214 protein-coding genes, 2 tRNA genes and 1 pseudogene (1 of these 217 cut by a window edge) are annotated in these 222,029 nt (G+C 68.1%); 93 read left to right on the top strand and 124 right to left on the bottom strand.

Annotated elements, in window-relative coordinates; all coding sequences use genetic code 11:
* From IFE19_RS16630 to IFE19_RS16610, 5 genes are all read right to left on the bottom strand, one after another.
* Window positions 1-320: the 5' portion of a helix-turn-helix transcriptional regulator gene (locus tag IFE19_RS16630; protein WP_207824272.1), read on the bottom strand. It extends 283 nt beyond the left edge of the window; only the first 320 of its 603 coding nucleotides appear in the window; its start codon is at window positions 318-320; the stop codon falls past the left edge of the window.
* A 162-nt stretch (window positions 321-482) separates the two neighbouring features.
* Window positions 483-1,040, bottom strand: a complete 558-nt coding sequence (locus IFE19_RS16625; protein ID WP_207824270.1) for a NifU family protein — start codon at window positions 1,038-1,040, stop codon at window positions 483-485.
* A 106-nt stretch (window positions 1,041-1,146) separates the two neighbouring features.
* A complete protein-coding gene (locus IFE19_RS16620) occupies window positions 1,147-1,614 on the bottom strand; it encodes a universal stress protein (RefSeq protein ID WP_207824267.1) in 468 nt (155 codons plus the stop codon).
* A 176-nt stretch (window positions 1,615-1,790) separates the two neighbouring features.
* Entirely contained in the window at window positions 1,791-6,650 is a 4,860-nt protein-coding gene (locus IFE19_RS16615; RefSeq protein ID WP_207824264.1) for an NAD-glutamate dehydrogenase, read from the bottom strand.
* Between the two features lie 411 nt (window positions 6,651-7,061).
* Entirely contained in the window at window positions 7,062-8,222 is a 1,161-nt protein-coding gene (locus IFE19_RS16610) for an AI-2E family transporter (RefSeq protein ID WP_207824262.1), read from the bottom strand.
* Between the two features lie 118 nt (window positions 8,223-8,340).
* Between IFE19_RS16610 and IFE19_RS16605 the strand changes: the two genes are divergently transcribed.
* Window positions 8,341-9,858 (top strand): helicase HerA-like domain-containing protein, encoded by a 1,518-nt coding sequence (locus tag IFE19_RS16605; protein ID WP_207824261.1) that lies wholly within the window; start codon window positions 8,341-8,343, stop codon window positions 9,856-9,858.
* A gap of 7 nt (window positions 9,859-9,865) precedes the next feature.
* On the opposite strand, the gene IFE19_RS16600 is transcribed toward IFE19_RS16605, so the two are convergent.
* The 3 genes from IFE19_RS16600 to timA form a co-directional block, all read right to left on the bottom strand.
* Window positions 9,866-11,587 (bottom strand): amidohydrolase, encoded by a 1,722-nt coding sequence (locus IFE19_RS16600; RefSeq protein ID WP_207824260.1) that lies wholly within the window; start codon window positions 11,585-11,587, stop codon window positions 9,866-9,868.
* Between the two features lie 58 nt (window positions 11,588-11,645).
* On the bottom strand, window positions 11,646-12,587 hold the full coding sequence (locus tag IFE19_RS16595) for an MltA domain-containing protein (protein WP_225910317.1): 942 nt from the start codon (window positions 12,585-12,587) through the stop codon (window positions 11,646-11,648).
* Between the two features lie 167 nt (window positions 12,588-12,754).
* Window positions 12,755-13,369 (bottom strand): TIM44-related membrane protein TimA, encoded by a 615-nt coding sequence (gene timA / locus IFE19_RS16590; RefSeq protein ID WP_225910525.1) that lies wholly within the window; start codon window positions 13,367-13,369, stop codon window positions 12,755-12,757.
* 227 nt (window positions 13,370-13,596) lie between these two features.
* Here timA and secB point away from each other — a divergent pair, with 227 nt between their 5' ends.
* Together secB and IFE19_RS16580 are read left to right on the top strand one after the other, a co-directional pair.
* Entirely contained in the window at window positions 13,597-14,115 is a 519-nt protein-coding gene (gene secB / locus IFE19_RS16585; protein WP_207824258.1) for a protein-export chaperone SecB, read from the top strand.
* Between the two features lie 110 nt (window positions 14,116-14,225).
* On the top strand, window positions 14,226-14,513 hold the full coding sequence (locus IFE19_RS16580; RefSeq protein ID WP_207824257.1) for a putative quinol monooxygenase: 288 nt from the start codon (window positions 14,226-14,228) through the stop codon (window positions 14,511-14,513).
* Here IFE19_RS16580 and dnaQ read toward each other — a convergent pair.
* From dnaQ to IFE19_RS16550, 6 genes are read right to left on the bottom strand one after another with little or no spacing between them, the layout of a single operon-like run.
* Window positions 14,510-15,244, bottom strand: a complete 735-nt coding sequence (gene dnaQ, locus IFE19_RS16575; RefSeq protein WP_207824256.1) for a DNA polymerase III subunit epsilon — start codon at window positions 15,242-15,244, stop codon at window positions 14,510-14,512. The two genes, IFE19_RS16580 and dnaQ, sit on opposite strands and share 4 nt — an antisense overlap.
* Window positions 15,245-15,281: 37 nt before the next feature.
* Window positions 15,282-16,079, bottom strand: a complete 798-nt coding sequence (locus tag IFE19_RS16570) for an aminoglycoside phosphotransferase family protein (RefSeq protein WP_207824254.1) — start codon at window positions 16,077-16,079, stop codon at window positions 15,282-15,284.
* 11 nt (window positions 16,080-16,090) lie between these two features.
* On the bottom strand, window positions 16,091-16,711 hold the full coding sequence (gene coaE, locus IFE19_RS16565; protein ID WP_207824253.1) for a dephospho-CoA kinase: 621 nt from the start codon (window positions 16,709-16,711) through the stop codon (window positions 16,091-16,093).
* The gene (locus tag IFE19_RS16560; RefSeq protein ID WP_207827706.1) at window positions 16,708-17,505 is read right to left on the bottom strand and encodes a shikimate dehydrogenase; all 798 of its coding nucleotides are present in this window, start codon (window positions 17,503-17,505) and stop codon (window positions 16,708-16,710) included. Before IFE19_RS16560 ends, coaE begins: the two co-directional genes overlap by 4 nt.
* Window positions 17,506-17,537: 32 nt before the next feature.
* Complete coding sequence (locus tag IFE19_RS16555; RefSeq protein ID WP_207824252.1) at window positions 17,538-18,137, bottom strand: Maf family protein; 600 nt, start codon at window positions 18,135-18,137, stop codon at window positions 17,538-17,540.
* On the bottom strand, window positions 18,134-19,006 hold the full coding sequence (locus IFE19_RS16550; protein WP_207824251.1) for a pyruvate, water dikinase regulatory protein: 873 nt from the start codon (window positions 19,004-19,006) through the stop codon (window positions 18,134-18,136). The genes IFE19_RS16555 and IFE19_RS16550 overlap by 4 nt, the downstream gene beginning before the upstream one ends.
* Before the next feature lie 521 nt (window positions 19,007-19,527).
* Here IFE19_RS16550 and hemE point away from each other — a divergent pair.
* The 11 genes from hemE (at window position 19,528) to IFE19_RS16495 (ending at window position 30,153) form a co-directional block, all read left to right on the top strand.
* Complete coding sequence (hemE, locus tag IFE19_RS16545; RefSeq protein WP_207824250.1) at window positions 19,528-20,562, top strand: uroporphyrinogen decarboxylase; 1,035 nt, start codon at window positions 19,528-19,530, stop codon at window positions 20,560-20,562.
* Window positions 20,559-21,623 carry a ferrochelatase gene (hemH, locus tag IFE19_RS16540; RefSeq protein WP_404822139.1) on the top strand — a complete coding sequence of 355 codons (1,065 nt, stop codon included), beginning with the start codon at window positions 20,559-20,561 and terminating at the stop codon, window positions 21,621-21,623. The genes hemE and hemH overlap by 4 nt, the downstream gene beginning before the upstream one ends.
* An 18-nt stretch (window positions 21,624-21,641) precedes the next feature.
* Window positions 21,642-22,109, top strand: coding sequence for a CopD family protein (locus tag IFE19_RS16535; RefSeq protein ID WP_207824249.1), 468 nt, complete (start codon window positions 21,642-21,644; stop codon window positions 22,107-22,109).
* 350 nt (window positions 22,110-22,459) lie between these two features.
* Window positions 22,460-23,947, top strand: coding sequence for a transcription termination factor Rho (gene rho, locus IFE19_RS16530; protein WP_225910316.1), 1,488 nt, complete (start codon window positions 22,460-22,462; stop codon window positions 23,945-23,947).
* Window positions 23,948-24,029: 82 nt separating this feature from the next.
* Window positions 24,030-24,269 (top strand): DUF6489 family protein, encoded by a 240-nt coding sequence (locus tag IFE19_RS16525; protein WP_105564219.1) that lies wholly within the window; start codon window positions 24,030-24,032, stop codon window positions 24,267-24,269.
* Between the two features lie 4 nt (window positions 24,270-24,273).
* A complete protein-coding gene (gene mnmE / locus IFE19_RS16520) occupies window positions 24,274-25,596 on the top strand; it encodes a tRNA uridine-5-carboxymethylaminomethyl(34) synthesis GTPase MnmE (protein ID WP_207824248.1) in 1,323 nt (440 codons plus the stop codon).
* An 81-nt stretch (window positions 25,597-25,677) separates the two neighbouring features.
* Entirely contained in the window at window positions 25,678-27,573 is a 1,896-nt protein-coding gene (gene mnmG / locus IFE19_RS16515) for a tRNA uridine-5-carboxymethylaminomethyl(34) synthesis enzyme MnmG (RefSeq protein ID WP_207824247.1), read from the top strand.
* Complete coding sequence (gene rsmG, locus IFE19_RS16510; RefSeq protein WP_207824245.1) at window positions 27,570-28,193, top strand: 16S rRNA (guanine(527)-N(7))-methyltransferase RsmG; 624 nt, start codon at window positions 27,570-27,572, stop codon at window positions 28,191-28,193. The genes mnmG and rsmG overlap by 4 nt, the downstream gene beginning before the upstream one ends.
* A complete protein-coding gene (locus IFE19_RS16505; protein WP_207824243.1) occupies window positions 28,183-29,004 on the top strand; it encodes a ParA family protein in 822 nt (273 codons plus the stop codon). Before rsmG ends, IFE19_RS16505 begins: the two co-directional genes overlap by 11 nt.
* A gap of 38 nt (window positions 29,005-29,042) precedes the next feature.
* Window positions 29,043-29,927: a ParB/RepB/Spo0J family partition protein gene (locus tag IFE19_RS16500; protein WP_207824241.1), complete on the top strand. Its 885-nt coding sequence runs from the start codon at window positions 29,043-29,045 to the stop codon at window positions 29,925-29,927.
* Window positions 29,928-29,964: 37 nt separating this feature from the next.
* The gene (locus tag IFE19_RS16495; RefSeq protein ID WP_207824239.1) at window positions 29,965-30,153 is read left to right on the top strand and encodes a hypothetical protein; all 189 of its coding nucleotides are present in this window, start codon (window positions 29,965-29,967) and stop codon (window positions 30,151-30,153) included.
* Window positions 30,154-30,305: 152 nt separating this feature from the next.
* On the opposite strand, the gene holA is transcribed toward IFE19_RS16495, so the two are convergent.
* The 4 genes from holA to IFE19_RS16475 form a co-directional block, all read right to left on the bottom strand.
* Window positions 30,306-31,358 (bottom strand): DNA polymerase III subunit delta, encoded by a 1,053-nt coding sequence (gene holA, locus IFE19_RS16490; protein WP_207824238.1) that lies wholly within the window; start codon window positions 31,356-31,358, stop codon window positions 30,306-30,308.
* Between the two features lie 13 nt (window positions 31,359-31,371).
* Window positions 31,372-31,854 (bottom strand): LPS assembly lipoprotein LptE, encoded by a 483-nt coding sequence (lptE, locus tag IFE19_RS16485; protein WP_207824237.1) that lies wholly within the window; start codon window positions 31,852-31,854, stop codon window positions 31,372-31,374.
* Window positions 31,854-34,436: a leucine--tRNA ligase gene (gene leuS, locus IFE19_RS16480; protein ID WP_207824236.1), complete on the bottom strand. Its 2,583-nt coding sequence runs from the start codon at window positions 34,434-34,436 to the stop codon at window positions 31,854-31,856. Before leuS ends, lptE begins: the two co-directional genes overlap by 1 nt.
* Window positions 34,437-34,521: 85 nt before the next feature.
* Window positions 34,522-34,968: a DUF3576 domain-containing protein gene (locus IFE19_RS16475; RefSeq protein WP_207824235.1), complete on the bottom strand. Its 447-nt coding sequence runs from the start codon at window positions 34,966-34,968 to the stop codon at window positions 34,522-34,524.
* A gap of 348 nt (window positions 34,969-35,316) precedes the next feature.
* Between IFE19_RS16475 and IFE19_RS16470 the strand changes: the two genes are divergently transcribed.
* Entirely contained in the window at window positions 35,317-35,712 is a 396-nt protein-coding gene (locus IFE19_RS16470; protein ID WP_207824234.1) for an NtrZ family periplasmic regulatory protein, read from the top strand.
* Window positions 35,713-35,724: 12 nt separating this feature from the next.
* On the opposite strand, the gene IFE19_RS16465 is transcribed toward IFE19_RS16470, so the two are convergent.
* The gene (locus IFE19_RS16465) at window positions 35,725-36,366 is read right to left on the bottom strand and encodes a thiamine phosphate synthase (protein WP_225910315.1); all 642 of its coding nucleotides are present in this window, start codon (window positions 36,364-36,366) and stop codon (window positions 35,725-35,727) included.
* Here IFE19_RS16465 and IFE19_RS16460 point away from each other — a divergent pair.
* From IFE19_RS16460 to IFE19_RS17940, 5 genes are all read left to right on the top strand, one after another.
* The gene (locus IFE19_RS16460; RefSeq protein ID WP_207824232.1) at window positions 36,365-37,075 is read left to right on the top strand and encodes a YggS family pyridoxal phosphate-dependent enzyme; all 711 of its coding nucleotides are present in this window, start codon (window positions 36,365-36,367) and stop codon (window positions 37,073-37,075) included. The genes IFE19_RS16465 and IFE19_RS16460 overlap by 2 nt on opposite strands.
* 58 nt (window positions 37,076-37,133) lie before the next feature.
* On the top strand, window positions 37,134-37,820 hold the full coding sequence (locus tag IFE19_RS16455) for a response regulator transcription factor (protein WP_207824231.1): 687 nt from the start codon (window positions 37,134-37,136) through the stop codon (window positions 37,818-37,820).
* Window positions 37,821-37,827: 7 nt separating this feature from the next.
* Window positions 37,828-38,568 carry a LysR substrate-binding domain-containing protein gene (locus IFE19_RS16450; protein WP_263972800.1) on the top strand — a complete coding sequence of 247 codons (741 nt, stop codon included), beginning with the start codon at window positions 37,828-37,830 and terminating at the stop codon, window positions 38,566-38,568.
* Window positions 38,559-38,750, top strand: coding sequence for a type 2 periplasmic-binding domain-containing protein (locus IFE19_RS17945; protein ID WP_263972799.1), 192 nt, complete (start codon window positions 38,559-38,561; stop codon window positions 38,748-38,750). Before IFE19_RS16450 ends, IFE19_RS17945 begins: the two co-directional genes overlap by 10 nt.
* Before the next feature lie 101 nt (window positions 38,751-38,851).
* Window positions 38,852-38,974 (top strand): hypothetical protein, encoded by a 123-nt coding sequence (locus tag IFE19_RS17940; RefSeq protein WP_255413111.1) that lies wholly within the window; start codon window positions 38,852-38,854, stop codon window positions 38,972-38,974.
* 23 nt (window positions 38,975-38,997) lie between these two features.
* On the opposite strand, the gene IFE19_RS16445 is transcribed toward IFE19_RS17940, so the two are convergent.
* Window positions 38,998-39,909 carry a hypothetical protein gene (locus IFE19_RS16445; RefSeq protein ID WP_207824229.1) on the bottom strand — a complete coding sequence of 304 codons (912 nt, stop codon included), beginning with the start codon at window positions 39,907-39,909 and terminating at the stop codon, window positions 38,998-39,000.
* Window positions 39,910-40,004: 95 nt separating this feature from the next.
* Between IFE19_RS16445 and IFE19_RS16440 the strand changes: the two genes are divergently transcribed.
* Entirely contained in the window at window positions 40,005-41,438 is a 1,434-nt protein-coding gene (locus tag IFE19_RS16440; RefSeq protein ID WP_207824227.1) for an SLC13 family permease, read from the top strand.
* Between the two features lie 9 nt (window positions 41,439-41,447).
* Here IFE19_RS16440 and xth read toward each other — a convergent pair whose 3' ends face one another.
* The 3 genes from xth to IFE19_RS16425 form a co-directional block, all read right to left on the bottom strand.
* The gene (gene xth, locus IFE19_RS16435) at window positions 41,448-42,251 is read right to left on the bottom strand and encodes an exodeoxyribonuclease III (RefSeq protein ID WP_207824225.1); all 804 of its coding nucleotides are present in this window, start codon (window positions 42,249-42,251) and stop codon (window positions 41,448-41,450) included.
* A gap of 223 nt (window positions 42,252-42,474) precedes the next feature.
* A complete protein-coding gene (locus IFE19_RS16430) occupies window positions 42,475-43,110 on the bottom strand; it encodes a LolA family protein (RefSeq protein ID WP_207824224.1) in 636 nt (211 codons plus the stop codon).
* A 299-nt stretch (window positions 43,111-43,409) separates the two neighbouring features.
* Window positions 43,410-45,878: an FtsK/SpoIIIE family DNA translocase gene (locus tag IFE19_RS16425; RefSeq protein ID WP_207824222.1), complete on the bottom strand. Its 2,469-nt coding sequence runs from the start codon at window positions 45,876-45,878 to the stop codon at window positions 43,410-43,412.
* A 132-nt stretch (window positions 45,879-46,010) separates the two neighbouring features.
* Between IFE19_RS16425 and IFE19_RS16420 the strand changes: the two genes are divergently transcribed.
* Window positions 46,011-47,261: a UbiH/UbiF/VisC/COQ6 family ubiquinone biosynthesis hydroxylase gene (locus IFE19_RS16420; protein ID WP_207824220.1), complete on the top strand. Its 1,251-nt coding sequence runs from the start codon at window positions 46,011-46,013 to the stop codon at window positions 47,259-47,261.
* A 58-nt stretch (window positions 47,262-47,319) separates the two neighbouring features.
* On the opposite strand, the gene IFE19_RS16415 is transcribed toward IFE19_RS16420, so the two are convergent.
* The 9 genes from IFE19_RS16415 to IFE19_RS16375 all read right to left on the bottom strand — a co-directional run bounded on the left by IFE19_RS16415 (window position 47,320) and on the right by IFE19_RS16375 (window position 53,789).
* A complete protein-coding gene (locus tag IFE19_RS16415; RefSeq protein ID WP_207824217.1) occupies window positions 47,320-47,496 on the bottom strand; it encodes a hypothetical protein in 177 nt (58 codons plus the stop codon).
* Window positions 47,493-47,699 carry a hypothetical protein gene (locus IFE19_RS16410; protein ID WP_207824215.1) on the bottom strand — a complete coding sequence of 69 codons (207 nt, stop codon included), beginning with the start codon at window positions 47,697-47,699 and terminating at the stop codon, window positions 47,493-47,495. Before IFE19_RS16410 ends, IFE19_RS16415 begins: the two co-directional genes overlap by 4 nt.
* Window positions 47,699-47,836: a hypothetical protein gene (locus IFE19_RS16405; protein WP_207824214.1), complete on the bottom strand. Its 138-nt coding sequence runs from the start codon at window positions 47,834-47,836 to the stop codon at window positions 47,699-47,701. The genes IFE19_RS16410 and IFE19_RS16405 overlap by 1 nt, the downstream gene beginning before the upstream one ends.
* Before the next feature lie 93 nt (window positions 47,837-47,929).
* Entirely contained in the window at window positions 47,930-48,124 is a 195-nt protein-coding gene (locus IFE19_RS16400) for a Trm112 family protein (RefSeq protein WP_207824213.1), read from the bottom strand.
* Between the two features lie 112 nt (window positions 48,125-48,236).
* A complete protein-coding gene (locus IFE19_RS16395; protein WP_207824212.1) occupies window positions 48,237-48,896 on the bottom strand; it encodes an LON peptidase substrate-binding domain-containing protein in 660 nt (219 codons plus the stop codon).
* A 13-nt stretch (window positions 48,897-48,909) separates the two neighbouring features.
* Entirely contained in the window at window positions 48,910-49,803 is an 894-nt protein-coding gene (gene trxA / locus IFE19_RS16390; protein ID WP_207824211.1) for a thioredoxin, read from the bottom strand.
* Between the two features lie 216 nt (window positions 49,804-50,019).
* The gene (locus IFE19_RS16385) at window positions 50,020-51,771 is read right to left on the bottom strand and encodes a tetratricopeptide repeat protein (protein WP_207824210.1); all 1,752 of its coding nucleotides are present in this window, start codon (window positions 51,769-51,771) and stop codon (window positions 50,020-50,022) included.
* Between the two features lie 254 nt (window positions 51,772-52,025).
* On the bottom strand, window positions 52,026-52,826 hold the full coding sequence (locus IFE19_RS16380) for a BRO-N domain-containing protein (RefSeq protein WP_207824209.1): 801 nt from the start codon (window positions 52,824-52,826) through the stop codon (window positions 52,026-52,028).
* A 420-nt stretch (window positions 52,827-53,246) separates the two neighbouring features.
* A complete protein-coding gene (locus tag IFE19_RS16375) occupies window positions 53,247-53,789 on the bottom strand; it encodes a prolyl-tRNA synthetase associated domain-containing protein (RefSeq protein ID WP_207824208.1) in 543 nt (180 codons plus the stop codon).
* 76 nt (window positions 53,790-53,865) lie between these two features.
* Here IFE19_RS16375 and IFE19_RS16370 point away from each other — a divergent pair, with 76 nt between their 5' ends.
* A complete protein-coding gene (locus IFE19_RS16370) occupies window positions 53,866-54,606 on the top strand; it encodes a DUF6065 family protein (RefSeq protein WP_207824207.1) in 741 nt (246 codons plus the stop codon).
* Between the two features lie 193 nt (window positions 54,607-54,799).
* Here the strand turns inward: IFE19_RS16370 and IFE19_RS16365 are convergent, their stop codons facing one another.
* The 4 genes from IFE19_RS16365 to IFE19_RS16350 form a co-directional block, all read right to left on the bottom strand.
* Complete coding sequence (locus IFE19_RS16365; RefSeq protein ID WP_207824206.1) at window positions 54,800-55,357, bottom strand: CC0125/CC1285 family lipoprotein; 558 nt, start codon at window positions 55,355-55,357, stop codon at window positions 54,800-54,802.
* A gap of 87 nt (window positions 55,358-55,444) precedes the next feature.
* Complete coding sequence (locus IFE19_RS16360; protein ID WP_207824205.1) at window positions 55,445-56,083, bottom strand: LysE family translocator; 639 nt, start codon at window positions 56,081-56,083, stop codon at window positions 55,445-55,447.
* 53 nt (window positions 56,084-56,136) lie between these two features.
* Complete coding sequence (locus IFE19_RS16355; RefSeq protein WP_207824204.1) at window positions 56,137-56,667, bottom strand: hypothetical protein; 531 nt, start codon at window positions 56,665-56,667, stop codon at window positions 56,137-56,139.
* 101 nt (window positions 56,668-56,768) lie between these two features.
* Window positions 56,769-57,242: a translation initiation factor IF-2 gene (locus IFE19_RS16350; RefSeq protein WP_207824202.1), complete on the bottom strand. Its 474-nt coding sequence runs from the start codon at window positions 57,240-57,242 to the stop codon at window positions 56,769-56,771.
* Window positions 57,243-57,360: 118 nt separating this feature from the next.
* Here IFE19_RS16350 and IFE19_RS16345 point away from each other — a divergent pair, with 118 nt between their 5' ends.
* Complete coding sequence (locus IFE19_RS16345; RefSeq protein ID WP_207824200.1) at window positions 57,361-58,662, top strand: PQQ-dependent sugar dehydrogenase; 1,302 nt, start codon at window positions 57,361-57,363, stop codon at window positions 58,660-58,662.
* 18 nt (window positions 58,663-58,680) lie between these two features.
* Here the strand turns inward: IFE19_RS16345 and IFE19_RS16340 are convergent, their stop codons facing one another.
* The 5 genes from IFE19_RS16340 to hemC all read right to left on the bottom strand — a co-directional run bounded on the left by IFE19_RS16340 (window position 58,681) and on the right by hemC (window position 63,237).
* Complete coding sequence (locus tag IFE19_RS16340; RefSeq protein WP_207824198.1) at window positions 58,681-59,928, bottom strand: argininosuccinate synthase; 1,248 nt, start codon at window positions 59,926-59,928, stop codon at window positions 58,681-58,683.
* A 162-nt stretch (window positions 59,929-60,090) separates the two neighbouring features.
* A complete protein-coding gene (gene metK / locus IFE19_RS16335) occupies window positions 60,091-61,287 on the bottom strand; it encodes a methionine adenosyltransferase (protein ID WP_207824196.1) in 1,197 nt (398 codons plus the stop codon).
* A 172-nt stretch (window positions 61,288-61,459) separates the two neighbouring features.
* Window positions 61,460-61,535 (bottom strand) — tRNA-Thr (locus IFE19_RS16330).
* 49 nt (window positions 61,536-61,584) lie between these two features.
* The gene (locus tag IFE19_RS16325; RefSeq protein ID WP_207824195.1) at window positions 61,585-62,280 is read right to left on the bottom strand and encodes a uroporphyrinogen-III synthase; all 696 of its coding nucleotides are present in this window, start codon (window positions 62,278-62,280) and stop codon (window positions 61,585-61,587) included.
* Between the two features lie 3 nt (window positions 62,281-62,283).
* Window positions 62,284-63,237, bottom strand: a complete 954-nt coding sequence (gene hemC, locus IFE19_RS16320) for a hydroxymethylbilane synthase (protein WP_207824193.1) — start codon at window positions 63,235-63,237, stop codon at window positions 62,284-62,286.
* A 53-nt stretch (window positions 63,238-63,290) separates the two neighbouring features.
* Here hemC and tsaD point away from each other — a divergent pair, with 53 nt between their 5' ends.
* From tsaD to IFE19_RS16305, 3 genes are read left to right on the top strand one after another with little or no spacing between them, the layout of a single operon-like run.
* Window positions 63,291-64,436: a tRNA (adenosine(37)-N6)-threonylcarbamoyltransferase complex transferase subunit TsaD gene (tsaD, locus tag IFE19_RS16315; RefSeq protein WP_207824191.1), complete on the top strand. Its 1,146-nt coding sequence runs from the start codon at window positions 63,291-63,293 to the stop codon at window positions 64,434-64,436.
* 41 nt (window positions 64,437-64,477) lie between these two features.
* A complete protein-coding gene (locus IFE19_RS16310; RefSeq protein WP_207824189.1) occupies window positions 64,478-65,476 on the top strand; it encodes an NAD(P)H-dependent glycerol-3-phosphate dehydrogenase in 999 nt (332 codons plus the stop codon).
* Window positions 65,476-65,862, top strand: a complete 387-nt coding sequence (locus IFE19_RS16305) for a Rieske (2Fe-2S) protein (protein WP_404822138.1) — start codon at window positions 65,476-65,478, stop codon at window positions 65,860-65,862. Before IFE19_RS16310 ends, IFE19_RS16305 begins: the two co-directional genes overlap by 1 nt.
* A gap of 6 nt (window positions 65,863-65,868) precedes the next feature.
* Here IFE19_RS16305 and IFE19_RS16300 read toward each other — a convergent pair whose 3' ends face one another.
* From IFE19_RS16300 to IFE19_RS16275, 6 genes are all read right to left on the bottom strand, one after another.
* Entirely contained in the window at window positions 65,869-66,027 is a 159-nt protein-coding gene (locus IFE19_RS16300) for a hypothetical protein (protein ID WP_207824187.1), read from the bottom strand.
* A gap of 78 nt (window positions 66,028-66,105) precedes the next feature.
* Complete coding sequence (locus IFE19_RS16295) at window positions 66,106-66,567, bottom strand: phasin family protein (protein WP_207824185.1); 462 nt, start codon at window positions 66,565-66,567, stop codon at window positions 66,106-66,108.
* A gap of 58 nt (window positions 66,568-66,625) precedes the next feature.
* Window positions 66,626-67,387 carry a creatininase family protein gene (locus IFE19_RS16290; RefSeq protein WP_207824183.1) on the bottom strand — a complete coding sequence of 254 codons (762 nt, stop codon included), beginning with the start codon at window positions 67,385-67,387 and terminating at the stop codon, window positions 66,626-66,628.
* Window positions 67,388-67,462: 75 nt separating this feature from the next.
* The gene (locus IFE19_RS16285) at window positions 67,463-68,062 is read right to left on the bottom strand and encodes a TetR/AcrR family transcriptional regulator (protein WP_207824181.1); all 600 of its coding nucleotides are present in this window, start codon (window positions 68,060-68,062) and stop codon (window positions 67,463-67,465) included.
* Window positions 68,062-69,645 (bottom strand): DHA2 family efflux MFS transporter permease subunit, encoded by a 1,584-nt coding sequence (locus IFE19_RS16280; protein WP_207824179.1) that lies wholly within the window; start codon window positions 69,643-69,645, stop codon window positions 68,062-68,064. The genes IFE19_RS16285 and IFE19_RS16280 overlap by 1 nt, the downstream gene beginning before the upstream one ends.
* Entirely contained in the window at window positions 69,642-70,754 is a 1,113-nt protein-coding gene (locus IFE19_RS16275) for an HlyD family secretion protein (protein ID WP_207824178.1), read from the bottom strand. The genes IFE19_RS16280 and IFE19_RS16275 overlap by 4 nt, the downstream gene beginning before the upstream one ends.
* 137 nt (window positions 70,755-70,891) lie before the next feature.
* On the opposite strand from IFE19_RS16275, the gene nth reads away from it, so the two are divergent.
* The gene (gene nth, locus IFE19_RS16270) at window positions 70,892-71,647 is read left to right on the top strand and encodes an endonuclease III (protein WP_207824176.1); all 756 of its coding nucleotides are present in this window, start codon (window positions 70,892-70,894) and stop codon (window positions 71,645-71,647) included.
* 72 nt (window positions 71,648-71,719) lie between these two features.
* On the opposite strand, the gene IFE19_RS16265 is transcribed toward nth, so the two are convergent.
* Window positions 71,720-72,610, bottom strand: coding sequence for an ATP-grasp domain-containing protein (locus IFE19_RS16265; protein WP_207824174.1), 891 nt, complete (start codon window positions 72,608-72,610; stop codon window positions 71,720-71,722).
* A gap of 97 nt (window positions 72,611-72,707) precedes the next feature.
* Here IFE19_RS16265 and IFE19_RS16260 point away from each other — a divergent pair, with 97 nt between their 5' ends.
* From IFE19_RS16260 to IFE19_RS16240, 5 genes are all read left to right on the top strand, one after another.
* The gene (locus IFE19_RS16260) at window positions 72,708-73,733 is read left to right on the top strand and encodes an adenosine kinase (protein WP_207824172.1); all 1,026 of its coding nucleotides are present in this window, start codon (window positions 72,708-72,710) and stop codon (window positions 73,731-73,733) included.
* Between the two features lie 66 nt (window positions 73,734-73,799).
* Complete coding sequence (locus IFE19_RS16255) at window positions 73,800-74,519, top strand: heme ABC transporter permease (RefSeq protein ID WP_207827698.1); 720 nt, start codon at window positions 73,800-73,802, stop codon at window positions 74,517-74,519.
* Between the two features lie 10 nt (window positions 74,520-74,529).
* The gene (gene ccmD / locus IFE19_RS16250) at window positions 74,530-74,682 is read left to right on the top strand and encodes a heme exporter protein CcmD (RefSeq protein WP_207824169.1); all 153 of its coding nucleotides are present in this window, start codon (window positions 74,530-74,532) and stop codon (window positions 74,680-74,682) included.
* A complete protein-coding gene (locus tag IFE19_RS16245) occupies window positions 74,679-75,239 on the top strand; it encodes a DsbE family thiol:disulfide interchange protein (protein ID WP_207824167.1) in 561 nt (186 codons plus the stop codon). Before ccmD ends, IFE19_RS16245 begins: the two co-directional genes overlap by 4 nt.
* Window positions 75,240-75,308: 69 nt before the next feature.
* Entirely contained in the window at window positions 75,309-75,548 is a 240-nt protein-coding gene (locus IFE19_RS16240) for a hypothetical protein (protein ID WP_207824165.1), read from the top strand.
* On the opposite strand, the gene IFE19_RS16235 is transcribed toward IFE19_RS16240, so the two are convergent.
* From IFE19_RS16235 to ftsY, 3 genes are all read right to left on the bottom strand, one after another.
* Window positions 75,545-76,192 carry a MarR family winged helix-turn-helix transcriptional regulator gene (locus IFE19_RS16235; RefSeq protein WP_207824163.1) on the bottom strand — a complete coding sequence of 216 codons (648 nt, stop codon included), beginning with the start codon at window positions 76,190-76,192 and terminating at the stop codon, window positions 75,545-75,547. The genes IFE19_RS16240 and IFE19_RS16235 overlap by 4 nt on opposite strands.
* Before the next feature lie 243 nt (window positions 76,193-76,435).
* Entirely contained in the window at window positions 76,436-77,080 is a 645-nt protein-coding gene (locus tag IFE19_RS16230) for an inner membrane-spanning protein YciB (RefSeq protein ID WP_207824160.1), read from the bottom strand.
* Between the two features lie 3 nt (window positions 77,081-77,083).
* Window positions 77,084-78,019: a signal recognition particle-docking protein FtsY gene (gene ftsY, locus IFE19_RS16225; protein WP_207824158.1), complete on the bottom strand. Its 936-nt coding sequence runs from the start codon at window positions 78,017-78,019 to the stop codon at window positions 77,084-77,086.
* Between the two features lie 166 nt (window positions 78,020-78,185).
* Here ftsY and IFE19_RS16220 point away from each other — a divergent pair, with 166 nt between their 5' ends.
* Together IFE19_RS16220 and IFE19_RS16215 are read left to right on the top strand one after the other, a co-directional pair.
* Window positions 78,186-80,231 (top strand): NAD(+) synthase, encoded by a 2,046-nt coding sequence (locus tag IFE19_RS16220; protein ID WP_207824156.1) that lies wholly within the window; start codon window positions 78,186-78,188, stop codon window positions 80,229-80,231.
* A 103-nt stretch (window positions 80,232-80,334) separates the two neighbouring features.
* A complete protein-coding gene (locus tag IFE19_RS16215; protein WP_207824154.1) occupies window positions 80,335-80,559 on the top strand; it encodes an alkylphosphonate utilization protein in 225 nt (74 codons plus the stop codon).
* Between the two features lie 63 nt (window positions 80,560-80,622).
* Here IFE19_RS16215 and IFE19_RS16210 read toward each other — a convergent pair whose 3' ends face one another.
* The 3 genes and pseudogenes from IFE19_RS16210 to IFE19_RS16200 all read right to left on the bottom strand — a co-directional run bounded on the left by IFE19_RS16210 (window position 80,623) and on the right by IFE19_RS16200 (window position 83,212).
* On the bottom strand, window positions 80,623-81,519 hold the full coding sequence (locus tag IFE19_RS16210) for an alpha/beta fold hydrolase (protein ID WP_207824153.1): 897 nt from the start codon (window positions 81,517-81,519) through the stop codon (window positions 80,623-80,625).
* Between the two features lie 68 nt (window positions 81,520-81,587).
* Window positions 81,588-82,127, bottom strand: a pseudogene (locus tag IFE19_RS16205) (D-glycero-alpha-D-manno-heptose-1,7-bisphosphate 7-phosphatase); the annotation flags it as partial.
* Entirely contained in the window at window positions 82,106-83,212 is a 1,107-nt protein-coding gene (locus IFE19_RS16200) for an AGE family epimerase/isomerase (protein WP_207824149.1), read from the bottom strand. The gene IFE19_RS16200 and the pseudogene IFE19_RS16205, both read right to left, overlap by 22 nt.
* A 200-nt stretch (window positions 83,213-83,412) precedes the next feature.
* On the opposite strand from IFE19_RS16200, the gene IFE19_RS16195 reads away from it, so the two are divergent.
* A complete protein-coding gene (locus tag IFE19_RS16195) occupies window positions 83,413-84,573 on the top strand; it encodes a DegT/DnrJ/EryC1/StrS family aminotransferase (protein WP_207824146.1) in 1,161 nt (386 codons plus the stop codon).
* A 5-nt stretch (window positions 84,574-84,578) separates the two neighbouring features.
* A complete protein-coding gene (locus tag IFE19_RS16190) occupies window positions 84,579-85,511 on the top strand; it encodes a Gfo/Idh/MocA family protein (RefSeq protein ID WP_207824144.1) in 933 nt (310 codons plus the stop codon).
* Here the strand turns inward: IFE19_RS16190 and IFE19_RS16185 are convergent.
* From IFE19_RS16185 to IFE19_RS16175, 3 genes are all read right to left on the bottom strand, one after another.
* The gene (locus tag IFE19_RS16185; RefSeq protein WP_207824142.1) at window positions 85,508-87,181 is read right to left on the bottom strand and encodes an MHYT domain-containing protein; all 1,674 of its coding nucleotides are present in this window, start codon (window positions 87,179-87,181) and stop codon (window positions 85,508-85,510) included. The genes IFE19_RS16190 and IFE19_RS16185 overlap by 4 nt on opposite strands.
* Window positions 87,182-87,275: 94 nt before the next feature.
* Window positions 87,276-87,731 (bottom strand): MaoC family dehydratase, encoded by a 456-nt coding sequence (locus tag IFE19_RS16180; RefSeq protein ID WP_207824140.1) that lies wholly within the window; start codon window positions 87,729-87,731, stop codon window positions 87,276-87,278.
* 60 nt (window positions 87,732-87,791) lie between these two features.
* Window positions 87,792-88,766 carry a threonine ammonia-lyase gene (locus tag IFE19_RS16175; RefSeq protein WP_207824138.1) on the bottom strand — a complete coding sequence of 325 codons (975 nt, stop codon included), beginning with the start codon at window positions 88,764-88,766 and terminating at the stop codon, window positions 87,792-87,794.
* 57 nt (window positions 88,767-88,823) lie between these two features.
* On the opposite strand from IFE19_RS16175, the gene glpK reads away from it, so the two are divergent.
* The 4 genes from glpK to IFE19_RS16155 all read left to right on the top strand — a co-directional run bounded on the left by glpK (window position 88,824) and on the right by IFE19_RS16155 (window position 92,840).
* Window positions 88,824-90,347 (top strand): glycerol kinase GlpK, encoded by a 1,524-nt coding sequence (gene glpK / locus IFE19_RS16170; RefSeq protein ID WP_207824136.1) that lies wholly within the window; start codon window positions 88,824-88,826, stop codon window positions 90,345-90,347.
* Window positions 90,348-90,387: 40 nt separating this feature from the next.
* Complete coding sequence (locus IFE19_RS16165) at window positions 90,388-91,461, top strand: phosphotransferase family protein (protein ID WP_207824134.1); 1,074 nt, start codon at window positions 90,388-90,390, stop codon at window positions 91,459-91,461.
* 91 nt (window positions 91,462-91,552) lie between these two features.
* On the top strand, window positions 91,553-92,023 hold the full coding sequence (locus tag IFE19_RS16160) for an Rrf2 family transcriptional regulator (RefSeq protein ID WP_207824132.1): 471 nt from the start codon (window positions 91,553-91,555) through the stop codon (window positions 92,021-92,023).
* Between the two features lie 10 nt (window positions 92,024-92,033).
* Window positions 92,034-92,840 (top strand): SDR family NAD(P)-dependent oxidoreductase, encoded by an 807-nt coding sequence (locus IFE19_RS16155; protein WP_207824131.1) that lies wholly within the window; start codon window positions 92,034-92,036, stop codon window positions 92,838-92,840.
* 202 nt (window positions 92,841-93,042) lie between these two features.
* Here the strand turns inward: IFE19_RS16155 and IFE19_RS16150 are convergent, their stop codons facing one another.
* Complete coding sequence (locus IFE19_RS16150) at window positions 93,043-93,741, bottom strand: MarC family protein (protein WP_207824129.1); 699 nt, start codon at window positions 93,739-93,741, stop codon at window positions 93,043-93,045.
* Between the two features lie 97 nt (window positions 93,742-93,838).
* Between IFE19_RS16150 and pyrF the strand changes: the two genes are divergently transcribed.
* The gene (pyrF, locus tag IFE19_RS16145; RefSeq protein WP_207824125.1) at window positions 93,839-94,561 is read left to right on the top strand and encodes an orotidine-5'-phosphate decarboxylase; all 723 of its coding nucleotides are present in this window, start codon (window positions 93,839-93,841) and stop codon (window positions 94,559-94,561) included.
* Window positions 94,562-94,664: 103 nt separating this feature from the next.
* On the opposite strand, the gene IFE19_RS16140 is transcribed toward pyrF, so the two are convergent.
* Window positions 94,665-95,495, bottom strand: a complete 831-nt coding sequence (locus IFE19_RS16140) for a hypothetical protein (RefSeq protein WP_207824123.1) — start codon at window positions 95,493-95,495, stop codon at window positions 94,665-94,667.
* A gap of 95 nt (window positions 95,496-95,590) precedes the next feature.
* Window positions 95,591-95,839, bottom strand: a complete 249-nt coding sequence (locus IFE19_RS17820; protein WP_225910313.1) for a DUF1674 domain-containing protein — start codon at window positions 95,837-95,839, stop codon at window positions 95,591-95,593.
* Between the two features lie 85 nt (window positions 95,840-95,924).
* Between IFE19_RS17820 and htpX the strand changes: the two genes are divergently transcribed.
* The 13 genes from htpX to pnp all read left to right on the top strand — a co-directional run bounded on the left by htpX (window position 95,925) and on the right by pnp (window position 111,738).
* Window positions 95,925-96,899: a zinc metalloprotease HtpX gene (gene htpX, locus IFE19_RS16130; protein WP_207824119.1), complete on the top strand. Its 975-nt coding sequence runs from the start codon at window positions 95,925-95,927 to the stop codon at window positions 96,897-96,899.
* A 53-nt stretch (window positions 96,900-96,952) separates the two neighbouring features.
* Window positions 96,953-97,696, top strand: a complete 744-nt coding sequence (gene trmB, locus IFE19_RS16125; RefSeq protein WP_207824117.1) for a tRNA (guanosine(46)-N7)-methyltransferase TrmB — start codon at window positions 96,953-96,955, stop codon at window positions 97,694-97,696.
* A 107-nt stretch (window positions 97,697-97,803) separates the two neighbouring features.
* On the top strand, window positions 97,804-99,753 hold the full coding sequence (locus IFE19_RS16120) for a methyl-accepting chemotaxis protein (RefSeq protein WP_207824115.1): 1,950 nt from the start codon (window positions 97,804-97,806) through the stop codon (window positions 99,751-99,753).
* 140 nt (window positions 99,754-99,893) lie between these two features.
* Window positions 99,894-100,502: a ribosome maturation factor RimP gene (rimP, locus tag IFE19_RS16115; RefSeq protein WP_207824113.1), complete on the top strand. Its 609-nt coding sequence runs from the start codon at window positions 99,894-99,896 to the stop codon at window positions 100,500-100,502.
* Window positions 100,502-102,232, top strand: a complete 1,731-nt coding sequence (gene nusA, locus IFE19_RS16110) for a transcription termination factor NusA (RefSeq protein WP_207824111.1) — start codon at window positions 100,502-100,504, stop codon at window positions 102,230-102,232. Before rimP ends, nusA begins: the two co-directional genes overlap by 1 nt.
* An 18-nt stretch (window positions 102,233-102,250) precedes the next feature.
* Window positions 102,251-102,955, top strand: a complete 705-nt coding sequence (locus IFE19_RS16105) for an RNA-binding protein (protein ID WP_207824109.1) — start codon at window positions 102,251-102,253, stop codon at window positions 102,953-102,955.
* Window positions 102,956-103,034: 79 nt separating this feature from the next.
* A complete protein-coding gene (gene infB / locus IFE19_RS16100) occupies window positions 103,035-106,061 on the top strand; it encodes a translation initiation factor IF-2 (protein WP_207824107.1) in 3,027 nt (1,008 codons plus the stop codon).
* Window positions 106,062-106,207: 146 nt separating this feature from the next.
* Window positions 106,208-106,732, top strand: coding sequence for a hypothetical protein (locus IFE19_RS16095; RefSeq protein WP_207824105.1), 525 nt, complete (start codon window positions 106,208-106,210; stop codon window positions 106,730-106,732).
* A 7-nt stretch (window positions 106,733-106,739) separates the two neighbouring features.
* Window positions 106,740-107,432: a DUF2459 domain-containing protein gene (locus IFE19_RS16090; RefSeq protein WP_207824103.1), complete on the top strand. Its 693-nt coding sequence runs from the start codon at window positions 106,740-106,742 to the stop codon at window positions 107,430-107,432.
* Window positions 107,433-107,496: 64 nt separating this feature from the next.
* Window positions 107,497-107,949, top strand: coding sequence for a 30S ribosome-binding factor RbfA (gene rbfA, locus IFE19_RS16085; protein WP_207824101.1), 453 nt, complete (start codon window positions 107,497-107,499; stop codon window positions 107,947-107,949).
* 4 nt (window positions 107,950-107,953) lie between these two features.
* Entirely contained in the window at window positions 107,954-108,886 is a 933-nt protein-coding gene (gene truB, locus IFE19_RS16080) for a tRNA pseudouridine(55) synthase TruB (protein WP_207824099.1), read from the top strand.
* Between the two features lie 47 nt (window positions 108,887-108,933).
* Entirely contained in the window at window positions 108,934-109,203 is a 270-nt protein-coding gene (gene rpsO, locus IFE19_RS16075; protein ID WP_207824097.1) for a 30S ribosomal protein S15, read from the top strand.
* 300 nt (window positions 109,204-109,503) lie between these two features.
* The gene (gene pnp, locus IFE19_RS16070; protein ID WP_207824088.1) at window positions 109,504-111,738 is read left to right on the top strand and encodes a polyribonucleotide nucleotidyltransferase; all 2,235 of its coding nucleotides are present in this window, start codon (window positions 109,504-109,506) and stop codon (window positions 111,736-111,738) included.
* A 266-nt stretch (window positions 111,739-112,004) separates the two neighbouring features.
* Here the strand turns inward: pnp and IFE19_RS16065 are convergent, their stop codons facing one another.
* Window positions 112,005-112,427 (bottom strand): hypothetical protein, encoded by a 423-nt coding sequence (locus tag IFE19_RS16065; RefSeq protein ID WP_207824086.1) that lies wholly within the window; start codon window positions 112,425-112,427, stop codon window positions 112,005-112,007.
* A gap of 68 nt (window positions 112,428-112,495) precedes the next feature.
* Complete coding sequence (gene rph, locus IFE19_RS16060) at window positions 112,496-113,212, bottom strand: ribonuclease PH (protein ID WP_207824084.1); 717 nt, start codon at window positions 113,210-113,212, stop codon at window positions 112,496-112,498.
* A gap of 50 nt (window positions 113,213-113,262) precedes the next feature.
* Here rph and hrcA point away from each other — a divergent pair, with 50 nt between their 5' ends.
* The gene (gene hrcA, locus IFE19_RS16055; RefSeq protein ID WP_404822175.1) at window positions 113,263-114,351 is read left to right on the top strand and encodes a heat-inducible transcriptional repressor HrcA; all 1,089 of its coding nucleotides are present in this window, start codon (window positions 113,263-113,265) and stop codon (window positions 114,349-114,351) included.
* A gap of 41 nt (window positions 114,352-114,392) precedes the next feature.
* Window positions 114,393-114,974 carry a nucleotide exchange factor GrpE gene (gene grpE / locus IFE19_RS16050; RefSeq protein WP_207827694.1) on the top strand — a complete coding sequence of 194 codons (582 nt, stop codon included), beginning with the start codon at window positions 114,393-114,395 and terminating at the stop codon, window positions 114,972-114,974.
* Window positions 114,975-115,179: 205 nt separating this feature from the next.
* On the opposite strand, the gene IFE19_RS16045 is transcribed toward grpE, so the two are convergent.
* Window positions 115,180-116,082 carry a dienelactone hydrolase family protein gene (locus IFE19_RS16045; protein WP_207824082.1) on the bottom strand — a complete coding sequence of 301 codons (903 nt, stop codon included), beginning with the start codon at window positions 116,080-116,082 and terminating at the stop codon, window positions 115,180-115,182.
* Between the two features lie 72 nt (window positions 116,083-116,154).
* A complete protein-coding gene (locus IFE19_RS16040) occupies window positions 116,155-116,778 on the bottom strand; it encodes an alpha-ketoglutarate-dependent dioxygenase AlkB (RefSeq protein ID WP_207824080.1) in 624 nt (207 codons plus the stop codon).
* A gap of 433 nt (window positions 116,779-117,211) precedes the next feature.
* On the opposite strand from IFE19_RS16040, the gene dnaK reads away from it, so the two are divergent.
* The 4 genes from dnaK to IFE19_RS16020 all read left to right on the top strand — a co-directional run bounded on the left by dnaK (window position 117,212) and on the right by IFE19_RS16020 (window position 122,185).
* Window positions 117,212-119,125: a molecular chaperone DnaK gene (gene dnaK / locus IFE19_RS16035; RefSeq protein WP_207824078.1), complete on the top strand. Its 1,914-nt coding sequence runs from the start codon at window positions 117,212-117,214 to the stop codon at window positions 119,123-119,125.
* Between the two features lie 185 nt (window positions 119,126-119,310).
* Entirely contained in the window at window positions 119,311-120,519 is a 1,209-nt protein-coding gene (gene dnaJ / locus IFE19_RS16030; protein WP_207824068.1) for a molecular chaperone DnaJ, read from the top strand.
* Window positions 120,516-121,265, top strand: coding sequence for a 4-hydroxy-tetrahydrodipicolinate reductase (dapB, locus tag IFE19_RS16025; protein ID WP_207824066.1), 750 nt, complete (start codon window positions 120,516-120,518; stop codon window positions 121,263-121,265). Before dnaJ ends, dapB begins: the two co-directional genes overlap by 4 nt.
* 8 nt (window positions 121,266-121,273) lie before the next feature.
* Entirely contained in the window at window positions 121,274-122,185 is a 912-nt protein-coding gene (locus IFE19_RS16020; protein WP_207824063.1) for a DMT family transporter, read from the top strand.
* Here the strand turns inward: IFE19_RS16020 and IFE19_RS16015 are convergent.
* Genes IFE19_RS16015 through coaBC form a run of 3 tightly spaced genes read right to left on the bottom strand, consistent with a single transcriptional unit; the run spans window position 122,116 to window position 124,335 of the window.
* Entirely contained in the window at window positions 122,116-122,592 is a 477-nt protein-coding gene (locus IFE19_RS16015) for a BLUF domain-containing protein (protein WP_207824062.1), read from the bottom strand. The two genes, IFE19_RS16020 and IFE19_RS16015, sit on opposite strands and share 70 nt — an antisense overlap.
* 47 nt (window positions 122,593-122,639) lie before the next feature.
* Window positions 122,640-123,089 carry a dUTP diphosphatase gene (gene dut / locus IFE19_RS16010; protein WP_207824060.1) on the bottom strand — a complete coding sequence of 150 codons (450 nt, stop codon included), beginning with the start codon at window positions 123,087-123,089 and terminating at the stop codon, window positions 122,640-122,642.
* A gap of 10 nt (window positions 123,090-123,099) precedes the next feature.
* Complete coding sequence (coaBC, locus tag IFE19_RS16005) at window positions 123,100-124,335, bottom strand: bifunctional phosphopantothenoylcysteine decarboxylase/phosphopantothenate--cysteine ligase CoaBC (protein WP_207824059.1); 1,236 nt, start codon at window positions 124,333-124,335, stop codon at window positions 123,100-123,102.
* A gap of 135 nt (window positions 124,336-124,470) precedes the next feature.
* Here coaBC and IFE19_RS16000 point away from each other — a divergent pair, with 135 nt between their 5' ends.
* The gene (locus IFE19_RS16000; RefSeq protein ID WP_207824057.1) at window positions 124,471-124,971 is read left to right on the top strand and encodes an S-type pyocin family protein; all 501 of its coding nucleotides are present in this window, start codon (window positions 124,471-124,473) and stop codon (window positions 124,969-124,971) included.
* Here the strand turns inward: IFE19_RS16000 and IFE19_RS15995 are convergent, their stop codons facing one another.
* Window positions 124,972-125,835 (bottom strand): glutamate racemase, encoded by an 864-nt coding sequence (locus IFE19_RS15995; RefSeq protein WP_207824055.1) that lies wholly within the window; start codon window positions 125,833-125,835, stop codon window positions 124,972-124,974.
* 123 nt (window positions 125,836-125,958) lie between these two features.
* Here IFE19_RS15995 and IFE19_RS15990 point away from each other — a divergent pair, with 123 nt between their 5' ends.
* Window positions 125,959-128,145: a M3 family metallopeptidase gene (locus IFE19_RS15990; RefSeq protein ID WP_207824053.1), complete on the top strand. Its 2,187-nt coding sequence runs from the start codon at window positions 125,959-125,961 to the stop codon at window positions 128,143-128,145.
* Window positions 128,146-128,292: 147 nt separating this feature from the next.
* Window positions 128,293-129,258: a magnesium and cobalt transport protein CorA gene (locus IFE19_RS15985; protein WP_207824051.1), complete on the top strand. Its 966-nt coding sequence runs from the start codon at window positions 128,293-128,295 to the stop codon at window positions 129,256-129,258.
* Here the strand turns inward: IFE19_RS15985 and ppc are convergent, their stop codons facing one another.
* Window positions 129,259-131,955 (bottom strand): phosphoenolpyruvate carboxylase, encoded by a 2,697-nt coding sequence (ppc, locus tag IFE19_RS15980; RefSeq protein ID WP_207824049.1) that lies wholly within the window; start codon window positions 131,953-131,955, stop codon window positions 129,259-129,261.
* Between the two features lie 297 nt (window positions 131,956-132,252).
* On the opposite strand from ppc, the gene ffh reads away from it, so the two are divergent.
* The 4 genes from ffh (at window position 132,253) to IFE19_RS15960 (ending at window position 135,778) form a co-directional block, all read left to right on the top strand.
* Window positions 132,253-133,797: a signal recognition particle protein gene (ffh, locus tag IFE19_RS15975; RefSeq protein WP_207824047.1), complete on the top strand. Its 1,545-nt coding sequence runs from the start codon at window positions 132,253-132,255 to the stop codon at window positions 133,795-133,797.
* Between the two features lie 27 nt (window positions 133,798-133,824).
* Window positions 133,825-134,355, top strand: coding sequence for a 30S ribosomal protein S16 (gene rpsP, locus IFE19_RS15970; RefSeq protein WP_207824045.1), 531 nt, complete (start codon window positions 133,825-133,827; stop codon window positions 134,353-134,355).
* Between the two features lie 109 nt (window positions 134,356-134,464).
* Window positions 134,465-134,992, top strand: coding sequence for a ribosome maturation factor RimM (gene rimM, locus IFE19_RS15965; RefSeq protein WP_207824043.1), 528 nt, complete (start codon window positions 134,465-134,467; stop codon window positions 134,990-134,992).
* A gap of 81 nt (window positions 134,993-135,073) precedes the next feature.
* Complete coding sequence (locus IFE19_RS15960) at window positions 135,074-135,778, top strand: glutathione S-transferase N-terminal domain-containing protein (RefSeq protein ID WP_207824042.1); 705 nt, start codon at window positions 135,074-135,076, stop codon at window positions 135,776-135,778.
* 54 nt (window positions 135,779-135,832) lie between these two features.
* On the opposite strand, the gene IFE19_RS15955 is transcribed toward IFE19_RS15960, so the two are convergent.
* From IFE19_RS15955 to IFE19_RS15945, 3 genes are all read right to left on the bottom strand, one after another.
* Window positions 135,833-136,006: a YegP family protein gene (locus tag IFE19_RS15955; protein ID WP_076224443.1), complete on the bottom strand. Its 174-nt coding sequence runs from the start codon at window positions 136,004-136,006 to the stop codon at window positions 135,833-135,835.
* 89 nt (window positions 136,007-136,095) lie between these two features.
* A complete protein-coding gene (locus tag IFE19_RS15950) occupies window positions 136,096-137,268 on the bottom strand; it encodes a benzoate/H(+) symporter BenE family transporter (protein ID WP_207824041.1) in 1,173 nt (390 codons plus the stop codon).
* Window positions 137,269-137,360: 92 nt separating this feature from the next.
* Window positions 137,361-138,158, bottom strand: a complete 798-nt coding sequence (locus IFE19_RS15945; protein WP_207827693.1) for an enoyl-ACP reductase FabI — start codon at window positions 138,156-138,158, stop codon at window positions 137,361-137,363.
* Between the two features lie 133 nt (window positions 138,159-138,291).
* Between IFE19_RS15945 and IFE19_RS15940 the strand changes: the two genes are divergently transcribed.
* Window positions 138,292-138,630, top strand: a complete 339-nt coding sequence (locus IFE19_RS15940; RefSeq protein WP_207824039.1) for a DUF2794 domain-containing protein — start codon at window positions 138,292-138,294, stop codon at window positions 138,628-138,630.
* Window positions 138,631-138,702: 72 nt separating this feature from the next.
* Here the strand turns inward: IFE19_RS15940 and IFE19_RS15935 are convergent, their stop codons facing one another.
* On the bottom strand, window positions 138,703-139,452 hold the full coding sequence (locus IFE19_RS15935; protein ID WP_207824036.1) for a Bax inhibitor-1/YccA family protein: 750 nt from the start codon (window positions 139,450-139,452) through the stop codon (window positions 138,703-138,705).
* Between the two features lie 125 nt (window positions 139,453-139,577).
* Between IFE19_RS15935 and thpR the strand changes: the two genes are divergently transcribed.
* Genes thpR through mmcB form a run of 3 tightly spaced genes read left to right on the top strand, consistent with a single transcriptional unit; the run spans window position 139,578 to window position 141,153 of the window.
* Window positions 139,578-140,117: an RNA 2',3'-cyclic phosphodiesterase gene (gene thpR / locus IFE19_RS15930; protein ID WP_207824034.1), complete on the top strand. Its 540-nt coding sequence runs from the start codon at window positions 139,578-139,580 to the stop codon at window positions 140,115-140,117.
* Window positions 140,114-140,680, top strand: coding sequence for a GNAT family N-acetyltransferase (locus tag IFE19_RS15925; RefSeq protein WP_207824032.1), 567 nt, complete (start codon window positions 140,114-140,116; stop codon window positions 140,678-140,680). Before thpR ends, IFE19_RS15925 begins: the two co-directional genes overlap by 4 nt.
* A gap of 26 nt (window positions 140,681-140,706) precedes the next feature.
* Window positions 140,707-141,153: an MmcB family DNA repair protein gene (gene mmcB / locus IFE19_RS15920; protein ID WP_207824030.1), complete on the top strand. Its 447-nt coding sequence runs from the start codon at window positions 140,707-140,709 to the stop codon at window positions 141,151-141,153.
* A 29-nt stretch (window positions 141,154-141,182) separates the two neighbouring features.
* Here mmcB and IFE19_RS15915 read toward each other — a convergent pair whose 3' ends face one another.
* Window positions 141,183-141,737: an ActR/PrrA/RegA family redox response regulator transcription factor gene (locus IFE19_RS15915; protein ID WP_207824028.1), complete on the bottom strand. Its 555-nt coding sequence runs from the start codon at window positions 141,735-141,737 to the stop codon at window positions 141,183-141,185.
* Between the two features lie 16 nt (window positions 141,738-141,753).
* Window positions 141,754-143,319 carry an ActS/PrrB/RegB family redox-sensitive histidine kinase gene (locus IFE19_RS15910; protein ID WP_318780456.1) on the bottom strand — a complete coding sequence of 522 codons (1,566 nt, stop codon included), beginning with the start codon at window positions 143,317-143,319 and terminating at the stop codon, window positions 141,754-141,756.
* A gap of 58 nt (window positions 143,320-143,377) precedes the next feature.
* Here IFE19_RS15910 and IFE19_RS15905 point away from each other — a divergent pair, with 58 nt between their 5' ends.
* From IFE19_RS15905 to IFE19_RS15895, 3 genes are all read left to right on the top strand, one after another.
* Window positions 143,378-143,998 (top strand): SCO family protein, encoded by a 621-nt coding sequence (locus tag IFE19_RS15905; RefSeq protein ID WP_207824020.1) that lies wholly within the window; start codon window positions 143,378-143,380, stop codon window positions 143,996-143,998.
* A gap of 96 nt (window positions 143,999-144,094) precedes the next feature.
* Window positions 144,095-145,375 (top strand): polyhydroxyalkanoate depolymerase, encoded by a 1,281-nt coding sequence (locus tag IFE19_RS15900; protein WP_207824011.1) that lies wholly within the window; start codon window positions 144,095-144,097, stop codon window positions 145,373-145,375.
* Window positions 145,341-146,054 carry a M48 family metallopeptidase gene (locus IFE19_RS15895; RefSeq protein ID WP_207824009.1) on the top strand — a complete coding sequence of 238 codons (714 nt, stop codon included), beginning with the start codon at window positions 145,341-145,343 and terminating at the stop codon, window positions 146,052-146,054. Before IFE19_RS15900 ends, IFE19_RS15895 begins: the two co-directional genes overlap by 35 nt.
* 7 nt (window positions 146,055-146,061) lie before the next feature.
* Here IFE19_RS15895 and IFE19_RS15890 read toward each other — a convergent pair whose 3' ends face one another.
* From IFE19_RS15890 to IFE19_RS15880, 3 genes are all read right to left on the bottom strand, one after another.
* Window positions 146,062-148,140: a transglycosylase domain-containing protein gene (locus IFE19_RS15890; protein ID WP_207824007.1), complete on the bottom strand. Its 2,079-nt coding sequence runs from the start codon at window positions 148,138-148,140 to the stop codon at window positions 146,062-146,064.
* An 86-nt stretch (window positions 148,141-148,226) separates the two neighbouring features.
* On the bottom strand, window positions 148,227-148,847 hold the full coding sequence (locus IFE19_RS15885) for a class I SAM-dependent methyltransferase (protein WP_207824005.1): 621 nt from the start codon (window positions 148,845-148,847) through the stop codon (window positions 148,227-148,229).
* Complete coding sequence (locus IFE19_RS15880; protein WP_207824003.1) at window positions 148,844-149,770, bottom strand: alpha/beta hydrolase; 927 nt, start codon at window positions 149,768-149,770, stop codon at window positions 148,844-148,846. The genes IFE19_RS15885 and IFE19_RS15880 overlap by 4 nt, the downstream gene beginning before the upstream one ends.
* Window positions 149,771-149,890: 120 nt before the next feature.
* Here IFE19_RS15880 and IFE19_RS15875 point away from each other — a divergent pair, with 120 nt between their 5' ends.
* Window positions 149,891-151,018 carry an aromatic ring-hydroxylating oxygenase subunit alpha gene (locus IFE19_RS15875; protein ID WP_207824001.1) on the top strand — a complete coding sequence of 376 codons (1,128 nt, stop codon included), beginning with the start codon at window positions 149,891-149,893 and terminating at the stop codon, window positions 151,016-151,018.
* A gap of 155 nt (window positions 151,019-151,173) precedes the next feature.
* Here the strand turns inward: IFE19_RS15875 and IFE19_RS15870 are convergent, their stop codons facing one another.
* On the bottom strand, window positions 151,174-151,833 hold the full coding sequence (locus IFE19_RS15870) for a TetR/AcrR family transcriptional regulator (protein ID WP_207823999.1): 660 nt from the start codon (window positions 151,831-151,833) through the stop codon (window positions 151,174-151,176).
* Window positions 151,834-152,068: 235 nt separating this feature from the next.
* Complete coding sequence (locus tag IFE19_RS15865) at window positions 152,069-153,931, bottom strand: cation:proton antiporter domain-containing protein (protein WP_207823997.1); 1,863 nt, start codon at window positions 153,929-153,931, stop codon at window positions 152,069-152,071.
* Window positions 153,932-154,084: 153 nt separating this feature from the next.
* Between IFE19_RS15865 and IFE19_RS15860 the strand changes: the two genes are divergently transcribed.
* Window positions 154,085-156,211 (top strand): M13 family metallopeptidase, encoded by a 2,127-nt coding sequence (locus IFE19_RS15860; protein ID WP_207823995.1) that lies wholly within the window; start codon window positions 154,085-154,087, stop codon window positions 156,209-156,211.
* A gap of 373 nt (window positions 156,212-156,584) precedes the next feature.
* Here the strand turns inward: IFE19_RS15860 and hisS are convergent, their stop codons facing one another.
* The 5 genes from hisS to IFE19_RS15835 all read right to left on the bottom strand — a co-directional run bounded on the left by hisS (window position 156,585) and on the right by IFE19_RS15835 (window position 161,348).
* The gene (gene hisS, locus IFE19_RS15855; RefSeq protein ID WP_207823993.1) at window positions 156,585-158,078 is read right to left on the bottom strand and encodes a histidine--tRNA ligase; all 1,494 of its coding nucleotides are present in this window, start codon (window positions 158,076-158,078) and stop codon (window positions 156,585-156,587) included.
* Window positions 158,079-158,133: 55 nt separating this feature from the next.
* Window positions 158,134-159,369 (bottom strand): DUF418 domain-containing protein, encoded by a 1,236-nt coding sequence (locus tag IFE19_RS15850; RefSeq protein ID WP_207823991.1) that lies wholly within the window; start codon window positions 159,367-159,369, stop codon window positions 158,134-158,136.
* Window positions 159,370-159,445: 76 nt separating this feature from the next.
* Window positions 159,446-160,009: a hypothetical protein gene (locus tag IFE19_RS15845; protein ID WP_207823989.1), complete on the bottom strand. Its 564-nt coding sequence runs from the start codon at window positions 160,007-160,009 to the stop codon at window positions 159,446-159,448.
* Window positions 160,009-160,887, bottom strand: a complete 879-nt coding sequence (locus IFE19_RS15840; protein WP_207823986.1) for a 3-hydroxybutyryl-CoA dehydrogenase — start codon at window positions 160,885-160,887, stop codon at window positions 160,009-160,011. The genes IFE19_RS15845 and IFE19_RS15840 overlap by 1 nt, the downstream gene beginning before the upstream one ends.
* Before the next feature lie 131 nt (window positions 160,888-161,018).
* Window positions 161,019-161,348: a YggT family protein gene (locus tag IFE19_RS15835; protein WP_207823984.1), complete on the bottom strand. Its 330-nt coding sequence runs from the start codon at window positions 161,346-161,348 to the stop codon at window positions 161,019-161,021.
* A 124-nt stretch (window positions 161,349-161,472) separates the two neighbouring features.
* On the opposite strand from IFE19_RS15835, the gene IFE19_RS15830 reads away from it, so the two are divergent.
* The 7 genes from IFE19_RS15830 to IFE19_RS15800 all read left to right on the top strand — a co-directional run bounded on the left by IFE19_RS15830 (window position 161,473) and on the right by IFE19_RS15800 (window position 164,969).
* Window positions 161,473-161,548: transfer RNA gene (locus tag IFE19_RS15830), tRNA-Ala, on the top strand.
* Between the two features lie 1,305 nt (window positions 161,549-162,853).
* Window positions 162,854-163,018, top strand: coding sequence for a hypothetical protein (locus tag IFE19_RS15825; RefSeq protein ID WP_207823982.1), 165 nt, complete (start codon window positions 162,854-162,856; stop codon window positions 163,016-163,018).
* Window positions 163,015-163,236 (top strand): hypothetical protein, encoded by a 222-nt coding sequence (locus IFE19_RS15820; RefSeq protein WP_207823980.1) that lies wholly within the window; start codon window positions 163,015-163,017, stop codon window positions 163,234-163,236. The genes IFE19_RS15825 and IFE19_RS15820 overlap by 4 nt, the downstream gene beginning before the upstream one ends.
* Entirely contained in the window at window positions 163,233-163,571 is a 339-nt protein-coding gene (locus IFE19_RS15815; RefSeq protein WP_207823978.1) for a hypothetical protein, read from the top strand. The genes IFE19_RS15820 and IFE19_RS15815 overlap by 4 nt, the downstream gene beginning before the upstream one ends.
* Before the next feature lie 20 nt (window positions 163,572-163,591).
* A complete protein-coding gene (locus tag IFE19_RS15810) occupies window positions 163,592-163,822 on the top strand; it encodes a hypothetical protein (RefSeq protein WP_207823975.1) in 231 nt (76 codons plus the stop codon).
* Between the two features lie 143 nt (window positions 163,823-163,965).
* The gene (locus tag IFE19_RS15805; RefSeq protein ID WP_207823973.1) at window positions 163,966-164,670 is read left to right on the top strand and encodes an SOS response-associated peptidase; all 705 of its coding nucleotides are present in this window, start codon (window positions 163,966-163,968) and stop codon (window positions 164,668-164,670) included.
* 26 nt (window positions 164,671-164,696) lie between these two features.
* Complete coding sequence (locus tag IFE19_RS15800; protein ID WP_207823971.1) at window positions 164,697-164,969, top strand: hypothetical protein; 273 nt, start codon at window positions 164,697-164,699, stop codon at window positions 164,967-164,969.
* Window positions 164,970-165,163: 194 nt separating this feature from the next.
* Here the strand turns inward: IFE19_RS15800 and IFE19_RS15795 are convergent, their stop codons facing one another.
* From IFE19_RS15795 to IFE19_RS15780, 4 genes are all read right to left on the bottom strand, one after another.
* The gene (locus tag IFE19_RS15795) at window positions 165,164-165,376 is read right to left on the bottom strand and encodes a hypothetical protein (protein WP_207823969.1); all 213 of its coding nucleotides are present in this window, start codon (window positions 165,374-165,376) and stop codon (window positions 165,164-165,166) included.
* Between the two features lie 359 nt (window positions 165,377-165,735).
* Window positions 165,736-165,993, bottom strand: a complete 258-nt coding sequence (locus IFE19_RS15790; protein ID WP_207823967.1) for a hypothetical protein — start codon at window positions 165,991-165,993, stop codon at window positions 165,736-165,738.
* On the bottom strand, window positions 165,941-166,318 hold the full coding sequence (locus IFE19_RS15785; protein WP_207823965.1) for a hypothetical protein: 378 nt from the start codon (window positions 166,316-166,318) through the stop codon (window positions 165,941-165,943). The genes IFE19_RS15790 and IFE19_RS15785 overlap by 53 nt, the downstream gene beginning before the upstream one ends.
* Window positions 166,315-166,791, bottom strand: a complete 477-nt coding sequence (locus IFE19_RS15780; RefSeq protein ID WP_207823963.1) for a M15 family metallopeptidase — start codon at window positions 166,789-166,791, stop codon at window positions 166,315-166,317. The genes IFE19_RS15785 and IFE19_RS15780 overlap by 4 nt, the downstream gene beginning before the upstream one ends.
* 307 nt (window positions 166,792-167,098) lie before the next feature.
* On the opposite strand from IFE19_RS15780, the gene IFE19_RS15775 reads away from it, so the two are divergent.
* A complete protein-coding gene (locus IFE19_RS15775) occupies window positions 167,099-167,293 on the top strand; it encodes a hypothetical protein (protein WP_207823954.1) in 195 nt (64 codons plus the stop codon).
* On the opposite strand, the gene IFE19_RS15770 is transcribed toward IFE19_RS15775, so the two are convergent.
* Complete coding sequence (locus tag IFE19_RS15770; protein ID WP_207823952.1) at window positions 167,290-167,790, bottom strand: hypothetical protein; 501 nt, start codon at window positions 167,788-167,790, stop codon at window positions 167,290-167,292. The genes IFE19_RS15775 and IFE19_RS15770 overlap by 4 nt on opposite strands.
* A gap of 25 nt (window positions 167,791-167,815) precedes the next feature.
* Between IFE19_RS15770 and IFE19_RS15765 the strand changes: the two genes are divergently transcribed.
* Window positions 167,816-168,598 carry a hypothetical protein gene (locus IFE19_RS15765; RefSeq protein ID WP_207823950.1) on the top strand — a complete coding sequence of 261 codons (783 nt, stop codon included), beginning with the start codon at window positions 167,816-167,818 and terminating at the stop codon, window positions 168,596-168,598.
* Between the two features lie 134 nt (window positions 168,599-168,732).
* Here IFE19_RS15765 and IFE19_RS15760 read toward each other — a convergent pair whose 3' ends face one another.
* The 4 genes from IFE19_RS15760 to IFE19_RS15745 all read right to left on the bottom strand — a co-directional run bounded on the left by IFE19_RS15760 (window position 168,733) and on the right by IFE19_RS15745 (window position 174,528).
* Window positions 168,733-169,077, bottom strand: a complete 345-nt coding sequence (locus tag IFE19_RS15760; protein WP_207823948.1) for a hypothetical protein — start codon at window positions 169,075-169,077, stop codon at window positions 168,733-168,735.
* Window positions 169,078-169,152: 75 nt separating this feature from the next.
* A complete protein-coding gene (locus IFE19_RS15755; protein WP_207823946.1) occupies window positions 169,153-170,175 on the bottom strand; it encodes an NAD-dependent epimerase in 1,023 nt (340 codons plus the stop codon).
* A 46-nt stretch (window positions 170,176-170,221) separates the two neighbouring features.
* Entirely contained in the window at window positions 170,222-172,120 is a 1,899-nt protein-coding gene (locus tag IFE19_RS15750) for a M20/M25/M40 family metallo-hydrolase (protein WP_207823944.1), read from the bottom strand.
* A gap of 113 nt (window positions 172,121-172,233) precedes the next feature.
* Window positions 172,234-174,528 carry a TonB-dependent receptor gene (locus IFE19_RS15745; protein ID WP_207823942.1) on the bottom strand — a complete coding sequence of 765 codons (2,295 nt, stop codon included), beginning with the start codon at window positions 174,526-174,528 and terminating at the stop codon, window positions 172,234-172,236.
* A gap of 250 nt (window positions 174,529-174,778) precedes the next feature.
* Here IFE19_RS15745 and IFE19_RS15740 point away from each other — a divergent pair, with 250 nt between their 5' ends.
* Window positions 174,779-176,131: a metallophosphoesterase gene (locus IFE19_RS15740; protein WP_207823940.1), complete on the top strand. Its 1,353-nt coding sequence runs from the start codon at window positions 174,779-174,781 to the stop codon at window positions 176,129-176,131.
* Here the strand turns inward: IFE19_RS15740 and IFE19_RS15735 are convergent.
* From IFE19_RS15735 to chpT, 3 genes are read right to left on the bottom strand one after another with little or no spacing between them, the layout of a single operon-like run.
* Complete coding sequence (locus IFE19_RS15735) at window positions 176,128-176,943, bottom strand: CheR family methyltransferase (RefSeq protein ID WP_207823931.1); 816 nt, start codon at window positions 176,941-176,943, stop codon at window positions 176,128-176,130. The two genes, IFE19_RS15740 and IFE19_RS15735, sit on opposite strands and share 4 nt — an antisense overlap.
* On the bottom strand, window positions 176,940-177,368 hold the full coding sequence (locus IFE19_RS15730) for a response regulator (protein WP_225910311.1): 429 nt from the start codon (window positions 177,366-177,368) through the stop codon (window positions 176,940-176,942). Before IFE19_RS15730 ends, IFE19_RS15735 begins: the two co-directional genes overlap by 4 nt.
* A gap of 54 nt (window positions 177,369-177,422) precedes the next feature.
* Entirely contained in the window at window positions 177,423-178,130 is a 708-nt protein-coding gene (gene chpT, locus IFE19_RS15725; protein WP_207823928.1) for a histidine phosphotransferase ChpT, read from the bottom strand.
* An 89-nt stretch (window positions 178,131-178,219) separates the two neighbouring features.
* Between chpT and cysQ the strand changes: the two genes are divergently transcribed.
* Entirely contained in the window at window positions 178,220-179,005 is a 786-nt protein-coding gene (gene cysQ / locus IFE19_RS15720; RefSeq protein WP_207823926.1) for a 3'(2'),5'-bisphosphate nucleotidase CysQ, read from the top strand.
* Here cysQ and IFE19_RS15715 read toward each other — a convergent pair.
* The 5 genes from IFE19_RS15715 to map all read right to left on the bottom strand — a co-directional run bounded on the left by IFE19_RS15715 (window position 179,002) and on the right by map (window position 182,332).
* A complete protein-coding gene (locus tag IFE19_RS15715) occupies window positions 179,002-179,919 on the bottom strand; it encodes an aldo/keto reductase (protein WP_207823923.1) in 918 nt (305 codons plus the stop codon). The genes cysQ and IFE19_RS15715 overlap by 4 nt on opposite strands.
* 3 nt (window positions 179,920-179,922) lie before the next feature.
* Entirely contained in the window at window positions 179,923-180,165 is a 243-nt protein-coding gene (locus IFE19_RS15710) for a BolA/IbaG family iron-sulfur metabolism protein (RefSeq protein WP_207823922.1), read from the bottom strand.
* A 66-nt stretch (window positions 180,166-180,231) separates the two neighbouring features.
* Window positions 180,232-180,756 (bottom strand): GNAT family N-acetyltransferase, encoded by a 525-nt coding sequence (locus IFE19_RS15705; protein WP_207823920.1) that lies wholly within the window; start codon window positions 180,754-180,756, stop codon window positions 180,232-180,234.
* The gene (radC, locus tag IFE19_RS15700) at window positions 180,753-181,484 is read right to left on the bottom strand and encodes a RadC family protein (RefSeq protein ID WP_207823917.1); all 732 of its coding nucleotides are present in this window, start codon (window positions 181,482-181,484) and stop codon (window positions 180,753-180,755) included. Before radC ends, IFE19_RS15705 begins: the two co-directional genes overlap by 4 nt.
* A 26-nt stretch (window positions 181,485-181,510) precedes the next feature.
* Window positions 181,511-182,332, bottom strand: coding sequence for a type I methionyl aminopeptidase (map, locus tag IFE19_RS15695; protein WP_207823915.1), 822 nt, complete (start codon window positions 182,330-182,332; stop codon window positions 181,511-181,513).
* 139 nt (window positions 182,333-182,471) lie between these two features.
* Between map and IFE19_RS15690 the strand changes: the two genes are divergently transcribed.
* Both IFE19_RS15690 and IFE19_RS15685 read left to right on the top strand, forming a co-directional pair.
* Entirely contained in the window at window positions 182,472-183,230 is a 759-nt protein-coding gene (locus IFE19_RS15690) for a competence/damage-inducible protein A (RefSeq protein ID WP_207823913.1), read from the top strand.
* A gap of 182 nt (window positions 183,231-183,412) precedes the next feature.
* Window positions 183,413-184,705 (top strand): OmpP1/FadL family transporter, encoded by a 1,293-nt coding sequence (locus tag IFE19_RS15685; RefSeq protein ID WP_207823911.1) that lies wholly within the window; start codon window positions 183,413-183,415, stop codon window positions 184,703-184,705.
* 90 nt (window positions 184,706-184,795) lie between these two features.
* Here the strand turns inward: IFE19_RS15685 and IFE19_RS15680 are convergent, their stop codons facing one another.
* Both IFE19_RS15680 and IFE19_RS15675 read right to left on the bottom strand, forming a co-directional pair.
* Window positions 184,796-186,277, bottom strand: coding sequence for a DEAD/DEAH box helicase (locus IFE19_RS15680; RefSeq protein WP_207827689.1), 1,482 nt, complete (start codon window positions 186,275-186,277; stop codon window positions 184,796-184,798).
* Window positions 186,278-186,616: 339 nt separating this feature from the next.
* Window positions 186,617-187,267: a DUF1345 domain-containing protein gene (locus IFE19_RS15675; RefSeq protein ID WP_207823909.1), complete on the bottom strand. Its 651-nt coding sequence runs from the start codon at window positions 187,265-187,267 to the stop codon at window positions 186,617-186,619.
* A gap of 91 nt (window positions 187,268-187,358) precedes the next feature.
* Between IFE19_RS15675 and ku the strand changes: the two genes are divergently transcribed.
* On the top strand, window positions 187,359-188,186 hold the full coding sequence (ku, locus tag IFE19_RS15670) for a non-homologous end joining protein Ku (RefSeq protein WP_207823907.1): 828 nt from the start codon (window positions 187,359-187,361) through the stop codon (window positions 188,184-188,186).
* On the opposite strand, the gene IFE19_RS15665 is transcribed toward ku, so the two are convergent.
* Genes IFE19_RS15665 through IFE19_RS15640 form a run of 6 tightly spaced genes read right to left on the bottom strand, consistent with a single transcriptional unit; the run spans window position 188,183 to window position 198,786 of the window.
* Window positions 188,183-188,644, bottom strand: a complete 462-nt coding sequence (locus tag IFE19_RS15665; RefSeq protein WP_207823904.1) for a cysteine hydrolase family protein — start codon at window positions 188,642-188,644, stop codon at window positions 188,183-188,185. The genes ku and IFE19_RS15665 overlap by 4 nt on opposite strands.
* A gap of 8 nt (window positions 188,645-188,652) precedes the next feature.
* On the bottom strand, window positions 188,653-188,835 hold the full coding sequence (locus IFE19_RS15660; RefSeq protein WP_087120133.1) for a DUF3606 domain-containing protein: 183 nt from the start codon (window positions 188,833-188,835) through the stop codon (window positions 188,653-188,655).
* A 50-nt stretch (window positions 188,836-188,885) separates the two neighbouring features.
* A complete protein-coding gene (gene ligD / locus IFE19_RS15655) occupies window positions 188,886-191,405 on the bottom strand; it encodes a DNA ligase D (RefSeq protein WP_207823902.1) in 2,520 nt (839 codons plus the stop codon).
* A gap of 54 nt (window positions 191,406-191,459) precedes the next feature.
* Window positions 191,460-192,788, bottom strand: a complete 1,329-nt coding sequence (locus IFE19_RS15650) for an ammonium transporter (RefSeq protein ID WP_207823898.1) — start codon at window positions 192,786-192,788, stop codon at window positions 191,460-191,462.
* A gap of 41 nt (window positions 192,789-192,829) precedes the next feature.
* Window positions 192,830-197,356, bottom strand: a complete 4,527-nt coding sequence (gene gltB, locus IFE19_RS15645; RefSeq protein WP_207823895.1) for a glutamate synthase large subunit — start codon at window positions 197,354-197,356, stop codon at window positions 192,830-192,832.
* Window positions 197,353-198,786 (bottom strand): NAD(P)-dependent oxidoreductase, encoded by a 1,434-nt coding sequence (locus IFE19_RS15640; protein ID WP_207823893.1) that lies wholly within the window; start codon window positions 198,784-198,786, stop codon window positions 197,353-197,355. The genes gltB and IFE19_RS15640 overlap by 4 nt, the downstream gene beginning before the upstream one ends.
* A gap of 263 nt (window positions 198,787-199,049) precedes the next feature.
* Here IFE19_RS15640 and IFE19_RS15635 point away from each other — a divergent pair, with 263 nt between their 5' ends.
* Complete coding sequence (locus IFE19_RS15635) at window positions 199,050-201,485, top strand: membrane-bound PQQ-dependent dehydrogenase, glucose/quinate/shikimate family (protein WP_207823891.1); 2,436 nt, start codon at window positions 199,050-199,052, stop codon at window positions 201,483-201,485.
* A gap of 102 nt (window positions 201,486-201,587) precedes the next feature.
* On the opposite strand, the gene IFE19_RS15630 is transcribed toward IFE19_RS15635, so the two are convergent.
* From IFE19_RS15630 to IFE19_RS15610, 5 genes are all read right to left on the bottom strand, one after another.
* On the bottom strand, window positions 201,588-202,862 hold the full coding sequence (locus IFE19_RS15630) for a glutamate-5-semialdehyde dehydrogenase (protein WP_207823888.1): 1,275 nt from the start codon (window positions 202,860-202,862) through the stop codon (window positions 201,588-201,590).
* On the bottom strand, window positions 202,859-203,992 hold the full coding sequence (gene proB / locus IFE19_RS15625) for a glutamate 5-kinase (protein WP_455423504.1): 1,134 nt from the start codon (window positions 203,990-203,992) through the stop codon (window positions 202,859-202,861). The genes IFE19_RS15630 and proB overlap by 4 nt, the downstream gene beginning before the upstream one ends.
* 170 nt (window positions 203,993-204,162) lie before the next feature.
* Window positions 204,163-205,602 carry an efflux transporter outer membrane subunit gene (locus IFE19_RS15620; protein ID WP_207823884.1) on the bottom strand — a complete coding sequence of 480 codons (1,440 nt, stop codon included), beginning with the start codon at window positions 205,600-205,602 and terminating at the stop codon, window positions 204,163-204,165.
* Complete coding sequence (locus IFE19_RS15615; protein ID WP_207823882.1) at window positions 205,602-208,877, bottom strand: efflux RND transporter permease subunit; 3,276 nt, start codon at window positions 208,875-208,877, stop codon at window positions 205,602-205,604. The genes IFE19_RS15620 and IFE19_RS15615 overlap by 1 nt, the downstream gene beginning before the upstream one ends.
* Before the next feature lie 6 nt (window positions 208,878-208,883).
* Window positions 208,884-210,077: an efflux RND transporter periplasmic adaptor subunit gene (locus IFE19_RS15610; protein WP_207823880.1), complete on the bottom strand. Its 1,194-nt coding sequence runs from the start codon at window positions 210,075-210,077 to the stop codon at window positions 208,884-208,886.
* Between the two features lie 280 nt (window positions 210,078-210,357).
* Here IFE19_RS15610 and IFE19_RS15605 point away from each other — a divergent pair, with 280 nt between their 5' ends.
* Window positions 210,358-210,843, top strand: coding sequence for a TetR/AcrR family transcriptional regulator (locus tag IFE19_RS15605; RefSeq protein ID WP_263972797.1), 486 nt, complete (start codon window positions 210,358-210,360; stop codon window positions 210,841-210,843).
* Window positions 210,844-210,907: 64 nt separating this feature from the next.
* On the opposite strand, the gene leuB is transcribed toward IFE19_RS15605, so the two are convergent.
* The 9 genes from leuB to ilvD are packed head-to-tail and all read right to left on the bottom strand — an operon-like array spanning window position 210,908 to window position 221,011.
* Entirely contained in the window at window positions 210,908-212,008 is a 1,101-nt protein-coding gene (gene leuB / locus IFE19_RS15600) for a 3-isopropylmalate dehydrogenase (protein ID WP_207823875.1), read from the bottom strand.
* Window positions 212,008-212,598 carry a 3-isopropylmalate dehydratase small subunit gene (gene leuD / locus IFE19_RS15595; RefSeq protein ID WP_207823874.1) on the bottom strand — a complete coding sequence of 197 codons (591 nt, stop codon included), beginning with the start codon at window positions 212,596-212,598 and terminating at the stop codon, window positions 212,008-212,010. Before leuD ends, leuB begins: the two co-directional genes overlap by 1 nt.
* Window positions 212,598-214,046, bottom strand: a complete 1,449-nt coding sequence (gene leuC, locus IFE19_RS15590) for a 3-isopropylmalate dehydratase large subunit (RefSeq protein WP_207823872.1) — start codon at window positions 214,044-214,046, stop codon at window positions 212,598-212,600. The genes leuD and leuC overlap by 1 nt, the downstream gene beginning before the upstream one ends.
* Entirely contained in the window at window positions 214,033-215,001 is a 969-nt protein-coding gene (locus IFE19_RS15585) for a branched-chain amino acid transaminase (RefSeq protein WP_207823870.1), read from the bottom strand. Before IFE19_RS15585 ends, leuC begins: the two co-directional genes overlap by 14 nt.
* Window positions 214,985-216,253 carry a 2-isopropylmalate synthase gene (locus IFE19_RS15580; RefSeq protein WP_207823868.1) on the bottom strand — a complete coding sequence of 423 codons (1,269 nt, stop codon included), beginning with the start codon at window positions 216,251-216,253 and terminating at the stop codon, window positions 214,985-214,987. Before IFE19_RS15580 ends, IFE19_RS15585 begins: the two co-directional genes overlap by 17 nt.
* A complete protein-coding gene (locus IFE19_RS15575) occupies window positions 216,253-216,504 on the bottom strand; it encodes an ACT domain-containing protein (protein ID WP_207823865.1) in 252 nt (83 codons plus the stop codon). The genes IFE19_RS15580 and IFE19_RS15575 overlap by 1 nt, the downstream gene beginning before the upstream one ends.
* Window position 216,505: 1 nt before the next feature.
* Window positions 216,506-218,224 carry an acetolactate synthase 2 catalytic subunit gene (gene ilvG / locus IFE19_RS15570; protein ID WP_207823863.1) on the bottom strand — a complete coding sequence of 573 codons (1,719 nt, stop codon included), beginning with the start codon at window positions 218,222-218,224 and terminating at the stop codon, window positions 216,506-216,508.
* 30 nt (window positions 218,225-218,254) lie between these two features.
* Complete coding sequence (ilvC, locus tag IFE19_RS15565; protein ID WP_207823861.1) at window positions 218,255-219,268, bottom strand: ketol-acid reductoisomerase; 1,014 nt, start codon at window positions 219,266-219,268, stop codon at window positions 218,255-218,257.
* A 3-nt stretch (window positions 219,269-219,271) separates the two neighbouring features.
* Window positions 219,272-221,011 (bottom strand): dihydroxy-acid dehydratase, encoded by a 1,740-nt coding sequence (gene ilvD / locus IFE19_RS15560; protein WP_207823859.1) that lies wholly within the window; start codon window positions 221,009-221,011, stop codon window positions 219,272-219,274.
* Window positions 221,012-222,029 lie beyond the last annotated feature (1,018 nt).

The following is a 222,029-nucleotide window of genomic DNA, read 5'->3' as shown; positions in this document are numbered from 1 at the left end:
GCCTCGAAGGCGCGGCCACGCGCCTGAAGCCCGTCAGACGGCGGTTTGGGCGGAGAAACCGGGGCCGGGACGACGCCGACCAGAAGGGCCAGGTCCTCGGGCGTGGCGTCCAGGGCGCCGGTCAGGCGGCGCTGCACGTCAGGGCGGAAAAGACCGGGGCGCTTGCCGGCCTCGTACAGGCCCCAGCCCTGGCTGGTCATGCCGATTCTCGCGCCGGCCTCGGCCTGACTCAGCCCGCGCTCGCGTCGCAGGGCGAACAGGGCCTCGCCGAGGGCGCGCCCCTCGGTCCCGGCGTCATCATCGGATGTGAAACGGGCCATGGGGCGATCATGCCCCATGGCCCGTTCGGACGATAGTGTTTCATGTGAAACATCTTGGTAGGCCGCAGTCAAAAGGCTCCGCCTTTTCGACCCGACGCGGCCTGGCGCTTCGCGCGCGCTGAAGCAGCGAGCGACCGCGTCGCGAGCGATAGCGCCTCTTGCTTAAATCACCTGTTCAACGCTGGTCACTTCGGGGATGTAGTGGCGCATCATCTGTTCGACGCCGGCCTTGAGCGTGGCCGAGGAGGAGGGGCAGCCCGAGCAGGCGCCGCGCATCCGCAGACGCAGGACCCCGGTTTCCTCGTCGAAGTGGTCGAACAGGATGTCGCCGCCGTCCTGGGCCACGGCTGGGCGGATGCGGCTGTCCAGCAGGCCCTTGATCTCGGCGACGATCTCAGTGTCCTCGCCGGCGTCCTCGGCCGTCGTCGGAGCGTCGCGCGTCAGCGGCGCGCCGGAAACGAAGTGGTCCATGATGACCGACAGGATGGGCGCCTTCATCGCGCTCCAGTCTGGGGCCTGAACGCCGCGCGTGACTGAAACATAGTCGGCGCCGAAGAAGACCCCCTCGACGCCCTCCAGTTCGAACAGGGCCTCGGCCAGGGGCGAAGCCGCCGCCTCGTCTATGGTGCGGTATTCCAGCACGCCTTGCGGGGCCACGTCGCGGCCCGGCAGGAATTTCAGGACATTCGGGTTCGGCGTGGGTTCGGTCTGGATGAACATGGCCGGGAGATGCGCCCCCTGCGCGACATCTTCAAGACCCTTGAACGGCGCTAATCGTCGCTCAAGCAGCGAGGCTCCGCGAGCCGAGCGGTAGCGACCCTTAGAATTATGCCAGGTCTTCGATGTCGGCCTCGGTCAGTTCGCCGGGGACGATGGTCACGGGCAGTTTGCGGCCAGTGAAGGCGCCGCCCTGTTTCAGCACGGCCGAGACCAGGGGACCGGGCCCGCGCGAGCCAGACCCCGCCGCCAGAACCAGGATCTTGATGTCGGGGTCGGCGCCGACGGTCTTGCGGATGGCGCCCTGGGGATCACCTTCCTCAATGATGAAGATGGGCGGGGCTCCGGATTTCTCGGCGGCTTCTTCGCCGATCCGGTTGAGGAGAAGCTCGGCCTCCTCGCGCTGCTGGCGACGGATTTCGTCGCGGACGCCGGACCAGTGCTCGTCGGAGCCGCCCGGCAGGGCGCGCAACAGGACGACGCGGCCCCCCGTCGATTTGGCGCGCCGGGCGGCGTAGCCGAGGGCGGCGCCGAACTCGGGACTGTCGTCGACGACGACGAGAAACTTCCTGGGCATGGGACGGGCGGCCTTAGCGGATCTCTGAACAGCGGCGACCACCTAACGCCAAGCCGCCCCAAACGCCAAGGCCCGCCCGCCTCGTCGCGAACGACGAAACGAGCGGGCCTCTTTATAGGCGATAGTCACGCGGCTGCGCTCAAGCAGCGAGCCGCCGCGCGGCGAGCGATAGCGCTTTAGCTACCCAAGACTTCGCGAATAGCCCCGTTGGCGATGGTCAGCTTGGCGAAGGTCCAGCCCGTGCCCGAGGTCTCGATCTCGTCGACCGAGGCGCGCAGGGATTCGACCTGGCCGATGCGAGCGCCGATCCAGGCGTCGACAGCGGTCTCAGCGGTTTCCTCGCTGGCGCCCGCCGCCTCAGCCGAGGCCTTGGCCACGGCGCGGGTCAGCTGCTGCTGCTCGGCCATCAGGTCCTGGATCAGACGGCGCACGGCCAGACGATCGAAGTGATCGCCCGACGGCACCGAACCGGCTGCGACACGCAGGCGGTCGAAGTCGAAGGCGGCGCCGACCTGGTGATAGAGGCGGGCCATGGCCGGGGCGCTCCAGCCCAGTTCATTGGCCAGGTCGCCGATGTCAGCCGTGGCCACCATGGGCCGCAGCAGGGCGATATCGCGCGCCAGGTCTTCCGGCGCGCCCAGGCCGACGAAGGTGGCGACGCGGGCTTCGTACTGACGCTGCTCGAAGCGCGACAGCACCTCGGGGCCGGCGGCGCGCAGGGCGTCGGCGGCGGGCTGATAGGCGGCGATCATGCCGCCCACCGTGGTTTCGGTGCGGGCGGCGCGACGGGCCAGCCAATAGGTCTGACGACGCAGGACCTTGGCGATCTCGCGATACAGGGCCGTCTGGGCCTCGGCCGGAATCTTGAGGTCCAGCGCCGAAACCGCCTTCCAGGCCTGGTCCAGGCGGAAGACCTGACGCGCGGTCTCGAAGGCCGTGACCATGGCGGCGGTGTCGCATTCCGCCGCCGCCCGCAGGCGGTCGGGGAAGGTCGGCCCGGCCATGTTGACGATCTCGTTCGACAGCACGGTGGCGATGATGTCGCGACGCAGGCGGTGACGCTTCATGTCGTCTTCGAACTTCGCCAGCGGGGCCGGGAAGTAGTGGACCAGGAGGCGCTCGAAGAAGGCGTCGTCGGGGGCCGAAGAGCCGACGATCTCATCGAACAGCTCCAGCTTGGAATAGGCCGTCAGCACCGCCAGTTCAGGGCGGGTCAGGGCCGTGCCCTGCAGCTTCATCTCGGCTATGCGGGCGTCGTCGGGCAGGTATTCCACCGCGCGGTTCAGCTTACCGATCGAGGACAGGTGCTGCATGAAGGCCTGCTGCGCGTCCAGCGCCTCGGCGCCTTCGGCCTGTTGCAGGCTGACCGCCAGGGTCTGATCGTAGTTGTGAACCAGGACCTTGAGGCCGACCTCGTCGGTCATCGACTTCAGCAGGGCGTTGCGGTCCTCAGCCTTGAGGTTGCCCGAAGCGATGGCGCCGCCGGTGAGGATCTTGATGTTCACCTCATGGTCGGACGAGTCCACACCGGCCGAGTTGTCGATGGCGTCCGTGTTCAGGCGCATGCCCGCCCGCGCCGCCTCGATGCGGCCCAGCTGTGTGGCGCCCAGGTTGGCGCCTTCGCCGAGGACCAGGGCGCGCACGTCGCCGCCATTGATGCGGATGGCGTCATTGGCCTTGTCGCCGGCCTGGGCGTTGGTCTCGCCGCCGCCCTTGATGTAGGTGCCGATGCCGCCGAAGTAGAGCAGCTCGGCGCGGGCCTTGAGGATGGCCTGCATCAGGGTGGTCGGGTCGACGCTGTCGGCCTCGATGTCCAGCAGCGCCTTGATTTCCGGCGTCAGCTCAATGGTCTTGGCCGAGCGCGAGAAGACGCCGCCGCCTTGCGAGATCAGGCCCTTGTCATAGTCCTGCCAGCTGGTGCGCGGCGTCTCGAACAGACGCTTGCGCTCTTCCCACGACTTGGCCGTGTCCGGGTTGGGGTCGATGAAGATGTCGCGGTGATCGAAGGCGGCGACCAGCTTGATCGCCTTGGACAGCAGCATGCCGTTGCCGAAGACGTCGCCAGACATGTCGCCCACGCCGACCACGGTGAAGGGCTCGGACTGGATGTCCTTGCCCATCTCGCGGAAGTGGCGCTTGACCGCCTCCCAGGCGCCGCGCGCCGTGATGCCCATCTCCTTGTGGTCGTAACCGACCGAACCGCCCGAGGCGAAGGCGTCATCCAGCCAGAAGCCGTAGGACTGGCTCACGCCGTTGGCGATGTCCGAGAAGGTCGCCGTGCCCTTGTCGGCGGCCACGACCAGATAGGGGTCGTCGCCTTCCCAGGCCACGACATTGGCCGGACGCACCGGGGCGCCCTCGCCGACGATGTTGTCGGTGATGTCCAGCAGGCCGGACAGGAAGGTCTTGTAGGCGCGGATGGCTTCGGCCTGGACCGCGTCGCGGTCGCCGCCGACCGGCAGTTGCTTGGGATAGAAGCCGCCCTTGGAGCCGACCGGGACGATGACCGAGTTCTTGACCTGTTGGGCCTTCACCAGACCCAGGACCTCGGTGCGGAAGTCGTCACGACGGTCCGACCAGCGCAAGCCGCCGCGCGCGACGGGACCGAAGCGTAGGTGAACGCCCTCGATGTGTGGGGCCCAGACAAAGATCTCGCGGAAGGGCTTGGGCAGGGGCAGGTCCTCAAGCTCGCGCGAGGCGATCTTGATCGAGATGTGGGGCTTGGCCACGCCCTCGGCGTCGACCTGATAGAAGTTGGTGCGCTTGATGGCGCCGATCAGCAGGGCGATGCGGCGCAGCACCCGGTCGTGATCCAGGCTCTTCACGTCCTGAAGCAGGGCGATGATCTTGTCGTTCAGCTCGGCCACCAGGGCCTCGCGTTCGGCGACGCTGCCGCCATGGGCCGGGTCGAACTTGGCCTTGAACAGCGACAGGATGGCGCGAGCGACCGTCGGATATTCGCGCAGGGCCGTTTCCTGCACCGCCTGCGACGGGTCCAGACCGGTCTGCTGGCGATAGCGGGCCAGGGTGCGGATCAGGGCCGCCTCGCGCCAGTCGACGCCCAGTTCCAGCACCAGGCGGTTGAAGCCGTCGCTCTCGGTGCGACCGGTCCAGACCGCCGAGAAGGCGGCCTCGAACGGGGCCTTGATGTCGGCGAAGGTCAGGGCCTCGCCACGCGGGTCTTCCAGCAGGAAGTCGTGGATGTAGATCGGGGCGTCGCCGGTCGTCCGGACCACATGGTCCGATTCTTCCAGCGTCTTCAGACCCATGTCGGCCAGGATCGGCAGGACGTCGGACAGCGGCACGGCCGAGCCGCGACGATAGAGCTTGAAGCGGAACTGCAGCGGGCTTTCGTCAGCGGTGCGGAAGGCGCGAACGGCCACCGGCTCGGCGTGGACGCCGTCGCCCATCGAGCCGTCGTTCAGACGGTCGAACTGCTCCAGGTCGGCCACGGCCTCGGCGGCGTCGTAGCGGTCGCGGTAGGAGACGCCGAAGCCCTCGGCCCATTTGGCGCTGGTCGGACCGACGGCGACTTCGTCCACGTCGGCCGCGCGCAGTGCGGTCTCGAAGCGGTCGATCCAGCTACGGCCGGCCTCGGCCACCTCGGCCTCCAGAGCCTTGGGATCGGGGTTCAGGTGGGCGCCCGGCTCGACGCCGATGATGTAGTGGACGCGCGTCAGCGGCTGGTCCGTCAGCTGCGGATACCAGGCCGAGACCCGGCCGCCCCAGGCCTTGGCCAGGATGCCGCCGATGCGCTGGCGCAGGCCCGCGTCGAAGCGTTCGCGCGGGATGAAGCAGAGGACCGAGACGAAACGGTCGAACGGGTCGCGGCGCGTGAACAGGCGGATGCGCGGACGGTCATAGAGGTGCAGGACGCCGAGCGCCGTATCCAGCAGCTCGTCCTCGCTGATCTGGAACAGCTCGTCGCGCGGGTAGTTCTCGAGGATGTTCTTCAGGCGCTTGTAGTTGTGGCTGCCGGGGGTCTTGCCGGCGCGTTCCAGCGCATTGGCGACCTTGCGCCGGATCAGCGGCACCTCCTTGGCCATCTTGTCATAGGCCTCGGCGGTGAACAGGCCGACGAAACGGGTCTCGCCCGAGGCCTTGCCGTCCGCGCCGTAACGCTTGACCCCGACATAGTCCATGTAGGCGCGGCGATGCACGCGCGAGCGCATGTTGGCCTTGGCCACGGTGACCGGCTCGCTCTCGTCCAGCTGACGCTGCATGGCCGGGGTCAGGACGGCGGGTTCCGAGGCGCGGCGCAGCACGCGACGCTCGGGATCATTGAGGATGCCCAGACCCTGGTCGGAGACCTCCAGCGGAGCCTCAGGGGCATAGCCGCCGTCGGCGCTGCGCGGATAGGCGTAGTCGCGGGCGCCCAGGAAGACGAAGTGGTCGCTCTTGGCCCAGCGCAGGAAGGCGATGTTCTCTTCCAGAACGGCCGGATCGACAGCGGCGGGCGGCGAGGCCTCCAGTTGCTCGACGGCGTCGCGCATCAGCTGGACCATGGCGGCATGGTCGGTGACGGCGGCGCGCACGTCGGCCATGGCCTGGGCCAGGCCCTCGCCCAGGGCGTCGCGACGCTCCTGGGGCAGAGGGTCGATGACGACGATGATCAGGGAGTCGCGACGACCCGCCTCGACCTCGACGATCGGGTGGAAGAGGGCGCGAACGGTGACGCCGGCCTCGGCCAGTTCACCCAGGACGCTATCGACCAGGAAGGGCGCGTCGTCCTGCAGGATCAGGACGCTGTCATAGCCGGTCGGGGCGCCGTCGGCGCCGGCCAGGGGGCTGACGGTGACGCGGGCGGCTTCGCCCGCCTTGCGGCTCTGGGCCGAACGCCAGGCCAGGCCCAGAAGAGCGGCCAGGTCGTCGCCGCCCAGCTCGGGCGTCTCATCGGCGGCGTAGTCGTCGAAGGCCTGGGCCAGGAAGGACTTTTCGGCTGCGCCCGGCGGGCCGTCGACAATCCGCGCATAGGCCGCTTCCAGCGCCTCCAGAACAGCTGGCGTGGCGGAAACTGTGCGCGGAGCGGCGGACATGGTGTGGTCTCGAACAGCACGGCTCTAGGCCGCAGGGATTTGACCGCGCCACCTTAGCGCCGCTGGCGGAACTGGCTAGGCCGTCCGAGGCGGCTCAGACCCTGAATTTCAGTGTGCAGCGCACCATGTTGCGCAAGAGGCCCACAGTTGGGCGAATTCTAGTCGCAGAACCCGCAATCACGACAACAACCGCCCCAATTCGGCCCCGATCCGACGATGGGTCATTTCAATTTTTAAAGAGGCCTGAAAAGAACAAGGCCGTCGAGCGAGAACGCTCGACGGCCTGCTTGGGTCCGGCGCAGGAGGGGGAGGGAGCGCCGGTCCTCTGGACTTCGCGGCCGGGAGGGGGAGGGGAGGCCGCGTCGTCTGATTGGGTAGATAGTCGCCAGATATGGCGGATCAAGGGCAGGATCAGCCTTCTTTCGGGTCTTTTTCATGCGACGCCTTGCCGCGCCCCGGAAGGCCCTTGAACCAGCCGCCCCCTTTCGGCTTTTCAGGCGGCGTCTTGCGCGGCGCATAGGGCTCTCCATCCCCCGACAGCAGGACCGCGATCCAGCGCGAGCCCTTGAACTCGGCCAGGATGGCCATGGCCATGACCGCCAGGGGGGTGGACAGGAACATGCCCGGCACGCCCCACATCTTGCCCCACAGGGCCAGGGCCAGAAGGACCACCACCGGGTCGATGTTCTGATTATCGCCCTGCATCCGCGGCTGGATCATGTTGCCGACGATGAAGAGCAGGGCCTGAAGCCCGACCAGCAGGATCAGGGCGGGCCAGTAGCTCTCGAACTGGACCAGGGCAAACAAGGGCGGGGCGCAGCCGGCGATGGCGCCCCCCAGCACCGGAATGAAGCCGACGATGAAGATGACAAAGGTCCAGAACTCGGCGTTCTGAAGCCCCACGGCCCGCATCAGAAGCCAGGCCACGAAGCAGATCATCACCCCGGTCACGGCCTGGACCCACAGATAGCCCTCGACCCCGCCGCGCACGCGGTTGAACACTTCCAGCGCCTCGTTGCGGGCGCCGCGGTCAGGGAACATGGCGACGATCTTCTTGCGGAAGCCCGCCTGCGAGGCCAGCAGGAAGCCCAGATAGACCATGACGAAGAAGGCGCCCGAGGCCACGCCCTGGGCCTGCATCGCCGTCTGCGTCAGCCAGCCGCGCAGGTCGATGCCGGCGATCAGGTCCTGCAGGGTCGGCGGGTCCTTGACCCCCACCAGGCCGCTGACGTCGGCGATGATGTGATCCAGGCGCGGACCAATGCTGGCTGACACCCCCGAGGCGTCGGTGAAGAAACCAGCCGCTCCGTCGACGATGATCCAGATCGACAGAAGGAATCCCAGGACCACCACAACCAGCGCCGCCGTCCCCGCGAAGCGTGACGGCACGGGGGTGCGGTGCTCGATCGAGCGTTTCACCCCGTCGATCATGATCATCAGGAAGATGGCCATGGCCAGGGGCGTCAGGATGTCCCGCAACCAATAGAGGGCCGCCCCGGACGCCACGACGGCGATCAGGACCAGGGCGTTGCGTGCGACCGCGGAGGTCGGGACCGTGAGGGGCAGTTTCATGAACGGGACTGTCGGCGGCGTCGGGGACAGCGTCAATCGCTGTAAAGCCGCACGGTTCCGCCTTGCGGCCCCGGCCGGGTCGGATAACCATGCGCCCAGACGCAGGAGACCGCCCCGAATGACCGACAATCCCGCCGCCCTCTTCCTCGGCCAGTCCTTCGAGGGCGCCGCAGAAAACCTGCTGTTCAAGCGCGCCAACCGTCACGGGGTGGTGGCCGGCGCCACCGGCACCGGCAAGACAGTGACCCTGCAGATCATGGCCCAGGGCTTTTCCGACGCGGGCGTCCCGGTCTTCTGCGCCGATGTGAAGGGCGACCTGTCAGGCATCAGCCAGGCGGGCGACACCGCCAAGTTCGGCGAGCGCGCCGGCAAGATGGGCCTGACCCTGACCGGCAAGGCGGCCCCCGTCGTCTTCTGGGACCTTTACGGCCAGAAGGGCCACCCGATCCGCGCCACCGTGTCCGACGTCGGTCCGACCCTGCTGGCCCGGATGCTGGAGCTGAACGACGTGCAGGAAGGCGTGCTGACCGTCGCCTTCCATGTCGCCGACAAGGAGGGCCTGCTTCTGCTGGACCTCGAGGACCTGCGCGCGCTGCTGGCCTATGTCGGCGAGAACGCCCAGACCATCGGCCGCGAGGTCGGAAACGTCTCGCCCACCTCGATCGCCGCTATCCAGCGCGCCCTGCTGCAGCTGGAGCAACAGGGCGGCGACGCCTTCTTCGGCGAGCCGGCCCTGCGGCTGGAAGACATGATGCGGACCTCGCTGGACGGGCGGGGCCAGGTCAATGTGCTGGATTCCACCCGGCTGATGAACAGCCCGCGCCTGTACGCCGCCTTCCTGCTGTGGCTGCTGTCGGAGCTGTTCGAGCAGCTGCCCGAGATCGGCGACCCGGAGAAGCCGCGGCTGGTCTTCTTCTTCGACGAGGCGCACCTGCTGTTCAACGACGCGCCCAAGGGCCTGCTGGAGAAGGTGGAGCAGGTGGTGCGCCTGATCCGCTCCAAGGGGGTCGGCGTCTATTTCGTCACCCAGAACCCGGCCGACATCCCCGACACCGTCCTGGCCCAGCTGGGCAACCGGGTGCAGCACGCCCTGCGCGCCTACACCCCCGCCGAGCAGAAGGGCCTGCGCGCCGCCGCCCAGAGCTTCCGCACCAACCCCGCCTTCGACACCGCCGAGGCCATCCAAGCTTTGGGGGTGGGCGAGGCCCTGGTCTCGACCCTGGACGACAAGGGCGCCCCGACCGTGGTGGCCCAGACGAAGATCCGCCCGCCGGACTCGCGCCTGGGCCCCGCCACCGACGCCGAACGCGCCGCCGTCATGGCCGCCAGCCCGGTGCGGGGAACCTATGACACCGCCGTCAACCGCGAGTCCGCCGAGGAGGTCCTGAAGGCCCGCCGCGCCCAGGCCGACCGCATCGAGGCCGAGACCGCCGCCGCCGAAGCTCAGGCCAAGGCGGCGGAAAAGGCCGCCCGGTCCGCGCCCGCCCCGGCGCGCGAACGCGCAGCACCCCGCCCTCGCGCCTCCAGTCGTCAGACGCCGATGGAAGCCCTGACCAAGTCCGTCCTGCGCACCGCCGGTTCGACCATCACCCGCGAACTGCTGCGCGGTGTCCTGGGCAGTCTGAAGCGGCGGTAGGGGCGGGTCAGCCCAGATCGACCGGGCGGCCTTCCTTGTAAACCTCGGAGACCCTGATCCCGGCCAGACGGCCGGGATCGATGGTCACCGGGTCCTGATCCAGCAGGACCAGATCCGCCAGCTTGCCGACCGCGAGCGAGCCCTTGCGATCGTCCTCGTAATGCTGCCAGGCGGCCCACAGGGTCATGGCCTTCAGGGCGATCTCGACCGGAACCCGCTCGTCAGGGCCGAGAATGTCGCCCGACCGGGTGCGGCGGGTCACCGTCGCCGACAACACCCTCAGGGCGTCAGGATTGGCCACCGGAGCGTCATGATGGCTGGTGAAGCGCATGCCCCGCCGCCACGCCGATCCACAGGGCGAGATTACCTCCGCGCGGCGCGGGCCCAGCACCGAATCCCGATGCCAGTCGCCCCAGTAAAAGGTGTGCATGGGGAAGAAGGAAGGGACGATCCCCAGGGCCTTCAGATCATCAAGCTGGTCCAGTCGCGTGGTCTGGCCATGGATCAGCACCGGGCGACGATCCCTGGCCCCATGTTTTCGGCTGGCCTCGCGGACGGCGGCGATCAGCAAGTCGACGGCGGCGTCGCCATTGGCGTGGACCTCGATCTGCCAATCGTTCCTGAAGGCCAGGTCGACGGCGTCCAGCGCCTGCTGCTCCGTCACCGCAGGATAGCCCCGCCAAGAGGCGGGCTGGCCCTCGGGCGGAATGAAATAGGGCTGCGACAGCCAGGCGGTCTTGGCCTGAGGCGAACCGTCCAGCGTCAGCTTGACCCCGCCGACCCGGTAGCGCCCCTCGTAATTCCGTCGATACAGCGACGTGGCCATCACATCGGTCGAGGTCAGGATGTCCGGGAAGGACAGGATGTCGATCGGCAGGGCGCCCGCCTGGGCCAGGTCCCCGATCATGCGACAGGTCTCGGTCGATGAGCGTCCGTCCTGGGCCGTCGTATAGCCGAAGCGGGCGTAGAAACGCGCGCCCTCGACGATCATCTGCCGGTTGGCCTCGGCGTCCAGGCGGGTGAACAGAGCGCCCATGACGGCGAACAGGGCCGTTTCCTCCATCACCCCGTTCGGCTCGCGCGAGCCGTCGCGGCGACGGAAAACGCCGCCATCCGGATCGGAGGTCTCGGCATTGACCCGCGCCGCCTCCAGAGCCGCCGTATTGGCGACGCCCAGATGGCCCGACTGATGCATGAACAGGATGGGGACGGCGTCGGAAACGGCGTCCAGATCATCCCGCGTGGGATGGCGTCGCTCGTTCAACTGGGAATCGTCATAGCCGAAGCCAATGACCAGGCCCGTGTCACGCACCAGAGCCTCATGTCGGGTCATCCAGTCGCGCGTGATCCGCTGCAGGGCGGGGATATCGTTGCCCTCGCCGTCCGGCGCCGGCAGGAGATTGGCGTATCGCGCCTGCAACCCGACCATGGCGACATGGCCATGAGGATCAAAGAAGCCCGGCAGAAGGGTTCGCCCCTGCAGATCGACCCGCCGCGCGCCGCGCCCGGCCACAGCCTCGACCTGCTCCAGGGTTCCGACGGCAATGATGACGCCCCCACGTGCGGCCACGGCTTCCGCCGCCGGGCGCGCATCCTCCATGGTGCGGATAGGCCCGCCGTGGAAAATGGTCACATCGGCGCGCCTGCCACCGCCGATCGCCAGGCCGCCCGCCGCCACCCCGGCCATGAAAAGTCGCCGATCCACCCGATCCAGAGCCAAGAATTTCATGCCCATCCACCTGTGCTGAAGCCTGATGGTTCAATCCCTGGAAAAGCCCGGACGTTCCTCAGTCCCTCGGCGTCAGTCGCCACATCCTCAGCGGATGGCGCACCGCGCCCGCTTCGGCGCCCGCCGCGTCGCCGCGGCCGATGTAAAGGTCGGCGCGGACGGGGCCGCGGATAGCCGAACCGGTGTCCAGCGCCATGACCAGGCCGCGATAGCTGGCCCTGGCCCCGATGAGATTGCCGCCGTCGGCCTCGATCCAGACGGCCTCGCCATAGGTCCAGCGCGACGGGTCCACGGCCACGGACCGACGGGCGGGCAGAGGGACTCCGGCGGCGCCGGTCGCCTCCTTGCCGTCGTCGGGACTGACCCCGAAGAAGATGTAGCGCGGATTCAGGGCCATGACCTCGCGCGCCTCGGCCCCGCGATGAGCCGACAGCCAGCCGCGAATGGCGTCGCCCGAGGTGCCGTTGGTCGGCAGCAGGCCGCGTTCGGCCATGGGCCGGGCGATGCCGACGAAGGGTTTGCCGTTGTCGGCGGCGTAGGCGGCGCGCAGACGGGCCCCATCGGGGAAGGTCAGGGTCCCCGACCCCTGGATCTGCAGGAAGAAGAGATCCTCGGCCCGCATCCAGGCCAGGGCCTGGGACTGCGCCGATCCCGCCTCGATGGCGGCGCGGTCGCCGACCTCGGACAGATTGGCCGGACGACTGAGGACCGGGGCGTCGAACTCGTTGTCAGGCGCGCGGCGGGCTGGATATTCCGGCGCGAAATAGGCGGTCAACAGACCGGTGCGGCCGTCATCGGTACGGGCCTCGCTGGCGACGAAGTTCGTCTCGAGGAAGGCGCGGGCGTCGCTGGGCGTCACGCGCCGCGCGGCCAAGTCGCGGGCGCGGGCGCAGACGGTCTCGGCCGCCCCGCCCCGGGCGCGGATGCAGCCGGCGACATAGGCGCTGAAGGCGGCCAGATGATCCTCTTCGGCCCAGCCGGGCAGGGCGGTCAGGCTCATCCCCTCGACCGGGGTCGGCGGTGAAACCGGACCCGGTCCGGGCGTCACCGGCGGAACGACCGACGGGGTCGAAGCGCAGGCCGCTACGAACAATAGCAGAGATAGAACGCCCGCCCGGGCCGCGCCCGCCCGGTCGAACGGAGGGGCGAGCGGCGCGGCGGCCCCCATCAGGCGCTGGCCGGCTCGACGCGGGCCAGGGCCCAGTTGGGGTCGGCGGCGCCCAGGACACGTTCAAAGGTCCACAATTCCGCTGTCCGGCGTTCGTCGGTCGAGGCCTCGCCCTCGGCCGGAGTGACGATGCTGCGCATCTCGGCCAGGAAGCGGACCTTGGCCACGGCGCGGTCGTCCCTGACCGTGGCCAGCTCCAGATCCGCGCGCGGGGCGTGCAGGAACTCGGTCTGCTCGCGCTCCCCGCGTGCTTCGCGGGCGGCGATGCCCGCCTCGAACGAGGACATGACCGAGGGGGTCAGCAGGGGACGAAGCGCTTCACGATCACCCGAGGCGTAGCCGCGCACGATGGTTTCATAGGCCTGGCGCGCGCCCTCCAGGAAACGAGCCGGATCAAAGGCCGGATCACGGGCCTTGAGACCCGCGACGGCGGCGGCGGTGGCCGCGTCCATGCCAGGCGCGGCCGGAACCGGCGCCTGGCCGGCGACGGACGCGGCCGGGGCCAGGCGGGCGTCTTCCTGCGGCTGCCGTCCGACCTTCTTGCCCAGGACGTTGTAGAGCATGAACAGCAGCACCGCGGCGACGATGGCGAACATGACGATCTGGAATTGGATGGGCACGGGCTTCACCTGATTGGCGCGCGCCCAAGGGGGGATCGACGGGCGCGCATCTGTTGTCCTGAGGATTAGGGGGCGTTCCCGCCGGGCGCAAGCCGAGGCGGGTTCAGAACGCGGGTCTCGCCGTTGCGGCCAATAGCCTCGCCGTGGTAGTCGCGGACCCTTCATCCCGGGCCCGGAGCGGTCCGGCGTCCCTTGATTTCAGACTGACGGCTTATTCCTTCATGACCGACGCCACCGCCCCCGCCGACAACGGCCAGACCGAGCCCATGGAAGTCCAGGGCCAACCCGCCGGTCCCGGCTTCCGCATCCTGGCCCAGTATGTCCGCGACCTGTCCTTCGAGAACCCGCGCGCGCCGGAAAGCCTGCGCATCGAGGGCAAGCCCGCCATCGACATGGGCGTGGAGATGAACGCCGCCGGTCGTCCCGACGGCCTGTTCGAAGTCGACCTGAAGCTGTCGGTCAAGGCGACCGGCGACGACAAGAACGCCGTGTTTCACGTGGAACTCGTCTACGGCGGCCTGTTCGCCCTGAGCGGCGTCTCGCCCCAGGACATCGAACCCCTGCTGCTGATCGAGTGCCCGCGCTACCTCTTCCCCTTCGCGCGCCAGATCATCGCCCAGGCCACCTCGGACGGCGGCTTCTACCCGCCCTTCATGGTCGACCCGATCGACTTCGCCGCCATCTACGTCGCCCGCCAGCAGCAGATCGCCAGCGGTCCCGCCGACGCCGGTCAGGCATAATTCAAGAGAGACCGCTATCGCGAGGCGCGCGGCGCCTCGCTGCTTGAGCGGAAGATTGGGAGGGGGCGTCCGAAGGGGCGTCCCCTTTTTTATGCGGAAAGAGGACCGTGATGCTGAAGGTCATCGCCGAGGACTTCATCAGGCCCGAACACGTCGAGGCGGTCATGCCCCTCTATCGCGAACTGGTGCGCCTGACGCGCGAGGAACCGCAGTGCCTGGCCTATGACCTGTTCACGGATCAGCGCCAGCCCGGCCACTTCGTCTTCATCGAGGAATGGCCCGATCAGGCCGCGCTGGACGCCCACTGCGCCAGTGAGCATTTCCGCCGTCTGGTCCCGCAGATCGACGCCTTTCAGAGCAAGCCCGGGACCTACACCCTGATGGACGCCGCCTTCTAGGCCGCGGCCTCATCCTTGGCTTCGACCTCGATGGTCACGCCATAACCGGCCCAAAGGCTGTGGTCCTTCAATGTCGATTTCAGGAAGGCCAGATGCGCCGCCTGTTCCGCCTCGGTCGAGCGGAAGGGCAGGGGATTGGGCCGCGCCCCATGGCTGACCGAAGCGGCCGCCGCCATGGCCTGCGGGCTGCGGGCCGTGGTCAGGTCCAGCGCTCTTTCCTTGCCCCCGCGCAGCTCCAGATAGACCTCGGCCAGCAGGCGCGAGTCGATCAGGGCGCCGTGCAGGGTGCGGTCGACCAGCGAGATCTTGAAGCGCTTGCACAGGGCGTCCAGCGAGTTGGGCATGCCCGGAAACCGCTTCTGCGCCAGCTGCAAGGTGTCGATCCAGCGCTCCTGCGGCGGCGGGGCCTGGCCGATACGGCTGTACTCGAAATCGATGAAGTTGCGGTCGAAGTTGGCGTTGTGCGCGATCAGGGGGGCGTCGCCGATGAACTCCAGCAGGTCGGCGGCGATCTCGTGGAACTTGGGCGCGTTTTTGACGTGGTCATCGGTGATGCCGTGCACCCGGATGGCGTCCGGCGGGATCAGACGCTCGGGATTGACCAGGCGGTGAAAGGTCCGGCCGGTCGGCAGCAGGTCGTGGATCTCGATGCAGCCGACCTCGATCAGACGGTCGCCCGTCTTGGGATCGAAGCCGGTGGTTTCAGTGTCGAGAACGATTTCGCGGGCCATGCCCCTTAATGCCGATCTTCGGCCCCTTGTGAAAGGCTCAAGCCTGTTTCAGGGCCGCCTGGATGGCCCGCGCCGTGGCCAGGCTGCGTTCGGCTTCGGCGACGTCGCCGTCTTCCAGATGCCAGGCCGCCGACAGGCAGGCGTGACAGAAGCCATAGCCGAGAACCGCCGCAACCGGCCGCTGGACCGCCGGGGCCAGAACCTCGGCCAGACGCCGCGCCCGTGCGGGGTCCGTCCGCAGATCCTGACGATCCAGCGGATTGTAGAGCAGGTTGGCCGCGTCATAGGCCGGGTCGCCCAGAACCCCGTGCGGATCGATGGCCAACCAGCCTCGCGCGCCGAACAGGATGTTGTCGTGATGCAGATCGCCATGCAGCGGTTGAACCGGCCCACTCGCAAGGGTCTTCAGCCAGGCGTCGGCCTCAGCGAACAAGCCCCCTTCCGACCGGGCCGCCGCCGTCAGGGCGGCGAACCGATCCGTCATGGTCTGCAGGCCCTCGGCGCGGCGACCCGAGGGGGCGTGCAGAACCCCCAGCACCTCGGCGGCGATGAGGGTCGCGGCGGCGTCCCCCTCCTGCTCCAGAACATGGGTCAGGGTCCGCTCGCCGGCGTCCTCCTGCATCTGCCAATCGCCGTCGACGGCCAGCAATCGCGCGGCGCCCTGTCCCTCGCGCCAGTCCAGATAGGCTATGGCGTGGGCCGCGTCCGCCGCCGCCTGAGCACTGACACGCTTGATCACGACCGGTTCGCCGCTCAGGCGACGCGCCCGCCAGACCTGGCCGCCGATTCCGTCCGCCAGAGACGCGGCCTCGATGACCGCCCAGGCTGTCGGCAAGCCCGGCGGCCTCATGACCCGGCGCGCACAGGCTTGCTCCAGCCCGGCGACAGAACCGTCTCGACGATCTGACGCACCTGATCACGCGCGGCGTCCAGCCCTCGACCGGTATCGACCAGAAAGTCGGCGCGGCGGCGTTTCTCGGCGTCGGGGGTCTGGCGCGCCAGAATGGCCTCGAAGCGGTCGCGGGTCATGCCGGGGCGGTCCAGGACACGCGCGGCCTGAACCTCGGGATCGGCGGTGACCACGACCACGGCGTCCACGAACTGGTCGCCGCCGGTCTCGAACAGCAGGGGGATGTCGAGGACCGCCAGACGCACCCCTTCGGCCCGCGCCGCCGCCAGATCCTCGGCCCGGTCCTGCGCCACCAGCGGATGGACGATGGCTTCAAGGTGTTTGAAGGCGTCTTCGTCACGACCCAGGACCCCCGCCAGCCGCGTGCGGTCAACTGCGCCGTCGACAATCACGCCGGGGAAGGCCTCGCCCAAGGGTTCAACCGCCGCCCCGCCGCGCGCATAGAGACGATGCACGGCGGCGTCGGCGTCCCAGACCAAGGCGCCTTCGTCGGCGAACATCCGCCCCGTCGTCGACTTGCCCATGCCGATCGAGCCGGTCAGGCCGAGGATGATCACGCGCCCTCTCCCAGATGGGCCAGCAGCAGGGCGCGCAGGTCCAAAGGCGGAGGCGGACGACGGAACAGGGCGGTGAAGGAGGGCGCCGCCTGGCCGATCAGCATGGCCAGACCATCGACCGTGGTCAGGCCGCGCGCTCGGGCGGCGGCCAGGAAGGCGGTGACCACGGGCTTGTAGGTCATGTCCATAACCACGGCGGTCGGCTTCAGCGCCGACAGGTCGATGGCCGGCGGAACGCTGAGCGCGTTGATGACCAGATCGGCCTCTGCCAGAGCGGCCTCGTCGGCGACGCTGACCGACGGGCCCAGGTCGGTAGCCAGGGCCTCGGCTCGGTCGCGCGACCGATTGAGGATGCGGATGGCCGCCCCGGCCTCGATCAGGGCGCCCGCGCCGGCGCGCGCGGCGCCGCCCGCGCCCAGCATGACCACGACGGCGCCTGTCAGGTTCAACGCCGGCGCCTGTTCGGCCAGAGCATAAAGAACGCCCACGCCGTCGGAGCTGTCGGCGCGCACGCGGCCGTCCTCGAACACCAGGATATTGGCTGAGCCGGTGGCCTTGGCGGCGCCGCTGGCCTCGTCGGCCAGGGCGAAGGCCTGTTCCTTGAAGGGGGCGGTAACGTTGAGGCCCTGAACCAGACCGGCCCGGCCGGCCGCAATCAGGGCGTCGAACCCGGCGGCGTCCTGGGGCGCAAACGGCATATAGGCGCCGTCGATGTCGCCAGCCTGAAGCCAGGCGTTATGGATCACCGGACTGAGCGAATGAGCCACCGGCTGGCCGGCGATGCCCGCCAGCATGGCGGCGCCGGTGATGCGGTTAGGGGAGGGGTTCACGAGACAATCACCCCGGCGCGGCGCAGTTCGGCCAGGACCGGCCACAGGGGCAGGCCGAGCACGGTGAAATAGTCGCCCTCGACCGCCTCGAACAGCTGAGACCCCAGGCCTTCCAGCCGGTAGGAACCGACGCAGGCCAGCAGGGCCTCGCCCTCGGCGGCCAAATAGGCGTCGAGGAAGGCGTCGGAGAAGTCGCGCATCTTCATCTCGACCGTGTCCACGCCAGACCAGACCACCTGACCATTGCGAGCCAGGGCCGCGCCGGAATGCAGCTGATGGGTGCGGCCGCGCATGGCCATCAGGCGCTCGCGCGCCGCCGCCAGCGTCGGGGCCTTGGAGACCAGGCCGCCGTCGAAGGCCAGGGTCTGATCGGCGCCCAGGACCCAGGCCTCGGCGTCATGGCGCGACACCGCCAGGGCCTTGGCCCGCGCCAGTTCGACCGCCAGCTCGACGGGATCGACGCCCGGCGTCTTCAGCGCATCCTCGTCCACGTCGGCTACGTGGACGGAAAAGGGCACGCCCGCATCGGTCAGAACGGCCCGCCGCGCTGCGCTTTTCGAGGCCAGGATCAGGCGTTCGCCGTCGGTCGTCGTCACGCAGAAGCTCCGGGGGTGTCCTGGCGACGGCTGCGCCGCTCGCTCAGCAGGTTGATGATGGCGGCCGCGGTCTCCTCGACCGAGCGACGGGTCACGTCGATGGTCGGCCAGCCGCGCCGTTCGAAGGCGCGCCGCGCCTTGACCGTCTCATCGCGCACCGCGTCATGATCGACATAGTCAGAGGCCCGCGCGGCGTTCAGCCCCTCCAGCCGATTACGGCGGATCTGCACCAGACGGTCCGGCGAGACGGTCAGACCCACGACCAGGGGGTTCTTGAGCCGGGTCAGCCGCTCTCCGTCTTCCTGACCCGGCACCAGGGGGACATTGGCGGCGCGGATGCCGCGGTTGGCCAGATAGATGCAGGTCGGGGTCTTAGAGGTCCGACTAACGCCGCACAGGACCACATCGGCATGCTCCAGCTGCTCCAGCGTGCCCTGGCCGTCGTCGTGGGCGATGGCGAAGTCCAGGGCGCCGATGCGGTTGAAATAGCCGTGGTCCAGGGCGTGCTGGGCCCCCACGCGGGTCGAGATATTGGTCCCCAGATAGCCCGACAAGGCCCCGACCAGCGGGTCCAGCGCGCCGATCTGCGGCGTCTGCAGCCGGCGACAGCCCTCCTCCAGCTGTTCGCGCAGTTCGCGGTCGACCAGGGTGTGCAGGACCACGCCCGGCGCCCCGGCCACCTCTTCCAGAACCCGCTCCATCTGCCGGGGCGAGCGAACCAGGGCATAGATGTGCTCGATGGGAATGACGCCGTCGAAACGGGCGATCACGGCCTTGGCCATGGCGTTCAGGGTCTCACCGGTCGAATCCGAGACCAGATGGACATGGAAATAGGTGGCGAGACGCGACGACGGGCGGGCGGGGCTCATGGCTCTGATCGTCTCCTCATCCTTCTCGCCCGGATAGGCTCTGACTCTGTCCCCGAAGACCTGTGCAAAAGCCTGGGCGCCGTTCGACATCGCCTGGGCGCCGCCAGGGCGCCGATTGGGCGCCGAATCCTCTAGCAAGCTCCGACGCCGGTCGCGAGCGGGGATCACGGGCGCCGATGGCCGAACGGCGCCTGGAGTCATTCATACAGGCGCCGAATTTCTATCCTCACCAGGGGATAAGGCGCCTTGTCCAGAATTGGCGCCCGGCGCCTTTCCCACAACGGCGCCCAGATCGGACTCCCGTCACAGCGGACTCAAAGCGGGTTATCCCCGCAATCAACATACCATGACCAGGGTCACCCGATTCATTCGCCAGAAATCGGGGAGAAGTCTGTCGATGGACGGTACGACCGGATTCTATCCCCGCGTTCCAGCCCCCTGCTTCCAACCTCCAATTTCTTTCAATTCTTAAATCTGAATAGGGATTGAGGCTTGGGGGTGTGCATCCTAAAGCCCAAGGCATGAGCACTCCTCTCCTGATCCAGGCTCTCCAAGGCCAGACTACGACCCGTCCGCCCGTGTGGTTCATGCGTCAGGCGGGGCGCTACCTGCCGGAGTACCGCGAGCTGCGGGCCAAGGCGCCGGACTTCATCGCCTTCTGCATGAACCCGGAGATGGCGGCCGAGGCCACGCTTCAGCCGATGCGCCGGTTCGGCTTCGACGCCGCCATCGTCTTCGCCGACATCCTGCTGATCCCGGGCGCCTTGGGACAAAAGGTCTGGTTCGAAGCCGGCGAAGGCCCGCGCCTTGGCGCCCTGCCGTCGGTGGAGTCGATGCGGGAGCTGGCCTCCGGGGCGGGGGAGGCCCTGAAGTCGGTGGGCCAGACCCTCAGCCTGGTGCGCGCTGAACTGGACCCATCCAAGGCTCTGATCGGGTTCGCTGGCGCGCCCTGGACGGTGGCCACCTATATGCTGGACGGCGAAGCCCGCACCATCATGAAGGGCGAACGCGCCGCCGCTCGTACCTACGCCTATGCCGAACCGGAAAAGGTCGCGGCCCTTCTGGAGGTCCTGGTCGAGGCCACCGCCCATTATCTGAAGATGCAGCAGGACGCCGGCGCCCAGGTGCTCAAGATCTTCGAGAGCTGGGCTGAGGGCCTGCCCGACGATCTGTTCGAAACCCTGGTCCTGAAGCCTCACCAAGCGCTTGTGGCCCGCGCCCGGGCCCTGGGCGTCACCGTACCCCTCATTGGCTTCCCAAGGGGCTCTGCGGCGCTTGCAGAGCGTTATGCGGCGGAGTGCGACGTCCAGGCCGTGGCGCTGGACACCGCCTGTCCTCTGAAAGTCGGTCAACGGGTTCAGGCCATAAAGCCGATCCAGGGCGCGCTCGATCCTCTGTTGCTGCGCGCAGGCGGCCCGGCTCTGGATTGTCGCGTTGATCAACTGATGGAGGCCTGGGGCCAGCGGCCGTGGATCTTCAACCTGGGTCACGGCATCCTCCCGGATGTGCCGATCGCGCACGTCGAGCAGGTCCTTCGCCGGATCGGCGCTCAATGACCATGACCGCCGAGACCCGTCGTCCCAATCGGCGCGTGGCCGTGGTGCTGACCAATCTCGGCGGGCCGGATGGGCCGGACGCGGTCAAACCCTTCCTGTTCAACCTGTTCAACGACCCGGCCATCATCGGTCTGCCGGGCATCGTCCGCACGCCTCTGGCCCGGTTGATCTCGTCGCGGCGTGAGAAGTCGGCCCAGGCCAATTATGCGCGGATGGGCGGAGGTTCGCCCCTGCTGCCCGAGACGCTGAAGCAGGCGGCGGCTCTGTCCGAAGCCCTGGCCGAGGCGGCGCCGGGGGACGAGACCGAGGTCTTCATCGCCATGCGCTACTGGCATCCCCTGACCGAGGACACGGCGCGGGCGGTGGCTGAGTTCCAGCCCGACCATGTGGTGCTTCTGCCCCTCTATCCGCAGTTCTCGACCACCACGACGGCCTCCTCGCTCAAGGCCTGGCGCGAGGCCTACAAGGGGCCGGGCGAGGTCCACGCCGTCTGCTGCTATCCCGACGCAGAAGGCCTGATCGAGGCTCAGGTCCGCCTGATCCGCGAGACCATGGACCAGGCCGAAGGCCGGCCGGTGCGCGTGCTGTTCTCGGCCCACGGCATCCCGGAAAAGCTGGTCGCCGCCGGGGACCCCTATCAGGCCCAGGTCGAGGCCACGGTCGCCGCCGTCATCGCCCGCATGGGCCTGACCGACTGGGCCATCTGCTATCAGAGCCGGGTCGGGCCGCTGAAATGGCTGGGGCCGTCGACGCCTGAGGCTGTGGAACAGGCGGGCCGAGACGGCGTCGGCGCCGTGGTCGTGCCCATCGCCTTCGTCTCCGAGCATATCGAGACCCTGGTCGAGCTGGATCACGAATACGCCGAACTGGCTGAACAGGTCGGTTGCGCCCCCTATCTGCGGGCGCCCGCCGTGGGCGTGGAGCCGGCCTTCATCGCTGGACTGGCGAAAGCCGTCGAGGCGGCGCTGGAGACGTCCGGCGTGGCGCCGCAGGGCGCGTCCAAGGGTGGACCATGCGCCCACTTGAAAGCCTGTCCCGGCGGTTGTTCAAAGGCGGCCTGACCGGTCGAGGGGGACCTCATGGACTACTATAATCTGGCCCGTGGGCTTCATATCCTGGCGGTGATCGCCTGGATGGCCGGCATGCTCTTCCTGCCGCGCCTGTTCGCCTATGACGCCGAGCAGAACGCCAAGCCCGAGCCTTTGCGGAGCGAAATGCAGGCCTTGCTGCGTCTGTGGCAGACGCGTCTGCTGCGCATCATCATCAATCCGGCCATGATCCTGGCCTTTATCTTCGGCGGCTGGCTGTTGTGGCTGCGCAGCGGCGAGGGTGCCGACTGGAGCTTCGCCCACCAACCCTGGATGGTGACCAAGCTGACCGGCGTCTTCCTGCTGGCCGCCTGGCACGGCTTCCTGGCCGGTCAGAGGAAGAAGATCGCCGCCGGCACGTCGAAATACTCGGGCCGCTTCTGGCGCATGACCAACGAGATCCCCTTCCTGCTGGCGATCGTCATGGTGCTCTCCGTGACGCTGGAGTGGACATTCTAGGGGCGCTATCGCTCGCGACGCGGCCGCTTGCTGCTTGAGCGCGCGAAGCGCCAGGCCGCGTCGGGTCGAAACCCATAGGGCGGCGCGAAGCAGTCAAGGCGGAGTCTTTTGACCGCGGCCAAAAAGAATGGCCTTGCTTGACGGCGCCCGGTCATTCGTGGTTCCGCTGAAAGCGAACCATTCGGCGTGATCCCATTGTGATCGGCAGGGCGGTCCCTCTCTTCTTGCGACGCCTGCCGGATCGATCCTGCGGGAGCCCGTCGCCCTCCCTCTGGCCGCAAGGCCGCGACATCGACAGACGAAACCGCCCTCGACGCCTCTTCGCGTCCGAGCGCGTGAGCGAGCACGCCATGACCGACACCCCTGAAAACAACGACCAGTCCTCGGAAGTCGTTGAAATTGTTACGGAACGTCCACGCAAGACCCTGACCCTGGGTGGATCGCGCGCCCCCGTCGAGGCCGCGCCGGAACCCGAAATCGAGATCGAAGTCGCCGCCGAAATCGTCAACGATGACACCGGCGTCGACACCACGGCCGACGATGAGGACGAGGACGGCGAGCCGATCGTCCCCAACGGCCGCATCACCCTGCAGGAACTGAACGAGAAGACGCCGGAAGACCTGGTCGCCTTCGCCGAGGGTCTGGACATCGAGAACGCCGGCAACCTGCGCAAGCAGGACCTGCTGTTCGCCATCCTGAAGACCCTGGCCGACGAAGAGGTCGAGATCATCGCCTCGGGCGTGCTGGAGATCCTGCCGGACGGCTTCGGCTTCCTGCGGAGTCCCGACGCCAACTACCTGCCGGGCCCGGACGACGTCTATGTCTCGCCGTCGCAGATCCGCCGCTTCGGCCTGCGTTCGGGCGATACGGTGCACGGCGCCGTGCGCGGCCCGCGCGAGGGCGAGCGCTACTTCGCCCTGCTCAAGGTCGACACGATCAACTTCGAAGACCCGGAGATGGTCAAGACCAAGGTCCTGTTCGACAACCTGACGCCGCTCTATCCCGAAGAGCGGCTGCACATGGAGATCCAGGACCCGACGCTGAAGGACCGCTCGGGCCGGGTCATCGACATCGTCGCCCCGCTGGGCAAGGGCCAGCGCTGCCTGATCGTCGCCCCGCCGCGCGTGGGTAAGACGGTCATGCTGCAGAACATCGCCAAGTCGATCGAGAAGAACCATCCGGAAGTCTTCCTGATCGTTCTGCTGATCGACGAGCGCCCCGAAGAAGTCACCGACATGCAGCGCACGGTGAAGGGCGAGGTCGTCGCCTCGACCTTCGACGAGCCCGCCACCCGCCACGTCGCCGTCGCCGAGATGGTGATCGAGAAGGCCAAGCGTCTGGTCGAGCACAAAAAGGACGTGGTCATCCTGCTGGACTCCATCACCCGTCTGGGCCGCGCCTACAACGCCACTGTCCCGTCGTCGGGCAAGGTGCTGACCGGCGGCGTCGACGCCAACGCCCTGCAACGACCCAAGCGCTTCTTCGGCGCCGCGCGTAATGTGGAGCAGGGCGGTTCGCTGACCATCATCGCCACGGCCCTGATCGACACCGGCAGCCGCATGGACGAGGTCATCTTCGAAGAGTTCAAGGGCACCGGCAACTCGGAAATCGTGCTGGACCGCAAGGTCGCCGACAAGCGCATCTTCCCGGCCATCGACGTGCTCAAGTCCGGCACCCGCAAGGAAGACCTCATCACGCCGAAGGATCAACTGGCCAAGACCTACGTCCTGCGCCGCATCCTCAACCCGATGGGCCCGCAAGACGCGATCGAGTTCCTGCTCGACAAGCTGCGCCAGTCCAAGAACAACGGCGACTTCTTCCAGTCCATGAATACCTGATTGGGGCCCCTAGCGCCTCGCGCGCGGCGCGAGGCTGCTTGAGGGGCGCCGTCATGTTTCACGTGAAACAAGTGAGGGCGTTATGAAGCTGAACATCGAGATCGACTGCACCCCGGCCGAGGCGCGGGCCTTCCTCGGCCTGCCGGATGTGACGCCGCTGAACGATCATCTGGTGGCCGAGATGCAGAAGCGGATGGACGCCAACATGGCGGCCATGCAGCCCGACGAGCTGATGAAGACCTGGACCAGCTTTGGGGTTCAGGCCCAGGACCAGTTCCGTCGTCTGATGGAAGCCGCCGTCACGGGCGCGCCCAAGGGCTGAAGACTTGAGTTCAAACGCCGACACCATCTTCGCCCTGGCCACGCCGCCGGGGCGAGGCGCCATCGCCATCCTGCGCCTGTCCGGGGCGGGCGTGGACGCGGCCCTGAGCGCTCTGGGGGCAGGGGGGCTGACGCCGCGTCTGGCCTCGCTGCGGACCCTGCGCCACGACGGCGAGACGGTGGATCAGGCCCTGGTCCTGCGCTTCCCCGGACCCCATTCCTACACCGGCGAAGACTCGGCCGAACTGCATCTGCACGGCGGCCGCGCCGTGATCGAGGCCGCCAGCCGCGCCCTGATCGCCCTTGATGTGCGCCCCGCCGAACCCGGCGAGTTCACCCGTCGCGCCTTCCAGAACGGCCGCATGGACTTGGCCCAGGCCGAGGCCGTGGCCGACCTGATCGACGCCGAGACCGAGGCCCAGAAGGCTCAGGCCCTGGGCCAGCTGGACGGCGCCCTGTCGGCCGCCTACGCCGGTTTCCGCCGCGATCTGCTGAAGGCTCTGTCTCTGGTCGAGGCCGAGATCGACTTCCCCGACGAGGAAGTCCCCGACAATCTGGCCCGCACCGCCGGGCCGGTGCTGGACGCTCTGGCGACTGATCTGCATGCGGCTCTGGCCGATTCCGATCGTGGACGTCGGGTGCGCGAGGGTTATCGCATCGTCCTGATCGGCGAGACCAACGCCGGCAAGTCGTCGCTGTTCAACGCCCTTGTCGCGCGTGAGGCGGCCATCGTCACCCCTATCGCCGGCACGACGAGGGATGTGCTCGACGCCGACATCATGATCGGCGGCTACGCCGTCACCCTGTCGGACACGGCAGGCCTGCGCGACAGCGACGACGTGGTGGAGGCGGAGGGCATCCGTCGCGCCCGTCTGCGCGCCGAGGGCGCAGACCTGCGCCTCTGGGTGCGTTCGCCGTCAACAGAGGGCGCCGAAGATCCGGCTTCGGCCTTCATGCATCCGTCCGATCTTCAGGTCCTGAACAAGGCTGATCTGGGCGCCGTCGACGCCATGTCCGACCTCGAGGCCCTGACCGTCAGCACGGCGACGGGGCAGGGGCTGGCGGAGCTGCATCACTGGATCGCCGCCCGTCTGGCCCGCGACCTGTCCGGCGCCGACTTCCCGGCGGTGACGCGCGAACGCCATCGCCGTCGTCTGGTCGAGGCCCTGGCCGCGGTCGAGGCGGGCCGTCGCGCCCTCGACCTCGCGCCCGAAATGGCCGGCGATGACCTGCGCCGAGCGGCGGACGCCCTGGCCCGCGTCACCGGCGCCATCGGGGTCGAGGACATTCTGGGCGAGGTCTTCTCGACCTTCTGTATCGGCAAGTAGCCGTCGAACCGCGGTGTTTCACGTGAAACATCGGCGTCGTTCCAGTGGCGATCCGACACCGGATAGACTATGTCCTCGGCCATGACTTCCTCCCCTTCCACGACCTTCGACGTCATCGTTATCGGCGGCGGACACGCCGGCTGCGAAGCCGCGGCCGCCTCGGCGCGCGCCGGCGCCCGCACCCTGCTGCTGACCCAGAAGCTGGAAACCGTCGGCGAGATGAGTTGCAACCCGGCCATCGGCGGTCTGGGCAAGGGCCATCTGGTGCGCGAGATCGACGCCCTGGACGGCGTCATGGGGCGGCTGGCCGACGTCTCGGGCATCCAGTTCCGTCTGTTGAACCGTTCCAAGGGCGCCGCGGTGCGCGGCCCGCGCAGCCAGATCGACCGTCGTCTGTACCGTGAGGCCATGCAGGCCGAACTGGCCCGGACGCCGAACCTGACCCTGAAGGCCGGCACGGCCGAGGCCCTGATCCTCAACGGCCACCGCGTGGCCGGCGTGACCACGGGCGAGGGGACCGAGCTGCGCGCAGGGGCCGTGGTCCTGACGACCGGCACCTTCCTCAATGGCGTCATCCATCGCGGCGAGGAACGCATCAACGCCGGTCGCTTCGGCGAGGCGCCGTCCGTGGGTCTGGCCGCCGACCTCTATGGCTCGGGCCTGATGATGGGCCGTCTGAAGACGGGCACGCCCGCGCGTCTGGACGGCCGCACCATCGCCTGGGAGCAGCTGGAGATGCAGGCGGCGGACGACGAGCCCGTGCCCTTCAGCTTCCTGACCGACAAGATCGAAGTCCCCCAGATCGCCTGCGGCATCACCCATACGACCGAAGAAACCCACCGCATCATCGCCGAGAACTTGGGCGAAAGCGCCGTCTATGGGGGCAAGCTGTCGGGCCGCGGGCCGCGTTACTGCCCTTCGATCGAGGACAAGGTGGTGCGCTTCGCCGACAAGACCAGCCATCAGGTCTTTCTGGAGCCCGAAGGTCTGGACGATCCGACTGTCTATCCCAACGGCATTTCGACCTCGGTGTCGGACGCGACGCAGATGGCCTTCCTGCGGACCATGCCGGGTCTGGAGGCTGTCGAGGTTTTCCGCTTCGGCTACGCCATCGAATACGACTATGTCGATCCGCGCGAACTGACCCCGGCGCTGGAGGTCAAGAAACGGCCTGGCCTCTATCTGGCGGGTCAGATCAACGGCACGACCGGCTATGAGGAAGCAGGGGCGCAAGGCCTGATCGCCGGGCTGAACGCCGCCCGCGCTGCCGCCGGTTCGGACCCGGTCATCCTCGGCCGGGACCAAGCCTATATCGGGGTCATGATCGACGACCTGGTCACCCGCGGCGTCACCGAGCCCTATCGGATGTTCACCAGCCGGGCTGAGTATCGCCTGACGCTGCGGGCCGATAACGCCGACGTGCGTCTGACGGGCCTGGGCATCGACGCCGGGATCGTCGGCGCCGATCGTGCCAAGGTATGGCTGGATAAGGCCGACCAGTTGGACCGGGCGAACCGTGTTTCACGTGAAACCCAGTTCACGCCCAAGGAGGCGGGAGCGCTCGGCGTCACCGTCAACGCCGACGGTCAGCGTCGGTCGATCCGCGACCTGCTGTCTTTCCCTCATGTGACCCTGGATCAGTTCGTCGCCGTTCGGCCCGAGATAGCCGACTGGTCGCCCGCCGTGCGCGAGCAGGTCGAGATCGACGCGGTCTATGCCGGATACCTCGACCGCCAGGCCGCCGAGGCCGAGGCCCTGCGTCGGGAGGAGGGGCTGACCTTGCCCGAGGGGCTGGACTACGCCGCCATCGGCGGACTGTCGAACGAGGTCCGCGAAAAGCTGATCATGGTCCAGCCCCGGACCCTGGGGCAGGCGGGCCGGATCGAAGGCATGACCCCCGGCGCCCTGACCGCGCTGCTGGCCCATGTGAAGAAGGCGACCTCGCTCGCCGCAGAAGTCGAGACCATTGTCGCGTGAGCCTGGACCCCGTCGCCGCCTTCCGCGCCCATACGGGCGCCAGTGAAACCCAGATCGCTGATCTGACCAGCTTCCTCGCCATGCTGACCGAGGCCAATGCGGTGATGAACCTGGTCGGGCCGGATAGCATTCCTGACTTCTGGAACCGCCATGCCTGGGACAGCGCCCAGCTGTTGGCCCTGGCGCCCGAGGCCCTGACCTGGGCCGATCTGGGGGCCGGCGCGGGCTTCCCCGGCGTGGTCCTGGCCATCCTGCTGAAGGATCGGCCGGAGGCTCATGTCTGGCTGATCGACAGCCTGGGCAAGCGTTGCCGCTTCCTGCAACAGGTGGTGGACGCGCTCGATCTGCCCGCCACGGTGATCAACGGACGGGCCGAGGAGCAGGACGTCGAGGTCGACATCGTCACCGCGCGGGCTGTGGCTCCGATGGAGAAACTGCTGGCTTATGCACAGCCTTACTTCCAGCACGGTGCACAAGGTCTGTTCCTGAAGGGGGAGAAGGCCGAAGCCGAGTTGAAAGAGGCGGCCAAGGTCTGGCAGTTTAGGAGCGACCTCTCCGTCTCGCGCAGCGACCCGCGCGGCCGTATCGTTTCTGTCCGGAGCCTTCGCCGTGTCCGCTGATCGCGAGAAACAGACCCGAGTCCTGGCTGTCTCCAACCAGAAGGGCGGGGTGGGCAAGACCACGACCGCCATCAACCTGGGCACCGCCCTGGCCGCCATCGGCGAGAAGGTGCTGATCGTCGACATGGACCCGCAGGGCAATGCCTCGACGGGTCTGGGTGTTCCACGTGAAACACGTCGAGCGACGATCTATGACGTTATTGTCGATGGCCGTCCTATCGACCTGTCGGCGGTGGAGACCTCTGTGCCGGGGCTTTTCATCGTCCCCGCTGACGCGGATATGTCGGGCGTTGAGATCGAGCTGAGCCAGGCGGATCGCCGTTCCTATCGTCTGCGCGACGCGCTCGCGGCTCAAGGCGGCAACGGCCATACGCGGTATGACTATGTCCTGATCGATTGCCCGCCGTCGCTGAACCTGTTGACGCTGAACGCCATGGCCGCCGCCGACGCGGTTCTGGTGCCGCTGCAGTGCGAGTTCTTCGCCTTGGAGGGCCTGACCCAGCTGATGCGGACCATCGACATGGTCAAGCAGAGCCTTAATCCGGCGCTGGAGATCCAAGGCCTGGTCCTGACCATGTACGACCGCCGCAACGCCCTGTCGGGGCAGGTCGCGGCCGACGTGCGCGCCCACTTCGGCGACAAGGTCTATGACAGCGTCATTCCCCGCAATGTGCGGGTGTCGGAGGCGCCGTCCTTCGGCAAGCCGGTGCTGATCTATGATCTGAAATGCACCGGCAGCCAGGCCTATCTGAAGCTGGCGCGCGAGCTTGTGGCGCGTGAACGCCAGCGTCGACAGGCGCTCGCCGCCTGATCGGCGGTTCATCGATTAAGTAGAACGGAATCAGCATCTTGTCCGAACGTCAACGTGGTCTGGGTCGTGGCCTGTCGGCCCTTCTGGGAGAAAACGTCGCCGAGAGCGCGCCGGTGGACGGCGGCGTTCAGCCGACGGGCGTGCGCGCCGTGCCGATCGAGAGCCTCAAGCCCAACCCTGATCAGCCGCGCAAGCATTTCAGCGCCGAGAACCTGGAGGAACTGACCGCCTCGATCCGCGACAAGGGGGTGCTGCAGCCCATCCTGGCTCGGCCCCAGCCCGGCGAAGACGGCATGTGGCAGATCATCGCCGGCGAGCGGCGTTGGCGCGCGGCCCAGGCGGCGCGGCTGAAGACCGTGCCGATCATCGAACGGGCCATGGACGACGTGGAGGTGATGGAGGTCGCCATCATCGAGAACGTCCAGCGCGCCGATCTGAACCCGGTCGAAGAAGCCCTGGCCTATGGCTCGCTGATGTCGCGCTTCGGCCGCACCCAGGACGCCCTGGCCGGGGTGGTCGGCAAGAGCCGCAGCCATGTGGCCAACACCATCCGCCTGCTGCAACTGCCTGACAGCGTTCTGGATCACGTCATGGAGAACCGGCTCTCGGCCGGTCACGCCCGCGCCCTGATCACCGCCCCCAACCCCGAGGCCCTGGCCGAACAGGTCCTGGCCAAGGGCCTGAACGTGCGTCAGACCGAGGCCCTGGCCCGCCGCGCCGCGGAGGGTCCCAAGCCGTCCAAGGCCAAGCCTGCTCTGAGCGGGGAGGGCGCCGCCGACGTCGCCGCCCTGGAGCAGGATCTGGCCGACGCCCTGGGCCTCAAGGTCCTGCTGAACGATAAGGGCGGCAAGGGCGAGCTGACCATCAAATACGGCGCCCTGGAACAGCTCGATGACCTGTGCCGCCGCCTGATGCGCGGCTGACGGGCCTTTTCGGTCGGGTCGTGCTAGGCATGCGGCCATGACTGACCAGACCGACAAGATCAGCGCCACAGAAGCTCTGAAACGCGCCCTCGCGGCCAAGAAGGCCGGAACCCAGGCGGGGCCAGCCGGGACGAAAGGCGGGGCGCGCGGGGCGGAAAAGGTGATGCAGCGTCAGGCTGCGGCGGCGAACAAGCCCGCCTTCCGCAAGGCCTCGAAGCGGGGCTGACAACTGCACCTCTTAGTCCTTCTCCCATCGGGAGAAGGGCAGGAGAATTGAGGGCCTCATCTAGGCCCGCGCAAAATGGCGTCAAGTCGCGCGAAGCGCGATAGGCCCGCGTAAAGTGGCCTCAAGTAGGCCGAAGGCCGATAGGCCCCTGATTACAGCCCGATGCGTTTGGCGCGGGCGGCAATCTCCAGCAGCAGACGTTCGGCGATCAGGGCCTCGGGCATTCCCGTCGTCTTGGTGGCGATGTCGGCCGTGTTGACGCTGTCCTGCACCTCGTCGAGCAGTTCCAGCCGCCAGGCACGCACCTGACGCAGGATCTCGGCCTCCTGCTTCCAGAAGACGCCGGCGGCCTTGGCGGCCTCCTTGGGGCCGGCGCCGGAGGCCTGCAGCACATTGATGCGGCGAAGTTTTCCCAGATGGATGGCGGCCATGCGCACGGCCATGACGGCGCTTTCACCCTCGGCCAGGGCGCGGCGCAGACCGGACTGGGCCGGAGCGGGCCGCCCGCCGAAGGCCTGAAGCGCGGCGTCGGACAAGGAGGCGTCGGGCTCGACGCCTAGATGTTCTTCCAGCTCAGGCGTGTCGATGGTGCGGCCGGAACCGGGACCGATGTAGAGGACCAGCCGCTCGATCTCCTGGCGCATCAGGCCGCGCTCGCGGGGCAGGCGGCCGACGAAGCGCTCCAGGGCGTCCGCGGTCAGGCCCACCTTGTCGGCGCCCAGGGCCTCGCGCGTCATGCGGGCGACATCGCCGACCTCGTCCTCGTAGCAGGCGATGCCGACCGCGCCGGGCGACTTTTCGGCGGCCTTGCGCAGGGCGGATTCGCGGCCCAGGGCCCCGGCCTCGATCACCAGCATGGCGTCGGGGTTGTAGCCGCCTTGGGCGTGGACGGTCAGGGCGGCGGCGATGGCCTTGTCGATGCTGCCCTTGCCGTCCGACAGGCGGATACGCACCAGGCGGCGCCCGCCGATCATGCTGAGCGCCGTCAGGGCCTCCTCCAGTTTGACCGCGTCGCCGTCGATGTCGGCCTCGGTCAGGAAGGTGACGTTGAACGGGTCGTTCAGGTCGGGCGTGACGGCCTTGCACAGGGTCAGGGCGCGCTCGGACACGCCCGAGCGGTCCTTGCCGTGGATGACGGCGGCGCGGATGTGACTGTCCGGCGACTTCAGGAAGCGGTCAACCTCGGGCCGCTTGGCCAGGATCACGCTAAAATCCCGCTCACTGGCCCGCCAGGGCGCGCATCATGTCCAGCCGGATCAGGCGCGCCAGATCGGCGGCGGCTCGGTCCTCGCCGTCCTGCTGGGCGGCGATGGCGGCATAGGGCTGGTCGGCGGCGGCGTAGGTGGTGGTCGTGGTCTGCGAGCCCTTGATCGGCTCGCCGCCGCTGGCGGACGTCAGGGTCCAGTCGGCCTTGACCGTCAGCTCATAACGGCTGGCCGTGTCGTCGATCCGGCGACCCAGGGGACGGCGTTCCTGCGTCACCTCCGTCGTCAGGCGATAGAGGGGCTGGGCCGAGCCGTCGCGGCCGAAGGCGTCCTCAAGTTGCTCGCGCAAACGATAGCCCAGGCGGTTGTCGGGCGTGGTCACGGCGATGCGCGACAGGCCTGCCCCCACGCCTGTCTCGCCATACAGGGGCGTGAAGCCGCAGCCGGACAGCAGGGCCGAGCCGGCGACAGCGATCAGGGCCAGGGCGCGCCGCATCAGCCGGCCACCAGATTGACGATACGGTCGGGCACCACGATCACCTTGCGGACGCTGAGGTTGTTGGCGGCAAGGTAGGCCTGAACCGTCGGATTGGCGAGAGCGGCGGCTTCGACCGTCGCATTGTCCGACCCGCGCGGCAGGACGACTTCGCCGCGACGCTTTCCACCGATCTGAACAGGCAGGGTGACTTCATCGTCAGCGGCCAGGGCGGCGTCGAACACGGGCCAGGGCGCGTCCAGAACCATGCCCTCTTCGCCCAGGCGCGCCCAGGCTTCCTCGGCCAGGTGGGGCGTGAAGGGGGCGATCAGGCGGGCCATGGTCGCCAGCGCCGTCTTCTTGGCTTCGCCGCCCGCCTTGTCGTGCTGACGCAGGGTGGCCAGGAAGGCGTAGAGCTTGGCGATGGCCGAGTTGAAGCGGAAGCCCTCGACGCCCTCGCTGACGGCCTTGATGGTCTTGTGCGTCTCGCGGATCAGGCTGGCGTCCACATCCGCGTTGGCGGGCGCAGCGGCGTCGAAGCCGTCGAACTCTGTCCAGACGCGCTGGACGAAGCGGCTGGCGCCCTCGACGCCGCCGGCCGACCATTGGACGTCACGTTCGGGGGGGCTGTCGGACAGGACGAACAGGCGCCCGGCGTCGACGCCATAGGCCTCGATGATGTCCTGGGGCGCGACCACGTTCTTCTTGGATTTGGACATCTTCTCGATGTCGCCGATCGTCAGGGCGGCCCCGTTGGACAGGCGGGTGGCGACGCGCTGGCCGTCCACAGTCTCGATGCGCACGTCCGAAGGCTCGACCCAGCGGGGTTTGCCGCTGGGCTCGAGGCCTTCGTAATAGGTCTCGTGGACCACCATGCCCTGGGTGAACAGGCCGGCGAAGGGCTCCTTCACGTCCATCAGACCGGCGTCCGAGAGAGCGCGGGTGATGAAGCGGGCGTAGAGCAGGTGCAGGACCGCATGCTCGATGCCGCCGATGTATTGATCGACCGGCAGCCACTTGGACGCGGCCGCCTTGTTGATCGGGGCCTCGACCTTGGGATCGGCGAAACGGGCGAAGTACCAGCTGGAATCGACGAAGGTGTCGAGCGTATCCGTCTCGCGACGGGCCTCGCCGCCGCAGGACGGGCAGTTCACATGCTTCCACGTCGGGTGCCGGTCCAGCGGGTTGCCCGGCACGTCGAAGGTCACGTCCTTGGGCAGTTCGATCGGCAGTTGGTCGGTCGGGACGGCGACCGGGCCGCAGGTCTCGCAGTGGATGATGGGGATGGGGCAGCCCCAGTAGCGCTGGCGGCTGACGCCCCAGTCGCGCAGGCGATAGATGGTCTTGGCCTCGCCTTGGTCCGCCGCCTCGATGCGGGCGATGGCCTCGGCCTTGGCGGCGTCGATGTCCAGGCCGTTTAGGAAGTCCGAATGGAAGATGGAGCCGGGGCCGGTATAGGCCTCGGTTCCCACGGCGAAGTCGTCGCCGGCGCCTTCGGGGCGGACGACCGGGATCACCGGCAGGTCGTACTTGCGGGCGAAGTCCAGGTCGCGCTGGTCGTGGGCCGGGCAGGCGAAGATGGCGCCCGTGCCGTATTCCGACAGGATGAAGTTGGCGATCCAGACCGGGATCTCGGCGCCGGTGAAGGGGTGGACGACCTTCAGGCCCGTGTCCCAGCCGATCTTCTCGGCCTGCTCGATCTCGGCCTGGGAGGCGCCGCCCTTGCGGCATTCGGCGACGAAGGCGGCGATCTCGGGGTTGGCCTCGGCCAGCTGTTTCGAGATCGGATGATCGGGGGCCAGACCGACGAAGCTGGCGCCGAATAGGGTGTCGGGACGGGTGGTGTAGACCTCGACCGCGTCATGCCCGGCCGGAGCCGCGTCGGGCGCGAAGGCCCACTTCATCTGCAGGCCCTTGGACCGGCCGATCCAGTTTTCCTGCATCAGGCGGACCTTGTCGGGCCAGCGGCCTTCCAGTTCGGACAGGCCGTCGATCAGATCATCCGCATACTGAGTAATGCGCAGGAACCACTGGTTCAGCTTGCGCTTCTCGACCAGGGCGCCGGAGCGCCAGCCGCGGCCGTCGATGACCTGTTCATTGGCCAGGACGGTGTTGTCGACCGGGTCCCAGTTGACCACGCCGTCCTTGCGATAGACCAGACCGCGTTTGTACAGCTCCAGGAACCAGGCCTGCTGCTTGCCGTAATAGGCCGGGTCGCAGGTGGCGAACTCGCGGCTCCAGTCCAGCGACAGACCCAGCAGCTTCAGCTGGTCGCGCATGGTCGCGATGTTGGACCAGGTCCAGTCGCCGGGGTGGACGCCGCGCTCCATGGCCGCGTTCTCGGCCGGCATGCCGAAGGCGTCCCAGCCCATGGGGTGCAGGACGTCGAAGCCTTGCGCCCGTTTGTGACGCGCCACCACGTCGCCCATCACATAGTTGCGGGCGTGGCCCATGTGGATGTTGCCCGACGGATAGGGGAACATCTCGAGCACATAGTATTTTGGACGGCCGGTGTCGGCATTGGGCACCGAAAAGGCGTCAGCCGCCGCCCAGCGGGCCTGCTGACGGGGTTCGGCGGTCTTGGGCTCGTAACGAGTGGCCACGGCGTATCCTGAGGTATCGCCTCAGGCGCGAAGCTTGAGGCGGCCCTGAGGTCTGCGTTGGAGTGGCGAAAGCGAGAAGCGGCTCTTAGCGGGCCGCGTTGGCGAGATTAAGTTGGCGCGCCTTGGTCAGGATGGCGTTTTCCAGATCGGTTTCGGTCTGGGCCGCGACCGGGGCGGCGGACCAGGCGCCGGCGGCGTCCTTGACTTCCTTGGTCACCGACACGTTCAGGGCGTCGGCGCGCAGGCGGCGGTCCAGGATGAAGACGGTGACCTTGAAGCGCTCGTTCGGCGCCTGAGGATTGACGTACCAGTCATAGTTGACCACGCCGCCCCACGGGTCGGCGCTGGCCAGGGGCATGAAGGCCAGGGTGTCCAGCGTGGCGCGCCACAGATAGGCGTTCACGCCGATGCCAAGTTGGGCGTCGGCCTTGGGGGCCTTATCCTTGCTGCCGACGAAAGGCAGGCTGGAGCAACCGCCCAGCAGCAGTCCCGACGCGATCAGGGCGACCGCAGCGCCGCGAACAAATGCCATTCCGAGGTCTCCGTAAAGGTTCGAGGTCGAGCCGTGGCGCGGACTTTCAGGCGTTGACGCCTGTGGGCCCGCGCACGTTCGCACCGCTAGCTGCGCTCTATAACACGGCGAAAAGGGGCCGTGACAAGGCGATCCGGTGTTCCAACAGCCCCAAGCTGAACAATTGGCGTGGTGTCAGCGCCACAGGAGGCGGCAGAGTCGCGTGAAAGTGCAGCGAAACGGCCTGTGGATGACTAGGTTACGTTGACCGCGGGAAGCTGCGGTGTCTAATCGGCAGGCACGAGACTTTCGGGCTCGCGTGCGTAAAACAAGGGTCGTCGCCTGGATGACGATCCCAAGGGTTGGAAGATGCGTTTCGTTGCGATCATCGCTGCGACTGTGGGCGCCCTGGCTATCGCCGGGATGGCTCATGACGCCTCGGCCCAGGCCCGTCGCGCTCCCGCTGTATCCCTGACCGAATCCGCTCAGACCTCGCATGCGACGCCCGCGCCGCAGCGCCGGGGCCTGCGCTGGAACGACAGCGGTCGCTGGGGTCTGAACTTCAACCTGAACCAGCCCGTCGGTCGCGAGACCGACTGGGGCGACGTCGAGGCCGGCGCCTACTATCGACTCAGCCCGCGCCTGCGGGTCGGCGCCGCCGCTAATCTGGCTTCGCCCGAGGTTGATCCGGCCCGTGCGCCCGAAAGCGCCGCCGACCGTCGCGCCGCGCCGCGCGTGCGTCTGGAAACCATCTTCAAATTCTGATTGCGACGGACCCTAGGGTCTGAAAGCGGCCTGCAGGGCGTCCACGCCCGCGATGCCGCATGCGCCTGAGCCCACCAGCGCTACGACGTTCGCGGCGCTGATTCCGCCCAGGGCGTAGATGGGGCAAGGGGCCCGGATCGCCTGCGCCTTGAAGCTCTCGACTCCCAGCGCCGGTTTATCCGCTGAAGCGCCCCCTGCGGGAAACACCGGCGACAGGACCAAGGCGTCCAGATCGCGGGCGCGCCGGATCGCTTCCGATGAGTGCGCCGCACCGGTCAGCAACCAGTCAGGCCGCCGTCCCGACAGGGCGTAGGCTGCCGACAGGGCCCGTTCCGGTAGATGCACGCCGTCGGCGCCGATCCGCTCGGCCAGATCGGCGTCCAGCCCGACCAGCAGACGCACGCCGGCCGCCTTTGTCGCCGCCCGCAGCCGCAGGCCCGTCTCGAGCGTATCGCCTGCCCCGAAATGACGGAACACCACGCCCGCACCCGCCGGCAGACGCGCCGCCGTCTCCCACGGTCGCGGCGTGCGCTCGGGGTCGGTGAAGAAGAGCAGGGGGGGCAGGGGATGTTTCGGCGGGCTGACAGCCGCCGCCGCACGGGCTAGAGCCGTCGCCGTCTCCCACAGCGTGCGCGCGTCCTCGGACAGGGTCATGACCGCCTCTAATCCCGCTTCCGTCGTTCCGTCCATCCATGATCGCTTCGCCGTCGTGCGGGAGCGCATCCGGTCGACCTGCGTCGCTGCGGGTCGCGATCTAGCCTCTGTGATCCTGACCGCCGTGTCCAAGACCCAGCCGGATGAGGCGCTGGAGGCGGCCCTGGCCACGGGACAGCGTGTCTTCGGCGAAAACCGGGTGCAGGAGGCGCAGGCGCACTGGGCCGACCGCCGCGCCGCCTTTCCCGATCTGGAGCTGCGCCTGATCGGCCCGCTGCAGACCAACAAGGCGGTCGAAGCGGTGCAACTGTTCGACGTCATCGAAACCCTGGACCGCGAGAAGCTGGCGGCGGCCTTGGCTGCGGCGATGCAGAAGACAGGCCGACGCCCCCGCATCCTGGTTCAGGTCAATACCGGCGCCGAGCCGCAGAAGGCCGGGGTCCTGCCGGACGACGCCGACGCCCTGATCGCGAGCGCCCGCGACGGCCACGGCCTGACCGTCGAGGGCCTGATGTGCATCCCGCCGGCGGACGAAGCGCCGGAACCGCATTTCAAACTTCTGGCGGAAATCGCCGCCCGAAACGGCCTGTCGGTTCTGTCGATGGGCATGAGCGGCGACTATGAAGCCGCCATTTCCTGCGGTGCGACCCATGTCCGGGTCGGTTCGGCCCTGTTCGGGGAACGAATTTCGCCTCTGAAGCCCTCTTAAGGCGATGAAATAGCGGAGCGCCCTTGGCGAACCCTTCAAGCCTCGCCATTCTCTACCCATGCCGACGCCCAAGACCATCCTGATCATCGACGACGACGACGACCTGCGCGAGGCCCTGGCCGAGCAGCTGGCCCTGCATGAGGAGTTTCGTCCCGTCCAGGCCTCGACCGCGACCGACGGGGTGCGTCAGGCGCGCGAGGTCCGCGCCGACCTGATCCTGCTGGACGTCGACCTGCCCGACATGGACGGGCGCGAGGCCTGTCGCCTGATCCGCAAGGCGGGCGTCTCGACCCCGGTCATCATGCTGACGGCCCAGTCATCGGACGCCGACGCCATCCTGGGCCTCGACTCGGGGGCCAACGACTACGTCACCAAGCCCTTCCGTTTCGCCGTCCTGCTGGCCCGCATCCGCGCCCACCTGCGTAGCCACGAGCAGTCCGAGGACGCCGTCTTCCAGATCGGCCCCTACGAGTTCCGTCCCGCGTCGAAGATGATGCTGGACGACAAGGGCAAGAAGGTCCGGCTGACAGAAAAAGAGACCAACATCCTCAAGTACCTCTATCGCGCCGGGGCCAAGCCGGTGTCGCGCGAAGAGCTGCTGACCGAGGTCTGGGGCTACAACGCCGGCGTCACCACCCACACCCTGGAAACCCACATCTATCGCCTGCGCCAGAAGATCGAGCCCGAGCCCGGTCAGGCGCGGCTGCTGCTGACCGACGCGGGCGGCTACCGCCTGCAGCCCTGACCGGACGATGAGCGAGCGTCGTCCGACCCCGCCCCTGGTGGCGCTTCGGGCGTTCGACGCCGCCGCCCGCCTTGGCAGCTTCCGCGAGGCCGCCGAGGAACTGGGCGTCACCCCCGGCGCCGTTAGCCGCCACATCAAGGCGCTGGAGATGCGCCTCGGCTTGCGTCTGTTCGACCGCTTCAACCGCTCCGTGGTCCTGACCGCCGACGGCCGTCGTCTGGCGCAAGGGGTGGCCGACGCCTTCGAACGGCTGGAAAGCGCCCTGGAGGCCGTGCGCCCGGGGCGGTCGCGCCAGCTGCGGATCTCGGCCCTGCCGTCGCTGGCGGGCAAGTGGCTGTCGCCGCGCCTGCACCGCTTCAGCGAGGACAACCCCGACCTCGACCTGATCGTCTTCGCCGAGGACCGCATCGCCGATCTGTCGAACGGCGAGGCCGACGTGGCCCTGCGCTATGGCGAAGGCCCCTATCCGGGCCAGACGGCGCGCCGGTTGATGAGCGAACGTCTGATCCCCGTCTGCGCCCCGTCGTTGGCGGCGGCGCGCAAGGTCAACACCCCGGCCGACCTGCTGGACGTGGTGCTGATCCACGAGACCTGGCACGACATGCCCTATTCCGATCGCATGGGCTGGAAGGCCTGGTTCGAGAGCGCGGGCGTCTCTGACCCTCGCGTCAACCACCTGCGCGGCCCGGTCTTCAGTCACAGCCATCTGGCGCTGGAGGCCCCCTGTCGGGACGCGGCGTGGCCCTGACCTCGGCGCCCCTGGCCGCAGACGACCTGAGAGAAGGGCGGCTGATCCAGCCGGTCGACCACGCCCTGACCAACAACCTGGCCTATTGGGCGGTGGTCCTGCCCGAGCGCGCTGACGAGCCCAAGTTGCGGCGCTTCCTGAACTGGATAGAGACCGAGGCCCACGACGCGCCTGTCGAGTGACTGAAACTCACGCGACCTAGCCTAACCGTGGTTTGTCCACAGGGGTTTGAGGGGGCATGTTCAGCGGGCTCGGATCTCCCCGCCGACAAGGAACCCTCATCATGAAACTCGTGCATCCCCGCGCCAACGCCCTCTCGTTCGAAGCCGTCGTCGTCTTTACCGGCAGCGTCACCCTGATCCTGCTGGGCGTTCTGGCCGGCGCCAAGCTGCTCGGCGCCGCCTAAAACCTGCCCGAGCTGAGCTCAGCTCAACGCGGGCGCCATTCGCTGAGAAGGGCGCCCGTGGCTCCATCCTCGAAGGCCAGCCGGTCCAGCCGCAGCGCGGCGACGCAGACCGGCCGGCTCTCAAGGTCCCTCTGGACGCATTTCACGGCCTTGCCGTCGGCGAAGGTCGTCAGCCGCCCTTCCAGCCGCAACGCATAGCCGCCCGGCGCGGGCGAGGCCGCGGCCCCCTTTTCTCCCCGAATAACATGGGCGTAGGCCTGGCCCTGACGCCGGCCGAGACGCGATCCGTCCGCCTCGACCACGGCCGCCAGCCCTGCCGTGCGTTCCGGCAGGATCGGAGCGGGCGGCGTCGCCTCGACCGCCGCCTTGGCGGGTTTTGATCCATCCGCCTCTACCTTGGACGCTTCGGGCGCCGCGACCGCTGCTGTCGCTGCGACGGCGCCCGCGGGACAGGCGTCCAGTCCGCTCCATGGACGCGCGATCCAGAAGCCCTCGATCGCGTCCCATTGATCCAGGCTTGTCTCCGCGGCGGGCGCGACGCCGTCGGCCGCGATCCTGGCCTTCAGATCCTCGGGCGTGACCGTCAGGGTCAGGCCGCCGTCGAGGTTGCGGACCAGACGCGGCAGGCCTGCAGCCGCCGCACCGTCCCCGCCGGTCGGCCCTCCGCAGCCGAAGGGCATGCGAACCGACACGGTGCGGCCGTTCAGGGCCGTGTCGCGCTCGCGGCCGTCGGCCAAGGCCGATCCGGCCTCGGTCAGGGCGGCCAACAGGGCGGCGCGGTTCAAGGTGGAGTCGATCACGACCGTCGGCGGCGGTGAAGACGTGGCGGGCGCCGGCGACGGCGCGGGCTCGGGCGGCCTCTGACACCAGACCAGCAGGGGCAGGGCGGCGAGAACAGCGACGGGCGCGGCGAGACGGGTCGTTGTGATCGGCATGGAACCAGCCTAACACGAGAAACGCTGAAGGGCGCCCCCGGCCGAACGACCGGCATCCACAGCGGGGGCGAGGGCCGGGGAGGGTCCGCGCACGCGTGACGCTGGATCAGATCATCGCACTCATCGTTCTGGTCGCCGTGGTCGGGCTGATGATTCACGGGCGGATGCGGTCGGACGTGGTGGCGCTGAGCGGCGCGGCGGCCCTGCTGCTGCTCGGCGTGGTGCGTCCGGTCGAGGTCCAGAGCGCCTTCGCCAGTCCCGCCGTCATCGCCCTGGCCGGTCTGTTCGTCATCGCCTACGCCATCGAGCTGTCGGGCCTTCTGGGCCTGATGATCCGCAAGGCCACAGCCCTGTGCCGGCGTTTCGGCGCGGTCGGCATCTGGGCGGTGATCGGCCTGTGCGGCTCGGTCGGCGGCTTTTTGAACAATACGCCGGTGGTGGTCCTGGCCGCGCCGGTGGTGCGCGACATGGCCCGGTCGCTGAAGCTGTCGCCCAAGCGGTTCCTGATGCCGCTCAGCCATGTGACAGTCCTGGGCGGCCTGCTGACCCTGATCGGCACCTCGACCAATCTTCTGGTCAACGACATGGCGCGCAATGCGGGCCAGCCGGTCTTCAGCCTGTTCGAGATCACCCCGGTTGGCCTGGTCATCGCCCTGGTCGGCGGGCTGTGGCTCTACTTTTTCGGGGCGCGCCAGCTTGGCCGCACCGCCAGTCTGGATGAAGAGGCCGAGGCTGAACGCGAGCGGATCGAGGCCGAGGCGCGAGCCCTGGCCGAGACCCAGGCAGCGACGCGCCAGCCGCGCCTCGGCCGCTGGCGCCTGCCCTTCGCCCTGCCGTCGCTGAGCAGGTTCGGTGAAAGCCGCAACCAGCGAGACGGCACCGGCGACGCCCATCTGGGCGATGTCGAGATGTACGCCTCGGCCGACCGGCCGCTGCAGTGGCGGCGCGCCCTGATCGCCCTGACGGTCTTTGTCCTGGTGGTGGCGGCGGCGGGGCTGGGGATCGCCCCCATCGCGGCGGCGGCCTTCGCTGGGGCGGTGGCCCTGATCCTGCTGGGGGTGCTGACGCCGGAAGAGGCCTATTCGGGCCTCAAGCCCGACATCCTGCTGCTGATCGCCGGCATGGTGGTGGTTGGCACCGCCATCGAGGTGACGGGTCTGGCGGCCCAGGGGGCGGGCCTGCTGATCGAGGTGATCCGTCCGTTCGGGCCGTTGGGCGCCCTGATCGTGCTTTACGGCGTGACCCTGTTCGCGACCGAGCTTTTGTCCAACGCCACGGTGGCGGTGTTGGTGACGCCGATCGCGGTGGCCCTGGCCGAGAGCCTGGGGGTCGATCCGCGACCCTTCCTGGTGGCGGTGATGATGGCCGCCTCGGCCGCCTTCGCTACCCCCTTCGGCTATCAGACCAATGTGCTGGTCTATCAGATGGGCGGCTACAGCTATCTGGACTTCGTGCGGGTGGGTCTGCCGCTGAACCTGATCACCTGGGCGGCGGCCATGGTCGCCATCCCGATCTTCTTCCCGTTCTGAGCGCCGGTATCAGACATCCAGGTCCATCACGACCGGGGCATGGTCGCTGGGCCGTTCCCATTCGCGCACGGTGTCGAGGATGCGGGCGCTGCCCTTGACCACGGCGGGGGTCAGGCCGGGCGAGGTCCACAGGTGGTCCAGACGCAGGCCCCGGTTCGACACCCGGAAGTCCTTGGCGCGATAGCTCCACCAACTGGCCAGTTTGACCGGGTCCGGGATCTGGTCGCGCACCACATCGGCGAAACCGCCTGCATCTTGCAGACGGCGCAGGGTCTCGATCTCGCCCGGCGTATGGCTGACGACCTTCAGCATGAACTTGTGATTGAAGACGTCGTTGTCGCCCGGCGCGATGTTGAAATCGCCGGCCAGGATCAGGGGGCGCTGCCGGTCGCGGGTCTTCATCTCGGCGGTCAGACGCTCGTAGAAGTCCATCTTGTGATCGAACTTCGGGTTCAGCTTGCGGTCGGGAATATCGCCGCCGGCCGGGATGTAGAAGTTCTGCACCTCGACCCCGTTGATCAGGCCCGAGACGCAGCGGCCATGACCTTCACGGCAGACGTCGAGGGCGGGTCCTTCGCCGTCAAGGATGGGCAGCCTGCTGGCGATGGCCACGCCGTGCCAGCCCTTCTGGCCGCGGATCTTCAGATAGGGCAGGCCCATCTGCTCAAAGGCTTCCCGAGGGAACTGGTCCTCGGTGCATTTGATCTCCTGCAGACACAGGACGTCGGGCGCGTATTCGGCGACGAAACGGGCGATCTGGTCGACGCGCAGGCGGACCGAGTTGATGTTCCAGGTGACGATGCGAAGGGTCATGACCCGGCCTTAGCACGGAGCAGCCATGAAAAAAGCGCCCGGAACGGGTCCGGGCGCTGATCAGGTTCGTCTCTCTCGCCGCCGGGAGGGGATGATTCCATGGCGGACAGAACGGCCGCCGCCGTTCTGTGGTCAGAATGTCACACGAACGAAAAAAGTCAAATCAACAAAATGAGTCAAGGTTGTGCCGTTGATGCGACGCCCCCCGCTCTGGTTGCGGCGGCTAGTTGCGGCTGGGGCGACGCGTCGGGTCGCGTAGCTGGAACAGGCTGGCGGCCAGACCCGAGGCGGGTTGCAGCGAGGTCAGCTGGATGCGGGTGCGCGAGCCTTGCGCGTCGGTGATGCTCCATTCCTGCAGGCGCAGCGGCGATCCGGCGAAGGCCAGAATGACCGAACCCTCGGCAGGCTTGGACGCGTCGCGGGCGGTGATGGCGAAGGCGCCGGACTCCATGCGGGTGACGCGGTCAATGCGGACGCCCTGATCCAGACGAACTTCTCGGGCCAGGAAGGTCGAAAGGGGGGTGGCGGCCAGCGGCACCTGACGGAAGACGTTCAGGCGGGGGTCGTAGCGTTTGACGTTATTGCCGTCGGCCACGACCAGTAGACCCGCCGGGTCGCTGTATTCGAAACGCATCTTGCCGGGGCGCTGCAGCCAGAACCGGCCGGTGCGGCGCTGGCCGCCCGGGCCGGTCTCGACGAAGTTGCCTTGAGCCGCTGTCAGGGCGGTCAGATAGGCCTGGGCCTGACGCAGGGTGGCCTGATCCTCGGCGGACAGGTTGGATTGAGCCGAGGCGGGTGCGGCGGCGATGATCGCCAAGGCGGCGGCGCTGAAGCCGAAGGCGCGGCGTGAAATCGTCATGTCTTTTCTTCTCCCGTTCGGGATGAGGGTTCGGATCGTCATCAAGCCGCAGGCAGACGGCGACCCCATGACGCCAGCCTGACCATATTTCGGCGGTCCGATGAAGCGGTGTTCATTGTTTTGGGGTCCTAACGCTCGCCGCACGGCGGCTCGCTGCTTGAGGACGCGAGGCGTTCCAACGGGTCTGGTGGGTAAGCGGTTCCGTTCGCCCGTGCCCGCTTCGGCGCTGAAGCAGCGAGCGACCGCGTCGCGAGCGATAGCGCTCGGCGGCGAAGCCGCCGCCCTCGGCGCAGCCGAGGCTACATGGGAGGCGGCCCGGCCAGGATGTCGCGCTTGCCGGCGTGATTGGCGGGGCTGACGACGCCTTCCTGTTCCATGCGCTCGATCAGGGTGGCGGCGCGGTTGTAGCCGATCTGCAGGCGGCGCTGGATGTAGGAGGTCGAGGCCTTGCGGTCGCGCGTGACCACGGCCACGGCGCGGTCGTAGAGGTCGTCGCCTGACATGCCGTCGCCGTCGCCGCCCATGGCGTTGTCGCCGTCGCCGTCCGGCTCGTCGGTGATCAGGTCCAGATAATCCGGCTCGGCCTGGAGGCGCAGGTGCTTGCACACCTCCTCGACTTCCTGGTCGGTGACGAAGGGGCCGTGCAGGCGGGTGATGCGGCCGCCGCCGGCCATGTAGAGCATGTCGCCCTGGCCGAGCAGTTGCTCGCCGCCCTGCTCGCCCAGGATGGTGCGGCTGTCGATCTTGGACGTGACCTGGAAGGAGATCCGGGTCGGGAAGTTGGCCTTGATGGTGCCTGTGATGACATCCACCGATGGGCGCTGGGTGGCCATGATCAGGTGGATGCCGGCAGCGCGGGCCATCTGGGCCAGACGCTGGACGGCGCCTTCCACGTCCTTGCCGGCGACCAGCATCAGGTCGGCCATCTCGTCCATGACCACGACCAGATAGGGCATGGGCTCGGGGCGGATCTTCTCGGACTCGTAGACCGGGCGGCCCTGCTCGTCGAAGCCGGTCTGGACGGTGCGTTCGAAATGTTCGCCCTTTTCCTGGGCCTCGCGGGCCCGCTCGTTATAGCTGGCGACGTTGCGGACGCCGAGCTTGGACATGCGGCGATAGCGGTCCTCCATCTCGCGCACGGTCCACTTCAGGGCCACGACCGCCTTCTTGGGATCGGTCACGACCGGCGCCAGCAGGTGCGGGATGCCGTCATAGACCGACAGTTCCAGCATCTTGGGGTCGATCATGATGAAGCGGCACTCGGCGGGCGAGTGGCGGTACAGGATCGACAGGATCATGGCGTTGACCCCGACCGACTTGCCCGAGCCGGTGGTGCCCGCGATCAGCAGGTGAGGCATGCGCGCCAGGTCGGCGACATAGGGTTCGCCCCCGATGGTTTCGCCCAGCGCCAGCGGCAGCAGGTGGCTCTTCTTGTCGTACTCGCCGGACGCCAGCAGGTCGCGCAGATAGACGGTTTCGCGCTTGGCGTTGGGCAGTTCGATGCCGATGGCGTTGCGGCCCTGGACCACGCTGATGCGGCAGGCGCGGGCCGACATCGAGCGGGCGATGTCGTCGGCCAGGGCCACGACGCGGCCGTGCTTCACACCGGGCGCGGGGACCAGCTCATAGAGGGTGACGACCGGGCCGGGGCGGATCTGGTCGATCACGCCGCGCACGCCGAACTCCTGCAGCACGCCTTCCAGCATCTTGGCGTTCTGCTTCAGCGACTCCTCGTCCACGGCGCCGCCGCGCTGGCCCGGTTTGGCCAGGATGCCGAGCGAGGGCAGGTCGAAGCCCTCGCCGGGCTCGAAGTCGAAGGTCGCCTGATCGGCGTCGCTGCGGGGCTTGGGCGCTTTTACCGCCGCCACGCGCGGCTCGACAGCCTTAGACGGACGGGCCGAGGGCGGGGCGACCGGGGCGGGGGCCGCATCCTCCCACGGCGGCGCGTAGGCGGGGGGTTCGTCGTCAGCGTAGGGATCGGCCGCATAGGGGTTGTCGTCGGCCTCGACGCCTTGCGCCTCAGGGGCGGGCTCGGGTTGTTCGTGGACGCGGCGCGGACGGCGAGGAGCAGCCGCAGCAACGGGCGCGGCCTCGGCGACGGCGCGAGCGGGCTTGGCGGGGCGTTCGGCCTGTTGGGCGCGGCGGGCGGCGTTCTTCTCGGCGGCCCAGCCGGCGGTGTCGGTGAAGTCGCGCAGGCGCAGGCCCACGGCGTAGCCCAGAGCCCACAGGCCGAGGATCAGGAACAGGCCCCCGGCGATCCAGCGTCCAGCGGGGATGTGCAGGGCGGCGAGGCCCTGCGCCGCCAGACCGGTGACGCCGTCGCCCCACAGGCCGCCGAGACCGGCCGCCAGCGGCCACCTGGCGGGCGCGGCCAGGGCCGACAGGGCGGCGGACAGCAGCAGGACGCCGGACACCGAGCAGAAGACCTTGAAGGCCGTGGGTTGCAGCCGGTGCTGCAAGGCGTCGCCGATGGCCGTCGCCAGTCCAAAGGCGATCAGCAGCAGGACGGCGGGCCAGGCGGCCAGACCCAGCGACTGCATCATCAGGTCGGCGAAGACGGCGCCCGTGGCGCCCAGCCAGTTGGTCGGCCCCTGCGTCGAGGCGGCGTTGAGGCTGGGGTCCGCCGGGTTCCACGAGATCATGGCGACCAGCAGCAGGCTGGCCAGCAGGGCTTGCAGCACGCCGCGGAAGCGCACGGCGAAGGGCGCCCCCCAGACGATGCGGGCGGTGGACCAGGCGCGTTGGCCGAGCGCGAGGGCGGCGGACATGAAGGCGAACCTCAGAAGACTAGGCCTCCCTTGTCGCGCGACAGGGTTAAGGGGCTGTTTACCAGGCGAGGATCCGGCGCCCGCGACGTCTGGCCTCTGGACGCGCGGCGCCAACGGCGCGACACAGGCGGCATGGCTCAGACGGATTACGACATCATCATCGCGGGCGCGGGACTGGCGGGGGCGACGTTTGCGCTGGCCGCGGCGCAGGGCGGGCTGAAGCCGGTGCTGGTCGATCCCCAACCGTTCGACGCCCAGCTGGCGCCGACCTTTGACGGGCGCTCGACGGCCATCGCCTATTCCACCTTCCGCATGTTGGACGCACTGGGGCTGGGCGAGAGCCTTCGTCCGCACGCCTGCCGCATGGACCGCATTCTGGTCACGGACGGCAAGCGGCCGGGCGCCGCCAGCCGCCCGCCGTCGCCGGCCTATATCCGCTTTGACGCCGACGAGATCGGCGACCGTAACGGCGGCGAGCCCCTGGGCTATATGCTGGAGAACCGCCGCATCCGCACCGCCTTGGCCGAGGCCGTGACCGCCGCGGGGATCGAGGTCCGGGCGCCCGCCAGCGTGGCCGGAGTCGAGGTCGGGCCGGGTCTGGCGTCTGTGAGCCTGAAGGACGGTTCGACCATCCAGGCGCCTCTGGTTGTCGGGGCCGAGGGACGCGGCTCGACCGTGCGCCGGGCGGCGGGCATCGACACCTTCGGCTGGAGCTATGGCCAGAGCGGGGTTGTTGCGACGGTCAAGCTGGGCCGTGACCACGGCAATGTCGCCCACGAGTATTTCCTGCCCGACGGCCCCTTCGCCATCCTGCCCTTGACGGAACAGCGCGCCAGCCTGGTCTGGACCGAGAGCACGCGCCGGGCCGAGGCCCTGAAGGTCGCTTCGGACGAGGCCTTCCACGCCCACCTGATGCGCCGCTTCGGCGAGTTTCTGGATGGGGTGGAGGTGGTCGGGCCGCGCTTCGTCTATCCGCTGTCGCTCAGTCTGGCCGAGAAGCTGGTCGCCCCGCGCATCGCCATCCTGGGCGACGCCGCCCACGGGGTGCATCCGGTGGCGGGGCAGGGGCTGAACATGGGCCTGAAGGACGCCGCGGCCCTGGCCGAGGTGCTGACCGATGCGGTGCGGATAGGCGAGGACATCGGCTCGGAGCTGGTGCTGGAGCGCTACGCCCGCTGGCGCCGGTTCGACAATGCGGCCCTGGCGGCGGGCTTTGACGGCTTTGTGCGGTTGTTCTCCAACGACCTGCCGCCGGTGCGGCTGGTGCGCGACCTGGGCATGGCGGCGGTCAACCGCATCGCCCCCCTGCGCCGCGCCTTCATGCACGAGGCGGGCGGGGCGACGGGGGATTTGCCCCGCCTCTTGCGAGGCGAGGCTCTTTAAAGGGGCCTACCGCCCTTCGGGCTGCTTGAGGCCGTTTGGGCGGCAGGGGGCTGAGCGCCTAGTCGTGTGTGTGCAGGAGCACGTCGGCGTCGTGGCGGCGGTCGGCTTCCTCGACGGCGCAGCGCAGGGCCGAGGCGCGGGTCTGGAACAGGCCGAAGAAGAGCCCGTCCGAGGAGGCCAGGCGCCAGACGCGGCCCAGGCGACGGATTTCGAACAGGACGGGGGCGGCGGTCATGGCCGGGTCTCCGTGTGGTTCAGGCGGTCGGCCTGGGCCTGCAGCTGGCGAGCGATGCGCAGGGCGGCCTCGCGGTCCTTGAAGGGGCGGGTGGCGCAGTCCTCCAGGGTGACGCACCAGCCGCCGTCGCGAGCGATCACGCCATAGGCTCGGGCGGGGTGCGGACGTGGGTCCGGCGCCCGTGTGTCGGGATAGCCGCTCATCATCGGGGGCTGCTCCGGTCGCGGGGCGTGCAGCCGAGATAGAGGGCCAGAACAGTCTGGGTCATGCGCCAGACGCTGGGCCCGCCGGGCGGGGCGGCGGGGCGGAGGGACTGGTTCAACAGGGCGCGGCGGCTCATGGGCGTCTCCTTCATGGGGCGAAGAAGACACCCGAAGGGCGTAAGGCCGCGATGTGGAAAACGGGCCGGCGCCTAAGGGCGGCGTAAGCCGACTCAGTCCAGCGGGCGGGCGTCCTCGGCAAGCATGATCGGCACGCCGTCGCGGATGGGGAAGGCCAGCCTGGCGCCCGCCGAGACCAGTTCGTTACGCTCGCGGTCATAGGTCAGGCGGCCGCGCGTGACCGGGCAAACCAGGACCTCCAGCAGGCGAGGATCGACCGAGACGGGGGTGTTGAAGGCGTCGCTCATTATTGTGCCCTATCGTTCGCGCCGCGGGCGCTCGCTGTTTGAGGGCGCCGGTCGCCCAATCGTTCGCCAGAGGCTGTTGCGGTTCATAGCGTCAGGTCGGAGCAGCGCCAACTCACTGCATCGCCGGGTTGTCGTCGTCGCCGTCGCTGGCGGCGTCGATGCGCAGGAGGGCGGTGAGGGCTTCGGCGCGGGCGTCCAGGGTCTCGGCCTCCAGCAGGGCCTGCTTCTCGGGCGGCTCGAACGGCAGGGCCATGGCCAGGCTGTTGATCAAGGCTTCTTGCGGCGCGGCCTCGGCGGTGTCCCAGTCCACGTTCAGACCCCGGTGTTCCAGATAGGGGCGCAGGGCGTCGAGGAAGCTGTCGCGGTCGAAGTCGGCGGCGGGGTCAGGCGCGCGCAGGTCAGGCTCGAACGGGGCGAAGTCGGCGCGGACCTGCCGATAGGGGGTTCTGACCTGAAGCTCGCTCGTCACGCGGAAGCGACAGACCCCGGTCAGGGTGATCAGATAACGCCCGTCCGAGGTCTCGTTGAAACTGGTGATCCGCCCGGCGCAGCCGACGCGGGCCAGGGGCGGCTGGGGCTCCAGGGCGCTGGTCTGGGGCTGGATCAGGCCGATGATCCGGTCCCCGGCCATGGCGTCGTCGACCATGTTCAGATAGCGCGGCTCAAAGACGTTGAGCGGCAGCTGGCCGCGCGACAGCAGGATCGACCCTGGCAGGGGAAAGACCGGGATGATCTGGGGCAGTTCAATCGCCTTGATATAGCCCTGGGCCATCGCCGGTCTCCGATCAGGCGAACAGGATGGAAGACAGGCGGCGGCGGCCGTCGCGGGCCACCTCGCTGGTGGCGCCCGCCGCCTCGAACACGGTCAGAAGCTGCTTGCGCGCCGCCTGGTCGTTCCACTCGCGGTCGGCCTTGACGATGGCCAGCAGCTGATCGACGGCGCCGTTCAGGTCGCCCGCCGAAGCCAGGGCCAGGGACAGGTCGTAGCGGGCCTGATGATCATTGGGATCGGCGGCGATCTGGGCCTGCAGTTCGGCGGCGGCGCCGGTCGGGGCCGAGGCGGCCAGCGACAGCTGGGCGCGGACGCTCTGGACCATGGGGTCGGTGGAATCGGCGGGGGCCATGGCGATGGTCTGGCGCGCCTGCTCGGCGTCGCCCTCGGCCAGATAGACGCGGGCCATGCCGGCGATGGCCTTGGGGTTTTCCGGCTCCATGGTCAGGACATGGGCGAAGGCCTGGGCGGCGCCGCCCAGGTCGTTCAGCGACAGGGATTCCTCGCCCAGAGACAGCAGCTGTTCGACGTCGGTGTTGACCCCGGCGCCGCCGGTCAGCTTGTCGATGAAGGCCTTGATCTGGCTGTCGGGCACGGCGCCCTGGAAGCCGTCGACGGGCTGGCCGTTGACGAAGGCGTAGACGGTCGGGATCGACTGGACCCTGAGTTGCCCCGCATAGGCCGGGTTGGCGTCGACATCGATCTTGACCATCTTCACCGCGCCGGCGGCGCCGCGGACGGCCTTCTCCAGAGCGGGGCCGAGGGTCCGGCAAGGGCCGCACCAGGTGGCCCAGAAGTCGACGATGACCGGCTGATGCTTCGAGGCCTCGATCACGTCGGTCATGAAGGAGGCGTCCGTGCCGTCCTTGATCAGGTCATCGGAAAGCTTGGGGTCGGCGAAGGTCATGATCGGGTCCGCATCAGGGTCGAAGAATCGTAACGGATCAGATGGCGTCGGGATACCTCGTCATCAAGCGCCAAGTGGCGGAGATGAGGCGTCTCGTCGCAAGGGGACGGGTCCGCGCGCGAAAAACGGAGTCCAATTCGTCTGAATCGTCTGAAATCCGCCGCCCGGACCCGATCTGGATAGCAGGCGGCTGCGCCAGAACGGGTCGTGGTCGCCTCAGAGCCGGTCCATGCGTAACCAGCGACGATCGCCCCGCCAGGCGGCGCGCAAGGAGGCTTCCGCCGTCGCCGTCTCGTCGGCGTGGCCTTGCGCCGCCTCGCTGCGGGCCAGGCCGTAGAGGGCCCAGCCGTTGTTGGGCGTCTGGGCCAGGGCGTAGCGGAAGGCCACGGCCGCCTCGGCGGGCCGACCGGCCTGATAGAGGGCGGCGCCCAGCGACTGATTGACCGGATAATACCAGTAGGGCGGCTCCTGATAGGGCAGGCTCGCCTCGATCTCGGCGGCGCGGCGATAGTGGTCGGCGGCCTCGAGGTGGCGGCCGCGCGCCGTCGCCAGCCGTCCGCGCGCCACGGCCTCGGCGAGGGTCAGCAGGTCGGGCGCCGGCACGCCCTGGGCGATCATGTCGGCGAAGGCGTCGGAGGTCTTGAGCGCGGTCAAGGCCGCCAGTTCGCGGTCAAAGCCCCTCTGGTCGCGCAGTCGCGCATAGGCGACGGCGCGGGCGTAGTGGCGCATGGCGACCGCATAGGGCAGCCGGGCGTCAGGCGCCGGGGCCGACAGGATGGCGCGCGGCTCGGCGAACTGGGCCAGGGCCTGATAGGGTGCGGCGTCGATGACCTGGATCCAGGCGATCCGGGCCGAGGTGGCCGGGTCCAGCACCGTGCGCAGGCGCCGCGCCTCGGTCAGGGCGGTGGTCATGTCGCCGGCCATCTGGGCCGAGGCGACGATGAAGTGGATGTTGTGCGGATAATAGCCGTAACGCACCAGGCTCTCGTCGCCGGTGTCGCGGATGAAGGCCTCGTCGGCCCGCGCCGCTGCGACGTTCAGGCGGATGGAGTCGGCGTAGCGCCCGCGCCGCACATAGATGTGGCCCGGCATGTGGACCAGATGGCCCGCGCTGGGCGTGGAGGCGGCGGCCAGGCGGTCGGCGGCCGCCTCGGCGCGCTGAGGATCGGCGGCCTCCAGCAGGTGGATGTAGAGGTGGGCGGCCTGCACATGACCGGGATTGCGGGTCAGGACCCCCTCGACCAGATGCACGGCCTCGCCGCTGCGGCCGACGGGGGTGCGCTTGTCGGCCTCCCAGTAGTTCCATGGCGTGGTGTCCATCAGGGCTTCGGCGGCCAGGACGGCGATGTCGTCGTCATCAGGAAAACGGCGGGCGACGGCCAGCATGGCGTCGGCGTAGGCGGCGTCCAGCGCGGCGCGGTCGGCGGCGGGATCGCGCGAATAGCGCAGGGCCAGAGCCTCGATCAGGGCCTGCTCGCGGGGACTGGCGCGCTCGCGCAGGGCCATGGCCCGGTCGCTGGCGTTAAGGGCGGCGGCCCGGTCGCGGTCGTCCATCGGGGCGTTGATGTTGGGCCCCAGCGACAGGGCCTCGCCCCACCAGCAGGCGGCGCAGTCGGGATCGAGGCCTTGCGCCTCGCGGAAGGAGCGCACCGCCCCGGCGTGGTTGAAGCCATAGGCGAATATCAGTCCCTGGCTGAAATAGGCCTGGGCGCGGGGATCGTCGGTGGTCGCCCGGAACGGCGAGGTCGTCAGGTCGGGATAGAGGGGTATGGGCTGGGCCTGACTGGCCGGCGCGGCAACGGCCGAGGCGATCAGCAGTTCGCGCAGCAGAGCGCCGCCCGTGCTGGCGGGACCGCAGATTGCATTGAGCGCGCCGGGCGTCGCGGCCGGCAGGGGCGACAGGGCGCTGGAACCCGTCAGAACCAGACCGGCGCCGCCCACGGCCAGGGCTTTCCACAACAGTCGCATGCACCGTCCCCCTCGAGGGTCTGACGCGATGAACGCCCGCGGCGCCGTCCGGCGCAGAAATGAAGAACGGCGATATTATTGGTTGTCGCGCGGTCTGGACAGGACGATTCAGGGAAACGGGACTTTCCCCAGGGAGTGGCTGGTGGCGCGAGCCATCGCGATCAAGGCGTGTAAGGATCAGGCGGTGATGTGGGGGAGACCGAAGTCTCCCCGGGGTGTTTGGTTGCCAAAGGCGGCATCCGATCGTGTCGGCTTCAGTTGCTAGTTTTCCGACGACGCATGGTCGGCAGCCTCATCATCCCGCCTCTAGCGTCGTTCGCGGGAAGCAGCTTCGGCAGATGGGGAAGGACACCTGGGTCGCGACCCTTGAAGTAGGAGGTGCATTGCGGGATCCATGTCTCCTGCATGAACTCCACGAACAAGCCGTACATAGAATTGGGGTACTGCCGCGCCGGAAACTCCGCTTGAGGCGTCCAGTGGATATAGTAGCTGAACTGGTCATTGGCTTCGGGATGGTTCCGCTTGAGCCAGTCGCTAAAAAGCCTGCCAACGCTATTTTCAGGCCGCATTTCCTTTCCGTCGAGACTTCGATCCGCCATCACATGGCCCGCAAACTCTAGCGGGCCATAGAGGTGCGTGGCGAGTACTTGGATGACGGAGAAGTGTCCGGCGGAAACGCGATTATGGTTTGCGCTGTAGCGCTGCAGAAAGAGCGGCATGCGCTGTTGGCCGAATGAGCCTGTCTTGCGGATCTGGGGCAGGACTGTTCCAGTCACCCATTTCTTGAAGCGCTTGGCCTCTGGCTTGTCCGACCTCATTACAAGGTTCCACAGGCCGGACTCGTTGATGATCCGGATCTTTTGCGTTCCACCAAGGGTATCGGTCTGAACGACCCCCTTTTCGTCCTCGTCTAAACGGCCTGCGGCGTCGCTCGCATTCTTGATGTCGAGCGCACTGCACGCGTCAGCGAGGCTAAACCATGGCTCCCCGTTTACATCGAAGGTACGGAACTGGAGGTGGTCTTCAGTTTCAAACACTTGGAGAGCGTATTGCATCGCCATCCCTTTCTGCCTGGAGTGCAGGCCTAAAAGTGATGGATTGACGAGACCGTTAGCCCGTGGAAGAATTCACGGTGAGCGCTTAGACAGGCCCCGCCAATCCGGGAACACCTTCGAAGCTGAGGCCGTCGGGATTGCCGTCCCGGCGGCTTTTTCGTCGGTGCGATCAAGAGCGGATCGGAACACTAGATGTAGTGTGTTGGATTCGCGCTCGACTATATGCATGGGCGCACATGGCTAATCGCACGTAAAGACTTGATCTTCGCTCTTTGTTCTCAATTCGGTGGGGGATGCTGTGGATGCTGCGAATTAAGCACGCTCGAACAGTTGCTTAGTATCCTCACTCGCCAAACATGAACTTGGCCTCCGCGACCCGAACTAGTCGCGGCAGACGAGCTTGAGAACCGGTGTCTCAGCTCAGTCCAGGGCGTTGAAGTCGACCACGAGCGGCTCACGGCTCATCAGGGTCAGCACACGGCGGAAGTCCGCCTGATCGAGGGCGGTGGTGGCCGTGTTGGTCAGGGGGTGGAAGTTGACCACGTCCGCTTCCCACAGGCGCTGATCCAGCACAAAGGTCACGCGGCGATCCGTGTCATTGATCAGGCCCAGGGCGGTGACCGAGCCGGGGCGGACGCCGAGGGTCTCCCACATCAGGGTCTCGTTGCCGAAGGACAGGCGATCCGAACCCATGGCGCGGTGCGCCCGCTTCAGGTCGATGACCGTGTCCTGGGCCGCCGAGATCAGCCAAAGCCGGCCCTTCTTGTCCTTGAGAAACAGGTTCTTGGTGTGGAGGCCGGGCATGTCGGCCTTGAGCTCCAGACCTTCCTCGACGCGGAAGACGGCGGGGTGGTCATGGGTGGTTTGGGCCACGCCGTTGTCGGCCATCCAGGCCAGGAGGCGGGCGCGGTCGTAGGCGGGAACAGACTCGGGGACTGGCGGTTCGGCGGCGGTGTCGGTCATCTCGGTCTTGTCGGGCGGGCGGCGGGGGCGATAGGGGAGGAGAAGACAATCGTTAGCCTGTTTGGGAGCCCGCGTCTTGGAACTGGAATGCTATCCGATGACCGCCCGGCCGTGCGACCTGGTGCCGGGCCGCCAGTCGCGCAACTGGATGGACGCCTTCGCCAGCCGGCACCCCTATCGCTGCCTGCCGCTGAACATGGCCAACACCACGGGCTGGGAGATCCTGTGCCCGTTCGGCTTCACGGCGGAATGGAACGGCGGCCCGGCCCAGTCGGACATCAAGATCACGCCGGACCGGCATCAGCCGGAACTGGATCACTTCGTCAGCTCGCACTTCTCGCGCGGGGTCCTGACCATGCACCCGCAGTACCTGTTCCGGACGCCGCCGGGCTGGGGCATGCTGGCGCAGGGTTCGCCCAACCACGTCAAGGACGGCATCCAGCCGCTGACCGGTCTGATCGAGACCGACTGGCTGCCCTTCCCCTTCACCATGAACTGGATCTTCACCCGGCCGGGCAAGGTGCGGTTCGAGAAGGGCGAGCCCTTCTGCTTCATCCTGCCGATCGAGCATCGCAAGGTGGAAGGCTTCGAGCCGGTGATCCGCTCGCTGGAGTCCAACCCCGGCATGAGAGGGCAGTTCGACGCCTGGAACCGGGCGCGCACCGACTTCAACAGCCGTCTGGCCTCGGGCGATCCCGATGCGGCCAAGGAGGCCTGGCAGCGCTTCTACTTCAAGGGCGAGGTGCCGGAGGCCCTAGGCTCGGCGCCGGCCACCCACGCCAACAAGCGGAGATTGAAGACGCCTCGGGTCGGTTAGAGCCGACCCGAGGGTCTTTCTTGAGGGGGCCTATTGCGCTTCGCGCGACTTGAGGCCGAAATCACAGACAGGAACGCCCGCCTCATCGCTGAGGCGGGCGTTTCTAGTTCGGCGCTCAAGCAGGCCGGAGGCCGTTAGCGCACCAAAATGCGCTCAAGCAGCGAGCGACCGTGTCGCGAGCGATAGCGCCCTCTTACCTGGACGCCGGCCGCAGCACGCGCGGGCCGAGGTTGTTGATGACCTCGCGGGCGTCGAAGGCGTTGAGATCGCCGGCGGGCTTGGGACCGCGGCCCATGACGATCTCGGCCGTGGCCTCGTAGCGGTCCACCTGACGGATGTCGCGGTCACGACCCCAGTAGGGGTCCCAGGTGCTCCAGTAGCCGCGTTGGTAGAAGCGCCACGACGGACCCCAGTAGGGGCCATAGCGGTCGTAGTAGAAGGGATCGGGCGTCGAATAGAAGCGGGTGTCGCGGTCGGTGGCGCGGGTCACGGTGGCGAACCAGTCGTAGCCGTTCTCGACCGTCAATTCGGCCGAGCGCAGCAGCAGCGACATCTCGACCTGATCGCGCGAGGTGACGGAGTTGCCCGAGAAGCTGACGGCGTAGCGGTTGGCTTCCAGACGCTGTTCGGCATAGCCGCCGCGTTGGCCGTTCAGGCCCGCCGGCTGATAGGGGGTGGCGGTGGCGCAGGCGCCCAGGGCCAGGGCGCCGGCGAGGGCGACCAGAACCGACGTCTTACGAAGATTTCTCATGGGAACGTCTCCTTGAACCTTCACTGAACGACCGTGCTGCTGAACGACAGGTGAACAGCCAAGTTCCTGAGTCTGCGACACAGACGCCTATCCGTGCAATCTGGTGATGATCAGGACGGCTGCAAGGATCAGCAGACCGCCGACAAAGATCCCGAAACCGCGCTTGAAGCGGGGCTGGTTCATCCGGTTCGCCAGGGCGGCGCCGCCAAGGCCGTAGGCGCTCATCGACAGGACGTCCATGCCGATGGTGGCCAGGGCGAACAGGGCCAGCTGGGGCGCGACCGGGCGGTTGACGTCGAGAAAGGGCGGCAGGACGGCGGTGAAGAAGAGGATGGCCTTGGGGTTGGCGATCTGGACCGTGAAGCCGTCGATCAGGGCGCTGCGGCCGCGCCTGACCTCGACATGGTCGGGCTCGGCCGCCGTAGCGAAGGCCCCGTGCAAGGCCTTGACGCCCAGCCAGGCGACATAGAGGGCGCCGAGGACGGCGATGATGCGGAAGACCTGGGGGAAGGCGGCGACCAGGGCGCCGAGGCCCAGGGCGGCGGCGCCGAACCAGACCAGGGTGGCGGCGTTCATGCCGACCACGCCGATCAGGGCCGAGGCGCGGCCCTTTTCCATGCCGGTCGCCACGGCGAACAGGTTGGCGGGGCCCGGCGTGATCGCCATGACGGCCATGACGCCCAGGAAGGCGGCGTAAAGATGCGGATCGACGGGAAGCGCGGCCATAAGACCCTTTCCGGCGCGCGATTGGTCAGGTCAAGCGCGGTCGGGTGTCGAGTTCAGGTCTTGGCGGGTTTGGCCGGGGGCGCCGGCGGGGCCGGCGGGGCCGTGAAGGCCGCCTCGACTTCCGCCATGGCCTCCTCGGTCTGGCCGACGGCGTAGTCGGCCATCAGACCATAGGTGACCATCTGGTCAGGATCGGCCTGGGCCCAGGCGCCGTTTGTCGCCAGCCCCTGCACCATGGGTTCGACGCCGGCCAGGGCCTCGGCGACCACGGCGTCGATGTCGATCGCGGCCAGGGCCTGTTGAGCGATTTCGCCGGCCTGCTGCGTCGCCAGGCTGGTGAAGGCCGTGACGTGAGGCTGATACTCCGACCAAAGGGCGGCGACCCTCAAGCCCTTGACGGTTTCGTCGAGGGTGTCGTCGTCCTGGATGGCCTCGGCGCGTTCGCCGAACTCCTCCATCTTCTTTTCGAAGGCGGCGGCGGCCGTTTCCAGCTGGATCTCGGCCTGGGTCTTCTGGTCCTGGGCCACGGCGGCGGAAACGGGCAGCAGGGCAAGGGCGGCGACGAGCGACAGGGCGCGGATCATTTCGGATCTCCTTCGGCGGACGCTGCAAGGTCCGCCGAAGGAGGCTCGATCTCAAGTGAAATCGCGGTAAGGCGAACGGCCCGCCCTGCTGCGATTCCGGGTCAGTTCTGACCGGCGGGCGCAGCCGGAGCGGCGGGCGCCGCCAGGGCCTGGGCGATGCTGGAGCGGATCTGGCTCGGCACATTGCGGACCTGAGCCGGGGCGGCTTCGGCGGCGGCGAGGATCTGGGTCTTGTCGGCGGCGTGCTCGGGTTTCTCGGCCATGAGGCGCAGGAAGGCGGCCATTTCGTCGGCGAAGGCCGAGAAGCGCGGTTCGTACTGGTTCAGGATGGCGTCGGTGCGCGTCTTCTTGGTCGCCGCGTCGAGGCTGGCGTCGTCCATCACGACCGATAGTTCGCTGCCCATGCGCGCGGCTTCGGCCTGGAAGGCCTGGCCCCTGGCCTCGAAGGCGACTTCTTCGGCCGACTTGGCGGGGGCGGCCGAGCTCGGCGCCGGGGCGGCGGCTTGCTGGGCGACGGCGGGCGCGGCGCACACGGCGAAGGCCGCGACGGCGGCGGCGAGTGTCAGGCGGGACATGGAGGAACTCCGGCAGGAACGAACGGGGCGTCCGATGTAGGGCGCGCTGGTCGGGACGACCGAGCGAGAATGCAAGTTGGCCTTGCCATGCGATGAGCGCAAGCGTCAGCATGTGTGCATGAAACCTGCCCTGCTCTCACTCGCCGTGCTGGCGTCTTTCACGACCGGATCGCTGAACGAGGCCCAGGCGCAAGCGAGCGCCCGCACCTATGCGATCAGCGGTGATTGCGACGGCGAACCCGCGACCACGGTGCGCATGGCGCCGGGGCTGTGTCTGGGTCTGGTCTGGCAGGGGGCGGGGGCCGAGGGGCCGCGGATGCCGCGCGGACTGATGCAACTGGCCGATGGCGCTTGGCTGGTGACGGACCTGGGCGGCTGGGAGGCGGGCCGGGGCGCGGTGTGGCGGCTGTGGTTCGCGGCGGATGGCGCGGCGCGCTGGCGGCGGCTGGCGGGCGGACTGTCGATGCCGCACACCGTGGCGCGCGGGCCGGACGGGCGGATCTATGTGTCCGAGATGAACCGCATCCTGACGCTGGACCCCGAGGCGGCCGATCCGGCGGCCAGCGTGCGAACCGTGATCGGCGACCTGCCGGACAACCGGCTGCACGACAATCGCCATCCGCTGTCGAGCTTCGTCTTCGACGGGAACGGCGACCTGCTGGTCAATGTCGGGGCGCCGAGCGACCGCTGTCTGGACGCGGCGGGCAAGCCCAAGACCGACGCGCGCGGCGCCTGCGTCGAGGACGCGGCGACGGCCCAGGTGCGGCGTCACGCCTATCTGGGCAATGGCCGTTGGGCCGAGGACAGCACGGTTTTCGCCAGTGGTCTGCGCAACTCCATCGCCCTGGTGCGGCATCCGTCGGGGACGGTGTTGCAGGCCGAGAACTCGGTCGATCTGACCACGCCTGAGCATCCGTTCGACGAGGTCAATGTGCTGCGACAGGGCGGCCATTACGGCTGGCCCTATTGCGTGGACTTGCAGACGCCTCTGCCCGGTTGGCCCGCACGTCAGGCGCGGTGTGGAGAGCGGGATCGGCCGGTCGCCCTGCTGCCGCCGCACGCGGCGCCGCTGGACATGATCTATTACGAGGGGGCGATGTTCCCGGAACTGCGCGGGCGGCTGCTGATGACCTGGCACGGCTATCGCCGCACGGCGGGTCGGATCACGGCGGTGGAGACAGATGAGCGGGGGGTTCCGCTGACCGACGTAGGCGGGCGCTACGCCGTCTATCCGCGCGGGTCGCTGGCCTATCCGGCGGGGGCGCCGAGCGTGAAGGGCAAGGTTCTGACGCCGGGCTGGGACCGCGTGGCGGGGCGTCAGCCGCGCGGCTCGCCGGTGGTCATGGCGGTGGCCGCCGACGGGTCGATCTGGGTCACGGACGACCGCAGCCGGGCGATCCTGAGGATCGCCCGGCCCTAGGCATTGGTCTTTTGGGCCTTAGCCCTTGGTGCGGGCGTCGCGCTTGGCCAGGACGCGCAGGCGCAGGGCGTTCAGCTTGATGAAGCCGGCGGCGTCCTTGTGGTCATAGGCCTGGACGCCTTCCTCGAAGGTGACGAGGTCCTGATCATAGAGGCTGTAGGGGCTTTCGCGGCCGATGACCGTGGCGTTGCCCTTGTAGAGCTTGACGCGGACCACGCCCGAGACCTTCTCCTGGCTCTTGTCGACGGCGGCCTGCAGCATCTCGCGCTCGGGCGAGAACCAGAAGCCGTTGTAGACGAGGTGGGCGTATTTGACCGCCAGTTCGTCCTTCAGGTGCATGGCGCCGCGGTCCAGGGTGATGGACTCGATGCCGCGGTGGGCGGCCAGCAGGATGGTGCCGCCGGGGGTCTCGTAGACGCCGCGCGACTTCATGCCGACGAAGCGGTTTTCGACCAGGTCCAGACGACCGATGCCGTTGTCGTGGCCGTACTGGTTCAGGGCGGTCAGGATGGTCGCGGGGCTCATGGCCTCGCCGTTGATCGAGACGGCGTCGCCCATTTCAAAGCCGATTTCGATGACCGTGGCGACGTCCGGGGCGGCTTCCGGCGAGATGGTGCGCTGGTGCACGAACTCGGGGGCCTCGACGGCGGGGTCTTCCAGCACCTTGCCCTCGGACGAGGAGTGCAGAAGGTTGGCGTCGACCGAGAAGGGGGCCTCGCCGCGCTTGTCCTTGGCGATCGGGATCTGGTGCTTCTCGGCGAAGTCCAGCAGGGCCTCGCGCGAACGGAACTCCCACTCGCGCCACGGGGCGATGACGTGGATGTCCGGGTTCAGGGCGTAATAGCCCAGCTCGAAGCGGACCTGATCGTTGCCCTTGCCGGTGGCGCCGTGGCAGACGGCGTCGGCGCCCAGCTGGCGGGCGATCTCGATCTGGCGCTTGGCGATCAGCGGACGCGCGATCGAGGTGCCGAGCAGATACTGGCCTTCATACAGGGCGTTGGCGCGGAACATGGGGAAGACGAAGTCGCGCACGAACTCTTCGCGCAGGTCGTCGATGAAGATGTTCTCCGGCTTGATGCCCAGCTTCAGCGCCTTTTCCTTGGCGGGGGCCAGCTCTTCGCCCTGGCCCAGGTCGGCGGTGAAGGTGATGACCTCCGCGCCGTATTCCTCCTGCAGCCACTTCAGGATGATCGACGTGTCCAGCCCGCCCGAATAGGCGAGGACGACTTTCTTGATGGGCCGTTCTTGGGGGGCGGGCGAGGTCATGGGTCGAAAAATCCTTTCGGGCCGCGGGGAGGCGTGTCTGGCGCGCTTAAAGGACCAGACGCCCTGTGATGCAAGGGCATGATTGTGTCGTGAGACGCCGATGTGAAAAAGGCGCCGCGACCGAAGCCGCGACGCCCTTCATTGTTCAGGCGATCACAGGCCTCAGACGAGGGCCTTCAGCCTGTCGACCAGATCGGTCTTTTCCCAGCTGAAGCCGCCGTCGGCGTCGGGGGCGCGGCCGAAGTGGCCATAGGCGGCGCTGCGGCGATAGATGGGCTTGTTCAGGCCCAGGTGCTCGCGGATGGCGCGCGGCGAGGCGCCGCCGATCAGCTTGGGCAGTTCGGCTTCCAGCACGGCCTCGTCGATCTTGCCCGTGCCGTGCAGGTCGACGTGGACCGACAGGGGCTTGGACACGCCGATGGCGTAGCTGATCTGGATGGTGCAGCGGTCGGCCAGGCCGGCGGCGACCACGTTCTTGGCCAGGTAGCGGCAGGCGTAGGCGGCTGAACGGTCGACCTTGGTCGGGTCCTTGCCCGAGAAGGCGCCGCCGCCGTGCGGGGCCGCGCCGCCGTAGGTGTCGACGATGATCTTGCGCCCGGTCAGGCCGGCGTCGCCGTCCGGCCCGCCGATGACGAACGTGCCGGTCGGGTTGATGTGCCACTCGGTCTCGTCGGTGATGAAGCCTTCGGGCAGCACCTTCTCGACATAGGGTTTGACGATGGCCGCGACTTGCGACTGGCTCAGATTGGCCTTGTGCTGGGTCGAGACGACGATCGAGGTCGCGCGTGTCGGGCGGCCGTTCTCGTAATAAAGCGTGACCTGGCTCTTGGCGTCGGGCTCCAGGCCCGGCTCGATCCCTGCGTGACGGGCGTCGGCCAGGGTCTTCAGGATGTTGTGGCTGTATTGCAGGGTGGCCGGCATCAGCTCGGGCGTCTCGTTCGAGGCGTAGCCGAACATGATGCCCTGGTCGCCCGCGCCCTCGTCCTTGTCCTCGGCGGCGTCGACGCCCTGGGCGATGTGGGCCGATTGCGGGTGCAGGTTGTTCTCGAAGCGGAAGGTCTTCCAGTGGAAACCGTCCTGCTCATAGCCGATGTCGCGGACCACGCCGCGCACCGTGTCTTCGATCTCCTGCTCGACGCCGGGAGCCCAAGCGCCCTCGGTGTCCATGATGCCCTTGCCGCGGATTTCACCGGCCAGGACCACCAGGTTGGTCGTCGTCAAGGTCTCGCACGCCACGCGCGCCTCGGGGTCCTTGGACAGGAACAGGTCGACGATGGAGTCGGAAATCTGGTCCGCGACCTTGTCGGGGTGGCCTTCCGAAACGCTCTCGGAGGTGAAGAGGAAGGACGAACGGGCCAAGGCAGGCTCCTGCAAGACGGTGAGGCCGACAGACATATAAAGATATGCTTATACGTTCAAGGGATGACCGAAGCATGGCGCGGAATCACAGGTGCGCACAGGCAAGAGGTCCGCGCGCGAACAGACGGGCGGCCGGACCGGTTTCTTCTGATTTCAATGTGCTGGAAGGAAGTGGTGCCGCTTAGGTGACTCGAACACCTGACCCCATCATTACGAATGATGTGCTCTACCGGCTGAGCTAAAGCGGCTCCGGTCGGCGGCCTGACCAGTGTCGGAGGGCCGCGCGAGGTCGGGTCTTTATACGGGTCCGGCGGACTTGCCAAGCGCTGTCAGCATGGAGTTTTCATCCGGGGCGTCGGCGGTGCGGATTTCGGTGAAGCTGAGGCCCTGGAGCGGGACGGCGGCGGCGGGGGAGATGCAGACGACGAGGCGGTTTCGCGCGGCGTCGGGGTCCAGACAGGCCGCGAGCGCGCGGGCCGCGCGGGGGGAGTGGAGCAGAACCGCGTCGAAGTCTGCGGGCGGGACGGCGCCGGTTTCCTCGGCGGCGTAGACCGGCAGACGCTGGATTTGGCAGGCGGGCAGGAGGGCGGGCAGGTCGCCGGCGGGCTCGCGGGCGCCAGGGGCGAGGATGAGCCCCTTGATGGACGTGGCGGCGATGAGGCGCGCTAGGGCGTGGATGTCGCCGGCGGCCGAGCGGGCGTTCGCGAAGCCCGCGTCGCGGGCGGCTTCGGCGGTGGCGTCGCCGACGGCGAAGACGGGGCGGTCGCGCAAGGCGGGCGTCAGGGCCGCGAAGGCCTCGACGCCGTTGGGGCTGGTGAAGGCGAGGGCGTTGACCGTGGCGAAGTCGGGCGCGGTCTTGAGGGCGTCGGGCAGGGGGCGGATCGTGAGCAAGGGAACGACGACAGGCGTGAAGCCCCGCGCCGTCAGCCGGGCGGCGGTGCGCGCGGCGCCGGGCTGGGCGCGGGTGATCCAGACGCGGCGGATCGGCCGCATGGCCTAGAGGTCGATCTTCTGGTCGCCGGCCTCGGCGTGGACCTCGGCCCCGAGCCGCAGGCCGAGCGAGCGGGCGTGGTCGAGGGCGGTCGCAGCTGAAACCCCGGAGATTTCGCCGACGCGGCGCCAGCGGGCAGAGCCGTCGGGGCTGAGCATTTCCGTGGTCAGGCGCAGGACGTCGCCCTCGATCACGGCGTGGGCGCCGATGGCGGTGCGGCAGGACCCTTCCAGCGCGGCCATGGCCCCGCGTTCGGCGGCGACGGTCAGGGCCGTCAGGTCGTGGTTGAGGAGGCGGGTCCAGGCGGCGTCTGCGTCGTTCGCGCGCGTCTGGATGGCCAGGGCGCCCTGGCCCGGGGCGGGCAGGAAGACGTCGAGCGACAGGCGCTCGCGGATGACCTCGGAGAAGCCGAGCCGGTTCAGGCCCGAGCAGGCCAGAAGGATGGCGTCGAAATCGCCGTGCTTGAGCCGCTTCAGCCGGGTGTCGACATTGCCGCGCAGCATCTCGATCTGCAGGTCGGGACGCAGGGCCAGAGCCTGGGCCTGACGCCGCAGCGAGGCGGTGCCGAGGCGGGCGCCGTGCGGCAGGTCGGCGAAGGTGGCGAAATGTTCGCTGATGAAGCCGTCGCGGGCGTCCTCGCGTTCAGGCACGGCGGCGATGGCCAGACCGTCTGGCTGTTCGGCGGGAACGTCCTTCATCGAGTGGATGGCGACGTCGACGCGGCCGTCGAGCAGGGCCTCCTCGATCTCCTTGGTGAAGAGGGCCTTGCCGCCGACTTCCAGCAGGCGGCGGTCCTGGATGCGGTCGCCGGTGGTGACGATCTCGACCAGGGGGACCAGGGCTTCGATGTCGGCCTCGGCCACGCCCAGGGCGCGGCCGATGGCGCGCTGCATCATGCCGGACTGGGCCAGGGCCAGCTTGGAGCGGCGGGTGCCGATGCGAAGGAGGGGTTCAGTCACGTCGAGGCGCCGTTGCGAAAGAGGGGGCGGGTCGCTAACTCCGCCCAATGAAGATGGACGCGGACTATAGCAGGGCGACGGACGGGGCAACCGAACGCGGGTCGGACGGATTGACCGTGCTGGGTCTGGAGACCAGCTGCGACGAGACCGCCGCCTCGGTGGTTCGGCTGTCGGCGGCCGGGGCCGAGGTCCTGTCCAGCGTCATTCACAGCCAGATCGACGAGCACGCCGCATTCGGCGGGGTGGTGCCGGAAATCGCCGCCCGCAGCCATGTCGAGATGATTGACGGCGTCGCCCGCCGGGCCATGGCCGAGGCCGGCATCGACTACGCCGCCCTGGACGGGGTGGCGGCGACGGCCGGGCCGGGTCTGGTCGGCGGGGTCATGGTGGGGCTGAGCTATGGCAAGGCCGTGGCCCTGGCGCGCGGCCTGCCGCTGATCGCGGTCAACCATCTGGAGGGCCATGCCGTGTCGGCGCGGCTGGGGGCGGAGACGCGTTATCCCTTCCTGCTGCTGCTGGTCTCGGGCGGGCACTGCCAGCTGCTGGAGGTGCGCGGCATCGGCGACATGAGCCGTCTGGGCACCACCATCGACGACGCGGCGGGCGAGGCCTTCGACAAGATCGCCAAGGCCATGGGGCTGGGCTATCCGGGCGGGCCGGCGTTGGAGAGGCTGGCGGCCCAAAGTCGAGAGAATGGCGGCGACGGGTCGCGGTTCGAGCTGCCAAGGGCCCTGTTGGGGCGCAAGGACTGCGACTTCTCCTTCTCGGGTCTGAAGACGGCGGCCTCGCGGCTGGCCCAGACCTGCGAGAGCGAGCAGGATCGGGCTGATCTGGCCGATGCAGTGCAGAAGGCGATCGCGCGCCAGCTGTCGGAGCGGACCGAACGGGCCATGCTGGCCTATGCTGAGCAGCATGAGGCGTTGCATTTCGTGGTGGCCGGGGGCGTGGCCGCCAACAAGACGATCCGGCGCACGCTGGAGGATCTGGCGACGAAGCACGGCTTCGGCTTCCTGGCGCCGCCCATGGTCTATTGCACCGACAACGCCGCCATGATCGCCCTGGCGGGGGCGGAACGACTGGAAAAAGGCCTGACCTCGGACATTGATGTCGCGGCCCGGCCGCGATGGCCTCTGGACGAGGCGCGCGCGAACGCCGATCCTGTGCACAAGAAAACGGGCCGCAAGGGCGCCAAGGCTTGATCGGCCGGGGTTCGGGCGGTGGTCGGGGGACCGGAGAAGACATGGAATTTCATACGGCAGGTGTGATTGGCGGCGGCGCATGGGGTACGGCCCTGGCGCAGAGCGCGGCGGCGGCGGGCCTCGCGGTCGTCCTGCAGGCGCGCGAGCCTGAGGTGATCGAGAGCATCCGCAGCCGGCGGATGAACGACGCCTTCCTGCCGGGGATCGAGCTGGACGCGGCGATCAACGTCACCCCGGACCTGGCCGATCTGGCCGACTGCGACCTGATCCTGGCGGTGCCCCCGGCCCAGCACATGCGGGCGACGCTGACCGCTTTCGCCCCCTACGCCCGGCCCGGCCTGCCCATCGTCCTGTGCGCCAAGGGCATTGAGCGCGGCTCGCTGAAGCTGATGACCGAGGTCCTGGCCGAGACCATTCCGTCGGCGACCCCCGCCGTCCTGTCGGGTCCCAGCTTCGCCGCCGAGGTGGCGCGCGGCCTGCCCAGCGCGGTGACCGTGGCCTGTGAGGACGAGGACATGGCGGTCGCCCTGGCCACTGCCCTGTCGGGGCCGGTCTTCCGTCCCTACCTGGCCGACGATCTCATCGGGGCCGAGACGGGCGGGGCCTTGAAGAACGTTCTGGCCATCGCCTGCGGCATCGTCGAGGGTCGCGAACTGGGCCGCAGCGCCCACGCCGCCGTCATCACCCGCGGCTTCGCCGAGATCGTCCGGGTGGCTCAGGCCCTGGGCGGCAAGGCTGAGACGGTCGCCGGCCTGTGCGGTCTGGGCGATCTGGTTCTGACCTGCTCCAGCCCGCAGTCGCGCAACATGAGCCTGGGCCTGGCCCTGGGTCAGGGCATGAGCGTCGAGCAGGCCCTGGCCGGCAAGCGTTCTGTGGCCGAGGGCTATGAGAGTGCGCCCGCCGTGCGCGAGCTGACCCGCAAGCTGGGCGTCGAGACCCCGATCTGCGAGGCCGTCGCCGCCGTCCTGGCGGGCGAGACCACGGTGGACGCCGCCATCGAGGCCCTGCTGACCCGGCCGCTCAAGCCCGAACGCGAATAGTGGCCGATACCGCTGAAGCTGCGCCGGAAGAGCGCAAGCGCGTCTGGAAGACGCCGCCCAACGTGCCTCTGTGTGCGGAGGCGGACATCGCCGACCCCGGCTCGCGCGGCTTCGTGCTGCAGATCGGCGAAGCCTTCTTCCACGGCTTCGTGGTCAGGAAGGACGGCGTGGTCGCCGGCTGGGTCGATCGCTGCCCGCACGCTGGCTTTCCCATCGCCATGGAGCTGGATCGCTATCTGACGCCGGATGGATCGCTGATCATGTGCGGCTGGCACGGGGCGGTGTTCGAGCCGCTGTCGGGCGCCTGCGTCGGCGGGCCGTGCGCGGGCGGCAAGCTGACGCCCTGGCCCGTGGAGGCCAGGGGCGGGATCATCCGCACAGCTTAGAGACGGCTATTCCTTCGGGACGATCTTCGGGTCCTTGGTGAAGGCCTCATCGACCTCTTCCTCGGTGATCCGCTTGGACGGATCGCCGGGCTGGTTGAGGTTCTGTTCCTCGGTCCCGTCGCCCATCATGCCGGGGTAGGGCGTCTTGGGATCTTTCTCGGCCATGCCGGGCTCCTTCGCTCAGGTGGAGACAGGGCAATCCCGGACAGAAGCGGGCGTTCCATCACGGCCGCGCGAGCGAGGCTATTTCCTGAGACGTTTGGCGTTGGCCACGGCGGCGGCGTGGATCGGCGACAGGGCCTCGGCCTGCAGCTTCAGCATGGTGTTTCCCAGGTTCCAGCTGTCGGACAGGGCGCGGGACCAGAGGCCCACGCCCCAGGCGGCCTGGAGCGCCGCCGCCCCGGCCAGACTGTCCGCTTTCGACAGCCGCGCCAGGTGGGCCGAGGCTTCCAGACCCTCGCGGTCGGCGATGCGGCGGCCCTGATCGGCCAGATCGAGGGCGCCCGAAGCGACCGCTCCGGCCGAGGCCGTCAAGGCCTCGACCTTCTCCGTCCCCATCCGGCCCAGTTCCGCATGATCGGCCCGCAGGGGATCGGCCAGGGCTTCGCCCATGATGGCCAGGCGACGGGCGATGACCTGGGCCGAGGCCTCGGCGGTCTCCTGTCCGGCGCGGGCGGTGCGGGCGGCGTGATCGATGGGGGTCATGCGGGGAGCCTGGGCCTGTTCCGCTCGCCGGGCAAGCGGATCAGGCCCGGTTTCAGTCTCAGGGCAGGACTTCGGCGGCGAAGGCCGAGACGTCCTGGATCAGCGCCGGGATCGAGGCGTCGATGATGCGCTGGCCGGTCTCGGGGCTGGCCTGGGCCGGGTCCGAACCGATGCGGCCGTCGGGGAAGCGGGCACGGTAGTCGAGCGCGTCGCGGATCGGACCCATAGGGGCGATCCTGGGGCTGTAGTCGGCGATCTTGATATGGTCGGGATAGGCGGCCTGGGTGACGGCGATCTCGGACGGGGTGGCGTGGGCGCCGTGGCCGACCGGGAAGATCTCCTCGCACAGCTTGTGCACGCCGGGCAGGTCCCACCAGTTACGCAGCTTCAGCACAAACGGAGGCTGTTCCTCGACGAAGGACCACTCGGCGTAGATTTCCGAGAAGGTGGCCTCGATGGTGGCGATGTTGCCGCCATGGCCGTTGAGGAAATAGATGCGCTCGAAGCCGTGGCGGGCCAGGGACGACACCCAGTCGGTGATGGCGGCCATGAAGGTCGAGGGGCGCAAGGAGATGGTGCCGGGGAAGGCCAGGTGATGCTGGGCCATGCCGATGTTGAAGGTCGGGGCGATGATCAGGCTTTCGTCGCCCTTCTCGGCGGCGTGGGCGATGATTTCCGGGCAGAGCCAGTCTGTGCCCAACAGGCCGGTCGGGCCGTGCTGCTCGTTTGAGCCGATCGGCACGATGACCGTCTTGGACAGGGCGGCGCCGTCCTTCAGGCGCGCGTCGATTTCGGGCCAGGACGACAGGTGGATCAGCATGGGGAACTCCGCGAGGGGGCAGACAGACCCCGGCGCTTTACGCCGATCCGGCCAAAGGGCCAAACATCGACGCGCCTAGCCGGGCGCGAAGGCGCGCATGAAGCGGCGAGCGGTTTCGCGCGCGCGCGCCGGAATGTTGTCCTGATGGGGATGGGGCAGGGCCAGGACCGAACGCAGGTGGCCGTGCCCCAGGGTCATGCCGGCGAACATCTCGGCGGCGGACAGGGGATCGGGGACGGACAGCAGGCCCATACGGTCCTGCTCGGTCAGCCAGGCGGCGATGCGGCGCACGCTCTCACCCGGACCGGCGTCATAGATGGCGCGGGACAGTTCGGGGGCCTCGGGCGACATCAGGGCCACGCCGCGCAGCGAGGCGCCCTTGCCCTCATGGCAGATCTTGCTGATCAGGGTTTCGGCGATGGCGGTCAGGACGTCTTCCGGCGCGGCGCCTGACGTCAGGGGCGCCGTGACCACGTCCGAGCGCTGGGCCGCCAGCGCCCGGCCGATGTCGGTCTTGGTGGGAAAGCGGTTGTAGAGGGTCTGTTTCGACACTCCGGCCCGGCGGGCGATCTCGGCCATCGAGGCGCCCGCGCCCTTTTCCACGAACAGGTCGGAAGCGGCCTGAAGAATGGCCGCGCTCTTGAGTTCGTCGACCTGACCGGGCGCGCGGGGCATCAGTGAACCTCGGAAGGCGGAGCGGCCGGATCGGCCTTGGCCGGTTGCGACAGCAGGGTCAGGAAGGCGGCGCAGGCGCAACCGATCGCCAGAAGGGCGAAGGCGTCACCGAAGGCCAGGGTCGTCGCCTGCTTTTGCAGCATGCCGTAGACCGCCTTCATCGCCGAGGCCTGCGGGTCGATGGAGGCGGCGAACCTCTGGGTCATGCCTGCGATCAGGCCGCGAACCCCGGCGTTGGTCTGGTCGATGGCGTTGGTCAGTTCGACCATGTGCAGGGCGGTGTTCTGGGTCAGGGAGGTGTTGAGCACCGCCAGGCCGAAGGCGCCGCCGACATTGCGCGACAGGTTCACCAGCCCGGAGGCGTTCTTGACCATGTGCGGCGGCAGGGTGGCCATGGTCACCTGTTGCGAGGCGATCATGGCGATCATGACGCCTGCGCCGCGCATGGCCTGGACCCCGGCGAACTGCCAGAAGCCCCATTCGGCCGTGACGGCGTGGGCGTCCCACATGCCCCAGGCCGCCATCATGAAGCCGACGAACATCAGGATGCGCGCGTCCACCGCCCGCACCAGCCGGCCGGCGATCGGCCCCATGGCAAACATGGCCAGGCCCGAAACGATCATGGTGGTGCCGACCTCGGCCGCCGAATAGTCCCGGACCCGGCCGAGGAAGAGGGGCAGAAGGAAGGTGCCGCCGAACAGGGCCGCCCCGACGATGAAGGTCATCAGCACCCCCACCACGAAGTTGCGGTTGCCGAAGGCGCGCAGTTCCACGATCGGGTTGCGGTAGCTGAGCGAGCGCCAGATGAAGGCCGGACCACAGACAGCGGCGACGACGCTGAGCAGCAGGATCATGTCGTCGGCGAACCAGTCTTCCTTGGCGCCTTCCTCGAGCACGAACTGCAGGCTCATCAGGAAGGCGGCCATCAGCATCAGGCCCCACCAGTCGAAACCCTTGGCCAGGCTGGGGTCCCCCTTGTCGAAATGGGCGTAACGCCCGACCAGGAAGAGGACCACCATGCCGGGGAAGACGTTGATGAAGAAGAGCCAGCGCCAGCTGAGCCATTCCGTCAGGTGACCGCCGAGCGTAGGGCCGACCGTGGGGGCCAGGGTCACGATCAGGCCCATGATGACGCTGGCGGTGACGCGTTTCTCGGGCGGGAAGGCGGTGAAGGCCACGGCGAAGACGGTGGGGATCATGGCCCCGCCGACGAAGCCCTGCAGCGCGCGGAAGAAGATCATCATCTCGATGGACGACGACAGGCCCACGGCCACGCTCATCACCAGAAAGCCGGTACAGGAGATGAGGAAGACCTTCTGCGTGCCCCACAGGCGCGACAGGTATCCCGACAGGGGGATCATCACGACCTCGGGGATCAGATAGGCGGTCTGGATCCAGCTGATCTCATCGGCCGAGGCGCCGACCCCGGCCTGGATCTGGGGCAGGGAGGCGGCGACGATCTGGATGTCCAGAATGGCCATGAACTGGCCGATGACCATGCCGGCGAAGCCGAGCAGAAGGACGGTCCAGTTGATCTCGGGCCTGGCCTCCGGGGAGCTCGCCGGAGCGACGGCGTCGGTCACCGGGCCGTGTCCAGCGAGGCCGCCTGGACCGCGCCCAGATGGGCGTCGGCGAAGGCGGCGCCGCCCTGGCTCTTCAGGTCCACCTTGACCTCGACCGACAGGCCGGGACGCAGGGCGACGGGCTCGCCCGAGGCGCGACGCTCGACGACGATGCGGACGGGAACGCGCTGGGTGATCTTGGTGAAGTTGCCGGTGGCGTTCTCGACGGGGATCAGGGCGAACTCCGAGCCCGTGGCCGGGGCGAAGCTGTCGATGCGGCCTTCCAGGGCCTGACCGGGGAAGGCGTCGGCCTTGATTTCGACGGTCTGGCCCAGACGCATCCGGCCGACCTGGGTCTCCTTGAAGTTGGCGACCACATAGGTGTCCTGCAGGGGCACGATGGACATCATCTGTCCGCCGGCCTGAACCACCTGGCCGACGCGGACGCCGCGGGCGCCGACGACCCCGGCGACGGGCGCGCGGATGACGGTGCGGTCCAGGGTCAGCTGGGCCTGATCGACCAGGGCTTTGGCCTGCTCGACGGCGGCGACGCTCTGGCTGCGGGTCGAGCCGAGGACGGCGGCCGTGCGTTGCTCGGCGGTCAGGGCGGCCTGGGCCTGGGCGACCGAGGCGCGGGCGGTTTCGGCCGTGGCGCGCTGGGTCTCGATGCGTTGCTGCGACACCCAGCCCTCGGCGGCCAGCTTGCCGTAGCGATCGACTTCGGCGCGGGCGAGGCCGGCCTGGGCCTGGGCCTGGGTCACGGCGGCGGCGCGGGCGGCGATATTGGCCTGTTCCTGCTCGGCGCGGGCGTCGACATTGGCCACGGCGGCGGTCAGGGCGGCCAGATTGGCCTGAGCCTGGGCCAGGGCGGTCCGGGCGTCGGCGTCGTCCAGTCGGGCCAGGATCTGCCCGGCCTCGACGCGCTGGTTGTCCTTGACCAGGACTTCGATCACCTCGCCGTTGATACGGGGACTGACAGCTACGGTGTCGGCCTGGACGAAGGCGTTGTCGGTCGCCTCCCAGCGCTGCTTGCCCTGCCACCAGACCACGCCGCCGGCGATCAGGGCGAGGCCGACGACGCCGCCGACGATCAGGGGCAGGCGTTTCTTCAGATTGGCGGGGAGGGCCATGGGGAGACAGCTCGCTTCGATTTCGGCGGGTAAAATGGACGGAGCCGTCTAAAATACAAGAGGCGCCTGCGCGAATTCGTCGCACTGTGTCGATTCCGCCCGGTTGACGCCGCGCACGGGGAAGGCGAAGCGAGGACATGACCGTTCGCCCACGCGCCCCGTCCAAGGCTGTCCGCGCCGCCCTGCCTGCACCCAAGGGCAAGCGGTCGCGCGCGCCGAAAAAGGCGCCGGTCGGGGCCGTGATCGGCTGGCCGCCCGACGAGGACCGGGTCGAGGAAATCTTCGTCCGCCTGTCCGGGGTCATGCCCGACCCGAAGACCGAGCTGGACTTCGTCAATCCCTATACCCTGGTGGTGGCGGTCGCCCTGTCGGCTCAGGCGACCGACGTGGGGGTCAACAAGGCGACCAAGGCCCTGTTCGCGATCGCCGACACGCCGCAGAAGATGCTGGCCCTGGGTGAAGAGGGGCTGATCCCGCTGATCGCCTCCATCGGCCTCTATCGCACCAAGGCGAGGAATGTCATCGCCGCCGCGCGGATGCTGGTCGAGCAGCACGGCGGGGAAGTGCCCCTGAACCGGGCTGATCTTCAGGCCCTGCCAGGCGTGGGGCGCAAGACCGCCAGCGTGGTGCTGAACGAACTGGGGATCGAGCCGGCCATCGCGGTGGACACCCATGTGTTCCGCGTCTCGCACCGGCTGGGTTTGGCCAACGCCGCCACGCCGGACAAGGTGGAGACGCAGCTGCACAAGGTCGTGCCCGAGGCCTGGCTGCCCAAGGCGCACCACTGGCTGATCCTGCACGGCCGCTACACCTGCCTGGCGCAGCGGCCCAAGTGCGGGGCTTGCGTGATCGCGGACCTGTGTCCGTCGCGAGCGAGTTTCGTGGGGGTTTGAGTTCTTTCTTCCGTCATCCCCCGGTCTGCGCGGCTGCGCCGCTTGCCGGAGGATGACGGAAGTGAAGAGGCGCTACAGGCCCAGCCGCCCGGCCACCGCCCGCCCGAAACGGGCGCCGGCTTCGGGGGCGGCGCCGAGGTAGAAGTCGGGCTCGATCAGTTCGGCCTCCATCAGCAGCCATTGGCCGTCGGTGTCGGGGACCATGTCGATGCGGGCATAGAGAAGGGGCTCGTCGATGGCGGCCAGCGTCCGTTCGGCCAGGTCGAGCGCGCCCTCGGGGGCTTGATCCAGCCGCTGGTACTGGCCGCCGTACTGGACCTGGATGCGGAACTCGTCGGCGTGGGCCGGGCGCTTGTTGACGACGTGGCTCAGTTCGCCGCCGAAGAAGAGCAGGGAGGTTTCACCTTGCGTGGCGATGGTCGGCAGGAAGGGCTGGATCATGGCGCCGCCGACCGGCGCGTCGGCCAGCACCTGTTCCAGCAGGTCGCCGGCCGCGACCTTGAGCGTGCGCCAGGCGCCGCCGGACACGGTCGGCTTGACGATCAACTGCTCGGCGCCCGTCGCAGCAAAGGCGGCCTCGACCACGGCGGGGCTGGCGTGGTCGGTCCAGATGGTCGGGGGGATGGCCACGCCCTTTTCCGCCAGCCGGGCCAGGTAGCGTTTGTCCGAGTTCCAGCGCAGGACCTCGGCGGGATTGGCCAGGGGGGCGTCGGCCTCAAGCCAGGTCGCGCAGGCCTGCATCCAGCGGTCATGGTCGCGGTGGTAGCCCCAGACGATCAGGGGCAGGACCAGGGGATAGTCCATCAGGCCGTGGGCGTTCTCCACATGGTCGGTCCAGGGCGTGGGCCGGGCCCTGATCCCCGCCGTGGCCAGGGCTTCCGACAGGCGGTCCAGCACGCCCGGCCATTGCCCGGCGTAGGACGGGTCGGCGGGATCGGGGGTCAGGACGGCGACTTCGGTCATGCGACTACTCCTCGGACGGGAACTGCATAGGCTGTTTTCAGCGGCGACGAAAAGCCTCGTGCTGGCGTCGCGCGCCGTGTCCCGCTATGGGGCGCGCATGACCCAGAACGCCATCTCCACCGCCCGCTTCGACGTCTGCGCCGTCGGCAACGCCATCGTCGATGTGCTGAGCCCGTGCGAGCCCGCCTTCCTTGAGGCCCAGGGCCTGACGCCCGGCTCGATGCAGCTGGTGGACGAGGCCCAGAGCGCGGCCCTCTATGACGCCATGGCGGCGGGGGTCGAGGCCTCGGGCGGGTCGGCCGGCAACACCGTGGCGGGCGTCGGCTCGTTCGGCGGTCGCGCGGCCTATATCGGCAAGGTGGCGAAAGACACCCTGGGCGAGGTCTTCAGCCACGACATCCGCGCCGCCCACGTCCATTTCGACACCCCGGTGCTGGAAGGCGGCGCGGGCTCGGGCTTCGGCACCGGCCGCTGCCTGATCAACGTCACCCCCGACGGCCAGCGCACCATGTGCACCTTCCTGGGCGCCGCCAACCAGCTGACGACCGCCGATATCGACGCCGGGCTGATCAGCGACAGCGAGATCGTCTATCTGGAAGGCTATCTGTTCGACCCGGCGCCGGCCCGCGCTGCCTTCGAGGCCGCCGCCGCCGCCGCCCACGCGGCCGGCCGCAAGGTCGCCATCACCCTGTCGGACAGCTTCGTCGTCCATCGCTGGCGCGCCGAGTTGCTGGCCTTCATCGAGGCCTCGGCCGACATCGTCCTGGCCAACGAAGGCGAACTGCACGCCCTGTTCGAGACCGAGGACTTCGACCACGCCGCCGCTCACCTGGGCCGCATCGTCGAGGTTGCCGCCGTGACGCGCGGGGCCGCAGGTTCGGTCATCTTCCGCGGCGACGAGCGGGTCGAGGTCGCCGCCTTCCCCGTCGACAAGGTGGTCGATACCACGGGCGCGGGCGACCAGTACGCCGCCGGCGTCCTGCTGGGTCTGGCGCGCGGCCTGTCGCTGGCCGAGGCCGGCGCCCTGGGTTCGCTGGCCGCCTCGGAAGTGATCGCTCACTGGGGCCCGCGTCCGATGGTCAAGCTGGAGGCCCTGGCCGTCGAGCACGGGCTCAAGCTCTGATCGCGACCAGAGGTCACGCGCGGGGGGCGCTTGCCGTTCCCCGTCGCGCCGCGTAATCGGCGGACCATGTTCGGCCTCGCCAATCCCGACCGCTTCATGCGCTTCACCCGCCCGCTAACCCCGGTGCTGTGGGGGCTGGCGCTCGTCCTGCTGGCGGTCGGAACCTGGCTCAGCTTCGCCGCGCCCGCCGACTATCAGCAGGGCGACACGGTGCGGATCATGTTCATCCATGTGCCCGCCGCCACGCTGGGCCTGGGGGCCTATGCGGCGCTGGGGGTGTCGAGCTTCTTCGCCCTGGTCTTCCGCCATCCGCTGGCCGACGCCGCCGCGCGCGCCGCCGCCCTGCCGGGAGCAGTGCTGACGGGTCTGGCCCTGATCACCGGTTCGCTGTGGGGCCAGCCCATGTGGGGGACCTGGTGGGTGTGGGATGCGCGGCTGACCAGCGTCCTGGTGCTGTTTCTCTTTTACCTCGGCTACATGGCCCTGCGCGCCTCGATCGACGACGAGGCCAAGGCGGGGCGCGCCGCCGCGGTCCTGGGTCTGGTCGGGCTGATCAACCTGCCCATCGTCAAGTTCTCGGTCGACTGGTGGAACACCCTGCATCAGCCGGCGTCCTTGCTGCGCGCGGGCGGGACCAGTCTGGACCCGGCCTATCTGGCCCCCCTGCTGACCATGATGGCGGCCTACGGCATGCTGTTCGGGGCCATCTGGCTGACGTCGATCCGCACCGAGGTGCGTCGCCGCCGGGTTCTGACGCTGCGCGCCCGCGCCGCGCAAGAAGCGTAAGGAGCCGCCGATGCTGGATCTCGACATGAGCCCCTACGGCGTCTTCGTCTGGTCGTCCTGGGCCATCAGCGCGGCGGCGCTTGCCGCCATTTCGTTGCGCGCCCTGATCGCTGCCCGGCGCTGGAAGCGCGAACTGGACCGTCTGGAAGAGGCGAGCAAATGAATCGCTGGTTCGCCCTGATCCCGATCGCGGCGCTCGCCGCGCTGGGCGTCTTCATGATGATCCAGCTGGGCCATCTGTCCGGCGCGCCGGGCGAGGGGCGCGAATACAAGCCCGACGCCCTGGTCGGCCAGCCCATTCCCGAGACCGTCCTGCCGATCCTGCAGGGCGAAGTCGAGACCAATCAACGGCTGGACCTGAAGACGGCGGGGGTCGGCAAGCCGATGATCGTCAACCTGTTCGCCAGCTGGTGCGCCCCCTGTCGTCTGGAGCATCCGCAGCTGATGAAGCTGAAGGCGCAGGGGATCAACGTCATCGGCGTGGCCTACAAGGACGAGCCGGTCGCCACCCGCGCCTTCCTTGACGAACTGGGCGATCCCTATGCCCTGGTGCTGGTGGACCGCGAGGGGCGGGCCGGGCTGGACCTCGGCGTCTCGGGCGTGCCGGAGAGCTTCGCGGTCGACGCCTATGGGACCATTGTCGCCAAGTCCTCGGGGCCGGTGCTGACCGACGCCGATCTGCAGAGGCTGGTGGACGCCCTGAAGGCGCCGCCGCGCTAAAGCCGTTCCGCGAAACAGGGTGAATCGCGCATTAACCATATCTAGACCCTTTGGGCGGATCGTCGCCCCATGTCCGCGATTCCTTCAGACCGTCCGGTTTTTCCGCCTCCCGCAGGCGGCGCGGCCCATGCGCTGAGAACCTCCCAGTCCGCCTTCTTCCGCGCGGCCATGGGCATGAGCGCGCCGACGCCCGCCGCGGCGCCGGTCGAGACGCGGGCGGATACGCCGGTGCGGTCGGTGCAGACTCAGGAAGCCTCGGGGACCATGCGGTACCAACGGCCGGGCTCCCTGCTGGATATCCGGGTCTAGGCTTTCGCCACGTCCTTGAGCGGGATGACGACGGCGTCGGCGGCGACCGTGTCAGCCGCCGGTTCGACGGCCTTCTTCTTCTTTTTCGGCTTGCCGCCGTCCAGCGCCTTCTTGGCGGCCTTCTCGGCCTTGCGCGCATCCTTGGCCGCCTTCTTGGCGATCTTGGCTTCGGCGCGGGCCTGTTCGGGGGCGGCGTCAGCGGCGTCGGTCAGGCTGGTCAGCAGGTCGAGGAAGCCCTCGCGCCGGGCCTTGGGCAGCAGGGCCAGGATGCGCTTGTCGGCGGCGGCGACGCGGGGGCGGGCGGCCTCCAGCGCGGCCTGACCGGCTTCGGAGAGGCGCACGGCCTTGGCGCGGGCGTCCAGCGCCGAGCGTTCGCGCTCCAGCAGGCCCTTGGCGGTCATGCGGGCGACCAGATCGGCCAGGGTCGAGCGGTCGATGCCGGTGGCCTTGACCAGATCGGTCTGGGTCAGGCCTGAGCGGACTGACACCGCCTCCAGCACCGCGAACTGGCGCTGGGTCAGGCCGTCGGGGCCGGCTTCTTCGGCATAGATGTCGAGCGAGAGTTGCAACACCCGGTGCATCAGGTGGCTGGGCGATTCCGCCAGCCCGCCCTTGATCTTCGCCTGCTTGCCTGACTTGACCATCGTCTTCGATCCTTGTTCCGACCGCGAGGAGGGGGCCGGACATGGCGCGACAGCTAACAGCCGCGCTTTACGCTTTGACGACGGTAAGCCTGACGGTTTGAAGACATTTTGTTGGCCTACCGCCCTTGCGGGCTGCTTGAGGCCAGTGTCCTGGGGCCTACCGCGCTTCGCGCTCACTTCCTGTGGGCCTATCGTGCTTCGCACTACTTGAGGCCGTGAGGCGCAGTAGGGTTCCCGCGTGACTTACAGCCCCGTATCGGGCGAGATGGGGCCGGGCTCTTCGTCCTTGATCATGTTTTTCATGATCAGCGGCACCTGGCACAGGCCGAAGATGGAGGCGGCGATCCACAGGACGCCGCGGAAGGCGGTCCAGACGCCGTTGGGGTCGGGGGCGCCCAGGTTCAGCGCCGACCAGATGGCGGTGACGGCGGCCGGACTGCGGAAGACCTCGTTGGCGATGGCGACGGCCAGGAAATAGAGGCCGTAGCGCAGGGTCAGGGTGCGCCAGGCGGCGTCCGTCACCTTGATGGCCGAGCCGAGCAGGGCCTTGAACGGCGACTTGTTCAGGGGCAGCGAACCCAGCAGCACGGCGGCCAGCAGGCCGTTCTGCACCGTCAGCTTCAGCTTCACGAACAGGTCGTCGTCGGTGAGGATGGTCAGGGCGCCGAAGACCAGGGCGAAACCGCCGGTGATCAGGGGCATGGGGGCCAGGCGGCGCTCCAGCACGAAGCCGACGGCCAGGGCGATGGCTGAGGCGATGACCAGGACCCAGGTGGCCTTGATCATGTCGCGGGTGATGAAATAGGCGGCCATGAAGGCGATCAGGGCGCCGAAGTCGACGGCCTGACGGATCCACTGCGGGCGCTTGGTATCGGTCGCTTCACTCATCACTCAGTCCTCGAGCCCGACCAGGGATCGGGAAAACGCGCGTGCGTCGAAGGGTTGCAGGTCCTCGACGCCTTCGCCGACGCCGATCAGCTTGATCGGGGCGTCCGAGGCCTGGGCCACGGGAACCAGGACCCCGCCGCGCGCCGTGCCGTCCAGCTTGGTCATCACGACGCCCGAGACATAGGCGGTGCGGCCGAAGATCTTTTCCTGCTCCAGGGCGTTGCGGCCCACGGTGGCGTCCAGCACCAGCAGGGTTTCGTGCGGGGCGTCGGCGTCGACCTTCTTGAGCACGCGGACGATCTTTAGCAGTTCGTCCATCAGGGCGGACTTGTTCTGCAGGCGCCCGGCGGTGTCGATCAGGACCACGTCATAGCCCTCGGCCTTGGCCTTGGTGTAGGCGTCGAAGGCCAGGCCGGCGGCGTCGGCGCCGTCGCGGCGGCTCTCGAAATCGGCCCCGGCGCGTTCGGCCCAGACTTTCAGCTGTTCGCGGGCGGCGGCGCGGAAGGTGTCGCCGGCGACGATCATCACCCTGGCGCCCCTGGCCGTCAGGTCCGAGGCGATCTTGCCGAGCGTCGTGGTCTTGCCCGAGCCGTTCACGCCGACGAAGAGGACGACATAGGGCTTGGGTCCGCTGAGGGGATCGAATGTCGCCTGACGCGGCAGCAGCTCGGCGGCCACGGCCTCGGCCAGGGCCTCCTTGATCTCGCGCTCGTCGGAGCTCTTGCCGAAGCGCAGCTCGCGGAAGCGCTCGACGATGCGGGCCGAGGCGGCGGGGCCCAGGTCGCTTTCGATCAGGTGCTCTTCCAGACGCTCCAGCGCCTCGTCGGACAGAGGCTCCTTCACGAAGGTCGAGACGACCTGTTCGGTCATCTGTTTGGAAGACCGGGACAGACCCGCGCTCAGTCGCTGGAACCAGCCTTTTTTGGGCGTATCGCTCATGCTGCGAGCCTTAGCCGACAGCGGTTCGCAGGTCACGAACTTCCACCATGCTGCGGAGATCGGCTTGCGACGGGGACCCGATGCTTTGGCTTCGGGTCGCAACCCTATATTGATCGTACAGCCCTAGGGTTCTGGAGCCCGCATGGCGGGATGAGCGGAAAGATTGATGGCGAAGACGCACCCCTTCCATGCCCCGCGCGCCCACGGCTTCGTGCGCGTGGCCGCTGCGACCCCGGTGGTCCATGTCGCCGACCCCGCGGCCAACGCCGAAGAGCATGAGCGGCTGATCCGTCAGGCGGGGGAGGCGGGCGTGGACCTGATGGTCTTCCCCGAACTGTCGCTGAGCGCCTACGCCATCGACGATTTGCACATGCAGGCGGCCTTGCTGGAAGAGGTCGAGCGCCAGGTGGCGCGTCTGGCCGAGGTCGCGGACGAAGCGGGCGTGATCGCCGTCGTCGGCGCGCCGATCCGCAACGGCGACGCCCTGTTCAACTGCGCCGTCGTCCTGGGCGGGGGCGAGGTGCTGGGCGTCGTGCCCAAGACCTATCTGCCCAATTACCGCGAGTACTACGAGAAGCGCTGGTTCGCGCCCGCCGCCAGCCGCAGCGAGGACGCCATCGTCCTGAACGGCGAGAGCGTCGATTTCGCGCCGGGTCTGGTGTTCGAGGCGACCAACCGGCCGGGCTTCGTCTTCGCGGTTGAGATCTGCGAGGACTTCTGGGCGCCGCAGCCGCCGTCGACGCGGGCTGCGCTGGCGGGGGCGCGCATCCTCTGCAACCTGTCGGCTTCCAACATCGTCATCGGCAAGGCGGACGAGAGGGCGCTGCTGTGCGCCAGCCAGTCCAGCCGCACCCTGTCGGCCTATGTCTTCGCCGCCTCGGGCTGGGGAGAGAGCACGACCGATCTGGCCTGGGACGGTCAGGCCACCATCCACGAACTGGGCGCCCGGATCGCCGAGGGCGAGCGGTTCGCGCTGGAGAGCCATCTGACCGTGGCCGACGTGGATGTGGACCGCATCGGTCTGGACCGTCTGCGCAACGGCACCTTCGCCGACTGCGCCCGTCTGGAAGGCGAGGCCGCGATCGTGGTTCCGTTCGAGGCGGGGGAGGGAGCGACCGGCGCCCTGATCCGACCGCTGGACCGTTTCCCCTTCGTGCCGGACGACGCCGCGCGTCTGGATCAGGACTGCTTCGAGGCCTTCAACATTCAGGTTCAGGGCCTGATGCGGCGGATGACGGCGACGGGGTCGAAGACCCTGGTGATCGGCGTTTCGGGCGGGCTGGATTCCACGCAAGCCCTGCTGGTCGCCTGCAGGGCCTTTGATCGGCTGGAGTTGCCGCGCACCGGCATTCTGGCCTTTACCATGCCGGGCTTCGCGACCTCCGAGGGGACGAAGTCCAACGCCTGGGCGCTGATGCAGGCTCTGCAGGTGACGGGGGCTGAGATCGACATTCGTCCCGCCGCCGAACAGATGCTGCGCGACATCGGTCATGTCTTCGCGGACGGCGAGCCGGTGCACGACATCACTTTCGAGAATGTGCAGGCGGGGCTGCGCACCGACTATCTGTTCCGCCTGGCCAATCAGAACCACGGCTTCGTCCTGGGCACGGGCGACCTGTCGGAACTGGCGTTGGGTTGGTGCACCTATGGCGTCGGCGACCACATGAGCCACTACAACGTCAACGGCGGGGTGGCGAAGACCCTGATCCAGCACCTGATCCGCTGGGTGGCCGAGCGCGGCCTGGTGGGCGAGGCGGCGACGCCGACGCTTCACGCCATTCTGGCCACCGAGATCTCGCCCGAACTGGTGCCGGCGGGCGCCGACGGGGCGATCCAGTCGACGCAGAGCATCGTCGGTCCCTATGCCCTGAACGACTTCTTCCTGTTCTACATCAGCCGCTTCGGCCTGAAGCCGTCCAAGGTCGCCTATCTGGCGCATCAGGCCTGGGGCGACGCGACGACGGGGAACTGGCCCGCCGGTCTGCCAGAGGCGGAGCGGGTCGCCTATGACCTGCCGACCATCAAGGGGTGGCTGAGGAAGTTCCTGATCCGCTTCTTCCAGACCAGCCAGTTCAAGCGCTCGGCCGTGCCGAACGGGCCCAAGGTGGTGACCGGCGGCTCGTTGTCGCCGCGCGGCGACTGGCGAGCGCCGTCGGACTCCTCGGCCCGCGTCTGGCTCGACGAACTCGACAACAATGTTTCCGACGCCTGACGGCGTCTGATTTTAACTAGGGGCCTATCGCGCATTCGCGCTACTTGAGGCCGCTTTTAATTCTGCGGGTTCGCCGTGCGCGCCCGCCTTCTGCGAGACAACCATGACCGACGACGTGACCAAGGACTCCAACGGCAATATTCTGGCCGACGGCGACAGCGTGACCCTGATCAAGGACCTGAAGGTCAAGGGCTCGGGCGGGGTGACTCTGAAGCGCGGAACCATGGTCAAGAACATCCGCCTGACCGGCGACCCCGATGAGATCGAGGCCAATGTCGAGAAGGTGCGCGGCCTCGTCCTGCGAACCGAGTTCGTGAAGAAGGCTTGAGGTTGCTGCAGCCGTCATCCTCGCGCTTGATCCGAGGATGACGGCGAGGGCGCCTGGGAGGCTTCAGGCCACGTCGTTCAGGAAGGTCAGGATGCCGGCGCGGGCTTCGGGCTCGTCCAGCATGGGGGCGTGGCCGATCCCCGGAACCTCGACAAAGGCCATGTCAGGCGCCGCCTCGCGCATCCGTCCGGCGATCTCGGAGCTGAGCAGGTCCGAGGCGCCGCCGCGCACCAGCAGGGCCGGCCGTTCCGTCGCCAGAGCCCTGAAGGCCGGCCACAGGTCAGGGACCAGGGCCGCAGCCCCCGCGGCCTTGATCGGGACCGAGATGTCGGGATCGTAGTTCAGCACCGGCCGGCCGTCGGCGTCCTCGCGAAAGATGCGGCGGGCGAAGGCGTCCCAGTCGGCGTCGTCGTACTCGGGAAAGGCGACGGCGTTGATGTCGCGGGCGTAGGCGGCGGCGTCGGCCCAGTTCGTGATCTCGACCTTTCGCCCGGTATAGGCCGCGATGCGCGCCAGGCCTTCGGGGGCCACTTCCGGCCCCACGTCGTTGATGATGGCGGCGGCGACCGCCTGCGGCTGGAGCGCGGTCAGGGCCATGGTGATCAGGCCGCCCATGGAGGTGCCGAGGAAGACCGCCCGACTGATCCCCGTCTGCTCCATCAGGGCCGTCATGTCGCCCGCATAGACGTCAGGCGTGTAGGTCATGGGATCGGTGGCGCGAGCCGACAGACCGCGCCCGCGCACGTCCACCGCCAGGACGCGGCGGCCGCTTTGGGCGATCAGACCGGCGATGACGCCGAAGTCGGCGCTGTTGCGGGTCAGGCCGTGGATGGCGATGACCGGCAGCTTCGCCTCGCCCGCCGCCGGGGCGTAGTCTCGGGCATAGAGGTTGAGCCCGTCCGGCGAGGTCCAGCGACGTTCGACATAGCGGTCGGCGAAGGGCGAGGTCTGGGCGGGCATGAACGTCTTCTCCGGCGGTTTCTTATAGCCTTGGCTGTGAGGTTAATTCACCAGATGAAGAATTGCGATCAGCCTGTCAGCAGACCCGCGACGAATTGATCAAGGTCGCCGCCTTCGGGGAAGCGATGGCCGGCCACACCCGCGCGCCGCGCCGCCTCCAGGTCCGAGGGCTGGTCGCCGATCATCAGGGAGCGGGCCGGGTCGAGGTTGTGCTCGGCGATGGCGCGCAGCAGCATGCCGGGATTGGGCTTGCGGTCCGGGTGGTCGGGATGGCGATAGCGCTCCTCCACGGCCTCGGCATGATGGGGGGCGGCGTAGACCGCGTCGATGCGGGCGCCGCTTTCAGCCAGGCGCTCGACCAGCAGGGCGTTGAAGCCGTGCATGGTCTCTTCGCTGAACAGGCCGCGGGCCACGCCCGACTGGTTGGTGACGATGACGGTGACATAGCCGGCGTCGTTGAGCCGTTTCACCGCCTCGGCGGCGCCGGGGATCAGGACCAGCTGGTCGGGGCGATGCGGATAGCCGCTGTCGACGATCAGGACGCCGTCGCGGTCGAGGAAGGCGGCAGGACGCTTCATGGGTCGGCTCATGCGGGTTCCGTCAGCAGGGCCGAGAAGGCGGTCATCAGGTGGTAGAGGCTGGAGGCGGGGACGTCGGCGTCCTGGGGCGCGCCCGCGGCGTCGAAACTGTCGATCCACAGACCGGGCGCAGCCGTCGCCAGATGGGTGGCGAACAGGGTCTCGATCAGGGCCAGGGCGCGGTCGGTCTGGCCGCGCAATAACAGGGTGCGGATCGCCTCGGTCTGGCCCCACAGGCGGGCGCCGCCGTCACGGACCACGCCGATGCGATCGATCTCGCGAACCATCAGGCCTCGGGCGCCGACGCCGTTGGTCAGGGCCGAGGCGAACAGGGCCTGGGCCTGTCGTTCATGGCCGTCGAGGCCGAGACGGCGGGCCTGATCCAGCAGCCAGATCCATTCCATGTGATGGCCCGGCTCGACGACTTGACCGGCGGCGCCGGGGGCGATCGTCCAGTCGGCGGTGAAGAACTCGCCCAGCATCAGGTGTTCGCGGTCGAAGAAGCGGGCGGCGAACAGGTCGAGCACGCGGCGAGCCGCCGCCTCGAAGGCCGGGTCGGGGGCGACGGCCTGCCAGGCCAGCAGGGCCTCCAGCATGTGCATGTGCGGGTTCTGCCGGCGCGGCAGGACGGGGGGCAGGGCCTCCTGCCAGCCGCCGTGGACCGGGTCGGCCATGCGGGCTTCGATGGCGGCGAGGGTGGAGAGCGCCAGCGGTCGGGCGCGGTCGTCCCTCAGCACGCGATGGGCGGCGGCGAGGGCGAAGAGGACGAAGGCCAGGTCGTAGAGGTCGGGCGTGGCGTCGATCACGGCGCCCGCATCGTCGGTCGCGCGGATCCAGAGTTTGTCCTCACGGCCGTAGTCGCGGATCAGGACATCGAGCGCGCGGCGGGCGACGGCCTCGCCATCCGCCCATCCGAGCGACGCCGCCTCGCAGAAGACATAGACCTGACGCGCCTGCACGCGGGTGCGGCGAGGGCGGCCCGTGATCGGGCGGCCATCGAAGTTCAGCTTTTCGAAGAAGCGACCCTCGGCGTCGACGCCCGCGCTCGCCCACAGGGGCAGGGCCTGGCCGAACAGCCAGTCGCGGACCCGGTTCTGCATCGTCGAAAGCGTCATCTGACGACGGGCTTAGGCAGGCTTGCGGACTTTGCCAAGCGGCGCTTTCGTTGCAACCGGCAACGCGAAGTGACCCTCGCGGGTTTGTCGAGTGGCCCCGGGCTTTGGTAGGAGGCGCTCAAGATAGTTGATCCGCCTTCGCGCCCGCGCGCCGAACCCGAGTTCCGCCTGCGCGGCCCCCACCGAGAGAGCGACCCTTCATGACCATTCCCTTCATCGACCTTCAGGCTCAGCGCCTTCGCCTCGGCGGCAAGATCGAGGCCGCCGTTCAGGAGGCCGTCGTCGGCGGCGCCTGGGTCATGGGCCCGCAGGTGCGCCAGTTCGAGGCTGATCTGGCCGCCTTTGGTCAGGCGAAGCACGCCCTGGGCTGCGCCAACGGCACTGACGCCCTGGCCCTGCCGTTGATGGCCTGGGGTATCGGGCGCGGCGACGCCGTCTTCGTGCCTAGCTTCACCTTCGCCGCCACCGCCGAGGTCGTGCCCTGGTTCGACGCCGAGCCGGTCTTCATCGACGTCGACGAAAAAACCTACAACATGAGCCCGGCCCATCTGGAGGCCGCCATCGAGGCGACGCTGAAGGAAGGCCGTCTGACGCCGCGCGTGGTCATCGCCGTCGACCTGTTCGGCCAGCCCGCCGACTATCCGGCGATCAAGGCGATCTGCGACAAGTACGGTCTGAAGCTGATCTCGGACTCGGCTCAGGGCTTTGGCTGCACCCTGAACGGCGAGCATCCGTTGAAGTGGGCCGACATCACCACCACCAGCTTCTTCCCGGCCAAGCCGCTGGGCTGCTACGGCGACGGCGGGGCGGTGCTGACCAATGACGACGAACTGGCCCAGCTGATCGATTCCATCCGCGTGCACGGCAAGGCGGTGGCGGTCGATCTGAAGGACAAGACCTTCGATCACGACCCCAAATACCTGAACATGCGCATCGGCCTGAACAGCCGTCTGGACACCATCCAGGCCGCCGTCCTGATCGAGAAGCTGAAGGTCTTTGGGCAAGAGATCGAATGGCGCAACGCCGCCGCCGCCCGCTACAACGAGGGTCTGCGCGCCCATGTCGCCGCCGTGCCGGACGTGCCGGCGGGCAATGTCTCCAACTGGGCGCAGTATACCATCGAGCATGAGGACCGCGACGGTCTGGCCGCGCACCTGAAGGCCGAGGGCATCCCCACGGCGGTCTATTATCCGATCCCGCTGCACCTGCAGCCGGCCTACGCCCATTATCCACGCGGACCGCAAGGTCTGCCGGTGACCGAGCGTCTGATGGAGCGCGTCATCAGCCTGCCGATGCATTCGGATCTGGATGCGGCGACGCAGGATCGCATCATCGCCGCCGTCGCCAGCTTCAAGGCCTGATCCTCATGACCCAGCAGACCCCCCTCAAGATCGGCGTCGCCGGCGCCGGCGTCATGGGCCGCAACCACGCCCGCGTCCTGTCGGAACTGCGCGACGTCGAGCTGACGACGGTGTTTGATCCCGACGCCGTGACGGCCGAGGGCGTGGCCGCCGCCTATGGCGCGACCGCTGTGACGACGGCGCAGGAATTTGTCGCCGCCGGTCTGGACGCCGCCGTCATCGCTACGCCGAACCGCTTCCACGCCGAGCTGGGCGTGGCCCTGCTGAACGCGGGCGTCCATGTGCTGGTCGAGAAGCCCATCGCGGCCACGACCGCCGACGCCCAGGCCATGATCGACGCGGCCAAGGCCAACAACCGCGTGCTGATGGTCGGCCATGTCGAGCGCTTCAACCCGGCGGTGGACACGGTCAAGCGCGCCATCGACGGCGACGAGATCATCTCCATCCAGATCACCCGCGTCGGTCCCTTCCCGCCGCGCATGGGCGAGGTCGGGGTGGTCATCGACCTGGCGGTGCACGACATCGACATCATCCGTCACCTGACGGGGTCCGAGGTCGTCGAGGTCCAGTCGTTGCTGGGCCACACCCACGCCTCGCGCGAGGATTCGGCCCTGCTGCAGTTCCGCATGGCCAATGACGTGATCGCCCATATCACCACCAACTGGGTCACGCCCTACAAGACCCGCACCCTGCAGGTGGCGACCAAGAACCGCTTCATCGTCGCCGACCTGATCACCCGCCAGGTGACCGAGTATTTCGGCCAGCAGCCGGACGGTTCCTATTCGACGCGGATGCTGAACTCCTGGCCGGCCGAGCCGCTCAAGAAGGAACACGAGGCCTTCGTCCACGCCATCCGCACCGGCGAGACGGCGGCGGTCTCGGGCGAAGACGGCCTGCGCAATCTGGAAGTCGCCCTGCGCTGCCTGGGCGAGCCCTAGGCCTTAGGCGCGGCGCCCGGACGGAACCTCAGGCGGCAATGCAGGCGGCCGTCGGCGTAGTCCATGGCCGCCGATCCGGCGAGCGTCGTGCGGATGCTGGTGTCGATCAGACGCGAGCCGAAGCCTGAGCGCGTGGGCGGGGCGACGGCCGGGCCGCCGTGCTCGATCCAGTCCAGGGTGATCAGACCGTCGGCGTCAGCCTCGCGCCAGGCGACATCGATCCAGCCGGGCGCCCCTTCAGGACAGCTGAGGGCGCCGTATTTGGCGGCGTTTGTCACCAGTTCGTGCAGGATCAGGCCCATGGACAGGGCCTGTTCGGCCTCCAGCGTCACCTCCGGGCCCTGCATCCGCAGCCGGTCCTCGGCGTAGGGACGGAACTCCAGCAGGATCAGATCGCGCAGGCGGGCGCGTTCCCAGCCATTGGCGGTCAGCAGGTTGTGGGTGTCGGACAGGGCGATCAGCCGCGCCTCGAACAGGCGCATGAAGTCCTCGACGCTGGTCGACCGCCGCGCGGTCAAGGCGGCGATGGACTGAATGGTGGCCAGGGTGTTCTTGACCCGGTGGTTCAGCTCATTGATCAGCAGGCGCTGGCGGTGCTCGCTGGTGGCCAGTGCGGCGAAGGCCTGATGCCGGTCGGTCACGTCGATGACGACCCCGGCCAGCTTGATCGCCCGGCCCGAACGTGAGCGGATCAACCGGCCGCGCAACTGCAGCCAGTGGCCGCTGTCCCGGATCTGATACTCGGCATTGTATTCGCCGTCGCCCTTGAGCGCGCGTGTCAGGGTCGCGGCGCGACGAGGCAGATCTTCGGGTTTCAGCTTGCGGGTGAAGTCGTCCACGGTGAAGGGCGCGCCGCGCGCCACGCCCAGGTATTTGCGCGCGCGTCCAGAGAGCCAGAGGGTCTGTCCCGGAAGGCTCAGTTCCCAATAGCCGACCCCGCCCGCATCTATGATCGAGATCAGCTTGTCGCGTTGTCCGATCATGGAGGCCGCCAGGGCCAGAAAGAGGATGACGAGGGTCACGGCGGTGACGCCGACGGCCAGCATCAGGGGCGAGGCGCCGGGGGGTTGCACCTGCGCCGCCGTCTGGATTGCGGTCACCGTCAGGGCCGCCATGGCGACGTGATGCATGCCGACGACCGCCAATCCCAGGATCAGCGCCGCCGTCAGCCGCCACAGACGCGAACGATCCTGTTCGACGGCGAACAGGGCGGCGATCGAGGCGAACAGGGCGATGGCCGCCGACAGGGCGACCGCGCCGGGGGCATAGGCCAGGGTCGCCGAGGTTCTCAGCGCGGCCATGCCGACAAAGTGCATGGCGCAGATGCTGGCGCCCATGATCGCTCCGGCCAGGACCAGGCCGAGACGACCCTTTCGACTGGCGGCGATCAGGAAGGCGAGGCTGGAGCCGACGACCGCCAGCAGGAAGGAAACGACGGTCAGCGTCGGATCATAGCGAACCGCCGCACCGGATTCGGCGCCGAGCATGGCGATGAAATGCATCGACCATATACCCCCGCCCATGACGGTCGCCGCGGTCGCCAGCCAGACCAGGCGAGCGGCGCCCTGACGGCTGCGCACCTGCCGGAAGAGGTCCAGCGCCGTCCAGGCGGCGAAGACGGCGACCAGGAAGGACAGGCCGTCGAAGACGGAAACGCCGTGTGGGTGCACTGTCCAGCCTCCCTCGATCTGACCGTGCGCGGAGTTTTGTGGTTACTGGAGCGCCGTTATCCGGCTCTTGTCCAGCGCCAGAAACGGTCAGTCGTCAGACGTTCACCATCTGCATTGACAACCATTCGGCGATCAGGGCCGGCTTGTCGGCGCCCTCGATCTCGACGGTCAGTTCGTGCTTCAGCAGCCAGCGGCCGCCTCCCTTGTCCTCGGCGGACAGCAGCGTGAAGCGGCCGCGGATGTTCGACCCCGCCGGGACCGGGGCGAGGAAACGCAGTTTGTCGAAGCCGTAGTTGACCCCCATGACCACGCCGTCTAGCGGGGCGACGGCGTCATAGCTCATGGCCGAGGCCAGGCTGAGGGTCAGGAAGCCGTGCGCAATGGTCCCGCCGAAGGGCGTGCTCTTGGCCCGTTCGGGGTCGACGTGGATGAACTGCTCGTCCTCGGTGATCCGGGCGAAGGCGTCGATGCGGGCCTGATCGATGGTGATCCAACGACTGAGGCCGACCTCCTGGCCGACCAGGGATGGCAGATCGCTCGGCTTCGTCATCGGGGGCCCCTCCGTTTGATGCAGCCTTCACTGCGTCGCGGGCGGGCGCAAGGGGCGGGGTCAGGCCGCGAAACGCCCCTCGATGATGGCGCTGAACAGGCCCGGATCGACGTTGCCGCCGGACAGGACGAGGCCGGTGGTCAGGCCCTTGGCCGGGGCCTTGCCCGACAGCAGGGCCGCCAGGGACACGGCGCCGCCCGGTTCGATCACCAGCTTCAGCCAGCGGAAGGCGAAGCGCATGGCTTCGGCGACCTCGGCGTCGGTGACGGTCGCGGCGCCGGCGAGGCGTCGGTTGATGGGCCAGGTCAGCTCGCCGGGCAGGGGGGCCATCAGGGCGTCGCAGATGGAGGGCGCGCCCTGTGGGTGAGGGGTCCGTTCACCCGCTTCCATCGAGCGGCGGGTGTCGTCAAAGGCCTCGGGCTCGACGACGATGACGCGGGTGGAGGGGCTTTGTTCGGCCATGACCAGGTTGATCCCGGCGATCAGGCCCCCGCCCGAGGCGCCGCACAGCAGTTGGTCCATGGGGACGCTGGCCTGTTCCAGCATCTCCAGCCCGACCGTGCCCTGGCCTTCGATGATGAAGGGGTCGTCAAAGGGCGGGACCAGGATGGAGCCGCGCTCGGCCGCGATCTCGGCGCCGATGGCCTCGCGGCTTTCGCTCCAGCGGTCGTAGAAGCGCACCTCGCCGCCGAAGGCGCGCACGCCTTCCACCTTCACCGTCGGGCTGTCCGAGGGCATGACGATCAGGGCGCGGGTGCTGACTGCCTGGGCCGCCGCCGCCACCCCTTGCGCATGATTGCCTGAAGAATAGGCCACGACGCCGCGTTTGCGTTCGTCGTCCGTCAGGCGGCTGATGCGGTTATAGGCCCCGCGAAACTTGAAGGCCCCCGCCACCTGCAGCGTCTCGGCCTTCATCAGCACACGGCCGCCGACGGCTTCGTTCAGGGCCGGATGCTCGATCAGCGGCGTGCGGACGGCGGCGGGGGCGATCTGGCGGGTGGCGTCGAGGACGCCTTCGAAGCTGGGCGTATGCATAGGTTCCCTCTTACGCGCGGACGCAGCCTCTGCATAACTCTCCTGATGCAAGCGAACATGATCCTCGCCATCGACCAGGGCACGACCTCGACGCGGGCCATTGCGTTTGAAGTCACGCCTCAAGTAGGGCGAAGCCCGGTAGGCGACAAAAATGGAGGCGGCGGCGCGTTCAGCGCCGTGGCCGTCAGCCAGATCGAGCTAGCTCAGCACTTCCCGCAGTCCGGCTGGGTCGAGCATGACGCGGCCGAGATCTGGCGCGCGACCCTGCAGACCTGTCGCGAGGTGGTGAGGAAGGCCGGCGGCGTCGGCCGCTTCGCCGCCGTGGGCATCACCAACCAGCGCGAGACCTCGGTCATCTGGGACGCGGCGACCGGCGAGCCGCTGCATCGGGCGGTCGTCTGGCAGGACCGACGCACGGCGGACGTGACCGCGCGGCTGGCGGCGGCGGGGCATGAGCCGGAGGTTCAGGCGGCGACCGGCCTGATCCTTGATCCCTATTTCTCGGCCTCGAAATACGCCTGGCTGCTGGACGCCGTGCCCGGTGCGCGCGAACGGGCGGCGCGGGGCGAGGTCAAGCTGGGCACCATCGACGCCTGGCTGATCTGGAAGCTGACCGGCGGGCAGAGCCACGTCACCGACGCCACCAACGCCAGCCGCACCAGCCTGATGGATCTGAAGACCCTGCAATGGCGCGCGGACCTGTGCGACCTGTTCAGCGTGCCGATGCAGGCCCTGCCCGAGATCCGGGGCTGCGCCGATCATCTGGGCGACTGCGACGCCAGCCTGTTCGGGCGGGCCCTGCCCATCCACGGGGCGGCGGGGGACCAGCAGGCGGCTCTGGTCGGGCATGGGGCGCTGAAGGCCGGGGACGCCAAGATCACCTATGGCACGGGGGCCTTTCTGGTGGCCAATGTCGGGGATCAGCCGGTGGCCTCGACCTCGCGCCTGCTGGGGACGTTGGGGTATGCGGCGGACGGGCAGGTCGCCTATGGGCTGGAAGGCTCCATCTTTTCGGCGGGGTCGGCGATCCAGTGGCTGCGCGACGGGTTGAAGGTGATTTCGGACTCGCGCCAGTCCGAGGCCATGGCCCAGACGCTGAAGGACAATGGCGGCGTCTATCTGGTGCCCGGCTTCACCGGACTGGGCGCGCCCTGGTGGAAGCCCGAGGCGCGCGGCACGGTCATTGGCCTGACCCGCGACAGCGGTCCGGCCCACTTCGTGCGCGCGGCGCTGGAGAGCCTGGCCTATCAGACCCGCGACCTGCTGGACGCCCTGGCGAAAGATGGCGCGCCGGCGCTGACGCGGCTCAAGGTGGACGGCGGCGTCACGGCCAACGCCTTCGCCATGCAGTTCGTCGCCGACATCTGCGAGGTCGAGGTCGAACGACCGGCCTTTCAGGAGATGACGGCCATGGGGGCGGCGCGACTGGCGGCCTTCGGCGTCGGCCTGACTGAGGCCTTGTGGACTGCGCCCGCCGAGGCCCCCGCTGTCTGGCGTCCGCGCATGGGCGAGGCGGAACGGGCGCGATTGCTGAAGGGCTGGCGCGGGGCGGTGAAGGCCGCCATCATCGCCGCCGAATGATCGCACGCACGCCAAAGAGCGTCGGCGGGGGAGACGAGACATGACCGACCATCTGGACGCCCAGTCTGCCTTTTCCGGCACGCGCGAGGTGGACGAACGCTATCGGCTGGACGAGGTCGCGCTGGACGCCTGGCTGAGCGCCAATGTCGCGGGCTACGCCGGGCCGCTGACGATCCGCCAGTTCAAGGGCGGCCAGTCGAACCCGACCTATCAACTGACCACGCCGGGACGGGCCTATGTCCTGCGTCGCAAGCCGCCGGGCGTCCTGCTGGCAAGCGCCCACGCCGTGGACCGCGAGTTCACCGTCATCTCGGCCCTGCACGCGCAAGGCTTCCCCGTGGCGCGCCCCTACGCTCTGTGTACGGATGAAAACGTCATTGGCTCGATCTTCTATGTGATGGACAAGGTCGAGGGGCGGGTCTTCTGGGACCTGAAACTGCCGGGGCTGCAACCCGCCGAACGCCGCGCCATCTATGAGGCGCAGACGGACACCCTGGCGGCCCTGCACGCCTTTGACCCCGCCGCTATCGGCCTGTCGGACTATGGCAAGCCGGGGAATTATTTCGCCCGTCAGGTCGGACGTTGGACCAAGCAGTATCGGGCCTCGGAGATCGAGCCGATTGCGGCCATGGACCGGCTGATCGCCTTCCTGCCCGACAGCTTGCCGCCGGAGGGGCCGACGCGGATCGTCCATGGCGATTTCCGCCTCGACAATCTCATCCTCGACCCGAGCGAGGCCAAGGTGAGGGCGGTGCTGGACTGGGAGCTGTCGACCCTGGGCGACCCCATGGCCGACTTTTCCTATCTGCTGATCGCCTGGGTCATTCCGGCCAGCTTGAGGAACGGTCTGGCCGGCGCAGACCTGAAGGCCCTGGGCATTCCCTCGGTTGAGGAGACGGTCGCGCGCTACGCGGAAAAGACCGGGACGGCGGCGCCGCAGAACCTGGACTGGCTGTTCGCCTACAATCTGTTCCGGCTGGCGGCCATCTGTCAGGGCATCGCCGGGCGGGTGCGCGACGGCACCGCCGCCAGCGCCCACGCCAGGACCATGGCGGCCCAGGTCGGACCCCTGTCGGAGGCGGCCTGGAGCTTCGCCCGGAAGGCCGGGGCGTGAAGCTTTGCGATAATTAAAACAGTTTTTGTTGCGGTTGGATTTGTGAAACGGCGCCGGAAGCCCTACCTTCCGGTCTGGAGCATTGATCAAGATGTCTGACAGCCAAAGATTCCCCGTCGCCGCCCACGCCCTGGCCTATCTGGCCCACAAGGGCGCCTATTCGGCCGCCGACGCTGCGCCCAGCGCCGTTCTGGCCGCCTCGGTGCCGACCAATCCGGTGGTCATCCGCCGGGTGACGGCCCTGTTGGCCAAGGCCGGGCTGATCGCCACGCGCCCCGGCGCCTCGGGCGGGTCCTGGCTGCTGCGCCAGCCCGAGACCATTCGTCTGGACGAGGTGTTGAAGGCGGTGAACGGCTGCGCCCACCTGGGCTCGACCCCCGCCGGCGCCAAGGGCTGCCCGGTGGGCGAGCACATCCCCCGTCAGGTGGCCAAGGCCCTGACCGCCGCCGATCAGGCCGCGGGCGCCGCCCTGGCCAAGATCACCATCGCCGACCTGCTGGAGGCGGACCCCGCCTCGCTGCGCGACTTCGCGCCGCATTCGTCCTGCCCCGTCGCCGCCTGACGCGCGTCGCTTGGGGGGGCATCGCCGAGCCATTCTGATCACGGGGGCCAGCGCCGGCATCGGCGCGGCCTTGGCGCGCGAATGCGCGGGGCGGGGATACGACCTGATACTGACCGCGCGGCGCGAAGGACCGTTGCAGGCCCTCGCTCAAGAGTTGGCGAGGCAGCATGGCGTGACCGCCGACATCGTCGTCGCCGATCTGGCCGAGCCGGGCGCACCTGTGGCCTTGGTCGAGGCCATCGCGGTGCGGGGCCTGCGCGCCGACGGCCTGATCAACAACGCGGGCTTCAGCCGCACCACGGGCTTTCTGGCCACCGATCCAGCCGACCATGCGTCGATGATCCGCGTCATGCTGACGGCGCCGGTCGAGCTGTCGCGCCTGCTGCTGCCGGGCATGATCGAACGCGGCTGGGGCCGGGTGCTGAACGTGGCCTCGCTGGCCGGGCAGATGCCGGCGACCGGCGGCGACACGCTTTACGGGCCGATCAAGAGCTTCCTGATCAAGGCGTCGCAAGGCCTGTGGCTGGAGACGCAAGGGACCGGCGTGCACGTTACGGCGCTATGCCCCGGCTACACCTATACCGAGTTCCACGACGTCAACGGTTCGCGCGAGCAGGTGTCGAGCGCCTATCCGAAATGGATGTGGATGGACGCCGACCGCGTGGCCCGCATCGGCTGGGAGGCGGTCGAGGCCAATCGGCCGCGCGTGACGCCGGGGGTCGCCAATAATGTGCTGGCGGCCTTGGGCGGGCTGCTGCCCGACGCCCTGGCGCTGAAGATGGTCGGCGGCCACGCCAAACGGCTGGATAGACTGTAGCGACTGATCTCATCTCTACCCTCTCCCGGCGGGAGAGGGCTTGAGCCTCCAGGAGCGCAGCGATTGGTCAGGCGAAAGGGTGAGGGGCTGTGGTTTCAGTCGGCGTGAGCCGTGGCGCGGCGGCTTACGCCGACGGATGCCGGCGACCCTCATCCGGCCCTTCGGGCCACCTTCTCCCATCGGGAGAAGGACTAGAGTCCCCTTAGTGACCGCCCGCAGGGTAGGGGGCGGTGACGCCCAGACTGAACATCCCCGGGATGGCCTCGCCCAGGCCGGCGATGATGAACTGGATGGCCAGGGCGCACAGGATCAGGCCCAGGACGCGGACCACGATGGCCATGCCGACGTCGCCGAGGATGCGGCTGATCGGGCCGGTGGCGGCGAAGCACAGGAAGGTGACGAGACAGGCCGCGACCATGGCGGTGAGCGAGGCGGCCGTGCCCGCCGCGCCCAGCTTCTGGGCCTCGCCGGCGTTGATGATGATGGCCGAGATGGCGCCCGGGCCGATCATCAGGGGAATGGCGAAGGGCACGATCAGGCGCTTGAAGCGGCGCTTGGCGTAGCCGCGCACGTCCTTGGCGTCGGTCACGGCGTCGGCGTCGGCGAAGATCTTGAGGAAGTCCTCGCGCGCCATGTCCAGGCCGAGCAGCAGCAGCAGGATGCCGCCGGCGATGCGGAAGGCGGCCAGGGAGATGCCGAAGAACTGCAGCAGGCCCAGGCCGGTGAAGAAGAAGAAGGCCAGGAAGGCGACCGCGAAGGCGCAGATCATGGCCGAGACGCTGATGCGCTGACGCAGGGAGGCCCCGGCGGTGGCGGCGGCGAAGATCGGCACATTGCCGATGGGGTCCAGCAGCGCGAACAGCGCCACGAACAGGTTGACCCCCAGATCGACCGCGTTCATTGCTTGCCCCCGCCTTAAATCCCGCCGCGCGACCCGCGACCCCTTGTCTCACCTATCGGGGCATCCGCGCGCGCCTGCAACCCGCCGAGAGCCGGAAATGTCCGAAGACCGCCCCAATCGCCCCTTCGACCCGCGCGTCATCTGCGCCCTGGACGTGCCGACGACCGATGAGGCGCGGGCCCTGGTCGAGCGGATCGGCGACGCAGTCGGCTTCTACAAGGTCGGGCTGCAGCTGTTTGCCTCGGACGGCATGGGTCTGGCGCGAGAGCTGAAGGCGTCGGGCGCTCAGGTGTTTCTGGACTGGAAGCTGCACGACATCGGGGCGACGGTGGAGAAGGCGACGGCGGTGCTGGCCCATGTCGGCTGCGACCTGCTGACCGTCCACGCCCGGCCTCAGGTCATGGCGGCGGCGGCGCGGGGGGCGGCGGGCTCGGACCTCAAGATTCTGGGCGTCACGGTCCTGACCAGCCTGACCGAGGAGGACCTGAAGGCGGACGACCACAGCCTGTCGGCGGCGGATCTGGTCGAACTGCGCGTGCGTCAGGCGCTGGAGGCGGGCGTCCACGGCGTGGTCTCCAGCCCGCATGAGGCGGGGCGGGTGCGCGAGATCGCCCTGGCGGCGGGCCGCGACGACTTCCTGATCGTGACGCCGGGCGTGCGGCCGACGGGCGCGGCCCTGGACGATCAGGCGCGGGCGGCGACCCCGGCCAGCGCCCTGGAAGCCGGCGCGACCCATCTGGTGGTCGGACGCCCGATCACCGCCAGCGCCGATCCGCGCGCGGCGGCGCAAGCGATCACGGCGGAGATCGCGCTCGTTTAAAGGCTGATCACGGCAGGGGTGGCGCTGATCGGATCACGCGCAAGCCCTTGATCCACGTGAAACAAAAAGGGCGGCCTCCTTGCGGGGGCCGCCCTTTGTCGTATCAGCCCCGTTCGCCGGGCTCCTGCATATAGGGTCGCTCGGTCGGCGACCTGTGGTGCGGCGGAGGAGGCGGGGGCGGCGGCGCCGCGGGAACAGCGTAGTAGCCCTGCTCGAAGTTGACGACCGGGGGCGCGGCCTCGACGCGCGGCGGAGCGACATGGACCTGAGGCTGGGCGACCTCGACCTGGGCCGGGGCGACGCGGACATCGGCGGGGGCCACATAGACGGGCGGCGGCGAGACATGGACGCGGGCCGGTTCGATATAGACCGGGGCCGGCTGCACATAGACCGGCGGCGATTCCACATAGACGGGCGGCTGCGAGACATAGACCGGGGGCTGGCTCACATAGACCGGCTCGGGACGGTAGTGGACCGGCTGGGGCGGCGGGCCGCAGCGCCCGCAGTCCGGGGCATAGCCGCCCTGATAGTAGGATGTCTGATACTGACCCTGGCCGTATCCATAGCCGCGCGCCCACGGATAGCGGCCATAGCCGTCCACCGGATAGCCGAAGGGCATGGAGCGGGTGACGCCGCTGTAGCCGTAGCCGTGGCGGATCGGTTCCTGCTGCGGCGCGATGACCACGGGCGGGCGCTGGCCGGCGCCGCCGTAGCCATAGCCGTATCCATAGGCCTCGACCGGTCCGTAGCCGCCCTGCCAGCCGCTGTCGCTGTACCAGGTCTGGACGCGGCTCTCGACGATGGGGCCGCGCTGGGCGTAGGCCTGATGCGCATAACCCGAAGCGGCGTTGTGGCGGACATGGCGCTGCTGCGCCTCGGCGGTTCCGGCGGCGAGCAGGGCCGCGCCGACAGCGATGTATGCAACAGCCTTCATGGCCACGCTCCTTGTTTCAGCCGCAAAGGTTAATGCGGTTTCGACAGAAGCGTTCAATATTCTCCCTTCGCGCGAACAGGGGCGCGCTGACTTCATCAGAAGTCGATGGCCAGGCCCTTCTTCTCCCAGTCGCCGTAGCGGGTCGGTTCGGGGCCGCGCGGGCCGCCGTGTTCCTGATCCGGAACCTGGACCTCGGCCGCATTGCGACGTTCGGCCGCTTCCAGAAGGGCGCGGCGCGCGGCCTCGCTCAAGGGGCGCTCCGAGGTCGCGTGAGGCACGTCAGCGTTGAACGCAGGCGTTTCCTCGACAGCGTCGGTGATGGGGGAGGTGGGCTGTTCGGTCACAGGGGGTCTGCCTTGAGGGCGGGAGTGCAGGGCCTCAAATAGAGCTTCAGGACTTCTTCGCCACCCCTGACGACGCCCGGACCCTATGAACCATCTCAAGACCTTCGCCCTGCTGGCCGTGATGACCGCCCTGTTCATGGGGCTGGGCTATCTGATCGGCGGCGCGACCGGCATGGCGATCGCCCTGGCGGTGGCGGCGGGGATGAACCTGTTCAGCTACTGGAACGCCGACAAGATCGTGCTGAAGATGTACAGGGCTCAGGTGGTGGACGAGACCCACCCCAACGCCGTGGTCCGGGCCTATGTCGCCGACGTGAAGCAGATGGCGACGGACGCGGGCCTGCCCCTGCCGACCATCACCATCATTCCCAACGACCAGCCCAACGCCTTCGCCACCGGCCGCAATCCGCAGAACGCCGCCGTGGCCGCCACCAGCGGCTTGCTGGACATGCTGACGCGCGAAGAGGTGCGCGGCGTGATGGCGCACGAGCTGGCCCATGTGAAGAACCGCGACACCCTGACCATGACGGTGACGGCCACGGTGGCGGGCGCCATCGCCATGCTGGCCAATTTCGCCCTCTTCTTCGGCGGCGGCGACGACCGCGAGCGGCCGGGAGGCATGATCGGGACCATCGCCCTGATGCTGCTGGCGCCCATGGCGGCGGGTCTGGTGCAGATGGCCATCAGTCGGTCGCGAGAATACGAGGCCGACCGCGTCGGCGCCGAGATCGCCAACGACCCCCACGCCCTGGCCTCGGCCCTGCAGAAGATCGAGGCCTATGCCCGTGGGGCGGTGAACGCGCCCGCCGAGCGCAATCCGGCCACGGCCCATATGTTCATCATCAATCCGCTGAACGGGAAGGGGGCGGACAACCTGTTCTCGACCCACCCGGCCACCGGTAATCGCGTGCGCGCCCTGATGGAGCTGGGGGCGAGCATGGGCATGAGCCGACGCCCGGCGACGGCCCCCGTGGCGCCGGCTCCGACGCCGGGCGCGAGCCGGACCAGCGTGCCGACCACGCCCTCGGCGCCGACCGCCCCGCGTGGCCCCTGGGGCTGATCCAGGGCGGATCGCCTTTGCGTGCGCGGCCTTAAGGGGTTAGAGCGCGCGCCATGACCGACAAGTCCGACCCCGCCGATCTGCCCGCCTTCGACAGTGACCGCCCCGAGTGGGCTCAAGCCCATGGCCCGCTGCGCTCGTTCGGGCGCATCAAGTCGCGGCCGATCAAGGCGCGTCAGGCGGCCCTGTTCGACACCCTGATGCCGCAGATCGCCGTGCCGGACCCGAGCAAGGGCCCGATCGACCCCCTGGCCCTGATGCCGGAAGCGAAAGAAGTCTGGCTGGAGATCGGTTTCGGCGGCGGCGAACACCTGGCCGAACAGGCGACACGCAACCCCGACGCCCTGATGATCGGCTGCGAACCCTTCCTCAATGGCGTGGCCTCGGCCCTGCGCCATGTGGAGGAGGGCGGTCTGAAGAACGTGCGCCTGCACGCCGACGACGCCCGCGCGGTGATGACGGCCCTGCCGGACGCCTCGTTGGACCGGGTGATGATCCTCTTCCCCGACCCCTGGCACAAGGCGCGCCACAACAAGCGCCGTCTGCTGCAGGACGAGACGGCGGTCGAGATCGCGCGCCTGCTGAAACCCGGCGGCCGGGTGCGCTTCGTCACCGACTGGCTGGACTACGCCGAATGGGCGCTGGAGCGGCTGGCGCGCACGCCGAGTCTGACGCGGATCATGGCCGAGGGCCAGGACTGGTTCGCCGTTCCGGCCGACCACGTCGTCACCCGCTATGAGGAAAAGAAGCTGGGCGACACCACGCCGATCTTCCTGGAGTTTCGACGCCAAGGCTGACCTAGCGGCATAAGGGCTTTTACGCAGGGAATTTTACGCAGCACGGGTTTTCCGCTGCGTTTACCGGCGTTCTTCATCCTGACCCTGACAGTCAGGGGATATGACGAATGCGTAGTTTGACGATCGGCGGCAGGGTGAACCTGCTGTCGGTGCTGGCGGTGGCCGGCCTGCTTCTGGTGACGGGCCTCTCTCTGATGAAGCTCGACGGCGTCATGCGCGCCGAGATCGCCGACCGGACCAAGAAGACGGTCGAGGTCGCCCATAGCGTCGTGTCCCACTATCAGGCCCAGGAACAGCTGGGGGTCATGACGCGGCCCCAGGCCCAGGCGGCGGCCCTGTCGACCCTGCGCGCCCTGCGCTACGGCCAGGACGACTACTTCTGGGTGAACGACATGCAGCCGCGCATGGTCATGCACCCCTTCAGCCCGCAGCTGGAAGGTCAGGACCTGAGCACCAAGACCGACGCCGACGGCGTCTTCATGTTCCGTGAAATGACCGAGATCGCCCGCCGCGACGGCGCCGGCTTCCTCAACTACCGCTGGGCCAAGCCGGGTCAGGAAGAGCCAGCGTCCAAGGTCTCCTACGTCAAGGCTTTCAAGCCGTGGGGCTGGGTTATCGGCTCGGGCGTCTATACGGATCAGATCGTCGCCGCCGTGGCGCGCGCCGCCCTGACCCTGGGGGGAATGGCCCTGGCCGTGGCCCTGGCCATGGGCGTGGCCGGCTGGATGCTGGGCCGTTCGGTCGCCGGACCGGTCGTGGCCCTGGCCGATCGCATGAAGCGTCTGGCCGACGGCGACAAGGCGACCGCCATTCCGGGTCTGGCGCGTCACGACGAGATCGGCCGCATGGCCGGAGCCCTGGAAGTGTTCCGCGACGCCGCCATCGCCAACGACCGCCTGGAAGCCGAGGCCGTGGCCCAACGCGCCGCCGCCGAGGAGGAGCGCGTCCTCGTCGAGGCTGAAAAGGCCCGCGTCGCCGAGGAAGACCGTGTCGCCGTCGTCGCCCTGGGGCAGGGCCTTCAGGCCATGGCCAACGGCGACCTGACCCACCGCATGACCGCCCAGGTGGCTGCGCGTTCGGAACAGCTGAAAAGCGACTTCAACACCGCCATCGCCCAGCTGGAGCAGGCCGTGGCCGTGGTGGTCGACAATGTCGCCGCCATCCGTTCGGGTTCCAGCGAGATTTCGCAGGCCTCGGACGACCTGTCGCGCCGCACCGAGCAGCAGGCCGCCAGCCTGGAGGAAACCGCCGCCGCCCTGGACGAGATCACCGCCACGGTGAACCGGACCGCCGACGGCGCCCGTCAGGCCTCTGGCGTGGTCCAGGCCGCGCGCGGCGACGCCGAGAAGAGCGGTCAGGTGGTGCGCGACGCCGTCGAGGCCATGACCGCCATCGAGCAGTCCTCGGCCCAGATCGGCAACATCATCGGCGTCATCGACGAGATCGCCTTCCAGACCAATCTTCTGGCCCTGAACGCCGGGGTCGAGGCCGCCCGCGCGGGCGACGCCGGTCGTGGTTTCGCGGTCGTGGCCTCCGAAGTGCGGGCCCTGGCCCAGCGCTCGGCCGAGGCGGCGAAAGAGATCAAGACCCTGATCTCCGCCTCGGGCCAGCAGGTCGGGGCGGGCGTGACCCTGGTCGGTCAGACCGGCGAGGCCCTGCAACGCATCGTCAGCCGCGTGGCGGAAATCGACGGCCTGGTCTCGGAAATCTCGGCCTCGGCCCAGGAACAGGCCACCGGCCTGCAACAGGTCAACACCGCCGTGAACCAGATGGATCAGGTGACCCAGCAGAATGCGGCCATGGTCGAGCAGTCGACCGCCGCCAGCCACTCGCTGGCCCAGGAGGCCGACGTTCTGGCGTCCTCGGTGTCGCGTTTCCGCACCGGCCACGCCGCGGCGCCTGTCGCCGTGCGCAAGCCGGCGCCGGCCGCGGCTCCCGCTCCGGCCCGCACGCCGGAACCGGTGGCCCAGACCATCGCCGCGCTCAAGACCGTCGGTCGCGGCGGCGCCCGCAAGCCGGCCCTGGCCGTGGTTACGGACGGCTGGGAGGAGTTCTGAATCGGGTCTGACGACGGCGGGGGCTGACACGGCCCCCGCTTTCGCCTATATGACCGCTCACATCGTTAGACCGGCGTCCAACGGCGTCGTTTCAAGCGGCGGCCCGGACGGACCGCCGCTTTTGTATTTGGACCTGACCCTTGCGCGCCAAGACCGCTGAAGACCGCGCCCTGCTGGAGATGATCGACCCCGTGGCCGAGAGCCTGGGGCTGGCCGTCGTGCGCGTGCGCCTGATGGGCGGCACTCTGCGCCGCCGCCTGCAGATCATGGCCGAGCGCGTCGTCGACAACGACATCTCGGTCGAGGAATGCGCCCGCCTGTCGCGCGCCGTGTCGGAAGTGTTCGACGCCGCCGACCCGATCTCGGGCGAATACCTGCTGGAAGTTTCGTCGCCCGGCATCGACCGGCCCCTGACTCGCCTGATCGATTTCAGCCTGTTCGAAGGCCTGGAGGCCCGCCTGGAAACCGACCGCATGGTCGAGGGCCGCAAGCGCTTCAAGGGTGTTCTGGCCGGCGTCGAGGGCGATAATGTCGCCATTGATCTGGACGGCGAGGACGACACCGCCCTGATCCCCTTCGAGTGGGTCGCGGACGCCAAGCTGGTGCTGACCGACGAACTGCTGAAGCGCGGCGCGGCCCTGCGCGCGGCGCGCGGTGAACCCGAAGACGACGGCCTGCCCCAAGATGCGTCTCTGGGCGCAGCCGAAGACGAACAAACCACCCCGACCTCGACCAAGGACAAAGCCTGATGGCCGTCACCGGTATTTCCGCCAACCGCCTGGAACTGCTCTCGATCGCCGACGCCGTCGCGCGCGAGAAGAACATCGACCGGGAGATCGTCATCGAGGCGATCGAGGAAGCGATCCAGAAGGGCGCCAAGTCGCGCTATGGCGCCCATCACGACATCCGCGCCAAGATCGACCACAAGACCGGCGAGTTGAACCTGACGCGTCACGTCACCATCGTCGGTGACGACTGGATGCCGGAAGACGAGCTGGAAGAATTCAACGACAGCGCCATGGTGCGTCTGCGCGACGCCCTGAAGCGCGACCCCGAGGCCGAGGTCGGCAAGGAATATGTCGAGGTTCTGCCGCCGTTCGAGTTTGGCCGCGTCCAGACCCAGATGGCTCGCCAGGTCGTGACCGGCAAGGTCCGCGAGGCCGAGCGCGCCAACCAGTACGAAGAGTTCAAGGATCGCGTCGGCGAGATCGTCAACGGCACGGTCAAGCGCGTCGAATACGGCAACACCATCGTCGACCTGGGCCGCGGCGAAGGCATCATGCGTCGCGACCAGTCGATCCCACGCGAGGTGTTCAACATCGGCGACCGCGTCCGCACCTACATCTATGACGTCCGCCCCGAGGCCAAGGGCCCGCAGGTCATGCTGAGCCGCGCGCACCCCGGCTTCATGGCCAAGCTGTTCGCCCAGGAAGTGCCGGAAGTCTATGACGGCGTGATCGAGATCCGCGCCGCCGCCCGCGACGCCGGTTCGCGCGCCAAGATGGCCGTCCTGTCGAACGACAGCTCGATCGACCCCGTCGGCGCCTGCGTCGGCATGCGCGGCTCGCGCGTTCAGGCGGTCGTCGCCGAACTGCAGGGCGAGAAGATCGACATCATCCAGTGGAACGACGACGAGCCCACCTTCATCGTCAACGCCCTGGCCCCGGCTGAAGTGGCCAAGGTGGTGCTGGACGAAGAAGCCGATCGCGTCGAAGTGGTGGTCCCGGACGAGCAGCTGTCGCTGGCCATCGGCCGTCGCGGTCAGAACGTGCGCCTGGCCTCGCAGCTGACCGGCTGGCAGATCGACATCATCACCGAGTCGCAGGACAGCGAGCGTCGCCAGAAGGAGTTCGCCGAGCGGACCGCCCTGTTCCAGGAGGCCCTGGACGTCGACGAGACCATCGCCCAGCTGCTGGTCACCGAAGGCTTCGCCACGGTCGAAGACCTGGCCTTCGTGGAATCCTACGAAGTCTCGGAAATCGAAGGCTTCGACGAGGAGACCGCCGAAGAACTGCAGACCCGCGCCCGCGAGTTCCTGGACCGCAAGGCCGCCGAACTGGACGCCAAGCGCGTGGCTCTGGGCGTCGAAGACGACGTCCTGAACGTGCCGGGCGTGACCGGCGCCATCGCCGTCGCCCTGGGCGAAGGCGGGGTGAAGACGGTCGAGGACCTGGCCGACCTGGCCACCGACGAGATCCGCGGCGGCTATGAAGTCCGCAACGGCGAGCGCGTGAAGGTTCCGGGCGTGCTGGAAAGCTTCAACCTGTCGCAGGAAGACGCCGAGCTGCTGATCCTGCAGGCCCGCGTGGCCGCTGGCTGGATCGACGCCTCGGAATTGCCGCAGCCCGAACCCGAGCCCGAGTATGAGGAAGAAATCTTCGCCGAAGCCGGTGAAGAGGGCGCCGAATACGAAGGCGAAGCCGTTGAAGCCGATGCGGAGGTCTTCGATGAAGACCTCGAGCCGTCGCAAGACGCCTGATGAAAGCCGCGGCCGTCCATGACTTCGAACGAGGCGCTGATCGATAGAGACCGTCAGGACCTGGTGACCCGCCAGGTTCTCGATGAATCTCGTCTGATCCGCTTCGTTCCGGCCCCGGACGGCTCGGTGGCCCCGGATCTGGCGCGCAAGCTGCCGGGGCGGGGGCTATGGGTCGAGGCCTCGCGGGCCTCGATCGAGACGGCGGTGAAGAAGAACCTGTTCGCCCGCTCGGCCAAGGCGCCGCTGAAGCCGGCGGCGGACCTGGCCGACATGGTCGAGAAACTGCTGGTTCGGCGCTGTCTGGACCAGCTGGGTCTTGCCCGCCGCGAAGGCGTGCTTATCTCTGGCTTCGAAAAGAGCGCCGCCGCCATTCGCGGCGGGAAGGCGGCTTGGGTCATCGAGGCGGCGGACGGGTCCGCCGACGGTCGAGGCAAGCTTCTGGCCCTGGCGAAACATCCGTCTCCGCCGCCCAAAATCTGCGGCGCTTTCACGGCGGACGATTTGAGTTTGGCCCTTGGGCTGGAAAATGCGATACACGCCGTCCTGCTGAAAGGCGGGCGAGCCGATCGTTGGACCCTGGAGGTCGAACGACTGGCGGGATTTCGGCCTCTGCGTCCAGAGAGCTGGCGCCGGGACGGTCCCGGCGACGGCGCCGAGGACGACCGGGGCGAGACCCCGGAACGAGAGCCTGAGGCTTTTGGCGGGCGAGGACCTGTTTCCTGACCAGGAAGCGGGGCCACGCCCGGCTATGGGTGTTTGACGAGACGATGGCGGAATTCTCCGCCCCGAGTAAAGCGACCGGATGAGCGACGAAAACGACAAGACCGAAGACGGTAAGACCCCTGCCAACGCGCCTTCTCAAACGGGGCCGCGCGCTCCGCTGAGCCTGAAGCCGCGCGCGGCGGGATCGGTCTCGACCGGCACCGTGAAGCAGAGCTTCAGCCATGGACGGTCCAAGACCGTGGTCGTCGAGACGAAGCGTCGCGCCGGCGCTGTCCCCGGACATCAACGTCCGCAGGGCTTCGACGTCTCGCGTCCGCGCGCCGAACAGGGCGCAGCCCCGGCGCCGCGCTCGAACGCGCCTCGCGGCGGCCCCGCCGGCGGGGCCCTGTCCGTCGAGGAACAGGAGGCGCGTCGCCGCGCCATCGCCCTGGCGACGCAAGCGCAAGCTGAGCGCGAACGCGCCGCGGTCGCCGAGAAGGCCGCCCGCGAGGCCGCCCAACGCGACCAGGCCGCCGCCGCCGAAAAGGCCGCGGAAGCCGCCCGTGCTGAAGCCGCCGCCGCCAAGGCCGCAGCCGACGCCGCCCGCGCTGAAGCCGCCAAGCTGACGGCCGCCGCGCCGCCGGCCGCTCCGGCCAAGCCCAAGATCGAACTGCCCAAGCCGATCGTGCCGGCGCCGGCGCCGACGCCTGCGCCGACCCCGGCTCCGGCCCCTGTGGCGGCTGCGCCCGCCGCTCCGGCCCGTCCGGCCGCGCCAGCGCGCCCGGCGGTCAACTTCGGCCAGCGCACGCCCAAGATCCCGACCGGCCGCGCGCCGATCGAGCGTCCTGCTTTCGGCGGCCGCTCGGCTCGTGAACAGGCCATGGGCGACGGCGATCGCCCTCAGTCGGACCGCGCTCCGGCCTCGGACCGTCCGCAAGGCGCTCGCCCGCAGGGCGGTCGTCCGGCGACGACTCAGACTGTCCGCTATTCGGCCCTGGCGCCCAAGCCGGCGCCCGGCGCCGCCCGTTCCGGCGCGCCCCGCACCGGTCCTGGCGGTCGCCCGACCCCGAACCAGCCGCCGGCCACGCCGGACGTGGCGCGCCCCAGCCGCACCGCCGGCGCCGGCTTCGGCCGCCCGGTCGGTCGCGACGATGATCGTGACAAGCGTTTTTCGGACGCCGGTCCCGGCAAGGCTGTCAGCCGCACGCGTGGCGAGCCCAAGCGCCGTGAAGGCCGCCTGACCATTCAGTCGGTCGCCGGCGACGGCGACACCGCCGAGCGCATGCGCTCGCTGGCTTCGGTCCGCCGCGCCCGCGAACGCGAGAAGGAAAAGCGCAAGGGCGGCTCGACCGACGCGCCGAACCGGCCGCGCGAAGTCGTCATCCCCGACGTCATCACCGTGCAGGAGCTGTCCAACCGGATGGCTGTCCGCGGCGTCGACATCATCAAGTTCCTGATGCGTCAGGGCATGATGATGAAGATCAACGACGTGATCGATTCCGACACCGCCGAGCTGGTGGCCGAGGAATACGGCATGGCCGTCAAGCGCGTTTCGGAATCGGACGTCGAAGAAGGCTTCATCGCCGAGGCCGACGACGAGGACGCCACCACCCTGCGCGCGCCGGTCGTGGCCATCATGGGCCACGTCGACCACGGCAAGACCTCGCTGCTGGACGCCCTGCGCACGACCGACGTGGCCGGCGGCGAAGCCGGCGGCATCACCCAGCACATCGGCGCCTATCAGGTGCGCCTGGAAGACGGCCAGCGCGTCACCTTCCTGGACACCCCGGGCCACGCCGCCTTCTCGGCCATGCGGGCGCGCGGCGCCAATGTGACCGACATCGTGGTTCTGGTCGTGGCCGCCGACGACGGCGTCATGCCGCAGACGATCGAGGCCATCCAGCACGCCAAGGCGGCCGGTGCTCCCCTGATCGTGGCGGTCAACAAGATCGACAAGCCGGACTCCAACTCGCAGAAGGTCGTCAACGAGCTTCTGCAGCATGAAGTCATCGCCGAAAGCCTGGGCGGCGACACCCAGATCATCGAGGTGTCGGCCAAGAACCGCATCAACCTCGACGGCCTGATCAACGCCATCCTGCTGCAGGCCGAGGTCATGGACCTGCGCGCCAACCCGGATCGCTCGGCCGAAGGCGTGGTCATCGAGGCCAAGCTGGACAAGGGTCGCGGCCCGGTCGCCACCGTCCTGGTCAAGCGCGGCACGCTGAAGCGCGGCGACATCGTCGTGGCCGGCTCCGCCTGGGGCAAGGCGCGCGCCCTGCTGGACGAACGCAACGCCCAACTGACCGAAGCCGGTCCCTCCGTTCCGGTCGAGATTCTCGGCCTGTCGGAAGCGCCCTCGCCGGGCGACGTCTTCGCCGTGGTGGAGAGCGAGGCCCGCGCCCGCGAACTGACCGAGTATCGCGAGCGTGCGCGCCGCGAGAAGAACCAGGTTTCGGGCGGCTCGGTCTCGCTGGTCGACATGATGTCGAAGCTGCAGTCCAAGAAGGTCAACGAACTGCCGGTCGTCATCAAGGCGGACGTGCAGGGCTCGGCCGAAGCCATCGTCGGCTCGCTGGACAAGATGGGCAACGACGAAGTCCGCGCCCGCACCGTCTATTCGGGCGCCGGCGGCATCACCGAGAGCGACGTCAACCTGGCCAAGTCGGCCGGCGCGCCGATCCTCGGCTTCAACGTCCGCGCGTCCAAGCAGGCGCGCGAGCTGGCCGATCGTGAAGGCGTCGAGATCCGCTACTACTCGATCATCTACGACCTGCTGGACGACATGAAGGGCGTGCTCTCGGGCATGCTGGCGCCGCTCCAGCGCGAAACCTTCCTCGGCAACGCCAAGGTGCTGCAGGTCTTCGACATCACCAAGGTCGGCAAGATCGCCGGTTGCCGGGTGTCCGAAGGCGTGGTCCGCAAGGGCGCCCGCGTCCGCATCATCCGCGACGACGTGGTGGTTCTGGAACTGGGCGTGCTCAACACGCTCAAGCGCTTCAAGGACGAGGTCAACGAGGTGCCCTCGGGCCAGGAGTGCGGCATGCAGTTCCAGGGCTTCCAGGACATCAAGGAAGGCGACTACATCGAGTGCTTCACCGTCGAAGAGGTCAAGCGCACCCTGGACTAGGGTTCGCCGGACTGACGAAGGCCTCAGGGGCGCGGTCTCGAAAGGGATCGCGCCCTTTGTCTTTTCCGGTCAAGGCTTCCCGGCGGCGACCGACCTCGTTACGGTTCACCGGTCGCCGGGGGGCGTGTTCCATCGACGGGGTCGCCATGCGCCGCCATATCCTGCTTTCGATCCTTCTGGCCGCTTCCGCCACAGCGAGCGCCGCTGCCGCTGACACCCGCTTTCTGGCCTTCGACGCGCGCGATCGCACGACCCAGGCCCTGACGCGCGGCGTGACCCTGGAGGTCGAGCGCGGCCTGTTCGGCGCTGTGGCGGTTCGGAACCTGTTTTCCAGCACCTCGCGCGGTTCGGCCCGGTTCCAGCGCGGCGGACCTGACGCCGTGCGTCGCGCCCTGCCGGCGGGCGCCAGCGAGAGCGGAGTCTACGCCATCGTTCAGGAAGGCGACGGACGCGGCCTTTCGCGCGCTCTTTGTCCCGGCGCCGACGAGAGCTGGGTGGTGATCGGTCGGGTCCGGGCGGGGCGTCCCATGACCATGCACGCCGTCGGTCGCTGGAGCGACGGCCAGTATCGTCATTGTGTCGAGCTGAACTACGACTATCGCGGCGAGTGGGCGACGCAGCAGGGCGCGGGTCCGGCCAGGGACGTCCCGCTGGCCTACGGGCCGAACTGAAGCCGGAATGCCGGGGCGCTTTCTGATCGCGGCCCTGATCGGTCTGATCGCGGCCCTGTGGACCCTGACCCGGCCGGGTGATCCGGCCCTCTATCCGGCGACGCCGGGCGAGGCGGGGGTGACGGTCTACCTGCTCGACAACGGTTTCCACACTGATCTGGCTGTGCCGCGCGCCGCCCTGATGGACGGGGAAGGAGCATTGGCCGCAGCGACGGCGGGTCTGGCGCCCGGCGACTGGGTCCTGGTCGGCTGGGGCGATGCGACCTTCTATGTGGATCAGAGCCCGATCTCGGGTCGGCTGGTCGACGGGGCGCGGGCCTTCTTCAGGCCCGGGAACGCCTCGGTCGTCATGCTGGACCCCGAGATGAGCGACCCGTCGCGCCGGTTTCGGGTAGAGGATCGTCAGGCGTTGAGGCTGTCGTCGGCGGGCATGGCGGCCCTGCGGGGGCGGGTCGAGGCGTCGCTGAAAATCGATGCGACGGGGCGGCCAGTTCTGGCCGCCGCTCGGGCGGGTGACGACGCGCGCTTCTTTCAGAGCCGCGAGGTCTTCTGGGTCGGTCACCTGTGCAATCACTGGACGGCGGAGCTGCTGTCGGCCGCCGGATTGCCAATCCGCCCCTATCGCAGCCTGACCTCCGGCGAGGTGATGCGGACCGCTGATCGCGCGGCCAAGCTGGACTTCGAGGCCGCGCGCGACTAGACCGCGCCCCTTCGCTTTTTCAGCCGGCGTCCGATCCCCGGCGAGCGATGCAAGGAGGCGCGCCATGAGCCGCAAACAGCATACCCGCAACGCCACCGGGCCGATGGGCCCGTCGCAGCGTCAGTTGCGCGCCGGCGAATTGATCCGTCACGCCCTGGTCGATGTGCTGCGCGAACAGGAGATCCACGACGAGGCCCTGCTGGGGGTGTCGATCACGGTGACCGAGGTGCGGCTGTCGCCCGACCTGAAGCACGCCACCTGCTTCGTGGAGCCCCTGGGCGCCGGGGTGGAGGCGGCTGTGACGGCGGGCCACGAGAGCGAGATCATCAAGGCGCTGAACGCTCACGCCAAATTCCTGCGCGGCCAGCTAGGCCGCCATATCGACATGAAGTTCACCCCCGACCTGCGCTTCCGCCACGATGAGAGCTTCGACACGGCCAGCCATATCGACCGGCTGTTCGATGATCCCCGCGTCCGCGCCGACGTGGAACGCATCGACGACCACGACGAAGACTGAGACCATGGCGCGTCGCAAGAAGGGGGAGATCGTCAACGGCTGGGTCTGCCTGGACAAGCCCTATGAGATGGGGTCGACCGAGGCGGTGACGAAGGTCCGCCGCCTGTTCGACGCCCAGAAGGCCGGTCACGCGGGGACGCTGGACCCGCTGGCCTCGGGCATCCTGCCCATCGCCCTGGGGGAAGCGACCAAGACCGTGCCCTTCATGATGGACGCGGAGAAGGTCTATCGCTTCACCATCCACTGGGGCATCTCGACCGACAGCATCGACCGTGAGGGCGAGATCATCGCCCGTTCGGACGTGCGGCCCACGGTCGAGGCGGTGAAGGCGGCCCTGCCGGCCTTTGTCGGTGAGATCGATCAGGCGCCGCCACAGTTTTCCGCCATCCGCGTCAACGGCGAGCGGGCCTATGATCTGGCGCGCGACGGGGTGCAGTTCGAGCTGGAGACCCGCAAGGTCGTGATCCATGAGGCGGCCGTCACCGACGCCCCGGACGCCGACCACGTGGAAATCACCATGCGCACGGGCAAGGGCGTCTATGTCCGTTCCCTGGCCCGCGACCTGGCCGCCATGCTGGGCGCCGAGGGGCACGTTTCGGCCCTGCGGCGCGAGCGGGTGGGGCCGTTCTCGACCGAGAACGCCGTCACTCTGGATTTTCTCGTCGATCTGGCGCATAAGGGCGCCGCCTTGGAAGGCCTGCTGCCCGTTTCGACCGCTCTGGACGACATCCCGGATCTGGCCGTCACGGAACAGGACGCCTTCTCGCTGAGGCAGGGACGGCCGATCGTTCTGCTCCCCCGTCAGGTTGAGACCTTGAAGAGCCAGCTATCCGCCGGTTCGCGCACGGTGTCGGCCTTCGTGGGAGAAACGCTCGTCGCGCTCTGCACCATGCGGGCCGGACGGCTAGAACCCGACCGTGTTTTCAATCTCCCCTAGCGCTCGTTTTCGGGCGGCGCGACAGGGCTCCAACATGGAGACTCTCGATGTCGATTACGGCTCAACGCAAGGGCGAAGTCATCGCTGACAACGCTCGTTCGGCTGCAGACACCGGCTCGGCCGAGGTCCAGGTCGCGATCCTTTCGGAACGCATCGCCAACCTGACCGAGCACTTCAAGACCCACAAGAAAGACAACCACTCGCGTCGCGGCCTTCTGAAGATGGTCTCGCAGCGTCGTCGTCTGCTTGACCACCTGACCAAGGTCGATCGCGAGCGTTATGTCGCTCTGATCACCAAGCTGGGCCTGCGTCGCTAAGGCGGCCGACCGGCAGCGGATAGATTTCTCGAGGCGCGGGCGGACACGTCCGCGCCTCGTTCCGCACCTATGAGCCCTTATTCGAAGCGGACGCGGTTCGCCTCGAAAAACGCTCAACCAGTGAGCTTCCTGCGCGCCGCAGGTCTTTGAAACGGCGCAGACGCGAGGGCCAGGACGGTCCTTGCTCCATCCGCCCGGACGCGATGGCGCGACCGGGTTTTCGGGGACCGAGGGACTGAACAGCCCGAGGCTCCACACACCCCCGTCGGGAATACGCCCGCGGGAGACGAAAGAAGAAAAATGTTCGATATCAAACGCAAGACGATCGAGTGGGCCGGCCGCCCGCTGACGCTGGAAACCGGCCGCATCGCCCGTCAGGCTGACGGCGCCGTGCTGGCGACCTACGGCGAGACCGTGGTCCTGGCCACCGTCGTCTATGGCCGCCAGCCCAAGCCGGGCCTGGATTTCTTCCCGCTGACCGTCAACTACCAGGAAAAGACCTTCGCGGCCGGCAAGATCCCGGGCGGCTACTTCAAGCGTGAAGGCCGTCCGTCGGAAAAAGAGACCCTGGTCTCGCGCCTGATCGACCGTCCGATCCGCCCCCTGTTCGTCAAGGGCTTCAAGAACGAGACCCAGGTCGTCATCACCGTGCTGCAGCACGACATGGAGAACGACCCGGACGTCCTGGGCATGGTCGCCGCCTCGGCCGCCCTGACCATCTCGGGCGTGCCCTTCATGGGCCCCATCGGCGCCGCGCGCGTCGGCCTGATCGACGGCGAGCTGGTCCTGAACCCCGCCATCGACGCCATGGCTGACTCGGCGCTCGACCTGGTCGTCGCCGGCACGCAAGACGCCCTGATGATGGTCGAATCCGAAGCCAAGGAGCTGTCGGAAGAGAAGATGCTCGAGGCCCTGATGTTCGCGCACGCGGGCATGCAGCCGGTCATCGACGCCATCATCGACCTGGCCGAGCACGCCGCCAAGGAGCCCTTCGACTTCCAGGCCGAGGACCACTCCGACGTCGTCGCCTCGATCAAGAAGCTGGTCGGCGAAGACATCAAGGCCGCCTACGCCCACCCGGGCAAGTATGAGCGCCGTTCGGGCGTCGACGCGGCCAAGAAGACCGCCGCCGCCGCCCTGGTGAAGACCGACGAGAACCCCGAGGGCGTCGACAGCTCCAAGTTCTCGGCCGCCTTCAAGGAATGCGAAGCCGACGTCCTGCGTCGCGACATCATCGAGAACGCCCACCGCGTCGACGGCCGCGCCCTCGACAAGGTCCGCGCCATCGTTTCGGAAGTCGGCGTCCTGCCGCGCACCCACGGTTCGTCGCTGTTCACGCGCGGCGAAACCCAGGCCCTGGTCGTCGCCACCCTCGGCACCGGCGAGGACGAGCAGTACATCGACAGCCTGTCGGGCACCTACAAGGAGTCCTTCCTGCTGCACTACAACTTCCCCCCCTATTCGGTGGGTGAAGCTGGCCGCATGGGTTCGCCCGGCCGTCGCGAAATCGGTCACGGCAAGCTGGCCTGGCGCGCCATCCGTCCGATGCTGCCGGCCAAGGAAGACTTCCCCTACACCATCCGTCTGGTGTCGGAGATCACCGAGTCCAACGGTTCGTCCTCGATGGCCACGGTCTGCGGTTCGTCGCTGGCCCTGATGGACGCCGGCGTGCCGTTGGTCCGTCCGGTCTCGGGCATCGCCATGGGTCTGATCCTGGAGCCGTCGGGCGAGTTCGCCATCCTGTCGGACATCCTGGGTGACGAAGATCACCTGGGCGACATGGACTTCAAGGTCGCGGGCACCTCGGAAGGCATCACCAGCCTTCAGATGGACATCAAGGTCGCTGGCATCACCAAGGAGATCATGGAGCAGGCCCTGACCCAGGCTTCGGCCGGTCGTCTGCACATCCTCGACGAAATGTCGAAGGCCATGGACGCTCCGCGCGCCGAGCTGGGCGAGCACGCGCCCAAGATCGAAACCATCAAGATCCCGGTCGACAAGATCCGTGAAGTGATCGGTTCGGGCGGCAAGGTGATCCGCGAGATCGTCGAGAAGACCGGCGCCAAGATCGACATCGGCGATGACGGCACCATCAAGGTCGCCGCCAACGACCAGGAGAAGATCGACGCCGCCAAGAACTGGATCAACTCCATCGCCGCCGAGCCGGAAATGGGCGCGATCTACACCGGCAAGGTGGTCAAGGTCGTCGACTTCGGCGCCTTCGTGAACTTCTTCGGCGCCAAGGACGGCCTGGTCCACGTGTCCCAGATCGCTCTGGAACGCGTCGCCAACCCGGCCGACGTCCTGTCGGAAGGCCAAGAGGTCAAGGTCAAGTTCCTGGGCTTCGACGACCGCGGCAAGACCAAGCTGTCGATGAAGGTCGTGGATCAAGCCACGGGCGAAGACATCACCGACAAGATCAACGCCGAGCGCGCTGAACGCGGTGAAGCCCCGCTGTCGGAAGACACCGGCGGCCGTCCGAAGCGTGAAGGCGGCGATCGCGGTGGCGATCGTGGCCGTCGCCGTCGCGACTAAGCGACAGCTTCACGGTTGAAATGAAGAAGGCCCCGCTGTTTCCAGCGGGGCCTTTATTCTTTTAGGGCGCTATCGCCCGCGACGCGGTCGCGGGCTGCTTGAGCGCGCTTTCTCCCTCCCCCTCATGGGGAGGGTGGCTGACGCTAACGCGAAGCGGCAGACGGGTGGGGGCGCTTTCGCTGATTGAGCGCCAGCCTTAGCATCACCACGCCCTCTCCACCCGGTCGCTGCGCGACCACCCTCCCCATGAAAGGGAGGGGGAGGGATCAGGCCGCACATTCCTTCGGCTTCTTCTCATCCGGGCCATACATGGCGCAGGACCGGTCGATCTCGCCCTGGATCATGGCGCAGGGGTTGGCGCTGTTGCAGGGCGGGCGGGTCGCTGGACTGACGGCGATGCAGCGCTCGACCAGACGCTTGGAGCGGGCTTCGCCCATTTCGGCGAGGCAGGAGCCGGGTTCGCCGACGGGCGCTGCCGCAACGGGTTCGGAGACGACGGGCTCGGTCTTGGGTTTGGGCGGCGCGACAGGGGCGGGAGGCGGCGCCTCCTTGAACGGCACGGCGTCGATCGGTTCCTGCGAGAGCTTGGTGTCCACGCCCGACGGGGGCGTCTCGGCGGGCGCGGGCTGCGGCTGGCCGCAAGCGGCGAGCGACAGGGCCAGAAGGGCGGCGGCGAGGGCGGGGCGCATGGGGCAGTCTCCGTTCGCAGAAGATGGCACCATGCCTTGATCGGCCCTCGCGGCCTAGTCCTCGAGAATTAGCGGCCCAGAGCCGCGCGTTGCAGGGCGAACAGCTCGGTGCAGCCGATGCCGGCCAGTTCGAACAGGCGGTCGAACTCGGGACGCGAGAAGCCGCGCTTCTCGCCCGTGGCCTGGATCTCGACGATGCCGCCGGCGCCGGTCAGGACGAAGTTGGAATCGGCCTCGGCGGTGGAGTCTTCCTCATAGTCGAGGTCCAGCACCGGCAGGTCGTTGAAGATGCCGCACGAGACAGCCGCGACCTGATCGATGATGGGGTCGGCCTTCAGCACGCCCTCGTCCTTGAGGTAGTTCAGGGCCACAGCCATGGCGACCCAGGCGCCGGTGATCGAGGCGGTGCGGGTGCCGCCATCGGCCTGGATGACGTCGCAGTCGATCAGGACCTGACGCTCGCCGAGGGCTTTCAGGTCGACCACGGCGCGCAGGCTGCGGCCGATCAGGCGCTGGATTTCCTGGGTACGGCCCGACTGCTTGCCGGCGGCGGCTTCACGACGGCCGCGGGTGTGGGTGGCGCGGGGCAGCATGCCGTATTCGGCGGTGACCCAGCCCTGGCCGGTGTTGCGCATCCAGCCCGGCACCTTTTCCTCGACCGAGGCGGTGCACAGGACCTTGGTATGGCCGAAGGTGACCAGGCACGAGCCCTCGGCGTAGCGGTTGACGCCGGTCTCCAGCGTGACGGTACGGAGTTGTTCGGGGGTGCGTTCAGACGGGCGCATGGGATTTCCTTGGAACCAGAGCAGGGCGTGCTTATCCTGAAAGCGTGAGCCTGTATGCCCCTCATCCGTCGCCGTTCGGAAGCGCACCCGCTGGTCTGGGGACGCTGGACGCGCGCGCGCGCGACATCTTCCGCCGCATCGTCGAGACCTATCTGGAGACGGGCGAGCCGGTCGGGTCGCGCACCATTTCGCGCGGCGGCCTGGCCCTGTCGCCCGCCTCGATCCGCAACACCATGCAGGACCTCACGCTGGCGGGCCTGCTGGCCTCGCCGCATACCTCAGCCGGGCGGGTGCCGACCCACGCGGGCCTGCGCCTGTTCGTCGACGGCCTGCTGGAGGTCGGGGACATCGGTCAGGACGAGCGACGCGAGATCGACGCGCGACTGGCGGGGAAGGGGCGCAATTTCGAAGAGGCGCTGGACGCCGCCAGCAACCTGCTGTCCGGTCTGGCTGGCGGGGCGGGCATCGTCGCCAGCCCGGTGCGCGACGCGGGCGTCAAGCACGTCGAGTTCGTGGCCCTGGGCCATGATCAGGCCCTGGCCGTTCTGGTGGGCGATGACGGCACGGTGGAGAACCGGCTCATGCCCCTGTCGGCGGGGGTGACGCCTTCGACGCTCAGCGAGGCCTCCAACTTCCTCAACGCCCGGCTGAAGGGCCGCCCCCTGGCCGAGGCGCGCACCGAGATGAGCGCCGAACTGGACGCCGCCCGGCGCGAACTGAACGCCGCCGCCGCCCGTCTGGTCGAGGACGGCCTGGCGGCCTGGTCCGGCGGGGGTGAGCGCGACCGGGCCCTGATCGTGCGGGGCCGCGCCAATCTGTTGCAGGACGCCCAGGCGGTCGAGGATCTGGAGCGGGTCCGCGTCCTGTTCGACGATCTGGAGCAGAAGGAACAGCTAATCGGCCTGCTGGACGGGGTCGGCGCGGCGCAGGGCGTGCGCATCTTCATCGGCGCGGAAACGCGACTGTTTTCGCTTTCGGGTTCCGCCGTGATCGCGGCGCCCTATATGACGGGTCGGCAGCGAATGCTGGGCGCCATCGGCGTCATCGGCCCTGCAAGACTGAACTATGCCCGTGTCATTCCGTTGGTGGACTATACCGCCCGGGTGCTGGGGCGGATTCTGGACGGACAAGAGACGTGAACGACATCAACGACGAGACCCGGGACCAACTCGAGCAGGACATGGGAGAGGCCGCCATCGACGCCGCACAGGAAGCCGCCGAAGACGGCGACATGGCCGTGATCGACGCCCTGATCGCCGAACGCGACCAATGGAAGGACCGCGCCCTGCGCGCCGTGGCCGACGCCGAGAACATCAAGCGCCGCGCCGAGACCCAGGCCAACGACGCCCGCGCCTACGCCATCCAGCGCTTCGCCAAGGATCTTCTGAGCGTGGCCGACACGCTGGAACGCGGCCTGCAGTCGGCGCCCAGGGACGCCGAGGGGCCCGCCGCTGCCATGGTCACCGGTCTGGAGCTGACGCAGAAGTCGCTGCTGTCGGCCTTCGAGACCAACGGCCTGACCCGCGTCGCGCCTCAGCCGGGCGAGGCCTTTGATCCGCACCTGCATCAGGCCGTGATGGAACAGCCCTCGGACAGCGTGCCGGGCGGCACGGTGATCCAGACCCTGCAACCCGGCTACGCCCTGTTCGGCCGCACCGTGCGCGCCGCCATGGTGGTGGTCGCGGCCAAGGGCTCGGGCCCGGCCGGCGGCGGCTATTCGGAAGCCAACACGACCGGCGGGCATTTCGACGCCAAGGCGTGAGGCTTTCCTGAGCTGAAATGACGACGGCCCGGCGCAGACGCTCCGGGCCGTTTGCATTTGGTTGTTCTTCCGCCGTCACCCCGGACGACCCGGAGGGACGATCCGGGGCCCAGGCGGCGGCTTCAATGGCATGGGCGCAGATGCGTCAGACGCCTGGGTTCCGGGTTCGCTTCGCGCCCCGGAATGACGGAAGAGAAGTGCGGGGCTATTTCAGCCGCGCCTCGAAAAACGCCAGCAACCTTCGCCATCCATCCCTGGCGTCCGCCTCGCGGTAGCTGGCGCGGTAGTCGGCGTGGAAGCCGTGCGGGGCGTCGTCGTAGAGGATGATCTCGCTGCCGGTCGCACCGGCCTTGGTCAGGGCCGAGCGCATGGCCTCGACGCTGGCGACGGGAATGCCGCCGTCCTGCCCGCCATAGAGGCCCAGCACTGGTGCCTTCAGCTCGCCCGCCAAATCGGCCGGCCAGGGGCGGCCCGCCGTCTTTTGATCTTCGGTCGCCGTGGCGGACGGCGCCAGACGGCCGTACCAGGCGACCCCGGCGTCGAGGGCTGCGAAGCGGGCGCAGGCCTGCCACACCACCTTGCCGCCCCAACAGAAGCCGGTGATGCCGACCCGGTCCGACCGGGCCCAGGACTGAAGACCGATCCACTCCAGCGTGGCCCCCACGTCGCCCATGACCTGCTCGTATCCGGCGGCCCCGACGATGGCCATGATGGCCGACATGTCGCTGAGCGGAGCCGGGTCTTCCTTGCGCACGAAGAAGGCCGGGGCGACGGCGGCGTAGCCGGCCTTGGCCAGACGGCGGCAGACGTCGCGGATGTATTCGTGCACGCCAAAGATCTCGGACACCACGATGACCACGGGGAAGGGGCCATCGCCCTCGGGCCGGGCCAGATAGGCGGGCAGTTCGAAGCCGTCGGGGGCGGGGAAGGAGACGGTGTGGGCGATCAGGCCGGCGCTGTCGGTGGTGATCGGGCTGGCCGACTGGCTGAGGGCGGCGGGGGCGTAGGCGGCGAAAGCGACCCCGCCGAGGGCTGTGACGCCAAGCGAGCGGCGGCTGGGGGCGATCTGATCGGCGCTCAGGCCCTCGGGTCGGGTGATGAGGGGCATCAAGGGTCTCCGCTGCGGCTTCGGACGAGGTGGCGACTGTGACCCGGCTTTCAGCCTCCCGTCGAGTCCCGATCAGAGCGCCCGGCGCAGGGTCAGATTGATCCGCCCGCCGCCGGGGACCAGCTGTGACGAGCCCGTCAGCAGCCGGTCGATCCCGTGCCGCGCCAGCCGGGCCGGCCCCATCAGGGCGCAGACGTCGCCCGAGGCCAGCTTCAGGCCGTGGGTCTTGCCGCCCTCGGCGGGGCCGATGCGAAACACCGCCGTATCGCCCAGCGACACCGACAGGACCGGGGCGGTCAGGTCGGCTTCGTCGCGATCCTGATGCAGGCCCATCCTGGCCTCACCGCGATAGAGGTTGACCAGGCAGGCGTCGGGCGGGGCGGGCCAGCCGGTCAGGGCGTCCCACAGGTCGAGCAGGGTCTGCGGCATGGGCGGCCAGGGCTGGCCGGTGACGGGATGCGTCGGCTGATAGCGATAGCCCGCCCGATCCGAGACCCAGGCCAGGGAGCCCATGCCCGTCATCTCGACCGAAAAGGGCCGACCGCCGGGCGTCACCGGGCGATAGAAGGGCGCGGTTTCGGCCGCCGCCAGCACCTGATCCATCAGGGTCTTCTGGGCCGCCGCGTCGAGCGCGCCGGGCCACAGGCGAAAGCCGGGCAGGCTGGTCGGGGTTTCGCGAATGACAGGGCGGTTCATGCTTCAAGACTTAAGACCCTTCTCCCAATGGGAGAAGGTGGCCCGAAGGGCCGGATGAGGGGCGGCGGTCGCCGTCGGCGCAAGCCGTCGCCGGACCGTCGCCACGGCTTGCGCCGACTGAAGCCGCCGCCCCTTACCCTTTCGCCTAACCAATCGCTTCGCTCTTGGAGGCTCAAGCCCTCTCCCGTCGGGAGAGGGTTCAATTTGATCGAATCTGGCCCGAACCGCACGAAACCCTTGCAGGCCCTGCGGTCTTTCCCATATCCGGGCCAGTCTGGAAGAAACCCCGGAGTTGCTGGGGCTTTCGACCGCAACCATTCAACCCGCCCGACCGGACGACCGGAACGGCTTTCAGCCCAACTGGGGGCGGTCACGCGCGGCGCTTTTCGAAGGCCGCCGCATCGCCCGCCGCAAGGAGTGAAAAGACAAGCTCATGGCCAAGATTATCGGCATCGACCTCGGCACGACCAACTCGTGCGTCGCCGTCATGGACGGCAAGAACCCCAAGGTCATCGAGAACGCCGAAGGCAACCGCACGACCCCGTCGGTCGTGGCGATCCAGGACAGCGGCGAAGTGCTCGTCGGCCAGCCTGCGCGTCGCCAGGCGGTCACGAACCCGACCAACACCTTCTTCGCCATCAAGCGCCTGATCGGCCGCAATTTCGATGACCCGGTGGTGGCCAAGGACAAGGGCATGGTGCCCTACGAGATCGTCAAGGGCCCGAACGGCGACGCCTGGGTGCGCGCCCACGGCAAGGACTATTCGCCGCAACAGGTCTCGGCCTTCACCCTCGGCAAGATGAAGGAGGCCGCTGAGGCCTACCTCGGCGAGACCGTGACCCAGGCCGTCATCACCGTTCCGGCCTACTTCAACGACGCCCAGCGTCAGGCCACCAAGGACGCCGGCAAGATCGCCGGCCTGGAAGTCCTGCGCATCATCAACGAGCCGACCGCGGCCGCCCTGGCCTACGGCCTGGAGAAGAACGACGGTCAGAAGATCGCCGTCTATGACCTGGGCGGCGGCACCTTCGACGTCTCGATCCTGGAGATCGGCGACGGCGTCTTCGAGGTGAAGTCGACCAACGGCGACACCTTCCTGGGCGGCGAGGACTTCGACCTGCGTCTGGTCGACTACCTGGCCGACGAGTTCAAGAAGGAGCAGGGCGTCGATCTGCGGACCGACAAGCTGGCTCTGCAGCGCCTGAAGGAAGAGGCCGAGAAGGCCAAGAAGGAGCTGTCCTCGACGACCCAGTACGAGGTCAACCTGCCGTTCATCACCATGAACGCCTCGGGCCCGCTGCACCTGAACATCAAGCTGTCGCGCGCCAAGCTGGAAGCCCTGGTCGAAGACCTGATCACCCGCACCATCGAGCCCTGCGCCAAGGCGCTGAAGGACGCGGGCCTGAAGGCCTCGGACATCGATGAAGTGGTGCTGGTCGGCGGCATGACCCGCATGCCCGCCGTGCAGGAAGCCGTGAAGAAATTCTTCGGCAAGGAGCCGCACAAGGGCGTGAACCCTGACGAAGTCGTGGCCCTGGGCGCCGCCGTTCAGGCCGGCGTTCTGCAAGGCGACGTCAAGGACGTGCTGCTGCTGGATGTGACCCCGCTGACCCTGGGCATCGAGACCCTGGGCGGCGTGTTCACTCCGCTGATCGAGCGCAACACCACCATCCCGACCAAGAAGGCCCAGGTCTTCTCGACCGCCGACGACAACCAGTCGGCCGTGACGATCCGCGTCTTCCAGGGCGAACGCCCGATGGCCGCCGACAACAAGGTCCTGGGTCAGTTCGACCTGATGGGCATTCCGCCGGCGCCGCGCGGCATGCCGCAGATCGAGGTCGCCTTCGACATCGACGCCAACGGCATCGTCCACGTCACCGCCAAGGACAAGGCGACCAACAAGGAACAGTCGATCCGCATTCAGGCCAACGGCGGCCTGTCGGATGCGGACATCGACAAGATGGTCAAGGAAGCCGAAGCCAACGCCGCCGCCGACAAGGTCCGCAAGGACCTGGTCGAGGCCGTCAACGGCGCCGACAGCCTGATCCACTCGACCGAAAAGGCCCTGTCGGAACACGGCGACAAGATCGATGACACGACCAAGGCGACCATCCAGTCGGCCCTGGACGACCTGAAGTCGGCCAAGGACGGTTCGGACCCGGAAGTCATCCGCGAGAAGACCAACACCCTGGCCCAGGCCTCGATGAAGCTGGGCGAGGCCATGTACGCCGCCCAGCAGGGCGCCGGTGAAGACGGCGCCTCGGCTGAGGCTCCCGCCGACGACGGCGTGGTCGACGCCGAGTTCGAGGAAGTCTCGGACGCCGACGACGACAAGAAGAACGCGTAACGAAACGCGATTGAAGACGACCGGCCCCGCTTGCCAGACGGCAGGCGGGGCCGTTTCATAAAACTTGCATCATTCGACCGGGCGCCCATGTCAGCAGGCATGGCCACCGGGTCATCCGCGAACGCACGATCCTCGGCTCAACCGGGACGGCGAGCGCAGCGAGAAAGTAAGAGGACGAACGCCTGATGGCGCAGCGTGACTATTACGAAATTCTGGGGGTCGAACGGACCATCGATGCGCCGGGCCTGAAGGCGGCCTATCGCAAGCTGGCCATGATCCACCACCCGGACCGCAACGGCGGCTCGGAAGAATCCCTCGCCCAGTTCAAGGAGATCTCCGAGGCCTATACGGTGCTGTCGGACGATCAGAAGCGTGCGGCCTATGACCGGTTCGGTCATGCGGGCGTGAACGGCGGCGCCGGCGGCGGCGACCCGTTCGGACGCGGCGGCGGGCAAGGTTTCCACGACATCAACGACATCTTCTCCCAGGTCTTCGGGGACGCCTTCGGGGAGGCCTTCGGCGGCCGAGGCGGCGGGCGTCAGCAACAGGGCGGACCGCGTCGCGGCTCGGACCTGCGCTATGACCTCGAGATCACCCTGGAGCAGGCCTACAAGGGCGCAGAGGTCGAGATTTCGGTCCCCACCACCATGACCTGCGAGGTCTGCGACGGCTCGGGCGCCAAGGCCGGGACCAAGCCGACCATCTGCTCCACCTGCGGCGGCGCCGGACGCGTGCGCCAGGCCAACGGCTTCTTCCAGGTCGAGCGCACCTGCCCCCGTTGCGGCGGCTCGGGCGAGATGATCGCCGACCCCTGCACCGCCTGTCATGGTCACGGCCAGGTCCGCAAGAACCGCCAGCTCAGCCTCAAGATCCCCGCCGGCGTCGACGACGGCTCGCGCATCCGCCTGTCGGGCGAGGGCGAGGCCGGTCAGCGCGGCGGCCCGCGCGGCGACCTCTATGTCTTCCTGTCGGTGCACGACCACGAACTGTTCGAGCGCGACAACCTGGACCTGCTGGTCACGGTGCCGGTGCCGATGACGGTGGCGGCGCTCGGCGGGGTGGTCGACGCCCCCTGCCTGGTGTCCGAGGCCTGCGACGGCAAGTGCAAGGCCACGGTCGAGGTGCCCGCCGGCGCCCAGACCGGCAAGACGGTGCGCATCAAGGGCAAGGGCATGCCCCACCTGAATGGCCGTCAGCGCGGCGATCTGGTGGTCGAGCTGTTCGTGGAAACCCCGACCGATCTGACCCCGCGTCAGAAGGAGCTGATGCAGGAGCTTGCGGCCTCGTTCGGAGAGAGTCAGAATCCGCGCAACACCAGCTTCGCGGGCAAGGCTCGACGTTTCTGGGCCGACATCCTGGGCGGCGACGCCGACAATCCGAAAGAGACTGCGTGAGCGACATCTTCCACGCCGGCATTTCCGGCGCGCGGGGCCGGATGGGTCGCGCTGTTTCCCAGGTTCTGGACGCCCGTGAAGATGTGGTGGTGGCGACGCGCTTTGACCGGGGAGAGACGCCCGATCTGAGTCTGTGCGACGTCATCATCGACTTCTCGACGCCTGAGGCCTCGGTCGAACTGGCCCGGGCCTGCGCCGAGCGCGGCGGACCGGCCCTGGTGATCGGTTCCACGGGCCTGTCGCCGGAACAGGACGCCGAGATCGAAGCGGCGGCGGACAGGATCGCCATCGTCCGCAGCGGAAACTTCTCGCTGGGCCTCAACATCCTGATCGGTCTGGTCGAGCACGCGGCCCAGCGTCTGGATGGCCGCGACTGGGACATCGAGGTGCTGGAGACCCATCACCGGCGCAAGGTGGACGCTCCCTCAGGCACCGCCCTGATGCTGGGCGAGGCCGCGGCTAACGGTCGGGGTCGCGATCTGGAAGACCTGAGGACCGCGCCCTATGACGGCATCACCGGCCCGCGTGAGGCGGGCAAGATCGGCTTCGCCTCCCTGCGCGCCGGCGGCGTCATCGGCGAACACACGGTCCTGTTCGGCTCGGACGACGAACTGCTGACCCTGTCGCACTCGGCCATCGACCGGTCCCTGTTCGCCAAGGGCGCCGTGGCCGCCGCCGCCTGGGTGCGCAACCGCCGTCCCGGCCTCTATGACATGCAGGACGTGCTCGGCTTCCGCCAGGCCTGAACCGGCGGATGAGCCGGCAAGGAACCAGCTACGGCATGGCGCTCCGGGCTGCGGCGGCGCTCAGCTTCTCCTTGATGTACGCCCTGATGAAGTGGGCGGCGACGGTGGAACCCGTTTCGGCGGGCGAGATGGTCTTCTATCGTTCTATCTTCGGTCTGCCGGTGGTGCTGTTCTGGGTGCTGAGCAACGGCGGGGGACTGGCCGTGATCTCGACCCGGAGGCCCATGGTTCACGTCTGGCGCTGCGTCCTGGGGGTGACGGGCATCCTGCTGATCTTCCAGGGCCTGAGGCTTTTGCCGCTCGCTGACGCCACCACAATCGGCTTCACCGCCCCCATCTTCGCCACCCTGCTGTCCATCGTCTTCCTGAAAGAGAAGGTCGGCCGCCATCGCTGGACGGCGGTTGTCCTGGGTTTCGTCGGCGTGCTGGTTCTGGTGCGACCAGGGTCCGAGGGCGCGCCGCCGCTGGGCGGTCTGCTGTTCGCGCTCGGCGGGGCCTTTGTCGCCGCCTCGGTCACCGTCACCCTGCGTCAGCTGGGCAAGACGGAGAAGGCCACCGCCATCGTCTTCTGGTTCTTCGTCGCCTGCGCTCTGACCGGCGGGGCGTTGGCCCTGTTTGACGGCCATAGTCACACCTGGCCGGTTCTGGCTGTGCTGGCGGCGGGCGGGTTGGCCGGGGGGCTGGCCCAGTTGCTGATGACCACCTCGCTGCAGCACGCTCCGGTCTCGGCCCTGGCGCCGCTGGACTATCTGCAGATGGTCGGAGCCGTGGTTCTGGGCTGGCTTCTGCTGGGCGATGCGCCGACGGGCGCGACCCTGATAGGCGCCGCCCTGATCGCGGGCAGCGGTCTCTACACCGCCTGGCGCGAGCGCGTGCTGAGGCGCGAGATCACGCCCCCAGCGCCCAACGCCTCTGTCTGAAGGGCCTGGGGGGCCAGGGCGGCGCCCATGGCCTGCCGCCACAGATCCAGACGCGGCGAACGCTCGGTGATCAGGATATCCAGGGCGCTGGCGGTCGATGGGGCCGCCTGCGGCGCCGTCATGCCCCAGACAGGAAAGGCGCGCTGCGTGATCCGTTCGCGAGCCAAGACGACGATGTCCTCGTGCCGCGCATCGAAATGCAGATGCAGCATCAGGATATCCAGTGCGGTGGGGGCGCCCTCCAGCATCTGGACAAAGATGTCGCCTCTCAGGGTCAGGGCGCCGGTGATGCCGACCTGGGCGTTGCGAAAGGCCGCGACGTGGACGATGTCGGCGATCTGATCGGCGGCTTGCTCCGGCGTCAGTCGGGCGCGGCTGCAGTAAACGAGCTGGTCCAGCTGATTCATGCCGCTACGCTAGGTTGAAAAACGGCGCTCCGTAAAGCGCCGTTTTATCAGCGTCCCGTCGAACCAAACCCGCCTGAGCCGCGCTCGGTCTCGTCCAGGGCGTCGACCTCGGCCATGACGGCCTGGGCGTAGGGCGCAATGACCATCTGCGCGATACGCTCGCCGCGGTTGATCTCGAAGGCGATCTGGCCGTGGTTGATCAGGATGACCCCGACTTCGCCGCGATAGTCGCTGTCGATGGTGCCGGGCGAGTTCAGGCAGGTGACGCCGTGCTTCAGCGCCAGCCCCGAGCGGGGGCGCACCTGGGCTTCATAGCCGGGCTCCAGAGCGATCTTCAGGCCGGTGGGGATCAGTCGGCGTTCGCCCGGCGCCAGGATCACCGGCTCGAACTCAGGCAGGGCCGCGCGCAGATCCATGCCCGCCGATCCCGTCGTCTCATAGGCAGGCAGGGCCAGGCCCTCGGCGTGGGGCAGGCGTTCGACGCGGACGGTGGTCATAAGAGGTCTCTCAGGCCTTGAAGTGATCGGCGATGCGGTGGGCGAGCTTCCTCGCCACCTCGGTCTTGGACTGGCGCGGCCAGGGCTCGGCGCCGTTCCGGGTGAACAGGGTCACGGCGTTGCCGTCCGAGCCGAAGACCTCGCCCGAGACATCGTTGCCGACGATCCAGTCGCAGCCCTTCCTCGACAGCTTGGCGCGGGCGTTGGTCTCCAGGTCGCTGGTTTCGGCGGCGAAGCCGACCACCAGTTTCGGACGCCGGGGACCGGGGGCGGAGACGCCGGCCAGGATGTCGGGGTTCTCGATCAGGGCCAGGGACGGCGGGCCGCCCGGCTTTTTCTTGATCTTGCCCGAGGCGATCCCGTCCACGCGCCAGTCGGCGACGGCGGCGCTCATGACGGCGATGTCCGTCCCTCGATCAGAGTTCAGACGGGCCTCGACGGCGGCCTTCATTTCGGTTGCCGCCTCGACCCAGACGCGGGTGACCCCGACGGGGGCGTCCAGGGCCACGGGGCCGGAGATCAGGGTCACCTCGGCGCCAAGCTCGGCGAGGGCGGCGGCGACGGCGTAGCCCTGCTTGCCGCTGGAGCGATTGGTCAGGCCGCGCACCGGGTCGATGGGCTCAAAAGTCGGCCCGGCGGTGACCACGGCGGTCCTGCCGGTCAGCGGGCGGCCGTCCGGTCCGGCCAGCAGGCGCGCGATGGCGTCGAAGATGGCGGGCGGCTCGGCCATGCGGCCGGGGCCGAACTCGCCGCAGGCCATGATGCCGTCGTCAGGTCCGACCACGGCCATGCCGTGGAAGCCGTCGAAACCCTTCAGTCGCTCGACATTGGCCTGCACCGCCGGGTGCAGCCACATGCGCACGTTCATGGCCGGGGCCAGCAGCACCTTCTTGTCGGTGGCCAGAAGCGTGGTCGATGCCAGGTCGTCGGCTAGACCATTGGCGGCCTTGGCGATCAGACCCGCCGTGGCGGGGGCCACCACGACCAGATCGGCCCAGCGCGACAGTTCGATATGGCCCATGGCCGTCTCGTCTTCGGGCATGAACAGGTCCTGGCGCACGGGATGGCCGGTCAGGGCCGCCAGCGACATGGGGGTGACGAACTCGGCCCCGGCCCTGGTCAGAACCGTCATCACCTCGGCGTCGGCCTTCCTCAGCAGGCGGATCAGCTCCAGCGCCTTGTAAGCGGCGATGCCGCCGCCGACGATCAGCAGGACCTTGCGGCCGGAAAGCGAGGATGCGGTCATGAGAAAATCTGTAGCGGGGCTGCATGACGTCGTCGAGACACAGCCGTGCCGCAACAGGCTGCGCTTTTGGAACATTGCCAGAACAAATTGTTTATGTCTAACTGCGTTCGGCGGGTTTTTCAGGGAGGGTGATCCATGCGAATTCAAGTGACGGCGGGCGTTCTTGCGGTGCTGGTTCTGGCGGCCTGCGACAGCGGCGGCTCGGCGGTCGAAACGCGGGAACGGGCGGCGGTCGAGCCGGTCGCGCTGAGCTCAACGACGACGCCGGACGGCGAGATCGAAGCCGTGACGCCTGAGGCCAGGCCGCCGGTCACAGCCAATCGGCGCGAAACCGCCGACGCCAAGGTGCAGCGCCTGTATGAGCGCAACGGCGCGGCCTTCGGGGCTCGGTCGGCGGACGACTACCTGGCCAAGGTGCGGGCCTTCACCGAGGCGGCGCCCAAGGGGACCGAGACGGTCAAGCGGCCGAACGGCGACACCCTCTATTATCAGGCTTCGACCAACACCTTTGCGGTGGTGGACCGCAACGGCGTGCCGCGCACCATGTTCAAGCCTGACGACGGTCCGGCCTATTGGGCGCAGCAGAAGGAAAGGGCGCCGACCTTCGGTCAGCGCCGTTCAAGCCCGGCCGAGTAATCAGGCCGCGTCGAAGCTCAACGGCGCGCCCCAGAAGCGGGCGATCAGGTCCGATTGCGGGCCGGGCGTGCCGGTGGTCAGGAAGTCGCGACGGCCGGACGATCCCAGGTCGTATTCCGGGTGGCGCGCAAAATAACGTTCCAGCGAGTCGGCCACGGCGGCCGGCTGGCTGATGACTTGGACCCCGGCGGGCAGGGCGTCGGCGAACAGATCGGCGACGATCTCATAGTGGGTGCAGCCCAGGATGGCCTTGTCCGGGTGGCGGCCGATCCGGCGGCGCAGGGCGTCGACGTGGTCGTCCACCACCACCTTCAATTCTTCGGCCGGGGCGCCCAGTTCGATCAGGCCGGCCAGACCGGGGCAGGGCTCGGTGAAGACGGCCAGGTCCTCGCGGCGCTTGTCGATCTCGATTTCATAGACCCGGCTCATGGCCGTGGCGGCGGTGCAGAAGACGCCGGTGACGTCGATCGCCTGTTTCTTCTCGCCTTCCAGTCGGCCGTTGCGCTCGGCCTCATAGGACCAGGGCAGGCCGGTGGCCGCCTCGATGGTCGGAACGATGATGCCCAGGACATTGACCGGACGGCCCAGCTTCTCGCGCATCCCCGGAATCCAGGTCTGCTGCAGGCGACGAAGCGCGATGGCCGAGGCCGTGTTGCAGGCCAGGACGACCACCGAGGCCCCGGCCTCGAACAGACGCTCGCATCCGGCGCGGGTCAGCTCGACGATGTCCTCGCCGCCACGCCCGCCATAGGGAGCGTGGGCCTGGTCGCCCAGATAGATGAAGTCCCGCGTCGGAAAGCGGGTCGTGAGTTCGCGGTGGACCGTCAGGCCCCCCACGCCGGAGTCGAAAACGCCTATCGCCATGCAGCGGCCTTTAGACCCGTGGGGTTCCGTCGTCCAATAGTTAGGATTACATCGGCTCTATGTGACGGCCCGGCCAAGCGCGCCTAGGGTCGCGCGAACACGAAAAAAGGTTGGGAGACCTGGATGCACAGACGCCATCTTCTCATCGGGGGCGCGAGCCTCTTCGCCCTGACGGGCTGCGCCGCCGCCGGCGCTATGGAGAACGGAATGACGGGACCGACCGCCGCTTCCCTGTCGACCGCCGATGAGGCGCGTATCGCCCGCGCCGTCCTGCCGACGACCGCGCCGCGCGCCGAGCTGCTGCAGCCCTGGACCGGCCCCTATGAAGGCGTGCCCCCGTGGGACAAGGTGACCGCGCCCAAGATGCGCGAAGCCATCCTGGAAGGCATCGAGCTGCAACGCGCCGACATCGCCGCGATCGCCAACAACCCCGACGCCCCGACCTTCGCCAACACCCTGGTGGCGATGGAGCTGGTCGGCGAACCGCTGGACCGCGCCATCAACGTCTTCAGCGTCATGACGTCGAACATCGGCGGCGACGCGTGGGACGTGCTGGAGACCGAGCTGTCGCCGATCCTGTCGGCCGCCTCGGACGAGATCACCTTCAACGAGAAGCTGTTCCAGCGCATCAAGGCCGTGGCCGACGGGGCTGAAACCAGCGGCCTGAACGCCCAGCAGACGCGTCTGGCCGAGCGCAGCCGCGACGCCTTCGTGCGCAACGGCGCCGCCCTGAACGCCGCGGGCAAGGCCGAGCTGGGCCGCATCAACACCGCCCTGTCGAACGCCTTCACCGGCTTCGGCCAGAAGGTGGTGGCTGACGAGAACACCTGGACCGTCATCACCAGCGAGGCCGGCCTGAAGGGCCTGCCGGACTCGAACAAGGCCGCCGCCGCCGCCGCTGCGCGCACGCGCAACGTCCAGGGATGGGCCATCGTCAACACCCGTTCCAGCGTCGATCCCTTCCTGACCTTCGCCGACGACCGGGCCCTGCGCGAGCAGGTGTGGAAGAAGTTCGTCAAGCGCGGCGACAACGGCGACGCCAACGACACCAAGTCGACCATCGCCCAGATCGTCGCCCTGCGTCAGCAGCGCGCCAAGCTGCTCGGTTTCGGCAATCACGCCGAATGGCGCATGCAGGACACCATGGCCAAGACCCCGGCCGCGGCCATGGAGCTGATGCAGCGCGTCTGGGCCCCGGCCAAGGCCCGCGTGGCCGAGGAGGTCGCCGACATGAAGGCGATCGCCGGTTTCGACATCGAGCCCTGGGACTACCTCTACTTCGCCGAGAAGGTCCGCAAGGCCAAGTACGACCTCGATCAGAACGAGTTGAAGCCCTACTTCGAACTGCACGCGGTGCGCGCGGCGTCCTTCTACATGGCCGAGCGCCTGTACGGCTTCGTCTTCAAGCAACTGCCCAAGGGCGCGGTCTCGACCTTCGAGCCGGACGTGACCACCTATGAGGTCACCGACAAGGCCACGGGCAAGCTGATCGGCCTCTACTACGCCGACGACTTCGCCCGTCCGGGCAAGCGTTCGGGCGCCTGGATGACCACCTACCGGTCCTTCTCGCAGCTGACGGGCTCGAAGCCGATCCTGGCCTCGAACAACAACAACTTCGTTAAGGCCGAGGCCGGTCAGCCCCTGCTGATCTCGCTGGACGACGCCGAGACCCTGTTCCACGAGTTCGGCCACGCCCTGCACTACTTCTCGTCGGTGGTGACCTATCCGTCGTTCGGCAACACGCCGCGCGACTTCGTGGAATATCCGTCGCAGGTGCATGAGCACTGGGTGCTGAGCCGCCCGATCCTCGACGGCTACATGAAGCACGTCGAGACCAAGCAGCCGATGCCGCAGGCGCTGGTGGACAAGATCGAGGCCTCCTCGACCTTCAACCAGGGCTACGCCACGGTCAGCTATCTGTCCTCGGCCCTGGTCGACATGGACCTGCATACGCAAGCCACGCCGCCGACCGACATCGGCGCCTTCGAGAAGGCCTCGCTGGACCGTCTGGGCATGCCCAAGGAGATCGTGATGCGGCACCGCCTGCCGCAGTTCAACCACCTCTTCACCTCGGACGCCTATTCGGCCGGCTACTACTCCTACCTGTGGTCGGAAGTGATGGACGCGGACACCTGGGCCTACTTCGAGGAGTCGGGCGACGTCTTCAACCCGGACATCGGCGGTCGCTTCAAGTCGATCATCCTGGCGCCGGGCAACACCACGGATCGCGGCGACGCCTATCGTCAGTTCCGCGGCCGCAACCCCGACGTGGCGGCCCTGCTCAAGGTGCGCGGCTTCCCGACTTCTTGAGTGGGCCTAACGGCCTTCGGCCTACTTGAGGCCCGTTAAGCGTTAAAGTTGGAGAGGCCCGGCGGAGCGATCCGTCGGGCCTTTTTCTTGTGCGGCTTCGGCTAGGTGGTAAGCCTTGGCGGTGTTTTAGCCGAATGGGTTCCTCGCATGAGCGTCGTCGCCTCCTACGTTTACAAGGACGGCCAGCGGGTGCGCGCGGCGCCGCTGACGGATCAGGGTCTGACCCTGGCCAAGGGCGAATACCTCTGGATCGGCCTGCACGAGCCGACGGACGAGGAGAGCGACATCCTGGTGCGGCGCTTCAAGTTGCACCCCCTGGCGGTCGAGGACGCCATGACGGCGCACCAGATCCCCAAGCTGGAGGTCTATGGCTCCGAGCTCTTCATCGTCGCCCGCACCGCCCAGGCCGAGGGCGATCACATCGTCTATGGCGAGACCCATATCTTCATCGGGCCAAACTACGTGGTCACCATTCGCCACGGCTCGGCGCGCGGTCATACCCAGTTGCGCGCCCAGCTGGAGGCCTCGCCCCAGCAATTGAAGCACGGACCGGATTTCATCCTGCACGGAGTGCTGGACTTCATCGTTGACGGCTACATTCCCATCATCGACGCCATCGAGGACAAGGTGCTGGAGATGGAACAGGTGGCGCTGGACAGCTTCCTGTCGCGCGACGACATCACCCGTCTGTTCCTGCTGCGGCGCGAGCTGCTGAAGTTCAGCCGCATCCTGGGGCCGATGGAGGAGGTGGCGGTCAAGCTGCAGTCGCTGGACCTGCCCTGCATCGACCGCGAGGTGCGGCCCTATTTCCGCGACGTGGCCGACCACGTGCGCCGCGTCGCCAGTCGCGCGGGCGTGCTGCGCGACATCCTGGCCTCGGTGTTCGAGGCGTCCAACCTGCTGGAGCAGCAGAGGCAGGGCGTCATCACCCGCAAGCTGGCCGCCTGGGCCGCCATCCTGGCGACGCCGACCGCGGTGGCCGGCATCTACGGCATGAATTTCGAGCACATGCCCGAGCTGCGCTGGACCTATGGCTATCCCGCCGTTATGGGGCTGATCCTTGTCATCTGCCTCGGCCTCTACGTCACCTTCAAGCGCTCGAAGTGGCTGTGATCAGCCGCTGTTCCTGAGGCCCGCCGCCACGCCGTTGATGGCCAGCAGAATGCCGTTGCGGACGCGCGGGTCGTCGTCGCCGGCGCGGCGGCGGCGGATCAGCTCGATCTGCACGTGGTTTAGCGGCTCGACATAGGGCATCCGCTGGCGGATCAACCGGTCCAGCTCGGGCTGGCCGCCCAGCAGGTCGTCGTGGCCGGTGATGGACAGGACGGCGGCTTTGGTTCGCTCCCATTCCTTGAGGATCTCGCCGTAGATGCGCTCGGCCAGGGCCGGGTCGGGGACCAGTCCGGCGTAGCGGCGGGCGATGGCCATGTCGGCCTTGGCCATCACCATCTCCATGTTCTGGACCACGGTGCGGAAGAAGGGCCAGGCGGCGGCCATGTCGCGCAGTTCGTCCGGGTTCTCGCCCTGGACCGCCGAGCCGAAGCCGAACCAGCCGGGCAGCATGACCCGCGACTGCGACCAGCTGAACACCCAGGGGATGGCGCGCAGGTCCTCGATGGCGGTCGAGGTCGAGCGGCTGGCCGGGCGCGAACCGATCTTCAGGTCGGCGATCTCGGCGATGGGGGTGGCGGCGCGGAAATAGTCGACGAAGCCGGGCGTCTCATAGACCAGGGCGCGATAGGCCGTCATCGAGGCCGCCGACAGGCGCGCCGCCGTGGCGCCATGTTCGGCGCTGTAGCCGCCGTCGGTCTGCGGCCCCAGCGAGGCCAGCAGGGTCCCGCAGGTCAGGGCGTCGAGGTTGCGCTGCGCCACTTCGGGCTCGCCGTACTTGTTGGCGATGACCTCGCCCTGTTCGGTGACGCGGATGCGGCCAGCCACCGTCCCCGCCGGCTGGCCTAGCACGGCGGAGAAGCTGGAGCCGCCGCCGCGGCCGACGGCGCCGCCGCGACCGTGGAACAGTTGCAGACGGACCCCTGCCGCGCGGGTGACGTCGAGCAGGGCGCGCGAGGCCTCGTGCAACTCCCAGCCCGAGGTCAGGTAGGAGCCGTCCTTGTTGCTGTCGGAGTAGCCGATCATCACCTCCTGCACCCCGCGGGCGGTCGCCACGGCGCGGGCGGACGGCTCGGCCAGCACCCGCTGCAGCGTCGGCTGGGAGGCGCGCAGGTCCTCGATGGTCTCGAACAAGGGGGCGGCCTGGATGGGGCAGGCGGCGGGGTCGGCCGGGTCGTAGAGGCCGACCTCCTTCAGCAGCAGATAGACCTCCAGCATGTCCGAGGCCGCGTCGGTCTTGGAGACGATATGGGTGCGGATGGCCTGCGGGCCGAAGGCGGACAGGGCCTGCGCCGCCGCCTGCAGGATGGCGCGCTCCTTCAGGGTTTCGGGCGCGTAGTCGGCATAGGGCGAGAAGAGGGGGCGCGGACCCGCCAGTTCGCGCGCCAGCAGGGTCAGACGCGCCTCTTCGTCGAGCGCGGCGTAGTCGGGACAGACGCCCGCGACCTTGAGCAGGTCGGCGACGACGCGTTCATGCACGTCGGAGTTCTGGCGCAGGTCCAGGGTCGCCATGTGGAAGCCGAAGACGTTCGCCGCGGTGATCAGTCGGGCCAGCCGGTCATCGGCGAAGACGGCGCCATGGGTGCGGATCAGGCTGTCGTGCAGCACGGCCAGATCGGCGCGGAAGGCGTCGGGGCCGTCATAGGCCGGGGCTTCGAATGATGCGGGCAGAGGGGCGGGGCCGCCAGCCAGGGCTTGGTGCGTGGCTGACAGTCGGGCGTAGATGCGGCTCAGCGCCCGGCGATAGGGTTCGTCCGCGCGCTGGATCGAGGCGTCGGCCGAGCTCTGGGCCAGGGCCGCCAGTTCGGGTGTGACGGCAGTCAGGTCGGCGGATAGGCTGAGCTCTTCGCCCAGGGCGTTCACCTCCTCCAGATAGAAGCGCAGCACGGCCCGCGACTGGGTGCGGAAGGCGGCGCTCATCACAGCGGCGTCGACATTGGGATTGCCGTCGCGGTCGCCGCCGACCCAGGTGCCGATGCGCAGGAAGGGCGGCAGGTCGGGCGCGTCCAGCAGGGTGCGCCACTCGGCCAGCTGGGCCGGAGCGACGTGCAGGAAGATGCGCTGCAGCCAGTCGGTGACGGTGTTGATCTCGTCCTGCACTACCAGGCCCGAGGCGCGGGTCAGGCGCGTGGCCCACAGGATGACGATCTGACGACGCAGGGCGGTTTTCAGCGCCGTGGGCGAACAGGCGATCCCGTCACGGTCGCAGCCGTCCAGCAGGGCGCCGACGGCGGCGACGCGATCGATCACGCTCTTGCGACGCACCTCGGACGGGTGGGCGGTCAGGACCGGCGAGATCAGGGCTTGAGACAGCAGATCGCGCACCGCCGTCCTGTCCACGCCCGCCGCATCCAGCCGTTTCAGGGCGCCTTCGGGGGTGTCGGCCCGTTCGCCAGCCTCGGCCTGATCGCGGGCGCGGCGCTTGCCCGCCCGATCCTCGGCGACATTGGCCAGCAGGGAGAAGGCGGCGAAGCCGTGGGTCAGACCGATGGCTTGATCCAGCGACAGGTCCTTCAGCAGGCCTTCCAGCTCGGCGGCGTCGTGCGAGGCCGGGTCGCGGTGATAGGCCACCGAGGCCTGACGCACCGCCTCGATCCGGTCGTAGAGTTCCTGACCGCCCTCGTCGCGGATCACCTCGCCCAGCAGGGCGCCCAACAGGCGGACCTCGTCGCGCAGTCGGTCGTCGGCGGCCTGGATCATCGCATCATCCTTCAGCGGGGAGGCTGGAAGCGGAACCGTATCAGCGGAATCCGAACCGGCTAGTCCTCATGGTCAACGCTGAAACCCTTTGTGTGGTTGAGGACGTGGAGAGGCGGGAGTCGACATTTGCTTGTGGATGCTCCATAAGCCGCCGCTTCCGGCGCAATTGAACCTGCGCCTCCTCCATCACGACCCCCGCTCGATCGGGACGAGGATGGCGAGGACCCTCTGCCGACGTGATCGTCGCCAGAGGCCGTTTCTCTATGGAGGTCAGGGTTCGCGCATGAAAGGTTTTGAATGTTCGAGGCTCTGAATGAGCGGCTGACAGGCGTCTTCGACCGGATCACCGGCCGCGGTGCCCTGTCCGAAAAGGATGTCGAGGAAGCGCTGCGCGAAGTCCGCGTCGCCCTGCTCGAGGCCGATGTCGCCCTGCCGGTGGTCAAGGACTTCATCAGCCGCGCCAAGGAACAGGCGACCGGCGAAGAGGTCATCCGTTCGGTCAAGCCGGCCGATCAGGTGGTCAAGATCGTCTATGACGGTCTGGTCGAGATGCTGGGCGGCGAAGAGCCGACCCCGATCAACATCAATGCGACGCCGCCCGCCGTGATCCTGATGGCCGGTCTGCAGGGCTCGGGCAAGACCACGACCTCGGCCAAGCTGGCCCTGCGCCTGACCAAGTTCGACAAGAAGAAGGTCATGATGGCCTCGCTGGACACGCGTCGTCCGGCGGCCATGGAGCAGCTGGCGACCCTGGGTCAGCAGATCGAAGTCGCGACCCTGCCCATCGTGGCGGGCCAGTCGGCGGTCGAGATCGCCAAGCGCGCGCTGCAATCCGCCAAACTTCAGGGCTTCGATGTCCTGATCCTCGACACCGCCGGCCGTATCACGCTGGACGAAGCCCTGATGGCCGAGGTGGCCGAGGTCGCCCGCGTCGCCAATCCGGTCGAGACCCTGCTGGTCGCCGACAGCCTGACGGGTCAGGACGCGGTCCGCACGGCCGCCGCCTTCCACGAACGCCTGCCGCTGACCGGCCTGGTGCTGACCCGCGCCGACGGCGACGGCCGCGGCGGCGCCATGCTGTCGATGCGCGCCGTCACCGGCCTGCCGATCAAGTATCTGGGCGCCGGTGAAAAGGTCGACGCCCTCGACGTCTTCGACGCCCGCCGCGTCGCCGGCCGCATCCTGGGCCAGGGCGACATCGTCGCCCTGGTCGAAAAGGCCGCGGGCGAGCTGGACCAGGCCAAGGCCGAGAAGATGGCCCGCAAGCTGGCCAAGGGTCAGTTCGATCTGGACGACCTGGCCGCCCAGCTGCAGCAGATGAAGAAGATGGGCGGGCTTCAGGGCATCATGGGCATGCTGCCCGGCGTGGCCAAGCTGAAGGCCCAGATGGCCGACAGCAATGTCAACGACAAGATGATCGCCCGTCAGGAAGCCATCATCAGCTCCATGACCAAGGCCGAGCGCAAGAAGCCCGACCTGCTGAACGCCAGCCGCAAGAAGCGCGTCGCCGCCGGCGCCGGCGTCGAGGTCCAGGACATCAACCGCCTGCTGAAACAGCACCGGCAGATGGCCGACATGGTCAAGTCCCTGTCCAAGGGCGGCGGCAAGAACCTGCAGAAGATGGCCGCCATGATGGGCGGCCTCGGCGGCGGCGGCGGAATGCCGGGCCTCCCTGGAATGGGCGGCCCCGACATGGCCCGCCTCAAGGCCCTGGGCGGCGGCAAGATGGCCGAACCCAGCGCCGATGAAATGAAAGCCATTCAGGACCGCCTCGCGGGACTGGGCGGCGGACAACTTCCGGGGGGCCTTCCAGGCCTGCCGGGCTTCCCGAAAAAGAACTGATTTCGACTTTCTAGAAAGAGACTGAAAATGCTGAAGATTCGTCTGGCCCGCGGTGGCGCCAAGAAGCGCCCCTACTACTACATCGTCGTGGCTGACTCGCACGCCCCGCGCGACGGCAAGTTCATCGAGCGCGTCGGCAGCTACAACCCGATGCTGCCCAAGGGCAGCGCCCAGCCGCGCGTCACCCTGAAGGCCGACCGCATCTCGGAATGGCTGGCCAAGGGCGCCCAGCCGACCGACCGCGTCGCCCGCTTCATCAGCCAGTCGCAGGACGAAGTCCTGGTCGGCAAGGTCCAGTGGACGCAAGGCAACAACCCGAACAAGGGCGCTCCGGGCAAGAAGGCCCAGGAACGCGCCGCCGAGCGCGCCCAGCGCGAAGCCGACCGTCTGGAAGCTGAAGCCGCCGCCAAGGTCGAGGCTGCCGAAGCCGCCGCCCGCGCCAAGGAAGAAGCCGCCGCTGCTGCTGAAGCCGCCAAGAACGCCCCGGCTGCTGAAGAAGCCCCGGTCGAAGCCGCTGCTGAAGAAGCTCCGGCCGCCGAAGAGAACGCCGAGGGCTAAACCCTTCGGTTTCCTGGTTTCGGCCGGGATGCGGAAATGGAAAGCAGCGTCCGATCCCGGGCGCTGCTTTTCTGCTATCTGGCGCTGACAATTACGAACGGAGCCTGCGATGAGCGGTGCTGAAAAACTGATCCTCGTCGGCCAGATCGGCGGCGCCTTCGGCGTGAAGGGCGAGGTGCGCATCACCGCCTTCACCGCCGACCCCATGGCCCTGATGGCCTATCAGCCCCTGCTGAAGGCGGACGGGACCCCGGCCCTGACCCTGATCTCGGCGCGCCCGGACAAGGCGGGCGTGGTGGCCAGGGTCAAGGAGATCACCGTCAAGGAACAGGCTGACGCCCTGCGCGGGCAAAAGCTGTTCGTGCCGCGCGACCGCCTGCCCGAGCCTGAGGAAGACGAATTCTACCTGACCGATCTGGTCGGGCTTGAAGCCCGCGACCTGGACGACGCCGTGGTCGGCACGGTCAAGTCGGTGCAGAATTTCGGCGCCTCGGACATGCTGGAGATCGCCCCCCGGGAGGGCGGCCCGACCTGGTATCTGCCCTTCACCCGCGAAGCGGCGCCGGACCTGCGCATCTCCGAGGGCTGGCTGCGCGTCGTGCGTCCGACCGAGGTCGACGAGCGAGACGAGGCCTGATCGACCGCTACTGACGCGGTGGCTATTGCGAGGGACGGTCAGGCTTCCAACATGGAAGGTTCAACCCGCCCGGAGCGCCCCATGGCCGACCTGTCCGCCTTTCCGATCACCCGCCAGTATCCGGCCCAGCATCCCGACCGGCTGCAGCTCTATTCCCTGCCGACGCCGAACGGGGTGAAGGTCTCCATCCTGCTGGAGGAACTGGGTCTGGCCTATGAGCCGCATCTGGTGGACATCGGCCAGAACGAGACCTGGACGCCCGACTATCTGTCGCTGAACCCCAACGGCAAGATCCCGGCCATTATCGACCCTGACGGACCGGACGGGAAGCCTCTGCCCCTGTTCGAATCCGGGGCCATCCTGGTCTATCTGGCCGAGAAGACCGGGCGCTTCCTGCCGGCCGACCCGGCGGCGCGCTATGAGACCCTGCAATGGGTCTTCTTCCAGATGGCGGCGATCGGCCCGATGTTTGGTCAGGTCGGCTTTTTCCATAAATTCGCCGGGCGCGAGTTCGAGGACAAGCGTCCGCGCGACCGCTACGTCGCCGAGTCCCGGCGTCTGCTGGGGGTTCTGGAAGGGCGTCTAGAGGGCCGGGACTGGATCATGGGCGAGGACTACACCATCGCCGACATCGCCATCCTGGGCTGGGTGCGCAACCTGATCGGCTTTTATGAGGCGGGGGATCTGGTCGGCTTTGGTGACTTCCCGCGCGTGGCCGACTGGCTGGAGCGGGGTCTGGCGCGCCCGGCGGTGCAGCGGGGCCTGAACATCCCAGCGCGGCCTTAAGGCGAGGGTACGGGGGCGGGCGAAAGCGCCGCGCCCCCGTAAAACTCAGTGAATTCAGACTTCTTCGGTCGGAGCGTCGCCGACGTATTTCTTGATCGATTCGATGGCGCGCTTGGCGCCCGACTTGTCCGAATAGCCCTCGGTCGAGAAGATGATTTCGGAGTTGTATTTGAATCGGACGCGGAACTCGCCAGCCTTGTCCTGATAGACTTCAAACTTGTGCGCCATGATCGCCTCGCTCTGTGGCCGCCATTCGACCGAACCTCAGGCTGTCACAGTCGCGCTTGGGACGGAAGGGCGAGAAATGTAAAACCGGGTCAGGGTCGCGGACGGATCCAGCGCCGCGCGGCCAGAGCGACGAAGCCGACCGCCAGGCCCCAGAAGGCCGAGCCGACCCCGAACAGGGCCACGCCGGACGCGGTGGCGGCGAAGGTCAGCACCGCCGCCTCGCGGTCCTCGACCACGCCCATCATGCCGCCCAGCGACCCCGTCAGCGGCGCGATCAGGGCCAGGCCGGTGATGACCGCCAGCGCCCCCGTCGGCATGGCGATGAAGAGCCCGGCCAGCGGCGCGGCGAACAGGGCGACGACTAGGTAAAACAGGCCGTAGAGGACGCCGACGGTCCAGCGCCGGTCGGGATCGGGGTGGGCCTCCGGCCCGGTGCAGAGGGCGGCGGTGATGGCGGCCAGGTTGACGCCGTGGGCGCCGAAGGGCGCCAGAAGCGTGCTGGTCAGCCCGCCCCAGAAGATCAGCTTTCCGGCGGGCGGCGCGTAGCCGGCGGCGCGCAGCACCACCAGACCGGGCAGGTTCTGCGACGCCAGGGTCACCAGATAGAGCGGCAGGGCCAGGCTGATCGCCGCCTTCCAGTCGAAGGCGGGCATGACCGGCGACAGCTCGCCGAACAGGCCGGTCCCGGCGGGCAGGCCGACCAGACCGCGCAGGGCCAGGACCGCGAAGGCGGCCACCAGAACGGCGGGCAGGGCCCAGGCGGCGGCGACGCGGCGCATGATGAGGAAGACCGCCAGCAGACCCGCCGCCAGGGCCATGTCGGTGGGGAAGACCAGAAACAGCCTCAGACAGAAGGGCAGCAACACCCCCGCCAGCATGGCCGAGGCGATGGCCGCCGGGATGCGCTCGGCCAGCCGTCCCAGAGCGGGGACCAGCCCGGTCAGCACCATCAGCAGTCCGGCGAGCACGAAGGCGCCGACGGCGGTCGACCAGCCGAGACCGAGCGTCGAGGCGGCCAGCAGGGCGGCGCCCGGCGTCGACCAGGCCAGCACGACCGGCATCTTCAGCCGCCAGCTCAGCACCGCGCCGGGCAGGCCGATGCCGAGGCAGAGCGCGGTGACCATGGAGATGATCTGCGCGGGCGAGGCCCCCAGCGTCTGGCCCGCCTGAACGATCAGGGCCACGGTGCCGCCGAAGCCGATGACGGTCGCCACGGCGGCGGCGGAGAAGCTGGCGGGGGGCGGCAGGCGCGACGAACTCATGCGTCGAAGCTAGGCCGGACGACGGGGGCCGGGAAGCAAAAAGGGCCGCCGGTTTCCCGACGGCCCCTCTCATATCCAGAACCCGGTCGGGTTCAGCCCTCCATGTCGTCTGGCAGACCGACGGCGTGGAAGCCGGCGTCGACGTGGACGACTTCGCCCGTGGTCGAGCGGCCCAGGTCCGAGCACAGCCACAGGGCGGCGCCGGCGACGCCTTCCATCGAGGTCTCTTCCTTGATCAGCGAGAACTGGGCCGACTTGGAGTGCAGGCCGCGTCCGCCCGAGATGCCAGCCAGCGACAGGGTGCGCATCGCGCCGGCCGAGATGGCGTTGACGCGGATGTTCTTGGGACCCAGGTCGCGGGCGATGTAGCGGGTCGCGGCTTCCAGAGCGGCCTTGGCCACGCCCATGGTGTTGTAGTTGGGGATGACCCGTTCCGAACCCAGGTAGGTCAGGGTGATCATCGAGCCGCCGTTGGGCATCAGCTTGGCCGAACGCTTGGCCACGTCGACGAAGCTGAAGGCCGAGATGTTCATGGCCAGCAGGAAGCTGTCGCGGGTGGTGTTGTCGACGAAGGAGCCCTTCAGCTCGTCCTTGTTGGCGAAGGCCACCGAGTGGACGACGAAGTCGATCGTGCCGAATTCCTTTTCCAGCTCGGCGAAGGCGGCGTCCATGGAGGCGTCGTCGGTGACGTCGGCCTGGATCAGCAGCTTGGCGCCGACGCTTTCGGCCAGGGGGCGCACGCGGCGCTCAAGGCTTTCGCCGAGGTAGGTGAAGGCCAGCTCGGCGCCCTGGGCGGCCAGCTGCGAGGCGATGCCCCAGGCGATGGAACTGGAGTTCGCGACCCCCATGATCAGGCCCTTCTTGCCCTTCATCAGGTCGCCGGTGGGCATATCCCAGCCTTCGCTCGTCGCCATGGGTCGTCTCCGTATCTAGAACTTGTTCCGCCTTTTGGACGGGTGCGGCGCGGGTGACAAGTCGCGGCGCCGCTGGCGTTCGGCGTGAGCCTGCCTAAGTTGAAGAACGATGAGCCTCGATCCGCACAGTTCCGACGCCTTGCAACCCGGTCCGGTCTTCTTCGACCGACTGGAACTGGGCCTGGTGTTGCGGGTCTATGGCCGGATGGTCGCCGCCGGGGAATGGCGCGACTACGCCATGATCGGCCACAAGGAGGTGGCCGAATTCGCCGTCTTCCGCCGCTCTGGCGACGCGCCCCTCTACCGGATCGAGAAACGCCCGGCCCTGCGCCTGAAGCAAGGGCAGTGGGCCGTGATCGGCGAGGGCGGCCATGTGCTGAAACGCGGCCGCGACCTGGCCCAGGTGCTGCGGGTCTTCGACAGCCGGAAGTTTACGGTGGTGGAATAGAAAAAGGCCCCGACATCGCTGTCGGGGCCTTCATTTTTGTGGCCTATCGCGCTTGCGCGCTGCTTGAAGCCCTTATTCCCGGCTGCCGCCCATGAAGGCCAGCAGGAACTGGAACAGGTTCACGAAGTTGATGAACAGGCTCAGGGCGCCGAAGCCCGTGGCCACGCCCATGGCTTCCTGATTACCGCCGAGCGCGTAGTAGGTCATCTTCAGGCGCTGGGTGTCATAGGCGATCAGGCCCGAGAAGATCAGGACGCCGAGGCCCGAGATGATCAGGTACAGCGTGCCCGACTGCATGAACATGTTGACCAGAGAGGCGATGACCAGGCCGATCACGCCCATGATCAGGAAGCTGCCCATGGCGGTCAGATCCTTCTTGGTCGTGTAGCCGACCAGGCTGAGACCCGCGAAGGCTGCGGCCGTGACGAAGAAGGTCGAGGCCAGCGAACCGCCGGTGTAGCGCAGGAACAGGACGCCCAGACCGGCGCCGATGGTGGCGACCACGGCCCAGTAGAGCATGTTAACGCCGCGAGCCGTCGGGTTCTTCATGAAGAACATGGAGCCGAACAGCATGACCAAGGGCGAGAACTGGATGATCATGCCCAGCAGGGTCAGGCCGATGCGGCCGTCGTCGGTACGGGCGAACAGCAGTTGCTGTACGGCGGGCACGTTGCCGGTGATGTAGGCGAGGGCGCCGGCGACCACGAGGCCGAGGGCCAGCTTGTTGTAGACGCCGAGCATGAAGGCGCGCAGACCGGCGTCGACGGACATGTCCGCCGACTGCGGAAGCGGGCGCGCATAGCCGTTGTTGAAGTCGCTCATCGCGAAAGAAGTCTCCTGAGTGGACGGCAAAGGCCGACCTTGACGGGAAATATCGGGACGGACGGCCCGCCTTGCAAGGAAAACCCGTCTTCCGGACACACGTTCCGCCCGCTACCAAGGGTCGCATGCTGCGCCTGTTCACCGCCATCGCCATCCCGGAAGACGTCGCCGAGACGCTTCAGCGCCGTCAGTCCGGCCTGCCCGGCGCGCGCTGGCGTCCGCTGGACGCCCTGCACGTCACGCTGGCCTTCTATGGCGAGGCGTCGGAGCGTACGGCTGACGATCTGGCCTCGGAGCTGAGCCGGGCCGAGGGCGGCGGGGCCTTCGAGATCACCCTGAACGGCGTCGGGGCCTTCGGCGACGCCCACCGCACCCATACCCTGTGGGCCGGGCTGGAGCGGTCGGAGCCGCTGAACGTCCTCGCCGGGCGCTGCCGCTCGGCGGGCGAGCGCGCGGGCGTGCCGCCTGAGAAACGCGAGTATCGGCCTCACGTGACCCTGGCCTATCTGAAGCCGCAGGCGAATCCGGATCGGATCGGGGCCTGGATCACGGGGCACAATCTGTTGCATTCGCCGCCGATCCGGATCGATCGGTTCGGCCTCTATTCCAGCGTCCTGACCGGCGACGGCAGCGTCTACAGCCTGGAGCGGGAGTATCTGCTATGATCGAGCCTCCGACCTCGCCTTTGGGCCCCACGCTGGAGACGGAGCGCCTGTTCCTGCGCCCGCCGACGCTGGAGGACTTCCCGCGTTGGGCCGACTTCATGAGCGATCCGGAGACGACCCGCTTCATCGGCGGGGTGCAGTCGAAGCACGAGGTCTGGCGCGGCATGGCCTCGGTCGCGGGGATGTGGGCCCTGCAGGGCGAGGGCATGTTCTCGCTGATCGAGAAAGAGACCGGGAACTGGATGGGCCGCATCGGGCCGCTGCATCCCTATGACTGGCCGGGCCGGGAGGTGGGCTGGAGCCTGCACCGCGACGCCACGGGCAAGGGCTATGCCGTCGAGGCCGCCGCCGCGACCATGGACTATGCCTTCGACGTGCTGGACTGGGATGACGTCATCCACTGCATCGACCCCGACAACCGCGGCTCGGAAAAGGTGGCCGAGCGGCTGGGGTCACGCAATCGCGGGCCGGGCCGCATCCCCCCGCCGTTCCAGCATCATGTGGTCAACCTGTGGGGCCAGACGCGCGTGGAATGGCGGGTGAACCGGTCGCGCTTGCGGTAGGAACATAGGCGGAACATAAAGGCGATATGGCCGTCTCCGCCCTGCATCTCGAACTGGCTTTCAGCCGCCCCGAGACCACCCTGTCGGTGACGCGCGGGGCGGCGCGGCTGATGCTGGACATGGGCTATGCCCCGCTGCTGGAGGTCTGTCTGCCCAATGGTCGCCGCGCCGACGTCATGGCCCTGGGGCCGAAGGGCGACGTGGTCATCTGCGAGGTGAAGTCGGGGATCGACGACTATCGCGTCGACCGCAAATGGCAGGAGTACGGGCCGTTCTGCGACGCCTTCTACTTCGCCGTCGCGCCGGAGTTTCCGCAAGGCGTGCTGCCCGACGAGCCGGGGCTGATCGTCGCCGACGGCTTCGGCGGGGCGGTGGTGCGAGACGCGCCCGCCACCCCGCTGGCCCCGGCGCGGCGCAAGGCGCTGACCCTGGCCTTCGCAAGGTTAGGCGCGCTCAGGACGATACGGGACTAGTTCCCTTCTCCCACAAGGGGAGAAAGGAATTAGCGCGGTGCGCGCTTCGCCAGAATCCGCTGCAGGGTCCGGCGGTGCATGCCCAGACGCCGCGCGGTTTCCGAGACATTGTGGTCGCACAGCTCATAGACGCGCTGGATATGCTCCCAGCGCACCCGGTCGGCGCTCATGGGGTTTTCCGGCGGCTCGGGGGCTTCGCCGACCGAGAGCAGGGCCTTGACCACGTCGTCGGCGTCGGCGGGCTTTTGCATATAGTCGACGGCGCCGGCCTTGACCGCCGCGACGGCGGTGGCGATGGCGCCGTAGCCGGTCAGCATGACGATGCGGGCGTCCTCGCGGCGTTCGCGGATGGCCTCGACCACCTTCAGGCCGTTGCCGTCCTCCAGCCGCATGTCCAGAACGGCGAAGGCCGGAACCGAGACGCGCAGGGCGTCGCCGGCCTCGGCCACTGAACCGGCCAGGGTGACGTCAAAGCCGCGCGCTTCCAGCGCCCGGCCCATGCGGGTGCGCAGGGCGGCGTCGTCGTCCAGCAGCAGCAGGGTCTTGTCGGCCAGGGTGGCGATACGGGCTTCAAGTTCGGACATTCGGTTCTCCTGAGGCTCAGGTCGTGCGTCTCAGCCGCATGGTCAAGGTTTTAGCTCCCGACTGCGACATCAGGTTCCACTTGGGCGTTGCGGGGTTCAAGGGCGGGCTCGGCGACTTCAAGCGCCTGTCGCGGCCAGCGGACGGTGACGCGGGCGCCCTTGGGGTGGCCCTTCTCGCCGTCGCCGGATCCGACCGAGACCTTGCCGCCGCTGCGTTCCAGCAGGGTGCGGGCGATGAAGAAGCCCAGGCCCATGCCGCCCTGGCTGGGGGCGATGGGGGCGGTGAGGGGGCGGCGTCTTGCGGCCCCTGGCGCGCGAGCCGCCGGGGGGGGCGGCGGCGGCGGCGATCTGGGGCCGCGAGCGCCCGGCGGGCCTTGGCCTGGGGCCGGCTGGTGACATAGGGCTCGCCCAGGCGCGGCAGGATCTCGGACGCGAAACCGGGGCCGTCGTCGAGGATGTCGATCTCGATCCAGCCGGCGTCGACGATGGCGGTGACGCGCACCCGACTATTGGCGAAGTCGGCGGCGTTCTCGATCAGGGTCGACAGGCCGTGGATGACCTCGGGCAGGCGGTGGACGCGGGGCAGGGGCTGACCCGGCGGGGCCTTCACCGCCGTCTGGAAGTCCAGGTCAAAGCCTCGATGCGGCTCGACCACCTCTTCCAGCAGGGCCTTCAGATCGACGTCGGCGTAGAGGGCGTCGCCTTCCTCGGGCTGGGCCGAGAGCTGTTTCAGGATGTCGCGGCAGCGCTCGGCCTGCTGCAGCATCAGGGCGGCGTCCTCGGCCACCGGGCTGTCGGGGGGCGAGGCGCGCAGCAGCTCCTTGGCCACGACCTGAATGGTCGCCAGCGGCGTGCCCAGTTCGTGCGCGGCGGCGGCGGCCAGACCGCCCAGCGCCGCCAGTCTCTGCTCGCGTTGCAGCACGTCCTGGGTGGTGGCCAGGGCCAGTTCCAGCTTCTCGGCGTCGGCGGCCACCTTCCAGGCATAGCCCGAGGTGAACAGGACCCCGGTGGCCAGGGCCAGCCCCATGCCGAAGCGATAGAGGGGCGGCAGGACCAGATGTTCGTGCAGGCGCCACGGCAGGGGCAGGGACCAGGAGAAGAGAACGCCGAGCGCGATCAGGGCCATGACGCCCAGCACCAGGGCCTGACGCGAGGGCAGGGAGGCCGCCGCGATCGTCACTGGCGCCACCAGCAGCAGGCAGAAGGGGTTGTCCAGTCCGCCGGTCAGGGCCAGCAGGGTGGCCAGCTGCAGGATGTCGAAGCCCAGCTGCGCCGCCGTCTGCGGGCCGTTGGGCAGGCTGCCGTCGATGCGGCGGGCCCGCGCCATGGTGGCCAGGTTCATCACCACCCCGGCGCCGATGGTCGCCAGGCACTCCCACAGGGGCAGGGGGAAGTGCAGGGCGAAATAGGCGGTCAGGATGGCGCAGGTCTGGCCGAAGACGGCCAGCCAACGCAGGACGATCAGGGTCCGCAACGACAGGCCGCGCCCGCGCCGGGGCCGCTCGCGCAGGGCCTCCATGACGCCGGGGTGGCCGGCGGCCTTCACGGCCTGCGACAGGGAGGGGGCTTCTGTGCTGCTCACGCCTCTTCTATAGACCGCCAAGCTGACGGCCGCATCCTCGCCGTCACAGGAGAAGTCGATGCCGCGTCGTCCCGTCATTCTGTTCGCCGCCGCCTGCGCGGTCATCGCCCTGGCCCTGGGTCTGATCACCATGGTCGTGGTCAAGGGACGCGAGCAGTCGGCCCAGGTCGCCGAGAGCGGCACGGGCCAACCTATGGTGGGCGGACCCTTCACCTTGACCAATCAGGATGGACAGGTGGTCGATCAGTCGATCCTGAAGGACAAGTGGACCCTGGTCTTCTTCGGCTTCACCTACTGTCCCGACTACTGCCCGACGACGCTGGGCGTGCTGAACGCCGTGCAGGAACGCATGGGCGACAAGGCCAAGGATCTGCAGATCGTCTTCATCAGCATCGATCCCGAGCGGGACACGCCGCAGCTGCTGAAGGACTATCTGTCGTCGGACGGCTTCCCCAAGGGCGTAATCGGTCTGACCGGCACGCCGGAACAGACGGCCCAAGTCGCGAAGGAATACCGCGCCTTCTACCAGAAGGTCGGAGAGGGCGAGGGCTATACGATGAACCACAGCCTGACCGTCTATCTGATGGGACCGGACGGCCAGTTCCGCAGCGCCGTGGCCCACGACCTGGGGCCGGACCGGACCGCCAAGCTGATCGAGAACGCCATGGAGCGCGGCTGATCACCTTTCCCTGATGAGGGCGACCTTGGTCTGTTTTGCGCTGAAACCTAATATATGCTGCATTGCCGCATCGGCGGGGGCCGCAGTCGGGGTTTCATGCTCTACGCATTTCACGAGCTCGCCTATCATTCGGCGACGCCGTTCCGGATCGGGGCCCAGATGGCGCGCCAGTTCTGGACGTCGCCCTTCAATCCGGCCTCGGACACGGCTATCGGACGCACGGCCTACGCCTCGGCCGAGGTGTTCGAGAGCCTGACGCGGCGTTACGGCAAGCCCGCCTGGGGGCTTGAGACCCTGGACATCGACGGTCATGCCGTGCGCACGACGGAACAGGTGGTCTGGTCCTCGCCCTGGTGCAGGCTGGTGCAGTTCAAACGCAATGCAGGCGACCTGAAGCGGGCGGGCAAGCCGTCCGACGTCCCCGCCGTCCTGATCGTCGCGCCCCTGTCGGGCCATTACGCCACCCTGCTGCGCGGCACGGTCGAGGGCTTCCTTCAGGACCACGATGTCTATGTCAGCGACTGGGAGAATGCTCGCCAGGTGCCGGTGCTGGAGGGCCGCTTCGACTTCAACGACTATATCGACCACGTCCGGTCCATGCTGACGGCCATCGGCCCGCGCGCCCATGTCGTCGGCGTCTGTCAGCCGGGGCCGCCGGTGCTGGCGGCCTGCGCCGTCATGGCGGCCGAGAACGATCCCAACCGGCCCGCCTCCATGACCTTCATGGGCTCGCCCATCGACGCCCGCCTGTCGCCGACGGTGACCAATCAGCTGGCCGAGGAAAAGCCCTTCACCTGGTTCCGGTCGAACATGATCCACACCGTGCCCTGGCCCTATCCGGGGTTCGGGCGCCGCGTCTATCCGGGCTTCGTCCAGCTCTACAGCTTCATGTCGATGAACGAGGACAAGCATGTTGACGCCCATCATCGCTATTTCGAGAGCCTGGTGGCCGGCGACGGCGACGGGGTCGAGAAGCACGAGCAGTTCTACGACGAGTATCTGTCGGTGCTGGACCTGACCGAGGAATTCTATCTCCAGACCATCGATATCGTCTTCCAGCAGCACCTTTTGGCGCGCGGTCTGCTGGAGCATCGCGGACAGACGGTCGATCTGTCGACGATCACGGACATCGGCCTGGCCACGGTCGAGGGCGAGAAGGACGACATTTCCGGCGTAGGCCAGACCCAGGCTGCGCACGGCCTGACGCCTCACATCCCTGACGAGCGGCGTCTGCTCTACGTCCAGCCGGGCGTGGGCCACTACGGCGTGTTCAACGGCCGTCGCTTCCGTGACGAGATCTATCCGCGGGTGCGCGACTTCATCGCCCAGAACGAGTCCTTGAGTGCAGTATCGGAACGGTCAGCGGCTGCCGCTTGAGGGCGGGGGCGCCCTTCGCCTGTCGGTGAATCCGCGCGCACGACGGCTGTCGATCCGCATCGACGCCCGTGCCGGCGAAGCCGTGGCCGTGGCGCCCTCCGAGCGTCGTCTGGGCGAGGTGGTGGCCTTTGCGCGCACCAAGTCCGACTGGATCGCTGATCGGCTGGCCGCGCGGGTGGCGGGAGCGCCGCTTGAACCCGGCGGGGCGGTGTCCTGGCTGGGACGGACCGTGCGACTGGAGGCGGTCGGCGGCGCGGGCGCGGCGCGTCTGGTCGAGACGGCGGACGGGCCGGTGATCCGCTCGGGCGGAGAGGGTGAGGCCTTCTCGCGCCGGGTCGAGAACTGGTTCAGGCGGGCGGCGCGTGAGTTTCTGGTCGGCCGTACAGAGGTTCATCTGGCCGCTCTGGGGCAGAAGCCGGTCAAGGTGTCGATCGTCGACACCCGCTCGCGCTGGGGCTCGTGCAGCCCGCACAACCGCTCGATCCGCTATTCGTGGCGGGTCATCATGGCCCCGGCCGAGGTGGCGGACTACCTGGCCGCGCACGAGGTCGCCCATCTGGTCCACGCCGACCACAGCCCGGCCTATTGGGCGGTGGTGCATCGGCTGGTCGGCGACCATCGGCCGTTCCGCCAATGGCTGCGCGACCACGGCGCGGCCCTGCACGCCGTGGGGCGCTGAGGCTCCCTTAGAAGAAGTCGGCGTCGGCCTTCTTCTCCGCGCGGGGGGCTTCCTTGACGGTCGGTTGAGGCGAGGTCGGCCGGATGACGGGCTGGTTGCCAGGCAGGGGCGCGGGCGTCGGAACCGGCTGGCCGTCGATGATGGGCGGGCCGGGCTCGCCCTCGATCGGCTGGGCGTAGGGGTCCTGAACCTGGCCCATCATGTCACCGACGGGATCGGGCGCGACCCAGCCTTCGGGCAGGGGCGGGCCGTTGGGGATGGGCTGGACGGCCAGTCTGGGCAGGGCGGCCTCCATGAAGCCGCGCCAGATGGCGGCGGGCGAGGAGCCGCCGGTCACGCCGCGCATGGCCTTGTTGTCGTCCTTGCCGACCCAGACGGCGGCGACGAAGCCGCCGGTGTAGCCGACGAACCAGGCGTCCTTGTAGTCCGAGGTGGTGCCGGTCTTGCCGGCGATGTCGCGCCCGCCGATGGCCGCCGAACGACCGCTGCCCGAGGTGATCACGCCGCGCAGCATCTGGTTCATGTAGTAGAGAGACGGGTTGTTGATCGTCTGACCGTTTTCGCCTGTGCCGTGGTTGTAGATGACGCGGCCCGAGGGGGTGCGGATGCGGCTGATGCCATAGGCCTCGACCCGCTTGCCGCCGTTGGCGAAGGCGTCATAAGCCTGGGCCATCTCCAGCGGGCTGACCTCGACGGCGCCGAGGGCCATGGACGGCTGAAGGCCGATCTCGCTGGTGATGCCCAGACGGCGCGCGGCGCGGGCCACGGCGTCGCGGCCGACCTGATCGGCCACATAGGCGGCCACCGTATTGGTCGACTGGGCTACGGCCTGGGCCAGGGTCATCTGGCCCGAGAAATTGCCGGAATAGTTCCTGGGCGACCAGCCGCCGATGGTGACGGGCTGGTCCACGACCGGGGTGGTCGGGGTGTAGCCGGCCTCGACCGCGGCCAGATAGACGAAGGGCTTCCATGCCGAGCCGGCCTGACGGCGGGCGTCCGTGGCGCGGTTGAACTGGCTGTCGGCGTAGGAGCCGCCGCCGATCATGGCGCGGACGCGGCCCTCGCCGTCCAGCGCCACCAGGGCCGCCTGTTCGACCCCCCGGCCCTTGTCGCGGTCGAGGATGCGACGCACGGCGCGTTCGGCGTCGGTCTGCAGGGTCAGGTCCAGGGTGGTCTCGACCACCATGTCCTCGGTCGGTTCGCCGACCAGGCCGCGGATCTGCTTGTCCAGCCAGTCGATGAAGTACTGGGCGTGCTGGCTGGCCAGGGTGCGCGAGACGCGGACCGGTTCGGCCACGGCGGCGTCGCGCTGGGCCGGGGTGATGGCCCCGACCTCGACCATTTCGTTCAGCACGACATTGGCGCGGGTGGCGGCGCGTTCGCTCTCGGACACGGGGGAATAGCGCGACGGCGCCTTGAGCAGGCCGGCCAGAAGGGCGGATTCGCCCACCGTCAGCTTGTCGGCGCTCTTGTCGAAGTAGCGCTGCGAGGCCGCCTCGATGCCATAGGCGCCGGCGCCGAAATAGACCCGGTTCAGATAGAGGGCGAGGATTTCCTTCTTGGTGAACTTCATCTCCAGCCACACGGCCAGCATCAGCTCCTGCACCTTGCGCTTCATGTTCTGATCGGGCGTCAGGAACAGGTTCTTGGCCAGCTGCTGGGTGATGGTCGAACCGCCCTGGACGACGCGCCCGGCCTTGAGATTCGAGGCCATGGCCCGGCTCATGCCGATGGGGTCGAAGCCGGGGTGGTGATAGAAGCGGCGGTCCTCGATGGCCACGAAGGCGGCCGGGACATAGTCGGGCAGGGCGTCCAGATCGACCGGAGGCGCCATCTGGGTGCCGCGCACGGCGATCAGGGCCCCGGAACGGTCCAGATAGGTGATCGAGGGCTGGCGATCGACCTCGTACAGGCTGGAGGTGTCGGGCAGGTCGCGTGCGAAGACGGCGAAGAAGACGACGGCGAAGATCAGGCCCCAGACGGCCAGCACGGCGCCCCAGTAGAAGAGGTTGCCGAGGAAGGACCGGCGCGGCTTCCTGCCGCCGCCTTGCTCGTTGCGGTCCGGTCCGCCGTCTTTACGCGCCATGGAAGTCCCTCTTGCCAGCGACGCGACCCTAACCGGTCATGTCGCTGCAGAAAACGCCCCGCTTGAGTTCACGCGAGCGTGAGCGCCTATTTCGCCGAAAGAATGGCGCGTCGAGCCAGCCAGACACCCTGATCGCCGCCGTTTTCGACCGTCAATCCGGCCTCGACCAGAAGGCGGCGATAGGCATCCGGGGCCAGGCTGCCGTGATAAAGGGGTTCGCCGCGCCATTCCCCGATCGCCTCGCCGTGGGCGGGACCGGCGGTGAACATCAGTCGGCCGCCGTCCGCCACGCGGGCGGCCAGCGCCGGGAGGAGCAGGGTCTGGGCCTCTGGCGTCAGGTGGAACAGGCTGTGCCAGGCCAGAACGCCGCGGAAGGCGCCGTCCGGCAGGTTGTCGCGCATGTCGCCCAGACGCCAGTCGCCGCAGGGCAGGGTTGCGCGAGCGTGGGCGATCAGGTCAGGCGCGGCGTCCAGACCGGTCACTGGAAAGCCGCGCGCCAGCAGGGCGGCGCCCATGGGCCAGCCCGAACCGCAGCCGACGTCCAGCACAGGGGCGCCGGGCGGCCAGCCCTCGCAGAAGCGGTCCAGCCAGGCGACCTCGTCCCAGTCGCCCTCGTGCTGGCGCAGGGCGGCACCCCGGTCACGGATCCAGTCTGCGGCCCTGTCCTGATAGAGGCCGATGATCCGGTCCGCGGCCGGATGGCTCATTGGGCCAGGAAGGCGTCCAGGTCGCCGTAGAAGGCCGTTGGCTGGTCCAGCATGATGAAGTGGGCGCTGTCGTCGACGCGCTTCAGCTTTGCGCCTGGCAGCGTGGCGAACGACATCTGGTAGATGGCGTCGGTGATGGCGTCGGTCATGCGCGGGTCGTTGAACTTTACATAGAGGACCTCGACCGGGGCGGTGATCTTGCCCAGTTCGGGGCGCAGGTCGGTGACGATCAGTTCGCGGAAGGCGGAGGCCGAGACCTGCTGGTCGCTGTTTTCCACGTCGGCCAGGGGGCCGGGGCGGGCCGCCTCGGTCCTGATCATGCCGGTGACGGCGGCCCTGGCCTGGGTGAGGTACTGATCTCGCGGCGCGGTCGATTGGGCGGTGAAGACCTGATCGGCGACGGGGACGACGCTTTGCGCCGTTGTTCCGGGCGGGCCGAACATGGCGCCCATGAAGGGGATCATGTCCACGACCATCAGCTTGCCGACCAGGTCGGGATGACGCGCGGCCAGCATCATGCCCATGGTGCCGCCCATGGAGTGACCGACGACGGCGGGCTTTTGCAGACCCTGTTCGCGGATGTAGCGGGCGATCTCCTCGGCCACGGGGGCGGCGACGGGGCCGGCGGCGTTGCCCTCGGCGGGGGCACCGGCGAAGCCCTGAACGTGGATGCGGTGGACGCGATAGGCGCCGTTCAGATGATCGACCGTCCCCTGCCAGACGGCGGGTGAGGAACTGAGGCCGGGGATGAAGATGACGTCCGGACCCTGGCCCTCGACGGCCACATGGATGCGGTCTGAGGCGAAGGCGGCGTGCGCATGACTGTGGGCGGCGGCATGGTTCACATGGCCGTCCTGGGCGTGGGCGGCCAGGGGCGAGACCAGGACCAGAAGGGCGGCGGCGAAGGCGGTGCGATGGTTCATGTCGTGGCTCCCCGAGTGATGATCTTTGAGCTAGATGATCAACTTTATAATGTAAAGTTCTTTTTGTGATCCATCATCGACCCCGACGACATGGACGGTGTCTCTTGATAGAGAGGCGGGATGAAGCCAGTCGCAGCCGATCCCGTCCAGTCCCTCGCTTCCGCCGCGCCCGAAGCGAAAGCCCCGCCCACCGCCTTCGGCAAGGGCTTCGTGCGCGACGCCTGGTATTTCGTCGCCCTGGCGCGCGACGTGCCGGTGGCCAGCCTGAAGCGTTATGAGGTGATGGACGAGCCGGTTCTGGTCGGTCGCACGCGCGCGGGCGAGGTCTACGCCATGCGCGACATCTGCCCCCACCGCGCCGCGCCTCTGTCGGCGGGTCGTCTGGTCGAGAAGCCGGGCGAGGGCGAGACCATCGAATGCCCCTATCACGGCTGGCGCTTCCGTCCCGACGGCGTCTGCGCCGCCATTCCGTCGCTGGTCGAGGATCAGGCTTTTGAGGCCAACCGCATCAAGGTGCGCTCCTATCCGGTGCGCGAGAGCCAGGGCCTGGTCTTCGTCTGGATGGCCGCGGACGCGCGCAATCCGTCCGAGCCGGACTGTGAGCCGCCGCTCTTCCCCGGCGCCGAGGGCGAGGCCAAGCTGGTCGAGGCCATGGATTTCGACAGCCATATCGACCATGCCGTCGTCGGCCTGATGGACCCGGCCCACGGCCCCTTCGTCCACCAGCAGTGGTGGTGGCGATCCGAGCATTCGATGCACGAAAAGGCCAAGACCTTTGCGCCGCGCGACTATGGCTGGGCCATGGTGCGCCATGCCCCGTCGTCGAACAGCCGTCTCTACAAGATCCTGGGCGGGGCGCCGGCGACCGAGATCACCTTCCGCCTGCCGGGCTATCGCTGGGAGCATATCCAGGTCGGCGCCAAGCAGGTGCTGGCCCTGACCTGCCTGACGCCTGTCACTGAGACCAAGACCCGCATCACCCAGATCTTCTGGTCCGATCACTGGGTGTTCAATGTCGCCAAGCCCTTCCTGCGGATGGGCGTCGTCGCCTTCCTGAAGCAGGACGGCGGCATGGTGAACCTGCAGAACGAGGGACTGAAATACGACCCGGCCCTGATCTGGATCGACGACGCCGACAAGCAGGCCAAGTGGTACCAGCAACTGAAGCGCGAATGGACCAGGAGCCGCGCCGAAGGCCGCGCCTTCGTCAACCCGATCAAGGAGGTGGTCCTGAGGTGGAAGAGCTGAAGCTCTTCTAGGGCGCTATCGCTCGCGGCGCGGCCGCTCGCTGCTTGAGCGCTTTTCGCTGCGGTATCTTGTCTGGCGCGCGCGAAGCGCCAGGCCGCGTCGGATCGGGAGGTCCCGGAGGGCCGACGACCGCGGCCCTCCAAGAATGCGTCAGCCTACTGACGCGCCAGCTGGCTTGAGAGGATCAGGTCCAGCTGCTTGCGGATGTGCGGCGTCAGTTCCTCGATGCCCCAGTGGTCGTAGGCGGCGTAGCGGAAGTTGGCGACGAAGACGTCCCAGATCATCCGGCCCATGACCAGCTGGTCCAGATCCTGGCGCAGTTCGCCTTCGCGGATGCCGGCCTGCAGCACGGCGATGATGGCCTCGATGATCGGCTTGACGAAGGTGCGCGAACGTTCGTCGGCGGCCTCGGGCTGGAACCAGGAGCGGGCGATCATCGCCTGCATCAGCGGCAGGTGCTCCAGCGAGCGGTGGTAACCGGCGGTCAGGCCCTCGGCCAGGCGCTCGGCGACGCGGCCTTCATGACCGGCGGCCGTCTGGATGTCCTGCAGCAGTCCGCCCATTTCCTCGGCGAAGACACACTCGAACAGTTCCGCCTTGTCCTGGAAGTTGGCGAAGACCGCGCCGGTGGACATACCCGCGCCCTTGGCGATGTCGCGGATGGTGGCGGCGTCGTAGCCGCGCTCGGCGAACAGGGCGCGCGCGGCGTCCAGCACCTTCTGACGGGTGCGAATCTTGGCGGCCTGGCGGCGGTTCAGCCGGGGCTGGCCCTCGGCCTCGGCAGCCTCGTGGGCGGACAGGGTGGTCTCACGCATCAGCAAAATACTCTGGCAGCTCGGGAGGGCGAAAGCGCCTCGCCGTCGTGAAGGAACATCAAAGCCGTCAGGTACAGGTCGACGCCGCCTCGGCGAGAACCACGAACCCGGCGACGAACGACGTCCCATGGGGGGAAGGACGAACTTTCATCACCGAACAATGACCAAAATGGGTCATGAAACAAACTCAAGTCTTGCTCAAGCTTGACCTTAACGTCAATCAGAATAAGGGATTTTACTTACTCGAGCCTTCGGCGCCAAGGTCCGGGGCGGAGGCGCGCAGGGTGCGGAAGGCGCGGGCCGGTCGAGCGCCACGGCCATCCGGCGCCGCCGCCTGGAAGGTCTGACGGAACCCGTCGCGGCGCTCATGGATCGAGGCCAGAACAAGCCCCATCGGCACGCCCAGATCCACCAAGGTGTTTTCGGCCAGTTGAAGACTGGCTTCCGTCGTCTCGGGAACAGCGTCTGTCACGCCCAGGGCGTAGAGGCGGGCGGCATGCCGATCGTCGCGGGCGCGAGCGATCAGGATCAGGTCGGGACGCAGGGCGCGGGCCGCCTTGACCACCTCATCGACCTTGGTCGGGCTATCCATGGTGACGATCAGGGCGCGCGCCGCATCCAGGCCGCAGGCGCTCAGCATCTCCGGTCGGGCCGCGTCGCCGTAGTAGACCTCGAAGCCGTCTGCTCGTCCGGACCTGACCGAGGTCGGGTCGGCGTCCAGGGCGATGAAGCGTTGATCGTGCTCGGCCAGCAGTTCGCCCACCAGTCGTCCGACGCGGCCGAAACCGACAATCAGCACGGCGCCGTCTGGGGCCAGCACGGCGGCGTCCGGAGACAGGCCTTTGATCTCGGGATCGGCGGCGGGTGCAGCCCTTTCGGTCAGGACGCGGGCGAGGACGGCGAGCAGGGGGACGGTGAACATGCTGAGGGTGGCCGCCAGCATGGCCTTGCGGGTCAGGTCGGGCGTCGCCAGGCCCTCGACCAGTCCGGTGGACAGGATGACGAAGGCGAACTCGCCCGCAGGTCCCAGAATCAGGGCTGTTTCAATCGCCGAGCGGGCGGCCAGGCCCCAGGCGCGCGCCAGGACGAAGACGACCAGGGCCTTGAGCAGGATCAGGCCGCCGGCCAGGCCCAGGACCGTGACCGGGTCGGCCGCGACAGCATCCAGATCCAGACTGATGCCGACGCCGATGAAGAAGACGCCGAGCAGCAAGCCCTTGAAGGGGTCGATGGCCACCTCGACCTCGCGACGGAACTCGGTTTCGGCCAGCAGGACCCCGGCGACCAGGGCGCCCAGGCTCATGGACAGACCAACCGCCTGGGCGGCGACGCCAGCGGCCACGACGACGAGAAGCGAGGCCGCGACGAATAATTCGCGGCCCTCGCCGCGATGCTGGGCGCGGGCGACCGAACGGAACATGGGGCGCAGCACCAGGCGGCCCAGCAGAACCATCAGGAACAGTCCTCCCGCAGCCGGGGCCAGGGTGAAGAGGGCGCGTCCCAGTTCCGCGGGTTCGACGGAGCTTCCGCTTTGGGCCAGGGACGCCAGGACGGTGACGGTGATCAGGATAGGGGCGACGGCCACGTCCTGGGCCAGAAGGACGGCGAAGGTGGCCCGGCCCGTCTCGCTGTTGATTCTTCCTTGCGCGGCCAGAACCGGCATGACCACGGCAGTCGACGACAGGGCCAGGCCCATGCCCAGAACGGCGGCGCCGGCCAGAGCCTGGCCCAGGACCATGAAGACTACGGCGATGGCCACGGCGCACAGCGCGATCTGCAACATGCCCAGGCCGAAGACCAGGCGGCGCATGGCCTTGAGCCGCTCCCACGACAGCTCCAGCCCGATCATGAACAGCAGGAAGGCCACGCCCAGTTCAGACAACTGACGGATCTGGGCCTGGTCGCCTATCGTCAGCCAGCTGAGCCATCCGCCCGACTGGGCGAAGCGCCCCAGGCCGTCGGGACCCAGCAGAACGCCAGCGGCCAGGAAGCCCAGGACCGGGCTGATCTTCAGACGATTGAACAGCGGCACGACCACGCCCGCGGCGGCCAGAAACACCACCAGATCCCTGTACTCGCCGCCGTGTGCCTGGGCCATTCGTCCTCCGTGAAGCTCAATGTGGCGCCTCTCATCACAGTCTGGCGAGCGGGCTCGATACTTTGATGAACTTTTTTTAAGACGCGTGGGCGCTCGTGCCGGGATTAGGGTCCTGGCGACCTGAGCTTCGGGGCTGATTTTAGGATTTCACTGATGAAGAAACTGCTTGTCGGGGCCGCTGCAGGCGCCCTGTTGATGCCCGCCGCGGCCTTCGCCGGCGATGGTCACGACCATGCCTGCGTCGATGACGCCTGCACGGTTTTCGAACTGTTCCAGAGCCCGGCGCCCCAGGGCGGCGTGACAGGGTGGCAGGGCACTGAAGCGCCGCGTTACGGAACCTGGGGTTTCGACATGTCCGGGCGCGACACCTCGGTTTCGCCGGGCGACAGCTTCTTCCGCTATGCCAACGGCGCGGCTTTCGACAAGCTCGAGATTCCGTCGGATCGCACGTCCTACGGTTCGTTCGCCCTGCTGCGTGAACTGTCGGACAACCGCATGAAGGCCCTGGTTCAGGGGCTGGCCGCTCGCACCGACCTGACGGCCGGTTCAGATGAGCAGAAGATCGCCGACGCCTACCGCAGCTATATTGATGAAGCGCGCATCGAACGGCTGGACGCCCAACCGCTGCAGCCCTTCCTGGCCGCCATCCGCGCCGCCGACACCCACGCGAAGATCGCCGCCTACATGGGGCAGACGCAAGGCCGCGTCGGCTCGTCCTTCTTCGGCACCGGCATCACCATCGATCAGAAGAACCCGACCCGCTACGCCGTGACGACCGGCCAGTCGGGCATCGGCCTGCCGAACCGCGACTACTATCTGGACGCCCGCTTCGCGGACAAGAAAGAGAAGTACCAGGCCTATATCGAGCGGATGCTGACCAATATCGGCTGGGCCGACCCGGCTGGTCACGCCGCCGCCATCGTGGCCCTGGAGACCAAGATCGCCGAGGCTCACTGGACCCCGATCGAGAACCGCAACCGCGACAAGACCTACAACGAGTACACTATCCGGACCCTGGCCGCCGAGGCGCCGGGCTTTGACTGGAACGGCTATTTCAACGCGGCGGGCCTGGGTTCGATCGACCGCCTCATCGTGCGCCAGAACACGGCCATGCCCAAGATCGCGGCTATCTTCGCCGAAGCGCCGATCGACACCCTGCAGGCCTGGCAGGCCTTCCACACCACCGACGACGCCGCCGGCAGCCTGTCCAAGCGCTTCTCGGACGCCCAGTGGGAGTTCCGTTCGCGCGATCTGTCGGGGCAACCCGAACAGCGCACGCGTGAAAAGCGCGCCATCAGCTTTGCCGAGGGTTCGCTGGGCGAGGCGGCGGGTCGTCTGTACGTCGCCGAATACTTCCCCGCCGAATCCAAGGCCAAGATGGAAGAGCTGGTCGCCAACCTGCGCACCGCCCTGTCGCACCGCATCGACAACCTGACCTGGATGGGCGCCGAGACGAAGGCGGCGGCCCAGGAGAAGCTGCGCAAGTTCACCGTCAAGATCGGCTACCCCGAGAAATGGCGTGATTATTCCGCTCTGGAAATCCGGCCGGACGACCTGTTCGGCAATACGCAGCGTCTGGGCCAGTTCCAGTGGAACTATCAGCTCAACCGTCTGAACAAGCCGGTCGACAAGGCCGAGTGGGGCATGACGCCCCAGACCGTGAACGCCTACTACAACTCGGCCAACAACGAGATCGTCTTCCCGGCCGCCATCCTGCAGCCGCCCTTCTTCGATCCGAACGCGGACCCGGCCGTCAACTATGGCGGCATCGGCGGCGTCATCGGCCACGAGATCGGCCACGGCTTCGACGACCAGGGTTCCAAGTCCGACGGCGACGGCGTGCTGCGCAACTGGTGGACCGATCAGGACAAGGCCAATTTTGAGGGCCTGACCAAGCGTCTGGGCGCCCAGTACGATTCCTATGAGCCGCTGCCGGGCTTCCACGTCCAGGGCGGCCTGACCATGGGCGAGAACATCGGCGACGCCGCTGGCACGGCTGTGGGTCTGGAGGCCTATCACCTGTCGCTGAACGGCCAGTCCGCGCCGGTGATCGACGGGACGACCGGGGACCAGCGCTTCTTCTACGGCTGGGCCCAGGTCTGGCAGTCGAAGTATCGTGAGGACGCGCTGAAGAACCAGATCGCGACCGACCCGCACAGCCCGGCCGAGTTCCGCGTGATCGGCCCGGTCCGCAACGTGGACGCCTGGTACGAAGCCTTTGGCGTCAAGCCGGGTTCGAAATACTACCTCGCGCCGGAAGACCGCGTCCGCATCTGGTAAGGGCGTCGTTTGATGAATGAAGAGGGCCGGAGCGGCGACGCTCCGGCCCTTTTTCATGGCGGCGTCCAATTATCGACGGCCCTTCGATAGGTGTGGTGTGATTACGCCGATCTGTGGGCGGAGCGGTTGGCTTTCAGGCATGAAAAAGCCCGCTGCGGGGGATACATCGCAGCGGGCTTTATCGCTCTCTAGGGAGCGGACGTTTCCTCCCCGAAACGCCTTCAAGATGTCGCTGCGTTTGATCGCTGCGCCTCTCGAGTGAGACCAAATGACGCGAAGGCGGGGGGCAAGTCAATCGAGCCAGGCGCCAAAAAGCAGGCATTTATGACTAAACGTCGATAACCCATGTCCGCGACGTGGATTTAATCGAAGCTTATTCGATAATGGCGCGGATGGTTCCGACCAGTGCGCTGCGGGCCACCTTTTGCTGCCCGGGACGTTCGGCCTTCCAGGCCTCGTTGTCTGCGATGGCGCCCGCGCGGGCGCGTCCGGCGTCCAGATCCTTGATGGTGACCTCGCCCGCGGCCAGCTCGTCGCCGCCGAGAATGACCACGGCTGGCGAGCCGCGGCGATCGGCGTACTTCATCTGGGCCTTCATGCCGGCGCGACCGAGGTAGAGCTCGGCGGCGATGCCGGCGGCGCGCAGTTCCGACACGGCGTCGAGATAGTGCTGCATGTCGTCTTCGGAGAAGACGATGACCACGACCGGGCCGCGCACAGCGTCGTCGGCGCCGCGGCCGGCGGCGCGCAGGGCCGAGGCCAGACGCGACACGCCGAAGGAGAAGCCGGTGGCCGGAACAGACTGGCCGGTGAAGCGGGCGACCAGGTCGTCATAGCGGCCGCCGCCGCCGATGGAGCCGAAGCGCACGGCCCGGCCCTTGTCGTCCTTGGTGTCGAGCAGCAGTTCGGCCTCGAACACGGCGCCGGTGTAGTATTCCAAGCCGCGCACGATGGTTGGGTCGAACTTCACCTCGGCCTCGCCGACGCGCATGGCGGTCAGGGCGCGGTCGATGGCCGACAGTTCAGCCAGGGCGGCTTCGCCCGCGGCGCCCAGCGAGGCGCCGGCCTTGGCCACGGCGTCCAGAACGCCCGCACGGCTCAGGCCGGGGGTCTCGGCCGAGACGAGGAAGGCCTCGACCGCGCCGATGACGGCGGCGGGGAGGCGGGCGCCCTTGGTGTAGTCGCCGGATTCATCCATGCGGCCCTCGCCCAGCAGGGCGCGCACGCCCTCCAGACCCAAACGGTCGAACTTGTCGATGGCGCGCAGGGCGGTCAGGCGCTGGACCGCGTCGGTCACGCCGCCCGCGTCGAACAGGCCGTCGAACAGCTTGCGGTTGGAGACGCGGATCACCGACTGGCCGTCGCCGAGGCCGGCGGCGCGCAGACCCTCGCAGCCCATGGCGATGATCTCGGCGTCAGCCTCGGGGCGGTCCGAGCCGACGGTGTCGGCGTCGCACTGCCAGAACTCGCGGAAGCGGCCGGGGCCGGGCTTCTCGTTGCGCCAGACCGGACCATAGGCGTAGCGGCGGAAGGGCTTGGGCAGGGTCTCCCAGTTCTGGGCGGCGAAGCGGGCCAGGGGGGCTGTGTGGTCGTAGCGCAGGGCCATCCACTCGCCCGGTTCATCCGACCCGGCGTCGTCCTGCAGGGCGAAGACACCCTCGTTGGGACGGTCGGCGTCGGGCAGGAACTTGCCCAGGGCGTCGGCGTATTCGAAGGCCGGGGTCTCCAGCGGCTCGAAGCCCCAGCGCTCGTAGACCTCGGACACGCGCGCGACGATGCGGCGCTCGGCGGTCAGGTCGCGGCCGCGACGGTCGGCGAACCCGCGCGGAGAACGGGCTTCGGGGCGGATGGGGGCTTCGTCGGTCATGTCGCGCGATTAAGCCATCGGCGGACCGGCTGCAACTTGCCGTCTGGCGCCGCGGTCAGGTCTGGCGACGCAACGGCAGGTCGTGACCATAGCTGAGGCGGCGCCACAGCCACTCCAGCGGTCCCATGCGGAAGCGGCTCAGCCACAGCGGCGACCAGATCAGCTGCAAGGCCCAGACGGCGACGACGATGGCCCACTGGCCCGGATAGTCGACCTGTCCCATCAGGCGCGGCCCCCACGGCATATAGAAGAGGCTGGTCATGATCAGGGTCTGGGTCAGGTAGTTGGTGAAGGCCATCTGCCCGACGGGAGCGAAGATCCGGCGCACCCAGCCGACCCCGCGTGAGGTCAGCAGGATCAGCCCGCTGGCGTAGGCCAGGGTGATGAAGATCGGATAGGAGGCGACAACCTCGGACCAGCCGCTGGTGGCCTCGACGCCAGGCCCGGCCATGATTTCGCGCCATTCCAGAACGCCCAGGAGGGCCAGCAGGGCGCCGCCCACGACCATCAGGGCCAGATAGATCCGGGTCGGCAGGCGGCCATGGAAAAAGCCGACCTTGAACAGGCCCAGGCCCAGCATCATCAGCGGTACGGTCGAGAAGACATAGCCGAACAGACTCATGCCTTGCAGGAAGCCCCAGGCCTTGAGGTTTTCGATCAGGCCAGCCGGCCAGCCGCTGCGATAGGCCGCGATGCTGGCGGACACGGCGCCTTCGGCCAGGGCCATGGACTCGTCGCTGAGGGCGTCGGCCAGAGCGGCCGGGCCGTTGGCGGTGAGCCACATGGTCCCGGCTTGGAGCGTGGCCAGGCCCAGGGTGGCGGCGGCCCCGAACAGGATCAGCGAGCGGGGCGACATGGAGCGCATCAGCATGACGAATAGCCCGGACCAGGCGTAGAGCAGAAGGATGTCGCCGTACCAGAAGGCGGCGCCGTGGATCAGGCCGAACAGGGCCAGCCAGAACAGGCGACGCCGCAACAGCCGCCCGCGCGCCTCGTTCCCGCGTTCGTCGCCGACCAGAAAGATCGAGACGCCGAACAGCATGGAAAAGAGGGTGACGAACTTCTGGTGGAAGAAGACCTCGACCGTCCAATGGGCCACGGCTGCGGCTCCGACCAGGGGAAAGGGCGACTGTTCGGGCGCCATGGCCGCCGCCATGGGCAGGGCGAAGGCGGCGGCGTTGACCGCCAATATGCCCAGAACAGCGACGCCGCGGAGCACGTCCAGGGTCTGGATGCGCGCACCGACGGCCACGGGGCGCGGCGTATCCACTGGTTTCGTCTGATCGATCATGGAGCCGGCTTCCCCCGTTGAACTTCGCCGCTCATGCGGGTCCAAGTTCGGCGAGGCACCTTAAATCGCTGTAATGTCAGCCGGCGCCGTTCTGCATAAGACCCATGCGGTCCTTGACGACGGGCGCGGGCGCAAAGGCGATGAAGGCCACGCACAGACCGGCCCACAGGGCGTAGCTGACGCCCACCAGAACCGCCAGCGGCAGGCCGGCGACGCCGAAGATCAACAGGGTGGTCTCCATCGCGCCCAGGCCCTGGATCAGACTTTGCGACGCGGCCACCGACAGCAGGGACATGATGACGGCGATCAGGGTCTGAACCCCGGCGGCCAGCAATCCGCCGAACACCATGAACCGGCAAACCACGCCGAGGCGGGTCGAGGGGCGGCCGACCCGCGCATGGGTCTGGCGCAACAACCACAGGCCGACGGGCGCGGCGATCAGGCCCAGGACGAGCAACACCAGCCGCCAGTCCGTGTCGACGCCCGAAGCCCAGTTCTCGGGCGGCCAGACGAGCAGGGTGATCAGCAGCGGCGGCCAGGCCGCTGCTGCCAGGGCGGCGAGCACCAGCCGCTGCGTCGAGCGTTGAGGCGCGACGCGCTTGAGGCCGGGCAGGTCCTCTATCCGGTCGAGGCGCAGCATCAGCGGGTCGGGACCGGCGCGGCGCCGGAATAGTCGTAGAAGCCGCGGCCGCTCTTCTTGCCCAGCCAGCCGGCCTCGACATATTTCACCAGCAGCGGGCAGGGGCGGTACTTGCTGTCAGCCAGACCGTCATACAGCACGTTCATGATGGCCAGGACGACATCCAGTCCCATGAAGTCGGCCAGTTCCAGCGGTCCCATCGGGTGATTGGCGCCCAGCCTCAGCGCCTTGTCGATCGAGGCGACGTCGCCGACGCCCTCGTACAGCACATAGATGGCCTCGTTCATCATCGGCACCAGGATGCGGTTGACGATGAAGGCGGGGAAGTCCTCGGACTCCGTGGTGATCTTGCCCAGGCTCTCGGCGAAGGCCACGGCGGCTTCATGGGTGGCGGCCGAGGTGGCGATGCCGCGAACGATCTCGACCAGCTTCATCGTCGGCGCAGGCTTCATGAAGTGCAGGCCGATGAAGCGATCCGGCCGATCGGTGACCGAGGCCAGGCGGGTGATCGAGATGGACGAGGTGTTGGACGCCAGCAGGGTGTCAGCGTCCAGGAGCGGGGTCAGGTCGGCGAAGACCGATTTTTTGACCACCTCGTCCTCCGACGCGGCCTCGATGACCAGGTCGGCCTTGGCGGCCTCGATCAGGGATGTGACCGGCTGGATGCGGGCCAGGGCGGCGTCCGCCTCGGCCTGGGTGATCAGGCCGCGTGCGGCGCGGCGCGCCAGGCTGGCTGCGATCTCGCCCAGGGCCAGCGGAATCCGCTCGGCCGACAGGTCGTAAAGCCGCACCTGATAGCCGCCGGTCGCCACCGTCTGGGCGATGCCCGAGCCCATTTGTCCGGCGCCGATGACGGCGACTGTCCTGATCGTGGTCATGTATACGCGCATTCTGCGGTCCCGTCGGGACCAGTCGCGGGCACCTTAGGAGCCCGCCCGCCGCGCGCAAGGGGCGGAATGGGGCCGGATTAAGATTCCTGACCGCCGTGTCCCCGCCTCAACGTTTCGCTTCAATAGCCGCCGGCCAGACCCAGCGCCGCCTGATAGAGCGGCGGCAGCAGATAGCCCTGAACGCCCTGGATGATCAGCAGGGCCACGATCGGCGTCAGGTCGATGCCGCCCAGCGGCGGGATCACCCGGCGCAGAGGCGCCAGGATGGGGCTGGTGAACCGGTCCAGGAACTCGGCCACCTGGGCCACGAAACGGTTGCGGTAGTTGATCACGTCGAAGGCGAAAAGCCAGCTGAGGATCGCATTGGCGATGATCGCGAACAGCAGAAGCTGCAGCAGCGCGCCCAGCACGAAGAAGAGGAAGCCGATGACGCCGGCGCCGATGCCCATGAACGAAGTTCCTTTGAATGCAGACCCGTTTCTAGCGGGGCCTTTCGGGAACGCCAAGGATTCCTCCGCGACCCGTTGACACCCCCCCGCGCCGCCCTCTATCTCCAGCCTCTGCCTGTCGGTCGGGGCCGTAGCTCAGTTGGTAGAGCGCGTCGTTCGCAATGACGAGGTCAGGGGTTCGACTCCCCTCGGCTCCACCAGGGTAAGGCGTTTTACTGAAGATTATCAACGCGCTAGTGGCTCTCCAGCCGTTCGGCCCTAAAGCTGACCCTAAAGCGCTTTTCGTCAATTTAATCGCTCGGCTTTGGATGTAGTCTTGGTCCTTTCGCGCAATCAGCGCGCGGCTATAAATGCCGCAGCGTCGACACGAGCATTTCATGCGCGCACAGGCTTTACCCGGGCGGGCCAAAGACTCTGGACCGATGAAGAACTCGCCGCCCTGCGACAGCACTACCCCGATCCGGTGAAGTGCGGCGATGCTATTCCCCTCCGAACGTGGGCTGCCATTAAGGGGAAGGCGCAGCGTCTCGGCCTCGCTCGGCCGCTGAGGGTGTGGCTGCACAGTGAGGAAAAAGTCGTATTGCGCGACTATCCGTCGGAGAGACTGGTCGTCGATATCGCGGCGGCAATCGCAAAGACGAATCGACAGGTATGGGGAAAAGCTAACTCCAATAGACTGCGACGACCGCGTAAACGGCCGCTCCCTGCTCGCGATCCATTGGCCGACGCAATCCGGCAGCGCGCATTCGATCTCTGCATCACCTTAGCTGATCTAGACCGGGACCTTGGACATGGAAGCCGGTTCCGTATCCGGCGAGCCGCAAGAAGCAATCGCTTGACCGTTCAGGCTGTGAAAATTTTAGGGGGGCGGTTAGTCGCTCGCATTCCGTGAGACCGTGGACGGAAGAAGAGGACGCGATCCTCACGCGCCTCTACCCAGATTATATTCGAGCACTCGGGTGCTTGCAGGGACGTACCTACTACGCCTTGAGAAATCGGGCGCGTGGATTAGGCCTGACCAGGGAACGTCACCGCTGGACCGTCGCCGAACTCAAGACACTCGCTCGATTGTGGAAGGCAGGAGCTTACGGGCCCGAAATTAGGCGAGCCTTTCCCGACATCCCTTATGCTACGGTTCGTACGCGTGCCCGCCAGATGGGGTTGGGGCGTAGGTATCGCCGACAAGGTGTTGGCGATCCTCTTTACGATGCCATCGCCGCAGCCGTAGACCGACAGCGTCTTACCTTCCGCCAACTCGATGCGCTGGCAGGTACAGGTCAAGCCTTCTATCGAGCACGCGCCACGACAGCCCAAATGGTGGCAGCAGCAGAGGCTCTGGGCCTTATCGTTGAGATTGAATGGGAATGAGGAAATTCATTCCGAAGACCCGATATGCGGGATTTGAATGCTCAACAACGACGCGAACATAGAGAGAACAAATCGCTTGGCGTTGCCGCAGTCGGCGCCTTAGGAGTCCGCCCGGGTCGGCAACCTCGGAGGATGACATGGACACGCAACCCTGCGGCCCAGACGAAGCGTTTGCCCGCGACTTGGTCGAACTGGACCGGGAGCTTGAAGCCCGCACCGACCCCCAGATGCCCGAGAAGACCGTCAGCCTTATGGCGGGCCTGATCGCAGGCATGACCCATGTCGGGAGGCCGGCGCGATGACCGAAGCCGTTCCCAGCGCAGCCCAGATCGAAATGACCAAGATGCTGGCCATTCGAAGCCAGGGCGAAGCCGCCGATCACGACCCGGTTCTGATCAACATGCAAGCGCGAAGCCTTGCGCACTTGGAGCGTATCGCGCCGGGCGCTACCGAGCTGGTGCGCGCCTTCTTCGAAGACATGAAGGCCAAGGGCATCGACCCGCGGACGGCCCTTCCATGAGTCGCTACAAGGGAGCGTCAAAGAAGTCGGCCATCGACGCCGCCGATCTACGCGAGTTGGCGGATTGCTACCGTCGCGTCTGCCGCATCCACGCGAGCCTGAACCCGGTCTGCGATCAGATCCTGCCGCTGATGGCGGTCTCGGCCACCCTCAAGGCCTGTTGGGCTGAACTGAGCGGCGCGGGCGGCTTCGCGTGGACCTATCCAGGCGACGGCATTCCAATGGACGGTCTCGCGCCGGGCGCCGATCGCTCAGGCAAGCCGCGTGAACCAGCGCCTATGTATCGTTTCGGTCTGGACCAGCCCCAGGGAACCAATCCCGGCGCCTCTGACTGAATCTCCCATAGGAGGTCGACATGTCGAAGCTGGTACGATCACAAGCTGGGGTGAAGTTGGAGCGCGTCGAGCATCTGGCGGCGCGTCAGAAGCGGGAAACCTTCTTTCGGTTGACCACCCACAGGAAGGCGTCCGAACGCCTGATCTTCGATGAGGCTGAAGCCCAGCGCGCCTTCGCGCGAGAGGTCGCCGCTTCGCTTGAGGATGACGTGGTCAAGGGCCTGATCAGGCGGGGCGTGGTGGACCTTTGATAAAAAAAGACCCCTCGCTGATCAGGCGAGGGGCCAAGCGCGCATCATCGAAGAAGAGGAGAGCGGCGCTGATAGCCGGGCCACCGCTCAAACAGCCGGCGCTGTCTTTTGCCGAACGAGACAATCCGTGAGAGGTTCCGACCATGTGCAACCTCTACCGGCAGCGCAGCGGCCCCCAAGCGATCCTCGACCTGTCGCGCGCCATACGCTCCGACGTCGGCAACATGGAGCCGCGGGACATCTACCCCGACTACGCGGCGCCTATCGTCAGAACCGGCACCGATGGCGTCAGGGAACTGGCGCTGGCGCGCTGGGGCATGCCTTCGTCGAAGAAGGCCCTGCTGGATGCGGCCACCAAGCGGGCCGATAAGCTGCGCGCCAAGGGCAAGGACGTGGACTTTCCCAAGCTGCTGGAGCTGGAGCCTGACAGCGGAACGACCAACGTCCGCAACACCAGCTCGGCGCACTGGAGGCCATGGCTGAAACCCGAGAACCGGTGCCTGGTCCCCTTCGACGCCTTCAGCGAGCCGGGCCGTGACGCCGAGGGCAGGTATCGGCCGGTCTGGTTCGAACTGGACCAGACCCAGTATGAACCCCTGGCCTTCTTCGCCGGCATCTACGTCCGCGACTGGACCTGCGTCCGCAAGATCAAGACCGGCATGGAGACATGCGACCTGTTCGCTTTCCTGACGACAGAGCCCAGCGAGCCGGTGAAGTCGGTTCACCCCAAGGCCATGCCGGTCATCCTGACCGAGCCCGATGAGATAGAGGCGTGGATGACGGCGCCGTGGGAGATCGTGAAGGAACTGCAGCGTCCGCTGCCGGATGGGGCCCTGGTGGTCATCTGAGCGCAGACTCAGGTAGACGGCCGGGTATGACCCCCGACGAACTGACTACCGCCATCGACGCCATGGCCGCTGCCGCTGGCGGCGATGCGAACCTGTTACCCGGGCTGATCGAGGCCAACAGCACCGACTGGTGCGAGACGCTCTATCAGATCGAACGAACCGCCAAGACGCTGGACGAGGGCATCCGGCACCGCGGCGTGAAGGTCGTGGTCTCATCCCTGTTCGAAACGAAGGTGCTGACCCGCGCCGAGGCGGGCGACCGAGGCGCGCCGTATCGGAGCCTGCTGCCGAAAGGTTGAGGCCTAGAATCGAGACGCCCCCGCCGGCTTAGGGACGACGGGGGCGCTTAGTCCCCTCCCAGGGACTACACAGACAGCAAAGCGGCCAGCCCTGCCTGTCTGCAAGCGTTCAACAACGCGGCACCGGTTTGGTTCCAAATGCAAGAAAGCCCGCCCCGGCGAACCGGAGCGGGCCACCAACCCGGAGAGGTTAGTTAAGCGGCGTCGCGAGCAGCGATCTCTCGCGCCCGGTCTTCGCTGCCGATGTGACGGTGTCCTTTGAGGACCTCGTTCACGCGCGCCGAGTTGACATCGAAGCTGGCGGCAATCCGGTTCTGATATTCTCCAGCCCAGTGCCGAAGCCAGATAGCGACGGCGTCATCGAAGGTGAGCCGATGACTCGGCCCATTGAAGTTGGCAGCAACCATAAATTCCGGGCTCCTTTGGTCCCGAAAGTATGGCTGGCGGATTGACAGCAACCTCGAACACGACAATAAGCGTCACGTGATCACAAAAACAAACCGCCAGCCGGTTTGATTAGAGGCCCGGGTGACAGCCCGGGCCTTTCCTGTATGTTGAACGCAGAGCGACCAACCCGTAGCCGATGCACGGATTCGCTGATTCGAGTCAACCAATTGACGTAATTCGTCTTTTTCTCGCCGTCTCGTCTGCTTGGCTGCTGCGCGCCGATCAAAAGCAGAAAGCCCCGTCGCCAGGTAAGGGCGACGGGGCTCATAGCGGAGCTTGAAGGCTCGACGCTGAAATGTCCGAATTTTGGATATTTGGCTTAGCCCGGCCAGAGCTTGGCCCACCACGGCCGCTCTATTCGCCTGACCGCCGCCGTGTCCCGCGCCTCGCACGACGTCACGATCTCCACCACGTCCGCTGTCCGGCCGTTGGCGCGAGCGAGCTGACCTGTCTGCTCGATCCCGAACACCTGCCAGTCGGTCTCGACGGCGTCGGCCGGCGGCAGGGCGGCGGACGGAACAGGCTCAGTCCACCCGCTGGGGATCAGCGAGGAGCAGCCGACAGTCGGGCCCAGCACCTGGGTTGATCCGGCACACGCCCCGGCGAGCGGCGAGAGTAGCAGCAGAGCGATCAGGGGCCTGACGGACATCGGCGGTTCCTTCCTGGACGTCATTGGTGATCTGGTCGTTTCGGGTGTCGGCGCGGTCGCGGACGGCGCTGGCGTCCTGAGCGGCGCCGGTGCGCCCCTCGGCGAAGGTCTGGCCTGCCCCGGCCTTGCGGGCGTCGTGTCGGGCGCTGCGCATGGTGAAGACGGCCATGGCCAGGCTCAGGACGATCCCGAGGACCAGCAGGCCGAAGATGATCTTGGCGGTTGTGTCGAAGGCCTTGAAGGCAGCGATCATCGAACCAACTCGAAGTGCGGACCGTCGGTGAAGACCTTCTTCCCGGCCTTGCGACGCGCGGCGCCATAGGCTTCGACCGCCGCCTTCATCGCGCCGGGCGTGCCGATCTTGATGTCGGCCAGGTCGATCCACGCTCCGCCCCAACGGACAGGGACGCCAAGCTCTCGCGCGGCCTGCCAGACGGCGGCGGCGATCACATAGATGGGCTCCCACTCCCAGCGCATCTTGCCGTTGATGAACGGGACCAGGTCGACGGCATGGCCGTATCCGTCCGCTTGCGCCCGGTGCTTGGAGTTCAGGGTCTGCGAGGCGCCCGAGGCGACGTAGCGCTTCTGCTCTTCCAGCGTGCGCAGGCCGTCATGAACGCTGAAGTCCTGCGCGGTGTTTACGATGGCGCGCTCGACCACGCGGACGAGGTCGGGGTGCACGCCCTTAAGCTCGGCGCGCGACTGCGCACCAAGGCGATAGGCCATGATGGTCTCCAGTTCAGATTGTGATGTTACGTAATTTTACGTATGACGGTCGTCAGTGACCGGCTCAGGGAGGGGCCAGCGCCAATGAAAAACGCCGTCATTCTGCGCGTGACGTCTGATGCCCCAGGGGCAGGCCTGCGGACCTGGTACGAGTTCGCGCCGTTGATTGACGGTCGCCCACGCCGTCGGCCCGATCACATGATGGCTTCGGTTGAGGGCGCGGCGCGGCGAGCCCGGGCCCATGGCTTTGAGCCTGCTGATGAAGTGATCGATTTTCGGCCGCGATAGATCACGTGAGGCTGAACCGATGATCTGGCCAGCTTGGGTGGATATTGTTCTCGGCGGCTGCGGCCTGATCTGGTGCCTGGACACCTGGGGGAAGCTGCGGAACCGCGCGCCATGGCATCCGCACCTCATTCCCTCGACCATCGGCCTGACGATCTTCAGCGTCCTGCTTCTGGTCGTCGGCGCGGCGCGATGGATACAGAACCCGGGCAGCTAGCCTCCGGCCGCGCTCAGCACCACCCCGACCACGATCAGGATCAGAACAGCGGCGCCGGCCATCATGCCCAGCCTGACGACACGACAGGGCTGATGCTCGCTGGCGGATCGCCCATGCGGCTCAGGCGGCAGGGCGAAGGCCAGCTCCGCGACAGCCTCTTCGGACACGCCCCGACGGGCAACAAGGCCGAGGATGCGCTCTGTCCAGGGCGGCGGCGCGCGGTCGCGCATTACCCACTCCAGCAGGATCAGCGACAGCCCCAGCATGACCACGGCCGAGGCCGGGACCAGCAGACTCATATGCTGAACCGCGAAGGCTCGGCCGGGGAAGATGAACGACAGCCCCCGCGCCACCAGAACCGCGGTCGAGAGGAAGAAGAAGCCCCTGACGCTCCAGTGAGCCGTGACCTTGGTGTGATAGGTCGGGCCCAGCAGGCGGAACACCTGGCTCAGCACCGCCCCGGCGCCGAGGAACACCAGCCCCGTCGCCAGGACCATCGGAAGGGCTCCCCTGAAGTTTGACGTGGAGTATGACGATGTTTTTGCGCAGGCGCTCTCTAGCGGAGCTTCGTGGAAAGTCTCTGATGTCGCTCGCGCCTGGATCGCCAACCGTCTGGTCGAGGTGGTGCGCAACGAGCTGAACAAGACACGCATTCGGAAGCTGAGCCTTCAGGTGCCAGACGACGCGGCCTCGTCGGATTTCCTTGATGGCTTGCGCTGGCGTGTCTGCTGTCTCGTTCGCTCTCAACTTCTGAGGCATTTCGATCAGTCGATAATGAAGTGGGAGCGCGATGCCTGGGCGCACGTCGCGAGTCTCTCTGACCCTCTCGATCGAGAGTGTTTCCGGGTCTTCGTGGGGTTGGATCAGGTTGTGTCAGCTGACGCCGCTCGTAAGGCGATCAAGTACGTATTTCATCGCATGCATTGGAACCTCGTCTGGGAGGGTTGCTATGTGGAGTTTCGGTCCGATTGGAGGTTCGATCAGATCTACCCGCGACGTGCTGCTCTGGATGAAGCTGTCCGCGCGCGCGCCCTTGCAGCGAGAGCGCTCGATGCGCTGATCAGTGACAATACGCGCCAAAGACTGGCGGATCCTGACGTGGCGCCTTGGACGCGCGCCGGGCTTCAGGATGAGTTGGAGCGGCGGTTTGCGAAGGACGGCGTTTGGGGGTTGATCCATCTCGCCCTTGATCGGGATCGCACATGGTTCAGCCTCGATGCCCCGAGCCTCTGCGACGCCCAAACGGTTGACCTGATCGAACGTCAGCGCCCCCGGTTGCTGGTGTCGAGCATGAGCGAGTCGTAGGAACGCGAAGTCCTAGAAAACCAAGTCCACTTCGAGACCCTGGTCCGCTCTGTGCCGACTGGGGTTTCTTGTCTTCCCTTACCTGTAAGGCTTCATCGACCGAGGTGTCGTGCATTTCATGCCATTAACTGGCGTCATGTTTTGGCGTCAGCGATCCTGCGGGGGGTGATTTCGATCGCATCTCGACTGTTGCTGTTCCCGATTGACGCGCTGAACGCATGGTAGCTGGGGCGATCCTGCTGAGTAGCAATCGCTAGGTCTGGTTGGCTGTAGGTTTCGGGCGGGTACGTCGCAACGCTTTTCGGCAAGGAGATGGGACCGACCAGCGCGTCCTTCTCGACACAGAACGGGTTCATCTGTCCTTCCCAGCCGCCGTTGAGCGAGCAGGCGTAACAACCCGACAGCGTGATGCAGGTGATGAAGAGGGCCAGGGCCTTGAGGCTTCGGCTCGCCAGGGGCTTTCCGGGAAGGTCGCGCATGGGCCCCACCCTATCATCGACGCCCTGATTGAGAACCGGCGCCCCGGATGCAGCGCGGCGCGCGGCCGCCGGGCCTCAGTTCTCGCGGTAGAAGTTGCAGTACCAGTCGACGAAATGGCCGACGCCATCTTCGACAGGGGTCGTGGGGGCGTAGTCGAGGGCGGCCAGGGTGTCGGTCACGTCGGCCTCGGTGTTGGCCACATCGCCGTCCTGCATGGGCATGAGGTTCAGCCTGGCCTTGCGGCCCAGTTTTTCCTCTAGCACCTCGATGTAGCGCATCAGGGCGACCGGGCGACCGGCGCCCAGGTTGAGTATGCGCCAGGGGGCGACGCCGCTGGTGGCGGGGTTGGGAGCCTTGGCGTCCCAGCTCGGGTCGATGGCGGCGGGGCGATCGAGCGCCGCGATCACGCCGGTGACGATGTCGTCGACGTAGGTGAAGTCGCGGCTCATCTTGCCCTCGCCATAGACGTCGATGGGCTCGTCCTTGAGGATGGCGCGGGTGAACTTGAACAGGGCCATGTCCGGGCGGCCCCACGGTCCATAGACGGTGAAGAAGCGCAGGCCCGTGGCCGGGAAGCCGAACAGATGGGCGTAGGAATGGGCCATGGCCTCATTGGCCAGCTTGGTCGCCGCATAGACGGTCAGCGGGTGGTCGGCCGGGTCGCGCACCGAGAACGGCAGGGCGGCGTTGGCGCCGAAGACCGAGCTGGTCGAGGCGAAGACGAGGTTGGCGGCCTTGGTCGCGCGGCAGCCCTCGAGGATGCTGAGGAAGCCGACCACGTTGGAATCCACATAGGTCTCGGGCGCTTCGAGGCTGTAGCGGACCCCGGCCTGGGCGGCGAGGTGGACGACGCGGCGCGGGGCGTGCTCGGCGAACAGGGCGGCGACACCGGCGCGGTCGGCCAGGTCAAGGGTGTGGTGGCGATAGTTCGGATGTTCTTGCAGCAAGGCCAGACGGGCGTGTTTGAGCGCCGGGTCGTAGTAGGCGTTGAGGTTGTCCAGGCCGATGACCGTTTCGCCGCGCTCCAGCAACCGCCGGGCGGTGTGGAAGCCGATGAAGCCGGCGGAGCCGGTGACGAGAACGGGATCGTGGGACATCAGGCTGCGATAGACGTTTGGACGGGGTTTCGCCAGCGGGGCGCGGTCAGGGCAGGGCCTTGGCCACGGCGGGGGCGGGCTCGGCGAAACGGGCGGTGAGGGTGAGGCCGCAGGCGAGGACGAGGCAGGCGGCGGCGCCGATGAGGACCAGTCGGATGGTTGAGACCGGCGGGGCGAGCGGGCGCAGGAACAGCAGGGCCAGCAGGCCGATCAAGGCCAGGGCGCCGGGCAGGTCCATGCCGACGCCGAGGAAGACGAAATGGCCCAGGCCCATCAGCCAGGCGCCGCCGACCACGCCGGCGACGGCGGTGGGGATCAGGCTGGCGGGACGGGTCAGATCGGGGCTGATCAGGGCCGCCAGCGCCGCCGCCGTCGCGGCCAGCAGGGCGGGCCAGACGAACAGCAGGGCGGCTTCGGGGGCCGCGCCTTGAACCACGCAGGCCAGCAGGAAGACGAGGGCGATCAGCCCCAACCAGCCGCCCCAGGTCGAGGACGTGGTGGAGCCAGGGGCCTTGACCGGCCACAGCGACAGGGCGGCGGCGATGACGCCCGCGCCTAGCATAACCGGGCTGAAGCCGCCGATCAGCAGGACCAGCAGCGTCAGGACGGCGACGGTCGCCGCGACTGTGCGCGGCCGCGACCAGCGCGCGCCGGTCAGGAACAGCAGGGCGAGCGCCAGGATGGTCAGGACGGCGCCCGCCTCCATCCACGGCAGGCGGCGCAGCAGGACATAGTAGGTTTCGGACGAGGCGGCGCGGCTCGACATCGGCCCGGCCAGCAGGCGCACGGCCTGGGCCAGCACCAGTCCGGCGGACAGGAACCACAAGCCGTCCAGCAGGCCGTGGCCCACCTGTCCCGCGTTGAGGCCGGTCGCGCGTCGGGCGCGCCAGGCGGCGAAGGCGCCGAACAGGGCGGTCAGGCCCAACAAGCCCCAGCCCATCACCGCCGAATGGCTGAGCATCAGACGGCCGAAGACGTCGGCATAGACGGTATTGGGGCCCTTGGCGGGCAGGGCGGGCGTGCGGAGCAGGGCGTCGGCGGCCTCCAGCGCCTGAGAGCCGAGGTGCTGCAGGGCGCCCTGGTCAAGGTTCTCGGGCGTGGCGTCGGCGGAGTGGTACTGGGCCGGGCGGCCGATGAAGGCGAAGTTCAACCCGCCGACGCCGCGATCCTTGGGAATGGTGAAGTCGGTGCCGTTGGGCATCTGTTCGTACATGAAGACGGCGAGCGAGGTGGCGGTGGTTCCGCCGTCGGCGCGGGCGGCGGCGCGGCGGAACAGGTCGACGGTGGGGCCGGCCTCACGCCCGGTCTCGAACATGGCGGCGCGGCCGCCGCCGCCTCTAGCCTCCAGATTGACCACGGAGCCGATGCGGTCGCGCAGCGGATGGCCGCCGAAGAAGATGCGGGCGCCGTCCAGGCCCAGTTCCTCGGCGTCGGTCAGCAGGACGACCAGATCGCGCTCGACCGGGCCGCGCGCCTGGATGGCGCGAACGGCCTCCAGCACGGCGCCGACGCCGGTGGAATCATCAGCCGCGCCCGGTGAGCCGACCACGGTGTCGTAGTGGGCCATCAGCATGACGGCGGGCTGGCTGCGGTCTTTTCCGGGCAGGACGCCGACCAGATTGATCGCCTGATTGTTCGCGGCGTCGGGATCGCCGCCCGCCTGCTTCAGCCGCTGGATCGCGCCGGGCGACAGCGGCCCTGCCTGCTCCTGCGGCGACAGACCCAGCCGGGTCATGCGGGCGGCGAGGTAAGCGCGGACGCGGGCGTGCTCGGCCGAGCCGACCGGGTGCGGGGCGCGGGCGATCTGTTCGATGTCGGTCATGGCCCGCGCGGCCGAGAAGGCGGCGGCGGGCGCGTCCATGGGGCGAGGCTTGGGAATCTGGGTGGTCCACACCGCCAGCAAGAAGGCGAGCGTCAGCGATCCGAACAGCAGGGCCAGCCGCATGAGAAAGATCCTCCCCGATCCGGGAGGCAGTAGGGCCAAGCTGGGCCCGGATGGCAAGAGGGCGACGACAGGTCTCCCCGCCGCCGCCCTCCGACGCGATCAGCCGTAAAGGCTTAGAAGCGCTTGGTCAGCTCCACGCCGTACATGCGCGGCTCGTTGACGAAGGCCGTCAGGTTGTTGAAGTCGATGGCGCCGATGACATTGGCCTCGTCCGTGATGTTGCGGACATAGGCGGCGGCTTCCAGACCACGGCCCAGGTCGCGCCAGCCCGCACGCAGGCCGCCCTCGAACTGGCTGTCCTGACGGAACTCGACCGCCTCATAGAGGAAGAGGTTGAAGTCCTGGCGCAGCACCCAGTCGGTGGAGACGAAGAGTTCGGCGTCGCCGCCGATCGGGCGGACGTAGTTCAGCGTCAGATTGGCGGTGTATTCCGGCGCTTGCGGGAAGGGGTTGCCGTTGATGTTGGCGCGCGGCGTAGTGCCGACCGTCACCAGCGGGTCCGTCGGGGTGCAGATCGGCGCCGCGCCGGCGGAGGGGATGCGGCAGATCGGGACCAGCAGATCCTTGTCCTTGATCTCGGTGTGGTTCCAGGCGAAGCCGCCGGCCAGGCTGAAGCCGGCGCCCAGATAGACGTCGCCGTCGATTTCAACGCCATAGCCTTCACCCTTGGCGGCGTTGATCAGCTGGTTGAAATTGCCCTGGCCGCCAATAGCGGTGAACTGCGGGTCCGAGACTTCATAGTAGTAGACGGTACCGTTCAGGCGGGCGCGTCCGTTCCACAGGCGGGCCTTGAAGCCGGTCTCGTAGGACATGACGGTTTCGGAGTCGGCGGTGGTTACGAGATCCGAAGAGGTGATGCGGCCCTGGATCGACGGCCCGCGATAGCCGTCGGCCACACGGGCGAACAGGTTCAGGTCGGGGCTGACTTCATAGACGGCGCTGATGTCCCAGCTGATCTGTTGATCGCCGACCGATTTCGTCACATTGGCCAGGGGGAGCATGGTGCTGGGGCTCCCCGCCGGGATGATCCGGCGGCCACGGAAGTCGCGGCTGTCGTCGGTGTAGCGCACGCCAGCTGTCAGTTTCAGGGCGTCAGTGACCTGATACCGTCCCTGACCGAAGATCGACCAAGAGTCTGACTTCTGAACGATGTCGCCGACGACCGTCGGGGCGACGGCGCCGAAACCGTTGAAGGTGCCCGAAACCAGGTTGAAGCGCTCATTCCAGTAGAAGGCGCCGACCTGCCAGCCGAACGGGCCGTCGCCGTTCGACGACAGGCGCAGTTCATAGGTGTTCTGGATCAGGTCGCTGGTCAGGGTGCCGGTTTCCGAAGGGAAGGGAACGGTTCCGCTGTTGATCGGGTCGCCCAGGACGCCGCCGTCGATATCGCCGTCGCCCGCGGATGACCCCTGGTAGGAACCGACCACGCCGGTCAGGGTGGCGGGGCCGAAGTCATAGGCGACCTGCAAGGACTGCGAGGTGGTCTGCTGTTTCTGGAAGTTGTTGCGGCCGCCGTCGTAGTGAACGGTGTCCCGATCGAACCGGTCGTTCAGTTCGTTCGAACCCTTGGTCAGGACGTTGGCGCGGTTCATCGTGCCCGTGCCCTCGTAGTCTCGGGCCTGCAGGGTCAGCAAGGTCGACAGGCGATCGGTCGGGGTCCAGGCGACGTGGATGCGGCCGGCGAAGTCATCGAAATTGCCGAGGTCCTTGCCGTCCTTCTTGGCGAAGGGGGCGTCATAGGCGTTGTTGACCCAGTCGTCTCGGTGGTTCCACAGACCGGCGACGCGGACCGACAGGGTGTCCGAGGCCGGCAGGGTGACGCCGACTTCGGCCCGGGTCGAGCCGTAGTTGCCGTAGGCCAGCGAGCCGAAGCCGGTGAAGTCTTCGCCAGGCTTGATGGTGTCGATCTTGACCACGCCCGCCGGGGTGTTGCGGCCGAACAGGGTGCCTTGCGGGCCGCGCAGAACCTCGACCTGTTTCACGTCGAACAGGGGGAAGCCCTTCAGGTAGACGTTCTCCAGCACCACGTCGTCCAGCACGACCGACACGGGCTGCGAGGCGTTGAAGTCGAAGTCCACATTGCCGAGACCGCGGATGTAGAAGCGCGGGGCGTAACGGCCGTTCGAGCTCTCGACCTGCAGGCTGGGCACGCGGCCGGACAGTTGCAGGATGTCGCCGCCGCCCGAGGAGAGGGTGTTCAGGGTCTCGGTGTTCATCGCCGTAACGGCGAAGGGCACGTCACGGATGTTCTCGCTGCGGCGCTGGGCGGTGACGACGATCTCGTCAATGCTGACGGCCTGTTCGGCGGCGACGTCGGCCTGGGGCGCGGTCTGGGCCAGGGCCGGGGCGGCGATCAGCAGGGCGAGGCCGCTGGCGGAGGCGGCGAGTGCGGTAAGGCGAGGGGACATGGGGGGAGGGTCCTCGTTGAAACTGGGCGAGGGCCTAGGTCTGCGGCGACGCTTTTTCCAGCTTCGTGAGGGCCGGTTCGATGAAGCTTTCACGACACGGACACGGTGGGGGAAAACTCGCGACTTCAGAGGCCATCGCCAGGGCGCCGCTATTGTGCGGCGCAATGCCTCATGCGAAACGGCGGGGCTGCGCCGCCGATTTTGGTGAGAAGTCCCTGAATGCGCCGGACGCGACCGCCAGGGACGCTGCATGACCAACTCTCTTCATCGCCGCCGCCTGTTTCAGATGACGGCCGCCGCCGCCGTCGTTCCGGCTTTCGGCGCGTTGGCGCCGTCGATCGCGGCCCGCGTGCTGGCCATGTCGGACCTTCATTCCGCCTATGAGCGCACCGGACAGCTGCTGGCCGCACTGGAGGCCGAGATCGCGGGGGCCAAGGTTCCGCATCTGATCGCCGTGGACGGAGACAGCTTTGAACACGGCAATGTCGTCTCGGTGCGGTCGGAAGGCGTGATCGACTGGGCCTTTCTGGCCGAACTGCCGAAGTTGGCGCCCACGGTGGTCAATCTGGGCAACCACGACAACGATCTGACGCCGGACCTGCACGAAGTGGTGGCGCGGATGCGGGGGCTGGGCCTCCTGGTGGTCAGCAATATTCTGGATGCACGCTCAGGGCGGCCCTATGCCGAGGCTGCGGTCACCGTGCCGCTGGGCCGACGGTCGCTGCGCGTCGTCGGGGCGGGGACGGATTCCCTGAACACCTATCCCAAGGCCAGCCGCGACTGGTTGTCGATTCCCGAGCCGGGTGAATGGGCGCGGATGAACCTGACGCGCCTGCTGGACGGCGCTGATCTGATGCTGGTGATGAGCCATGCGGGGGTGGCCGGTGACCGTGACATTCTGCCCCTCTTGCCCGACGGGGCCCTGATGATCGGCGGGCACAACCATCTGCTGTTCCAGCACGAACAGGGGCGCAGCGCCTACGTCCACACCGGATCGTGGAGCAACGCCTATACGACGGCGACCCTGTATGACGACGGGCGGATTGCGGCGAGCTCGACGGCGGTGGACGTAAACGCCACGCCATCGCCGCGCCTCGCCAGTCTGATCGCGACAACCCTGGCGACCCACCTGACGGATGAGGAGAAGGCGGTGCTGGGCGTCAGTCCACGCGCTATGACGCTGGGCGAGACCGGTCGCGCCGTCGCCTCCGCCCTGGCGCGAGTTGCGAGCGCGGACGCCGGCTTCATCGGCCACACGACCCTGGGGACCGGCCTGCCCGCGGGGCCGGTGACGCGATACGCCTTTGACGCCGTCGTGCGGTTCGATGGCAAGTTGATGGTCGCGGAGGTTCCGACCGAACGGCTGGCGGGTTTCATGGCGCGAGCCAATCAGGACCGGCCCATGCCCCTGGCCGAGCGCAGCGGCGACTTCCTTTATGGCGCGGCGAGCGACGTGGGAAACAGGTCCAGCGTACGGTTGGTCACCACCGACTGGTGCGCGATGAATCAGGCCGAGTATTTCGGCGCGACGGACCTGGTCTTCGGCGAGGTTCCGATCGCGCGGGTCAAGGCGGCGGCGATCGAGGGGCTGCTGACGGCTTAGGCGGCGCGACGCAGGGCCGAGGGCGCTTTCACATAGAGGCCCTTGCGACCGGCGACGGGACGGAAGGCGACGCTGTCGCCGTCAGGCCGTTCATCGACGCCGAGGAAGAGGCATCCGTCGTCCACCAGCTGTCGTTCCAGCATGTCCAGCACCTGGGCGCGACGCGCCGGTTCCAGGTCCGTGAGCAGGTGGCGGCAGAAGATGACGTCGAACTGCCGGTCGTTTGCGGGTTCGTCCAGAAGATTGGCGCGTTCGAACCTGACGGTGCTGCGCAACTCCGGCCGGGCGCGCCAGTGGTCGTCGGTCTGTTCGAACCAGCGCAGCATGGCGCGCGCCGACAGGCCGCGCTGGATCTCGAAGGAGGTGTAGAGGCCCGAGGTCGCCTTATCGATCGCCTGCCGGGACAGGTCGGTGGCGAGGATCTCGACGTCGGCGCTGTTCTCCAGAGCGGCGATGGCCAGGGAATAGGCTTCCTGGCCCGTTGAGGCGCCCGCTGACCACAGGCGCACCTTGCCGCCGGGACGAGCGGCGGTCAGGGCCGGCATCAGTTCGCGTGAAAAGACATCAAAGGCGGCGCGGTCGCGACGAAACCAGGTCTCGCCGTTCAGCAGGGCTTCGATCACCGCCCAGCCGAGCGAGGCCACGGGCTTGCCCCACAGGCTGGCCAGCATGGCCTCGACGTTATGGTAGCCTTCGCGGCGCGCTACGGGACCCAGTCGATGCTCGGCCAGATGCATCCGGTCGCGCGTCAGCCGGAAGCCGGCGCGCGTCGCCAGCAAGGTCTGAAGGCGATCAAAATCCTCCGGCGTCATGACGGTGACTGAACAGCTCCCACTTCGGCGAGTTTTGAATGAAGGATCTCGCCGTCGAACGGCTTCATAACATAATCGTCGGCCCCTGCGGACAGGGCTTCTGCGATCCGGTCGGCGCGGGTCTCTATGGTGCAGAACAGGACCTTGGGCGCGCGGCCGCCGGGCAGGTCGCGCAGGCGACGCAGGAAGCTGAGGCCGTCCATGACCGGCATCTGCCAGTCCAGCAGCACGACATGGGGCATGACCCCCATGCAATAGGTCAGGGCTTCGGCGCCGTCGGCGGCCTCGTCCACCTCGAAGCCGAGGTCCTCGACGATGCGGCGCGCGACCTTGCGGATGATCCGGCTGTCATCGACGATCAGGCAGGTCTGGGGCGGCAAGGGCTTTATCCCGTTGGGTGCGAAGGGCGGCGCGCCTCGCATCATGATCGGCTCTGGGGGTTAACGGACGATTGGGGGCGGGGGTCCAGATCGCGGTTGTCAGGCTGGAACATGGGCGATCAAGCCGACGCGACCTTCGTCGGAGGCGACATCCAGGCGGCCGCCCGTCTCGTTGACGGCCAGCCATAGCCAGTAGGGCTGGATCCATTGGCCCGCCAGGCCTTCGAGCAGTCGTTCGCCCTTCAACCCGGTGAGGGCTTCGGGTTTCAGGCGCGCACGCGCGCCTTCGGCCGAGCCGATCAACAGCAGACGGTCGCCTTCCTGTCGGACAGTGACGGTGGCGACGCCGCCGGTGGGCAGGGCGCCCAGGGTCATCCAGGCCAGGTTGATCAGGATGCGGGCCTGGGGCTTGGTGAAGGCGGTCCCTTCCGGAATGCGCCACTCCAGGCTGGCGCGCCCCCCCTCGGACAGGCCGGCCACCAGGCCGTGCAGTTCAGCCGAAAGGAATTGTTCGCTGGTGGTGGCGGCGCCGAAAGCGACGCGGGCGAAATGGACGTGGGCGACCATTTTTTTCGCGCTCTGGCGGATCAGGCCCATGGCGTCGTCGCGCATGTCCTGGGCGGTGGGGTCTTCCAGCAGATCGAGGCCCGACATGATGGCCCCCGCCGGGCTGATGAAGTCGTGGCACAGCTTTCCGGCGATGAAGGCGGCCAGTTCGGCCCCACCTGCGGGCAGACTGGCTGCGGGCAGGTCGGCGGCGGCGAGGTCGGCCGAAGGCGAGGCGGCGGAAAGATCAGGGAAGGTCATCGATCGGGCGGTCTGCTGGCGGGAATGGTCAAGGCTGACCTGATTTGCCGGTTCTTGAAACCGGGCGCATGGGCTATCGAGGCGATGACATGACGCACTCTCTTGAGACCGACCTCGCTTCCGGCGCCCTCGCCGGGACCATCGCCGACATCGCCGAGGAGGCCGCGCGTTTGATCCTGCCCTATTGGCGGGCTGGCACGGTGGTCGAGACCAAGTCCGACGCCAGCCCGGTGACCGAGGCGGACCGCGCCGCCGAGGCCCTGATCCTGAAGCGGCTGGCGGAGCGTTGGCCCGAGGTGGAGGCTGTGGCTGAGGAGGCCTCGGCCGCTGACGGCCTGCCCGCCGTGGTCGGCGAATGGTTCTGGCTGATCGATCCCCTGGACGGGACCAAGGGCTTTGTTCAGGGGCGCGAGAGCTTCACCGTCAATATCGCCCTGATGCGCGGCGACGCGCCTGTCGCGGGCGTGGTGACCGCCCCGGCGACCGGCGTGACCTGGGCCTCGACGGCGCCGGGCAAGGGGGCGGTGCGCCGTGTCTTTGGCGAGGCCTGGCGGCCGATCAGGGTGCGCGCCCGTCCGGCCGAGGGCATCGCGCTTCTGAGCCATAGCCTGACCGACGAAGAGGCGACGCGTCTGGCCGCCCGGCACGGCTGCACCCAGTGGCAGGGCACGGACTCGTCCCTGAAATTCTGCCTGATCGCCGAGGGGCGTTTTGACGCCTATCCGCGCACAGGGCCGACGTCGGAGTGGGACACGGCGGCGGGGCAGGCGGTGCTGGAAGCGGCGGGGGGACGGGTCCTGGGCGCCGACGGTCAGCGCCTGACCTATCGCAAGCCCGGCTTCCTCAACGGGCCGTTCACGGCGATGGGCGGTTAGGCGACCGCCGACCCGACGCGCGCCATCTCAATCTGTGCGGAGAGACCCGGCGGCAGATCACGCTCGGGGACCGCCGCCAGGGCCTCCATTCGTTCGGGATTCACGGCGTGAACCAGAACGCTGGAGATGGCGGGATCGGTCAGGGTGAAGGCCAGGCAGATTTCCTCGGCTTTCCAGTTCGGGGTCTGATGCAGAAAGGCGAAAGAACCCGGGTTTGACATGCCCTGTTCGACAGGTTTGCCGCCGAAGCCGAACAGCCCCTTCTTTTTCGTCGTCGCGCCTGCGCCCGCGGCCTTGCGTTCGGTCGACAGGCTTTCGGGGAAGTAGTCGTAGGTGAAGATGGCCATGTCGCGTTCGCGGGCGGCCCGCATGCGCGAACGAATGCGCCATTCCACATTGGCGTGGAAGGGGGTGTAGAGGACGTCGAAGGCGCCCGTCGAAACATAGACGTCCATCACCGGGGAATCGCCCGAAACCCCCAGAAGGCGTACATGACCGGCCTTGCGCAGAGCCTTCAGCGCGATCAGCGAAGCTTGCGGCAGTTCGTCATCGGCGGGCTCGTCCAGCACGGCCACGTCGAACCAGCCCAGGCCCGAGGCATGCAGGGCCCGGTCGATGGCGCTGGTGAGACCGTCAGCCGAAAAGTCGCGAAAGTCCTTCTTGCGGCCGTCGCCGACCCCCAGGGAGACGCCGACGCTGACCAGACGTCGCTCGACGTGTCCCAGGGCCTCGCCGACGATTTCGGCCAGTGCGGGGTCTGCATTCTCGAGGTGGTAGCTGTTCACTCCGGCTTCCAGCGCGGTGAAGATCAGTTCGCTGAGGGCGACGCGGCCGCGCGACAGGGTTTCTACGCCCAGGCTGAGCGTCAGATTGGAAACCGCCGCGCCTGATGCGCCGAACGGGCGATAGCGCACGAGTCAGTCCGCCTCGACAGGAGCGGAGGTCTCAAGCGCCAGGGCGTGCAGTTCGCCGCCCATCTGTCCCTTCAATGCGCCGTAAACGAGCTGATGCTGGCGCACGCGCGGCAGGCCCTTGAAGGCGACGGAGACGATGCGGGCGCGATAGTGGTCGCCGTCGCCGGCCAGATCCTCGATGGCGATGTCCGCATCGGGGAAGGCCTCGACCAGGTGGGCGCGAAGGACGTCGGCGGACATGGGCATGAAGCTACTCTCGAAACCGGCAGGTCGGATCTGAACTGTAAAACCTAAAGAGGTGCGGGCCGTCTGTCAGCCCGCAACCGTGCGGGGACGTTCAAACAGGGTGACGGTCGAGTTCTTGTAGTTCGCCTCGGCATAGGGGCGGTACCCGAGCCGCTCGGCCAGCTTCACCGAGGCGGTGTTTTCAGGCGAGATCATGCAAACCGTGCGCGGCTCCAGCCGATAGGCGTCGGTCCAGTCTAGTGCGGCCTGGACGGCTTCATGGGCCAGGCCCTGTCCCTGGAAGACGGGGGCGACGCCCCAGCCCAGTTCCGGCGCGTCGAAGGCCGGGGTCATCTCGCGGCGATAGTCCAGCACCCCGACGCTGCCGACATAGGCGCCGCTATCCGTCTCTCGGATCGACCAGTTGCCATAACCCTTGGCCTGCCAGTGGCCCATGTCGCGCAGCAGTCGGAACCAGACTTCTTCTTCCGACAGGCCGCGCCCCATGATGTGGCGGGTGAAGTCGGCGTCGGCCCACAGGCCGATCAGGTCATTCAAGTCGCTGACGGCGACGGGCGTCAGGGTCAGGCGGTCGGTGGTGAGTATGGTCACATCAAACCCAGTTGCTTGAAACTGGCCACGCCCTCGCGGCCGACGATGAGATGGTCGTGGACCTGAAGGCTGAGCGAGCGGGCGGCCTCGATCACCTGCCTGGTCATGTCGATGTCGGCGCGGCTGGGGGTCGGGTCGCCCGAGGGGTGGTTGTGGACGATGATCATGGCGCTGGCCGACAGCTCCAGCGCCCGCCGCACCACCTCCCGCGGATAGACGGGGGCGTGATCGACCGTGCCGCGGTTCTGAATCTCGTCGAGGATCAGCTGGTTCTTCTTGTCCAGATAGAGGACGCGGAACTGCTCGCGCGGTTCGTGCTGAAGGCTGAGGCGGACATAGGCCAGCAGGGCCGTCCACGACGAGATGACGGTGCGCTTGTTGGCCTCTTCCTTGGTCACGCGACGCGAGACTTCGTGCAGGGCGGCCAGGTCGAGCGCGGTCTCGGCGCCGACGCCCTTGGAACGGCCGCGCGAATCCTCGGCCCGGACGGTCATCAGATCCTCGACCGAGGCGGCCAGGACGGCCGCCAGCGACCCGAAGCGGGTCAGCAGGGCCTTGGCGATGGGTTTGACATCGCCCTGCGGCTGGCTGCGGAACAGAAACAGCTCAAGCAGTTCGTAGTCGGGCAGGTGGTGGATGCCGGCGCCGCGCGCGCGTTCGCGCAGCCGCTCGCGATGACCGGCGTGGTGCGGCTTGGCCTTCGGCTTTTCCGGCGGTTGATCGAGCATCAGCCTCCCCCGGAGGGGAGACTAGCTCAGAATTTCGGACGGAACAGGCCCTTCGGCGAGGCCGAGAAGATTTCCAGGCCGTCTTCGGTCACGCCAATGGTGTGCTCGCACTGGGCCGAAAGGGACTTGTCGCGGGTCACGGCGGTCCAGCCGTCCGACAGCACCTTCACCGCCGGCTTGCCCAGGTTCACCATCGGCTCGACGGTGAAGAACATGCCGGGCTTCAGCACGGCGCCCTCGCCGCGACGGCCGTAGTGCAGGACGTTGGGGCTGTCGTGGAAGACGCGGCCGATGCCGTGGCCGCAGAAGTCGCGGACCACGCTCATGCGCTGGGCCTCGACGTATTTCTGGATGGCGAAACCGATGTCGCCGAAGGTGTTGCCCGGTTTGACCTGGGCCAGGCCCAGCTCCAGCGAGTCATAGGTGACGTCGATCAGCTTTTTCGAGCGCGCGTTGATCTCGCCGACCGGGAACATGCGACTGCTGTCGCCGTGCCAGCCGTCGACGATGACCGTGTGGTCGATGTTGACGATGTCGCCTTCCTTCAGAACCTTGTCGCCGGGAATGCCGTGGCAGACGACGTGGTTGATCGAGGTGCAGATCGTCTTGGTATAGCCCTTGTAGCCAAGGCAGGCGGGGATGCCGCCGCGCGCCAGGGTGAACTCGCGCACCAGGTCGTCCAACTCGCCCGTGGTCACGCCGGGCTTCACGTGCTCGCCGATCATGTCCAGGGCTTCGGCGACCAGACGTCCGGCCTTGCGCATGCCCTCGAAGGCCTCCGCGTCGTGGATGCGGATTTCGTGGCTGCGGACGAAGGCGTCGTTATCCAGGTCGGGGGTCTCGTACATGATCTGCTTTCGGGCGCGCCGCCGAAGGGGAGGGCGGCTGGGCTGTTTCTTGAGTGTCAGATGGCGAGACTAGCATAAAACCTCAACCTCGTCAGGCGGCGCCGATGACGCGGGGGCAGGCGGCGCCTATCTGAAGGGCATGACCGATCAAGCCGCCCCTGCTGCCGCTGTCCTGATCATCGGCGACGAAATCCTGTCCGGTCGGACCCAGGATACGAACCTGAACACCATCGCCCGCTTTCTGGCCAGTCTGGGGATCGACCTGTTGGAGGCCCGCACGGTCGGCGACCGGCAGGATCAGATCGTCGGGGCGCTGAACGCCCTGCGCGAGGCCTATGACTATGTCTTCACCACCGGCGGCATCGGTCCGACCCATGACGACATCACCGCCGACGCTGTGGGCGCGGCTTTTGGCGTGGCGGTGCGCGAGCACCCCGAGGCCCTGGCCGTTCTCGAGCGGCGCTATCCGCCGGGCGAGTTCAACGCCGCGCGGCGGCGCATGGCGCGCATTCCCGAGGGCGGGACCCTGATCGCCAATCCGGTGACCGATGCGCCAGGGTTCCAGATCGGCAATGTCTTCGTCATGGCCGGCGTGCCGAAGATCATGGAGGCCATGCTTCAGGACGTGACCCCGCGTCTGCGTACGGGCGCCGTGATCCACGTCCGTAATCTGAAGGTCACGGGCGTCGGCGAGGGGGCTGTCGCGGAGGTTCTCAGGGCCGCCGCCGTCGTCCGGCCGGGTCTGTCGTTCGGCAGCTATCCCTTCGGTTTCGGCGGCGATGGAGAGGTCGGAACCCAGTTGGTGATTCGTGGCCGTGACGAGGCCGAAGTTGACCTTGCGGAACATGATCTTTCTCAAGAACTACGTTCTATGGGCATTGATATTGCCGTAACGTAACCTCACCAAGGTGTGAAATTGTGCGACTTCGCCGCCACGGTTTGGCCGATTTGCAGTCCGACAGGGGCCTTGGGCGCAACGCTTTCATGACACAGGCGCTGTGGCTGTTAGCGTCGCCTCTCTCCCCGAACAACGACCCGACCATCAGTAAAGGTCGGGCGGTCCCACATAGGTGAAACAGTATGACTCCCAGGAACATGGCCCGCATCGGCGGCCTCGCGGTTCTCATGGCCTCCGTGGCCGCTCCGGCCTTCGCCGGCTCCTTCTATCTGCAGGAACAATCGGTGCGCGGCGCCGGTCGCGCCTTCTCGGGCGAAGCCGCCGACCGCGGCACGGGCTCGATGTGGTGGAACCCCGCCGCCATCGCCCGCAGCGGGCGTGAGCTGTCGTTCGGCATGCACGCCATTCGCATCGACTCCGAAGTGAAGAACGACGGCTCCTACGTCACCTATCCGGGCGGAACCAATGTTCCGGTGCGCGACCCGCGCAACACCGAGGTGGACCCGATCGAAAGCGGCCTGGTGCCCAACTTCGCCTTCGCCACCCCGATCGGCGACCGCTTCGCCGTCGGCGTCTCGATGGCCGCCCCCTACAACTTCACCACCAAGTATGAGCAGGGCTCCTTCGCCCGCTATGACGCCCTGACCTCGGAACTGCGCTCGGGCGACGCCAGCCTGACCGTGGCCTATCAGGTCAACGACTGGCTGGACGTCGGCGCCGGTCTGAACGCCCAGTACGTCAAGGCCAAGCTGACCTCGGCCATGCCGTCGGTCTCGCCTCTGCTGCCGGACGGCTCGTCCTCGCTGGAAGGCGACGGCTGGGACTTCGGCTGGAACGTCGGCGCTCAGGTGCACAAGGGGCCCTGGGACTTCGGTCTGTCCTATCGCTCCAAGATCGAGCATGAGCTGGACGGCGATGTGAACATCGTCCTGACCGGCCCCCTGGCCCCCAACAGCGTCTCGACCGGCGGCACGGCCAGCTTCAACACGCCGTGGTTCGCCTCGGCCTCGGTCCGCTACGCCGTCAACGACAAGCTGACCCTGAACGCCCAGGTCAACCGCATCGGCTGGTCCGAGTTCGACGCCATCAACGTCGACTATCCGGGCGGCGGCGACTCGATCCATCAGAACTACAAGGACGTGACCACGGGCGCGATCGGCCTGGACTACGCCCTCAGCGACAAGACCACGCTGCGCGCCGGCGTCGGCTATGACCCGACCCCGACCCGCGACAGCCTGCGTACGGCCCGCATCCCGGACGCCGACCGTCTGCTGGTGTCGGTCGGCGGTTCGACCGAGGTGACCAAGGGCGTGACCTTCGACGCCGGTCTGACCTACATCGCCTTCAGCGACTCGGACATCTACGACGACCGCACCTTCTACGCCGGCACCCCGGCGGCCACGACCTCGCACCTGCGCGGCACGGCCGAGGGTTCGGCTCTGGTCGCCTCGCTGGGCGCGCGCTGGGCCTTCTGATCCGGGCAAGCTGCTGACATGGAAACGGCGGCTCCCTTGCGGGAGCCGCCGTTTTTCTTTGCCGTCAGATCAGGGCCGAAGCCCGGATCATCAGCCCTGCGAGCCGTAGCCCTTGCCGCCGTTCGACGGGCGGCGACGCGGGCGGCGCTTCATCTCGCCGACCGGCTTGGGCTCGGCCGAGGGGTTGGCGCGTGGCGACGACTTGGGACGTTCGCCCGCCATCGGATCATAGGTCGCGGCCGGACGTTCGGCGTGGTGCGTGCGGTCGCGGTTCGCGCCGCCCTTGCGCTGGCGGTGCGGCTGACCGCCGCCCTCCGGCTTGACGCCGTCGCGGCGCGGGTTGCGAGGACGGTTGCGGCCTTCGCCGCCGCCGCGGCCTTCACGGCCTTCACGCTCGGGCAGGGTGGCCTTCTGCTTGACGCCGGCCGCCATGATCGAGGCGTCCAGCTGGGCCAGGGCCTTGTCGTTGCGGCGGTCCACGGCCGGGATCTTCTGGCGCGTGACCTTTTCGATGTCCTTGAGCAGCTTCATCTCGTCGCCGGCGACGAAGCTGATGGCGGTGCCGTCCTTGCCCGCGCGGGCCGTACGACCGATGCGGTGGACATAGGCTTCGGGCACATAGGGCAGCTCGAAGTTCACCACGTGGGTGACCTTGTCCACGTCGATGCCGCGCGCGGCGATGTCGGTGGCGACCAGGACGCGCAGCTTGCCGTTCTTGAAGGCTTCAAGCGCACGCTCGCGCTGCGGCTGGCTCTTGTTGCCGTGGATGGCGCCGGCTTCGACGCCGCCGGCTTCCAGATAGGCCGCGACCTTGTCGGCGCCGTGCTTGGTCTTGGTGAAGACCAGGCAGCGCGTATAGGCGGGGTCGCTGAACAGCTCGGTCAGCAGGGCGCGCTTGCGGCCCTGTTCGATGTGGATGACCGACTGCTTGATGCGCTCGACCGTGGTCGACTGGGGCGTGACCTGGACCTTGACCGGGTCCTTCAGCAGCTCGCCGGCCAGCTTGCCGATCTCCGACGGCATGGTGGCCGAGAAGAAGAGGTTCTGACGCTTGGCCGGGATGCGGCTGACGATCTGACGGATGGGCTTGATGAAACCCAGGTCCAGCATCTGGTCGGCTTCGTCCAGGACGAAGATTTCGGTCGACGACAGGTCCAGGGTCTTCTGTTGCAGGTGGTCCAGCAGGCGGCCGGGGGCGGCGACCAGGACGTCCAGGCCCTGTTGCAGGGCGCGTTCCTGCGGGCCGTATTTCACGCCGCCGAAGATGACGGCGACGCGGAAGCCCAGATGGGCGCCGTACTGCTTGAAGCTGTCGGCGATCTGGGTGGCCAGTTCGCGCGTCGGCGACAGGATCAGGGCGCGCGTGGTGCGCGGCTGGGGCGCGACGCGGTTCTCGGCCAGGCGATGCAGGATCGGCAGGGCGAAGGCCGCGGTCTTGCCGGTGCCGGTCTGGGCGATGCCCAGCAGGTCCTTGCCCGCCATGACGTCGGGGATGGCCTTGGCCTGGATCGGGGTCGGCTTTTCATAGCCGGTCGAGGCCAGGGCCTGGAGGAGGGCCTTGTTCAGGCCCATGGATTCAAAAGTGATATTGCTCACGGAGCGTCTTTCGCTTGCGGAGGCGCGCATCCCGCGAGCGTCGGGTCGAGAAGGCGAAGCCTTCTGACCGCACGCAACAAGGAAGACGCACCGCCAGTCCCGATAGAGCTTCGGAATGAAGCCGTCGGGGTGGATCGGGCGCCGCCCCGCGTGTCCGGACGACGTAATGACTCTGAGGTCTGGCCGGCTGCGTCTGCAATCAGGTCTTCGGGGAGGAAGACCCACACGCGTTGCAGGAAACCGGATACCGCGATTGTGCGGTGCAGCGCAGATGGGCCTCAATAGCGGCCAAGTCAAGGCGAAGCGCGCATAAGCCTAGAGCAGGCTGACCGCCATGTTGACCGCCAGGGCCAGGATCACTGTGTTGAAGACGAAGGCGATCAGGCTGTGCACGGTGGCGATACGGCGCAGTTTGCGACTGCTGATCTGAATGTCGGCGGTCTGGCTGGCCACGCCGATGATCAGGGAAAAGTGCAGGAAGTCCCAGTAGTCGGCCTCGCTCTCGCCGGGAAAGATCAGGCCACGGCGGTCGCCCTTGCCCTTTTCAGCGGGAGCATAGAACTCGTGGGCGTAGTGCAGGGCGAAGATGACGTGGGTGAACAGCCAGGACACGGCGATGGTGCCGATGGAGAAGAGGGCCTCGGCCGTAGTCGGCTTGCCGCCGTCCGCCGTCTCCATGACGATGACGAAGACGCTGGCCGCCGCTGCCAGCAGGCTGAGCGGCAGGACGGCGGCGCCGGCCTGATCCAGGGCCGCCGCGCGTCGGCGGATGGCGTCGGCGGTCCGGGCGCGCCGCAGCCGGGCCAGGGTCAGCAGCAGAAAGACGCTGGCGCTGGCGTCCCAGGCCACGGCGAGGCGCATCTGCCAGTCCCAGTCGGACGGGGTGGCGACGGCGGCGACCGCCAGAACCGCCAGGCCTAGCCACAGGGCGGCGTGCAGTCGGAACGAGCGGATGATCCAGGACATGGGTGGATGATGACGCTGTTCTGCGGCGGCAGCCAGTGGGACTGAACAAATCCGCACAGCACCCGTTCGGTCAGGGGGAAAGGAGCGGAACATGGCGACGCGACCGACCTGGCAGGGACATATGAAGCTGTCACTGGTGACCTGTCCGGTCGCCCTCTACACCGCGACCAGCAGCGCCGGCGACGTGCGCTTTCACCTGATCAATCCGGCGACGAACAATCGCATCCGCATGGTGACGACGGACCCTGACACCGGGCCGGTCGAGCGCTCGGACCTGGTCAAGGGCTATGAGGTGGCCAAGGACGAGTACGTCCTGTTTGACGAGGCCGATTTCGACAAGGTGAGGCTGGAAAGCACCAAGACCATCTCCATCGACCAGTTCGTCGATGAAGGCGACATCGACCGGCTCTACTGGGACGATCCCTTTTACGTCGTGCCGGAGAAGGGCGTGGGGGTCGAAGCCTTCGCCGTGATCCGCGAAGCGATGAAGACCGCGGGCAAGATCGCCCTGGGCCAGCTGGTGCTGCGCGGCAAGGAGCGGCAGCTGGCGCTGGAGGTCCATGGCAAGGGGTTGGTCGCCTACACCCTGCGCGCCCACGACGAGGTGAAGGACGCTGACGACTTTTTCGACGACATCCCGGAAGTGAAAGCGGACGCCGACATGGTCGAGATCGCCGCGCGCATCATCGGTCAGAAGGAGGCGGGCTTCGACCCGACCCGTTTCCACGACCGCTATGACGAGGCCCTGCGCGAGATGATCCTGATCAAGCAGAAGGGCGGCAAGGGCGTGGTGGCCGTGGCCGAGCCCGACGATACCAACGTCATCGACCTGATGGCGGCGTTGAAGGCCAGCCTGAAGGGGCGGGGCGCCGCAAAGCCTGCGCCGAAGAAGGGGGCTCCGAAAAAGAAGGCGGGCTAGAGGTCCGTCGTGCGGACTACATGTCTGAAGTGATGCCGCCACAGCCGGGCGCCCAGCAGGCCCGAGCGATCCAACGAAGAGCCCACGGTCAGGTCTTCGATCAGGGTCGGCGTCAGGCCCGCGTCGAACAGGGCGAAGCCGGCGGCCAGGACGCAGGTGTCGGCTTGGATGCCGCAGACCAGAACCCGCTCGGGGTTCAGGCTTTTCAGATGGGCGATCGTCTCGGGCGTCGGGGCGTAGCCGTGTTTCACATGGATGACATCGGCCTTGATCAGGCTGTCGTCGTCTGGAGCCGGGGTCCAGCCGAGCTGGCGCGCGAAGGGGGTGACGGCCTCGTCGTGGCGCTCGACGGTGGCGACCGAGGGCATGGTTCCGATCAGGCGATTGATCCCCGTGATCAGCCAGCCCGGCGGATTGAAGATGGGCTGGACGTCGATGATCAGCAGGGCCTGACGCATGGCGGTGGTCAGCGCTTCTTGCCCAGTTCGGCGGCGATGTCCTTGGTCATGCGACCGACCTTGCGGTGGGCGGCGGTGATCTGATCCTTGGTCACGCCCCAGCGCTTCATCCAGTATTCGACGGCCTGCCGCTCGGACAGGTCCAGCCGGTCCTTGTCGATGAAGCCGCGCTTGTCCTTGAGGCCCGCCATGATCTCTGTCTCCGTTTCCATGACGTCATAGGCCGAACCGTCGCCAGGCGTTAGAGCTTCAGCTGTTTCAGCGCCGGTTTCAAAGACGCGGCGGCCGAACGGAAATCCAGCCATGGATCGGACGTCTGCAACAGTTCGGCGGCGCTCCATAGGTTGAAGGCTGTCGGTTCCAGCCCCGGCTTCACCTGGTCCCACCTCAGGGGGAAGGCGATCCCCGCGCCGGGGCGGGCGCGCGGCGACCAGGGGGCGACGGCGGTGGCCATGCGACCGTTGCGCAGATAGTCGAGGAAGATTTTTCCGCCACGCGCCTTCTTGGCCAGGGTGGTGGTGAAGCGATCGGGATGGTCGGCCTTCATCGCCTCCGAGACTCCCTTGGCGAAGGCCTTGGCCGTGTCCCATTCCACCCGGCTGCGGGCGTCGGCCTTGATTGGGACGACGACGTGCAGACCCTTGCCGCCGGTGGTTTTGACGAAGGGGGTCAGGCCGAGGGCCTCGAGCCGCGGTTTCAGCAGGTTGGCGGCGGCGACGACGTCATCGAAGGCGAGGCCCTCGTCGGGGTCGAGGTCGAAGGTGATCTGGTCCGGGGTCTCGGGATCGCCGGGCTTGCAGCCCCAGGGATGCAACTCCAGACCACCCGACTGGCCGACGGCGATCAGGCCGCCGAGGTCGATGACGGCGAGGTAGGGCCTGCCCTCGCCGACGTCGATCGGCCGCAGGCCCGGGACGCGGCTCGTCAGGGCGTGGCGCTGGAAGAAGCGCTCGCCGCCGATGCCGTCGGGGGCGCGGATGATGGAGACGGGACGGTCGAGGATGTGGGGCAGGAGGCGCTCGGCGGCGGCTTCGTAATAGGCGATCAGGTCGGCCTTGGTGACAGCGACGTGGTCGTCGAGCGCGGGCCACATGATCTTGTCGGGATGGGTGATGGTGACGCCCGCGACGATCAGTTTGCTGGACGTGGCGGCGGGCGGTTGGGGCGCGTCGGTCACGTCGGACGGCGCCTTGTCCTCGCGCAGGCCCTTGAAGGCGGCCTGACGCAACGACCCCGCCTCGGTGTAGCCGCCGTGTTCGATCTCGGCGACCAGGGCCGGGGTGGTCCAGTGGATGTCATTCCCGTCCTCGGGGATATTGGCGCCGATGAAGGGGGAGCGGTCGGCGGCGGCGGCTTTCAGCGCCGCTGTCAGGCGTTTGGTCAAGGCTGCCGAATAGCCCGTGCCGACGCGGCCCAGATACCGCAGCCCGCCCTTCGTCTGAACCCCGACCAGCAGGGAGCGGAAGCGGCTGCCACCCTCGGACGACCAGCCGCCGATCACCACCTCGTCGCGCCCCCGGCACTTGGACTTGACCCAGGCGGCCGCGCGGCCCGCCTGATAGGGGGCGTCGAGCTTCTTGGAGATGACGCCCTCTAGATTCATGCGGCAGGCGCTTTCCAGAATGGTCTGGCCGCTGGCGCTGAAATGCTCGACGTAGCGCAGGCGCTCGGCGGCGACCCTGGGGGCGCGATCGATCAGGGCCTGAAGCCGGGCCTTGCGGTGCGACAACGGCAGTTTGCGCAGGTCCTCGGGCCCGTCGAACAGCAGGTCGAAGGCGAAATAGACCAGGCTGTCGGTCGCGCCCTCCGAGATGGCCGTCTGCAGGGCCGAGAAGTCCGGCATGTGACGCTCGTCCAGGGCGCACAGCTCGCCGTCCAGCACGCCGTCGGGCCAGCGGGCGGCGTCGGCGGCCAGTTCGGGAAAGCGGTCAGTCCAGTCCAGACCCTTGCGGGTGCGCAAGATCGCGCGGCCGCCGCCGGTCGCGATCTGAATCCGGTAGCCGTCGAACTTGATCTCGTGCGCCCAGCCGGTGGCCGAGGGCGGTCGGGCGGCGATCTGGCACAGCTGGATGGGGACGAAGGCGTGGGGTTTGGCCAGCGGTTTGGCTGCCGGCTGTGGCGGCGGGCGCGCAGCCTTGCGGGCGGCGGGTTTGGACGATGTCCATTCGGCGGGGCCAGCGGCGATTTCAGCCAGGCTGCGCCCGCTGATCACCGAGGCGTCGATCTCGGCCAGGGCGTCGCCTTCGCCCTCGACGGCATAGGCGTCCTTCTCCTTGAGCAGCAGCCAGTTGGGGCGTTTGGAGGGTTTCCCTCGGTCGGACTTGAGCCGGATCAGGGCCCAGCCGCCCTTCAACCGCTCGCCGTCGAGGGTCAGCTTGACCACGCCCTTCCTGAAGGCCGCGTCCAGATCCGCGTCCTGAGGCGCCCATTCGCCGACGTCCCACAACTGCACCGTGCCCGCGCCATAGTTCCCCGCCGGGATGGTCCCCTCGAAGCCGCCGTAGTCGAGCGGATGGTCCTCGACCTCGACCGCCAGACGTTTGACATGGGGGTCGCGCGAGGGGGCCTTGGTCACGGCCCAGGACTTGAGGACCCCGTCGTGCTCGATGCGGAAGTCGTAGTGCAGGTGCGACGCGGCGTGGCGCTGGATCAGGTAGCGCAGGCGGGTCTGACGGGTTTTCGCCTTGCGGCCCTTGGGCTCCGGCGTGACGCCGAAGTTCCGCATGGCCTGATAGGTGTCGAGTTCGCCGCGCGCCGCCATGGGGGCGAAACGCAGACGGGCGGCGAAGGCTTCACGCGCTCGCCGCCCGGTTGCTCAGTGCATGGCCTCGCCGTGCTGGCTGTAGTCGAGGCCCTCGATCTCGGCCTCCTTCTCGACGCGCAGGCCGACGGTGTATTTGCAGATCATCAGGACGACGAAGGTGCCGACGGCGCTCCAGACCATGGCGCCGCCCAGGCCGACAGCCTGTTTCCAGACCGTGGCGCCTTCGGCCAAGGGGTTGATGGCGGCGTTGGCGAAGACCCCGGTCAGCAGGGCGCCGGCGATCCCGGCGATACCGTGCACCCCGAAGGCGTCGAGGCTGTCGTCGTACTTGAGTTTGTGCTTCAGCCAGACTGCGCCGACATAGGCGATCGGGCCGGAGATCAGGCCGATCAGGAAGGCGCCCCTGGGGTCGACGAAGCCGGCGGCAGGGGTGATGGCGACCAGACCGGCGACCACGCCGGTCAGCAGGCCCAGCAGGGTCGGCTTCTTCTTCAGCGTCCACTCCACCGCGATCCAGCCGACGGCGGCGGCGGCGGGAGCCAGCAGGGTGTTGAAGACGGCGACGGCGGCGATCTCGTTGGCGCCCGCGGCCGAGCCGCCGTTGAAGCCCATCCAGCCCACGAACAGCAGGCCGGTGCCGATGGCGGTGAAAGCCAGGTTGTGCGGGGCCATGTTGTCCCGGCCCCAGCCGTGGCGCGGACCCAGAACGATGGCGCAGACCAGACCGGCCACGCCCGCGTTGACGTGGACCACGGCCCCGCCGGCGAAGTCGAGCACGCCCAGCTCGCCCATCCAGCCGCCGCCCCAGACCTGATGGCAGATCGGCGCATAGACGATCAGGTGCCACAGGGTGAAGAAGAGGACGCTGGCCGAGAACTTGATGCGCTCGGCGAAAGCCCCCGCGATCAGGGCCGGGGTGATGATGGCGAAGGTCAGCTGATAGCTGATCCACAGGAACTCGGGCAGGCCGGGGGTCAGGGCGTGGGCGGTCTTCACCCCGACGCCGTTGAGGAACAGGGCCTGAAGGCTGCCGATGAAGCCGTTGGCCGGACCGTCGACGGTGCCGAAGGACAGGGTGTAGCCGGCGACGAACCACAGGACGGTGACGATGGCCATGGCCGCCGTGGAATGGGCGATGGTGGCGATCAGGTTCTTCTTGCGCACCATGCCGCCATAGAAGAGCGCCAGCCCCGGCAGGGTCATCATCAGCACGAAGGCCGTTGAGGTCAGGATCCAGGCCGTGCCGGGACCGTCCAGCGCCAGCGGGACCTGATGCGCCAACAGGTTCGGCGGCACGGCGGCGAAGGCGGGCGCGCAAAGCGCAACGGCGAAAAGGCCGCAACAGAATGCTGCGGCCCTGGAAATCGTCGGTGATGTCATGAAGGTCTCGGGGAGAAGACGCTGCGGATGGGAAGGCGACGTCAGGCCGGTTGGGCCAGCCTGACGTCGGTGGTTGCGGCCTCGGCGGCGAGGACGGTTTTCGGCGCGATGCGGACGAAGCGCGGCGCGAACGACGCCCAGTCGGCCAGGATGCGGCGGGCCAGAGGCGAGCCGGTGGCGCTGGCGTGGGCCTCGATCAGGGCCTTCAGCCGGGCCTCGGCTTCGGCGTCGATGGCGCCGACGCCGGCCATGTCGCCGTTCAGGGCTTGAGCGGCCCGGCCCTCGGCGTCCAGCACGAACAGCTCGCCGCCGCTCATGCCCGCCGCCAGATTCCAGCCCACCGAACCCAGAACCACCACGCGGCCGCCGGTCATGTATTCGCAGCCGTGCGCGCCCAGACCCTCGACCACGGCCTCGGCGCCCGAGTTGCGGACGGCGAAGCGCTCGCCCGCCGCGCCCGCCACGAACAGGCGGCCCGAGGTCGCGCCATAGAGGGTGGTGTTGCCGCAGACCTGCTGATCCGCGCGCCACTCCTGGGGACGGACATGGATGTCGGCGCCTGACAGGCCCTTGCCGACGTAGTCGTTGACCTCGCCGGTGACGTCGAGGATCAGGCCCCTGGCCCCGAAGGCGCCGAAGCTCTGGCCGGCGATGCCTTCCAGCTTCAGCGTCAGACGGCCCTGCGGACCCTGCGGGCCGAACTTGCGGACGATGGCGGACGACACTCCGGCGCCGGCGGTGCGCTGGGTGTTGTTAAGCGGATAGGACAGCTCCAGCGTCTGGCCGCGCTCCAGGAAGGGAGCGGCGTCCTTCAGCACCTGGGCGTCCAGGCTTTCGGGAACGGGCTTGCGCACCTTGTCGGCCCATCGTCCGGGACGGTCGACGTCGACCTTCATCAGCAGGGGGTTGAGGTCCAGATCGTCCAGATGCGAGCCGCCGCGGCGGGTCTGACGCAGCAGGTCCGTGCGGCCGACGATCTCGTCGATCGTGCGGGCGCCGATGGAGGCCAGGATTTCGCGGACCTCCTCGGCGATGAAGGTGAAGAGGTTGACCACCTTCTCCGGCGTGCCCGTGAACTTGGCGCGCAGGCGCTCGTCCTGCGAGCAGACGCCGACCGGGCAGGTGTTGGAGTGGCACTGGCGCACCATCAGGCAGCCCATGGCGATCAGGCCCGAGGTGCCGATGCCGTATTCCTCGGCCCCCAGCAGCGCGGCCAGGACCACGTCGCGCCCGGTGCGGATGCCGCCGTCGGCGCGCAGGCAGACGGAGGAGCGCAGGTGGTTCAGGCTGAGCACCTGATGCGCCTCGGCCAGACCGATTTCCCACGGCATGCCGGCGTGCTTGACCGAGGTCTGGGGCGAGGCGCCCGTGCCGCCGTTGTGGCCGGCGATCAGGATGGCGTCGGCCTTGGCCTTGGCCACGCCGGACGCGATGGCGCCGATGCCGGTGGCCGAGACCAGTTTGACCGTGACCTTGGCGTCGGGGTTGATCGCCTTCAGGTCGTAGATCAACTGGGCCAGGTCCTCGATCGAGTAGATGTCGTGGTGCGGCGGCGGGCTGATCAGGGTGGTGCCGGGGACTGCGTGGCGCATCCGGCCGATGAACTCGGTGACCTTGAAGCCGGGCAACTGACCGCCCTCGCCGGGCTTGGCGCCCTGGGCCACCTTGATCTCGATCTCGCGGCATTGGTTCAGGTATTCGGCGGTGACGCCGAAACGGCCCGAGGCCACTTGCTTGACCGCCGAATTGGCGTTGTCGCCGTTTGGACGCGGCACATAGCGAGCCGGGTCCTCGCCGCCCTCGCCGGAGACGGCGCGCGCGCCCATCCGGTTCATGGCGATGTTCAGGGTCTCATGCGCCTCAGGCGACAGGGCGCCCAAAGACATGGCTTGCGACAGGAAGCGGCGGCGGATGTCCGAGACGCTTTCGACCTCGTGCAGTTGCACCGGGGTCAGGCCGTCCTTGAAGTCCAGCAGGTCGCGCAGGGCTAGGTCCGGCTGTTCGCGGACGGCGGCGGAGTATTGCTTGAAGCGCTTGAAGTCGCCGCGGTTCACCGCGTCCTGCAACAGGTGGATGGTCTTGGCGTCGTGGGCGTGGGCCTCGCCGCCCGCACGGATGCGGAAGAAACCGCCCATCGACGGGGAGGGGACCGCCGCGCCGAAGGCGACGCTGTGACGCTTGAGCGCCGCCTGCTCCAGACCGGCCAGACCGATGCCGGAGATGCGCGAGGGCGCGCCGGGGAAGAACTCGGCGGCCAGGGCGCGCGACAGGCCCAGGACCTCGAACTCGCAGCCGCCGCGGTAGGCGGAGATGATGCTGATGCCCTTGCGCGCCAGCACCTTGAGCAGGCCCGCTTCGATGCCGTGCTTGTAGTTCAGGCAGGCGTCGTGAAGCGTCAGGCCCGGATAGGCGCCGCGATCCAGACGCTCCTGGAACAGTTCCTGCGCCAGCCACGGATTGACGGCGGTGGCGCCGACCCCGACCAGAACGGCGAAGGCGTGCGGGTCCAAAGTCTCCGCCGAACGCACGACCAGCGAGCAATAGGTGCGCAGGCCGGCGGCGATTAGGCGGCCGTGCGTCCCGGCGGTGGCCAGGATCATCGGCGCGGCCAGACGCTCTGCCGAGGCCTGCTCGTCGGTCAGGACGATCAGGGTGGCGCCGTCGCGCGCGGCGGCCTCGGCCTCGTCGCGGATGCGGTCGAGCGCCTGACGCAGGCCGGCGCCGGGGCGGTCGCCTTCAGCGGGGACCGGATAGGTGCAGTCGATCACCGTGGTCGAGCCGTCGGCGACGACGCCCAGCAGGCGCTGGTACATGCCGGTGGTCAGGACCGGGCTGTCCAGCACGAAGACCTCGGTCTGGGCCTCGTCCTGGGCCAGGATGTTGCCGAGGTTCTTGAAGCGGGTCTTCAGGCTCATGGCCCCGGCTTCGCGCAGGGGGTCGATGGGCGGGTTGGTGACCTGGCTGAAGTTCTGGCGGAAGTAGTGGGCCAGAGGGCGCGGCAGGCTGGACAGGACGGCGGGCGGGGCGTCGTCGCCCATGGAGCCGACCGCCTCCTTGCCGTCGCGGACCAGGGCGTCCAGCAGCAGGTCCAGGTCTTCGCGGCTGAAACCGGCGGCGATCTGGCGGCGGATCAGGGCCTCGCCGACGGCGGCGCGGGGCTCGGGTCCGGGGCCGATGATCGGCTCCAGATCGACCATGTTCTCCAGCCAGTCGGAGTAGGGCTGGGCGGCGGCCAGGGCATCGACGGCCTCGTGCTCGTCATAGAGGCGGCCATGCTTCAGATCGACGGCGATCAGCTTGCCGGGACCGATGTGCAGGCGGCGCTTGATGCGGCCCTCGGGCAGGGGGACCAGACCGGCCTCGGAGCCGGCCAGCAGCAGGCCGTCCACGGTTTCGACGGCGCGCAGGGGGCGCAGGCCGTTGCGGTCCTTGCCCGCCACGACCCAACGGCCGTCGACGGCGCACAGGGCGGCGGGGCCGTCCCACGGCTCCATCACTGCATTGCAGTAGGCGTAGAGGGCGCGGTGCTCGGGCTTCATCACCACGTCGTCCGAGGACCAGGCCTCGGGCACCAGCAGGGCCTTGGCCAGGGGCGCAGGGCGCCCGGCGCGGACCAGGACCTCGAAGACATTGTCCAGGGCCGCCGAGTCCGAGCCGCCCGGCTGGACCACCGGCTTGACCTCCTGATCGCGGTCGCCGAAGGCCGAGGCGGCCATGCGGATCTCGTGGGCGCGCATCCAGTTCAGGTTGCCCTGAAGCGTGTTGATTTCGCCGTTGTGGGCCAGCATGCGGAAGGGCTGGGCCAGCTTCCATTCGGGGAAGGTGTTGGTCGAGTAGCGCTGGTGGAAGACGGCGTAACCGGCCTCGACCGTGGGGTCGTTCAGGTCGTGATACAGCTGACCCAGCAGTTCGGCGCGGACCATGCCCTTGTAGACGATGGAGCGGGCCGACAGGGAGCAGAGGTAGAAGCCGTTCAGGCCCGACGCCTGCACCGCCTTTTCGATGCGGCGGCGACACAGGAAGAGCTCGCGCTCCAACTCCTCGATCTCCATGCCTTCGGGGGCGGCCAGCATGATCTGCTCGATCTCGGGCCGGGTGGCGTCGGCGCGGACGCCGACGACGGACAGGTCCATCGGCGTCTGACGCCAGCCGTAGATATAGAAGCCCGAGCGGATGGCTTCGGCCTCGACGATGGCGCGGGCGTGGTCCTGGGCGCCCAGGTCGGTGCGCGGCAGGAAGACCTGACCCACGGCGATGGGGCCGGGGCGCAGGGTCTGGCCGACGGCGCGCACCTGGGCCGCGAAGAAGGCCTGGGGCAGTTCGATCATGACGCCGGCGCCGTCGCCGGACAGGCCGTCGGCGTCGACCGCGCCGCGGTGGGCCACGGCCTTCAGCGACTTGATGGCCATCTCGACGATCTCGCGACGCGGCTTGCCGTCGATGGCGCAGACCAGGCCCACGCCGCAGGCGTCGCGCTCCGACGACGGGTCATAGGCGCCGCCCTCGATCAGGCGGGCGCGGTTCTCTTCGTACTGGGCCAGCCAGTTCTGTTGCGATGCGTCGGTCATGCCGCGGCTTCCTCGGTACGCGCGCGCAGGTAGCGGTCGATTTCGGCCGCGGCGTCCTGGCCGTCGCGCACGGCCCAGACAACGAGGGAGGCGCCGCGCACGGCGTCCCCGGCGGCGAACACGCCGGGCAGGGTGGTGGCGAAACCGCCGCGCGCCACCTGCAGGGTGTTCCACCTGGTCAGGCCGAGGTTGGCGTCGAGCTGCTCGGCGAAGGCCTCCGGCTCGAAGCCGAGGGCCTCGATCACCAGGTCGGCGGGCAGGTCGAAGTCCGAACCGGGCACAGGCGCGATGTCGCGGCGCCCGCCTGCGGAGGCTTCGGTCAGGGCCATGCGCTGGGCGCGGACGGCGGTCACGGCCTCGCCCTTGGACATCAGAGCCTTGGGCGCGCCCAGCCATTCGAAGCGGACGCCTTCCTCCTCGGCGTTCTGCACCTCGCGGGCCGAGCCCGGCATGTTGTCGCGGTCGCGGCGATAGAGGCAGACGACGCTGTTCGCCCCCTGACGGACGGCGGTGCGGACGCAGTCCATGGCCGTGTCGCCGCCGCCGACCACGACGACGTCGCGACCGGCCGCGTGGGGGGCGTCAGCCACGGGGGCGTCGCCGCAATCGACGCGGTTCTGGGCGATCAGGAAGTCGAGGGCGGCGACGGTGTCGTTCGGGCCGCGACCGGGCACGCTCAGGGTGCGGGCCTGATAGACGCCCATGGCCAGCAGGACGGCGTCATGGCGCGACCGCAACTCGTCCATCGAGACGTCGACGCCGACGTTGGTGTTCAGCACGAACTGGACCCTGCCCTCGATCAGGCGGTCGATGCGGCGCTGGACGATGCGCTTCTCCAGCTTGAAGCCGGGGATGCCGTAGGTCAGCAGGCCGCCGGCGCGGTCGTGGCGGTCATAGATCGTGACCTGATAGCCGTCACTGCGAAGGCGATCGGCGGCGGCTAGGCCGGCGGGGCCGGAGCCGACGACAGCCACGCTCTGGCCGCGCTCGACCAGGGGGCGGATGGGCTCGACCCAGCCGTTGTCGAAGGCGGCGTCGGCGATCCAGGCCTCGACCGAGCCGATGGTCACGCCGTCCCAGCCGGACTGCTGCAGGGTGCAGGCGCCCTCGCACAGGCGGTCCTGCGGACAGATGCGGCCGCAGATTTCCGGCATGGTCGAGGTGGCCGAGGCGACGCGCCAGGCCTCGCGCAGGTCGCCGTCCGCCGACAGGGCCAGCCAGTCGGGGATGTTGTTCTGAAGCGGGCAGGCGTTCTGGCAGAAGGGCACGCCGCAGTCGGTGCAGCGCGACGCCTGGACCGTCCCGCTGGCGGCGGTCGGTTTGAGCGTGATCTCCGTGAAGGCGCGTACGCGCAGCTCAGCGGGCTGTTTCTCCAGCCGACGCTGCTCAATCAGAAAACCACCAGGGTTGGAACGGCCACCTTTTTGCATTTGCTCATTAAGCAAAGTCCGCACCAAAAGAGCAAATATTTTTCCTCACTTGGTCGCATCAATCATGTTGAAGGGTAAAATTTACCGATATTTTTTCAAATTTATGCAATGTGTTTTCTCGCAATGGTTTGCGATGCAGCATTTTTTAGCAAGGGTTTCGGGGCGATCCTGACCTTGTCTGCCGTTTTTCTGCCGTTTTCTGGAACGGCCCGGCTTTCGAGGGGTTCAGGCAAGGCCAAGCTGAACCCCGGGAGTCGTACGGCATGTCCTCCATTGAACGCGGGCGCGGATTCGGAAGCGTCCTGGTGCGATTGCTCGGGGTGATCATCGCCCTGATCGGCCTGACGCTGACCATCGGCGGCGGGCAGCTGATCATGCTGGGCGGTTCGCCCTATTATCTGATCGTCGGTCTGATGATGATCCTGTCCGGGGGGCTGTTGGCCCTGCTGAAGGCGACCGGAGCCTGGCTCTACATCCTCATCTTCATCGGCACAGTCATCTGGGCCTTGTGGGAGGTCGGGCTGAACGGTTGGGCCCTGGTCCCGCGCGTGATCGCGCCCCTGGTGCTGTTGATCCTCGTTGTCCTGTCCTTCCCTGCGCTGAAGCGCGAAGGCGGAGGCGGCAAGCTGGCGTTCGGTGGGATAGGTCTGATCGTCGTCCTGGGTCTGATCTCCGGCGTCGTGGTGGCTCAGGCCAACAAGGCGCGGGTAGACAGCCCGGTGCCGGCGGCGGGGCAGGGCGGGATCGGTGATCCAGCCCTGATCAAGACGGGCGCCGACTGGCCGGCCTATGGCGGGGCTGACAGCGCCCAGCGCTATTCTCCGCTGAACCAGATCACCAAGGACAATGTGAAGGGCTTGCAGCGCGCCTGGACCTTCCGCACCGGCGACCTGCCGGAGGAGCGGTTCGGGGCGGAAACCACGCCGCTGAAGATCGGCGACACCCTCTATCTGTGCTCGGCTCGCAATCGGCTGTTCGCCCTGGATGCGACGACCGGAAAGCAGAAGTGGACCTATGATCCCCAGGTCGCCGACGATCAGATCCCCTATACCGCCGCCTGCCGGGGCGTGACCTATTACGCCCAACCCAACGTCGATGCGGCCCAGCCCTGCGCCGCGCGTATCATCGAGGGCACGCTGGATGGGCGGCTGGTGGCGGTGGACGCCCGCACGGGCGCGCCGTGCGCCGGGTTCGGGACCAATGGCGCGGTCAGCATCAAGACCGGCATGGGCGACCCCTATCCGGGCATGGTCTCCATCACCTCGGCCCCGGTCATCGTGCGCGGCGTGGTGGTGACGGGACATCAGGTTCTGGACGGGCAGAAGCGCTGGAACGCGTCCGGCGTCATCCAGGGCTTTGATGCGGTGACGGGCCAGCTGCGCTTCGCCTGGGACATGATGCGACCGGACATCACCACCCTGCCGCCGGAGGGGCAGACCTATACGCCGGGCACGCCGAACATGTGGACCACGGCGACGGCGGACGAGGCCTTGGGTCTGGTCTTCCTGCCGATGGGCAACTCGGCGGCGGACTATTACTCGGGCCTGCGTCGCCCGGCCGAGAACGAGTACTCGACCTCTCTGGTGGCGCTGGATGTGACGACGGGCAAGCCGCGCTGGCATTTCCAGACGGTACGAAAAGATGTCTGGGACTATGATCTGGGCTCGCAGGCGACCCTGGTGGACATGCCCGGCGGCGTGCCGGCGGTGATCCTGCCGTCCAAGCAGGGCGACCTTTATGTCCTTGATCGGCGCACCGGTCAGCCGCTGCACAAGGTCGAGGAGCGTCGCGTGCCCCAGGGTGGGGTGGAGCCGTCGCAACGCAGCCCGACCCAGCCCTTCTCCCTGTTCCACACGCTGCGGAAGGCGGACCTGACCGAGCGCGACATGTGGGGCATGTCGCCGATCGATCAGATGTTCTGCCGCATCCAGTTCCGTCAGGCGGCCTATGAGGGCTACTTCACGCCGCCGACTTCGGACCGGCACTGGATCCAGTATCCGGGCTACAACGGCGGCTCGGACTGGGGCGGGGTGGCGGTTGATCCGGCGCGCGGCGTGATCGTGGCCAACTACAACGACATGCCCAACCATAACCGGCTGGTGCCGCGCGCCGAGGCCGATCGTCTGGGCTGGTTCTCGCGCGACGATCCCCGCTACATCGAACGTGAGAAGGAGGCGGCCAACCGCGGCGGCAACCTGTCGAAGTCGAAGGCCGAGGGGGCGGGCGATCCCCAGGCGGGCGTGCCCTACGCCATCGACGTCAACGCCGGCTGGCGGGTCAAGGCCACGGGCCTGCTGTGCAAGCAGCCCCCCTATGGCGGCATCCGGACCATCGACCTGAAGACCGGCCGCACCCTGTGGGACCGGCCGTTCGGCACGGCGAGGAAGAATGGGCCGTTCGGCATTCCCTCCATGCTGCCTATCGAGATTGGCACGCCGAACAACGGCGGCTCGGCCGTGACGGCGGGCGGATTGATCTTCATCGCCGCCGCGACTGACGACCTGATCCGCGCCATCGACATCGAGACGGGCAAGACGGTGTGGTCCGACGTCCTGCCCGCGGGCGGTCAGGCCAATCCGATGATCTATGAGCAGAACGGCCGTCAGTACCTGGTCATCATGGCCGGCGGGCATCACTTCATGGAGACGCCGGAGGGCGACTACGTGATTGCTTATGCGCTCCCCGAAGGGGGCGCATAAGCATCTTTCTTGGGCCTATCGCGCTTCGCGCTACTTGAGGCCGATGGGTGGAATTGGGGAAGGTCGGGGCTTGGGCTCCGGCGTTTTCTGCGCCGAGCCGGATCAGGGCCGGGTCTGGCCCTGGCCACGCACGACGTATTTGTAGGTGGTCAGTTGTTCGGCCCCGACGGGGCCGCGCGCATGCAGTTTCGAGGTCGAGATGCCGATCTCGCCACCGAAGCCGAACTCGCCGCCGTCGGCGAACTGGGTCGAGGCGTTGATCAGGACGATGGCGCTATCGACGCCGTTGGCGAAGCGCTCGGCGGCCTCGGCGTCGGTGGTGATGATGGCCTCGGTGTGGCCCGAGCCGTAAGCCCGGATGTGCTCCACGGCGCCGTCCACCCCGTCCACGACCCGCACAGACAGGACGGGGGCCAGGTATTCGGTGGTCCAGTCGGCCTCGGTCGCCTCGGCGGCTTCGGGGACCAGGGCGCGGGTTTCGGCGTCGCCGCGCAGTTCGCAGCCGGCGTTGATGAGGTCAGCGGCGACAGCGGGCAGCAGGCGCCCGGCGGCGGCGCGATCGACCAGCAGGGTCTCGGTGGCGCCGCAGACCGAAACGCGGCGCATCTTGGCGTTGACGGCGACGCGGCGGGCGACGTCGAGATCGGCGGCGGCGTCGAGATAGGTGTGGCACAGCCCCTCGAGATGACCCAGCACAGGGGCTTTCGCTTCGGCTTGAACGCGGGCGACCAGGCTCTTGCCGCCGCGCGGGATGATCAGGTCGATGGTCCCTTCAAGCCCCGACAGGATGGCGCCCACGGCTTCGCGATCAGGGACGGGGACCAACTGGATCGCGTCGGCGGGCAGACCGGCCTCGGTGACGGCGCGGCTCACCACGGCGGCGATGGCGCGCGAGGATTCCAGGCAGTCCGAACCGCAGCGCAGGATGGCGGCGTTGCCCGAGCGCAGACAGAGGGCGGCGGCGTCGGCGGTGACGTTGGGGCGGCTCTCAAAGATGACGCCCAGCACGCCGATGGGGGTGCGGACGCGGGCGATGTCCAGACCATTGGCGGGGGTCCAGCGGGCCATTTCGGCGCCGACCGGATCGGGCTGGGCGGCGATGGTCTCGACGGCGACGGCCATGCCCTCGACGCGGGCGGGGGTCAGGGCCAGGCGGTCGATCAGGGCTTCGGACAGTCCCGAGGACCGAGCGTTTTCAATGTCGCGGGCGTTGGCGGCCAGGATCTCGGCTTCGGCGGCGCGCAGGCCGCTCGCCAGACGGGTCAGGGCCTCGGTGCGGGTCTCCGGCGTGGTGGCGCGAAGGGCGTCGGCGGCGGCGCGGGCGTGGCGACCCATGTCGAGCATCAGGTCTTGAATGGGGGCAGCTACGTCGGTCATCGGGTTTCCAGCACCAGGTCGTCGCGGTGGATCACGACCGAGGGGCCGCGATAGCCCAGCAGGGTCTCGATCTCGTCGGAATGGCGGCCGCGGATCAGGGCGATCTCGTCGGCGGGATAGGCGGCCAGGCCGAGGCCGACCACGGCGCCGGTCGTATCCAGCAGGCGCAGGCTCTCGCCCTTCTCGAAGTCGCCGCTGACCGCGATCACGCCCGAGGGCAGCAGGCTCTTGCCCGACTTCAGGGCGCGTACGGCGCCGTCGTCCAGCGTCAGAGAACCGCCCGGCGCCATGCTGCCGGCGATCCACTGCTTCCAGGCGGCCAGCGGCGTGGCGGGGGCGGTGATCAGGGTGGCGCGGGCGCCGTCGGCGACGGCCTTGAGCGGATGCGGCGTCAGGCCCGAGGCGATGACGGTGGCGCAACCGGCCGAGCGGGCGATCTGGGCGGCGGCCAGCTTGGTCGCCATGCCGCCGGTGCCCACCCCGGCCTCGGCATTGGCCCCGCTGGCCATGCCGAGGATGTCGGGGCCGAGGCTCTCGACCAGGCACAGATGGCGGGCGTTCGGATCGCGGCGCGGGTCGGCGGTGTAGAGACCGTCCACGTCGGACAGCAGGATCAGCAGGTCGGCGCGGGCCAGCTGGGCGGCGCGGGCGGCCAGGCGGTCGTTGTCGCCGTAGCGGATTTCCTCGGTGGCGACGGTGTCGTTCTCGTTGACCACGGGGACGACGCCGTGGGCCAGCAGGGCCTCGACCGTGGCGCGGGCGTTCAGCCAGCGGCGACGACGTTCGGTGTCGTCGCGGGTCAAAAGGACCTGGGCGGTGATCAGGCCGTGGGGGGCCAGGGCCTCTTCCCAGGCGTGCATCAGCAGGGTCTGGCCGACGGCGGCGGCGGCCTGCTTGTCCTGAAGGCGACCGGGCGTGGTCTTCAGCCGACCGCGACCCAGGGCCACGGCGCCGGAGGAGACGACGATGACCTCGCGGCCCTGGGTCCGCAGGTTGGCGATGTCCTGGGCCAAGGAGGCCAGCCAGTCGCGGGTGACCGCACGGGTGGCGGCGTCGACCAGCAGGGAGGAGCCGATCTTGACCACCACGCGACGCGCGTGGGCCAGCGCCGTCGCAGGCGAGGCGACGATCTCGACGGCGGGGGAGGGCGCGGCGGGAGCGGTCATGCCCCTGTCCTAGAGCATTATTCGCGCCGGGGTCACGCTCCAGAATGTCGAAATCGTGCGTCGGTGCGTGAAAGAAAACGCCCGGCGAGGTCGAACCTGCCGGGCGTTTGTATTTCTCAGCGATGATCCGAAGATCAGGCTTCGGGGGCGGGCGCCTGATCCCAGCCGCCGGCCAGGGCCTTGAACAGGGCGATCTGGTAGGTGGTGACCTGGGCTTCCGAAGCGGCGAGGGCGGCGTCGGCCCCGGCCAGGGTCCGTTCCGAATCCAGCACCGTCAGGAAGCTGTCGGCGCCGGCGTCGAAGCGCAGACGCGACAGGCGGGCGGCGGTGGCCGCCTGATCCCGCGCGGTGCGCAGGGCCGTGCGACGGTCCAGTTCGTTGGCGTAGGCGCTGAGCGCCGTCTCGGTTTCCTGCAGCGCCGTCAGGACGGTCTGGTCGAAGGTCGCCAGGGCCGCGTCGGTCTGGGCGTCGGCCTGCTTGATGCGGGCGCGGGCCACGGCGATGTTGGGGAAGTTCCAGCTGATCAGCGGACCGACGCTGAAGCGGAAGTTGGCGTCCTCGCCCAGATCCGAGGAATCCAGCGCGGTCGAGCCCAGCGAGCCCCCCAGGCTGATCGACGGATAGAGGCTGGCGGTCGCCACGTTCACGCGGGCGGCGGCGGCGGCCAGACGGGCCTCGGCCTGACGCACGTCGGGACGACGGGCCAGCAGGGCCGCGCCGTCGCCGATCGGGATGGGCTGCGACAACTGCGGCGGCGACTGGCAGCCGCGCGCCGCCTCGCTGGCCTCGGCCGGGGTGCGCCCGGTCAGGGTAGCGAGGCGATAGAGGGCGCCGTCGCGCGACGCCCGCAGCGGCGGCAGGCTGGCGCGGGTCTGTTCCAGGGCCGCGCGGGCGCGGGCCACGTCCAGACCATTGCCCGAACCGCCGTCCAGCAGGCGCTGGGTCAGGTCGACGGTCTTGCCTTGCAGCTCGATGGTGCGTTCGGCCACCGCGATCTGGGCGTTGGCCGAGCAGGTGTCGGCATAGGCCCGGGCGGTTTCGGCGGCCACGGTGATCCGCACCACCTCTAGGGCTTCGCGCGCGGCGGCGGCGTCGCCGCGTGCGGCGCGGACGGAGGACTCGACGCGGCCGAACAGGTCGACCTCGTAGGAGACGTCCAGCCCGACGCTGTAGGTGTCGACGTCGTCCAGCTTGGCGCCGTTGGCGGCCGGGTTGGTGATGGTCGAGGCCTGGCTGCGGTTGAAGGCGGCGTTGGCGTTGGTCGTGGGCAGACGACCGGCGCGGGCTTCGGACAGCGAGGCCCGAACGGCGCGCAGATTGGCCGCGGCCGCCTCCAGCTCGTTGTTCTCGGTCAGAGCTTGCTGGATCAGACCGTCCAGCGTGGCGTCGTTGTAGAGTCGCCACCAGTCGGCGCGGGCCGCCTCGGTCGAAACCGAGGCGGATTGCGAGCCGATGAAGGCGCCTTGACCCTGGACCGGCAGAGTGGGCGCCGGCGCCTTGGGCCCGACCGCGCAGGCGGCGAGCAGAAGCGCGGCGCTGGAAGCAGTCAGGAGGGGAAGGGCTTTACGGTTCATCAGGCGTCTCCCAAGCGCGGGCTGGCCGTGGTGGGGGCCGCCGGCGCGGGGTCGGTGGGGTCGTACGGATCATGAGCGGGCGCGCCGTAGGTGGTCGGCAGGTCGCGCGGCTTCTCCGGCGTCTTGGGCAGTTTGGCCGAGAGCCAGCGCATCATCACGTAGAAGACCGGGGTGAAGATCAGACCGAAGAAGGTCACGCCCAGCATGCCGGAGAAGACCGACGTGCCCAGCGACTGGCGCATTTCGGCGCCGGGGCCGGTCGCCAGCATCAGCGGCACGACGCCGAAGATGAAGGCGAAGGACGTCATCAGGATCGGACGCAGACGCACCTTGGCGGCGTAAACAGCCGCTTCGAAGCGATCCATGCCCTCTTCCTCTTCAGCCTGCTTGGCGAACTCGACGATCAGGATGGCGTTCTTGGCCGCCAGCGCGATCAGGACGACGAGGCCGATCTGGACCAGGATGTTGTTGTCCAGACCGCGGATGTTCACCCCGATCATGGCCGCCAGCAGACACATGGGGACGATCAGCACCACCGCGAGCGGCAGGGTGAAGGCCTCATATTGCGCCGCCAGCACGAGGAAGACGAAGACCACGGCCATGATGAAGATCATCGAGGCGCCGCCCGAGGCCTGCTTCTCCTGCAGGGCCAGTTCGGTCCACTCGTAGCTGAAGCCTTGCGGCAGGGCCTGAGAAGCCAGCTGCTCCATCGCCGCGATGCCCTGGCCGGACGAGACGCCCGGCGCGGCCTGACCCTGCAGCTCGGAAGCCGGGAACAGGTTGTAGCGGACGACGCGGGCCGGACCGGAGTCCTCGCGCAGGTTGGCGACGGCGCCGATCGGCACCATGGCGCCGGAGGCGGAGCGGGTCTTCAGGTTGGCGATGTCGGCGATGTCGTCGCGGGCCGACGGTTCAGCCTGGGCGGTGACGCGGAAGGTGCGTCCCAGCAGGTTGAAGTCGTTGATGTAGGACGAGCCGAGGTAGACGCCGAGGGTGTCGAACACCGCCGACGGCTGCACGCCCATCATCAGGGCCTTGTTGCGATCCACGTCGGCGGCGATGCGGGGCGAGCCGGTGTTGTAGGTCGAGAAGACCTGCTGCACCTGATCGGGCATCTGGGCCGCGCCGCCCATCATGGCGAAGGTGGCGCCTTCCAGCGCGCGGTAGCCCGCGCCGGAACGGTCCTGGATCATCATCTTGAAGCCGTTGCCGTTGCCCAGACCCTGAACGGCCGGGGGGGCGATGACGAAGATGTTGGCTTCCTCAATGCCGCCGGTGGCGCCGGTGATGGCGCCGGCCAGGGCGGTGGCGGCCTGTTCCTTGGTGCGGTTCTCGAAGGCGTCGAGGCGCACGAAGATGGTCGCCGCGTTGGAGCCGAACGAGAAGCTGGAGCCGTCAAGACCGGCGAAGGCCACGGTGCCGTCGACACCCTCGGTCTTCTGGATGATCTCGTCGGCGCGCTTCATCACGGCCTCGGTGCGTTCCAGCGAAGCGCCGGCCGGGAGCTGGATGACGCCGATCAGGAAGCCTTGATCCTGTTCCGGGATGAAGCCCGAGGGCGTGTCCACCAGGCGCCAGCCGGTGAGGGCCAGCAGGCCCGCATAGACGATCATGACGATCATCAGCGAACGCACCAGACGGGCGGTCAGGCGGCCGTACTTGTCCGACAGCCAGTCGAAGCCCTGGTTGAACTTATCGCCGGCCCAACGGACGTAGTAGGTGACCGCGTTCCACAGGCCTGGCTTGCGGACGTTGTCGTGGTGGACGTGCGGCTTGAGCAGCAGGGCCGCCAGAGCCGGAGACAGGGTCAGGGACACCACCAGCGAGATCAGCGTCGCCGAGGCGATGGTGACGGCGAACTGGCGATAGAAGATGCCGGGGATGCCGGGGACGAAGGCGGTCGGCACGAACACCGCCGTCAGCACCAGACCGATGGCGATCAGGGCGCCGGAAACCTCCTGCATGGATCGGTAGGCGGCCTCCTTGGGTGTCAGTCCCTCTCGCAGGTATCGCTCGACGTTCTCGACCACGATGATGGCGTCGTCGACGACGATGCCGACGGCCAGAACCAGGGCGAACAGCGACAGGGAGTTGATCGAATAGCCCAGGGCCAGCTGCACCGCGAAGGTGCCGACCAGGGCCACCGGGATGGCGATGATCGGGATGATGGCCGCGCGCCAGGTCTGCAGGAAGATCAGGACGACGATGGCCACCAGGACGACGGCTTCGAACACGGTGTGCTGCACCGCCTCGACCGAGGCGGCGACGAATTCCGTCGGGTTGTAGGGGATGGAGATGGCCATGCCGGCGGGCAGCTCGGCCTTGACGGCCTCGACTTCGGCCAGGACGCGGTTGGCGGTGCCAAGCGCGTTGGCCCCCGGCTGCTGGACGATGGCCACGCCAACGCCGCGCTCGCCGTCGAAGAAGCCGCGGATGCCGTAATCCTGAGCGCCCAGTTCGACGCGGGCGATGTCGCGGACGCGGGTCACGCGGCCTTCGGCGTCGGTCTTGATGACCACGTCGGCGAACTGATCGGGGTCGGACAGACGGCCCTGCACCTGAACCGGCAGTTGGAAGGCGGCGGCGTTGGTGGCGAAGGGCGGCTGGCCGATGGAGCCGGCGGCGGCCTGGACGTTCTGGGCGCGCAGGGCGGCGACGATGTCGGGACCCGTCAGGCCGCGCTCGGCCGCCTTGGCCGGGTCGATCCAGACGCGCATCGAATAGTTGCCGCCGCCGAACACCTGAACCTGACCCACGCCGTCGATCCGCAGGAGGCGGTCGCGCAGCGTCGAGTTGGCGTAGTTGCCGACGTAGTCGTTATCCAGGCTGCCGTCGGGCGAGGTCAGGCCGACGATCATCAGGAAGCCGCTTTCGGCCTTGTTGACCGTCACGCCGATCTGGCGGGCCTGCTCGGGCAGTTTGGGTTCAGCCAGGGCGACGCGGTTCTGCACCAGCACCTGGGCGGAATCGAGATCCGTGCCGGGCTGGAAGGTCACCGTGATCGCCACGGCCCCGTCCGAGGTGGACGAGGAGGTCAGGTACAGCATCTTCTCGACGCCGTTGACCTCTTGCTCGATGGGGGCCGCCACGGTCTCTGCCAGGGTCTCGGCCGAGGCGCCGGGGTAGGCGGCGTTGATGGTGATGGTGGGCGGCGCGATCTCCGGATACTGCGACAGGGGCAGCATCGGATAGGCGAACAGGCCGATCAGGGTGATGAACACCGAGATCACGCCCGCGAAGATCGGCCGATCGATGAAGAAGCGGGAGATGTTCATTTAGGTTCAGCCAGCGTTGGCGAAGGAGGCGCTGGAAGCCGGCGCCGCCTGGGTGACGGGGGCCGCGTTCGGCTGCTGGGCCACCGGAGCGATGGTTCCGTTCTTCGGCTGGACCTTCATGCCCGGCATCTGGATGCGCTGGCCGCCGGCGATGATGACGCGGTCGGTCGGCTTCAGGCCGGAACGAATGACGCGCAGGCCGTCGACCAGGGGTCCGGTCTGGACGGCGCGCGGCTCGGTCGAGCCGTCGGGCTTGACGACGATGACCACGCGGCGGGCCGCGTCGGTCGAGATGGCGGAGTCGGGCACCAGCAGGGCCTGGTAGGCGCCGGCGCCGGCCAGCTGGGCCTGACCGAACATGCCGGGCTTCAGGAAGCCGTCGGCGTTGGGGACCACGGCGCGCAGGCGGATGGTGCCCGAGGCCGGGTCGATGGCGTTGTCGGTGAAGTCCAGCGTGCCGACGCGGTCGTAGCTGGTTTCGTCCTGCAGACGGATGCGGATCGGCGCGGCGCCGCCGGCGCGGGCGTCGCGCTGATACTTGAGCGCCAGGGCTTCGGAGCCGTCGAAGACGAAGTAGATCGGCGAGGCCGAAACCACGGTCGTCAGGACGTCGCCGGCCGAGGAGCCGCCGCCGACCAGATTGCCCGGATCGACGCGGCGGTCGGAGACGCGGCCGGCGATCGGGGCGGTGACGCGGGTGAACTCGACGTCCAGCTGGCGGGCGCGGATGGCGGCGTTGGCGGCCGAGACGGCGGCCTGGGCCTGGGCCACGGCGCCGCGCTTGGAATCGACTTCGGCTTGCGACACCGCCTGCGAGGCCAGCAGGCCTTCAGAGCGGGTGAACTCGGTGCGGGCCAGGGTCAGCTGGGCCTGGGCCTGGGCCAGTTGGGCCTGGGCGGAGGCGAGGGCGGCCTGGGCCGGGCGCGGGTCAAGCGTGAACAGCAGCTGGCCCTGACGCACGAAGTCGCCGTCCTTGAAGTGGACCGACTGGATGTAGCCGCCCACGCGGGCGCGCACGTCGACGGTGCGGGGGGCCTCAAAGCGACCCGTGACCTCGTCCCAATCGACGATCTGGCGGGCCAGGGGCAGGGCCACCGTCACCGGCGGGGCCTGGGGGGCGGGCGCTTCGCCGCCCTTGGAACAGCCATAGAGGGCGGTCGCCATCAGTACGGACGCGGCCGCGATCTTCACCGTGCGCATCGGCGCATTCTCCTTGGGAGGGGATTTTGACGTAACAGACATAGCGGAACGGCGCTCATCGGGGGAGGAGGCGCCAGTCAACATCGGGTGACTTATTGATGATCATGGTTGCGCTTGTCAACGCCTGATGACAAAGCCATATAGGCGATAAGGTTTATTGGAGTACGACCACTTGGTCCTGTGCGACGCCCCCCGACCACGCAATGCGAACGCCACGCGCCAGGCTATTCTGGAAGCGGCGCGGGAGCGTTTTTGTTCCGACAGTTATGACGACGTCGGAATGCGCGACGTTGCGCGCGACGTCGGCGTGGATGCGGCCCTCATCAGCCGCTACTTCGGCTCCAAGGAAGATCTGTTCGTCGCCGTCCTGGACAGCTGCAAGAACGGCCGCGACCTGATGGAAGGCCCGCGTGAGGATTTCGGCGATCGGCTGGCGCGCGAGATTGTCTACGGCGACCTGACGCCCTGTGAGGCGGACGGAGGCGGGGCCAAGATGCGCGGCCTGCTGATCCTGCTGCGCTCGGTCGGTTCGGCCAAGGCGATGGACGTGATGCAGCGCACCTCGAACAACCGCTTCTTCGACCCTCTGGCCGCCTGGATCGGCGGGCCGGACGCCCCCGTGCGCGCGCGTCTGGCGGCGGGCCTGATCATGGGGATGGCGATTGGGCGCGAGCTGTCGGACGGCTATGCGTCGCTGGACGAGACGCAAAAGGCCGAGCTGGCGCGGCGGATGTCGGCGGCCTTGCAGGGCCTGATCGACAACTGAATGTAAAAAGGGCGAACCGTGAGGTCCGCCCTTTCTCTTTAATCCATAGGTCGGCGCGGGAGGCTCAGGCCCAGTGCATCGGCACGTGACGGGCGGCGGCCCAGTGGATGGCGCGAATGGCGTCGACGATGGCGCGCGTGGCCTCGACCGTGCCCAGGGCTCCGCCCAGATCAGCGGTGACGGCGCCCGAGGCCAGGACGGCGGCGACGGCGGCCTCGATCGAGTTGGCTTCGTCTTCCAGATCGAAGCTGTGACGCAGCATCATGGCGGCCGACAGCACCATGCCGACCGGGTTGGCCAGGTCCTGACCGGCGATGTCGGGCGCCGAGCCGTGGATCGGCTCGAACAGGCCGGGGCCATCCGCGCCCAGCGAGGCCGAGGGCAGCAGGCCGATGGAGCCGCCCAGCACCGAGATCTCGTCCGACAGGATGTCGCCGAACATGTTCTCGGTCAGGATGACGTCATAGTCGCGCGGCTTGCGGATCAGGTGCATGGCCATGGAATCGACCAGGGCGTGCTCCAGGGTGATCTGCGGATATTCCTCGGCGTGGATGCGGGTCACGACCTCGCGCCACAGGCGGCTGGTTTCCATGACATTGGCCTTGTCGACCGACGTGACCTTGCCGCGGCGCTGCTGGGCGGCCTGGAAGGCGGCGCGGGCGATACGCTCGATCTCCTCGACCGTATAGACGCACAGGTCCGAGGCGCTGGTTGCGGTACGGGTCTTCTCGCCGAAATAGACGCCGCTGGTCAGTTCGCGAAAAACGATCAGATCGACGCCCTCGACGATCTCCTTCTTCAGCGGCGAGCGGTGCGCCAGGACCGGCGAGACCTGCAGCGGGCGCAGGTTGGCGTACAGGCCCATGGCCTTGCGGATGGCCAGCAGCCCCTGTTCGGGCCGAACCGGCGAGCCGTCCCACTTGGGACCGCCGACCGCGCCCAGCAGAACGGCGTCGGCGGCCAGGCAGGCCGCCTTGGTGTCCTCGGGCAGGGCTTCGCCGGTCGCGTCGATGGCGGCGCCGCCGATCAGGTGCTCGGTGAACTCGAACCTGTGGCCGTAGATGTCGCCAATGCTATTCAGGACGCGCTGTGCGGCCAGAGCGACCTCAGGCCCGACGCCGTCGCCGGGCAGGACCACGATGTTGAAGGTGCGGGTGTGGGGCATCAGGTAGTCTCCGGTTCACGGAAGCGCTCAAAGGTCTGGATGTAGGGCAGCTTGGATTGCAGCCAGCCGAGGGTGTCGACGCCGTCGAGCAGGCATTGGCGGGCGAAGGCCTCGACCTTGAACGGGACGGGGGCGACGTTGCCGCGGCGAATCTCGCCGGCTTCCAGGTCGATGGTGACGGGCTGTTCGGGGTGGGCCGCCAGATCGTCCCAGACAGCCTGGTCGACGACGATGGGCAGCAGGCCGTTCTTCAGGGCGTTGGAGGTGAAGATGTCGGCGATCTCGGTCGAGATCACCGCCCGGAAGCCATAGTCCAGCAGGGCCCAGGGGGCGTGTTCGCGCGACGAACCGCAGGCGAAGTTGGGCCCGGCCAGCAGGATGCGCTGTTCAGTCGAGTCGATGCGGTTCAGCACCGCCTCGGGCTTGGCCGATCCGTCGGCTTCGTAGCGCCAGTCATGGAAGGCGTGGGCACCCAGACCCTCGCGCGTGGTGGTGGTCAGGAAGCGGGCCGGGATGATCTGATCGGTGTCGATATTGGCCTGGCTCAGGGTCAGGGTTTTCGACGTCAGAACCTTGAATGCATCAGACATTATTCTGCTCCTACCGCCGCGCGCACGGCGCTCGGCTGCATGAGGAGGGCGGCCTCCAGATAGGCGCGTGGGTCGGTCAGGACCCCGGCGACGGCGCTGGCCGCGGCGGTCGCCGGGCTGGCCAGGATGGTGCGGGCGCCCTTGCCCTGACGGCCTTCGAAATTGCGGTTGGAGGTCGAGACCGCCAACTGGCCGGGGGCGACGAAATCGCCGTTCATGGCGATGCACATGGAGCAGCCGGGGATGCGCCATTCGGCGCCGGCCTCGATGAAGACCTTGTCCAGACCTTCGGCCTCGGCGTCGCGACGCACGGCCTCGGAGCCGGGCACGACCAGCATGCGCACACCCGGCTGGACCTTGCGGCCGCGCAGGACGTCGGCGGCGGCGCGCAGGTCGGGCAGGCGGCCATTGGTGCAACTGCCGATGAAGACGACGTCGACCTTGTGGCCCGTCGTCGCTTCGCCGGCGGTGAAGCCCATGTAGTCGATGGCCTTGCGGTCCGAGTCCGAGCGCGGCTGCGGCACGGGGGCGCCGACGGGAGCGCCGGCATCCGGCGTGGTGCCCCAGGTGGCCATGGGGCGGATGGCGGCGCCGTCCAGTGCGACTTCCTTGTCGAAGGTCGCGCCGGGGTCGGAGGCCAGGCTCAGCCAGTCGGCGGCGACGGCCTCATAGTCGGCGGGGACGTGCTTGCGGCCGCGCAGCCAGTCGATGGTCGTCTGATCCGGGGCGATCATGCCCGCGCGGGCGCCCGCCTCGATGGACATGTTGCACAGGGTCATGCGCCCTTCCATGTCCAGCGAACGCACGGCCTCGCCGGCATATTCGATGACGTAGCCGGTGCCGCCGCCGAAGCCGATGGCGGCGATGACGGCCAGAGCAACATCTTTCCCGGACACACCGGGACGCAGGCGCCCGTCGACGGTCACGCGCATGGACCTGGCGCGGCGCTGCAACAGGCACTGGGTGGCCAGGACGTGGCCGACCTCGGAGGTGCCGATGCCGAAGGCCAGGGCGCCGAACGCTCCGTGGGTGGCGGTATGGCTGTCGCCGCAGACCACGGTCATGCCCGGTTGGGTCAGGCCCAGCTCAGGGCCCATGACGTGAACCACGCCGCGCTGGTCCGAACCCCAACCGGCCAGCTCGATGCCGTGACGGGCGCACTTGGCCTCCAAGGTCTCGACCTGCTTGCGGGCCTGGCCGGTGACATAGGGGCGCTGGCCGTCCGGCCCGGCGGGCAGGGTGGGGGTCGAGTGGTCGAGGGTGGCGAAGGTGCGGTCGGGGCGGCGGACCTTCAGTCCGCGCGCCTCGATTTCGGAAAAGGCCTGGGGCGAGGTGACTTCGTGGACCAGGTGCAGGTCCACATACATAACGCCCGGCGTCTCGGCCGTTTCCGGCACGACGACGTGCCGGTCCCAGACCTTTTCGTACAGGGTCCTAGGCTGGCTCATGCACGCGCTCCTTGGGGGCGGTCGTCGCCTCGCCGATGGGCTCCAGCCAGCCGAAACGGTCGGGCGTCGTGCCGTCGAACAGGCCGCGGAAGGCCTTGTTGACCGCCTTGGTGATCGGGCCGGGGCCGTTGGAGCGGGTGGCGATGCCGTCGATGGAGCGGACTGGGGTGATCTCGGCGGCGGTGCCGGTCATGAAGACCTCGTCGGCGACGTAGAGGGCTTCGCGCGGCAGGATCTGCTCGCGGGCCTCATAGCCCAGACCGCGCGCCAGCTTCATGACGCTGTCGCGGGTGATGCCCTGCAGGATGGAGGCGGCGGCGGGCGGGGTCATCAGCACCCCGTCCTTGACCACAAACAGGTTCTCGCCGGCGCCTTCCGACAGGCGGCCGTCGACGCCCAGGGCGATGCCTTCGCCGAAGCCGCCGACGCGGGCTTCACGCCCGATCAGATAGCCGGACAGATAGTTGCCGCCCGCCTTGGCGCCCGCCGGGATGGTGTTGGGGGCGACGCGGTTCCAGCTGGAGATGCAGGCGTCGACGCCCTTTTCCAGGGCTTCCTCGCCCAGATAGGCGCCCCAGGGGAAGGCCGAGATCATGACGTCGGTGCGGATGTTCTCCGGGCTCGGGGACACGCCCATGCCGCACTCGCCCAGGAAGGCCAGGGGGCGCAGGTAGGCCGAACGCAGGCCCTCGGAACGGACCACGTCCTTGCAGGCCTGGACCAGCTCGTCCTCGGTGAAGGGCAGGGGGAAGTGATAGATGCGCGCGCTGTCGAACAGGCGGCGCACGTGGTCGGTCAGGCGGAAGCCGCATGGGCCGTTCGGGGTGTCATAGACGCGGATACCCTCGAACACCGAGGTGCCGTAGTGCAGGGCGTGGCTCATGACGTGGATTTTCGCGTCGGCCCAGGGCGTCAGTTCGCCGTTGATCCAGATATTCTTAGCCAGCGGTTGCATAGGTCTTGTCCATTTGTGCGGAGGCGCCCCCATTCAGGGTTTTGGCCGTCACAGCCGTGATGATGGCGGTCAGCTCCGCGTCATTGATTTCGCCGATCTGGTCGGCGCGTTGCTTGAAGCCGGCGAAGACGTCGGCCAGGCGCTGGCCTTCCAGCACGTGACCCAGGGCCTCGGCCCGCTTGCCGACCGCGTGGCGGCCGGAATGCTTGCCCAGCACGAAGTAGCTGCCCTCGAAACCGACGTCCTCGGGACGCATGATCTCGTAGGTGCGGGCGTCGGCCATCATGCCGTGCTGGTGGATCCCGGCCTCGTGGGCGAAGGCGTTCAGGCCGACGATGGCCTTGTTGCGGGCGATGACCGTCTCGGTCACGTCGCGCAGGGTCTGCGAGGCCCGCACCAGGTGGCGGCTCTCGGCCGATACGCTGACGCCATAGCGGTCCGCGCGAGTGCGAAGGGCCATGATGATCTCCTCGATGGAGGCGTTGCCGGCCCGTTCGCCGATGCCGTTGATCGCGCCCTCGATCTGACGCGCACCGCCCTCGACGGCGGCCAGGGAGTTGGCCACGGCCAGACCCAGGTCGTTGTGCGCGTGCGACGAGAAGATGATGTCGGCGTGCCGCGGGCGGATGATCCCGTCCAGATAGGCGAAGCGTTGGCGCGCTTCTTCGGGCGTGGCGTAGCCGACAGTGTCGGGCACGTTCAGGGTCTGGGCGCCGGCGTCGGCGGCGGCCATCAGGGCCTCGGCCAGGAACTCCGGCTCGGTGCGGAAGGCGTCCTCGGCCGAGAACTCGACGTCGTCGAACATCGAGGCGGCGTATTCCACCGTGCGCGAGATCGTGGCCAGAACCTCGTTGGTGCTCATCCGCAGCTTGGCCGAGCGATGGATCGGGCTGGTGGCCAGGAAGACGTGGCAGCGGCGGTGCGACTTCGGCGCGGGCGACAGGGCCCGGAACGAGGCGTCGATGTCCTTCTCGTTGGCGCGCGACAGCGAGGCGAAGACCGGACCCTCGATCTCGCCCGCCACGCGGCGGATGCACTCCTCGTCGCCCGGCGAGGCGGCGGCGAAGCCGGCCTCGATCACGTCCACGCCCAGGTCGCGCAGGACATGGGCCATCTTCAGCTTGGACTCGGCCGACATGGAGAAGCCGGGCGCCTGTTCGCCGTCGCGCAGGGTGGTGTCGAAGATGATGACGCGGTTGGGATCGGACGCCGCGATTTCTGCGGTTCTGGATACTCGTTCTACTCGGGACATTACGCGGCCTCGGACTGGAAGGCGGGGGCCTTGATGCGCGAAACGCCGAACAGGCGATCGATCTGGCAGCCCAGGTTGTCGATGGAGCGCGCGGCGTCGCGGCCGCGCACGGTCAGGGCGATGCGGCGCGAAGGCCCCTCGTCGGCCATGCTCATGCCGTCGATGTGGAAGCCGCGGCGTTCCACCAGGCCGATGAGACGCTGAAGCGAGCCGTCGGCCCGGTCGATCTGGATGTGAATGGTGTCGCTCATGTTATGCGCCTTCCATCATTTCAGCGTTGCTCTTGCCCGGCGGAACCAGAGGCCAGACATTCTCTTTGGGGTTGATGACGACGTGGGCCAGGCAGGGGCCGTCGGCCGCCAGCAGGCGGGCGATGCCGGCCTCGACCTGATCGCGTTGCGCGATGCGGAAGGCCTCGACGCCGAAGGCCTCGGCCACCTTCACGAAGTCCGGATTGTCGGACAGATCGACCTCGGAATAGTTCTCCTCGAAGAACAGCTCCTGCCACTGGCGCACCAGGCCCAGCGACGAGTTGTCCAGCAGAACGATCTTCAGGGCGACGCCGTAGCGCTTCAGGGTCGCCAGCTCCTGAATGTTCATCATGAAGCCGCCGTCGCCGGCGATGGTGACGACCGTGGCCGACGGATCGGCCAGCTTGGCGCCCAGACCGGCGGGCAGGCCGAAGCCCATGGCCCCCAGACCGCCCGAGGTGATGTGGGCTTCGGGCTTGGAGAAGCGGCAGTGCTGGGCGGCCCACATCTGATGCTGGCCGACGTCGCAGGCGGCGACGAAGCGGTCGCCCGCCATCTCGGACAACTGCTTCAGCAGGGCGGGCGCATAGACGCCTTCGCCCGGCGCGTCATAGCGGGCGGCGTGATGGGCGGCGGCCGAGGCGCAGCGGATGACCCAGGGATCGATGGCCAGAGGCGCAGCGGCCATGCGAGCGGTCAGGGCCTCGACGCCGGGCTTTAGCTCGCCGGCGACTGCGACATGGGTCTCGCGCAGCTTGCCGATCTCGGAGGCGTCGATGTCGAAGTGGACGACGCGGGCGTGGGGCGCGAACTCGGCCAGCTTGCCGGTGGCGCGGTCGTCGAAGCGGGCGCCCAGGACGATCAGCAGGTCGGACGCCTGGACCGCCTCGTTGGCGGCGCGCGTGCCGTGCATGCCCAGCATGCCCAGATAGCCGGGGGCGTCGGTGGCGACCGTGCCCAGGGCGTTCAGGGTCGAGACGGTGGGGATGCCGGTGGCCTCGGCGAAGGCGCGGACGGCCTCGGTCGCGCGACCGATCTTCACCCCGCCGCCCACGTAGATCAGCGGGCGTTCGGCGGCGCGGATGAAGCGTTCGGCCTCGGCTATGGCGTCGTGATCGACGTCGCTGGCTTCATTGGGGATGTTGAAGCCGAACGGGGCGGCCGCCGTGGCGAACTGGACGTCTTTGGGCAGGTCGACCAGGACCGGTCCGGGGCGGCCCGAGGCGGCGATGTGAAAGGCCTGTTCGACGGCGGCCGGGATCTCCGACGCGTCGCGCACTAATATAGAGTGTTTCACGATCGGCAGGGTGACGCCCAGGATGTCGATCTCCTGGAAGGCGTCGGTGCCCATGACGCCTTGTGGAACGTTGCCGGTGATGCAGACCATCGGCACCGAATCCATCATGGCGTTGGCGATGCCGGTGATCAGGTTGGTGGCGCCGGGGCCGGAGGTGGCCATGCAGACGCCGACCTTGCCCGAGGCGCGGGCATAGGCGTCGGCGGCGAAGGCCGCGCCCTGTTCGTGACGGACCAGGATGTGCTTCAGGCCCGTGCCGGTCAGGGCGTCGTAGATGGGCATGATGGCGCCGCCGGGGTAGCCGAAGACCACCTCCACGCCCATCCGCTCCAGGCTGGAGACGAGCAGGCGCGCGCCGGTGGCCGTGTCGTTCACGGTCGCCGGGGCGGAGGCGGTTTTCAGGGCGGGCGCGGCGGCGCTCATCGGGTCAGTCTCTCTTTATATATATGCGGGTCAGGCGGCTTCAGACTTGGGGGTCTGCAGCCAGGCCATGCGCTCGCGCAGGCGGGCGCCCGTCTGCTCGATGTGGGATTGGCGATCGGCGTCTAGCCAGGCCTGGTACTGCGGCTTGCCGGCCTCGTTCTCGGCGATCCAGTTCCTCGCGAAGGTGCCGTCCTGGATCTCGGTCAGGACCTCCTTCATGCGGGCGCGGGTCTCGTCGGTGATGACGCGCGGGCCCGAGGCGACGGCGCCCCACTTGGCCGTTTCCGAGATGAAGTGGTGCATCTTGGAGATGCCGCCCTCGTAGAAGAGGTCCACGATCAGCTTCAGCTCGTGCAGGCATTCGAAGTAGGCGATCTCGGGCTGGTAGCCGGCCTCGACCAGGGTGTTGAAGCCCGAGATGACCAGCTCCTTGGCGCCGCCGCACAGGACGGCCTGTTCGCCGAACAGGTCGGTCTCGGTCTCTTCGCGGAAGCTGGTTTCCAGCAGACCGCCGGTCGCGCCGCCGATGCCCTTGGCGTAGCCCATGGCGCGGTCGCGCGCCTTGCCGGTCGCGTCCTTCTCGATGGCGAACAGGCTGGGGACGCCGCGACCGCGCGCGAACTCGCGACGGACCAGATCGCCCGGACCCTTGGGCGCGACCAGGATGACGTCCATGTCGTCGCGCGGCGTGATGCGGTCGTAGATGATCGAGAAGCCGTGGGCGAACAGCAGGGCGGCGCCCGGCTTGGCGTTGGGCTCGATGATGTCCCGATAGACCTCGTTCTGGATCATGTCCGGGGTCAGGATGGCGATGATGTCGGCGCCGCGAACGGCCTCGGCCGGCTCGGCGGTGGGGACGCCGTCGGCCGTCGCATGCTTCCAGCCCGTGCCGCCCTGGCGAACGCCGACGACGACGTCATGGCCCGAGTCCTTCAGGTTCTGGGCGTGGGCGCGGCCCTGCGAGCCATAGCCGATGACGGCGATGCGCTGGCCGGCGATGGCACCCGGCTTGATGTCGTCGTTGGTGTAGATGGTGATGGCCATGGGTCAGGCGTCCTCAGAGATGGCGGCGTTGGAATAGGTTTCGGCCGTTTGGGCCGGCGGCGGATTGGGGATGGTCACGGCCCCTTGCGAGGCGGAGGCGACGGCGGCGCGGTATTTCGCGAAAACGCCTTGCGCCGGACGGACCCGGTTGGGGGCGAAGTCCGCCCGGCGCGCCTCCAGATCGACGAGCACATCGATCCTTCGGTTGGTGACGTCGATGACGATCGGATCGCCATCGCGAATGAGTGCAATCGGGCCGCCCGCCGCCGCTTCGGGCGAGACGTGGCCGGCGACGAAGCCGTAGGAGGCGCCCGAGAAGCGACCGTCGGTCAGCAGGGCGACGTTCTCGACCTTGCGGCCCTTCAGGGCGGCGGTGACCTGCAGCATCTCGCGCATGCCAGGACCGCCCTTGGGGCCTTCGTAGCGGATGATGATGACGTCGCCTTCGCCGACCGAGCCGTCCTGAACCGCGTGGAAGGCGTCCTCCTCGCAGTCGAAGACGGCGGCGGGGCCTTCAAAGCGGTCGACCTTGTGGCCGGTCAACTTGATGACGGCGCCTTCGGGAGCGACGTCGCCATAGATGACGGCGTAGGAGCCGCGCGCCATGACGGGGGCGTCCATGCTGGTGACGACCTTCTGGCCCGGGGTCTCCTCGGCTTCGGCGGCCTCGGTGAACAGGCTGCGGCCGGTGACGGTCGGCGTGTTGACGATCTTGCCGGCCTCGGCCAGTCGCTGGGCGACCAGGCGCGTGCCGCCCGCCGCGAACAGGTGGGAGGCCAGGAAGCGGCCGCCGGGCTTCAGGTCGCAGATGACCGGGGCCTCGACGCAGGCCTGGTGGCAGTCCTCGATGCCGAAGTCGACGCCGGCCTCGGCGGCGATGGCGGTCAGGTGCATGACGGCGTTGGTCGAGCCGCCCGAGGCCGAGACGGCGACGGCGGCGTTCTTCAGGCTGGCCCTGGTGATGTATTTGCGGGCGGTGTCGCCGGCGAAAACGCGTTCGACGATCAGACGACCGCAACGCTGCCCTTCCGCGCCCTTGCCGGGATCGACGGCGGGGACGTCGTTGGCGCCCATGGGGCTGATGCCCATCATCGACAGGGCCATCGCCATGGTGTTGGCGGTGAACTGGCCGCCACAGGCGCCGGCGCCAGGGCAGACCGCGCTCTCGACAGCTTTAAGGCCCTCGTCCGACAGGGCGCCCGCGCCGTGGGCGCCGATGGCCTCGAACACCTCTTGGACCGAGACCTCCTTCTCGCCGATGCGGCCGGGCAGGATGGTCCCGCCGTAATAGACCAGGCCGGGGATATCCATCCGGGCCAGGGCCATGGCCGCCGCCGGGATGGTCTTGTCGCAGCCGACGATGCAGACGACGCCGTCCAGCTGATGCCCCTCGACCGCCAGCTCGATGGAGTCGGCGACGACCTCGCGGCTGATCAGCGAGGCCTTCATGCCCGCCGTGCCCATGGAGATGCCGTCGGTGACGACGATGGTGTTGAAGTCGACCGGATAGCCGCCCGCCGCGATGATGCCGGCGCGCACGTCCTTGGCCAGACGGTCCAGGTGCATGTTGCACGGCGTGACCGTCGACCAGGTGTTGACGATGGCGATCATCGGCTTGTCGAAGTCGGCGTCCTGCATGCCCGCCGCGCGCAGATAGGACCGCGCCGCGGCCCGGTTCGGCCCCTGGGTGACGGCCGAACTGCGTGCGTTGGGTCGTTTTTTGCTGTCAGGCGAGTTGGTCATCGGTTTTTTTGGAAGGTTCTGCCTATCGGCTCTGTATTGGGCACATGAAAAACCCCGCTGCCGGGAGGGAGCGGGGTGAAGCGGGCGATTTTGACTGGGTTAGGTCAGGTCGCAGGCATCCACACCGCTCGGCTAAGCGGAATAAGAATTACCGAAAGAAGGAGTACGCCCAGCGACAGCACGCGCAGATCGGCCGCCGCTTTCGCGGGGCTCAGGATCGCAGCAATGGCGGCGCGGTGGGGCACGGAAGAACCTTTCAACTGGCGGCCTTTATGCCCGGCCTCATATTGCGATGCAACCGAGGTCTTCAGGTTGAGTGGAAAAAAACACCACAGAAGGTCGCGCTTGCGGCTCTCGTCTGACGCGTTTCTCGTTTTTGGCGCCTCTTGAGGAATAAAAATCCAATATCTGGGCGACGTCTCTTTAGTGGGTGCGCGCGCGTAGCGAAAGAGCGGCGGATATGTGGCGCGGATGATTCCGGTTCGTTGAGTTTCTTGAGCTTTTCGTCATTTATGTCTTGTGGTGCGGGGGGTGAGTTTGTATATCGCCACCTCGCTCGGCGACGGGCTGGCCCGACTGGCTTCGGAGTTGATTTTCCGGGGTTTTGTCTGGGGCGGGGTTTGAAAAAGCCTCTTGCCTCGGGTGGTTGGATCGGTTAGTCTCCGCGCTTCAATCGAATCGCTGAAATGCATTGAGGGGCTGACCTTCTGGTTGTCTCGGCGGTTTTCTGTGGGTGTCGGAAGCTTCGGTTTTCGAAACTGCAGAAAGGCTGAAAAGCCCGGTTGACAAGGAGATCGGCTCTCACTAGATAGCCGCCTCCGCCGCTCCTTCCCGGGGCGGTTTGGTGAAAAGAAAGTTCTTTAAAAAGAACTGCTTGACACCGAAAACTGAGGCAGCTAAACAGCCGCCTCCGCCGCGGACCGGCGCTAAACAGTCCGGCCGGTTCTTCCGGTCCTGGTCTTTGAAATCGTTGATCTGGAAAGAGAAACGCAGGCGGCGGTGTCCTAGCGAAGTTCTT

The sequence above is a fragment of the Brevundimonas pondensis genome (genome assembly GCF_017487345.1).
Taxonomy (GTDB): Bacteria; Pseudomonadota; Alphaproteobacteria; order Caulobacterales; family Caulobacteraceae; genus Brevundimonas; species Brevundimonas pondensis.
This window is presented reverse-complemented; position numbering and strand designations above follow the sequence as displayed.

Bases quoted from the DNA above. Each gene is read 5' to 3' on its own strand.
- IFE19_RS16625 (WP_207824270.1), bottom strand. From the start codon at position 1,040: ATGTTCATCCAGACCGAACCCACGCCGAACCCGAATGTCCTGAAATTC.
- IFE19_RS16620 (WP_207824267.1), bottom strand. From the start codon at position 1,614: ATGCCCAGGAAGTTTCTCGTCGTCGTCGACGACAGTCCCGAGTTCGGC.
- IFE19_RS16615 (WP_207824264.1), bottom strand. From the start codon at position 6,650: ATGTCCGCCGCTCCGCGCACAGTTTCCGCCACGCCAGCTGTTCTGGAG.
- IFE19_RS16610 (WP_207824262.1), bottom strand. From the start codon at position 8,222: ATGAAACTGCCCCTCACGGTCCCGACCTCCGCGGTCGCACGCAACGCC.
- IFE19_RS16605 (WP_207824261.1), top strand. From the start codon at position 8,341: ATGACCGACAATCCCGCCGCCCTCTTCCTCGGCCAGTCCTTCGAGGGC.
- IFE19_RS16600 (WP_207824260.1), bottom strand. From the start codon at position 11,587: ATGAAATTCTTGGCTCTGGATCGGGTGGATCGGCGACTTTTCATGGCC.
- IFE19_RS16595 (WP_225910317.1), bottom strand. From the start codon at position 12,587: ATGAGCCTGACCGCCCTGCCCGGCTGGGCCGAAGAGGATCATCTGGCC.
- secB (WP_207824258.1), top strand. From the start codon at position 13,597: ATGACCGACGCCACCGCCCCCGCCGACAACGGCCAGACCGAGCCCATG.
- IFE19_RS16580 (WP_207824257.1), top strand. From the start codon at position 14,226: ATGCTGAAGGTCATCGCCGAGGACTTCATCAGGCCCGAACACGTCGAG.
- dnaQ (WP_207824256.1), bottom strand. From the start codon at position 15,244: ATGGCCCGCGAAATCGTTCTCGACACTGAAACCACCGGCTTCGATCCC.
- IFE19_RS16560 (WP_207827706.1), bottom strand. From the start codon at position 17,505: ATGCTGGCGGGCATCGCCGGCCAGCCGGTGGCTCATTCGCTCAGTCCG.
- IFE19_RS16550 (WP_207824251.1), bottom strand. From the start codon at position 19,006: ATGAGCCCCGCCCGCCCGTCGTCGCGTCTCGCCACCTATTTCCATGTC.
- hemE (WP_207824250.1), top strand. From the start codon at position 19,528: ATGAGCACTCCTCTCCTGATCCAGGCTCTCCAAGGCCAGACTACGACC.
- hemH (WP_404822139.1), top strand. From the start codon at position 20,559: ATGACCATGACCGCCGAGACCCGTCGTCCCAATCGGCGCGTGGCCGTG.
- IFE19_RS16535 (WP_207824249.1), top strand. From the start codon at position 21,642: ATGGACTACTATAATCTGGCCCGTGGGCTTCATATCCTGGCGGTGATC.
- rho (WP_225910316.1), top strand. From the start codon at position 22,460: ATGACCGACACCCCTGAAAACAACGACCAGTCCTCGGAAGTCGTTGAA.
- IFE19_RS16525 (WP_105564219.1), top strand. From the start codon at position 24,030: ATGAAGCTGAACATCGAGATCGACTGCACCCCGGCCGAGGCGCGGGCC.
- mnmG (WP_207824247.1), top strand. From the start codon at position 25,678: ATGACTTCCTCCCCTTCCACGACCTTCGACGTCATCGTTATCGGCGGC.
- IFE19_RS16495 (WP_207824239.1), top strand. From the start codon at position 29,965: ATGACTGACCAGACCGACAAGATCAGCGCCACAGAAGCTCTGAAACGC.
- lptE (WP_207824237.1), bottom strand. From the start codon at position 31,854: ATGCGGCGCGCCCTGGCCCTGATCGCTGTCGCCGGCTCGGCCCTGCTG.
- IFE19_RS16475 (WP_207824235.1), bottom strand. From the start codon at position 34,968: ATGGCATTTGTTCGCGGCGCTGCGGTCGCCCTGATCGCGTCGGGACTG.
- IFE19_RS16470 (WP_207824234.1), top strand. From the start codon at position 35,317: ATGCGTTTCGTTGCGATCATCGCTGCGACTGTGGGCGCCCTGGCTATC.
- IFE19_RS16460 (WP_207824232.1), top strand. From the start codon at position 36,365: ATGACCGCCTCTAATCCCGCTTCCGTCGTTCCGTCCATCCATGATCGC.
- IFE19_RS16465 (WP_225910315.1), bottom strand. From the start codon at position 36,366: ATGACCCTGTCCGAGGACGCGCGCACGCTGTGGGAGACGGCGACGGCT.
- IFE19_RS16455 (WP_207824231.1), top strand. From the start codon at position 37,134: ATGCCGACGCCCAAGACCATCCTGATCATCGACGACGACGACGACCTG.
- IFE19_RS16450 (WP_263972800.1), top strand. From the start codon at position 37,828: ATGAGCGAGCGTCGTCCGACCCCGCCCCTGGTGGCGCTTCGGGCGTTC.
- IFE19_RS17940 (WP_255413111.1), top strand. From the start codon at position 38,852: ATGAAACTCGTGCATCCCCGCGCCAACGCCCTCTCGTTCGAAGCCGTC.
- IFE19_RS16445 (WP_207824229.1), bottom strand. From the start codon at position 39,909: ATGCCGATCACAACGACCCGTCTCGCCGCGCCCGTCGCTGTTCTCGCC.
- xth (WP_207824225.1), bottom strand. From the start codon at position 42,251: ATGACCCTTCGCATCGTCACCTGGAACATCAACTCGGTCCGCCTGCGC.
- IFE19_RS16430 (WP_207824224.1), bottom strand. From the start codon at position 43,110: ATGACGATTTCACGCCGCGCCTTCGGCTTCAGCGCCGCCGCCTTGGCG.
- IFE19_RS16425 (WP_207824222.1), bottom strand. From the start codon at position 45,878: ATGTCCGCCGCCCTCGCGCTCGGCCAACGCGCCTGGTCCACCGCCCGC.
- IFE19_RS16420 (WP_207824220.1), top strand. From the start codon at position 46,011: ATGGCTCAGACGGATTACGACATCATCATCGCGGGCGCGGGACTGGCG.
- IFE19_RS16415 (WP_207824217.1), bottom strand. From the start codon at position 47,496: ATGACCGCCGCCCCCGTCCTGTTCGAAATCCGTCGCCTGGGCCGCGTC.
- IFE19_RS16410 (WP_207824215.1), bottom strand. From the start codon at position 47,699: ATGAGCGGCTATCCCGACACACGGGCGCCGGACCCACGTCCGCACCCC.
- IFE19_RS16405 (WP_207824214.1), bottom strand. From the start codon at position 47,836: ATGAGCCGCCGCGCCCTGTTGAACCAGTCCCTCCGCCCCGCCGCCCCG.
- IFE19_RS16400 (WP_207824213.1), bottom strand. From the start codon at position 48,124: ATGAGCGACGCCTTCAACACCCCCGTCTCGGTCGATCCTCGCCTGCTG.
- IFE19_RS16395 (WP_207824212.1), bottom strand. From the start codon at position 48,896: ATGGCCCAGGGCTATATCAAGGCGATTGAACTGCCCCAGATCATCCCG.
- trxA (WP_207824211.1), bottom strand. From the start codon at position 49,803: ATGACCTTCGCCGACCCCAAGCTTTCCGATGACCTGATCAAGGACGGC.
- IFE19_RS16385 (WP_207824210.1), bottom strand. From the start codon at position 51,771: ATGCGACTGTTGTGGAAAGCCCTGGCCGTGGGCGGCGCCGGTCTGGTT.
- IFE19_RS16380 (WP_207824209.1), bottom strand. From the start codon at position 52,826: ATGCAATACGCTCTCCAAGTGTTTGAAACTGAAGACCACCTCCAGTTC.
- IFE19_RS16375 (WP_207824208.1), bottom strand. From the start codon at position 53,789: ATGACCGACACCGCCGCCGAACCGCCAGTCCCCGAGTCTGTTCCCGCC.
- IFE19_RS16365 (WP_207824206.1), bottom strand. From the start codon at position 55,357: ATGAGAAATCTTCGTAAGACGTCGGTTCTGGTCGCCCTCGCCGGCGCC.
- IFE19_RS16360 (WP_207824205.1), bottom strand. From the start codon at position 56,083: ATGGCCGCGCTTCCCGTCGATCCGCATCTTTACGCCGCCTTCCTGGGC.
- IFE19_RS16355 (WP_207824204.1), bottom strand. From the start codon at position 56,667: ATGATCCGCGCCCTGTCGCTCGTCGCCGCCCTTGCCCTGCTGCCCGTT.
- IFE19_RS16350 (WP_207824202.1), bottom strand. From the start codon at position 57,242: ATGTCCCGCCTGACACTCGCCGCCGCCGTCGCGGCCTTCGCCGTGTGC.
- IFE19_RS16345 (WP_207824200.1), top strand. From the start codon at position 57,361: ATGAAACCTGCCCTGCTCTCACTCGCCGTGCTGGCGTCTTTCACGACC.
- IFE19_RS16340 (WP_207824198.1), bottom strand. From the start codon at position 59,928: ATGACCTCGCCCGCCCCCCAAGAACGGCCCATCAAGAAAGTCGTCCTC.
- IFE19_RS16325 (WP_207824195.1), bottom strand. From the start codon at position 62,280: ATGCGGCCGATCCGCCGCGTCTGGATCACCCGCGCCCAGCCCGGCGCC.
- tsaD (WP_207824191.1), top strand. From the start codon at position 63,291: ATGGACGCGGACTATAGCAGGGCGACGGACGGGGCAACCGAACGCGGG.
- IFE19_RS16310 (WP_207824189.1), top strand. From the start codon at position 64,478: ATGGAATTTCATACGGCAGGTGTGATTGGCGGCGGCGCATGGGGTACG.
- IFE19_RS16300 (WP_207824187.1), bottom strand. From the start codon at position 66,027: ATGGCCGAGAAAGATCCCAAGACGCCCTACCCCGGCATGATGGGCGAC.
- IFE19_RS16295 (WP_207824185.1), bottom strand. From the start codon at position 66,567: ATGACCCCCATCGATCACGCCGCCCGCACCGCCCGCGCCGGACAGGAG.
- IFE19_RS16290 (WP_207824183.1), bottom strand. From the start codon at position 67,387: ATGCTGATCCACCTGTCGTCCTGGCCCGAAATCGACGCGCGCCTGAAG.
- IFE19_RS16285 (WP_207824181.1), bottom strand. From the start codon at position 68,062: ATGCCCCGCGCGCCCGGTCAGGTCGACGAACTCAAGAGCGCGGCCATT.
- IFE19_RS16275 (WP_207824178.1), bottom strand. From the start codon at position 70,754: ATGGCCCTCCCCGCCAATCTGAAGAAACGCCTGCCCCTGATCGTCGGC.
- nth (WP_207824176.1), top strand. From the start codon at position 70,892: ATGACCGTTCGCCCACGCGCCCCGTCCAAGGCTGTCCGCGCCGCCCTG.
- IFE19_RS16265 (WP_207824174.1), bottom strand. From the start codon at position 72,610: ATGACCGAAGTCGCCGTCCTGACCCCCGATCCCGCCGACCCGTCCTAC.
- IFE19_RS16260 (WP_207824172.1), top strand. From the start codon at position 72,708: ATGACCCAGAACGCCATCTCCACCGCCCGCTTCGACGTCTGCGCCGTC.
- IFE19_RS16255 (WP_207827698.1), top strand. From the start codon at position 73,800: ATGTTCGGCCTCGCCAATCCCGACCGCTTCATGCGCTTCACCCGCCCG.
- ccmD (WP_207824169.1), top strand. From the start codon at position 74,530: ATGCTGGATCTCGACATGAGCCCCTACGGCGTCTTCGTCTGGTCGTCC.
- IFE19_RS16245 (WP_207824167.1), top strand. From the start codon at position 74,679: ATGAATCGCTGGTTCGCCCTGATCCCGATCGCGGCGCTCGCCGCGCTG.
- IFE19_RS16240 (WP_207824165.1), top strand. From the start codon at position 75,309: ATGTCCGCGATTCCTTCAGACCGTCCGGTTTTTCCGCCTCCCGCAGGC.
- IFE19_RS16235 (WP_207824163.1), bottom strand. From the start codon at position 76,192: ATGGTCAAGTCAGGCAAGCAGGCGAAGATCAAGGGCGGGCTGGCGGAA.
- IFE19_RS16230 (WP_207824160.1), bottom strand. From the start codon at position 77,080: ATGAGTGAAGCGACCGATACCAAGCGCCCGCAGTGGATCCGTCAGGCC.
- ftsY (WP_207824158.1), bottom strand. From the start codon at position 78,019: ATGAGCGATACGCCCAAAAAAGGCTGGTTCCAGCGACTGAGCGCGGGT.
- IFE19_RS16220 (WP_207824156.1), top strand. From the start codon at position 78,186: ATGGCGAAGACGCACCCCTTCCATGCCCCGCGCGCCCACGGCTTCGTG.
- IFE19_RS16215 (WP_207824154.1), top strand. From the start codon at position 80,335: ATGACCGACGACGTGACCAAGGACTCCAACGGCAATATTCTGGCCGAC.
- IFE19_RS16210 (WP_207824153.1), bottom strand. From the start codon at position 81,519: ATGCCCGCCCAGACCTCGCCCTTCGCCGACCGCTATGTCGAACGTCGC.
- IFE19_RS16200 (WP_207824149.1), bottom strand. From the start codon at position 83,212: ATGACGCTTTCGACGATGCAGAACCGGGTCCGCGACTGGCTGTTCGGC.
- IFE19_RS16195 (WP_207824146.1), top strand. From the start codon at position 83,413: ATGACCATTCCCTTCATCGACCTTCAGGCTCAGCGCCTTCGCCTCGGC.
- IFE19_RS16190 (WP_207824144.1), top strand. From the start codon at position 84,579: ATGACCCAGCAGACCCCCCTCAAGATCGGCGTCGCCGGCGCCGGCGTC.
- IFE19_RS16180 (WP_207824140.1), bottom strand. From the start codon at position 87,731: ATGACGAAGCCGAGCGATCTGCCATCCCTGGTCGGCCAGGAGGTCGGC.
- IFE19_RS16175 (WP_207824138.1), bottom strand. From the start codon at position 88,766: ATGCATACGCCCAGCTTCGAAGGCGTCCTCGACGCCACCCGCCAGATC.
- glpK (WP_207824136.1), top strand. From the start codon at position 88,824: ATGATCCTCGCCATCGACCAGGGCACGACCTCGACGCGGGCCATTGCG.
- IFE19_RS16165 (WP_207824134.1), top strand. From the start codon at position 90,388: ATGACCGACCATCTGGACGCCCAGTCTGCCTTTTCCGGCACGCGCGAG.
- IFE19_RS16160 (WP_207824132.1), top strand. From the start codon at position 91,553: ATGTCTGACAGCCAAAGATTCCCCGTCGCCGCCCACGCCCTGGCCTAT.
- IFE19_RS16150 (WP_207824129.1), bottom strand. From the start codon at position 93,741: ATGAACGCGGTCGATCTGGGGGTCAACCTGTTCGTGGCGCTGTTCGCG.
- pyrF (WP_207824125.1), top strand. From the start codon at position 93,839: ATGTCCGAAGACCGCCCCAATCGCCCCTTCGACCCGCGCGTCATCTGC.
- IFE19_RS16140 (WP_207824123.1), bottom strand. From the start codon at position 95,495: ATGAAGGCTGTTGCATACATCGCTGTCGGCGCGGCCCTGCTCGCCGCC.
- htpX (WP_207824119.1), top strand. From the start codon at position 95,925: ATGAACCATCTCAAGACCTTCGCCCTGCTGGCCGTGATGACCGCCCTG.
- trmB (WP_207824117.1), top strand. From the start codon at position 96,953: ATGACCGACAAGTCCGACCCCGCCGATCTGCCCGCCTTCGACAGTGAC.
- IFE19_RS16120 (WP_207824115.1), top strand. From the start codon at position 97,804: ATGCGTAGTTTGACGATCGGCGGCAGGGTGAACCTGCTGTCGGTGCTG.
- nusA (WP_207824111.1), top strand. From the start codon at position 100,502: ATGGCCGTCACCGGTATTTCCGCCAACCGCCTGGAACTGCTCTCGATC.
- IFE19_RS16105 (WP_207824109.1), top strand. From the start codon at position 102,251: ATGACTTCGAACGAGGCGCTGATCGATAGAGACCGTCAGGACCTGGTG.
- infB (WP_207824107.1), top strand. From the start codon at position 103,035: ATGAGCGACGAAAACGACAAGACCGAAGACGGTAAGACCCCTGCCAAC.
- IFE19_RS16095 (WP_207824105.1), top strand. From the start codon at position 106,208: ATGCGCCGCCATATCCTGCTTTCGATCCTTCTGGCCGCTTCCGCCACA.
- IFE19_RS16090 (WP_207824103.1), top strand. From the start codon at position 106,740: ATGCCGGGGCGCTTTCTGATCGCGGCCCTGATCGGTCTGATCGCGGCC.
- rbfA (WP_207824101.1), top strand. From the start codon at position 107,497: ATGAGCCGCAAACAGCATACCCGCAACGCCACCGGGCCGATGGGCCCG.
- truB (WP_207824099.1), top strand. From the start codon at position 107,954: ATGGCGCGTCGCAAGAAGGGGGAGATCGTCAACGGCTGGGTCTGCCTG.
- rpsO (WP_207824097.1), top strand. From the start codon at position 108,934: ATGTCGATTACGGCTCAACGCAAGGGCGAAGTCATCGCTGACAACGCT.
- pnp (WP_207824088.1), top strand. From the start codon at position 109,504: ATGTTCGATATCAAACGCAAGACGATCGAGTGGGCCGGCCGCCCGCTG.
- IFE19_RS16065 (WP_207824086.1), bottom strand. From the start codon at position 112,427: ATGCGCCCCGCCCTCGCCGCCGCCCTTCTGGCCCTGTCGCTCGCCGCT.
- rph (WP_207824084.1), bottom strand. From the start codon at position 113,212: ATGCGCCCGTCTGAACGCACCCCCGAACAACTCCGTACCGTCACGCTG.
- grpE (WP_207827694.1), top strand. From the start codon at position 114,393: ATGGGAGAGGCCGCCATCGACGCCGCACAGGAAGCCGCCGAAGACGGC.
- IFE19_RS16045 (WP_207824082.1), bottom strand. From the start codon at position 116,082: ATGCCCCTCATCACCCGACCCGAGGGCCTGAGCGCCGATCAGATCGCC.
- IFE19_RS16040 (WP_207824080.1), bottom strand. From the start codon at position 116,778: ATGAACCGCCCTGTCATTCGCGAAACCCCGACCAGCCTGCCCGGCTTT.
- dnaK (WP_207824078.1), top strand. From the start codon at position 117,212: ATGGCCAAGATTATCGGCATCGACCTCGGCACGACCAACTCGTGCGTC.
- dnaJ (WP_207824068.1), top strand. From the start codon at position 119,311: ATGGCGCAGCGTGACTATTACGAAATTCTGGGGGTCGAACGGACCATC.
- IFE19_RS16020 (WP_207824063.1), top strand. From the start codon at position 121,274: ATGAGCCGGCAAGGAACCAGCTACGGCATGGCGCTCCGGGCTGCGGCG.
- IFE19_RS16015 (WP_207824062.1), bottom strand. From the start codon at position 122,592: ATGAATCAGCTGGACCAGCTCGTTTACTGCAGCCGCGCCCGACTGACG.
- dut (WP_207824060.1), bottom strand. From the start codon at position 123,089: ATGACCACCGTCCGCGTCGAACGCCTGCCCCACGCCGAGGGCCTGGCC.
- coaBC (WP_207824059.1), bottom strand. From the start codon at position 124,335: ATGACCGCATCCTCGCTTTCCGGCCGCAAGGTCCTGCTGATCGTCGGC.
- IFE19_RS16000 (WP_207824057.1), top strand. From the start codon at position 124,471: ATGCGAATTCAAGTGACGGCGGGCGTTCTTGCGGTGCTGGTTCTGGCG.
- IFE19_RS15995 (WP_207824055.1), bottom strand. From the start codon at position 125,835: ATGGCGATAGGCGTTTTCGACTCCGGCGTGGGGGGCCTGACGGTCCAC.
- IFE19_RS15990 (WP_207824053.1), top strand. From the start codon at position 125,959: ATGCACAGACGCCATCTTCTCATCGGGGGCGCGAGCCTCTTCGCCCTG.
- IFE19_RS15985 (WP_207824051.1), top strand. From the start codon at position 128,293: ATGAGCGTCGTCGCCTCCTACGTTTACAAGGACGGCCAGCGGGTGCGC.
- ppc (WP_207824049.1), bottom strand. From the start codon at position 131,955: ATGATCCAGGCCGCCGACGACCGACTGCGCGACGAGGTCCGCCTGTTG.
- ffh (WP_207824047.1), top strand. From the start codon at position 132,253: ATGTTCGAGGCTCTGAATGAGCGGCTGACAGGCGTCTTCGACCGGATC.
- rpsP (WP_207824045.1), top strand. From the start codon at position 133,825: ATGCTGAAGATTCGTCTGGCCCGCGGTGGCGCCAAGAAGCGCCCCTAC.
- rimM (WP_207824043.1), top strand. From the start codon at position 134,465: ATGAGCGGTGCTGAAAAACTGATCCTCGTCGGCCAGATCGGCGGCGCC.
- IFE19_RS15960 (WP_207824042.1), top strand. From the start codon at position 135,074: ATGGCCGACCTGTCCGCCTTTCCGATCACCCGCCAGTATCCGGCCCAG.
- IFE19_RS15955 (WP_076224443.1), bottom strand. From the start codon at position 136,006: ATGGCGCACAAGTTTGAAGTCTATCAGGACAAGGCTGGCGAGTTCCGC.
- IFE19_RS15950 (WP_207824041.1), bottom strand. From the start codon at position 137,268: ATGAGTTCGTCGCGCCTGCCGCCCCCCGCCAGCTTCTCCGCCGCCGCC.
- IFE19_RS15945 (WP_207827693.1), bottom strand. From the start codon at position 138,158: ATGCCCACCGGCGACCTGATGAAGGGCAAGAAGGGCCTGATCATGGGG.
- IFE19_RS15940 (WP_207824039.1), top strand. From the start codon at position 138,292: ATGAGCCTCGATCCGCACAGTTCCGACGCCTTGCAACCCGGTCCGGTC.
- IFE19_RS15935 (WP_207824036.1), bottom strand. From the start codon at position 139,452: ATGAGCGACTTCAACAACGGCTATGCGCGCCCGCTTCCGCAGTCGGCG.
- thpR (WP_207824034.1), top strand. From the start codon at position 139,578: ATGCTGCGCCTGTTCACCGCCATCGCCATCCCGGAAGACGTCGCCGAG.
- IFE19_RS15925 (WP_207824032.1), top strand. From the start codon at position 140,114: ATGATCGAGCCTCCGACCTCGCCTTTGGGCCCCACGCTGGAGACGGAG.
- mmcB (WP_207824030.1), top strand. From the start codon at position 140,707: ATGGCCGTCTCCGCCCTGCATCTCGAACTGGCTTTCAGCCGCCCCGAG.
- IFE19_RS15915 (WP_207824028.1), bottom strand. From the start codon at position 141,737: ATGTCCGAACTTGAAGCCCGTATCGCCACCCTGGCCGACAAGACCCTG.
- IFE19_RS15905 (WP_207824020.1), top strand. From the start codon at position 143,378: ATGCCGCGTCGTCCCGTCATTCTGTTCGCCGCCGCCTGCGCGGTCATC.
- IFE19_RS15900 (WP_207824011.1), top strand. From the start codon at position 144,095: ATGCTCTACGCATTTCACGAGCTCGCCTATCATTCGGCGACGCCGTTC.
- IFE19_RS15890 (WP_207824007.1), bottom strand. From the start codon at position 148,140: ATGGCGCGTAAAGACGGCGGACCGGACCGCAACGAGCAAGGCGGCGGC.
- IFE19_RS15885 (WP_207824005.1), bottom strand. From the start codon at position 148,847: ATGAGCCATCCGGCCGCGGACCGGATCATCGGCCTCTATCAGGACAGG.
- IFE19_RS15880 (WP_207824003.1), bottom strand. From the start codon at position 149,770: ATGAACCATCGCACCGCCTTCGCCGCCGCCCTTCTGGTCCTGGTCTCG.
- IFE19_RS15875 (WP_207824001.1), top strand. From the start codon at position 149,891: ATGAAGCCAGTCGCAGCCGATCCCGTCCAGTCCCTCGCTTCCGCCGCG.
- IFE19_RS15870 (WP_207823999.1), bottom strand. From the start codon at position 151,833: ATGCGTGAGACCACCCTGTCCGCCCACGAGGCTGCCGAGGCCGAGGGC.
- IFE19_RS15865 (WP_207823997.1), bottom strand. From the start codon at position 153,931: ATGGCCCAGGCACACGGCGGCGAGTACAGGGATCTGGTGGTGTTTCTG.
- IFE19_RS15860 (WP_207823995.1), top strand. From the start codon at position 154,085: ATGAAGAAACTGCTTGTCGGGGCCGCTGCAGGCGCCCTGTTGATGCCC.
- hisS (WP_207823993.1), bottom strand. From the start codon at position 158,078: ATGACCGACGAAGCCCCCATCCGCCCCGAAGCCCGTTCTCCGCGCGGG.
- IFE19_RS15850 (WP_207823991.1), bottom strand. From the start codon at position 159,369: ATGATCGATCAGACGAAACCAGTGGATACGCCGCGCCCCGTGGCCGTC.
- IFE19_RS15845 (WP_207823989.1), bottom strand. From the start codon at position 160,009: ATGCTGCGCCTCGACCGGATAGAGGACCTGCCCGGCCTCAAGCGCGTC.
- IFE19_RS15840 (WP_207823986.1), bottom strand. From the start codon at position 160,887: ATGACCACGATCAGGACAGTCGCCGTCATCGGCGCCGGACAAATGGGC.
- IFE19_RS15835 (WP_207823984.1), bottom strand. From the start codon at position 161,348: ATGGGCATCGGCGCCGGCGTCATCGGCTTCCTCTTCTTCGTGCTGGGC.
- IFE19_RS15825 (WP_207823982.1), top strand. From the start codon at position 162,854: ATGGACACGCAACCCTGCGGCCCAGACGAAGCGTTTGCCCGCGACTTG.
- IFE19_RS15820 (WP_207823980.1), top strand. From the start codon at position 163,015: ATGACCGAAGCCGTTCCCAGCGCAGCCCAGATCGAAATGACCAAGATG.
- IFE19_RS15815 (WP_207823978.1), top strand. From the start codon at position 163,233: ATGAGTCGCTACAAGGGAGCGTCAAAGAAGTCGGCCATCGACGCCGCC.
- IFE19_RS15810 (WP_207823975.1), top strand. From the start codon at position 163,592: ATGTCGAAGCTGGTACGATCACAAGCTGGGGTGAAGTTGGAGCGCGTC.
- IFE19_RS15805 (WP_207823973.1), top strand. From the start codon at position 163,966: ATGTGCAACCTCTACCGGCAGCGCAGCGGCCCCCAAGCGATCCTCGAC.
- IFE19_RS15800 (WP_207823971.1), top strand. From the start codon at position 164,697: ATGACCCCCGACGAACTGACTACCGCCATCGACGCCATGGCCGCTGCC.
- IFE19_RS15795 (WP_207823969.1), bottom strand. From the start codon at position 165,376: ATGGTTGCTGCCAACTTCAATGGGCCGAGTCATCGGCTCACCTTCGAT.
- IFE19_RS15785 (WP_207823965.1), bottom strand. From the start codon at position 166,318: ATGATCGCTGCCTTCAAGGCCTTCGACACAACCGCCAAGATCATCTTC.
- IFE19_RS15780 (WP_207823963.1), bottom strand. From the start codon at position 166,791: ATGGCCTATCGCCTTGGTGCGCAGTCGCGCGCCGAGCTTAAGGGCGTG.
- IFE19_RS15775 (WP_207823954.1), top strand. From the start codon at position 167,099: ATGATCTGGCCAGCTTGGGTGGATATTGTTCTCGGCGGCTGCGGCCTG.
- IFE19_RS15770 (WP_207823952.1), bottom strand. From the start codon at position 167,790: ATGGTCCTGGCGACGGGGCTGGTGTTCCTCGGCGCCGGGGCGGTGCTG.
- IFE19_RS15760 (WP_207823948.1), bottom strand. From the start codon at position 169,077: ATGCGCGACCTTCCCGGAAAGCCCCTGGCGAGCCGAAGCCTCAAGGCC.
- IFE19_RS15755 (WP_207823946.1), bottom strand. From the start codon at position 170,175: ATGTCCCACGATCCCGTTCTCGTCACCGGCTCCGCCGGCTTCATCGGC.
- IFE19_RS15750 (WP_207823944.1), bottom strand. From the start codon at position 172,120: ATGCGGCTGGCCCTGCTGTTCGGATCGCTGACGCTCGCCTTCTTGCTG.
- IFE19_RS15745 (WP_207823942.1), bottom strand. From the start codon at position 174,528: ATGTCCCCTCGCCTTACCGCACTCGCCGCCTCCGCCAGCGGCCTCGCC.
- IFE19_RS15740 (WP_207823940.1), top strand. From the start codon at position 174,779: ATGACCAACTCTCTTCATCGCCGCCGCCTGTTTCAGATGACGGCCGCC.
- IFE19_RS15735 (WP_207823931.1), bottom strand. From the start codon at position 176,943: ATGACGCCGGAGGATTTTGATCGCCTTCAGACCTTGCTGGCGACGCGC.
- IFE19_RS15730 (WP_225910311.1), bottom strand. From the start codon at position 177,368: ATGATGCGAGGCGCGCCGCCCTTCGCACCCAACGGGATAAAGCCCTTG.
- chpT (WP_207823928.1), bottom strand. From the start codon at position 178,130: ATGACCTTCCCTGATCTTTCCGCCGCCTCGCCTTCGGCCGACCTCGCC.
- cysQ (WP_207823926.1), top strand. From the start codon at position 178,220: ATGACGCACTCTCTTGAGACCGACCTCGCTTCCGGCGCCCTCGCCGGG.
- IFE19_RS15710 (WP_207823922.1), bottom strand. From the start codon at position 180,165: ATGCCCATGTCCGCCGACGTCCTTCGCGCCCACCTGGTCGAGGCCTTC.
- radC (WP_207823917.1), bottom strand. From the start codon at position 181,484: ATGCTCGATCAACCGCCGGAAAAGCCGAAGGCCAAGCCGCACCACGCC.
- map (WP_207823915.1), bottom strand. From the start codon at position 182,332: ATGTACGAGACCCCCGACCTGGATAACGACGCCTTCGTCCGCAGCCAC.
- IFE19_RS15690 (WP_207823913.1), top strand. From the start codon at position 182,472: ATGACCGATCAAGCCGCCCCTGCTGCCGCTGTCCTGATCATCGGCGAC.
- IFE19_RS15685 (WP_207823911.1), top strand. From the start codon at position 183,413: ATGACTCCCAGGAACATGGCCCGCATCGGCGGCCTCGCGGTTCTCATG.
- IFE19_RS15680 (WP_207827689.1), bottom strand. From the start codon at position 186,277: ATGGGCCTGAACAAGGCCCTCCTCCAGGCCCTGGCCTCGACCGGCTAT.
- IFE19_RS15675 (WP_207823909.1), bottom strand. From the start codon at position 187,267: ATGTCCTGGATCATCCGCTCGTTCCGACTGCACGCCGCCCTGTGGCTA.
- ku (WP_207823907.1), top strand. From the start codon at position 187,359: ATGGCGACGCGACCGACCTGGCAGGGACATATGAAGCTGTCACTGGTG.
- IFE19_RS15665 (WP_207823904.1), bottom strand. From the start codon at position 188,644: ATGCGTCAGGCCCTGCTGATCATCGACGTCCAGCCCATCTTCAATCCG.
- IFE19_RS15660 (WP_087120133.1), bottom strand. From the start codon at position 188,835: ATGGCGGGCCTCAAGGACAAGCGCGGCTTCATCGACAAGGACCGGCTG.
- ligD (WP_207823902.1), bottom strand. From the start codon at position 191,405: ATGGCGGCGCGCGGCGAACTCGACACCTATCAGGCCATGCGGAACTTC.
- IFE19_RS15650 (WP_207823898.1), bottom strand. From the start codon at position 192,788: ATGACATCACCGACGATTTCCAGGGCCGCAGCATTCTGTTGCGGCCTT.
- gltB (WP_207823895.1), bottom strand. From the start codon at position 197,356: ATGACCGACGCATCGCAACAGAACTGGCTGGCCCAGTACGAAGAGAAC.
- IFE19_RS15640 (WP_207823893.1), bottom strand. From the start codon at position 198,786: ATGCAAAAAGGTGGCCGTTCCAACCCTGGTGGTTTTCTGATTGAGCAG.
- IFE19_RS15635 (WP_207823891.1), top strand. From the start codon at position 199,050: ATGTCCTCCATTGAACGCGGGCGCGGATTCGGAAGCGTCCTGGTGCGA.
- IFE19_RS15630 (WP_207823888.1), bottom strand. From the start codon at position 202,862: ATGACCGACGTAGCTGCCCCCATTCAAGACCTGATGCTCGACATGGGT.
- IFE19_RS15620 (WP_207823884.1), bottom strand. From the start codon at position 205,602: ATGAACCGTAAAGCCCTTCCCCTCCTGACTGCTTCCAGCGCCGCGCTT.
- IFE19_RS15615 (WP_207823882.1), bottom strand. From the start codon at position 208,877: ATGAACATCTCCCGCTTCTTCATCGATCGGCCGATCTTCGCGGGCGTG.
- IFE19_RS15610 (WP_207823880.1), bottom strand. From the start codon at position 210,077: ATGCGCACGGTGAAGATCGCGGCCGCGTCCGTACTGATGGCGACCGCC.
- IFE19_RS15605 (WP_263972797.1), top strand. From the start codon at position 210,358: ATGCGCGACGTTGCGCGCGACGTCGGCGTGGATGCGGCCCTCATCAGC.
- leuB (WP_207823875.1), bottom strand. From the start codon at position 212,008: ATGCCCCACACCCGCACCTTCAACATCGTGGTCCTGCCCGGCGACGGC.
- leuD (WP_207823874.1), bottom strand. From the start codon at position 212,598: ATGTCTGATGCATTCAAGGTTCTGACGTCGAAAACCCTGACCCTGAGC.
- leuC (WP_207823872.1), bottom strand. From the start codon at position 214,046: ATGAGCCAGCCTAGGACCCTGTACGAAAAGGTCTGGGACCGGCACGTC.
- IFE19_RS15585 (WP_207823870.1), bottom strand. From the start codon at position 215,001: ATGCAACCGCTGGCTAAGAATATCTGGATCAACGGCGAACTGACGCCC.
- IFE19_RS15580 (WP_207823868.1), bottom strand. From the start codon at position 216,253: ATGTCCCGAGTAGAACGAGTATCCAGAACCGCAGAAATCGCGGCGTCC.
- IFE19_RS15575 (WP_207823865.1), bottom strand. From the start codon at position 216,504: ATGAGCGACACCATTCACATCCAGATCGACCGGGCCGACGGCTCGCTT.
- ilvG (WP_207823863.1), bottom strand. From the start codon at position 218,224: ATGAGCGCCGCCGCGCCCGCCCTGAAAACCGCCTCCGCCCCGGCGACC.
- ilvC (WP_207823861.1), bottom strand. From the start codon at position 219,268: ATGGCCATCACCATCTACACCAACGACGACATCAAGCCGGGTGCCATC.
- ilvD (WP_207823859.1), bottom strand. From the start codon at position 221,011: ATGACCAACTCGCCTGACAGCAAAAAACGACCCAACGCACGCAGTTCG.